Origin of the sequence: Streptomyces chartreusis (assembly GCF_008704715.1) — a bacterium.
Taxonomy (GTDB): Bacteria; Actinomycetota; Actinomycetes; order Streptomycetales; family Streptomycetaceae; genus Streptomyces; species Streptomyces chartreusis.
In genome coordinates, this window is sequence record NZ_CP023689.1 from 5086956 (window position 1) to 5313532 (window position 226577).

The 226577-nt window shown below is 70.5% G+C and carries 209 protein-coding genes, 11 tRNA genes, 3 rRNA genes, 1 other RNA gene and 1 riboswitch (2 of these 225 cut by a window edge); of the genes, 115 read left to right on the plus strand and 109 right to left on the minus strand.

What is annotated here, in order from left to right:
- The 4 genes from CP983_RS22155 to CP983_RS22170 form a co-directional block, all read left to right on the plus strand.
- A protein-coding gene (locus CP983_RS22155; protein WP_150501322.1) for a bifunctional glycosyltransferase family 2/GtrA family protein crosses the window boundary here: on the plus strand, positions 1-1105 show its 3' portion. Its footprint begins 380 nt before the window's first position; the window shows 1105 of its 1485 coding nt (coding positions 381-1485); its start codon lies off the left edge, out of view; its stop codon occupies positions 1103-1105.
- Positions 1102-3312 carry an ArnT family glycosyltransferase gene (locus CP983_RS22160; protein WP_150501324.1) on the plus strand — a complete coding sequence of 737 codons (2211 nt, stop codon included), beginning with the start codon at positions 1102-1104 and terminating at the stop codon, positions 3310-3312. The genes CP983_RS22155 and CP983_RS22160 overlap by 4 nt, the downstream gene beginning before the upstream one ends.
- A 112-nt stretch (positions 3313-3424) precedes the next feature.
- On the plus strand, positions 3425-4930 hold the full coding sequence (locus tag CP983_RS22165) for an MFS transporter (protein WP_150501326.1): 1506 nt from the start codon (positions 3425-3427) through the stop codon (positions 4928-4930).
- A 119-nt stretch (positions 4931-5049) separates the two neighbouring features.
- Positions 5050-5823, plus strand: coding sequence for a TetR/AcrR family transcriptional regulator (locus CP983_RS22170; RefSeq protein ID WP_150501328.1), 774 nt, complete (start codon positions 5050-5052; stop codon positions 5821-5823).
- An 89-nt stretch (positions 5824-5912) separates the two neighbouring features.
- Here the strand turns inward: CP983_RS22170 and CP983_RS22175 are convergent, their stop codons facing one another.
- From CP983_RS22175 to CP983_RS22190, 4 genes are all read right to left on the minus strand, one after another.
- A complete protein-coding gene (locus tag CP983_RS22175) occupies positions 5913-6383 on the minus strand; it encodes a PPOX class F420-dependent oxidoreductase (protein WP_107905058.1) in 471 nt (156 codons plus the stop codon).
- Between the two features lie 50 nt (positions 6384-6433).
- On the minus strand, positions 6434-7258 hold the full coding sequence (locus tag CP983_RS22180) for a YceI family protein (protein WP_150501330.1): 825 nt from the start codon (positions 7256-7258) through the stop codon (positions 6434-6436).
- 96 nt (positions 7259-7354) lie between these two features.
- The gene (locus tag CP983_RS22185; RefSeq protein WP_167537893.1) at positions 7355-9796 is read right to left on the minus strand and encodes an MFS transporter; all 2442 of its coding nucleotides are present in this window, start codon (positions 9794-9796) and stop codon (positions 7355-7357) included.
- Positions 9797-9878: 82 nt separating this feature from the next.
- Positions 9879-10379 (minus strand): MarR family winged helix-turn-helix transcriptional regulator, encoded by a 501-nt coding sequence (locus tag CP983_RS22190; protein WP_107905064.1) that lies wholly within the window; start codon positions 10377-10379, stop codon positions 9879-9881.
- A gap of 205 nt (positions 10380-10584) precedes the next feature.
- Between CP983_RS22190 and CP983_RS22195 the strand changes: the two genes are divergently transcribed.
- Complete coding sequence (locus CP983_RS22195; RefSeq protein WP_093746569.1) at positions 10585-10779, plus strand: hypothetical protein; 195 nt, start codon at positions 10585-10587, stop codon at positions 10777-10779.
- Between the two features lie 27 nt (positions 10780-10806).
- Here the strand turns inward: CP983_RS22195 and CP983_RS22200 are convergent, their stop codons facing one another.
- From CP983_RS22200 to CP983_RS22240, 9 genes are all read right to left on the minus strand, one after another.
- Positions 10807-11601: a hypothetical protein gene (locus CP983_RS22200; protein ID WP_150501334.1), complete on the minus strand. Its 795-nt coding sequence runs from the start codon at positions 11599-11601 to the stop codon at positions 10807-10809.
- A 39-nt stretch (positions 11602-11640) separates the two neighbouring features.
- Positions 11641-12561: an RNA polymerase sigma factor SigF gene (locus tag CP983_RS22205; RefSeq protein ID WP_107905069.1), complete on the minus strand. Its 921-nt coding sequence runs from the start codon at positions 12559-12561 to the stop codon at positions 11641-11643.
- Positions 12562-12829: 268 nt separating this feature from the next.
- The gene (locus CP983_RS22210) at positions 12830-13684 is read right to left on the minus strand and encodes an RNA polymerase sigma factor SigF (RefSeq protein WP_030952812.1); all 855 of its coding nucleotides are present in this window, start codon (positions 13682-13684) and stop codon (positions 12830-12832) included.
- A 177-nt stretch (positions 13685-13861) separates the two neighbouring features.
- The gene (locus CP983_RS22215; RefSeq protein WP_030952811.1) at positions 13862-14155 is read right to left on the minus strand and encodes a Dabb family protein; all 294 of its coding nucleotides are present in this window, start codon (positions 14153-14155) and stop codon (positions 13862-13864) included.
- On the minus strand, positions 14152-14331 hold the full coding sequence (locus CP983_RS22220; protein WP_030952809.1) for a hypothetical protein: 180 nt from the start codon (positions 14329-14331) through the stop codon (positions 14152-14154). Before CP983_RS22220 ends, CP983_RS22215 begins: the two co-directional genes overlap by 4 nt.
- A gap of 162 nt (positions 14332-14493) precedes the next feature.
- A tRNA-Ser gene (locus CP983_RS22225) sits at positions 14494-14578 on the minus strand.
- A gap of 63 nt (positions 14579-14641) precedes the next feature.
- Positions 14642-15073: a tRNA adenosine(34) deaminase TadA gene (gene tadA / locus CP983_RS22230; RefSeq protein WP_107905076.1), complete on the minus strand. Its 432-nt coding sequence runs from the start codon at positions 15071-15073 to the stop codon at positions 14642-14644.
- 38 nt (positions 15074-15111) lie between these two features.
- Positions 15112-15642 carry a tRNA adenosine deaminase-associated protein gene (locus CP983_RS22235; protein ID WP_107905078.1) on the minus strand — a complete coding sequence of 177 codons (531 nt, stop codon included), beginning with the start codon at positions 15640-15642 and terminating at the stop codon, positions 15112-15114.
- Positions 15643-15957: 315 nt separating this feature from the next.
- Positions 15958-16152 carry a hypothetical protein gene (locus CP983_RS22240; RefSeq protein WP_030952803.1) on the minus strand — a complete coding sequence of 65 codons (195 nt, stop codon included), beginning with the start codon at positions 16150-16152 and terminating at the stop codon, positions 15958-15960.
- Positions 16153-16290: 138 nt separating this feature from the next.
- On the opposite strand from CP983_RS22240, the gene upp reads away from it, so the two are divergent.
- Entirely contained in the window at positions 16291-16926 is a 636-nt protein-coding gene (gene upp, locus CP983_RS22245; protein ID WP_107905080.1) for a uracil phosphoribosyltransferase, read from the plus strand.
- Between the two features lie 27 nt (positions 16927-16953).
- Here upp and CP983_RS22250 read toward each other — a convergent pair whose 3' ends face one another.
- Positions 16954-17571, minus strand: a complete 618-nt coding sequence (locus tag CP983_RS22250; RefSeq protein WP_150506800.1) for a LytR C-terminal domain-containing protein — start codon at positions 17569-17571, stop codon at positions 16954-16956.
- A 134-nt stretch (positions 17572-17705) separates the two neighbouring features.
- A complete protein-coding gene (locus CP983_RS22255; protein ID WP_003999914.1) occupies positions 17706-18002 on the minus strand; it encodes a type II toxin-antitoxin system VapB family antitoxin in 297 nt (98 codons plus the stop codon).
- 255 nt (positions 18003-18257) lie between these two features.
- Here CP983_RS22255 and CP983_RS22260 point away from each other — a divergent pair, with 255 nt between their 5' ends.
- Complete coding sequence (locus CP983_RS22260) at positions 18258-19916, plus strand: helicase HerA-like domain-containing protein (protein ID WP_150501336.1); 1659 nt, start codon at positions 18258-18260, stop codon at positions 19914-19916.
- A 79-nt stretch (positions 19917-19995) separates the two neighbouring features.
- Here CP983_RS22260 and CP983_RS44970 read toward each other — a convergent pair whose 3' ends face one another.
- From CP983_RS44970 to CP983_RS22280, 5 genes are all read right to left on the minus strand, one after another.
- Positions 19996-20121, minus strand: a complete 126-nt coding sequence (locus CP983_RS44970) for a hypothetical protein (RefSeq protein ID WP_255345793.1) — start codon at positions 20119-20121, stop codon at positions 19996-19998.
- A gap of 46 nt (positions 20122-20167) precedes the next feature.
- Positions 20168-20488, minus strand: a complete 321-nt coding sequence (locus CP983_RS22265) for a hypothetical protein (RefSeq protein ID WP_229915003.1) — start codon at positions 20486-20488, stop codon at positions 20168-20170.
- A gap of 98 nt (positions 20489-20586) precedes the next feature.
- On the minus strand, positions 20587-21267 hold the full coding sequence (locus CP983_RS22270) for an HdeD family acid-resistance protein (protein ID WP_150501338.1): 681 nt from the start codon (positions 21265-21267) through the stop codon (positions 20587-20589).
- 309 nt (positions 21268-21576) lie between these two features.
- Positions 21577-22170 carry an HhH-GPD-type base excision DNA repair protein gene (locus CP983_RS22275; protein WP_107905342.1) on the minus strand — a complete coding sequence of 198 codons (594 nt, stop codon included), beginning with the start codon at positions 22168-22170 and terminating at the stop codon, positions 21577-21579.
- A 90-nt stretch (positions 22171-22260) separates the two neighbouring features.
- On the minus strand, positions 22261-22980 hold the full coding sequence (locus tag CP983_RS22280; RefSeq protein ID WP_107905088.1) for a siderophore-interacting protein: 720 nt from the start codon (positions 22978-22980) through the stop codon (positions 22261-22263).
- A 77-nt stretch (positions 22981-23057) separates the two neighbouring features.
- On the opposite strand from CP983_RS22280, the gene CP983_RS22285 reads away from it, so the two are divergent.
- The 5 genes from CP983_RS22285 (at position 23058) to CP983_RS22305 (ending at position 29018) form a co-directional block, all read left to right on the plus strand.
- Positions 23058-25217 (plus strand): penicillin acylase family protein, encoded by a 2160-nt coding sequence (locus CP983_RS22285; RefSeq protein ID WP_150501340.1) that lies wholly within the window; start codon positions 23058-23060, stop codon positions 25215-25217.
- Positions 25210-25833: a GNAT family N-acetyltransferase gene (locus CP983_RS22290; RefSeq protein ID WP_150501342.1), complete on the plus strand. Its 624-nt coding sequence runs from the start codon at positions 25210-25212 to the stop codon at positions 25831-25833. Before CP983_RS22285 ends, CP983_RS22290 begins: the two co-directional genes overlap by 8 nt.
- Complete coding sequence (locus CP983_RS22295) at positions 25830-26303, plus strand: cupin domain-containing protein (protein WP_107905093.1); 474 nt, start codon at positions 25830-25832, stop codon at positions 26301-26303. Before CP983_RS22290 ends, CP983_RS22295 begins: the two co-directional genes overlap by 4 nt.
- A complete protein-coding gene (locus CP983_RS22300) occupies positions 26300-27067 on the plus strand; it encodes an SDR family NAD(P)-dependent oxidoreductase (protein ID WP_150501344.1) in 768 nt (255 codons plus the stop codon). Before CP983_RS22295 ends, CP983_RS22300 begins: the two co-directional genes overlap by 4 nt.
- Before the next feature lie 184 nt (positions 27068-27251).
- Positions 27252-29018, plus strand: coding sequence for a copper resistance CopC/CopD family protein (locus CP983_RS22305; protein WP_150501346.1), 1767 nt, complete (start codon positions 27252-27254; stop codon positions 29016-29018).
- 16 nt (positions 29019-29034) lie between these two features.
- Here the strand turns inward: CP983_RS22305 and CP983_RS22310 are convergent, their stop codons facing one another.
- The gene (locus CP983_RS22310; RefSeq protein ID WP_150501348.1) at positions 29035-29901 is read right to left on the minus strand and encodes a hypothetical protein; all 867 of its coding nucleotides are present in this window, start codon (positions 29899-29901) and stop codon (positions 29035-29037) included.
- A 236-nt stretch (positions 29902-30137) separates the two neighbouring features.
- Between CP983_RS22310 and CP983_RS22315 the strand changes: the two genes are divergently transcribed.
- The 7 genes from CP983_RS22315 to CP983_RS22345 all read left to right on the plus strand — a co-directional run bounded on the left by CP983_RS22315 (position 30138) and on the right by CP983_RS22345 (position 39546).
- The gene (locus CP983_RS22315) at positions 30138-31451 is read left to right on the plus strand and encodes an ABC transporter substrate-binding protein (RefSeq protein ID WP_107905100.1); all 1314 of its coding nucleotides are present in this window, start codon (positions 30138-30140) and stop codon (positions 31449-31451) included.
- Between the two features lie 5 nt (positions 31452-31456).
- Entirely contained in the window at positions 31457-32434 is a 978-nt protein-coding gene (locus tag CP983_RS22320; RefSeq protein ID WP_150501350.1) for a carbohydrate ABC transporter permease, read from the plus strand.
- On the plus strand, positions 32431-33315 hold the full coding sequence (locus CP983_RS22325) for a carbohydrate ABC transporter permease (RefSeq protein ID WP_107905104.1): 885 nt from the start codon (positions 32431-32433) through the stop codon (positions 33313-33315). Before CP983_RS22320 ends, CP983_RS22325 begins: the two co-directional genes overlap by 4 nt.
- 26 nt (positions 33316-33341) lie before the next feature.
- Positions 33342-34661 (plus strand): glycoside hydrolase family 36 protein, encoded by a 1320-nt coding sequence (locus CP983_RS22330; protein ID WP_150501352.1) that lies wholly within the window; start codon positions 33342-33344, stop codon positions 34659-34661.
- Positions 34658-36658: a beta-galactosidase gene (locus CP983_RS22335; protein WP_150501354.1), complete on the plus strand. Its 2001-nt coding sequence runs from the start codon at positions 34658-34660 to the stop codon at positions 36656-36658. The genes CP983_RS22330 and CP983_RS22335 overlap by 4 nt, the downstream gene beginning before the upstream one ends.
- 99 nt (positions 36659-36757) lie before the next feature.
- Positions 36758-38053 (plus strand): TerD family protein, encoded by a 1296-nt coding sequence (locus CP983_RS22340; protein WP_229915004.1) that lies wholly within the window; start codon positions 36758-36760, stop codon positions 38051-38053.
- Positions 38054-38253: 200 nt separating this feature from the next.
- The gene (locus tag CP983_RS22345) at positions 38254-39546 is read left to right on the plus strand and encodes a phosphatase PAP2 family protein (protein WP_373309884.1); all 1293 of its coding nucleotides are present in this window, start codon (positions 38254-38256) and stop codon (positions 39544-39546) included.
- A gap of 327 nt (positions 39547-39873) precedes the next feature.
- Here the strand turns inward: CP983_RS22345 and CP983_RS22355 are convergent, their stop codons facing one another.
- On the minus strand, positions 39874-40095 hold the full coding sequence (locus CP983_RS22355; RefSeq protein ID WP_030948552.1) for a hypothetical protein: 222 nt from the start codon (positions 40093-40095) through the stop codon (positions 39874-39876).
- Positions 40096-40239: 144 nt separating this feature from the next.
- Between CP983_RS22355 and CP983_RS22360 the strand changes: the two genes are divergently transcribed.
- A complete protein-coding gene (locus CP983_RS22360) occupies positions 40240-40866 on the plus strand; it encodes a GntR family transcriptional regulator (RefSeq protein ID WP_107905111.1) in 627 nt (208 codons plus the stop codon).
- Here the strand turns inward: CP983_RS22360 and CP983_RS22365 are convergent.
- From CP983_RS22365 to CP983_RS22375, 3 genes are read right to left on the minus strand one after another with little or no spacing between them, the layout of a single operon-like run.
- Positions 40863-41207, minus strand: a complete 345-nt coding sequence (locus tag CP983_RS22365) for a cupin domain-containing protein (protein WP_150501356.1) — start codon at positions 41205-41207, stop codon at positions 40863-40865. The two genes, CP983_RS22360 and CP983_RS22365, sit on opposite strands and share 4 nt — an antisense overlap.
- Positions 41204-42001: a carbon-nitrogen hydrolase family protein gene (locus CP983_RS22370; RefSeq protein WP_150501358.1), complete on the minus strand. Its 798-nt coding sequence runs from the start codon at positions 41999-42001 to the stop codon at positions 41204-41206. The genes CP983_RS22365 and CP983_RS22370 overlap by 4 nt, the downstream gene beginning before the upstream one ends.
- 12 nt (positions 42002-42013) lie before the next feature.
- The gene (locus tag CP983_RS22375; protein WP_150501359.1) at positions 42014-43381 is read right to left on the minus strand and encodes an MFS transporter; all 1368 of its coding nucleotides are present in this window, start codon (positions 43379-43381) and stop codon (positions 42014-42016) included.
- 141 nt (positions 43382-43522) lie between these two features.
- Here CP983_RS22375 and CP983_RS22380 point away from each other — a divergent pair, with 141 nt between their 5' ends.
- The 4 genes from CP983_RS22380 to CP983_RS22395 all read left to right on the plus strand — a co-directional run bounded on the left by CP983_RS22380 (position 43523) and on the right by CP983_RS22395 (position 48444).
- On the plus strand, positions 43523-44209 hold the full coding sequence (locus CP983_RS22380) for a DUF2848 domain-containing protein (RefSeq protein WP_150501361.1): 687 nt from the start codon (positions 43523-43525) through the stop codon (positions 44207-44209).
- A 194-nt stretch (positions 44210-44403) separates the two neighbouring features.
- Positions 44404-46020, plus strand: a complete 1617-nt coding sequence (locus CP983_RS22385) for a PP2C family protein-serine/threonine phosphatase (protein ID WP_150501363.1) — start codon at positions 44404-44406, stop codon at positions 46018-46020.
- On the plus strand, positions 46017-47117 hold the full coding sequence (locus CP983_RS22390; protein WP_150501365.1) for a cobalamin B12-binding domain-containing protein: 1101 nt from the start codon (positions 46017-46019) through the stop codon (positions 47115-47117). Before CP983_RS22385 ends, CP983_RS22390 begins: the two co-directional genes overlap by 4 nt.
- Positions 47118-47244: 127 nt before the next feature.
- Positions 47245-48444 carry a phospholipase D-like domain-containing protein gene (locus tag CP983_RS22395; protein WP_229915011.1) on the plus strand — a complete coding sequence of 400 codons (1200 nt, stop codon included), beginning with the start codon at positions 47245-47247 and terminating at the stop codon, positions 48442-48444.
- Positions 48445-48545: 101 nt separating this feature from the next.
- Here the strand turns inward: CP983_RS22395 and CP983_RS22400 are convergent.
- Positions 48546-48633 (minus strand) — tRNA-Ser (locus CP983_RS22400).
- Positions 48634-48706: 73 nt separating this feature from the next.
- Here CP983_RS22400 and ffs point away from each other — a divergent pair.
- The 7 genes from ffs (at position 48707) to CP983_RS22440 (ending at position 58088) form a co-directional block, all read left to right on the plus strand.
- Positions 48707-48803, plus strand: an RNA gene (ffs, locus tag CP983_RS22405) — signal recognition particle sRNA small type.
- A 125-nt stretch (positions 48804-48928) separates the two neighbouring features.
- A complete protein-coding gene (locus tag CP983_RS22410; RefSeq protein ID WP_150501369.1) occupies positions 48929-51184 on the plus strand; it encodes a DNA polymerase III subunit gamma and tau in 2256 nt (751 codons plus the stop codon).
- A 242-nt stretch (positions 51185-51426) separates the two neighbouring features.
- The gene (gene purD, locus CP983_RS22420; RefSeq protein WP_150501371.1) at positions 51427-52677 is read left to right on the plus strand and encodes a phosphoribosylamine--glycine ligase; all 1251 of its coding nucleotides are present in this window, start codon (positions 51427-51429) and stop codon (positions 52675-52677) included.
- A gap of 436 nt (positions 52678-53113) precedes the next feature.
- On the plus strand, positions 53114-55162 hold the full coding sequence (locus CP983_RS22425) for a hypothetical protein (protein ID WP_425282262.1): 2049 nt from the start codon (positions 53114-53116) through the stop codon (positions 55160-55162).
- Complete coding sequence (locus CP983_RS22430) at positions 55105-55293, plus strand: hypothetical protein (RefSeq protein WP_150501375.1); 189 nt, start codon at positions 55105-55107, stop codon at positions 55291-55293. The genes CP983_RS22425 and CP983_RS22430 overlap by 58 nt, the downstream gene beginning before the upstream one ends.
- Positions 55294-55614: 321 nt before the next feature.
- A complete protein-coding gene (locus CP983_RS22435) occupies positions 55615-57105 on the plus strand; it encodes a N,N-dimethylformamidase beta subunit family domain-containing protein (RefSeq protein ID WP_150501377.1) in 1491 nt (496 codons plus the stop codon).
- A gap of 83 nt (positions 57106-57188) precedes the next feature.
- Entirely contained in the window at positions 57189-58088 is a 900-nt protein-coding gene (locus CP983_RS22440) for a phosphoribosylaminoimidazolesuccinocarboxamide synthase (protein ID WP_107905133.1), read from the plus strand.
- Positions 58089-58162: 74 nt separating this feature from the next.
- On the opposite strand, the gene CP983_RS22445 is transcribed toward CP983_RS22440, so the two are convergent.
- The 8 genes from CP983_RS22445 to CP983_RS22480 form a co-directional block, all read right to left on the minus strand.
- Positions 58163-58238 (minus strand) — tRNA-Gly (locus CP983_RS22445).
- 22 nt (positions 58239-58260) lie between these two features.
- Positions 58261-58875 (minus strand): response regulator transcription factor, encoded by a 615-nt coding sequence (locus CP983_RS22450; RefSeq protein ID WP_125526540.1) that lies wholly within the window; start codon positions 58873-58875, stop codon positions 58261-58263.
- Positions 58872-60098, minus strand: a complete 1227-nt coding sequence (locus tag CP983_RS22455; protein WP_150501379.1) for a sensor histidine kinase — start codon at positions 60096-60098, stop codon at positions 58872-58874. The genes CP983_RS22450 and CP983_RS22455 overlap by 4 nt, the downstream gene beginning before the upstream one ends.
- 18 nt (positions 60099-60116) lie before the next feature.
- Positions 60117-60893 carry an ABC transporter permease gene (locus CP983_RS22460; RefSeq protein ID WP_107905136.1) on the minus strand — a complete coding sequence of 259 codons (777 nt, stop codon included), beginning with the start codon at positions 60891-60893 and terminating at the stop codon, positions 60117-60119.
- Positions 60890-61849, minus strand: a complete 960-nt coding sequence (locus tag CP983_RS22465; protein ID WP_030947650.1) for an ABC transporter ATP-binding protein — start codon at positions 61847-61849, stop codon at positions 60890-60892. The genes CP983_RS22460 and CP983_RS22465 overlap by 4 nt, the downstream gene beginning before the upstream one ends.
- 126 nt (positions 61850-61975) lie before the next feature.
- Positions 61976-62048, minus strand: a tRNA-Gly gene (locus CP983_RS22470).
- 81 nt (positions 62049-62129) lie between these two features.
- Positions 62130-62201 (minus strand) — tRNA-Gly (locus CP983_RS22475).
- A 172-nt stretch (positions 62202-62373) separates the two neighbouring features.
- Positions 62374-62691: a histone-like nucleoid-structuring protein Lsr2 gene (locus CP983_RS22480; RefSeq protein ID WP_030947653.1), complete on the minus strand. Its 318-nt coding sequence runs from the start codon at positions 62689-62691 to the stop codon at positions 62374-62376.
- A gap of 309 nt (positions 62692-63000) precedes the next feature.
- On the opposite strand from CP983_RS22480, the gene purS reads away from it, so the two are divergent.
- From purS to purM, 9 genes are all read left to right on the plus strand, one after another.
- On the plus strand, positions 63001-63264 hold the full coding sequence (gene purS, locus CP983_RS22485; RefSeq protein ID WP_015659417.1) for a phosphoribosylformylglycinamidine synthase subunit PurS: 264 nt from the start codon (positions 63001-63003) through the stop codon (positions 63262-63264).
- Entirely contained in the window at positions 63261-63941 is a 681-nt protein-coding gene (purQ, locus tag CP983_RS22490; protein ID WP_150501381.1) for a phosphoribosylformylglycinamidine synthase subunit PurQ, read from the plus strand. The genes purS and purQ overlap by 4 nt, the downstream gene beginning before the upstream one ends.
- Positions 63938-66196 carry a phosphoribosylformylglycinamidine synthase subunit PurL gene (purL, locus tag CP983_RS22495; RefSeq protein WP_150501383.1) on the plus strand — a complete coding sequence of 753 codons (2259 nt, stop codon included), beginning with the start codon at positions 63938-63940 and terminating at the stop codon, positions 66194-66196. The genes purQ and purL overlap by 4 nt, the downstream gene beginning before the upstream one ends.
- Positions 66197-66319: 123 nt before the next feature.
- Entirely contained in the window at positions 66320-66820 is a 501-nt protein-coding gene (locus CP983_RS22500; protein ID WP_150501385.1) for an ArsR/SmtB family transcription factor, read from the plus strand.
- Between the two features lie 22 nt (positions 66821-66842).
- Positions 66843-67676 carry a M23 family metallopeptidase gene (locus CP983_RS22505; protein WP_150501387.1) on the plus strand — a complete coding sequence of 278 codons (834 nt, stop codon included), beginning with the start codon at positions 66843-66845 and terminating at the stop codon, positions 67674-67676.
- 10 nt (positions 67677-67686) lie between these two features.
- The gene (locus CP983_RS22510; protein ID WP_150501389.1) at positions 67687-68484 is read left to right on the plus strand and encodes a maleylpyruvate isomerase family mycothiol-dependent enzyme; all 798 of its coding nucleotides are present in this window, start codon (positions 67687-67689) and stop codon (positions 68482-68484) included.
- Positions 68485-68575: 91 nt separating this feature from the next.
- Complete coding sequence (locus tag CP983_RS22515) at positions 68576-69346, plus strand: META domain-containing protein (protein WP_150501391.1); 771 nt, start codon at positions 68576-68578, stop codon at positions 69344-69346.
- A gap of 61 nt (positions 69347-69407) precedes the next feature.
- The gene (gene purF, locus CP983_RS22520; RefSeq protein WP_107909508.1) at positions 69408-70937 is read left to right on the plus strand and encodes an amidophosphoribosyltransferase; all 1530 of its coding nucleotides are present in this window, start codon (positions 69408-69410) and stop codon (positions 70935-70937) included.
- A gap of 31 nt (positions 70938-70968) precedes the next feature.
- Positions 70969-72042, plus strand: coding sequence for a phosphoribosylformylglycinamidine cyclo-ligase (gene purM, locus CP983_RS22525; protein ID WP_107909507.1), 1074 nt, complete (start codon positions 70969-70971; stop codon positions 72040-72042).
- Between the two features lie 72 nt (positions 72043-72114).
- On the opposite strand, the gene CP983_RS22530 is transcribed toward purM, so the two are convergent.
- A complete protein-coding gene (locus tag CP983_RS22530; RefSeq protein WP_107909506.1) occupies positions 72115-72375 on the minus strand; it encodes a DUF3073 domain-containing protein in 261 nt (86 codons plus the stop codon).
- 284 nt (positions 72376-72659) lie between these two features.
- Positions 72660-73757, minus strand: coding sequence for a Leu/Phe/Val dehydrogenase (locus CP983_RS22535; protein WP_150501393.1), 1098 nt, complete (start codon positions 73755-73757; stop codon positions 72660-72662).
- Positions 73758-74008: 251 nt separating this feature from the next.
- Here CP983_RS22535 and CP983_RS22540 point away from each other — a divergent pair, with 251 nt between their 5' ends.
- Entirely contained in the window at positions 74009-74851 is an 843-nt protein-coding gene (locus CP983_RS22540) for a DUF8083 family protein (RefSeq protein ID WP_125526532.1), read from the plus strand.
- A 582-nt stretch (positions 74852-75433) separates the two neighbouring features.
- Positions 75434-75640, plus strand: a complete 207-nt coding sequence (gene bldC / locus CP983_RS22545) for a developmental transcriptional regulator BldC (RefSeq protein ID WP_003949541.1) — start codon at positions 75434-75436, stop codon at positions 75638-75640.
- Between the two features lie 538 nt (positions 75641-76178).
- Here the strand turns inward: bldC and CP983_RS44770 are convergent.
- The 7 genes from CP983_RS44770 to CP983_RS22580 all read right to left on the minus strand — a co-directional run bounded on the left by CP983_RS44770 (position 76179) and on the right by CP983_RS22580 (position 82691).
- A complete protein-coding gene (locus CP983_RS44770; protein WP_107909503.1) occupies positions 76179-76373 on the minus strand; it encodes a DUF6274 family protein in 195 nt (64 codons plus the stop codon).
- Between the two features lie 140 nt (positions 76374-76513).
- Positions 76514-76588: transfer RNA gene (locus CP983_RS22555), tRNA-Asp, on the minus strand.
- Positions 76589-76682: 94 nt separating this feature from the next.
- A complete protein-coding gene (gene hrpA, locus CP983_RS22560) occupies positions 76683-80660 on the minus strand; it encodes an ATP-dependent RNA helicase HrpA (protein ID WP_150501395.1) in 3978 nt (1325 codons plus the stop codon).
- 95 nt (positions 80661-80755) lie between these two features.
- A tRNA-Phe gene (locus CP983_RS22565) sits at positions 80756-80829 on the minus strand.
- 22 nt (positions 80830-80851) lie between these two features.
- A tRNA-Asp gene (locus tag CP983_RS22570) sits at positions 80852-80929 on the minus strand.
- A gap of 37 nt (positions 80930-80966) precedes the next feature.
- Positions 80967-81039: transfer RNA gene (locus CP983_RS22575), tRNA-Glu, on the minus strand.
- 80 nt (positions 81040-81119) lie between these two features.
- The gene (locus tag CP983_RS22580) at positions 81120-82691 is read right to left on the minus strand and encodes a metallophosphoesterase family protein (RefSeq protein WP_150501397.1); all 1572 of its coding nucleotides are present in this window, start codon (positions 82689-82691) and stop codon (positions 81120-81122) included.
- Positions 82692-82776: 85 nt separating this feature from the next.
- Here CP983_RS22580 and CP983_RS22585 point away from each other — a divergent pair, with 85 nt between their 5' ends.
- The 6 genes from CP983_RS22585 (at position 82777) to CP983_RS22610 (ending at position 90292) form a co-directional block, all read left to right on the plus strand.
- On the plus strand, positions 82777-83127 hold the full coding sequence (locus CP983_RS22585) for a metallopeptidase family protein (RefSeq protein WP_030962302.1): 351 nt from the start codon (positions 82777-82779) through the stop codon (positions 83125-83127).
- Positions 83128-83239: 112 nt separating this feature from the next.
- Positions 83240-83779, plus strand: coding sequence for a hypothetical protein (locus tag CP983_RS22590; RefSeq protein WP_150501400.1), 540 nt, complete (start codon positions 83240-83242; stop codon positions 83777-83779).
- A 249-nt stretch (positions 83780-84028) separates the two neighbouring features.
- A complete protein-coding gene (locus CP983_RS22595) occupies positions 84029-86179 on the plus strand; it encodes a DEAD/DEAH box helicase (protein ID WP_150501402.1) in 2151 nt (716 codons plus the stop codon).
- 249 nt (positions 86180-86428) lie between these two features.
- Positions 86429-88501, plus strand: a complete 2073-nt coding sequence (locus CP983_RS22600) for an FG-GAP repeat domain-containing protein (RefSeq protein ID WP_229915115.1) — start codon at positions 86429-86431, stop codon at positions 88499-88501.
- Positions 88502-88549: 48 nt separating this feature from the next.
- A complete protein-coding gene (locus CP983_RS22605; RefSeq protein ID WP_150501406.1) occupies positions 88550-90100 on the plus strand; it encodes an amino acid permease in 1551 nt (516 codons plus the stop codon).
- A 119-nt stretch (positions 90101-90219) separates the two neighbouring features.
- A tRNA-Lys gene (locus CP983_RS22610) sits at positions 90220-90292 on the plus strand.
- 104 nt (positions 90293-90396) lie between these two features.
- On the opposite strand, the gene CP983_RS22615 is transcribed toward CP983_RS22610, so the two are convergent.
- The gene (locus CP983_RS22615; RefSeq protein WP_150501408.1) at positions 90397-91431 is read right to left on the minus strand and encodes a GAF domain-containing protein; all 1035 of its coding nucleotides are present in this window, start codon (positions 91429-91431) and stop codon (positions 90397-90399) included.
- Positions 91432-91611: 180 nt separating this feature from the next.
- Here CP983_RS22615 and CP983_RS22620 point away from each other — a divergent pair, with 180 nt between their 5' ends.
- A complete protein-coding gene (locus tag CP983_RS22620; protein ID WP_150501410.1) occupies positions 91612-92391 on the plus strand; it encodes an MBL fold metallo-hydrolase in 780 nt (259 codons plus the stop codon).
- A 43-nt stretch (positions 92392-92434) separates the two neighbouring features.
- On the opposite strand, the gene CP983_RS22625 is transcribed toward CP983_RS22620, so the two are convergent.
- Both CP983_RS22625 and CP983_RS22630 read right to left on the minus strand, forming a co-directional pair.
- Positions 92435-93076 (minus strand): GTP cyclohydrolase II, encoded by a 642-nt coding sequence (locus tag CP983_RS22625; RefSeq protein ID WP_150501412.1) that lies wholly within the window; start codon positions 93074-93076, stop codon positions 92435-92437.
- 112 nt (positions 93077-93188) lie between these two features.
- Positions 93189-93704 carry a MarR family winged helix-turn-helix transcriptional regulator gene (locus tag CP983_RS22630; protein WP_030960273.1) on the minus strand — a complete coding sequence of 172 codons (516 nt, stop codon included), beginning with the start codon at positions 93702-93704 and terminating at the stop codon, positions 93189-93191.
- A 67-nt stretch (positions 93705-93771) separates the two neighbouring features.
- Here CP983_RS22630 and CP983_RS22635 point away from each other — a divergent pair, with 67 nt between their 5' ends.
- The 4 genes from CP983_RS22635 (at position 93772) to CP983_RS22650 (ending at position 97707) form a co-directional block, all read left to right on the plus strand.
- Positions 93772-94905, plus strand: coding sequence for a dihydrofolate reductase family protein (locus tag CP983_RS22635; protein ID WP_150501414.1), 1134 nt, complete (start codon positions 93772-93774; stop codon positions 94903-94905).
- A gap of 112 nt (positions 94906-95017) precedes the next feature.
- A tRNA-Met gene (locus tag CP983_RS22640) sits at positions 95018-95091 on the plus strand.
- A 102-nt stretch (positions 95092-95193) separates the two neighbouring features.
- Positions 95194-96279, plus strand: coding sequence for a PP2C family protein-serine/threonine phosphatase (locus CP983_RS22645; RefSeq protein ID WP_150501415.1), 1086 nt, complete (start codon positions 95194-95196; stop codon positions 96277-96279).
- Positions 96280-96512: 233 nt separating this feature from the next.
- A riboswitch (cyclic di-AMP (ydaO/yuaA leader) is annotated at positions 96513-96670 on the plus strand.
- 11 nt (positions 96671-96681) lie between these two features.
- Positions 96682-97707, plus strand: coding sequence for a M23 family metallopeptidase (locus CP983_RS22650; protein ID WP_107909491.1), 1026 nt, complete (start codon positions 96682-96684; stop codon positions 97705-97707).
- A 125-nt stretch (positions 97708-97832) separates the two neighbouring features.
- On the opposite strand, the gene CP983_RS22655 is transcribed toward CP983_RS22650, so the two are convergent.
- The 4 genes from CP983_RS22655 to CP983_RS22670 all read right to left on the minus strand — a co-directional run bounded on the left by CP983_RS22655 (position 97833) and on the right by CP983_RS22670 (position 103101).
- Entirely contained in the window at positions 97833-99182 is a 1350-nt protein-coding gene (locus CP983_RS22655) for a PrsW family intramembrane metalloprotease (protein ID WP_150501417.1), read from the minus strand.
- Between the two features lie 124 nt (positions 99183-99306).
- A complete protein-coding gene (gene trmB, locus CP983_RS22660; RefSeq protein WP_150501419.1) occupies positions 99307-100161 on the minus strand; it encodes a tRNA (guanosine(46)-N7)-methyltransferase TrmB in 855 nt (284 codons plus the stop codon).
- A gap of 38 nt (positions 100162-100199) precedes the next feature.
- Complete coding sequence (gene lhgO / locus CP983_RS22665) at positions 100200-101408, minus strand: L-2-hydroxyglutarate oxidase (protein WP_229915114.1); 1209 nt, start codon at positions 101406-101408, stop codon at positions 100200-100202.
- Between the two features lie 268 nt (positions 101409-101676).
- Positions 101677-103101, minus strand: a complete 1425-nt coding sequence (locus CP983_RS22670) for an NsdA family TPR-like regulatory protein (RefSeq protein WP_107909487.1) — start codon at positions 103099-103101, stop codon at positions 101677-101679.
- 759 nt (positions 103102-103860) lie between these two features.
- On the opposite strand from CP983_RS22670, the gene CP983_RS22675 reads away from it, so the two are divergent.
- A complete protein-coding gene (locus CP983_RS22675; RefSeq protein WP_150501421.1) occupies positions 103861-105954 on the plus strand; it encodes an asparagine synthase-related protein in 2094 nt (697 codons plus the stop codon).
- A gap of 54 nt (positions 105955-106008) precedes the next feature.
- Positions 106009-109347: an AfsR/SARP family transcriptional regulator gene (locus CP983_RS22680; protein ID WP_150501423.1), complete on the plus strand. Its 3339-nt coding sequence runs from the start codon at positions 106009-106011 to the stop codon at positions 109345-109347.
- A 79-nt stretch (positions 109348-109426) separates the two neighbouring features.
- On the opposite strand, the gene CP983_RS22685 is transcribed toward CP983_RS22680, so the two are convergent.
- Positions 109427-111367 (minus strand): sigma-70 family RNA polymerase sigma factor, encoded by a 1941-nt coding sequence (locus tag CP983_RS22685; RefSeq protein ID WP_150501425.1) that lies wholly within the window; start codon positions 111365-111367, stop codon positions 109427-109429.
- A 309-nt stretch (positions 111368-111676) separates the two neighbouring features.
- Positions 111677-112456, minus strand: coding sequence for a TetR/AcrR family transcriptional regulator (locus CP983_RS22690; RefSeq protein WP_107909483.1), 780 nt, complete (start codon positions 112454-112456; stop codon positions 111677-111679).
- Between the two features lie 384 nt (positions 112457-112840).
- Here CP983_RS22690 and CP983_RS22695 point away from each other — a divergent pair, with 384 nt between their 5' ends.
- Complete coding sequence (locus tag CP983_RS22695; protein WP_150501427.1) at positions 112841-114220, plus strand: NAD(P)/FAD-dependent oxidoreductase; 1380 nt, start codon at positions 112841-112843, stop codon at positions 114218-114220.
- A 220-nt stretch (positions 114221-114440) separates the two neighbouring features.
- Positions 114441-116117 carry an ATP-binding SpoIIE family protein phosphatase gene (locus CP983_RS22700; protein ID WP_150501429.1) on the plus strand — a complete coding sequence of 559 codons (1677 nt, stop codon included), beginning with the start codon at positions 114441-114443 and terminating at the stop codon, positions 116115-116117.
- A 16-nt stretch (positions 116118-116133) separates the two neighbouring features.
- Here the strand turns inward: CP983_RS22700 and CP983_RS22705 are convergent, their stop codons facing one another.
- Positions 116134-117405, minus strand: coding sequence for an MFS transporter (locus tag CP983_RS22705; RefSeq protein WP_185844146.1), 1272 nt, complete (start codon positions 117403-117405; stop codon positions 116134-116136).
- Between the two features lie 147 nt (positions 117406-117552).
- Here CP983_RS22705 and CP983_RS22710 point away from each other — a divergent pair, with 147 nt between their 5' ends.
- The 5 genes from CP983_RS22710 to CP983_RS22735 all read left to right on the plus strand — a co-directional run bounded on the left by CP983_RS22710 (position 117553) and on the right by CP983_RS22735 (position 124528).
- Positions 117553-118101 (plus strand): MarR family winged helix-turn-helix transcriptional regulator, encoded by a 549-nt coding sequence (locus CP983_RS22710; RefSeq protein WP_107909479.1) that lies wholly within the window; start codon positions 117553-117555, stop codon positions 118099-118101.
- Positions 118102-118753: 652 nt separating this feature from the next.
- Positions 118754-120279 (plus strand): 16S ribosomal RNA (locus CP983_RS22720).
- Positions 120280-120588: 309 nt separating this feature from the next.
- Positions 120589-123708, plus strand: a 23S ribosomal RNA gene (locus tag CP983_RS22725).
- Between the two features lie 90 nt (positions 123709-123798).
- A 5S ribosomal RNA gene (gene rrf, locus CP983_RS22730) occupies positions 123799-123915 on the plus strand.
- The 16S, 23S and 5S rRNA genes sit together here, the layout of an rRNA operon.
- A 67-nt stretch (positions 123916-123982) precedes the next feature.
- Positions 123983-124528: a GNAT family N-acetyltransferase gene (locus CP983_RS22735; RefSeq protein WP_150501430.1), complete on the plus strand. Its 546-nt coding sequence runs from the start codon at positions 123983-123985 to the stop codon at positions 124526-124528.
- Positions 124529-124574: 46 nt separating this feature from the next.
- On the opposite strand, the gene CP983_RS22740 is transcribed toward CP983_RS22735, so the two are convergent.
- The 7 genes from CP983_RS22740 to CP983_RS22770 all read right to left on the minus strand — a co-directional run bounded on the left by CP983_RS22740 (position 124575) and on the right by CP983_RS22770 (position 132596).
- Entirely contained in the window at positions 124575-126131 is a 1557-nt protein-coding gene (locus CP983_RS22740; RefSeq protein WP_150501432.1) for a type IV secretory system conjugative DNA transfer family protein, read from the minus strand.
- 9 nt (positions 126132-126140) lie between these two features.
- The gene (locus tag CP983_RS22745) at positions 126141-127550 is read right to left on the minus strand and encodes an ATP-binding protein (RefSeq protein ID WP_107906203.1); all 1410 of its coding nucleotides are present in this window, start codon (positions 127548-127550) and stop codon (positions 126141-126143) included.
- Positions 127551-127556: 6 nt separating this feature from the next.
- Positions 127557-129116: an SCO6880 family protein gene (locus CP983_RS22750; RefSeq protein ID WP_107906202.1), complete on the minus strand. Its 1560-nt coding sequence runs from the start codon at positions 129114-129116 to the stop codon at positions 127557-127559.
- On the minus strand, positions 129113-130435 hold the full coding sequence (locus CP983_RS22755) for a hypothetical protein (RefSeq protein ID WP_150501434.1): 1323 nt from the start codon (positions 130433-130435) through the stop codon (positions 129113-129115). The genes CP983_RS22750 and CP983_RS22755 overlap by 4 nt, the downstream gene beginning before the upstream one ends.
- Positions 130425-131255, minus strand: a complete 831-nt coding sequence (locus CP983_RS22760; RefSeq protein ID WP_150501436.1) for a DUF8175 domain-containg protein — start codon at positions 131253-131255, stop codon at positions 130425-130427. The genes CP983_RS22755 and CP983_RS22760 overlap by 11 nt, the downstream gene beginning before the upstream one ends.
- Positions 131256-131453: 198 nt before the next feature.
- Positions 131454-131762, minus strand: coding sequence for a hypothetical protein (locus CP983_RS22765; RefSeq protein ID WP_030950340.1), 309 nt, complete (start codon positions 131760-131762; stop codon positions 131454-131456).
- Positions 131763-132125: 363 nt separating this feature from the next.
- On the minus strand, positions 132126-132596 hold the full coding sequence (locus CP983_RS22770) for a MarR family winged helix-turn-helix transcriptional regulator (RefSeq protein ID WP_107906199.1): 471 nt from the start codon (positions 132594-132596) through the stop codon (positions 132126-132128).
- Positions 132597-132809: 213 nt separating this feature from the next.
- On the opposite strand from CP983_RS22770, the gene CP983_RS22775 reads away from it, so the two are divergent.
- A complete protein-coding gene (locus CP983_RS22775) occupies positions 132810-133775 on the plus strand; it encodes an alpha/beta hydrolase (protein ID WP_150501438.1) in 966 nt (321 codons plus the stop codon).
- Positions 133776-133882: 107 nt separating this feature from the next.
- Here the strand turns inward: CP983_RS22775 and CP983_RS22780 are convergent, their stop codons facing one another.
- Positions 133883-134485, minus strand: coding sequence for a TetR/AcrR family transcriptional regulator (locus CP983_RS22780; protein ID WP_107906198.1), 603 nt, complete (start codon positions 134483-134485; stop codon positions 133883-133885).
- Between the two features lie 90 nt (positions 134486-134575).
- On the opposite strand from CP983_RS22780, the gene CP983_RS22785 reads away from it, so the two are divergent.
- Positions 134576-135535 (plus strand): oxidoreductase, encoded by a 960-nt coding sequence (locus tag CP983_RS22785; protein ID WP_150501440.1) that lies wholly within the window; start codon positions 134576-134578, stop codon positions 135533-135535.
- Positions 135536-135658: 123 nt separating this feature from the next.
- Here the strand turns inward: CP983_RS22785 and CP983_RS22790 are convergent, their stop codons facing one another.
- Positions 135659-136075, minus strand: coding sequence for a hypothetical protein (locus CP983_RS22790; protein ID WP_229914805.1), 417 nt, complete (start codon positions 136073-136075; stop codon positions 135659-135661).
- A gap of 130 nt (positions 136076-136205) precedes the next feature.
- On the opposite strand from CP983_RS22790, the gene CP983_RS22795 reads away from it, so the two are divergent.
- Positions 136206-136967 (plus strand): PIG-L deacetylase family protein, encoded by a 762-nt coding sequence (locus tag CP983_RS22795; protein ID WP_150501442.1) that lies wholly within the window; start codon positions 136206-136208, stop codon positions 136965-136967.
- Positions 136968-137004: 37 nt separating this feature from the next.
- On the opposite strand, the gene CP983_RS22800 is transcribed toward CP983_RS22795, so the two are convergent.
- Positions 137005-137352 carry a DUF1330 domain-containing protein gene (locus CP983_RS22800; protein WP_150501444.1) on the minus strand — a complete coding sequence of 116 codons (348 nt, stop codon included), beginning with the start codon at positions 137350-137352 and terminating at the stop codon, positions 137005-137007.
- Between the two features lie 190 nt (positions 137353-137542).
- Between CP983_RS22800 and CP983_RS22805 the strand changes: the two genes are divergently transcribed.
- The 3 genes from CP983_RS22805 (at position 137543) to CP983_RS22815 (ending at position 140280) form a co-directional block, all read left to right on the plus strand.
- A complete protein-coding gene (locus tag CP983_RS22805) occupies positions 137543-138325 on the plus strand; it encodes a trypsin-like serine peptidase (protein ID WP_150501446.1) in 783 nt (260 codons plus the stop codon).
- A 36-nt stretch (positions 138326-138361) separates the two neighbouring features.
- A complete protein-coding gene (locus tag CP983_RS22810; protein WP_229914804.1) occupies positions 138362-139369 on the plus strand; it encodes a C40 family peptidase in 1008 nt (335 codons plus the stop codon).
- A 200-nt stretch (positions 139370-139569) separates the two neighbouring features.
- Positions 139570-140280, plus strand: coding sequence for a phosphatase PAP2 family protein (locus CP983_RS22815; RefSeq protein ID WP_125529417.1), 711 nt, complete (start codon positions 139570-139572; stop codon positions 140278-140280).
- Between the two features lie 99 nt (positions 140281-140379).
- Here CP983_RS22815 and CP983_RS22820 read toward each other — a convergent pair whose 3' ends face one another.
- From CP983_RS22820 to CP983_RS22835, 3 genes are all read right to left on the minus strand, one after another.
- Positions 140380-141999 (minus strand): FAD-binding oxidoreductase, encoded by a 1620-nt coding sequence (locus CP983_RS22820; RefSeq protein ID WP_150501450.1) that lies wholly within the window; start codon positions 141997-141999, stop codon positions 140380-140382.
- Positions 142000-142693: 694 nt separating this feature from the next.
- Positions 142694-143692 (minus strand): inorganic phosphate transporter, encoded by a 999-nt coding sequence (locus CP983_RS22830; RefSeq protein ID WP_125527040.1) that lies wholly within the window; start codon positions 143690-143692, stop codon positions 142694-142696.
- 7 nt (positions 143693-143699) lie between these two features.
- Positions 143700-144320 (minus strand): DUF47 domain-containing protein, encoded by a 621-nt coding sequence (locus tag CP983_RS22835; protein ID WP_030951199.1) that lies wholly within the window; start codon positions 144318-144320, stop codon positions 143700-143702.
- 236 nt (positions 144321-144556) lie between these two features.
- On the opposite strand from CP983_RS22835, the gene CP983_RS22840 reads away from it, so the two are divergent.
- On the plus strand, positions 144557-144934 hold the full coding sequence (locus CP983_RS22840) for a metal-sensitive transcriptional regulator (RefSeq protein ID WP_150501452.1): 378 nt from the start codon (positions 144557-144559) through the stop codon (positions 144932-144934).
- Between the two features lie 22 nt (positions 144935-144956).
- Here the strand turns inward: CP983_RS22840 and CP983_RS44045 are convergent, their stop codons facing one another.
- Positions 144957-145133, minus strand: coding sequence for a hypothetical protein (locus tag CP983_RS44045; RefSeq protein WP_163016947.1), 177 nt, complete (start codon positions 145131-145133; stop codon positions 144957-144959).
- 110 nt (positions 145134-145243) lie between these two features.
- Entirely contained in the window at positions 145244-146080 is an 837-nt protein-coding gene (locus CP983_RS22845) for an SCO4651 family lipoprotein (RefSeq protein WP_150501454.1), read from the minus strand.
- A gap of 124 nt (positions 146081-146204) precedes the next feature.
- On the opposite strand from CP983_RS22845, the gene CP983_RS45215 reads away from it, so the two are divergent.
- Positions 146205-146384: a hypothetical protein gene (locus CP983_RS45215; protein ID WP_107906188.1), complete on the plus strand. Its 180-nt coding sequence runs from the start codon at positions 146205-146207 to the stop codon at positions 146382-146384.
- Positions 146385-146531: 147 nt separating this feature from the next.
- Here CP983_RS45215 and pstB read toward each other — a convergent pair whose 3' ends face one another.
- The 12 genes from pstB to mshD all read right to left on the minus strand — a co-directional run bounded on the left by pstB (position 146532) and on the right by mshD (position 159236).
- Positions 146532-147308 carry a phosphate ABC transporter ATP-binding protein PstB gene (gene pstB, locus CP983_RS22855; protein WP_107906187.1) on the minus strand — a complete coding sequence of 259 codons (777 nt, stop codon included), beginning with the start codon at positions 147306-147308 and terminating at the stop codon, positions 146532-146534.
- Between the two features lie 54 nt (positions 147309-147362).
- The gene (gene pstA / locus CP983_RS22860; RefSeq protein ID WP_107906186.1) at positions 147363-148424 is read right to left on the minus strand and encodes a phosphate ABC transporter permease PstA; all 1062 of its coding nucleotides are present in this window, start codon (positions 148422-148424) and stop codon (positions 147363-147365) included.
- Positions 148421-149419, minus strand: coding sequence for a phosphate ABC transporter permease subunit PstC (gene pstC, locus CP983_RS22865; protein WP_125527036.1), 999 nt, complete (start codon positions 149417-149419; stop codon positions 148421-148423). Before pstC ends, pstA begins: the two co-directional genes overlap by 4 nt.
- A 104-nt stretch (positions 149420-149523) precedes the next feature.
- Positions 149524-150657 (minus strand): phosphate ABC transporter substrate-binding protein PstS, encoded by a 1134-nt coding sequence (gene pstS, locus CP983_RS22870; RefSeq protein WP_107906185.1) that lies wholly within the window; start codon positions 150655-150657, stop codon positions 149524-149526.
- A gap of 243 nt (positions 150658-150900) precedes the next feature.
- Entirely contained in the window at positions 150901-151323 is a 423-nt protein-coding gene (locus CP983_RS22875; RefSeq protein ID WP_229914803.1) for an NUDIX hydrolase, read from the minus strand.
- Between the two features lie 63 nt (positions 151324-151386).
- Complete coding sequence (locus CP983_RS22880) at positions 151387-152517, minus strand: CHAD domain-containing protein (RefSeq protein WP_107906183.1); 1131 nt, start codon at positions 152515-152517, stop codon at positions 151387-151389.
- Positions 152498-154735 carry an RNA degradosome polyphosphate kinase gene (locus CP983_RS22885; RefSeq protein WP_125527033.1) on the minus strand — a complete coding sequence of 746 codons (2238 nt, stop codon included), beginning with the start codon at positions 154733-154735 and terminating at the stop codon, positions 152498-152500. Before CP983_RS22885 ends, CP983_RS22880 begins: the two co-directional genes overlap by 20 nt.
- A gap of 272 nt (positions 154736-155007) precedes the next feature.
- Positions 155008-155925, minus strand: a complete 918-nt coding sequence (locus CP983_RS22890; protein ID WP_150501458.1) for a hypothetical protein — start codon at positions 155923-155925, stop codon at positions 155008-155010.
- A complete protein-coding gene (locus CP983_RS22895; RefSeq protein ID WP_150501460.1) occupies positions 155922-156923 on the minus strand; it encodes an ABC transporter permease in 1002 nt (333 codons plus the stop codon). Before CP983_RS22895 ends, CP983_RS22890 begins: the two co-directional genes overlap by 4 nt.
- Positions 156920-157807: an ABC transporter ATP-binding protein gene (locus CP983_RS22900; protein ID WP_150501462.1), complete on the minus strand. Its 888-nt coding sequence runs from the start codon at positions 157805-157807 to the stop codon at positions 156920-156922. Before CP983_RS22900 ends, CP983_RS22895 begins: the two co-directional genes overlap by 4 nt.
- Positions 157804-158190 (minus strand): GntR family transcriptional regulator, encoded by a 387-nt coding sequence (locus CP983_RS22905; protein WP_125527029.1) that lies wholly within the window; start codon positions 158188-158190, stop codon positions 157804-157806. The genes CP983_RS22900 and CP983_RS22905 overlap by 4 nt, the downstream gene beginning before the upstream one ends.
- Positions 158191-158309: 119 nt before the next feature.
- Complete coding sequence (mshD, locus tag CP983_RS22910; RefSeq protein WP_150501464.1) at positions 158310-159236, minus strand: mycothiol synthase; 927 nt, start codon at positions 159234-159236, stop codon at positions 158310-158312.
- A gap of 170 nt (positions 159237-159406) precedes the next feature.
- Between mshD and CP983_RS22915 the strand changes: the two genes are divergently transcribed.
- The 4 genes from CP983_RS22915 to CP983_RS22925 all read left to right on the plus strand — a co-directional run bounded on the left by CP983_RS22915 (position 159407) and on the right by CP983_RS22925 (position 164693).
- Positions 159407-161221, plus strand: coding sequence for a bifunctional metallophosphatase/5'-nucleotidase (locus CP983_RS22915; RefSeq protein ID WP_125527027.1), 1815 nt, complete (start codon positions 159407-159409; stop codon positions 161219-161221).
- Between the two features lie 93 nt (positions 161222-161314).
- A complete protein-coding gene (locus CP983_RS22920; protein ID WP_150501466.1) occupies positions 161315-162520 on the plus strand; it encodes an LmeA family phospholipid-binding protein in 1206 nt (401 codons plus the stop codon).
- Positions 162521-162692: 172 nt separating this feature from the next.
- Entirely contained in the window at positions 162693-162818 is a 126-nt protein-coding gene (locus CP983_RS44975; protein ID WP_255345799.1) for a hypothetical protein, read from the plus strand.
- 108 nt (positions 162819-162926) lie between these two features.
- Positions 162927-164693: an ABC transporter ATP-binding protein gene (locus tag CP983_RS22925; protein ID WP_150501468.1), complete on the plus strand. Its 1767-nt coding sequence runs from the start codon at positions 162927-162929 to the stop codon at positions 164691-164693.
- 37 nt (positions 164694-164730) lie between these two features.
- On the opposite strand, the gene CP983_RS22930 is transcribed toward CP983_RS22925, so the two are convergent.
- From CP983_RS22930 to CP983_RS44775, 4 genes are all read right to left on the minus strand, one after another.
- The gene (locus CP983_RS22930) at positions 164731-165507 is read right to left on the minus strand and encodes a carbonic anhydrase (RefSeq protein ID WP_150501470.1); all 777 of its coding nucleotides are present in this window, start codon (positions 165505-165507) and stop codon (positions 164731-164733) included.
- A 140-nt stretch (positions 165508-165647) separates the two neighbouring features.
- On the minus strand, positions 165648-167714 hold the full coding sequence (locus CP983_RS22935; RefSeq protein ID WP_150501472.1) for a pectinesterase family protein: 2067 nt from the start codon (positions 167712-167714) through the stop codon (positions 165648-165650).
- Between the two features lie 67 nt (positions 167715-167781).
- On the minus strand, positions 167782-168060 hold the full coding sequence (locus tag CP983_RS22940; RefSeq protein ID WP_150501474.1) for a hypothetical protein: 279 nt from the start codon (positions 168058-168060) through the stop codon (positions 167782-167784).
- Positions 168057-168200 carry a hypothetical protein gene (locus tag CP983_RS44775; protein ID WP_229914802.1) on the minus strand — a complete coding sequence of 48 codons (144 nt, stop codon included), beginning with the start codon at positions 168198-168200 and terminating at the stop codon, positions 168057-168059. Before CP983_RS44775 ends, CP983_RS22940 begins: the two co-directional genes overlap by 4 nt.
- Positions 168201-168512: 312 nt before the next feature.
- On the opposite strand from CP983_RS44775, the gene CP983_RS22950 reads away from it, so the two are divergent.
- The 4 genes from CP983_RS22950 (at position 168513) to CP983_RS22965 (ending at position 170479) form a co-directional block, all read left to right on the plus strand.
- Positions 168513-169337 carry a helix-turn-helix domain-containing protein gene (locus CP983_RS22950; protein WP_229914801.1) on the plus strand — a complete coding sequence of 275 codons (825 nt, stop codon included), beginning with the start codon at positions 168513-168515 and terminating at the stop codon, positions 169335-169337.
- A complete protein-coding gene (locus CP983_RS22955) occupies positions 169334-169555 on the plus strand; it encodes a DUF397 domain-containing protein (protein WP_150501478.1) in 222 nt (73 codons plus the stop codon). Before CP983_RS22950 ends, CP983_RS22955 begins: the two co-directional genes overlap by 4 nt.
- A 217-nt stretch (positions 169556-169772) precedes the next feature.
- A complete protein-coding gene (locus CP983_RS22960; protein WP_150501479.1) occupies positions 169773-170123 on the plus strand; it encodes a DUF6247 family protein in 351 nt (116 codons plus the stop codon).
- Complete coding sequence (locus CP983_RS22965; protein ID WP_150501481.1) at positions 170120-170479, plus strand: hypothetical protein; 360 nt, start codon at positions 170120-170122, stop codon at positions 170477-170479. Before CP983_RS22960 ends, CP983_RS22965 begins: the two co-directional genes overlap by 4 nt.
- Here the strand turns inward: CP983_RS22965 and CP983_RS22970 are convergent.
- The 6 genes from CP983_RS22970 to CP983_RS22995 form a co-directional block, all read right to left on the minus strand.
- The gene (locus tag CP983_RS22970) at positions 170454-171893 is read right to left on the minus strand and encodes a HAMP domain-containing sensor histidine kinase (RefSeq protein ID WP_150501483.1); all 1440 of its coding nucleotides are present in this window, start codon (positions 171891-171893) and stop codon (positions 170454-170456) included. The two genes, CP983_RS22965 and CP983_RS22970, sit on opposite strands and share 26 nt — an antisense overlap.
- Positions 171890-172627 carry a response regulator transcription factor gene (locus tag CP983_RS22975; protein WP_150501485.1) on the minus strand — a complete coding sequence of 246 codons (738 nt, stop codon included), beginning with the start codon at positions 172625-172627 and terminating at the stop codon, positions 171890-171892. The genes CP983_RS22970 and CP983_RS22975 overlap by 4 nt, the downstream gene beginning before the upstream one ends.
- A gap of 65 nt (positions 172628-172692) precedes the next feature.
- Positions 172693-172881, minus strand: a complete 189-nt coding sequence (locus CP983_RS22980) for a hypothetical protein (protein WP_150501487.1) — start codon at positions 172879-172881, stop codon at positions 172693-172695.
- Between the two features lie 11 nt (positions 172882-172892).
- The gene (locus tag CP983_RS22985) at positions 172893-173951 is read right to left on the minus strand and encodes a S1C family serine protease (protein WP_150501489.1); all 1059 of its coding nucleotides are present in this window, start codon (positions 173949-173951) and stop codon (positions 172893-172895) included.
- 136 nt (positions 173952-174087) lie between these two features.
- Complete coding sequence (locus CP983_RS22990) at positions 174088-175110, minus strand: LacI family DNA-binding transcriptional regulator (RefSeq protein ID WP_150501491.1); 1023 nt, start codon at positions 175108-175110, stop codon at positions 174088-174090.
- A 127-nt stretch (positions 175111-175237) separates the two neighbouring features.
- Positions 175238-176017, minus strand: coding sequence for a winged helix-turn-helix transcriptional regulator (locus CP983_RS22995; protein WP_107906164.1), 780 nt, complete (start codon positions 176015-176017; stop codon positions 175238-175240).
- Between the two features lie 246 nt (positions 176018-176263).
- Here CP983_RS22995 and CP983_RS23000 point away from each other — a divergent pair, with 246 nt between their 5' ends.
- The 8 genes from CP983_RS23000 to CP983_RS23035 all read left to right on the plus strand — a co-directional run bounded on the left by CP983_RS23000 (position 176264) and on the right by CP983_RS23035 (position 181574).
- On the plus strand, positions 176264-177076 hold the full coding sequence (locus CP983_RS23000) for an alpha/beta hydrolase (protein ID WP_229914800.1): 813 nt from the start codon (positions 176264-176266) through the stop codon (positions 177074-177076).
- A 64-nt stretch (positions 177077-177140) separates the two neighbouring features.
- A complete protein-coding gene (locus tag CP983_RS23005) occupies positions 177141-177395 on the plus strand; it encodes a MoaD/ThiS family protein (RefSeq protein ID WP_107906162.1) in 255 nt (84 codons plus the stop codon).
- A 1-nt stretch (position 177396) separates the two neighbouring features.
- Entirely contained in the window at positions 177397-178710 is a 1314-nt protein-coding gene (locus CP983_RS23010; RefSeq protein ID WP_150501495.1) for a hypothetical protein, read from the plus strand.
- 158 nt (positions 178711-178868) lie between these two features.
- The gene (locus CP983_RS23015; RefSeq protein ID WP_107906160.1) at positions 178869-179606 is read left to right on the plus strand and encodes an LmeA family phospholipid-binding protein; all 738 of its coding nucleotides are present in this window, start codon (positions 178869-178871) and stop codon (positions 179604-179606) included.
- A gap of 204 nt (positions 179607-179810) precedes the next feature.
- The gene (locus tag CP983_RS45220) at positions 179811-179891 is read left to right on the plus strand and encodes an Ms5788A family Cys-rich leader peptide (RefSeq protein ID WP_350751515.1); all 81 of its coding nucleotides are present in this window, start codon (positions 179811-179813) and stop codon (positions 179889-179891) included.
- A 126-nt stretch (positions 179892-180017) separates the two neighbouring features.
- A complete protein-coding gene (locus CP983_RS23025; protein ID WP_150501496.1) occupies positions 180018-180857 on the plus strand; it encodes a sulfurtransferase in 840 nt (279 codons plus the stop codon).
- Positions 180858-180920: 63 nt separating this feature from the next.
- The gene (locus CP983_RS23030) at positions 180921-181208 is read left to right on the plus strand and encodes a DUF1416 domain-containing protein (protein ID WP_030957144.1); all 288 of its coding nucleotides are present in this window, start codon (positions 180921-180923) and stop codon (positions 181206-181208) included.
- A gap of 102 nt (positions 181209-181310) precedes the next feature.
- Complete coding sequence (locus CP983_RS23035) at positions 181311-181574, plus strand: DUF3099 domain-containing protein (RefSeq protein ID WP_030957146.1); 264 nt, start codon at positions 181311-181313, stop codon at positions 181572-181574.
- 8 nt (positions 181575-181582) lie between these two features.
- On the opposite strand, the gene CP983_RS23040 is transcribed toward CP983_RS23035, so the two are convergent.
- Positions 181583-181945: a DsrE family protein gene (locus tag CP983_RS23040; RefSeq protein ID WP_107906158.1), complete on the minus strand. Its 363-nt coding sequence runs from the start codon at positions 181943-181945 to the stop codon at positions 181583-181585.
- Positions 181946-182048: 103 nt separating this feature from the next.
- On the opposite strand from CP983_RS23040, the gene CP983_RS23045 reads away from it, so the two are divergent.
- The 6 genes from CP983_RS23045 (at position 182049) to ygfZ (ending at position 186899) form a co-directional block, all read left to right on the plus strand.
- A complete protein-coding gene (locus CP983_RS23045; RefSeq protein ID WP_229914799.1) occupies positions 182049-182894 on the plus strand; it encodes a hypothetical protein in 846 nt (281 codons plus the stop codon).
- Complete coding sequence (locus CP983_RS23050) at positions 182891-183751, plus strand: hypothetical protein (protein ID WP_229914798.1); 861 nt, start codon at positions 182891-182893, stop codon at positions 183749-183751. Before CP983_RS23045 ends, CP983_RS23050 begins: the two co-directional genes overlap by 4 nt.
- Positions 183748-184629, plus strand: a complete 882-nt coding sequence (locus tag CP983_RS23055) for a hypothetical protein (protein WP_150501498.1) — start codon at positions 183748-183750, stop codon at positions 184627-184629. Before CP983_RS23050 ends, CP983_RS23055 begins: the two co-directional genes overlap by 4 nt.
- A gap of 225 nt (positions 184630-184854) precedes the next feature.
- Positions 184855-185430: a heme-binding beta-barrel domain-containing protein gene (locus tag CP983_RS23065; RefSeq protein ID WP_030953851.1), complete on the plus strand. Its 576-nt coding sequence runs from the start codon at positions 184855-184857 to the stop codon at positions 185428-185430.
- 40 nt (positions 185431-185470) lie between these two features.
- Positions 185471-185923, plus strand: coding sequence for a Fur family transcriptional regulator (locus tag CP983_RS23070; protein WP_107906156.1), 453 nt, complete (start codon positions 185471-185473; stop codon positions 185921-185923).
- Between the two features lie 10 nt (positions 185924-185933).
- The gene (gene ygfZ / locus CP983_RS23075) at positions 185934-186899 is read left to right on the plus strand and encodes a CAF17-like 4Fe-4S cluster assembly/insertion protein YgfZ (protein WP_107906155.1); all 966 of its coding nucleotides are present in this window, start codon (positions 185934-185936) and stop codon (positions 186897-186899) included.
- 18 nt (positions 186900-186917) lie between these two features.
- Here ygfZ and dtd read toward each other — a convergent pair whose 3' ends face one another.
- Positions 186918-187343 carry a D-aminoacyl-tRNA deacylase gene (gene dtd, locus CP983_RS23080; RefSeq protein WP_030953855.1) on the minus strand — a complete coding sequence of 142 codons (426 nt, stop codon included), beginning with the start codon at positions 187341-187343 and terminating at the stop codon, positions 186918-186920.
- A 159-nt stretch (positions 187344-187502) separates the two neighbouring features.
- Here dtd and CP983_RS23085 point away from each other — a divergent pair, with 159 nt between their 5' ends.
- Together CP983_RS23085 and CP983_RS23090 are read left to right on the plus strand one after the other, a co-directional pair.
- Positions 187503-188126, plus strand: coding sequence for an RsiG family protein (locus CP983_RS23085; protein WP_107906152.1), 624 nt, complete (start codon positions 187503-187505; stop codon positions 188124-188126).
- A 267-nt stretch (positions 188127-188393) separates the two neighbouring features.
- Positions 188394-189653 carry a GNAT family N-acetyltransferase gene (locus CP983_RS23090; protein WP_150501500.1) on the plus strand — a complete coding sequence of 420 codons (1260 nt, stop codon included), beginning with the start codon at positions 188394-188396 and terminating at the stop codon, positions 189651-189653.
- A 212-nt stretch (positions 189654-189865) separates the two neighbouring features.
- Here CP983_RS23090 and CP983_RS23095 read toward each other — a convergent pair whose 3' ends face one another.
- The gene (locus tag CP983_RS23095; RefSeq protein WP_030948647.1) at positions 189866-190045 is read right to left on the minus strand and encodes a hypothetical protein; all 180 of its coding nucleotides are present in this window, start codon (positions 190043-190045) and stop codon (positions 189866-189868) included.
- A gap of 175 nt (positions 190046-190220) precedes the next feature.
- Here CP983_RS23095 and CP983_RS23100 point away from each other — a divergent pair, with 175 nt between their 5' ends.
- Positions 190221-191138, plus strand: a complete 918-nt coding sequence (locus CP983_RS23100; RefSeq protein WP_150501502.1) for a winged helix-turn-helix domain-containing protein — start codon at positions 190221-190223, stop codon at positions 191136-191138.
- 75 nt (positions 191139-191213) lie between these two features.
- On the opposite strand, the gene CP983_RS23105 is transcribed toward CP983_RS23100, so the two are convergent.
- Entirely contained in the window at positions 191214-191402 is a 189-nt protein-coding gene (locus tag CP983_RS23105; protein ID WP_030948652.1) for a hypothetical protein, read from the minus strand.
- 154 nt (positions 191403-191556) lie between these two features.
- Here CP983_RS23105 and CP983_RS23110 point away from each other — a divergent pair, with 154 nt between their 5' ends.
- Positions 191557-192435 carry a winged helix-turn-helix domain-containing protein gene (locus CP983_RS23110; RefSeq protein ID WP_150501504.1) on the plus strand — a complete coding sequence of 293 codons (879 nt, stop codon included), beginning with the start codon at positions 191557-191559 and terminating at the stop codon, positions 192433-192435.
- 29 nt (positions 192436-192464) lie between these two features.
- Complete coding sequence (locus CP983_RS23115) at positions 192465-193187, plus strand: HAD family hydrolase (protein WP_229914797.1); 723 nt, start codon at positions 192465-192467, stop codon at positions 193185-193187.
- On the opposite strand, the gene CP983_RS23120 is transcribed toward CP983_RS23115, so the two are convergent.
- Positions 193178-193360, minus strand: coding sequence for a hypothetical protein (locus CP983_RS23120; RefSeq protein WP_229914796.1), 183 nt, complete (start codon positions 193358-193360; stop codon positions 193178-193180). The two genes, CP983_RS23115 and CP983_RS23120, sit on opposite strands and share 10 nt — an antisense overlap.
- A gap of 173 nt (positions 193361-193533) precedes the next feature.
- Here CP983_RS23120 and CP983_RS23125 point away from each other — a divergent pair, with 173 nt between their 5' ends.
- Positions 193534-194409 (plus strand): winged helix-turn-helix domain-containing protein, encoded by an 876-nt coding sequence (locus CP983_RS23125; protein WP_150501510.1) that lies wholly within the window; start codon positions 193534-193536, stop codon positions 194407-194409.
- A gap of 12 nt (positions 194410-194421) precedes the next feature.
- On the opposite strand, the gene CP983_RS23130 is transcribed toward CP983_RS23125, so the two are convergent.
- The gene (locus tag CP983_RS23130) at positions 194422-195177 is read right to left on the minus strand and encodes an HAD family hydrolase (protein WP_167537750.1); all 756 of its coding nucleotides are present in this window, start codon (positions 195175-195177) and stop codon (positions 194422-194424) included.
- A 256-nt stretch (positions 195178-195433) separates the two neighbouring features.
- Here CP983_RS23130 and CP983_RS23135 point away from each other — a divergent pair, with 256 nt between their 5' ends.
- From CP983_RS23135 to CP983_RS23150, 4 genes are all read left to right on the plus strand, one after another.
- Positions 195434-196507 (plus strand): aminoglycoside phosphotransferase family protein, encoded by a 1074-nt coding sequence (locus tag CP983_RS23135; RefSeq protein ID WP_150506812.1) that lies wholly within the window; start codon positions 195434-195436, stop codon positions 196505-196507.
- 101 nt (positions 196508-196608) lie between these two features.
- Entirely contained in the window at positions 196609-198777 is a 2169-nt protein-coding gene (locus tag CP983_RS23140) for an aminoglycoside phosphotransferase family protein (protein WP_150501514.1), read from the plus strand.
- A gap of 39 nt (positions 198778-198816) precedes the next feature.
- Positions 198817-199476, plus strand: coding sequence for a TetR/AcrR family transcriptional regulator (locus tag CP983_RS23145; protein WP_150501516.1), 660 nt, complete (start codon positions 198817-198819; stop codon positions 199474-199476).
- Positions 199477-199516: 40 nt separating this feature from the next.
- Positions 199517-201562 carry a HelD family protein gene (locus CP983_RS23150; RefSeq protein ID WP_150501518.1) on the plus strand — a complete coding sequence of 682 codons (2046 nt, stop codon included), beginning with the start codon at positions 199517-199519 and terminating at the stop codon, positions 201560-201562.
- A gap of 76 nt (positions 201563-201638) precedes the next feature.
- Here CP983_RS23150 and CP983_RS23155 read toward each other — a convergent pair whose 3' ends face one another.
- Positions 201639-202493: a nitroreductase/quinone reductase family protein gene (locus tag CP983_RS23155; RefSeq protein WP_150501519.1), complete on the minus strand. Its 855-nt coding sequence runs from the start codon at positions 202491-202493 to the stop codon at positions 201639-201641.
- Between the two features lie 217 nt (positions 202494-202710).
- Between CP983_RS23155 and CP983_RS23160 the strand changes: the two genes are divergently transcribed.
- Positions 202711-203274 carry an HAD domain-containing protein gene (locus tag CP983_RS23160; protein WP_150501521.1) on the plus strand — a complete coding sequence of 188 codons (564 nt, stop codon included), beginning with the start codon at positions 202711-202713 and terminating at the stop codon, positions 203272-203274.
- On the opposite strand, the gene CP983_RS23165 is transcribed toward CP983_RS23160, so the two are convergent.
- Complete coding sequence (locus tag CP983_RS23165) at positions 203243-204160, minus strand: NAD(P)-dependent oxidoreductase (RefSeq protein ID WP_150501523.1); 918 nt, start codon at positions 204158-204160, stop codon at positions 203243-203245. The two genes, CP983_RS23160 and CP983_RS23165, sit on opposite strands and share 32 nt — an antisense overlap.
- A gap of 59 nt (positions 204161-204219) precedes the next feature.
- Here CP983_RS23165 and CP983_RS23170 point away from each other — a divergent pair, with 59 nt between their 5' ends.
- Positions 204220-204597, plus strand: coding sequence for a winged helix-turn-helix transcriptional regulator (locus CP983_RS23170; protein ID WP_150501525.1), 378 nt, complete (start codon positions 204220-204222; stop codon positions 204595-204597).
- Positions 204598-204722: 125 nt separating this feature from the next.
- On the opposite strand, the gene CP983_RS23175 is transcribed toward CP983_RS23170, so the two are convergent.
- Entirely contained in the window at positions 204723-205658 is a 936-nt protein-coding gene (locus tag CP983_RS23175) for an NAD-dependent epimerase/dehydratase family protein (protein ID WP_150501527.1), read from the minus strand.
- 192 nt (positions 205659-205850) lie between these two features.
- On the opposite strand from CP983_RS23175, the gene CP983_RS23180 reads away from it, so the two are divergent.
- On the plus strand, positions 205851-206648 hold the full coding sequence (locus CP983_RS23180) for an alpha/beta fold hydrolase (protein WP_150501529.1): 798 nt from the start codon (positions 205851-205853) through the stop codon (positions 206646-206648).
- 66 nt (positions 206649-206714) lie between these two features.
- Here the strand turns inward: CP983_RS23180 and CP983_RS44050 are convergent, their stop codons facing one another.
- Positions 206715-206879, minus strand: a complete 165-nt coding sequence (locus tag CP983_RS44050) for a hypothetical protein (protein WP_167537752.1) — start codon at positions 206877-206879, stop codon at positions 206715-206717.
- A gap of 247 nt (positions 206880-207126) precedes the next feature.
- Here CP983_RS44050 and CP983_RS23185 point away from each other — a divergent pair, with 247 nt between their 5' ends.
- The 3 genes from CP983_RS23185 to CP983_RS23195 all read left to right on the plus strand — a co-directional run bounded on the left by CP983_RS23185 (position 207127) and on the right by CP983_RS23195 (position 209138).
- Positions 207127-207861 (plus strand): helix-turn-helix domain-containing protein, encoded by a 735-nt coding sequence (locus CP983_RS23185; RefSeq protein ID WP_150501531.1) that lies wholly within the window; start codon positions 207127-207129, stop codon positions 207859-207861.
- A gap of 110 nt (positions 207862-207971) precedes the next feature.
- Complete coding sequence (locus CP983_RS23190; protein ID WP_150501533.1) at positions 207972-208664, plus strand: hypothetical protein; 693 nt, start codon at positions 207972-207974, stop codon at positions 208662-208664.
- 141 nt (positions 208665-208805) lie between these two features.
- Positions 208806-209138, plus strand: a complete 333-nt coding sequence (locus CP983_RS23195) for a DUF2516 family protein (RefSeq protein ID WP_030951127.1) — start codon at positions 208806-208808, stop codon at positions 209136-209138.
- Positions 209139-209298: 160 nt separating this feature from the next.
- On the opposite strand, the gene CP983_RS23200 is transcribed toward CP983_RS23195, so the two are convergent.
- The 3 genes from CP983_RS23200 to CP983_RS23210 form a co-directional block, all read right to left on the minus strand.
- Positions 209299-210600 carry a PP2C family protein-serine/threonine phosphatase gene (locus CP983_RS23200; protein WP_150501535.1) on the minus strand — a complete coding sequence of 434 codons (1302 nt, stop codon included), beginning with the start codon at positions 210598-210600 and terminating at the stop codon, positions 209299-209301.
- Between the two features lie 282 nt (positions 210601-210882).
- Positions 210883-211956 carry a C40 family peptidase gene (locus CP983_RS23205; protein WP_150501537.1) on the minus strand — a complete coding sequence of 358 codons (1074 nt, stop codon included), beginning with the start codon at positions 211954-211956 and terminating at the stop codon, positions 210883-210885.
- 218 nt (positions 211957-212174) lie between these two features.
- Positions 212175-212966, minus strand: coding sequence for a class I SAM-dependent methyltransferase (locus tag CP983_RS23210; RefSeq protein ID WP_189748797.1), 792 nt, complete (start codon positions 212964-212966; stop codon positions 212175-212177).
- Positions 212967-213490: 524 nt separating this feature from the next.
- On the opposite strand from CP983_RS23210, the gene mshA reads away from it, so the two are divergent.
- From mshA to CP983_RS23225, 3 genes are all read left to right on the plus strand, one after another.
- Positions 213491-214828 (plus strand): D-inositol-3-phosphate glycosyltransferase, encoded by a 1338-nt coding sequence (mshA, locus tag CP983_RS23215; RefSeq protein WP_107906135.1) that lies wholly within the window; start codon positions 213491-213493, stop codon positions 214826-214828.
- Complete coding sequence (locus CP983_RS23220; protein WP_150501539.1) at positions 214821-215330, plus strand: type III secretion system chaperone family protein; 510 nt, start codon at positions 214821-214823, stop codon at positions 215328-215330. Before mshA ends, CP983_RS23220 begins: the two co-directional genes overlap by 8 nt.
- A gap of 161 nt (positions 215331-215491) precedes the next feature.
- The gene (locus tag CP983_RS23225) at positions 215492-217210 is read left to right on the plus strand and encodes a glycosyl hydrolase family 28-related protein (RefSeq protein ID WP_150501541.1); all 1719 of its coding nucleotides are present in this window, start codon (positions 215492-215494) and stop codon (positions 217208-217210) included.
- Here CP983_RS23225 and CP983_RS23230 read toward each other — a convergent pair.
- Complete coding sequence (locus CP983_RS23230; RefSeq protein ID WP_093746491.1) at positions 217189-217995, minus strand: helix-turn-helix transcriptional regulator; 807 nt, start codon at positions 217993-217995, stop codon at positions 217189-217191. The genes CP983_RS23225 and CP983_RS23230 overlap by 22 nt on opposite strands.
- On the opposite strand from CP983_RS23230, the gene CP983_RS23235 reads away from it, so the two are divergent.
- Positions 217994-218473, plus strand: a complete 480-nt coding sequence (locus tag CP983_RS23235; RefSeq protein WP_125525125.1) for a DUF2000 domain-containing protein — start codon at positions 217994-217996, stop codon at positions 218471-218473. The genes CP983_RS23230 and CP983_RS23235 overlap by 2 nt on opposite strands.
- Positions 218474-218475: 2 nt before the next feature.
- Here CP983_RS23235 and fxsT read toward each other — a convergent pair whose 3' ends face one another.
- Complete coding sequence (fxsT, locus tag CP983_RS23240) at positions 218476-221016, minus strand: FxSxx-COOH system tetratricopeptide repeat protein (protein WP_150501543.1); 2541 nt, start codon at positions 221014-221016, stop codon at positions 218476-218478.
- 106 nt (positions 221017-221122) lie between these two features.
- Positions 221123-222418 (minus strand): MDR family MFS transporter, encoded by a 1296-nt coding sequence (locus CP983_RS23245; protein WP_150501545.1) that lies wholly within the window; start codon positions 222416-222418, stop codon positions 221123-221125.
- 173 nt (positions 222419-222591) lie between these two features.
- Between CP983_RS23245 and CP983_RS23250 the strand changes: the two genes are divergently transcribed.
- On the plus strand, positions 222592-223353 hold the full coding sequence (locus CP983_RS23250; RefSeq protein ID WP_062723775.1) for a phosphoglyceromutase: 762 nt from the start codon (positions 222592-222594) through the stop codon (positions 223351-223353).
- Between the two features lie 172 nt (positions 223354-223525).
- On the opposite strand, the gene CP983_RS23255 is transcribed toward CP983_RS23250, so the two are convergent.
- Entirely contained in the window at positions 223526-224038 is a 513-nt protein-coding gene (locus CP983_RS23255; RefSeq protein WP_176576535.1) for a lamin tail domain-containing protein, read from the minus strand.
- Positions 224039-224470: 432 nt separating this feature from the next.
- Here CP983_RS23255 and CP983_RS23260 point away from each other — a divergent pair, with 432 nt between their 5' ends.
- Positions 224471-224740: a hypothetical protein gene (locus CP983_RS23260; protein ID WP_150501547.1), complete on the plus strand. Its 270-nt coding sequence runs from the start codon at positions 224471-224473 to the stop codon at positions 224738-224740.
- A gap of 209 nt (positions 224741-224949) precedes the next feature.
- Here CP983_RS23260 and CP983_RS23265 read toward each other — a convergent pair whose 3' ends face one another.
- Positions 224950-225114, minus strand: a complete 165-nt coding sequence (locus tag CP983_RS23265) for a hypothetical protein (protein WP_107438855.1) — start codon at positions 225112-225114, stop codon at positions 224950-224952.
- A gap of 204 nt (positions 225115-225318) precedes the next feature.
- Positions 225319-226020: a phosphate signaling complex protein PhoU gene (gene phoU, locus CP983_RS23270; RefSeq protein WP_150501549.1), complete on the minus strand. Its 702-nt coding sequence runs from the start codon at positions 226018-226020 to the stop codon at positions 225319-225321.
- Between the two features lie 457 nt (positions 226021-226477).
- Between phoU and phoR the strand changes: the two genes are divergently transcribed.
- Positions 226478-226577 carry the start of a two-component system sensor histidine kinase PhoR gene (gene phoR, locus CP983_RS23275; RefSeq protein ID WP_107906126.1) on the plus strand. It continues 1178 nt past the right edge of the window, so only the first 100 of its 1278 coding nucleotides appear in the window; the start codon lies at positions 226478-226480; its stop codon lies beyond the right edge, outside the window.

The window sequence follows — 226577 nt, forward strand, 5'->3', positions numbered from 1 at the left end:
GCTGGTGGCGCCGCTGATCTCCGGTCACTCGGACCTGGCGATCGGCTCCCGGCTCAGCCGCAGCTCGCGCGTGGTGCGCGGCGCCAAGCGGGAGTTCATCAGCCGCAGTTACAACCTCATCCTGCGCGGCTCCCTCCAGGCCCGCTTCTCGGACGCCCAGTGCGGCTTCAAGGCGATCCGCCGCGATGTCGCGCAGGTGCTGCTGCCGCTGGTGGAGGACACCGGCTGGTTCTTCGACACCGAGATGCTGGTGCTCGCCGAGCGCGCGGGCCTGCGGATCCACGAGGTGCCGGTCGACTGGGTCGACGACCCGGACTCCACGGTCCACATCGTGAGGACGGCGACCGACGACCTCAAGGGCGTGTGGCGGGTGGGCAGGGCCCTGGCGACCGGCTCGCTGCCGCTGGACCGGCTCGCCCGGCCGTTCGGCGACGACCCGAGGGACCGCGAGATCAAGGACGTACCCAACGGCCTGGCCCGCCAGCTCGTCGGGTTCTGTGTCGTCGGCGGCCTGTCCACCCTGTTCTACCTGCTGCTCTACAGCGGCTTCCGCGTCTTCGCCGGCTCGCAGATCGCCAACGCGCTCGCGCTGCTGGTCTCCGCGATCGCCAACACGGCGGCCAACCGGCGCCTCACCTTCGGGGTGCGCGGCCGCGGCGGCGCCGTACGGCACCAGGCGCAGGGCCTGGTCGTCTTCGGCATCGGACTCGCCCTGACCAGCGGCTCGCTGGCCGCCCTGAACGCGGCCAGCAGCGACCCGGCGCACTCCACCGAACTCGCGGTCCTGATCGCCGCCAACCTCGCGGCGACGGTCCTGCGCTTCCTGCTCTTCCGGGCGTGGGTGTTCCCGGACCGGCGCGACGACCTCGACTCGACGATCGTCGCCTCGCACGTCCCCGCCCCCAACCCGTCCTCGCCGACCTACTCCATGGCAGGGCAGAGCCCCTACGGCCCGCTCCCGCAGCGCCCGACGGGCACACCGCACCCCATGTACGACACCGATCGGTTCCGCGCCGGTGAAGCCGCGGACGGCAATTGGCGGGAGGCCACCATGCAGTTGCAGCCGGTGCGCCCGCACGACACCGAGTCGAGGGAATACCGATGACCGTCCACTACGACCAGACCGGTTACGACAGAGGGGCGAGCCCCGACACCTGGGGCCCACCGCCCACGCCCCCCACCGCCCCGGCCCCCGACGCCGGTGAACCGAAGCAGCCTTTCGTACGGCGGCTGTGGCGCGGACGCCCCGAGGACCCGCGCTGGGCACGCCCGGCCTTCCTCGGCCTCCTGCTCGCGACCCTCCTGCTCTACCTCTACAACCTGAGCGCCTCCGGGTACGCCAACTCCTTCTACTCGGCGGCGGTCCAGGCCGGCAGCGAGTCCTGGAAGGCCTTCTTCTTCGGCTCGCTGGACGCGGCGAACGCCATCACCGTCGACAAGCCCCCGGCCTCCCTGTGGCCGATGGCCCTGTCGGTCCGCCTCTTCGGCCTGCACTCCTGGGCGATCCTGCTCCCCGAGGTCCTCATGGGCGTCGGCACGGTGGCCGTGGTGTACGCGGCCGTGCGCCGCCGGTTCGGCCCCGCGGCCGGTCTGATCTCGGGCGCGGTGCTCGCGCTCACCCCCGTCGCGGCGCTGATGTTCCGGTTCAACAACCCGGACGCGATGCTGGCCCTGCTGATGGCCGTGGCCTGCTACTTCGTCATCCGGGCCCTGGAGGACGGCCGTACGAAGTGGCTGATGTGGGCCGGAGCCGCGATCGGCTTCGCCTTCCTCGCCAAGACCCTCCAGGCCTTCCTGATCCTGCCGCCGCTCGCGCTCGTGTACGCGGTCTGCGCCCCGGTGCCGGTGAGGAAGCGGATCGGCCAGCTCGCCGCGGGCCTCGCCGCGATCGTCGTCTCCGGCGGCTGGTGGGTAGCGATCGTCGAACTGTGGCCCGCCTCCTCCCGCCCGTACATCGGCGGCTCGCAGAACAACTCCTTCCTCGAACTGACCTTCGGCTACAACGGCCTGGGCCGGCTCAACGGCGACGAGACCGGCAGCGTCGGCGGTGGCGGCGGAGGCGGCAACGGCGGCGGCAACTGGGGCGAGACCGGCTGGGACCGGCTGTTCGGCTCCTCCATCGGCGGCCAGATCTCCTGGCTGATCCCGGCCGCGCTGATCCTGCTGATCGCGGGCCTGGTGGCGACGCGGGGAGCACGCCGTACGTCGGTGACGCGGGGTTCGTTCCTGGTCTGGGGCGGCGCGCTGGTCACGACCATGCTGGTCTTCAGCTATATGCAGGGCATCTTCCACGAGTACTACACGGTGGCCCTCGCCCCCTACATCGCCCCGCTGATCGGCATGGGCGCGGCGCTGCTCTGGGAGAAGCGCGACAAGGCGTGGGCGTCGCTGACCATGGCGGCCGCGATGACGGCCACCGCGGTCTGGGGCTACGTCCTGCTCAACCGCTCCTCGGACTACCTGCCCTGGCTGAAGTGGGTCGTACTGGTCGGCGGTCTCGCGGCCGCCCTCGGCCTGATCTTCGCGAGCCGACTGGGGCGCCGACTGACCCTCGGCGTCGTGGGCCTGGGCCTCGTGGCCGCGCTGGCCGGCCCGGCCGCGTACACCCTCACCACGGTGAACGAGGGCCACACCGGCTCGATCGTCACCGCCGGTCCCGCGGTCGCGGGCGGCCGGGGCGGTCCCGGTGGCGGCGGAGGCGGCATGGGCGGCGGCCCCGGCGGGGGCGGCATGCCCGGCCAGAACCAGCAGGGCCAGCAGGGCCAGCAGGGGCAGAACCAGCAGGGCGGCAACGGCTTCCCCGGTGGCGGCTTCGGCGGCGGTATGCCGGGTCAGCAGAACGGCAACGGCAACACCCAGGGCCAGAACCAGCAGGGCGGCATGCCCGGCGGCGGCCGCACCGGCGAGGGCGGCATGGGCGGCGGTGGCGGCGCGGGCGGTCTGCTCAACGGCGCCAGCGTCAGCGACGAGGCCAAGGCCCTGCTGGAGAAGAACGCCGAAGACTACACCTGGGCGGCCGCGGCCATCGGCGCCCAGAACGCCGCGAGCTACCAGCTCTCCACCGGCGACCCGGTGATGGCGATCGGCGGCTTCAACGGCACCGACCCGTCCCCGACGCTGGCCGAGTTCAAGAAGTACGTGGAGGACGGCAGGATCCACTACTTCATCGGAAGTGGCAGCGGCGGCGGCATGGGCGGCAGTAGCAGCGGCTCCTCCTCGCAGATCAGCTCCTGGGTCCAGGAGAACTTCGAGTCGGTGACGGTCGACGGCAGCACCTTCTACGACCTGACGCAGCCGAAGAGCGACAGCTGACGGTCCCCGACCGTTTCCGACGGTCTCTGTGGGAAGGGGCGGTGGCCCGTGCCACCGCCCCTTCCCGTATCTCCGTTGTACGCCGTATAGGGATTGCCTTACGGTGTATAGCATGACGACGTCCCCCCAGGAACAGGCCCCAGCCCAGCCGCAGTCCGAGGCCCCGGGCGGTCACCCGCAGCGCTGGCTGATCCTCGGTGTCCTCTGCCTCGCGGTGCTGACCGTGGTGCTCGACAACACCGTCCTGAACGTGGCCATCCCCTCACTCACCCGCGAACTGGGCGCGGCCACCTCCGACATCCAGTGGATGATCAATGCCTACTCGCTGGTGCAGTCGGGTCTGCTGCTCACGGCCGGCAGCGCGGCCGACCGCTACGGCCGCAAGAAGATGCTGGCCGCGGGCCTGGCCCTGTTCGGCGTGGGCTCGCTCGTGGCCGGCCTCGCCGACTCCACGGGCCAGCTGATCGCGGCGCGCGCCGGGATGGGCGTCGGCGGCGCGCTGCTGATGACCACGGTCCTCGCGGTGGCGATCCAGATCTTCACGCCGGAGGAGCAGCCGAAGGCGATCGGCATCTGGGCCGCGGTGAACTCGCTGGGCTTCGCGGCCGGACCGCTGCTCGGCGGCTTCATGCTGAACCACTTCTGGTGGGGCGCGATCTTCCTGATCAACATTCCGGTCGCGGTGCTCGCCCTGGTGGCCGTCGTGGTGCTCGTCCCCGAGTCGAAGAACCCCCATGGCGACCGCCCCGACCTGCTGGGCGCAGTGCTCTCCACGATCGGCATGGCGGCCCTGGTCTACGCGATCATCTCCGGGCCGGAGCACGGCTGGACGTCGGGCCGGGTCCTGCTGACGGCGACGGTGGCCGTCGTCGTACTGGCCGCCTTCGCGTACTGGGAGAGCCGGATCCCATACCCCATGATCGACATGCACTTCTTCCGGAACCGGCGGTTCACGGGTGCGGTCTCGGGCGGTGTGCTCATCACCTTCGGCATGGGCGGGTCGCTCTTCCTGCTCACCCAGCACATGCAGTTCGTGCTCGGCTACGAGCCGCTGGAGGCCGGGCTGCGAACGGCGCCGCTCGCCCTGATGATCGTGGCGCTGAACTTCACCGGTGTGGCGGCGAAGTGGGCGGCCCGGCTCGGCACCCCGCTCGCCATCGGCCTCGGCATGGCGGTGATGGCGGGGGGCCTGGCCGCCATCGCCACGATGGCCTCCGGCGGTTACGCCGGGACGCTGCTGGGGCTGGTGCTGATCGGCACGGGAGCGGCGGTGGCGAGTCCGGCGATGTCCCACGCGATCATGAGTGCGATTCCGCCGGAGAAGGCCGGGGTCGGCGGCGGGATCAACGGCACGGTGGCGGAGTTCGGCACCGGGCTGGGGGTCGCCGTGCTGGGGGCACTGCTCAACTCGCGGTTCGCGGCGCTGATTCCGGTGGCGGCGACGTCGCTGCCGGCGGCGCTGGCGGCTGCCGGGTCGGCCGAGGAGAAGGCCGAGATCACGGACGCGTTCTCCTCCGGGCTGGAGACCAGTCTGCTGGTGGGGGCGTTGGCTGTGCTGTTGGGGGGATTGGTCGCGGGCGCTTTGCTGCGGCGGGCTGAAAGGGGAGATTCCGCCTGAGGGCTCGGGGCATACCGTTGTCGGGCGACTGCGGCCTGGTTGTGGCTGGTCGCGCAGTTCCCCGCGCCCCTACGGGGGCGTTTCGGTGACCGCCGATCGAATGTCTAGGAAGGTGCGCGATGGCCAGGGCAGCCCGGGAGTCCGCTCGGACCAGTGTGTGGCTGGAGGGCAAGGAGCGTCGCGGAGGGCGCGGTGGGCAGCCCTCCGGGCTCGACCGGGACCGGATCACCGAGGCGACCGTACGGCTGCTGGACGCCGAGGGGCTGGCGAAGTTCTCCATGCGCCGGCTTGCGGCCGAGCTGAACGTGACCGCGATGTCCGTCTACTGGTACGTCGACACCAAGGACGACCTCCTCGAACTCGCCCTCGACGCCGCCTTCGGTGAACTCGACCTGCCCGACGCCGAGACCGACGAGGACTGGCGGGAGCAACTGCGCACGCTGGCCCGCGCCTACCGCGGCCTGCTGGTGCGCCACCCGTGGCTGTCGCCGCTGATCGGCACGTACGTCAACATCGGCCCGAACAGCCTCGCCTTCTCCCGGCTGGTGCAGCGCATCGTCCGCAGGACCGGCCTGCCCGCGCACGGCCTGGTCGCCGCCATCTCCGCGGTCTTCCAGTTCGTGTACGGCTTCGGCACGATCGAGGGCCATTTCATCGCCCGCAGCACGGCGTTCGGCATGACCCCGGACGACTACTTCCACCACGCCATGAGCAACGTGTCGCAGTCCCCGGAGGCCGCCGACATCGTCCAGGAGTCCGCGGAACTCATGGAGGCCCGGGGCGGCGACACGGTCGAGGAAATGTGGGAACGCGACTTCGAGTTCGCCCTGGACCTCTTGGTGGCGGGCATCGAAGCGATGGTCGAAAAGACCGGCGGCGAGCGACACCCCTAGGGCGCGAGAGCGCCCTTTAGGGGCGCGGGGAACTGCGCGACCAGCCACCACGGACCCGCACCCGCACGACGACCCACACCCCCTACCCCCTAGGCGCCCTCAACCAGCCGCGCGGGAAACCCACCCGTGGCCACCGGCCCCCACTTCTCCGGCGTGACCCGAATGATCGACTTCCCCTGCTTCAGCATCGCCGCCCGGTACTCGTCCCAGTCGGGGTGCTCCCCGGCGATGTTCCGGTAGTACTCCACGAGCGGCTCCACCGACTCCGGCGAGTCGATGACCTCCGCGGTCCCGTCGACCTGCACCCACGGCCCGTTCCACTCGTCGCTGATCACAAGGACGCTGACCCGCTCGTCCCGCTTCGCGTTCCGCGTCTTGGCCCGCTCCGGATACGTGGACATCACGATCCGCCCCGAGTCGTCGACCCCGCAGGTCAGCGGAGAGGCCTGCGGGCTGCCGTCCGCCCGCCGGGTCAGCAGGACGGCGCGATGCCGGGGTCGTACGAAGTCGAGCAACTCTTCGAGCGAGACGCGGGTGTTGGTCGCGATGTTCGGTGCCATGGAACGCAGCCTAGGGGCCGACGGGTCCGTTCTGCCTGACCCTGCCGTGGTCACGCTTGCGGCAGTGTCTCCCCCTGCACCGCCTGGATGTCCAGCTCCACCTTCAGCGTCGTGCCGATGGCGGCGATGCCCGCCTGCACGACCTGGTTGTAGTTCATGGCGAAGTCGTCCCGGTGCAGTTCCGTCGTCGCGCGGAACGCGGCCCGCGTCCCGCCCCACGGGTCGGCGCCCGTGCCGAGGTAGGCGAGGTCGAGGTCGACCGGCCGCAGGACACCGTGCATGGTCAGCTCGCCGTGCACGGTCCAGCGGTCGGTGCCCGCGGCGGCCGTCAGGCCCGTCGACCGGTAGGTGATCTCGGGGTACTTCTCGACGTCCAGGAAGTCCGGCGACTTCAGATGCCCGTCGCGCATGCCGTTGCCCGTGTCGATCGAGTCGGCCCGGATGACCGCCTCCACACGGGACTTGGCGATGTCGTCCGGCGCGATCTCGATGGCGCCGGAGAACCGCGTGAACCGGCCGTGCACGCTGGAGATGCCCAGGTGCTGGGCCACGGCGGCCACGCTGGAGTGCGCCGGGTCGACGGTCCACGGTCCCGGCGGCGGCAGCTCCGTGCCGCCCTGGCGGGCCAGGGTCACCGTGCCGACCTCGGCGCGGCCGCTCGCGGTGACGATCGCGCTCGCGGCGGCGGGCGCGTAGCCGACCGCGGTGACGATGACGGTGTGCGCCCCAGGGGCCAGCGGATCCGCGTCCCGTACGGCCCCCTCCGCGTCCGCCTCCAGACGCAGCACCTGCGTCCCGGTCATGTCCGTCACCGTGACGACCGCGTGCGACACGGCCCACCCGTCCCGGGTACGGATCCTCGCGGTCAGTCCCATCTCACGTACTCCTCAGAAGGTCTCAAGAAGAACCGGCCCGCGGCGGGCGACGCACCTCCGCTCAGAGCGCGCCGCCCGCCACGGGCCGGAGTCGAACTACTCGCCGGGATGGGCGAGTTCGATGTCGTGGTCGTCGGTGCCGGGGCCGGTCAGCGTCAGGGCGGTCGCCACCGGCGGGTAGCCCGTCGCGATGACCGTGTACTCGCCGCCGTCCAGGTCGGTGAAGGCGTACGCCCCGTCCGTCCCGGTGGTGGCGGTGCCCACGACGTTGCCCGCCGCGTCGACCAGGGTCACGCGGGCGTCGGCCAGCGGTCCGTGCGGTGCCCGTACGACACCCTGGACCTGCGCGCCGGCCTCCAGGTCGACCTCGATCCGGGTGACCCCGGTGCCGCCGACCTCGACGGGCAGGGCGCGCGGCCGGTAGCCGGCGGCGTTCACCGCGACGGTCACGGCACCCGGCACCAGCTCGGCGAAGCTGAACTCGCCCTGCTCACCGGTGGCGGCGGTGGCCAGCAGGTCCCCGCGCACATCGGTCACGATCACCATCGCGTCCTTCACCGGCAGCGCGCTCTGCGAGGTGCGCACGACGCCGCTCAGGCCGCTGGTGCCGCTGAGCAGGATGTCGTAGGCCACCGGCTCGGCACCGCCCACGACGATCGTGGAGGCCTGCGGCTGGAAGCCGTCGGCGGAGGCGATCAGGACGTACGATCCCGCGCCCGGCGCGTCGACCGCGTAGGAACCGTCGGCCTGCGCGACCGAGCGGCCCAGCTGCCGGCCGGCCAGCGAGATCAGCGTGACCGCCGCCTGCGGCACGGGCGCGCTCTCGGCGCCCCGCACGAAGCCGCGGACCGGGACACCGCCGGACGGCGCGCCGCCGGTCTCCTCGGCACGGGCCACCGTGGCGACGGCGGCGAGCCGCTGGGTGCCCTCGGGGCCGGTCTCGGTCTCCGAGGCGGCGACGGCCCAGCTCGGCACCCGCTCCTCGGCCGCGGCCGGTGCCGCCGCCGGGGTCTCGGCCGGTTCCGGGCTGTCGGCTTCGGCGGCCTGCGCCATGGCGCCCTTGGTCTTCAACGGGACCTCCTTGATGAACAGGGCGAACAGGAGGGCGAGGAAGGCGATCGGCGCGGCGTACAGGAAGACGTCGGCGACGCCGTGGCCGTACGCGCTCTCGATGACCGTGCGCACCGGGCCGGGCAGCGAGTCGAGGTCGGGGATCTCACCGTGGCCGGAGGAGCCCTGCACGCCGAGCTTGGTGAGGCCCTCCTCGGCGTAGTGGGTGATCCGGTGGCTGAGGACCGCGCCCAGCGCGGAGACGCCCATGGCGCCGCCGAGGGAGCGGAAGAAGTTCACGACCGAGCTCGCGGCACCCAGGTCGCTCGGGGCGACCTGGTTCTGCGTGGCGAGGACCAGGTTCTGCATCATCATGCCGACGCCGAGACCCAGCAGGGCCATGAAGATCGCGACGTGCCAGTACTCGGTGTCGTAGCGGATCGTGCCGAGCAGCCCGAGGCCCGCCGTGACCAGCACACCGCCGGCCAGCAGCCAGGCCTTCCAGCGGCCGGTGCGGGTGATGACCTGGCCGGAGACGGTCGAGGAGATGAACAGGCCGACGATCATCGGGATGGTCAGCACGCCGGACATGGTCGGCGACTCGTTGCGCGCCAGCTGGAAGTACTGGCTGAAGAAGATCGTGCCCGCGAACATCGCGATGCCGACGAACAGGGAGGCCAGCGAGGCCAGCGTGATGGTGCGGTTGCGGAACAGGCGCAGCGGGACGATCGGCTCGCTGGCCTTCGTCTCCACGAAGACGAAGATCAGCAGCAGCGCGAGCGCGCCACCGGTCATCGCGCCGGTCTGCCAGGACAGCCAGTCGTACTTGTCACCGGCGAAGGTCACCCAGACCAGCAGCAGGCAGACCGCGGCGGTGATGAAGAAGGCGCCGGCCCAGTCGACCTTGACCTTCCGCTTGACCACGGGCAGGTGCAGGGTGCGCTGGAGCACGATCAGGGCGATGACCGCGAAGGGCACGCCGACGTAGAAGCACCAGCGCCAGCCGAGCCAGTCGGTGTCGGTGATGACGCCGCCGATCAGCGGGCCGCCGACCATCGCGGTGGCGAAGGTGGCGCCGAGGTAGCCGTTGTAGCGGCCGCGCTCACGCGGGGAGATCATCGCCGCCAGGATGATCTGAGCCAGCGAGGACAGACCGCCCATGCCGATGCCCTGCACCGCGCGGAACGTGATGAGCATGGCCGGGTTCTGCGACAGACCGGCCAGCGCGGAGCCGGCCACGAAGACGACCAGGGCCAGCTGTATGAGCAGCTTCTTGGAGAACAGGTCGGCGAGCTTGCCCCACAGGGGTGTGGACGCGGTCATCGCCAGCAGCGACGCGGTGACCACCCAGGTGTAGGCGCTCTGGCCGCCGCCGAGGTCCTTGATGATGTCGGGCAGAGCGTTGGAGACGATCGTCGACGACAGGATCGCGACGAACATGCCGAGCAGCAGCCCGGTCAGCGCTTCCATGATCTGCCGGTGCGACATCGGAGCGCCGGCCGGCGCTCCTGAGTGCTTGGCGTGCGCCCGCACACCGGCTGGTGTGGTCGTTGCCATGGGGTTCCTTTTCCTACTGGGTGATCGCGGGTGTACGGGTGGGGTGTTCGGGTCGGTCGGGGGGTGCCGGCGGCCGGTGCGCGGAACGGCAGTCGTCGAAGCTGGCCCGCAGGCGGGTCATCAGCCCGGTGAGCTGGGCGACCTCCTCGTCGGTCCAGTCGCTCAGCCGCTCGGCGAGCAGCTCGGTGGTCAGCCGGGACATCTCCCGGACGCGGTCCTCGCCCGCCGGGGTGAGGCGCAGAATGCGGCTGCGCTTGTCCGCCGGGTCGGGGGAGCGCTCGATCCAGCCGCGCTCGGCCACATGGGCGACATGGCGGCTGGTGACCGACATGTCCACGGCCAGCAGCTCGGCGAGCTTGCTCATGCGCATGTCCCCGTGGCGGCTCAGCAACGTCAGTACGGCGGCGGAGCCGGACGGGCAGTCGGACGGCAGGATCCGTCCCATCTCCCTCTTCACGGCGCCGAAGGCGCTGAACTGACGGACCAGCTCCTCGTACTGCGCCTGCTCGGCCATCACACCTCCGTCGGTTGTTGCTTAGGGCAACCATAGAAGCGTTTGGTTGCTACAGGCAAATAAATGAGGGTGGTGCGATACAAAAACTTGGCAAAGGCAAGTATTGCGACCGTAAATGTGCAGGTGGGGCGGGTTCTGTGGCCCCCTGTGCAGGGGTCGGGCCCCCACTTGGGCCGCACGGGCGGATTCGCTAGGGTCTCAGGCCATGGCTAACACCCAGGGCCCCCAGGGCAACCACGACCCCGCAGGCAGCACCCAGATGTTCCGCGCGTTCGTCGACGAGGGCCCGCAGGGCGGTCGGCAGCAGCAGGCTTCTTCCGGTCCGCGCATCGGCATGATCATCGGCGTCGTCGCCGCGGTCGTGATCGTCGCGGCGGTGGCCTGGCTGGCGCTCAAGTAGTCGCCGCCGGCTCCCGCCGGCGCCGGTTCACCTCCACTGGACGGAGACGTCCTGCGTCTCGATGTGCATGCCGAGCGGCACGCGCCAGGCGTCGACGCACACCGTCCAGGTCTTCTCCTTGCGCTCCCCGGCCCCGATCGGCGCCGGGAGCTCCTCCGACGACTCGATCGTCGCCCAGTCGATGCCGAGCGCGCCGATGATGTGGGTGCCGAAGGTCACGGTGCCCGAACGCACGGGCGTGCCGCCCGAGTTGCGCAGGTCGAGCGTCACCTTCTCGCACCACCGCTTGTCCGCGGGCTTCCGCACCGGGTCGCTCACGGCCAGCTTCGCGGGCGAGGGCGGCGCCGAGGACGCCGGGCCGCCGCCCGAGCTCCCGGACGAACCGCCGGATGAACCGCCGGGCGTGGTGGCCGAGCCGGCCGGTGTGTCCGCGGGGCCCCGGGTGCCGCTCGGGGGACCGGCGGGACCGTCCGCCCCTTCCGGTCCGGTCCCCGCGGCCGATGTCGGCCCCTGACTCCCCTCCGAGCCGGGGGAGTTGCCGGACCCGGCCCCATCACTGCCGCTCCCGCCCGTGCCGCTGTCCGAGGCGCCGACGCTCTCCGGTCCGTCGAGCGGCACCAGCGTCACCTCGCCCGTCGGCGCGGCCGCCGTACCCGAGACGCGGGGCGGGCCTCCCGCCGCTCCCGTGGCGACGTACCCGTCGTCGCCCCCGCCGCCTCCGCACGCGGCCAGCGTCCCGCCGAGACAGACGACGGCCGCCGACGCGCCGATCAGGGCGCACCGACGGCCATGTGTCGAGGTCGTCCAAATCCGCCGAAGCATCGGGCCATGGTGGCTGACGCTCCGTCAAATATGAAGGGGTCAGTCGGAGATGAGCCCCTCGCGCAGCTGAGCCAGGGTCCGGGTCAGCAGCCGGGAGACGTGCATCTGGGAGATGCCGACCTCCTCGCCGATCTGCGACTGGGTCATGTTGGCGAAGAAGCGCAGCATGATGATCCGCCGCTCACGGGGCGGCAGCTTGGCCAGCAGCGGCTTGAGGGACTCGCGGTACTCGACGCCCTCCAGGGCGGTGTCCTCGTAGCCGAGCCGGTCCGCGAGCGAGCCCTCGCCGCCGTCGTCCTCCGGGGCCGGGGAGTCCAGCGAGGAGGCCGTGTAGGCGTTGCCGACCGCGAGGCCGTCGACGACGTCCTCCTCGGACACGCCCAGCACGGTGGCCAGTTCGGTGACCGTCGGGGAGCGGTCGAGCTTCTGGGAGAGCTCGTCGCTGGCCTTGGTGAGTGCCAGGCGCAGCTCCTGGAGCCGCCTGGGCACCCGCACCGACCAGGACGTGTCGCGGAAGAACCGCTTGATCTCGCCGACCACGGTCGGCATCGCGAACGTCGGGAACTCCACGCCCCGTTCGCAGTCGAAGCGGTCGATCGCCTTGATCAGGCCGATGGTGCCGACCTGGACGATGTCCTCCATCGGCTCGTTGCGCGAGCGGAAGCGGGCCGCCGCGTAGCGCACGAGCGGGAGGTTCAGCTCGATCAGCGTGTCCCGGACGTACGCACGTTCGGGGCTGTTCTCGTCCAGTGCGGCGAGCCGCAGGAACAGGGAGCGGGACAGGGTGCGGGTGTCGATGTCCGCCGTGGCCGGAACGGCCGGCAGATCAGCAGCCGGAGCGGCTGGGAGATCGGCGGCCGGAAGGGCCTCCAAGGCCGGTACATCGTCGAGCGCGGCGTCGGGCGCGGACTCGCTCTTCGTGAGCGTGAGCACCTTCGAGCTGCCCTGGTCTGCGGACATGCCACCCCCTTTGGGTCGCGGGACGGTCGTGGCGAACGCTCCGATCGAGGAACGCCGGCCTTCACCTGAATACCGGAGCCGAAGCCACGGCAAACGCGCTTCCCGAAGAATGTCACATGTCGGCAACACGCTGTAGTGACATGTCGACATGTGAGACTTGAATCCGCCCTGGATAAAGGGGGTCTGACGGTATTTCGGGCCAGAACTGTCGGGATCCGCCCTGGTGAGCGATTCAGCCGCGACGGTGACCGATCGATCCTCTATACGGTTACGCGTCGATCCGGTTAGCCGAACGCAGCCGCTGGAAGCTACGCGCGAGTAGCCTCGATACGTGCATCTGGGACACCCCGAGTTCCGCACTGATTTGCGACTGGGTGAGGTTGCTGTAGTACCGCAGAAGAAGGATTCTCTGCTCGCGCTCGGGGAGTTGCACCAGTAGATGCCGTACGAGGTCCCGGTGCTCCACGCCGTCCAGGGCCGGGTCCTCGTAGCCGAGCCGGTCCAGCAGTCCGGGCAGCCCGTCGCCCTCCTGGGCGGCCTCCAACGAGGTGGCGTGGTACGACCGTCCGGCCTCGATGCAGGACAGCACCTCGTCCTCGGTGATGCGCAGCCGCTCGGCGATCTCGGCGGTCGTGGGGGTGCGCCCGAAGCTCGTGGTGAGGTCCTCGGTCGCGCTGTTGACCTGAACCCACAGCTCGTGCAGCCGGCGCGGTACGTGGACCGTGCGGACGTTGTCCCGGAAGTACCGCTTGATCTCGCCGACGACGGTCGGCATCGCGAACGTCGGGAACTGCACGCCCCGGTCCGGGTCGAAGCGGTCGATGGCGTTGATGAGCCCGATCGTGCCGACCTGGATCACGTCCTCCATCGGCTCGTTGCGGGAGCGGAAGCGGGCGGCCGCGTAGCGCACGAGCGGGAGGTTCGCCTCGATGAGCGCCCCGCGCACGCGGTTGTGCTCCGGCGTGCCCGGCGTCAGCTCCTTGAGCTCCCCGAAGAGGACCTGGGTGAGTGCCCGGGTGTCCGCACCCCTGCTGCGGGGCGGCGGGGACGCGGGCGTGTCCTCCTGGGTCGGGGCTTGAGGCGCAGTACTGGCCGGCACGGTCAACTCCACCTCGTGATCCATCAACTCATCCGTCAAAAGCGGTCATAGCATCACAAGACAGTTCATTGTGTTCAAGTACCGCATAATCCCGTGTTGAGAATGGCAGGATGCGCAAGACACGCGAAACCCCCCGCCGTTACGGCGGAGGGCTCCGGGTGGACAGAGGGGCGGCGCGGCTCGGGAGAGGTGTGGCGCGGCTCAGAATTCGTAGTCGGCGATCACCCAGGTGGCGAACTCCCGCCACAGGGCGACGCCCGCCTGGTGCTCGGGGTGCTCGGCGTAGACGCGCAGGGCGGCCGTGTCCTCGAAGGCGGAGTTGATGGCGAAGTCGTAGGCGATGGGGCGGTCGCTGAAGTTCCAGCCCAGCTCCCAGTGGCGCAGCTCGGGGATCTTGCCCTCCAGCGAGCGGAAGGCCTCGACGCCCGCCACGACCCGGGGGTCGTCGCGCTCGACACCCTCGTTCAGCTTGAACAGGACGAGGTGGCGGATCATGAGTCTCCTCCGTTGGCGATCCAGGTCATGAAGTCGCCGATGGCCTTCGCGGCGTCCGAAATGCCCTCGAACCCTACCTGGACGTAGTCCGCCGCCTTGGCCGGGTCGGTGATGATCACGTAGAGCGCGAAGACCGCGAGCACGTAGACGGCGATCTTCTTCGAATTCACCGCCATCGCGGCCTCCCCTGTGGCTGGTGTGCCTGCCATGCCTGCCGTGCCGATTGAGTCGAAAGAGCCGAAAGAGCCTCGGGTTACCGGCGGTGAGTGTAACCTTCGCCCCTCTCCGGAGATCAACAGCACGAAGGGCCCCGTCCATTGGACGGGGCCCCTCTTCAGCGGTAGCGGAGGGATTTGAACCCTCGGTGACTTGCGCCACACTCGCTTTCGAGGCGAGCTCCTTCGGCCGCTCGGACACGCTACCGAGGGAGACCTTACAGCACGCCGGGCCATGCTCTGAAATCGGTATTCGTACGCCGGAAGCGGCTCAGCGGCTCCGGAAGAAGTCCGTGAGCCGGCGGGCGCACTCCTCGGCGAGCACGCCCTCGATCACCTCGGGCCGGTGGTTGAGTCTGCGGTCGCGTACGACGTCCCAGAGGGAGCCGGCCGCGCCCGCCTTCTCGTCCCGGGCCCCGTAGACGACCCGGTCCACCCGGGACTGCACGATCGCGCCGGCGCACATCGTGCAGGGCTCCAGCGTGACCACGAGCGTGCAGCCGGTCAGCCGCCACTCGCCGAGTTCCGCCGCTGCCCTGCGGATCGCCAGCACCTCGGCGTGGGCGGTCGGATCGCCGGTCGCCTCGCGTTCGTTGTGGCCGGCGCCCAGCACGGTGGTGCCGTCTGCGGACAGCAGGACGGCGCCGACGGGGACGTCCCCGCCCCGGACTGCCTGTTCGGCCTCGTCCAGGGCGAGCTGCATCGCCGCCCGCCAGCGGTCGCGTACGGGGTCGAACGAGGTCAGCGGACGGTCTCCAGGACCTCCGAGGCGCCCAGCGCCTCGGCGATCGTGCTGAGGGCGTCCTCGGCGTCCAGGGACTTCAGCTCCTTCTCGCCGACGCCGAGGTCGTCGAGGATCTCGCTGTCGCCGACGGGGCTGTGCGGCACCGCGTCGGCGCCGCTGCCGTCCTCGTCGTCCTCGGAGTCGCCGTCGGGCTCCTCCGTGCCGTCGAGGTCCAGGGAGTCGAGGTCGGCGTCGTCGTCGCCGGGCTCCCTTCCGAGCAGTTCGTCGGTGAGCAGGATCTCGCCGTAACTGCTGCGGGCGGCTGCTGCGGCGTCCGAGACGTAGATACGGGGGTCGTCCTCGCCGTCGATGCGGACGACGCCGAACCAGGCGTCCTCCTGCTCGATCAGCACCAGCACCGTGTCGTCCTCGGGAGAGGCTTCACGGGCCAGGTCGGCCAGATCCGACAAGGTCTCAACATCGTCGAGCTCTGTGTCGCTCGCTTCCCACCCGTCTTCGGTGCGCGCGAGCAGTGCGGCGAAGTACACCGTGACTCTCCCACTGGTCATAGGCGTGCCGGTTGGGGGTCCCCCCGGCGGAGGTCGAGGTGGGGCGGCTTCGGGACCGAGCCCCACCCACTCGGAATCGTGGCAGAAACTAGGCGTTCAGGGGACGTCTTCGGCTCCCTGTGTCCGGCAGTTTCGATCGCGTAGGCCCGAGGGGTTCCGCGAGCATGTCCGCGATGGACCCACCAGCGCACTCGTTGCCGCCACGTGCGGATCGTACGCGGCTTTTCCGGGGTGTCCACGCACGCCCACCGCCCAACCAGGCGCAGACCAGCCGATCTTCCCGTGCGACTCGCCCTACCAGCGGAACGTGCGCATGCGCAGGGCGTGCCGCAGACGGGCCGCCTTGGCGCGGCGCGGCTGTACGCGGTCCCGCAGTTCCCGGGCCTCGGCGAGTTCCCGCAGGAACTGGGCCCGGCGCCGCCGGCGCGCGGCGTCGCTCTCGTCCGGCGCGTCCTGCGTGGGACGCTCCGGGGATTCAGGATCAGGCATCGGCTCACCACCCCCGCTACGTCCCTCCCACTTTCCCTCGGATGGGCGGTTTGATGCCAGCGCACGGGTGATGCCGCGGCCCGTGGCTTGCCGCGTGCGGGGGCGCCGGGCATACCCGGCCCGGTTAATGTTGTGGACATGCGTCTCCACGTCGTCGACCACCCTCTGGTCGCCCACAAGCTCACCACGCTGCGCGACCAGCGCACCGACTCCGCGACCTTCCGTCGGCTGGCCGACGAGCTGGTCACCCTGCTCGCCTACGAGGCCACGCGGGACGTGCGTACCGAAGCGGTCGACATCACGACCCCGGTCACCGCCACCACCGGCGTCAAGCTGTCCTACCCGCGACCGCTGGTCGTGCCGATCCTGCGCGCCGGGCTCGGCATGCTGGACGGCATGGTCCGGCTGCTGCCGACCGCCGAGGTGGGCTTCATGGGCATGGTGCGCGACGAGGAGACCCTCCAGGCCTCCACGTACGCCACGCGCATGCCGGAGGACCTCTCCGGGCGCCAGGTGTACGTCCTGGACCCGATGCTGGCCACCGGCGGCACGCTGGTCGCGGCGATCCAGGAGCTCATCAAGCGCGGCGCGGACGACGTGACCGCGGTGGTGCTGCTCGCCGCGCCCGAGGGTGTGGAGCTGATGGAGCGGGAGCTGGCGGGGACGCCGGTGACCGTGGTGACGGCCGCCGTCGACGACCACCTCAATGAGCACGGGTACATCGTGCCGGGGCTGGGTGACGCGGGAGACCGTCTCTACGGGGCGGCCGAGTAGCGGGCGGGAGCCCCTTTCGGGGCTCTGCTAGCAGCCCTTCTTCGAAGCCGAGGGCGTCGGCTTCGGGTTGGACAGGGCCGTCAGGGCCTTCTCGGCGTCCGGCTTCTTCGTGAGTTCCTTGAAGCGGTCACCGATGATCAGGTCGACGGTCGCACCCTTGCGAGTGGCGTCGGTGCGGCGTTCGGCCGTGGTCAGCTGGGTGGCCAGGACCGGCAGCGAGGTGTTCAGGGAGGCGGCCGGGCCGAGCAGCAGCCCGGTGCCCTTCACCTTCTTGTCGTAGTCCTTCGTCGCGTTGCCCACGTCGCCGATCTTGAACCCGCGCTTCTTCAGCTCGTCGGCCGTCTGCTTGGCGAGCCCGCTGCGGGTCGTGGCGTTGAGCACGTTGACGGTGATGCCGGCCGGCTTCGGCAGCGGCGCGGTCGCCTCGGGCGAGGGCGTCGCCCTGGTCCCGCAGTCGGACTTGGGGCCGGCCGCCGATGCCTCTCCGCCGCCGCCCGTGAAGACGTCGACGAGCTGGAGCGTGCCCCAGCCGGCGACGCCGAGCGCGGTGACGGAGACGACGGCGAGCACGACGAACCTGCCGCGCCGACGACGGCGCCGCAGCCGTGGGTACTTGTCCCCCTTGATGCGGTACTGGCCGCCCATGCCAGGGGGAGTCAGCATGCTCATGGGCGCAGCGTAGTGCGCCCGGGCGGCAATGCCTACTAGATGATCATTCGACGGCGCACGGACCTACCCGAAAGGGGCAACGGGGGACGCCCGGGCGTGTCAGCCCGGGGTCAGTCCAGTTCCAGGACTCTCGCGTGCAGCACCTGGCGCTGCTGGAGCGCCGCGCGCACCGCGCGGTGCAGGCCGTCCTCCAGATACAGGTCGCCCTGCCACTTCACGACGTGCGCGAAGAGGTCGCCGTAGAACGTCGAGTCCTCGGCCAGCAGGGTTTCCAGATCGAGCTGACCCTTGGTCGTCACGAGCTGATCGAGGCGGACCGGGCGCGGCGCGACGTCCGCCCACTGCCGGGTGCTTTCCCGGCCGTGGTCGGGGTACGGCCGGCCGTTTCCGATGCGCTTGAAGATCACACGGAAAGCCTACCGGTCAAGACGTTCCGGGCGCAGCCATGGCGCCGTAGTGCGACGCTGGAAAAGATGTGGCAAACCGGGATGAAACGGCAAAGGTCGCGGGAATGACGGCCGGATCGGAAGCCGGAACGGGCCCGTACGGAAGCCGAGGTGGCGACCGGGGCGGGTCGAACACAGTGCCGGATCGCGGCCGGACGTCGTGCCGGACCGGAGCCGGCCGCCCGTCCGAGGGCGGGGAGCGCGCGGAGGGCTGACATGAGCGACCGCAAGAGCACGCCCAAGGCCGGGACGGGGGCCGGGACCGCGCCGCGGGCCGCCGCTCCCGAGGTGTCGGCACGTGCCGCCGCCCTGCCGCGGGAGGCCCTGGAGATCGCCGCCGGCTACGCCTTCACCGGGCCCGCCCTGCACCTGGGTGCCCTGCTCTGGGAGGGCGGCTGTCTGCCCGACGCGCAGGTCCGGGTGCCGTTGCCCATGCTCAACCGGCACGGCCTGGTCGCGGGCGCCACCGGCACCGGCAAGACCAAGACGCTCCAGCTGATCGCCGAGCAGCTGTCGGCGCAGGGTGTGCCGGTGTTCCTGGCGGACGTGAAGGGCGATCTCTCCGGGGTCGCGGCGCCGGGGCAGCCGGGCGACAAGGTCGGCGCGCGGGCCGCCGAGGTCCAGCAGCGGTGGGCGGCGAAGGGGTGTCCCGCCGAGTTCTACGCCCTGGGCGGCATCGGCCGCGGCATCCCCGTGCGGGCCACGATCACCAGTTTCGGTCCGGTGCTGCTCTCCAAGGTCCTGCGGCTGAACCCGACCCAGGAGCAGTCCCTCGGGCTGATCTTCCACTACGCCGACACCAAGGGCCTTGATCTGGTCGACCTCAAGGACCTCAGGGCCGTCGTCGCCTTCCTGACCTCGGACGAGGGCAAGGGCGAGCTGAAGGGCATCGGAGGGCTGTCGACCGCCACCGCCGGGGTGATCCTGCGCTCCCTCACCGCCTTCGAGGCGCAGGGCATGGCCGACTTCTTCGGGGAGCCGGAGTTCGACACGGGCGAGCTCCTGCGGATCGCGCAGGACGGGCGGGGCGTGGTGTCGGTGCTCGAACTGGCCGCCGTGCAGGACAGGCCGCAGCTGTTCTCGACGTTCCTGATGTGGCTGCTGGCCGACCTCTTCCACGATCTGCCCGAGGTCGGGGACGCCGACCGGCCGAAGCTGGTGTTCTTCTTCGACGAGGCGCATCTGCTGTTCGACGACGCGTCCGAGGCGTTCCTGGACGCGATCACGCGGACCGTGCGGCTGATTCGCTCGAAAGGGGTCGGCGTCTTCTTCGTGACGCAGACGCCGAAGGACGTGCCCGCCGACGTGCTCGGCCAGCTCGGCAACCGGATCCAGCACGCGCTGCGCGCCTTCACGCCGGACGATCAGAAGGCGCTGAAGGCCACGGTCAAGACGTTCCCCAACTCGTCGTACGACCTGGAGGAACTCCTGACCGGCCTCGGCACCGGCGAGGCCGTGGTGACGGTCCTCAGCGAGAAGGGCGCCCCGACACCGGTCGCCGCGACCCGGCTGCGGGCCCCGGAGTCGCTCATGGGTCCGCTGGACGCAGCCGAGCTGGAGCGGGCGGTGACGTCGTCCGCGCTGTACGGGCGGTATGCACAGGCTGTGGACAGAGAGTCGGCGTACGAGAGGCTCCAGGCCTCGCGCGGGGGCAAGGGGCCCGACGAGATCCGTGGGGGCAAGGGCCCGGACGAGATCCGCGAGGCGGTCGGCGGGGCCGGTGAGCACAGGGCCCGGCAGCAGAAGGAGCAGCCCTCCGTCGTCGAGCAGGTCGTCGGGAGCGGCATGTTCAAGTCCCTGGCTCGGTCGGTCGGCACGCAGATCGGGCGGGAGATCACCCGATCGGTCTTCGGCACGGCCCGCCGCAGGCGGTAGATCCGGGCGGGTCCGGCCGGTCGAAGTGCGGCGCGGCGGAGGCGGTGACCCGGAGAAGTCCGCCTCCGCCGCGGCCGCGTCAGCCGCGCTCCCGGTCCTTCCGGGGGAGCTGCGGCTTGTCCTTCTTCGCCGACGGTTTCGGCGTGTTGCGTGCGGCTTCGGCGCGCAGCAGGGCGCGCAGGACCGCGTAGTGGTCGGTGGGCATGACTGTGCTCCTCGCGTCGTACCGATTGACCTCTTCGCGAGGTCTGTCAGCAGCGCAGGACCACGGTGCGCAGGACGTGCGGGACGTACGGCGGCCGGGGCGGCGCGCAGCGCCGGGCGCTCGCCGGGGTGCCGGTGGCCGGCCCCGGGGGCGGACCCGGTCGCTGCCGTACGGAGGTGCGCCGCTCGGCGCGGGCCACGGGCCGCAGGGCCGTGTCGAGGACGTCCTGCTCGGCGATCTCGGCGGCAGCCGCCACCGGGGGCAGGGCGTGCGCCTGCGCGTGTGCGCCCGGTACCAGGAGCGCGAGCAGCAGCACGAGGACCCGCAGCCAGGTGCGGCTGCGCGAGCGGCATCGTGCGGTACTCACGGAAGGTCATCTCCCCCGGGGCCGTACGGCGTTCATCCCGTTCGGCGGGAGAACCGCCCGCACGGCGTACGGGGCAGGGGTGGGGATCACTGTGCGTGTCACAGTTCGCGCGGCACCCGGCCGGCCATTTTCCGCAGCCGCAGCGCGGTGACCAGCTCGACCAGGCCGACCGTCACCAGCCAGCATCCGCCCAGCACCATCAGCACCGTGACGGACTCGACCGGCGAGACGATCAGCACGACGCCGGCGAGGAAGGTGGCGACGCCGAGGAGGATCTGCCAGCCGCGGGCCGGCACCGAGCTGTCGGACGCGGCGGCCAGGGCCTGGGTGACGCCGCGGAAGAGCCAGCCGATCCCGATCCACAGCGCCAGCAGCAGGATCGACTGCATCGCGCCCCGGAAGCAGAACAGGCCGAGCAGGACCGACACCGTGCCGCTGACGAAGGCCAGCACGCGCAGCGAGGTCGTGCGGTGGGTGCCGAAGGCGGCGACCAGTTGGAAGACGCCGCTGATCAGGAGGTAGAGGCCGAAGAGGATCCCGGCGACCCGCAGCGAGGCGTCCGGCCACACCAGGACGAAGACGCCCAGGACCAGGGAGGCGACGCCGGTGACCAGGACGACCTGCCAGGCGGCGCGGGACAGGGCGTGCAGCGGGCCTTCGAAGGGCGGCTCGGGCTCGTGCGGGGCAACGGGGCCCGGAGGTCCGGCCGGATGGCCGGCGTGGACCCGGCGGTCGTCGTAGTCCCGGCCCCAAGGGGAGCCGCCCGGCGCCTCGGTCATGCTCCATGCTGAGAACGAGACACCACGGCCCGCCATTCGGGACGGGCCAGTCGGCTGATGCAGGTGCCCGCTCGTGCCGGGACGCCGCCGGGAACGCGGCCGCACCGCTCGGGGCGGCCGATCGGTTAATGCCGGCGCGCGCCCGTGCGGGGGTCGCCGCTGGGGATGGGCCCGCAGCGCTCGGGGCGGGCCGGCCGGCTGACGCCGACGCCCACCCGCGCGGGGGTCGCCGCTGGGCACGGAGCCGCGGCGCCCGCCATCAGGGGCTCGGCCGGTCGGCCGGCGCCGGTACCCGCCCCCGTGGGGACGCTACTTGCGGGCTGTCTTCGCCGCCTTGGCCGCCGCCTTCATCTCCTGTTTGTGTGCGCGCACCTTGGTCAGTGACTCGGGGCCGGTGATGTCGGCGACGGAGCGGAAGGACTCCGACTCGCCGTAGGCGCCCGCGGCCTCCTGCCAGCCCTTGGGGTGGACGCCCAGCTGCTTGCCCAGCAACGCCAGGAAGATCTGGGCCTTCTGCTTGCCGAACCCGGGCAGGTCCTCCAGCCGGCGCAGCAGCTCGCGCCCGTCGTCGACGCCCTTCCAGACGAGCTCGGCGTCGCCGTCGTAGCGCTCGACGAGGTACTGGCACAGCTGCTGGATCCGCTTGGCCATGGAGCCCGGGTAGCGGTGCACGGCCGGCTTCTCGGACAGCAGGGCCACGAAGGCGTCCGGGTCCTGGGCGGCGATGTCGTGCGCGTCCAGGTCGTCGGCGCCGAGCCGGTCCGCGATCGTGCGGGGCCCCTTGAACGCCCACTCCATCGGAACCTGCTGGTCCAGCAGCATGCCGACGAGCGCGGCGAGCGCGCTGCGGCCGAGGAGTTCGTCGGCCTCGGGGTCCTGGGCGAGATGCAGGGTGACGTCCATGCCCCCGATGATGCCGCGCGCGCCGCCCGGACGCGCGCGGGGATGCCGGTCCGGCACGGGCGCATCAAGGGGGGTGCGCCCGTGCCGGGATCAGGGGCGCCAGTACCCCAGCGCGTTCACCCGCTGCTTGGGCAGACCGAGCTCCTTGCGGACGTAGGAGGTGAGGGCGCGGGTGGTCGCCGTGTCGCAGGCGATCCAGACGTACGGATCCGGCGTGTCGGCGAGCAGGCCGGGCAGGTTCTCCTTCACCTGGGCGACCAGGTGGGCCCCCGAGTCGCGCCGCGGCAGGGTCCGTACGTCGTGGCGGGACTCCTCCGCGCGGAAGGGCAGGCCGTCGCGCTCGCCCTCGAACCACACCGTGGCCGGGGCCGCGTCGAGGGTGTCGAGCAGGGAGTTGAGGGCCGGCAGGGAGGCCGTGTCGGCGATGGCGAAGACATGGGAGGGGGCCGGTTCGGGTTGGGTGAAGCCGGTGCCGTGGATGGTCGCCTCGATGGTGTCGCCGGGCTTCGCCGTGCGCGCCCAGTCGCTGGCGACGCCCTCGTGCAGGGCGAACTCCAGGCTGAAGGTGCCGGCCCCGGGGTCCGGGTCGACGAGGGTGTAGGCGCGCTGATGGGGCTTGCCCGCGTTGTCGAACCACAGCCGGACCCACATGGTGGGGTGGACGCCGGTCGCCGCCAGCATGCCGCCGTCCGTGAGGTGCACGCGGCGGTAGTGCTCGGTGACGTCCTCCGCGCCCGTCACCGTGAACACGAAGTCCTTCGCGCGCAGCAGCTTCAGGACCGCGCCCTCCCAGCCGTGCCCCTGCCCCATGAGCTCTTCACCCTTCGCGTACGATTCCCGCACCAATAACTTAGGGAAGCCTAACCTAAAGCAAAGGAGGGGCACAGGTGACCGGCGAGATCTTCCGCGATGCCTGGGGCATTCCGCATCTCCGGGCCGACGGGGCGAGTGAACTCGCCCGGGCGCAGGGCCGTGTCACCGCCCTCGACCGGGCCTGGCAGCTGGAGGTCGAACGGCACCGGGCGCGGGGCACCTCCGCCTCCTTCCTCGGTGCCGAGGCCCTGCCCTGGGACCGGTTCGTCAGACGGGCCCGCCTCGACGACACGGCGAGACGCTGTTTCGCCGAACTGGAGAGACGGGACCCGGAGACGGCGGGGTGGGTGCGGGCGTACGTCGACGGGGTCAACGAGGGACTGGACGAAGGCGCCCGCCGCACAACCGAGTTCGCGAAGACGGGCCTGGCTCCCGGGCGTTGGGAGCCCTGGACCCCGCTCGGCGTCTGGCTCGGCATCCACATCCTGTTCGCGGGCTTCCCGGCCAAGCTCTGGCGCGAGCAGGTCGTACGCCACCTCGGCGCGGACGCGGTCGGGCTGTTCGCCGCCGACGGGCCGGGCACCTCGGGCAGCAACGGCTGGCTGGTGAGCGGCGAACGGACCGTCACCGGGCACGCGATCATCGCCGGCGACCCGCACCGCTTCATCGAGGACCCCGGCGTCTACCAGCAGATCCATCTCTCCTGCCCCGAGTTCGACGTCATCGGCCTCGCGGTCCCCGGCATCCCCGGCATCGCCCACTTCGGCCACACCGGCACGGTCGCCTGGGCCATCACCAACGCCATGGCGGACTACCAGGACCTGTACCGGGAGCGGCTGCGGCGCACTGGGGCGGGCATCGAGGCGCTGGACCCGGACGGGGTGTGGCGCCGTGCGGTGCGGCACACGGAGGTCGTGGAGGTCGCGGGGGAGGACCCGGTCGAGATCGAGGTGATCGAGACGGCTCGGGGGCCGGTGGTGATCGGAGGGCCGGAAGGGCTGCCCGACGGCTCACAGGAGCATCTGGAGGAGGGCCTGCCGGAAGGGTTGCAGGGAGAGGTGCAGGAAGGTTTCCCCAGTGGGGTCTCCGACGACGCCCCGCCCCTCGCCATGGCCCTGCGCTACCCGCCCCGCGTCACCGGCGACCTCGGCTTCGGCGCACTGCTCCCGCTGCTGCGGGCCCGCCGGGTCGCCGACGTCGACCGGGCCGTCGACCTGTGGGCGGAGCCCGTCAACGTCGTCCAGGCCGCCGACACCGAGGGCGGGCTGCTGCACCGCGTCGCCGGGAAGGTGCCGGTGCGCTCCGCGGCCAACGGCATCGGGCCGGTGCCCGCCTGGGAGCCCGGCCACGACTGGGACGGCTGGCACGAGACGCCGCGCGGCGGGCTCACCGACGGCGTCGCCGCCATGGCCAACCAGCGCGGTCTCGCCGCACCCCTGGGCGTGGAGTTCGCCGCATCCCATCGCGCCGACCGCATCACGGCCCTGCTGGGGGAGAAGGAGCGCTGGTCGGCCGCCGACATGCCGGCCATCCACATGGACACCCGGCTGGCCTCGGCGGAAGCCCTGCTGGACCTGCTGCGCACCCTCGGCACCCTCGGCCCCGACGCGGAGCGGATCCGCCGGGCCCTGCTGGACTGGGACCGCCGCATGGACGCGGACAGCGAGGGCGCGGCCCTGTACGCGGCGGTGCGCAGTGCCGTCGTACGGCGGCTCGCCGCGCACCCGGCGTTCGCCGCGCTGGCCGCCGCGCCCGCCTACCCCGAGGTCCTGCTGCCCTGGCTGGCCCTCCTCCCGCGCGTCGGCTTCGCCCTCGAACACCTGCTGCGCGCCGAGGAGTTGTACGGCATCGACCGCGCCGAGGCCGTCCGGGAAGCCGTCGAGGAGGTGGCCGCCGAGCCGCCCTCCGGTGGCTGGGGCGACACCCACCGCCTCGCCCCCTGGCGGGCGCTGACCGACACCGCCTACGACGAACCCCGTCTCTCCGGCGACCACGACTGCGTGCTGTGCACCTCCGCCGTGCCCGGAATCACCGACCTGGCCGCGCGCGGGCCCGCCGCCCGCTACGTCTGGGACCTGGCCGACCGTGAGGCCGGCAGCTGGCTGGTGCCGCTCGGCGCCTGGGGCATCCCCGGCTCGCCCCACCACCGCGACCAACTCCCGCTGTGGGTACGGGGAGATCTGGTCCCCGTCGTCACCGATTTCACCGAGTTCGAGAAGGAATCCGATGTCTGAGCCGTCCACGACGATCCCCGGCACCGCCGTCCGACCCGTCCACGAGCAGGCCGTCGACGGCTTCGGCAGCGTCCGTGTCCGCCCCCTCGACCCGCACGCCGACGCCGCGGTCGTGCACGGCTGGACCGGCGCGGAGCGCGCCTCCTTCTGGGGCATGAACGGCCTGACCAGGGACCAGGTGTCCGAGATCTACGCCCACATGGCCGGCCTCGACACGCACCACGCCTACCTGATCCTGCGGGACGACGTCCCGGTCGCGCTGCTGCAGACCTACGAGCCGGAGGCCGACCGGGTCAGCGAGTGCTACGAGGTCCTCCCCGGGGACATCGGCGTCCACCTGCTGCTCGCCCCCGCCGGTCCCGAGGGGGCGCGGCCCGGCTGGACCTCCGTACTGCTGGGCGTGGTCGCGGCCTACGTCTTCGGCACCCTGGACCGCCGGCGCGTCGTCGTCGACCCGGACGTCCGCAACGAGAAGGCCGTGGCCCGGTTCCTCAAGCAGGGCTTCGAGGCCGGGCCCGTGGTCGTGCTGCCGGAGGTCGACATCCCGGACGTGTACATCCCGGCGAAGGAGGCCCAACTCGCCTTCCTCACCCGGGAGGTAGCTTTTGGGGTGTGACCCCGGAAGAACTCGTCGCGCACTACAGCCTGGAGCCGATCCCGCGTGAGGGCGGGCTGTTCCGGCGGACCTGGGCGGGACCCGAGCTGTCCGACGGGCGGCCGCAGGGCACCGCGATCGTCGTCCTGCTCACCACGGACGACTACTCCGCCCTGCACCGCCTGCCGTCGGACGAGGTGTGGCACTTCTACCTGGGCGACCCCCTGGAGATGCTGCTCCTCGCACCCGACGGCACGTCCCGCACAGCCGTGCTCGGCCCAGGCATACAGCGCGGCGAGCACATCCAGCTCACGGTCCCGGCCGGGACCTGGATGGGCGCGCGGGTGGCGGCCGGCGGTTCGTGGACCTTCTTCGGCTGCACGATGGCCCCCGGCTTCACCTACGAGGGCTACGAGCACGGCGACCTGGCGGACCTGACGGCGCGCTATCCCGCCGAAGCGGACCGGATCGCGGGACTGTGCCGCCCATGAGCGGACTCCTGGAAGGACAGGTCGCCCTGGTCACGGGCGCGGGCGGCGGCATCGGACGGGGGATCGCGACGCGGTTCGCCGAGGAGGGTGCGGCCGTCGTCCTGCACTGCCGTACGGCGGTGGACGCGGCGGACGAAGTCGCGCGCCGGGTCCGGGAGTCGGGCGGACGGGCGCTGGTGCTGCGGGCCGACCTGACGGACGAGGACGCGTGCGGGCGGCTGCTGGGCGAGGCCGCCGAGTGGGGCGGCGGGCGGCTGACGGCGCTGGTCAACAACGCGGGCGTACAGCCGCTGCGGGAGCTGCCGGGGATGCCGGCGGCCGAGTGGCGGGCGGTCGTCGACGCCAACCTGACGAGCGTGTTCGCGTGCACGCAGGCCGCCGCCGGGATCATGCGTACGCAGGACGGCGGCGGTTCGGTGACCCACATCGCCTCCATCGAGGCCACCCACCCGGCACCCCTGCACGCCCACTACGGCGCCGCCAAGGCGGCGGTACGCATGCACGCCCGCTCCGCGGCCCTGGAGTACGGCCCCTGGGGAATCCGCGTCAACACCGTCTCCCCCGGCCTGATCCACCGCGAGGGACTTGAGGAGTCCTGGCCGGAGGGCGTGCGCCGCTGGAAGCAGGCGGTCCCCACGGGACGCCTGGGCCGGCCCGAGGACGTGGCCGACGCCTGCGTGTTCCTCGCCTCGCGTCTCGCGTCCTGGATCACCGGGCACGACCTGGTGGTGGACGGAGGGGTGTCGGCCCGGCCGACGTGGTGAGCCCGTCGGGGCGGAGCGCGGCGGGAAGTGTGCGGGGCGGCCGGTGAGTGTTGCGGGTTTCCCGTCCGTACATACCCTCGAGGCCTCAAGTCCGACGACGGAGATGTGGACAGACGTGGCGGGGTGCGATGACCGACGACGACAGCGCGGCCGACTCACCGACCGGCGACAACTTCAAAGGCTGGTGCTGCTGGGCACCCTGCTGGTCCTGTTCCTCCTCGGTGGCACGGGCCCGGCGTCGGCCCACGCCGCCCTCCGCGCCACCGACCCCGAGGACGGAAGCGTCCTCAAGTCGGCCCCGCGCGACATCACCCTGACGTTCACGGAGTCCGTCGGTCTGCTGGAGGACTCCTTCCGCGTCCTGGACCCGGACGGCCGCCGGCTGCGCACGGGCGAACCCGAGCACGCGCGGGGCGGCGGCGCCGAGACGGCCACCGTCACGCTCCCCGCGAAGCTGGCCGAGGGCACCTACACCGTCGCCTGGCGGGTGGTGTCGGCCGACAGCCACCCGGTCTCCGGCGCGTTCACCTTCTCCGTCGGCAAGCCGTCCCTCACCACGGCCACGCTCGACACCGGCCCGACCGAGGACCCGGCGACCAAGAGCCTCTACAACATCGCCCGGTATCTGGCCTACCTCGCCGTCGCCCTGCTCATCGGCACGGCGACGTTCATGGCCGTCTGCCGCCCGCCGGACGCCCCCGTGCTGCACCGGCTGCTGAGGGCCGGCTGGTGGACCCTGCTCGGCGCCACCCTCGCCCTGCTGGTGCTGCGCGCCCCGTACGAGTCGGGCGAGGGCCCCCTGGGCGCCCTGAGCGCGGACTCCGTCACCCGCACCCTGACCGGCCGCCCCGGCGAGGTGCTGCTGGCCCGCCTCGCCCTGCTGCTCGTGGCCGCCCTCTATCTGCTGCGGCTGGCCCGGCTCCGCAAGCCCTTCGGCTGGGCGGGCGCCGCGCTCGCCGTCGGCCTCGCGGTGACCTGGGCGGCCGGCGAGCACGCCTCCGCGGGTATCCAGGTCCCGGTGGCGATGACGTCCGCGGCGCTGCATCTGCTGGCCACGGCGGTCTGGCTGGGCGGCCTCACGGCCCTGCTCGTCACGCTGTACCGCGCGCGGCTGACCCCGGCGGCCGTCACCCGCTTCTCCCGCGTCGCGTTCGTATCCGTGACCGTCCTGGTCGTCACCGGCGTCTACCAGTCCTGGCGCGGCCTCGGCTCCTGGGACGCGCTCACCGGCACGACGTACGGCAGGCTCCTGACGCTGAAGCTCGCCGCCGTGGTGCTGCTGCTCGCGGCGGCGGCCCTGTCCCGCCGCTGGACGGCCCGGCTCGCGACCGTCGACGCGGAGACCGCGGAGACCGTCGTGGAGGCGGAGGCCGCCGTACGGGAGAAGGTCCCGGAGCCGGTGGGCGGCCCGTCGCTGCCGGCGGGCCCCGAGGCGGCACCGGAGCCCTCCGCTCCGGTGGAAGCCGGTTCCGAACAGCGCAGTGCCCTGCGTCGCTCCGTGCTCGCCGAAGTCGCCGTCGGCGCGGCGGTCCTGGCGGTCACCACGCTGCTCACCAGCACGCTGCCCGGCCGGGCGGAGGCCGAGGCGGCGGCGGGGACGCCGGCCGTGGTCGGCGCCTCCGTCACCAACGTCCCCTTCGACGTCGGCACCCCCGGCGGCCACGGCAAGGTGCAGGTCACCATCGACCCGGGCCGGGTCGGCGACAACTCCATCGAGGCCCTCGTCTACGGCCCCGACGGCGGTGTGTCCGTCGTCCCCGAGCTGCGGATCTCCTTCACGCTGCCGGCCAAGGACATCGGCCCCGTCGACGCCGAACTCACCGACAAGGGCGGCTACTGGGGCAACAGCTTCCTCAACCTGCCCATCGCCGGGAAGTGGGAGATGAAGGTGACCGTGCGGACCACGGAGGTCGACCAGGTCAGCGAGACCAGGACCGTGGTGATCCGCTAGCCGGTGTCCGCGGCGGCTAGGACAGCACCTGGATCAGCTGGTACGGGACCATGTACAGGCCCGTGTAGAGGAACAGCGTGCCGAACACGCCCACGCCCAGGGACCGCAGCACCCAGGTGCGCACGGGGAGCCTCGCCGCGACCCGCTCGGGGTGCTCCGGGTCGTAGCTGACCTCGAAGCGCTCCGCGCCGGAGCCGACGGGTTCGGCGGCGTTGTCGACCTCGCACTCCCGCGGAACGCCGTTCAGGTCGGTGAACCGGAACAGGCGCTTCTTGCCGTCGTGGCGGTGGAAGGCGGCGAGCACGGAGACACCGCGGCGGCGCAGGATCGCCCGGTCGTACAGGGTCTTGGCGGCCATGCCGTACAGAACGAGCCCGATGATCAAGGGCTTCGTCCCGAAGAACCACAGGATCGCGCCGATCAGGTCGCCGTGCGCGAGCAGCGTGACCAGCCCGGCGATCCAGCCCACGACCGGCACCCCGATCGCGAGCACGAGCGCCGCGTCCCCGAGCGCCTTGCGGTACCAGGCCGTGCGGACCGTGCCCGGCAGCACCTCGACCAGCGTGGCACCGTCCCGGCGGTCCTCCTCCGCCTCCCGCGCGGGCAGCGCGGCGTTCACGGTCCTGACGAAGGCGTCCCGCGCGGACGCCGCCCGGTGCGCGACCCGGTACACGGTCGCTCCCGCCCCCTCGGGCGCGGTCAGCACCACCTCCACACCGCGCGGGCCCTCGGCGGGTCTGACCGCCTCGACGGCCGGCAGCGGTATGCGTCTTCGCACCCCGTCCTGCTCGAGCAGCAGTGACCCGCCCTCCAGCCACAGCGCCCCGGAACGGCCGCGCAGGGTCACCGAGGGCAGGGGCGAGGGCGTGCTCGAAGTCGTCATGGCCGAAAGGTAGCGGCGCGATCTTCGTGGCGTACGGGAGTTCGATCATCTCCCTGTTGAACGCGGGTTCGAGATCTCAGTCACGTTTCCGAAACGTCGATCGCCATCCCTTGACGCATGACCAGACATACGGCTGTTATTGCGCCACCGTGTTCGGTCAAGTTGATTTCTGATCGATTGCGACGGACTTCAACACGTCCACCCTCACGATCGAACCCTGCCATCAGGAGCCGTAGATGCAGCACTTCTCCCCCTCCGGTCTCTCACTGCCCTCGCCGAGCCGCCGCACGATGCTGCGCGGCATAGGCGGCGCCGCCGTTCTCGGCGCGGGCATCCCGCTGTTGAGCGCCTGCGGCGGCAGCGGCACGGCGAGCGACCCGAAGACCGTCACCCTCGGCTCCAAGGCGTCCGACGCCGTGCCGAAGAAGGCGTTCGCGGACATCTACGCGGCCTACAAGAAGAAGTCCGGCATCACGGTCGACGTGAACACCAAGGACTCCAACACCTTCCAGGAGCAGATCAACTCCTACCTCCAGGGCACGCCGGACGACGTGTTCACCTGGTTCGCCGGCTACCGGATGCAGTTCTTCGCGGCCAAGGGACTGGCCACGCCGATCGACGACGTGTGGAAGACCATCGGGGACAACTTCCCCGAAGCGATGCACAAGCTCAGCAAGGGCGAGGACGGCAAGTACTACTTCGTGCCGCTGTACACGTACCCGTGGGCGATCTTCTACCGGAAGAGCGTCTTCCAGGAGAACGGCTACGAAGTCCCCACCACCTGGGACGACTTCGTCGCGCTGTGCAAGCAGATGCAGAAGGACAAGCTGGTCCCGATCGCCTTCGGCGACAAGGACGCCTGGCCCGCGCTCGGCACCTTCGACCAGATCAACTTCCGCCAGAACGGCTACGACTTCCACGTCGAGCTGATGGCGGGCAAGGCCTCCTGGACCGACGCCAAGGTGCGCAAGGTCTTCGACCTGTGGACCGAGATCCTCCCGTACCACCAGGAGGGCGCCATGGGCCGCACCTGGCAGGACGCGGCCCAGACGCTGGCCTCCAAGAAGGCCGGCATGTACCTCCTCGGCACCTTCGTGGCCCAGCAGTTCACCGACAAGGCCGCCCTGGACGACCTCGACTTCTTCGCCTTCCCGGAGATCGACCCGCAGTTCGGGCAGGACACCGTCGAGGCGCCGACCGACGGCTTCATGATGAGCAAGAGCCCCAAGAACAAGGCCGAGGCCGTCAAGCTGCTGGAGTTCCTCGGCACCCCGGAGGCCGAGACCGTCTACCTCAAGTCCGACCCGAGCTCGGTGCACGCCTCCACCAAGGCCGACACCTCCTCGTACACGGCCCTTCAGAAGAAGGCGTACGACATGATCGCCGGCGCCAAGTCCCTGACCCAGTTCATGGACCGCGACTCCCGCCCGGACTTCACCTCCACGGTGATGCAGCCCGCGCTGCAGAAGTTCGTCCGTGACCCCAAGGGCGTCGATGGCCTGCTGTCCTCGATCGAGCGCCAGAAGAAGACGATCTTCGCGTCGGGCTGATCGACATGACCACACAGACCACCAAGGAGATCCCGGAGGCGGCCGCCGTGCCGCCTCCGGGCGCTGCCCCCGCGAAGAAGGTGTCCCAGGGACACCGCCGACTGCTGACCCGCCGCGACCGGCTCACCCTCGGTCTGATGGCGGGCCTGCCGACGATCCTGCACATCGCCCTCGTGTGGGTGACGGCCCTCGCCTCCGTGGCGCTGGCCTTCACCACCTGGGACGGCATTGGCTTCGACTCGATCAAGTGGGTCGGCCTGGAGAACTTCAAGGAACTGTTCTCCAACAACCCGCAGTTCTGGCCCGCCGTCCAGCACAACGTCATCTGGTTCGTCGTCCTGATCGTGATCCCGACCCCGCTCGGTCTGTTCCTGGCCGTGCAGCTGGACAAGCGGATCCGCTTCAGCAGGGTGTACCAGACCGCGTTCTTCCTGCCCGTCGTGATGTCGATGGCCGTCATCGGCTTCGTCTGGCAGCTGATCTACAACCCCGACACCGGCCTGATCAACAGCGTCATCGGGGCCAACGAGCCGGGTAAGTACATCGACTGGATCGGCGACCCGGACCTCAACCTCTGGGCGATCCTCGTCGCCGCGTCCTGGCGCCACACCGGCTACATGATGATCCTCTACCTGGCCGGCCTGAAGGGCGTCGACCCCTCGCTGCGGGAGGCGTCCGCGCTAGACGGCGCCAACGAGTGGCAGACGTTCAAGAACGTCATCTTCCCGACGCTGCGCCCCACCAACACAGTCGTCCTGGTCGTCACCATCATCGAGGCGCTGCGCGCCTTCGACCTGGTCTTCGTCTTCAACAAGGGCGCACAGGGCACCGAGCTGCTCTCGATCCTGGTCACCAACAACATCATCGGCGAGTCCAGCCGCATCGGATACGGCTCCGCGATCGCGGTCGTGCTGCTGCTGATCTCCCTCGTCGTGATCATCCCCTACCTGGTGGCCACCTTCCGGAAGGAGCGGCGCGCATGAGTACGACCGCCATGACCAAGCCCCGTACGCCCCTGCGCCCGGCCCGGATCCTGCTGCACCTCTTCCTCGCCGGCGCGGCGCTGGCCTGGCTCGCACCGCTGCTCTGGGCGGTCTACGCGGCGCTGCGGCCGTACTCGGAGACGAGCGAGAAGGGATACGTGTCCTGGCCGGACACGCTGAACTTCGACAACTTCACGAACGCGTTCACGCAGTCGGACATGAGCCACTACTTCGTCAACACCATGATCATCGCCGTGCCGGCGGTGCTGTTGACGCTGTTCCTGTCCTCGATGGTCGCGTTCTACGTCAGCCGCTTCGACTTCCGCCTCAACCTGGCGCTGCTGCTGGTCTTCACGGCCGGCAACCTGCTGCCGCAGCAGGTCATCATCACCCCGCTGTACCGGCTGTACCTGCTGATCGACCTGCCCGGCATCACCATGAGCGGCAAGCTCTACGACTCCGCGCTCGGCCTGGTGTTGATTCATGTCGCTTTCCAGTCCGGCTTCTGCGCCTTCGTGCTCAGCAACTACATGCGCACGCTGCCGCACGAGCTGACCGAGGCCGCGCTGGTCGACGGCGCCTCGGTGTGGCGGCAGTACTGGCAGATCGTGCTGCCGCTGTGCCGCCCGGCGATGGCCGCCCTGGCGACGCTGTTGTCCATCTGGATCTACAACGACTTCTTCTGGGCCCTCGTGCTGATCTCGACCGGCGAGAACATGCCGGTCACCTCGGCCCTGAACAACCTCTCCGGCGCGTACTTCACCGACCCCAACCTGGTCGCCGCCGGCGCCCTGCTCACCGCGATCCCCACGCTGATCGTGTACTTCGTGCTCCAGCGGCAGTTCGTCAGCGGACTGACGCTGGGCGCCAACAAGGGCTGACCGCCCTCGGCCTGAAAGAGACCTCCGTGCACAACCCCTTCACCCCGGTCGCCTCGGTGTCCGTGGACCCCCGCAGGGCCCGCGTCCACGAGGAGGGCTGGCAGTCCTGGAGCCCGAGCGGTGCCTACGCCCTGGGCGAGCGGCCGTTCCGTGCGACCAACGACAACTGGGCGACGGTCTGTTATCGCCCCGGCGTCACCGTCCCCGAGGGCACCTTCCAGGGCGAGGGCCTGCTCGCGCTCGACCCCGGCGACGGCTCCCCGGTCCGGCTGTGGGCGGCGACGGATCCCCTCAGCGGGGTCCCGTCCGTCCGGCTGGTCCTGACGGACGGCGACATCGCCGAGGTCAGCGCCGACGGCCCGGTGAAGGAGTGGTCGGGGACCGGCATCCAGTCGGTGCTGGGCGACTGGGCGGACAGCCTCGGGCTGCCCGCTCCCCGCCCGGCGCCGACGGTCTGGTGCTCCTGGTACGAGTACTTCACCACCGTCACCGAGGACGACATCCACGAGAACCTCCGCGCGATGGACACCCTCGACCTGCCCGTCGACGTCGTCCAGATCGACGACGGCTACCAGAAGGCCCTCGGCGACTGGCTCACCCTCTCCGGCCGCTTCCGCTCCCGCGCCGGCATCGCGGACGCCATCCGCGCCCGCGGCCGCCGCGCCGGCATCTGGACGGCACCCTTCCTGGTCGACCCGGCGAGCGACCTGGCCGCCGAGCACCCGGAGTGGCTGGTGCGGGACGAGGACGGCGACTTCACTCACGCCGGCCGCAACTGGGGCCACGACCTGCGCGTCCTGGACACCACCCACCCCGGGGCGGCGGCGTGTCTGACGGAGGTCTTCCGGACGCTGCGCGCCGAGGGCTACGACTACTTCAAGGTCGACTTCCTGTACGCGGGCGCCTTGGCCGGCGTCCGGCACGACACGGAGACGGACGCGCTGACCGCCTACCGGGACGGCATCCGGCTGATCCGTGAGGCGATCGGCGCGGACGCCTATCTGCTGGGCTGCGGAGCGCCGATGCTGCCCTCCCTCGGCCTGTTCGACGCGATGCGGGTCAGCCCCGACACGGCCCCGCACCGCCGCCCGGAGGCCGACGACCACAGCCAGCCCGGCCAGGACCCGGCCGAGTTCACCGGCGCCGGCCGCCAGTGGCAGCACGGCCGCCTCTGGATCAACGACCCCGACTGCCTGATGGCCCGCCCGGCCGTGGAGACCCGGGAGCGGTGGGCCGCCCATGTCGAGGCGACCGGCGGCCTGATGGCCTCCAGCGACCGCCTGCTGTCCCTGGACGAGTGGGGCGTGGCCACCACCCGCCGACTCCTCGGAGGAGCCGCCCGATGAAGCGCGAACTGTCCGTCCCCGGCATCGCCTACGGCGGCGACTACAACCCCGAGCAGTGGCCCGAGGAGGTCTGGGCCGAGGACATGCGCCTGATGCGCGAGGCCGGGGTGACCATGGTCAGCGTCGGCATCTTCTCCTGGGCGCTGCTGGAACCGAGCGAGGGCAGCTACGACTTCTCCCTCCTGGACCGCGTCCTCGACCTGCTGCACGGCCACGGCATCGCGGCCGACCTCGCGACCCCGACCGCGGCGCCCCCGGCGTGGTTCTTCCGCGCCCACCCCGAGGCACTGCCCGTCGACAAGGACGGCAGGGGACTGTCGTACGGCAGCCGCCAGACGTTCTGCCCGTCGAGCCCGGCCTACCGTCAGGCGGCACTGCGGATGGCGGGCGAGCTCGCCCGGCGGTACGCGGACCACCCGGCGCTGGCGATGTGGCACGTCCACAACGAGTACGGCTGCCACAACGCCGAGTGCTACTGCGACGAGAGCGCGGCCGCGTTCCGGCGCTGGCTGCGCAGGCGCTACGCGGACGACCTGGACGCCCTCAACGACGCCTGGGGAACCCGGTTCTGGAGCCAGTGGTACTACGACTGGGACGAGATCCTGCCGCCCCGCCCCACCGGCGCTGTCCCGAACCCCACTCAGCAGCTCGACTGGCGCCGCTTCTCCAGCGACGAACTGCTCTCGCTGTACGAGGCGGAGCGCCGGGTGCTGCTGGAGGCGGCCCCGGAGATCCCCGCCACCACCAACTTCATGGTGATGTACAACTTCGACGCGCTGGACTACTGGCGCTGGGCCCCGAAGCTGGACGTCGTCTCCAACGACCACTACCTCCAGTCGGCCGACCCCGAGTCCGAGATCGACATCGCGCTCAGCGGCGACCTGGTCCGCTCCCTCGCGGGCGGCCCGTGGCTGCTGATGGAGCACTCGACGGGCGCGGTCAACTGGCAGCCGGTGAACAGGGCGAAGGGCCCCGGCGAAATGCGGCGCAACGCGCTCGCCCATGTCGCCCGGGGCGCGGACGGCATCGCGTACTTCCAGTGGCGGGCGGCGAAGGCGGGTGCCGAGCAGTGGCACTCGGCGATGCTGCCGCACGCCGGCACCGACAGCCGCATCTGGCAGGACGTGGTCCGGCTCGGTGCCGACCTGAAGGCGCTGGCCGAGGTGCGCGGCAGCGTCGGCACGGCCGAAGTGGCCGTCGTCTGGGACTGGAACGCCCGCTGGGCCATGGAGCTCCCCTCCCAGCCGAGCGGTGAGCTGCGCTTCCAGGACCTGGTCCGCGCCTGGTACGAGCCGCTGTGGCGGGCCGGCGTGGCGGTGGACTTCGTGCGCCCGGACGCCGATCTGTCGCCGTACCGCCTGGTGCTGGCCCCGAGCCTGTACCTGGTGGACGACGCGGGCGCGGCCAACCTCACCGGCTTCGCGGAGCGCGGCGGCACCCTCGCCGTCGGTTTCCACAGCGGCGCGGTCGACGCGAACTGCCATGTCCGGCTGGGCGGTTACCCGGGCGCGTTCCGCGAGGCGCTCGGCGTACGGACCGACGAGCTGTTCCCGCTGCTGCACGGCGAGTCGGTCGGCCTGAGCGGCGGCGGCACCGGAACGCTGTGGTCGGAACGGGTACGGCTGTCCGGTGCCGAGCCGGTCGAGTCGTACACGACCGGTCCCCTGACCGGAGTGCCGGCGGTGACACGTCACCGCCTCGGCGCCGGAACGAGCTGGTATCTGGCCACGCTGCCCGACGAGCCGACCCTCGCCGTGCTCCTGGACCGCATCCGCACCGAGGCCGGGGTGCGGCCGGTGCGCGAGACCGCTCCCGGCGTGGAGGCGGTCCTGCGGCGCGGCCCGGACGCCGACTACCTCTTCCTCATCAATCACACCGACCGCCCCGCCGAGGTCGCGGTGGCCCAGAACGCCACGGAACTGTTGACCGGCAAGCCGGCGCCGGGCTCGGTAGCCGTGCCCGCGGGGGAGACGGCGGTGGTGCGCGAACCGCGCTGAGGGCACGCCCGCCCCTCGCAGGCGAACACCCTTTCGTTCCGGGCCCGGTGTGACAGGGTGGCGTGAAAGCGGTGGGGGATTTTTCAAGGGGTGGGCGGCATGCCGGAACTGAGCAAGGGCGGGAACATCGCGATGGGCCCCGGGCCCGTCGTCGCCGAACTGCACGCCGTGGGCGGCACCGTCGACCTCAGCGCCCTGCTGGTGGCGGCGGACGGCAAGGTCCGGTCCGACGACGACCTGGTCTTCTACAACCAGCCGTCCGCCGAGTCCGACGCGGTACGGCACGTCGCCGCCGACGCGGCGGGCGGCGAGCGCATCGAGGTGGACCCGGCCGCGCTGCCGGCGGACGTGGACCGGGTGGTCCTGGTCGGCAGCTGCGACCCCGACGACGCGAGCCGCACCTTCCGCGAGGTGAAGGACGTCCTGATCCGCGCCTCCCAACCGGGCGCCGACCCGGTCCACTTCCGCCCGCCGGCCCTCACCGACGGCGAACGCGCCGTACTGCTGGTGGAGCTCTACCGCAGGGGCGAGGGCTGGAAGCTGCGGGCCATCGGCCAGGGGTACGCGAACGGCCTGGCCGGGCTGGCGACGGACTTCGGCATCGACGTGACGCAGGAGCCGGCCGAGGAACCCGGGCAGCCCCAGGAGGCCCCCGAGGCCCAGGCGCCGACGGTGACCGCCGCGCCGCCGATGAGCCTGCGCAAGCCGCCGCTCGGCACCATCAGCCTCGACAAGGGCAGCCAGGTCTCGATGAGCCTGGACAAGGCGGACCGCGAGCTGGTGGTCACGGCGACCCTGGAGTGGGACGGCGGCAGCGACCAGCGCCGCAAGAAGGGCGCCGACCTCGACCTCTACGCCCTGTTCGTGCCGGCGTCCAAGGCGGTGCGCGGCGAGCAGCCGCCCGGTTCGCTGCGGACCCGGAAGAAGGGCTCGGCCCCCGCGCCCGAGGCGGGGACGGCGAAGAAGGGCAAGGGCGCCGACGTCGTCTACTACAAGCGCCTGGGCTCCCTGAAGAACCGCCCGTTCGTCCACCTCGACGGCGACTCCCGGGCCCCAGGCCGCGAGACGCTCCGGATCGTGCGCCCCGACGAGCAGGGCTACGTCCTGCTGTGCGCCTACTCCGCGCTCAGCAACGGCTTCGGCTCCTTCCGCAGCTTCGGCGCGAAGGTCGTGGTCACCGACGACCGCGGCTCGACCGTGACGGTGCCCCTCTTCGAGAACACCAAGACCCGGTACTGGGTGGCCATCGCCCTGGTCGACTTCACCTCGCCCGACGGCGCGGCGATCCAGCACATCGAGGCCTACAGCGCCCGCATGACCGAACGCCGTCCGGTCCTGCACACCGACGGCACCATCGAGATGAACGCGGGCCCGGTGGAATTCAAGAGGCGCTGACCGGAATTCCCTTCTCGTATTTTCCTTGCCGTAACCAGGGGAACTCTCGTGCGCAACTCGGATAGCATGATCGAACTGACTAACGATTCAATATCCTCATCTATCTGACAAAACGGCCAAATCAATTGATATCTATAGCGTCGCGGGTGCTCTCGCGAATAAGACCCAGGACTACGTCCGCCACGTGGCTCCGGCCGCGGGTGGTGCTGTGGGGTACGGCGGCCCTGGTGGGCCTCGGATTCCTCATCGCGCTGGAGATCGCCGCGCGGCGCTACGGCGTACCGGGACCGATCACCAATCAAATGCGAGAGGTGATATTCCCGCCTAAATCAGGCTTTCTGCTCTATGCGGGCATGGCGCTGATGATGGTGGTCCTCACCTGGCGCGAGCGTTTCATCGCGGCCGGCACCGCGATAGGCATCGACCTCGTCATCGTGCTCGTGCGCTGGATCTCCGGAACCGGTGTCAGAGTCCCCGACGGGCACCCCTTCGGCAACGGCGCACTGCTGGTCGTCCTGGGCTGCGCCGTCCTCGCCGTCACCCGCCGCACCGGCCGCGAGCGGATCCTGCTGCTGAAGGGCGTGGGCCTGGCTCTGCTGCTGGTGGCCGGCCGCAAGACCGGCGACACCTGGCTGCTGATCACGTCGAAGACCCGCTACACGGTGCTCGACCAGTACGTGGCGACCGCCGACCACGCGCTCGGCAACCCGTCCTGGCTGGTCGGCCGGCTCGTGCGGGCCACCGGACCGGTCGGCGCCCACGTCCTGGACTGGGTCTACGTCCAGCTGGCGGTGGCCGCGGTGTGCGCCGCCCTGTACCAGCTCCGCAACGTGGCCACCGAGCGCCGCTTCCCCCGCCACCACCTGGTGCGCACCTTCCTGACGATCGGCCTCCTCGGCCCGGCGATCTACATGATCTTCCCGGTCGTCGGCCCGATCTTCGCCTACGGCGCCGACGGCGGCCAGTGGGCGGCGGTCAACCTGTGGCCGGAGACGGCACCTCCGCTGATCACCCCGCAGGCGATGCCGTTCGACGCGATCACGCCCCGCAACTGCATGCCCAGCCTGCACACGGCCTGGGCGACCGCGATCTTCGTCCACACCCGCACCGGCCCGCGGTTCCTGCGCTTCGCCGGCACCTTCTGGCTGCTCGCCACCATCGGCGCCACCCTGGGCTTCGGCTACCACTACGGCGTCGACCTGGTCGCCGGCGTCGTCTTCACCCTCACCATCGAAGCGGCCCTGCGCGCCCAGGCCCGCGGCTGGGACCGCCAGGCGACCCGCCTCGTCGTCCACGGCACCGTGGTCTTCGCGGCCCTGCTGACGTCCTACCGCTACCTGCCGACCGAGATGGCCGACCACCCCTGGCTCGCCGGCCCCCTCCTCGTCCTGGCGATGACATCAGTGATCGCGGCCTTCATCCGCACGACGACCCAGTGGGACCCGAAGCCCGCCCTCACCCCGCAGCCGAAGCCGCAGCCCGAACTGGTCTGACGCCAGAGGGCCGGACCGCTCTTGCGGTCCGGCCCTCTGGCCCGAGGTCGGTCGGCGATGTTGCCGTCGCTCGTGGAGCTAGGCCGCCTTGGGTCGCGCCGCGCGCGGGCCGGGGGCGGGCTCCTCTACTTCCTCGGGCAGGAAAGTCTCGTCCACCCCGAAGTCCGGGGCCTGGAAGGGGTTCGTGGCCGGAGGCGGCGAGGCCGCGACGGAACGGCGGGGTTGCCCCTCCACGGCGGAGAACAGCGAAGTCGGTTCGATGAGAGGTCTCTCTTTCGGTACAGGTCCCGGAAGGGACCTGGCATGCCCTGATCGGGCACGGTGGTCCTACAACTTGGTCATCTTGGCGTACGGGCTCAGCATCCGCCTCTGCGCCGAGCCGAAATCCACGAGAGCCGCGATTCCGTCCTCGATGCCGATCACGCGGCCGAGGCCGTACACATCATGTGTGACCTGATCGCCCACCGCGAAGTGCTTGGGAGCCGGTGTGACCGGGGCCTTGAAGGGGCTCGTGGGAAGGTGACGCTTCGGTGCCGCAGGCTTTGTCATGGCTCAGTATGAGCCCAGGTTCGGCCGAGTTGCTGTGGCTGTCGGCACAGATCATCAGGTAACAACCAGGTCACGCCACTGACCTGCGATTTTGCGAGCTGATAACCTTCGTATACAAGGTGTATACGAAAACTGGGGGTTGCGATGACGTCCGGTCGTGAGAAGGCGTACGCCTATCTCAAGGACACGGTGCTGACTGATCCGGGCATGCAGGGCGCCTTCCTCTCGGAGCAGGAGCTCGCGGACCGTATCGGCGTCTCCCGCACTCCCGTCCGCGAGGCGCTGCTCCAGCTCGCCGCCGAGGACCTGGTCGAGCTGGTGCCCAAGCGGGGCGCCCGGGTGTCCCCGCTGACGGGACGGGAGATCCGCGAGCTCATGGAGTTGCGGGGCATCGTCGAGCGGTACGCCGCCCAGCAGCTCGTGGCCGGTGGCGGAGCGCCGGTGACCGAGCTGCGGTCGCTGCTGGACCGACAGCGCGAGCTCACCGGCGCCGAACAGGCGCGGGAGTTCATCGCCGTGGACCACCGCTTCCACGCCGTCCTGGTGTCCGCCGTCGGCAACGCCCTGCTCGACCGGCATTACGAGGGCCTGCGCAGCCGCCAGGTCCGTGCCGGAGTGGTCGCTCTCTTCAACCAGCAGGGACGTCAGGAAGCGGTGCTGGAGGAGCACGAGGCCATCCTGGACGCGCTGGAGGCCGGTGACGCGCAGGCCGCGTGGGCCGCCATCGATCACCACCTGGAGTCGACGCTCAAGGTGCTGCTCGCCGGCTAGCGCGCGGGGTAGGTGATCACCAGCATGGTGACGCCGTCCCGGGAGGACCAGGGGCCGTGCGGCATCCCGGGCGGGCGGCAGGCGTACATCCCGGCGACGAAGGTCTTCTCGAGCGTCAGGTCGTGCATCGCTCCCTCGACGAGGTAGACCTCCTCCCAGAAGTCGTGGCGGCTCACCCCGTCCGCGGAGGTGTCGGTGCCCGGCGCCCAGCGCACCAGCGCGGTACGGGATCCGCCCTCGGGATCGTCGGCCAGGACCCGCTCCTCGACGCCCGGGCCCGCACCGGCCGGGCTCCGCCAAGGTCCGTCGGGCAGATGGAACTCCAGCTCGGGCTTGCTCATCCCCACACCTCCGGGCGCCTGTTGGCCAGTACGGACGTCCGCTGCCGTACGGCGGCGACCTCGTCGGTGTCCAGGTCCGCCACCAGCAGCTCGGGCTCGGCGCCCAGAGCGTGCCGCACGGTCCCGTCGGGTCCGGCGACGAGGCTGTGCCCGATCCCCGTCGGGGCGGAACCCGGGCCGCCGCCCGCGCCGGGGTCGGCCTGGCCGACGGCGGCGAGCCACACCGTGGCGTCCAGCGCGCGGGCCCGCACCAGCAGCTCCCACTGCTCCGGCTTGCCCGGCCCCGCGCCCCAGGACGCGGCCAGCAGTGTGCCGACGGCTCCGGCGTCGGCATGCGCCCGGAACAGCTCCGGGAAACGGACGTCGTAGCAGGTGGCCAGGCCCAGTCGTACGCCGTCCACGTCGATGACCGTCGGGGTCGAACCCGCGGCGACGGTGTCGGACTCACGGAAGCCGAAGGCGTCGTAGAGGTGGATCTTGTCGTACGACGCCTCGACGCCGGGCCCGGTGGCGAGCAGGGTGTTGGCCACCCGGCCCCCGGCGGCCGGGGTGAACATGCCAGCCACGACGACGGTGCCGGCGTCGCGGGCGATCCGCCGCACGCCGTCGGCCCACGGCCCGTCCAAGGGCTCGGCGAGCGGTGCCAACGGGGTGCCGAAGCAGGCCATCGACGCCTCCGGGAAGACGACGACGCGGGCTCCGGCGTCCGCCGCGCGCCGTGTCCATTCCTCGACGAGCAGGAGGTTCTTCCCGGGGTCGGGTCCGGTGGTGAGCTGGCTCAGGGCGATCCGCACGGTGCGTCCTTTTCAGAAGCGGGTGGGGGAGGCGTCCGCGGTGTGCGGCGCCTTCGGGGAAGCGAGGGCGGCGTCCTCGTCGACCGCGGCCTCGGGGTCGCGCCCCAGCCGGACGCCGACGAGGGAGACGGCCGAGGCGAGGGCGATGTACACGGCCAGCGGAACCCAGGTGCCGTAGGCGCTGAGCAGGCTGGTGAACAGCAGCGGGGCGATGGCGCCGCCGATGATGCCGGCCAGGGTGTAGGCCAGCGACGCACCGGTGGAGCGCAGCCGGGGTTCGAACTGTTCGGTGATGAAGGCGGCCTGCGGGCCGTACAGGCAGCAGTGGATCACCAGGCCCACGACGACTCCGGTGGCGAGGGGCAGCCAGGTGCCGCCGCCGACCATAGGGAAGAACACGAAGGGCCACAGACCGGCGGCCACCGCGGCACCGCCGTACAGCAGCCGGCGGTTGACCCGGTCGGACAGGGCGCCAGCCAGGGGCATGAGGAAGACCTGGATCGAGGAGCCGATGAGCACGGCCGCGAGGGCGGAACCGCGTGACATGCCGAGTTCCTCGGTGGCGTACGTCAGGACGAAGACGGTGAACATGGCGTACAGCACGTCGGGGCCGACCCGGCACAGGATCGCGGCCGCCAGGGCGCGCGGCTGGGTGGTGAACACCTCGCGGATCGGCGCCTCCGGCCGGGAGCGCTCGGCCTCCATCGCCTTGAACACCGGGGTCTCCTCCAGCTTCGCCCGGATCCACAGCCCGAACGCGACGAGCACGCCGGAGAACAGGAACGCCACACGCCAGCCCCAGGACTCGAACTGCGCCTCGGTCAGCAGTGCGCCGAGAGCGGCCAGGACACCGTTGGCCAGCAGGTTTCCGGCCGGCGGGCCGACCTGCGCGGCGGAGGCGTAGAAGCCGCGGCGCCGTGGATCCCCGAACTCGCTGGACAGCAGTACGGCACCGCCCCACTCGCCGCCGACGCCGACGCCCTGCGCGAAGCGCAGCACGACCAGGGCGATCGGGGCGGCCACGCCTGCCGTCGAGTACGCGGGCAGGACGCCGATCAGGAACGTCGCCGCGCCGATGAGGACCAGCGTGGCGATCAGCACCTTCTTGCGGCCGATCACATCACCGAGGCGACCGAAGACGAACCCGCCGAGCGGGCGCGACACATAGCCGACCGCGTAGGTGGAGAACGCCAGGAGCGTGCCGGTGAGCGGGTCCTCCGAGGGGAAGAACAGGTCGCCGAAGACCAGGGCCGCGGCCGCGGAGTAGACGGCGAAGTCGTACCACTCCAGGGCCGTACCGGTCAGGCTCGCGACGAAGGCCCGGCGGACGCCGGAGTGCCGATCGGACGCGCTCGCGTCGTCCTTCGGGGTGTCGGGCATGGTTCCCATCCTTGCTCGGGGACGTCGGGGGACATCGACCTTCCGGCATACTTCTTGTATACAGGTCGTATGCGCAAGCCCCCTGCGTGAGAACTTCGACCGCGGACCCGCTCTGCGGACCCGATCCCTTGGAGTGCCCCCATGGCCGTGCTGACCTTCGAACTGCCCGACGGATCGACGCGCCAGGTCGACGTCGTCCAGGTCCTCAACGCCGGGTACGCCGGACGCAGCCAGGAGGACGTCGCCGCGCACGTCGCGGAACTCGCCGAACTGGGCGTCCCCGGCCCGTCCGTGACACCCGCCCTGTATCCCGTCTCCCCCTACCTCGCCCAGCAGACCGACCGGGTCCACGCCCAGCACGGGCACACCTCCGGCGAGGCGGAGTGGGCCCTCGTCGTGGCGGGCGGCGGCGAACTCCTGCTGACCGCCGCCTGCGACCACACCGACCGCGACCTGGAGGTGCACGGCGTGGCCTGGAGCAAGAACGCCGGTCCCGACGTCCTCGCCCGCCGCGCCTGGCGCCTCGCCGACGTGGAGTCCCGCCTCGACGCACTCACCCTGCGCGCCTGGGTCACCCACGGCGACACCTCGACGGAGATCCAGCACGGCACCCTCGCCGAACTCCTCGCCCCCGCCTACTGGATCGACGTCCTGCGCTCGCGCGACGCGCTCACACCCGGCACGGTCCTGATCTCCGGCACGATTCCGATGACGCCGGGCGTCGACCAGTTCGGCGACGGCTGGAGCGTGGAGCTGTCCGACCCCGCCACCGGGGACACGATCCGCCTCGGGTACGACGTGCGGGCCATGCCGGCGGCCATCGGCTGAGGTGGGGGCGGCCGGGGAGGTGCGCCGCCGGGCGGCCCCGGTCGTTCGCCCCGGTCGTTTCCGTGAAGAAACTGTGGACTCGAACGGAGGCAGGGCGGCGGGCGGTTGCAGAGCGGCACACACGTGAGGGATGTTTGCCCGATGACAACCTTTCGACGTGTGAAGTGGAGGGCCCGAGCGCCGGGCCCCCGTTCATGACTTCACTGGATGGCTCCCGTCCCGGCGCCACAAGCCTGGTGACCGCGGCCACCGCCCCCTGCCCGGTGGTGGTCGTGGATCCTGCCGGGCGGGTGGTGGAACTCAATGAAGCGGCCCTGACGCTTCTCCCCGACGCCCGCACCGAGCAGCCCCTGCCGTCCCCCGGGTGGCTCGCCGCCGTACAGGGTGCTCCGGACGCCGTGCCGGTCACCGGCACGGTGGGCAGCCGCTCCTTCTCCGCACACCCGTCCCTGCTTCCCGGCGGGGACACGGCGTGGTGGCTGGTGGAGGAGACCGCCTACCGGTCGGCCACCGAAGAGCTGAAGGCCGAACGCGAGCGGGCGAGGTTCCTCACCGAAGCCTCGACGGCCCTGCTCGCGTCGCTGAACCTGGACCGGTGCATGGAGATCACCGCGCGTCTGGCCGCCGAGCATCTGGCCGATGCCGCCCTGGTCATCTCCCCCACCAGGGCCGGGAAACTGCCCGCGGTCATCTGTGACCACGAGGGCCGCATCACGCGGACCACGATCCCCGCCCAGGCCGAGGCGGTGCCGGGACTGGCCGAGGCGCTGCGCGGCTTCCCCCCGGTGCCCTCGCGCTGGATCGACCCCGCCGCCGCGTCCGACTGGCTGATCCCCGAAGGGTTCGGTGAGGTCGGTTCGCTGGTGGTCACACCCCTGCCGGGGCACGGAGTCGCGGCCGGCGCGCTGGTGCTGCTGCGCCGGGAGCGGCAGCGGCGTTTCAACGAGTCGGAGGAGGCGTTCGCCGGCCTCTTCGCCGCCCGGGCCGGCGCGGCGATGTCGGCCGCGTGGCTCTACGCCGAGCAGAACACCATCACCGACATCCTCATGCGGGACCTCCTGCCGCCGTCGCTGCGTCAGGTCGAGGGCGTGGAGTTCGCCGGCGGCTACCGGGCCAGTGTCGACACCGACCGCATCGGCGGGGACTTCTACGACGTCCACCCGCCCAGCGAGGACTGCCCCGAGACCCTCGCCGTCCTGGGCGACGTGGCCGGCAAGGGCCTGGAGGCCGCCGTGATCACGGGCAAGATCCGCAACACGGTGCAGGCCCTGCTGCCGATGGCCGACGACCACGCCAGGCTGCTGCGGCTGCTGAACAACGCCCTGCTGGGCAGCGGCAGCATCCGGTTCGCCACGCTCGTGCTCGCCTCCACCCACCGGGAGGGGAGTGACGTGGTGCTGCGGGTCACCGCCGCCGGCCACCCGCCGGCGCTGATCGTGCGCCGGGACGGCACAGTCGAGGAGGCCGACACCGGCGGCACCCTGATCGGTGCGCTGCCGACGATCGACTCCCGCTCCGCCGAGGTCCGGCTCGCGCCGGGGGAGACCTGCCTGCTGTACACCGACGGCGTCACCGAGGCGAAGGGAGGGCCGCTCGGGGACGCCATGTTCGGGGAGCGGCGCCTGAAGCGGGCGCTCGCCGAGTGCGCCGGCATGCCCGCCGAGGCCGTCGTCGAACGGATCCAGATGCTGGCCGACGCATGGATCGGCGACGGCCGGCACGACGACATCGCCGTCCTCGCCATCACCGCACCCCAAGGTGCGCACCTCGGTGCCGTGGACGGAACGAATCCGGGCAGACGCACCCCATGACGACCACTGCGGCCTCGGACCGCGACGAGGAGCCCGCCCGGCACCACATCGGCTCCCGGCTGGCCTCCGCCCGGCGCGACGAGCGGGCCGTGGCGTGGGCCGACAAGCTCTGGAGCAGCGTCCGGGCGGCGGACGAGCACAGCGCCCTCGACGTCGTCGGCAGCGCCCTGGCGGCGGGACTGGACGCGGAGACGGTGTTGCTGGAGGTCATCGGCGCGGTCCAGCACAGGGTGGGCGCCGAGTGGGCCGCCAACCGCCTGAGCGTCGTCGAGGAGCACGCCGCCACCGCCATCAACGACCGTGTCATCGCCGCCCTGTCCGCCGATCGCCCCACCACGTTCCTCGGCCGGGTGACGGTGGCCTGCGTGGACAAGGAATGGCACGCGCTGCCCGCCCGCCTGCTCGCCGAGACGCTGCGACTGCGCGGCTGGCAGGTCGGCTACCTGGGCGCCCAGGTGCCCACCGCCCACCTGGTCAGCCATGTCCATCGCACCGGGGCGGACACGGTGTGCCTGTCCGCCGCCCTGTCCACCCGCCTGCCGATGGCGCACGCCGCGATCACCGCCGTCCAGGCGGTCGGCACACCGGTCATGGTCGGCGGCCTCGCCTTCGGCGCCGACGGCCGCTGGGCCCGTCAACTGGGTGCCGACGCCTGGGCGCCCGAGGCCCGCGCCGCCGCCGACCGGCTCGCCGCCGGCCCCCTGCCCCGGCCGAGGGCACCCCACCAGGCCATCGACGACCTGCCGCATCTGTCCGACCAGGAATTCACCCTGGTCACCCGGACCTCCCGCACCCTGGTCCGCGAGACCCTCCAGGGACTGGAACAGCGCTTCCCCGCCATGCGCGGCTATGACGACGACCAGCGTGAACGCACCGCCGAGGACCTCGCCCACATCGTGGAGTTCCTGGCCGCGGCCCTGTACGTGGACGACGAGGACCTCTTCACCCACTTCCTCACCTGGACCGGCGAGATCCTGACCGCCCGCAGCGTCCCGGCCCGCTCGCTGCTGCCGGCGCTGGACCTGCTGGCGGAACAACTCCGCGACTTCCCCCGCGCCCGCGCCATCATCGCCGCCGCACGCGAGACGCTCGCCTGACTCCCGAGGCACCGGAGCGTGTGCGGCGAGGAAGGGGGTAAACGGCGCTGTGTCGGCCCGGACCCGACGATCGCAAGGGTCGGCCGAGGGGGCCGAGGGGGAGGACAGGATGACCACCACTCAGGACATGGCGGAGCCCGCGGATCACCTCGACCGCGGCCGCAGGACGCCCGCCGAGCGCGCCGTGCGCATCCGGCGCAGGCTGGAGCGCCTGATCGGCATCGCGGCCACCGAAGGGAACGCGCTGGTGGCCCTGCGCAACGGTGACGAGATCTTCCCCGCGATGCTCGACGCCATCCGCTCCGCCGAGCACACGGTGGACATGATGACGTTCGTGTACTGGAAGGGCGCCATCGCCCGCGAGTTCGCGCACGCGCTGGCGGACCGGGCCCGGGCGGGGATCCGGGTACGGCTGCTGCTGGACGGCTTCGGCAGCCGGCTCATCGACAAGGACCTGCTGGTGGAGATGGGGCGGGCGGGCGTGCAGGTGGCCTGGTTCCGCAAGCCGCTCTACCTGTCGCTGCTCAAGCAGAACCACCGCTGCCACCGCAAGGTCCTCGTCGTGGACGAGCAGGTGGCGTTCACCGGTGGTGTGGGCATCGCCGAGGAGTGGTGCGGCGACGCCCGCAACCCGCAGGAGTGGCGGGACACCCACGTCGAGGTGCGCGGGCCCGCCGTGGACGGCATCGCGGCCGCCTTCGCGCAGAACTGGGCGGAGTGCCACGACGAACTCTTCGACGACCGCGACCGGTTCACCCTGCACAGCCCGCAGGGCGACGCGGTGGTGCAGGTCGTGCGCGGTTCGGCCAGCTTCGGCTGGCAGGACATGCAAACCCTGATCCGGGTGGTCATCGAGTCCGCCGAGGAGCGGCTCCGGCTGGCCACCGCCTATTTCTCCCCGGACGCCCACTTCATCGAATTGCTGTGCGCCGCCGCCCGCCGCGGGGTGGAGGTGGAGATCCTGCTGCCCGGACCGCACACCGACAAGCGGGTCTGCCAACTGGCCGGACAGCGCTTCTACGAGGACCTGCTCGGCTGCGGGGTGAAGATCTACCAGTACCAGCCGACCATGATGCACGCGAAGGTCATCACCGTGGACCGCACCGCGGCCCTCGTCGGCTCGACCAACTTCAACCGGCGTTCCCTCGACCACGACGAGGAAGTCATGCTCGCCGTCCTGGACCACGACTTCACGGCCACGATCGACGCCCATTTCGACACGGACGTCGCCGCCAGCGAACGGATGCGGTCCGGCCGCTGGAAGAGACGCTCCCCGCTCCAGCGCGCCCGCGAGGCCGCGGTCCGGCCCATTCGCCGCTACCTCTGACCCCGCCGGCGCGCCCGGTGACGGCCTTCGATCGTCCGAGAAACGTCGAAGGGCCCCACCGCGAACGGTGGGGCCCTTCGACATCGTGCCCGGTGAGGCACTGGCGGAGGATACGAGATTCGAACTCGTGAGGGGTTGCCCCCAACACGCTTTCCAAGCGTGCGCCCTAGGCCTCTAGGCGAATCCTCCGCCGGAAACATTACATGACGCTGGAGGGTGCTAGCGAACTCGTTCGGCCCCCCGGCGATCAGGTACGCTGGGCCTCAGCCCCTCACGCGGCGCTATCTGACTGAACTCCCCCAGGGCCGGAAGGCAGCAAGGGTAGGTTGGCTCTGGCGGGTGCGTGGGGGGTCTTCTCGTACGGTCTTCTCGTACCCGGGGCCCCGGCGGCCGCGCCCGGCCCGGATCCCACCGTCGCGGACGTGAGCGAGCCCCCGCAACCGGGCGGTCCGCGTTGTCAGTGGGCGCCTATAACCTCGTATGCGTGTCGTCTCTCGCGCTGTACCGCCGCTATCGCCCGGAGTCGTTCGCCGAGGTCATCGGGCAGGAGCATGTCACCGACCCGTTGCAGCAGGCGCTGCGGAACAACCGGGTCAATCACGCGTACCTGTTCAGCGGTCCGCGCGGATGCGGCAAGACGACCAGCGCGCGCATCCTCGCGCGGTGTCTGAACTGCGAGCAGGGCCCCACGCCGACCCCCTGCGGGGAGTGCCAGTCCTGCCGCGACCTCGCTCGCAACGGACCGGGGTCCATCGACGTCATCGAGATCGACGCAGCGTCCCACGGTGGTGTGGACGACGCCCGTGAGCTGCGCGAGAAGGCCTTCTTCGGTCCCGCGAGCAGCCGCTACAAGATCTACATCATCGACGAGGCCCACATGGTCACGTCGGCCGGCTTCAACGCGCTGCTGAAGGTCGTCGAGGAGCCGCCGGAGCATCTGAAGTTCATCTTCGCCACCACCGAGCCCGAGAAGGTCATCGGGACCATCCGGTCGCGGACCCACCACTACCCCTTCCGGCTCGTCCCGCCGGGCACCCTGCGCGAGTACCTGGGCGAGGTGTGCGGTCGCGAGAAGATGGCCGTCGAGGAAGGCGTCCTGCCGCTCGTCGTGCGCGCGGGCGCCGGCTCGGTGCGTGACTCCATGTCCGTCATGGACCAGCTGCTCGCCGGAGCGGGGGAGGAGGGTGTGACGTATGCCATGGCCACCTCTCTGCTCGGCTACACCGACGGCTCGCTCCTCGACTCGGTCGTGGAGGCCTTCGCGACCGGTGACGGCGCCGCCGCCTTCGAGGTCGTGGACCGGATCATCGAGGGCGGCAACGACCCCCGCCGCTTCGTCGCCGACCTGCTGGAGCGGCTGCGGGACCTGGTGATCCTGTCCGCCGTCCCGGACGCCGCGGAGAAGGGCCTGTTCGACGCGCCCGCCGACGTCCTGGAGCGCATGCAGGCCCAGGCCGGCACCTTCGGCGCCGCCGAACTGAGCCGCGCCGCCGACCTCGTCAACGAGGGGCTGACGGAGATGCGGGGCGCCACCTCGCCCCGCCTCCAGCTGGAACTGATCTGCGCGCGCGTGCTCCTGCCGGCCGCCTACGGCGACGAGCGCTCGGTCATGGCCCGCCTCGACCGCCTGGAGCGGGGCGTGAACTTCTCCGGAGGCGGCGGCACGCCCGCGATGGGCTACGCCCCCGCCCCCGACGCACACGGAGCACCGGCCGCCGCCCCCGCCGCCGCGCCCCAGGCCCCGCCGGTTCCCCCCGGCGGCGGCCCTGCCGCGGCCCGAGCGGCCGTACGCGCCACGGGCCCGTCCACCCCGACCCCGGCCCCGGCAGGACAACAGCCCGCACCCATGGCGGAACAGGCCCCACCTCCGGCTCAGCCGCCCCCCACACCAGCCCCGGCCGCGGAGCCCCCTCAGACACCCCCCTCCGCCCCTGCCCCTTCCCCCGGCGCCTGGCCCACCGCCGCGCCCGCAGGCGGCAGCCGACGCCCCGGCGGCTGGCCCACGGCGGCCCCGGCGGGCGGCGGCGCCCAGCCGACCACGCCCCCGGCCGGAGCCGGCAGCACCCCCGCGCCCACCCCACCGCCGGCGGCATCCGCACCCGCCCCGGCCGCGGGCGCGGCACCCGCCTACGCCCCGCCCAGCGGCGGCCTCGACCCCCGCATGCTCTGGCCCAACATCCTGGAGGCGGTCAAGAACCGCCGCCGCTTCACCTGGATCCTGCTCAGCCAGAACGCCCAGGTGGCCGGCTTCGACGGCACCACCCTCCAACTCGGCTTCGTCAACGCCGGAGCCCGCGACAACTTCGCCGGCAGCGGCAGCGAGGAAGTACTGCGGCAGGCACTGGCCGAGCAGTTCAGCGTCCAGTGGAAGATCGAGGCGATCATCGACCCGTCGGGCGGCGGCTCGACTCCCCCACCGAGCGGCGGCTCCTTCGGCGGCGGAGGCGGCTACGGCGGCGGCAACACGGGCGGCTACGGCGGTGGCGGTACGGCCGCCCCACGCCCGCCCGCCCCCCAGCCGACGCCCACCCCGCCGTCGGCGGCCCCCTCCGCAGCCCCGACCCCGGCCCCGCAACCCCCCACGACCACCTCCGCCCCGGAGCCCCCACCCCCGGTCGCCCCCGAGGACGACATCCCCGAGGACGACGACCCCGACCTCAACGAGTCGGCGATGTCGGGCCACGACCTGATCATGCGGGAGCTGGGGGCGACGGTGGTCGAGGAGTTCACGAACGAGTAGGGGAGCACGGGACGCCTCGTGAGCAGGGGCCTCCCCCCCCACACACACAGCGCCGGTCCGCATTCCTTTCAGCCCGTCCGGCGTTTGAGGACGAGGCCGTTCAGGCCGAAGCGGGGGTCTGGGGGCGGCAGCCCCCAAGGCGGCGGCCACCGCGGAGTAGGCGCTCTTCTTGGAGGAACGTCCAGCCCGACCAGAACGGCCCCTTCAGATGCCCGCACAAGAACCCCGTTAGGCTGACCCCCGTGAAGGTCCTCGTCATCGGCAGCGGTGCCCGCGAACACGCCCTGTGCCGTTCCCTGTCCCTCGATCCCGACGTCACCGCGCTGCACTGCGCCCCCGGCAACGCCGGCATCGCCGAGGTCGCCGAGCTGCACCAGGTCGACGCCCTGGACGGCGCGGCCGTGACCGCGCTCGCCGAACGCCTCGCCGCCGACCTCGTGGTCGTGGGCCCGGAGGCACCCCTCGTGGCCGGCGTCGCCGACGCCGTGCGCGAGGCGGGCATCCCGGTCTTCGGCCCCTCCGGAGAGGCCGCGCAGCTCGAGGGCTCCAAGGCGTTCGCGAAGGACGTGATGGCGGGAGCCGGCGTCCCGACGGCCCGCTCCTACGTCTGCACCACACCCGCCGAGGTCGATGAGGCCCTCGACGCCTTCGGCGCCCCGTACGTGGTCAAGGACGACGGCCTCGCCGCGGGCAAGGGCGTCGTCGTCACCGCCGACATCGCGGCGGCCAGGACGCACGCCAACGCCTGCGAGCGCGTCGTCATCGAGGAGTTCCTCGACGGCCCCGAGGTCTCCCTCTTCGCCATCACCGACGGCGAGACGGTCCTCCCGCTCCAGCCCGCCCAGGACTTCAAGCGGGCGCTCGACGGCGACGAGGGCCCCAACACCGGCGGCATGGGCGCGTACTCCCCGCTCCCCTGGGCCGACCCGAAGCTCGTCGGGGAGGTCATGGAGACGGTCCTCCAGCCGACCGTCGACGAGATGCGCCGCCGTGGCACCCCGTTCTCCGGTCTGCTCTACGCCGGTCTCGCGATCACCTCGCGGGGCGTGCGGGTCATCGAGTTCAACGCCCGCTTCGGCGACCCCGAGACGCAGGTCGTCCTCGCCCGCCTGAAGACCCCGCTGGCCGGTGTCCTGCTGGCCGCCGCCAACGGCGACCTGGCCGACCTGGAGCCCCTGCGCTGGAGCGAGGAGGCCGCGGTCACCGTCGTCGTCGCCTCGCACAACTACCCCGGCACCCCGCGCACCGGTGACCCGATCACCGGCCTCGACGAGGTGGCCGCCGAGGACGCCCCGCACGCCTACGTCCTGCACGCCGGCACCAAGCAGGACGGCGACGCGATCGTCAGCGCCGGCGGACGCGTCCTGTCGGTGACGGCGACGGGCAAGGACCTCACCGAGGCCCGCGACCGCGCGTACAGGGCGGTCGCCCGCATCAAGCTCGACGGCTCCCAGCACCGCACGGACATCGCGGCGAAGGCGGCCGGCGAATAACTCGCACTCCCGATAAACCGGACAGGCCCCGATTCCGTCTCAGGAACCGGGGCCTGACCCTTTTCGAAGCCGGAAGCCGGAAGCCGGAAGCCGGAAGCCGGAAGCCGGAAGCCGGAAGCCGGAAGCCGGAAGCCGGAAGCCGGAAGCCGGAAGCCGGAAGCCGGAAATCCGGCGACTGGACTTTGTTCAGGATCAGGGGCCTGATCCTCGCTGTCCGTCATCCACCTCTCCCCAAAGCCATTCCATCGAGTGACCGATGCCCCATCCGGCTGACGTGGGTCGACGCCCCAACTAGGGTGCGGCGCAAGCGTTCCGGCACTTGGCCCACCGGCATTGCGATGTCAGTGGCGGGTGCCACAGTGGGGGAGTGAGCAAAGCCAGGACAGTACGGACAGCCAGGACACCGCGGAGGGGGTGAGGTCCGGCCGTGACCGGTATGGGTGTGGAGGCGGGTGCGCAGGCCGCGCGCGCCCGGGCCCTCGCGGTGCTGCGCATCCGCAGCCGCGCGCTGGCCGTCGCCCTGCTCCCCGCGGCGTTCGCCGTGGTGCTGCTCGCCGGCCCGTCGACCGGCCATCTCGTCGGCCCCGGCTGGCACGCCGCCCGCTGGGTGCTCACCCCGTTCGCCGTCCTCGTCCTGATCGCCGCGGCGGTCATCGCGCTGGTCGTCGCCCGCGCCCGCCCCGCCGTGACTCCCACGGTCCCGATCGCCGAGGAACAGGCCCCGGACCTCTACCGGCTGGTGCGCGACCTCGCCGACCGACTCGATGTCCCCGCCCCGTCCGCCATAGCGCTCACCCCGGACTGCGACAGCTGGCTGGAGGACCGCACGCACCAGGCGCACGGCCCGCCCCCGGCCGAGAGCCGCGAGGACGACGGGCTCAACGGCCTGCACGGCGGAAGCGCGCACGGCCACCATCGCCGTACGCCCGCAGCGCCCGTCCTCGTCATCGGCTCCCCGTTCCTGTGGTGGATGCGCGTCGGTGAACTGCGCGCGGTCCTCGCCCCGGTCGTCGCCGGTACGGGACCCTCGGCACACCCGGACATAGCCCAGGCCCGGCGCTTCGTCCGGGGTCTGGACGCGGCTGTTGCCGTCGCCTCGACCCGCGGGCGCTGCCCGGGATCGCGGGCGGTGTGCGCGGGGATCGGCTGGGTCGCACGGCTGCTGCTGCGCAGTTGCCGGGACCATGCCACCGAGATGGAGCGGGGGGTGGCCTCGGCGGCCGCCGAGCGTGCACAGGCTGTGGATTACGGGCTGCGGATCGTCGCCCAGGAACAGGTCGGGCTGGCGTACGCGGGCTGGGACCGGCTGCTCACGCGGGTCGCGTTGCCCGCCTGGCGGATGGGCCGCTGGCCCTCGCGGCTGGACGCGGGTGTGGTCGCCGCGCTGACCGAGCTGTCCCGCCGGGACCGGCTGGCCGAGGGCTTCGCCTCGCGGCTGGGCGAGCGCCCCGCCTGTGACCTGCTCGAAGAGCCCGGTCTGATCGACGAGGCCACCTCGCTCCTCGCGGCCCGCCTCTTCCACGGCGGCCCCGCCGAGGCCGGCCCGGACTGGTCCCCGGTGGACTGGCAGGCGTATCCGGAGGAGGTCGTCGACCGCAAGTGGCGCACCGACGCGGCCCGCCTCCACCGTGTCCTCGACGCCCTCGGCGTCCGCCGCACCACCCGTGACACCTCCCCGGAGACCGACGGCCCGACCCTGGCCCGCGTCCTGGACCACCTGTCGACCCCGGACACTCCCGAGCCCCTCAACACGCACGAGGCGTCCGAGCCCCTCAACACGCACGCGACTCCTGAGCCCCTCGACACGCACGAGGCGTCCGAGCCCCTCAACACGCACGCGACTCCTGAGTCCCTCGACTCGCACGAGGCGTCCGAGCCCCTGAACACGCACGCGACTCCTGAGTCCCTCGACTCGCACGAGGCGTCCGAGCCCCTAAACCGGCACGAGGCGCCCAGGATCCCGGAACTGCACGAGATGCCCAGGCCCCTGGAACCGCACGAGACGCCCGGGTCCGGAGAAGCGCACGACGCGTGCAGGACCCCGGAACCGCACGAGACGCCCGAGCCCCTAGCAGCGCAAGAGGCGCCGGCAGCGCAAGAGAGCCCCGCCCCCGAACCACCCCCCACCCCACAGCAGCCCAAGCCCCCCGCAGCCCCCAAGCCCCCAAGCCCCCCTACGCCGCCATGGCCGACGACCACCCCGGCGCCGACGACCCGGAAACCGAGCGCAGCTCCGCCCTCGCCGCCGGACTCACAGCGGAGATGGCCCGCGAAGAGGCGGCGACCCCCGCTGAGCCCGCGACGTCCCCGGCCCCGGACACCACCCTCCTGGACATGGGCGCGCTCCCCCTCTTCCCGCTCCAACCGCCCCGCACCTCACGCGAGTTGCTCACCGACCACGTCACGGCGATGGTCTGCTGCGCCGCGATGGACACCGCGGGCGCGACCCCGGGCCTGGACTGGCTGGACGGCCCCACCCTCCTGATCAACGGCGCACGGGCCGCCGATCTCACCCCCCGCGTCCTCAGCCTCATCGAGGAAGGCGACCCGGGCCCCCTGCGAGCCTGGCTCGTGGAGTCGGGGATACGCCCCGAGAAGCCCGTACGCCTGGTCTGACGACCGCACCCGGTCGGGCCGGACGGGCCGTACAAACCCAGGCCAGACGGTTGTCGACGCCATACGCGGCCGGAGCCCCCGGTTCCACTTTCGGCCAATTCGCAACGAATAGTGACAGGATGCGTGCGCAATGTGATGTGCTGGGACCGGTAGCGCATATGGCAAGGGCTTACGACATACGACAGCCGTACAAAAGCCCACGCCGTACGACCGAAACCCCAAGCAACGAGCACCACACCGGGCACCGCGGACCCACTCGCACACCACACACCACACGACGCTCGATGCACCACCACGGGGGAACGAGGGAGGGGTACGGCCATGGGGTCGGAGCAGATCCGCCGCTGGGAGTCGGGAGCACTCGCGCACGCCGTGACGGACCCCTTCGGCCAGGGCCCCGTCCCCTGGCTGCGCGGAAACGTCACATACTTCGACGACACCGGCCAGATCGTCCCCTGGTACGTCGACGGCCAGGCGCACCCGCCGACGTCTGACGCCCCCAGGGTCCCGGCCCCCCGCAGCGCCGGCCCGCGCTCCGCGGACGACGTCCACCGGCAGATCAAGGGCTTCATCTCCACCGGCGCGGTCGCCCCCGGCGAGGCGGTCGACTTCCACATCACCGTGGACCCGCCGCAGGAGTTCGCCGTCGACATCTACCGCATCGGCCACTACGGCGGCGACGGCGCGGCCAAGATCACCACCAGCCCGCGGCTGTCCGGCATCGTCCAGCCCGCGCCGCTCACCGCGGACCGCACGGTCTCCTGCCACCACTGGTGGCTGTCCTGGCGGCTCCAGATCCCCTCGTACTGGAGCATCGGCGCGTACGTCGCCGTCCTGACCACCGTCGACGGCTACCGCTCCCACATCCCCTTCACCGTCCGCGACAACCACCCCGCGGACCTGCTCCTGCTGCTGCCCGACGTGACCTGGCAGGCCTACAACCTCTACCCCGAGGACGGCCGCACCGGCGCCAGCCTCTACCACGCCTGGGACGAGGAGGGCCGGCTGCTCGGCGAGGCCGACGCCGCCACCACCGTCTCCTTCGACCGCCCGTACGCGGGCGCCGGCCTGCCCCTGCACGTGGGCCACGCCTACGACTTCATCCGCTGGGCCGAGCGCTACGGCTACGACATCGCCTACGCCGACGCCCGCGACCTGCACGCCGGCCATGTCGACCCCACCCGTTACCGCGGCCTGGTCTTCCCCGGCCACGACGAGTACTGGTCGTCGAACATGCGCCGCACCGTGGAGCTCGCTCGCGAGAACGGCACCTCCCTCGTCTTCCTCTCCGCCAACACCATGTACTGGCAGGTCGAGTTGGCCTCCTCCCCGTCCGGCGTCCCGGACCGCCTGCTCACCTGCCGCAAGCGCAGGGGCCCCGGCCGCCCGGTCCTGTGGCGGGAGATCGACCGCCCCGAGCAGGAAGTGATCGGCATCCAGTACGCGGGCCAGGTCCCCGAGCCCCAGCCGCTGATCGTCCGCAACGCCGACCACTGGCTGTGGGAGGCCACCGGCGCCCACGACGGCGACGGGATCGACGGCCTGGTCGCCGGCGAGGCCGACCGCTACTTCCCGCGCGCCCCGCTGCCCGATCACGAGGAGCGCATCCTGCTCGCCCACTCCCCCTACACGGACCGCGAGGGCACCCTCCGCCACCAGGAGACGTCCCTGTACCGCGCCCCCTCCGGCGCCCTGGTCTTCTCCTCCGGAACCTTCGCCTGGTCCCCGGCGCTGGACCGCCCGGGCCACGTCGACGCCCGCGTCCAGCGCGCCACCGCGAACCTCCTGGACCGCATCTGCAAGCGTGACTGAGCTCACCCAGCACACCCCAAGTCCAAGGTCAGCGCCCGATACGGGACAATCAACCCTGTTGGACATAACCACGGGGAGGAACCGTGTCCGGATTCGTAGAGAAGCCCGAGCCGATCGAGGTTCCGGGCCTGGTGCACCTGCACACCGGCAAGGTGCGGGACCTGTACCAGAACGAGGCCGGCGACCTCGTGATGGTCGCCAGCGACCGCATGTCCGCCTATGACTGGGTGCTGCCGACCGAGATCCCCGAGAAGGGCCGCGTCCTCACGCAGCTCTCGCTGTGGTGGTTCGACCAGCTCGCCGACCTGGTCCCCAACCATGTGCTGAGCACCGACGTGCCGGCCGGCGCCCCCGCCGACTGGGCGGGCCGCACCCTGGTGTGCAAGTCGCTGAAGATGGTCCCGGTCGAGGCCGTGGCCCGCGGCTACCTCACCGGCTCGGGCCTCGCCGAGTACGACGCCTCCCGCACCGTCTGCGGCCTCGCGCTGCCCGAGGGCCTGGTCGACGGCAGCGAGCTGCCCGCCCCGATCTTCACCCCGGCCACCAAGGCCGCCGTCGGCGAGCACGACGAGAACGTCTCCTACGAGGAGGTCGCCCGCCAGGTCGGCGCCGACACCGCCGCCCGGCTGCGCCAGGCGACCCTCGCCGTCTACTCCCGGGGCCGGGACATCGCCCGGGAGCGCGGCATCATCCTCGCCGACACCAAGTTCGAGTTCGGCTTCGAGGGGGAGACGCTGGTCCTCGCCGACGAGGTGCTCACGCCGGACTCCTCCCGCTTCTGGCCGGCCGACCAGTGGCAGCCGGGGCGCGCGCAGCCGTCGTACGACAAGCAGTTCGTCCGTGACTGGCTGACCTCGCCGGCCTCCGGCTGGGACCGCAAGAGCGAGCAGCCCCCGCCGCCGCTCCCGCAGGAGGTCGTGGACGCGACCCGCGCGAAGTACGTCGAGGCGTACGAGCGGCTGACCGGCACGAGCTGGAGCTGACCCACGACACATGCGCCCCTGACGACACAAGGGCCCATGACAAAGGCCCCGGTCGATGACCGGGGCCTTTGATCTGGAGCGAACGACGAGGTTCGAACTCGCGACCTCAACCTTGGCAAGGTTGCGCTCTACCAACTGAGCTACGTTCGCATGCGCCGTGGCGCGAGAACCACTATACCCAACCTCGCTCCCGCGCGACCCGCACCGCCGCGTGACGGTTCTCCGCGCCGAGTTTCGACGCGGCGGACGACAGATAGTTCCGCACGGTCCCCTGGGACAGCGCGGCCCGCTCCGCGATCTCCGCGACGGGCGCCCCGTCGGCGGCGAGTTCCAGCACCTCCGCCTCCCGCGCGGTCAGCGGCGAGTCCCCGGCGGCGATGGCGTCGGCGGCCAACTCCGGGTCGACGTAACGGTTACCGGCGTGCACGGTACGGATGATCTCGGCGAGCCGCTGCGCGCTGACGGTCTTCGGGACGAACCCGCGCACACCCGCCGCAAGAGCCCGCTTCAGATGCCCCGGCCGCCCGTGACTGGTCACGATCAGCACCCGGCAGCCGGGAAGTTCGGCGCGCAGAGATGTGGCGACCTTCACACCGTCGGCCCCCGGCATCTGAAGATCCAGCACCGCGACATCGGGCCGGTGCGCCCGGGCCATCGCCAGCGCCTCGGGTCCGGTGGCCGCCTCGGCGACGATCACGAGGTCGTCCTCCAGGGACAGCAGCGTGGCGAGTGCGCCCCGGATCAGATGCTCGTCGTCGGCCAGCAGCAGCCGCACCGACCCGCTCATACGGTGACCTCCCGCACACCCGCCCCCGTCAACGGCACCTCCGCCACCAGCCGGAACATCCCCTCGCCGGCCCGGCCGGCCTCCAATGTGCCGTCCACCGCGGCCAGCCGCTCACGCAGCCCGGCGAGGCCGGAGCCTCCACCCCCGTCGGAGGCTCCGGCAGCCCCGTCGTTCTCCACCTTCAGCACCACACGTCCCTCGCTCACCCGTACTTCCACCGCACACCGCTCGGCGTTCCCGTGCCGCAGCACATTGGTGGTCGCCTCCCGCACCACCCAGGCCAGCGCCGACTGCACCTCTACGGGCAGCCCGGCCGCCTCCCCGGTCACCTCGCACGCGATTCCGGCCGCCGTCAGCACGCCCCGCGCACCGACGAGTTCGACCTCCAGATCGGCCTCCCGGTACCCCCGTACGACGTCCCGCACCTCGCGCTGCGACTCCTGCGCGATCCGCTGCACCTCGATCATCTGCTCCACGGCCTCGGGCCGGCCGCGCCGCGCCAGCTGCACGGCGAGCTCGCTCTTCAGGGCGATGACCGCGAGGTTGCGCCCCATGACGTCGTGCAGATCCCGCCCGAACCGCAGCCGCTCCTCGGCGACCGCGAGCCGGGCGCGGGTCTCACGGGCCTCGTCGAGCTCGTAGACGGACCTGAGCAGCCAGACCGAGAAGACGGCGGTGAAGGCGAGGAATCCGCCGGCGAGCAACACGATCACCGCGGTGACGAGCGCACCGAGCGGCGACCGGGTCAGCGCGGCCACGATGAGCCCGGTACCCGCCGAGAAGCCCGCGACGACGGCGTACACATGCCTGCGTACCTTCACGCCGAGCGCGATGATGCCCATGCCGAAGATCATGGCGACGCCGAAGACGCTGCCGGCCGCCGAGTCGATGTCGTCGCCCTTCGGGCCGTACTCGGAGATCGCGAGAGCCGTGACGGCGACCGCGGCGGTGAACGCGCCGAGCGCGCACATCAGCCGGACGGGCTGCTCACGCCGGCCGCGCACCCAGTCCACCGACCGTGACACGGTCAGCATGCAGGTCGCCGCGTGCGCGCACACCAGGAGCATCAGCACGGCACCCGGCCAGCTCCCGATCCGGCCTATGACGGGCAACCCGACCCCGGCGAGCTCGCTCACCGCGAAGAAGTGGAACGACGCCCGCGTGTACGTCTCCACCTTCGCCGGGGTGCTCTTCCCCCGCCACCACGTTCCCGGCCCGCGCATTCGCCGCTCTCCCCTGGATCAACGCCGGGGTTCCCAGCGGAACCACCGTCGTACAGCAAACACGCCCCCGACCGTCCAGACCAGCGCGACGAGCACCGCGCCCAGCGCCTCGGACGCCGACAGCCCGCCGGTCCAGCCGCCGCGCACCAGCGTGATCACCGGGGTCAGCGGCAGGAGTTCGCAGGCCGACGCCACCCGGTCGGGCAGGATCTCCAAGGGTACGAACATCCCGGAGAAGATCATGGAGAGGAACACCACCGGCAATGTCGTGACCTGCGCACTCTCGACGCTGCGGGTGAAGGCGGAGGTCACCGCTGCCAGCGACACACACAGGAAGATCCCCAACAGCAGGCCCAGCACCGCGAGATGGGGAGCGCGGGGCGCACCCACGTCGAGCAGGACGGTGCAGCCGATCGCCAGCACCACGCACTGGGCGAGGCCCGTGACCACGGCCGGCAGCGCGGCCCCGGTGAGGATCTCGGTGTCCCGCAGCTCGCCGGTGCGCAGCCGCTTCAGGACGAGTTCCTCGCGCCGGGCGGTGTAGACGCTGACGAGCGTCGCGTACACCGCGTAGAGCAGCGAGAAGCCGATGGAGGCGGGCAGGATGACCGTGCCGAGGGTGAGGCCCACCTCGGCCAGGTCCATCTGCTTCGCCGCCTCCCGCGCGCTCAGCGGCAGGATCAGCGGCACGAACAGCGCCGCGAACAGCGTGCCCCTGCTGCGCCCGAGCAGGGTCAGCTCGGCCCGGGCCAACGACGTCATGCGCCCCACCGGGGTGGTCATCGCCGTACTCATGCCGCGTACTCCTTCGTCCCGGCGGCCTCCGCCGCCTCCCGTGCGATGCCCAGGAACGCCTCCTCCAGTGACGCCGAGCGCACGTCCAGCCGCCGCAGCTCCACCCCGGCCTGCTCGGCCCACACCAGCAGCCGGGTCGCCGCCCACTGCAGGCGGTGGGTGCGCAGCCGGACGAGCCGCCCCTCGACCTCGTGCCCGCTCACGCCCAGCTCGCCGAGCGGCGGCAGGTCCCCGAGGAAGTAGCCCTCGGGCAGCTCGAAGGTGATCCGCGACGGCTGGGCCGCGGTCACCTCGGCCGGTGTCCCGGCCGCCGCGATCCGTCCCTGGTGCAGGATCGCGAGCCGGTCGGCGAGGCCCTCGGCCTCCTCCAGGTAGTGCGTGGTCAGCAGCACGGTCGTGCCGTTGTCGCGCAGCCTGCGCACCAACTCCCAGGTGTCCCGGCGCCCTTCGGCGTCGAGCCCGGTCGTCGGCTCGTCGAGGAAGAGCACCTCGGGATCCCCGAGCAGCGCGAGTGCCAGGTCCAGCCGCCGCCGCTCACCCCCGGACAGCTGCTTGACCCGTACGTCGGCCTTCCCGGCCAGCCCGACGAGGTCCAGCACCTCCAGCGGCGGCCGTGCCCCGCTCACGCACCCCGCCCACATCCGCGCGGTCTCGGCGACGGTCAGCTCGGACGGAAAGCCGCCCTCCTGCAACATCACCCCGGTACGCGGCCGTACGACGGCCCGCTCGGCATAGGGATCGTGCCCGAGCACCCGGATGTGCCCCGCGGCGGGTTCGGCGAGCCCTTCGAGCAGCTCCACGGTCGACGTCTTGCCGGCGCCGTTGGTGCCGAGCAGCGCGAAGACCTCTCCTCGGTCCACGGAGAAGGTGATGCCGCGCACCGCCTCGAACCCGCCCCCGTAGACACGTCGTAGGTCAGTGACCTCAATCACGTGTTCGTGTTCGTCGAAGTTCATGCCATCAGCGTCCCCGCGGCGGGAGCCCGGCAGCAGTGCGCGCTGTCACCACTCGGCATGACAAATGTCAGAGGGCGCGCGGGCACAAGAAAAACCCCGGTCCACTGGACCGGGGTCTCTATCAAGAGCGGACGACGAGGCTCGAACTCGCGACCTCAACCTTGGCAAGGTTGCGCTCTACCAACTGAGCTACGTCCGCATTGCCCCCGACCGGCTCTCACCGATCGGTGCGAGCACCAGCCTACCTGATCCACATCGGTGAACCGGACCGGCGGTGCAGAGCGGGTGACAGGAATTGCACACTGCGCCTTCCCCCTGGAAGGGGGATGTTCTGCTACTGAACTACACCCGCATGCTCGGCGAGCTGGACTTTTTCGGCCCCGCCCGGCGGCGTGCTCCAGACATTAGCTGATCAGCAGGGGGGTAGCGCAAGTCGGTTGTCGCACCGGCCCAAGTACCGGCCCAAGTCGGCTGCCCTCAGGGCCCGCTGACGGAGCCTGAGGGCGCGCGGCCCCCGGATCGCCTCACTGCGCCGAGGCGAACGCCTCGTAGACCTTCTTGGGGATGCGGCCGCGGGCCGGCACCTCCATCTTGTTGGCCTGGGCCCAGGCGCGGACCGCCGCCGGGTCCGGAGCGACCTCGGTCTGCTTGTACGCCTTGCCGGACTTCGACCGCTTGCGGCCGGCTTCCACGTAGGGCGCGAGCGCCTTACGCAGTTTCTTGGCATTGGCTTCATTCAGGTCGATCTCGTACGACTTGCCGTCGAGTCCGAAGGCGATCGTTTCCGCCGCTTCCGAGCCGTCGATGTCGTCAAAGAGAGTGACCACGACCTTCTGCGCCACGAATATCGGTCCCTTCAGGCGGCACCTCATACAGCTCAGCTGCTACGACGTGCCGAGTCTCGGCTTTTACCAATTCATTTGTACAGTGCGCGGCAATGCAATGTGAAGCCCGACTAAATCTCTCCGCGTGTCCGAGCGCAATAGCTATCTGCGGCTGATCGGGGATCTTTCCCGTAACTTTTCGTGAACACCCCCCTCCGATACCTGATCGTGACGGCTGTCACGTAGCTTCCTACAACTCTACCCGCGTAGAAATTTTGTGCGGGTAGTCTGAAGGAACCTGCTCAGCACCACACACCGGGAGTGCCAGTGGCACGCGTCGTAGTCGACGTCATGCTCAAGCCGGAGATCCTCGACCCCCAGGGCCAGGCGGTGCAGCGCGCACTGCCGCGACTGGGTTTCGAAGGCATCTCCGACGTACGTCAGGGAAAGCGATTCGAACTGGAAGTTGACGGACCGGTCGACGAGGCCGCGCTCGCCCGCATCCATGATCTTGCGGAATCCTTCCTCGCGAACACCGTGATCGAGGACTTCACCGTCAAGGTTGAGGAAGTCGCGGAGGCCGCGAAGTGACCGCTCGTATTGGCGTCGTCACTTTCCCGGGAAGTCTCGATGACAGGGACACCCAGCGCGCGATCCGCCTCGCGGGTGCCGAACCGGTCGCTCTCTGGCACAAGGACAAGGACCTCAAGCAGGTCGACGCCGTGGTGCTGCCCGGCGGATTCTCCTACGGCGACTATCTGCGGGCCGGCGCCATCTCCCGCTTCTCGCCGGTGATGGAGACGGTCATCGAGCAGGCGAAGGCGGGCCTTCCGGTCCTCGGCATCTGCAATGGCTTCCAGGTCCTCACCGAGGCCCACCTCCTCCCGGGCGGGATGCTCGGCAACGACCATCTGCACTTCATCTGCCGTGACCAGAAGCTGCGGGTGGAGAACGCGGACACCGCCTGGACCAGCGACTACGAGAGCGGCCAGGAGATCTACATCCCGCTCAAGAACATGGACGGCCGTTATGTCGCCGACCAGTACACGCTGGACAAGCTGGAGGGCGAGGGGCGGGTCGCCTTCCGCTACCTGGACTTCAATCCGAACGGCTCGCTCAACGACATCGCCGGCATCACCAACGAGGCCGGGAACGTCGTAGGTCTCATGCCGCACCCGGAGCACGCCGTCGAGCCGCTCATCGGGTCGGGCCGCACCGACGGCCTCCCCTTCTTCACCTCGATCCTCAAGAAGCTGGTCAACGCATGAGCCGGACGCCTCTGGACACGGTCGAGCACGCGGCCGCGACCCCCGACGTCGAGCTGCCCTGGGCCGAGCTCGGTCTGAAGAAGGACGAGTACGAGCGGGTCGTGGAGATCCTCGGCCGCCGCCCGACCGGCGCCGAGCTCGCCATGTACTCGGTCATGTGGTCCGAGCACTGCTCCTACAAGTCCTCCAAGGTGCACCTGCGCCAGTTCGGCGAGAAGGCGCCCGAGTCCGAGGCGATGCTCGTCGGCATCGGCGAGAACGCCGGCGTCGTCGACGTCGGCCAGGGCTACGCGGTCACCTTCAAGGTCGAGTCGCACAACCACCCGTCGTACGTCGAGCCCTACCAGGGCGCGGCCACCGGCGTCGGCGGCATCGTGCGCGACATCATCGCCATGGGCGCCCGCCCGGTCGCGGTCGTCGACCCGCTGCGCTTCGGCGCCGCCGACCACCCCGACACCAAGCGCGTGCTGCCCGGCGTCGTCGCCGGCATCGGCGGCTACGGCAACTGCCTGGGTCTGCCGAACATCGGCGGCGAGGTCGTCTTCGACGCCTGCTACCAGGGCAACCCGCTGGTCAACGCCGGTGCCATCGGCGTCATGCGGCACGAGGACATCCACCTCGCCAAGGCGTCCGGCGCCGGCAACAAGGTCATCCTGTACGGGGCCCGGACCGGCGGCGACGGCATCGGCGGCGCCTCCATCCTGGCCTCCGAGACCTTCGACGACGCCAAGCCGTCGAAGCGCCCGGCCGTCCAGGTCGGCGACCCCTTCCAGGAGAAGCTCCTCATCGAGTGCACCCTGGAGGCGTTCGCCGAGAAGCTGGTCGTCGGCATCCAGGACCTGGGTGCGGCGGGCCTGTCCTGCGCCACCTCCGAGCTCGCGTCCAACGGCTCCGGCGGCATGCGCGTGACCCTCGACGACGTACCCCTGCGTGACTCGACGCTCTCGCCCGAGGAAATCCTCATGAGCGAGTCGCAGGAGCGCATGTGCGCGGTCGTCGAGCCGGAGAAGGTCGACCGGTTCCTGGAGATCTGCGAGAAGTGGGACGTCATCGCCACGGTCATCGGTGAGGTGACCGACGGCGACCGCCTGGAGATCTACTGGCACGGCGGCAAGATCGTCGACGTCGACCCGCGGACCGTGGCGCACGAGGGCCCGGTCTACGAGCGCCCGTACGCCCGCCCCTCCTGGCAGGACGAGCTCCAGGCCGACGACGCGAACAAGCTGCCGCGGCCGGCCACGGGCGACGAGCTGAAGGAGCAGATCCTGAAGCTGGTCGGCTCCCCGAACCAGGCCAGCAAGAAGTGGATCACCTCGCAGTACGACCACTTCGTGCAGGGCAACACCGTCCTCGCCCAGCCCGAGGACTCCGGCATGATCCGCATCGACGAGGAGACCGGCCTCGGCGTCGCCATCGCGACGGACGGCAACGGCCGGTACGCCAAGCTGGACCCGTACCACGGCGCCCAGCTGGCCCTCGCGGAGGCGTACCGCAACGTGGCGACGACCGGCGCCAAGCCGCTCGCCGTCTCCGACTGCCTGAACTTCGGCTCGCCCGAGGACCCGGCCGTCATGTGGCAGTTCGCGGAGGCCGTGCGCGGCCTGGCGGACGCCTGTCAGCAGCTGGGCACCCCGGTGACCGGCGGCAACGTGTCGCTCTACAACCAGACGGGCGAGGTGGCGATCCACCCGACCCCGGTCGTGGCCGTGCTGGGCGTCATCGACGACGTCGCGCGCCGCACGCCGGTCGCCTTCCAGGAGGACGGGCAGCTGCTCTACCTCCTCGGCGACACGCATGAGGAGTTCAGCGGCTCGGCCTGGTCGCAGGTCGTCCACGACCACCTCGGCGGGCTGCCCCCGAAGGTGGACCTGGAGCGCGAGCGGCTGCTCGCCGAGATCCTGATCTCCGCCTCCCGCGACGGCATGATCGACTCCGCGCACGACCTGTCCGACGGCGGTCTGATCCAGGCGGTCGTCGAGTCGGCGCTGCTCGGCGGCAAGGGCGCCCGTCTGGTCGTCCCGGACGGTCTGGACGCCTTCACCTTCCTCCTCTCCGAGTCGGCCGGCCGCGCTGTCGTGGCCGTCCCGCGCTCCGAGGAGGTCCGCTTCAACGACATGTGCGGTGCGCGCGGCCTGCCGGTCACCCGCATCGGTGTCGTGGACGGCGACTCGGTGGAGCTCCAGGGCGAGTTCGCGCTGCCCCTGGAGGAGCTGCGCAAGGTGCACGAGGAGACCATCCCGGCACTGCTCAAGTAAGCAGTCGTCGTACGGCTCAGAAGCCCCCGTCCGGTCCGCCGGGCGGGGGCTTCGCCGTGCGCGCGGACATCCGCACTGCGCAATGCGATTGCACGTAATTACGTAGTTCCGTAATATCGAGGTGTGGAGCTCGACGAACGTGTCGCCGACCTGGAGCGACGACTGGCAGCGCTGGAGAACGCGCAGCACACCGCCCCTCGCCTCGGCGAAGGGGACTTCTGGGCCCTGGAGGGGCTCAAGGAGCAGTTGGCCGCGCTGGAAGCGGCCGACGGAGGGGTGCTCTTCACCGGCGCCGTACGGCTGCCGACCGGGGAGCAGTACGACTGGCAGCACGGCTCGCTGACCGAGGGCCTGCTGGAGGTCGACTGGACCGAGTGCGCGGAGTCGTTCGCGGCGCTCGGTCATCCCGTCCGGCTGCGGCTGCTGCGCGAGGTCGTCGGCGGCCGGCGCACCGCGGCCGAGCTCGCCGAGCTGGACGAGATCGGCACGACCGGCCAGATCTACCACCACCTGCGCCAACTGACCGGCGCGGGCTGGCTCCACACCACGGGCCGGGGGCGCTACGAGGTGCCGCCGGGGCGGGTCGTACCGCTGCTGGTGGCGTTGGCGACCGCTCGTCCGTGACACCGACCGAACTGGGGGAACGATGTCCGCACGCAAACTCGTCAAGATCGTCTACCGCGCCCTGCAACTGGCCTTCGTCGGCCTGGTGATCGCCCACTCCCTGCTGGACCTGGGATATCCGTGGTGGTGGAACTTCCTGCCGATCGCCCTGTCCTTGGTGATCCTCGTCGTGGCCCACCGCTGGGGCGGCGCCCCGGACAGCCCCCGCGCCGCCCGGGAGCCGGTCGAGGTCGGCCCGCCGGTCACCGGCCGCTGGTCGGCGCTGAACAGCCCGGCCGACCGCACACCGAGCCACGGCACGCACGCCTACGGCCAGACCTTCGCCATCGACGTCGTCGCCGAGCCCGCGGAAGGCGCCCGCCCCGGCTTCCGTTGGCTGTGGCCGATCGCCCGCCGCAACAGCGCCTTCCCGGCCTTCGGGGCCCCGCTGCTGGCGGTCGCCGACGCCACCGTCGTACGCGCCGTCGACGACCAGCGCGACCACCTCAGCCGCACCTCGCTGCTCGCGCTGATGTACCTGATGATCGTGGAGGCGTCCGTGCGCGACCTGTCCGGCGTCAAGCGGGTCGTCGGCAACCACGTCGTCCTCGACCTCGGCGACGGCACTTTCGCGCTCTACGCCCACCTGCGAAACGGCTCGCTCGCCGTTCGCGAAGGAGACCGGGTGACCGCCGGCCAGCAGCTGGCCCGCTGCGGCAACTCGGGCAACTCCACCGAGCCCCATCTCCACTTCCAACTGATGGACACCCCCGACCCGGACACCGCCCGAGGCATCCCCTTCACCTGGCGGGGCGTGGGAGTCCCCCGCAACCGCGAGACCTTCGAGACACCTACGACGAAGACGCAGGCCGCATAGGCTGCCCCCCATGCCCCCGCCCAAGAAGCGTGCCCGCGCCTACGACCCCGTCAAGATCCGTACCGCGGTGCTCGCGCAGTTCGGGCATGTGCGGCAGGCCGTGCGCGGTCTCAGCGGCGAGCAGCTCGCGCTGCCCACCCGGCTGCCGGGCTGGACCGTGCGGGAGCTGGCCGCGCACGTGACCATGGCCGTGGGGAGCGTCAGCCGCAACCTGGAGCGCGACGAGCCGGCCAAGGCCGAACTGGCCCTTCTGGACTGGCCCTTCGCCACCGCGGTCCGCGCCGGCGACATCGCCGACCGCACCCAGGACCTCGCCGCCGCCAACCCCGACCTCGACGCCCTCTACACCCGTACCGAGGAACGGCTCGGGCGGAACCTGGCGGAGGCACCCGGCGACCGCCTCCTCGCCGCGCTCACCGGCTCCATGACCCTCGCCGACTACCTGGTCACCCGCACCGTCGAACTCGTCGTCCACACCGACGACCTGAACGCCGCCGTCCCCGGCCTCGACATCCCGTACGACCGCCAGGCCCTCGCCGCCTGCACCCGGCTGCTCGCCGACGCGCTCGCCGTGAAGGCGCCCGGCGGTTCGACCGAGGTGCGGATCCCGCCGTACGCCGTGGTGCAGTGCGTCGAGGGGCCGAGGCACACCCGGGGCACCCCGCCCAACGTCGTCGAGACCGACCCGCTGACCTGGATCCGGCTCGCCACCGGCCGGGTGACCTGGCGGGACGCCGTCGAGGCGGCCGAGGTCAGCGCCAGCGGGGAACGAGCGGACCTCGGCACCCTGCTGCCACTCCTGGGGTGATCGCCGACGGCCGGCGACCCGGGCCGGCAAGCGGAATCGAGCGGAACCGGTCCCGTGTCCCTCCCGTCCCACCGGCATGGACACACTCGGCATGGACACAAAGCGACTGGCCGCCCTCGCCGCACTGACCCTGCTCCCGTTCGCCGCCGCCTGCGGCAGCGAGGACGCGGGCAGCGAATCGGTCGGAGCCGGGGCCGCGGCCTCCGTCACCGGCGTCCACTGGGCCGTCGACGGCGTCACCGTCGACGGGAAGAAGAGCGACGCCCCGAGCGGCGCCTGGCTGAGCATCGCCGACGGCGGCAAGGTCAAGGGCAACCTCGGCTGCAACAACTTCGGCGCCGACGCCGCCTTCGCCGACAGCCACGTCACCTTCGACCAGGTGCAGGCGACCGAGATGGCCTGCGAGGGCGTCCCGCCGAACTTCGAGCAGACCCTCGCCCGCACCCTCGCCGACGGCGACCTCGGCACCGAGGTCGACGGCGACAAGCTCACCCTCACCACCGCCGACGGCGACCGGGTCGCCCTCACCAAGCAGGAAGGCGCGCAGCTCTACGGCACGAAGTGGACCGTCACCAGCCCCGACACCGGCGGCAAGGCCCACCTCACGTTCGACCGGAAGACCGGAGAGGTCAGCGGCAGCCTCGGCTGCAACAAGGTGAAGGCCACGGCGACGGTCCGCGACGGCAGCATCACCCTCGGCACCGCGTCCACCACGCGAATGATGTGCGACACCTCACTCATGAATACGGAGAAGACGCTCCTCGGCCTCTTCGACGGCACGGTGAAGTACGGGATCGATCACCGCAACCTCACTCTGACCAGCGAAAACGGCGAGCATGTGAACGCGGCCGCCGCAGAGTGATCATTTACAGGCGCGTATCCCCAATTCGGACCAGTGGTCGATCTCGCCTACACTCGGTGCCGTGCCACGTGGTGACGGTCGACTCAATCACGATCTGCTCCCCGGCGAGAAAGGCCCCCAGGACGCGTGTGGCGTCTTCGGTGTCTGGGCTCCGGGCGAAGAGGTCGCAAAGCTCACGTACTTCGGGCTCTACGCCCTCCAGCATCGGGGCCAGGAATCCGCGGGAATCGCGGTCAGCAACGGCTCCCAGATCCTCGTCTTCAAGGACATGGGCCTCGTTTCCCAGGTCTTCGACGAGACCTCCCTCGGTTCGCTCCAAGGTCATATCGCGGTGGGCCACGCCCGCTACTCGACGACCGGTGCCTCCGTCTGGGAGAACGCCCAGCCGACGTTCCGCGCCACCGGGCACGGCTCCATCGCGCTCGGCCACAACGGCAACCTGGTCAACACGGCCCAGCTCGCCGAGATGGTCGCCGACCTGCCCAAGCAGGAAGGCGGCCGCGCCCCGCGCGTGGCGGCCACCAACGACACCGACCTGCTCACCGCGCTGCTCGCGGCCCAGGTCGACGAGGACGGCAAGCCACTGACCATCGAGGAGGCCGCCCATCAGGTCCTCCCGCAGGTGCAGGGCGCCTTCTCCCTCGTCTTCATGGACGAGCACACCCTCTACGCGGCCCGTGACCCGCAGGGCATCCGCCCGCTGGTCCTCGGCCGCCTGGAGCGCGGCTGGGTCGTGGCCTCCGAGTCCGCCGCCCTCGACATCTGCGGCGCCAGCTTCGTCCGCGAGGTCGAGCCGGGCGAGTTCGTCGCCATCGACGAGAACGGCCTGCGCACCTCCCGATTCGCGGAAGCGAAGCCCAAGGGCTGTGTCTTCGAGTACGTGTACCTGGCCCGCCCGGACACCGACATCGCCGGCCGGAACGTCTACCTCTCCCGAGTGGAGATGGGCCGCAAGCTCGCGAAGGAAGCCCCGGTCGACGCCGACCTGGTCATAGCGACCCCGGAATCCGGCACCCCGGCCGCGATCGGGTACGCGGAGGCCAGCGGCATCCCGTTCGGCGCGGGCCTGGTGAAGAACGCCTACGTCGGCCGCACGTTCATCCAGCCCTCGCAGACCATCCGCCAGCTCGGCATCCGTCTGAAGCTGAACCCGCTGAAGGAAGTCATCAAGGGCAAGCGTCTGGTCGTCGTCGACGACTCGATCGTGCGCGGCAACACCCAGCGCGCCCTGGTCCGCATGCTCCGCGAGGCCGGCGCGGCCGAGGTCCACATCCGGATCTCCTCGCCGCCCGTCAAGTGGCCCTGCTTCTTCGGCATCGACTTCGCCACCCGCGCCGAGCTGATCGCCAACGGCATGTCGATCGAGGAGATCGGCACCTCGCTGGGCGCCGACTCGCTGTCGTACATCTCCATCGACGGCATGATCGAGGCGACCACCATCGCCAAGCCGAACCTGTGCCGCGCCTGCTTCGACGGCGAGTACCCGATGGATCTCCCGGACCCCGAGCTGCTCGGCAAGCAGCTCCTGGAGACCGAGCTGGCGGCCGGTCCGGCAGCCACGGCCGCGGCCGACGCGATCCGTCGCCCGTAAGCCCAGTAACCAACCCGAAAGATCCCAGGCAATGTCTGAGACCAGTCCTGCCGGTGCTTCCTACGCGGCTGCCGGAGTCGACATCGAGGCGGGCGACCGCGCGGTCGAGCTCATGAAGGAGTGGGTCAAGAAGACCCAGCGCCCCGAGGTCCTCGGCGGCCTCGGCGGTTTCGCCGGCCTCTTCGACGCCTCCGCACTCAAGCGCTACGAGCGTCCCCTCCTCGCCTCCGCCACCGACGGCGTCGGCACCAAGGTCGACGTCGCGCGCCAGATGGGCGTCTACGACACCATCGGCCACGACCTGGTCGCGATGGTCATGGACGACATCGTGGTGTGCGGCGCCGAGCCGCTGTTCATGACCGACTACATCTGCGTCGGCAAGGTCCACCCCGAGCGGGTCGCCGCCATCGTGAAGGGCATCGCCGAGGGCTGTGTGCTCGCCGGCTGCGCCCTGGTGGGCGGCGAGACGGCCGAGCACCCGGGTCTGCTGGGCGAGGACGACTTCGACGTCGCCGGCGCCGGTACGGGCGTCGTGGAGGCCGACCGGCTGCTCGGCGCGGATCGCATCCGTACGGGTGACGCGGTGATCGCCATGGCGGCGTCCGGCCTTCACTCGAACGGGTACTCGCTGGTCCGCCACGTGCTGCTGAACCAGGCCGGTCTCGCCCTGGACGCGCACATCGAGGAGTTCGGCCGCACCCTCGGCGAGGAGCTGCTGGAGCCCACGAAGATCTACTCGCTGGACTGCCTGGCCCTCACCCGCACCACGGACGTGCACGCGTACAGCCACGTCACGGGTGGCGGTCTGGCCGCCAACCTGGCCCGCGTGATCCCGGACGGCCTGCACGCGATCGTCGACCGCTCCACCTGGACCCCGGCCCCGATCTTCGACCTCGTCGGCAGGACCGGCTCCGTCGAACGCCTGGAGCTGGAGAAGACCCTGAACATGGGCGTCGGCATGATCGCGATCGTGCCGGAGGAGTCCACGGACGCGGCCCTGGCAACCCTGGCCGACCGCGGGGTCGACGCCTGGGTCGCGGGCGAGATCACGGACCGCGGCGAGCACACCACCGGTGCCGCCCTGGTCGGCGACTACGCGAGCTGAGGCCGACGACAGCAGCGCAAAACCCGGTCCGGCGGATATCCGCTCAGGACCGGGTCAGGCACTGCTGGGTAGTCAAGCGCCGCGGCGTTGTTGCGACGTGGGACCGGACTCGTCGTCCTCGTCGTCCTCATCGTCGTCGTTGTAGAGATCCGCGTACTGCGAGTACGGGTCGTCTTCTTCGTCCTCGTCCTCGAACGGCTCGCCGTTCGGCGGCTGGTTCGAAGTCGAAGCGCCCAGCTCGTTGGCCAGACGCGACAGGTCAGTCCCGCCGCTGTTGTACTTCAGCTGGCGGGCGACCTTCGTCTGCTTGGCCTTGGCCCGGCCGCGCCCCATGGCTCGACCCCCTCGGTGACGGGGCTCGACGGCCCCAGAGTCTTGACACGCGTTCATGATCTGGAACGGGCTCTCCTCGGAGAGACCGGTCCGTAGGGCTTCCACGGTACCTGAGCCCGCGCCCATACGGTACGTCGCCCGCAGCACGTGCCTGGTTCCCGAACCCTCGGGGCGCCCTGTCCCCGCTGGTCAACCGCGATTTTAACCACTTCTTGGCGGCCGACCCGCCGACGAACGTGAGAGTTCTCTCTAAGTGTGCGCCGACGGGTACCGGTCAAACCCGATCAGCGCGTCCGGCGCGCTGTTGCGGCCTCGTGCATCCGCTGTTCGGCGATCCGGTCGGCTGCGGCGGCCGGCGGAATCCCATCCGTCTTCGCACGTGCGAATATGGCCAGCGTGGTGTCGTAGATCTTCGCGGCCTTCGTCTTGCACCGGTCGAAGTCGAACCCGTGCAGTTCGTCGGCCACCTGGATGACACCGCCGGCGTTCACCACGTAGTCGGGTGCGTAGAGGATCCCGCGGTCGGCGATGTCCTTCTCGACGCCCGGGTGGGCGAGCTGGTTGTTGGCCGCGCCGCACACCACCTTGGCGGTCAGCGCCGGGACGGTGTCGTCGTTCAGGGCGCCGCCGAGCGCGCAGGGGGCGTAGATGTCGAGGCCCTCGGCGCGGATCAGGGTCGCGGTGTCGGCGACCGCGGTCACGCCCTCCGGGTGCGCGGCGAGGATGCGGCCGACGGCCTCCTCGCGTACGTCCGTGATGACGACCTCGGCGCCCTCGGCGCGCAGGTGCTCCACCAGGTGGTGGCCGACCTTGCCGACGCCGGCGATGCCGACCTTGCGGCCGCGCAGCGACGGGTCGCCCCACAGGTGCTGGGCGGAGGCGCGCATGCCCTGGTAGACACCGAAGGCGGTGAGCACGGAGGAGTCGCCGGCGCCGCCGTTCTCGGGGGAGCGTCCGGTGGTCCAGCGGCACTCACGGGCCACGACGTCCATGTCGGCGACGTACGTGCCGACGTCGCAGGCGGTGACGTAGCGGCCGCCGAGCGAGGCCACGAACCGGCCGTAGGCCAGCAGCAGCTCCTCGGACTTGATCAGGTCGGGGTCCCCGATGATCACGGCCTTGCCGCCGCCGTGGTCGAGTCCGGCCATGGCGTTCTTGTAGGACATCCCGCGCGCGAGGTTCAGCGCGTCGGCGACGGCCTCCTCCTCGGTCGCGTACGGGTAGAAACGCGTACCGCCGAGGGCAGGGCCCAGGGCGGTGGAATGGATGGCGATGACGGCCTTGAGGCCGCTGGCGCGGTCCTGGCAGAGCACGACTTGCTCATGACCGCCCTGGTCCGAGTGGAACAGGGTGTGCAGGACGCCGTGTGTTACGTCGGTCACTGTGGTGACTCCTGAGTACGGTGCGGCGGTTGGAGCGAGCTCCCTGGGGGTCCCCCCACGCTTTTGGCAGTGGGGGAGGGTGGCGGGAGCTGTTGAGCATGAGATTAAACCCGCCGGCGCCCGTCCAACCCGCAGTGCTCAGGATCACCTACTCGAGGAGTACGTCCGTGCGACGATTTGCATAGTTTTCCCGCGCATTTGTCAGCGGGTTTCGCAGGTTTCCCTGGCAGACGGCGGGGGAGGGAGCAGGCGTGCCCAAGGTGTCCTCGGTGATCGTCCCGTACGCGACGTATCTGCGGGTCTATGAACCGCTGGCGGCCTTCCCGGAGCCGGAGCGCGGCCACTGGGCGCGCTACGCCCGCCGCCCCGACCGTCCCTCGTACCAGGACGAACTGCGCCGTTCCCTGGCGGACTTGCTGCCCACCCCGCCCGTCCCGGTGCCGGTGCAGGAGAGCGGCGACGCCTTCGTGCTGGAGATCGACGGGGTGCTGTGCGTGTGCCCGTGGCGCACCCGGCTGCGCGGCTGGCAGGCGCTCGGGGAGCTGGCCGACGAGCTGCCCAGGCCGGTCCTGGACGCGGCGCTGCCCGAGTTCGTACGGCAGCAGGCGGCCCAGGACTACGAGCGCTGGCTGGCCCGCAACCCGGACGCGCGGCCGTGGATCCGCACCTCGACCTGGCAGGTGCCGCTGCACTGGTTCGTGCTGGTCTCGGACGAGGAGCGGCGGTTCGACAAGGGCTCGGGCGAGATCCCCCCGATGCTGCGCTACCGGACGCCGATGGTGCAGGCGCGCCGGCGGGTGGCGCGGGCACTGCGGACGCTGAAGGACACCATCGACGAAGGGCCCCTCATCGACGGCCTGGTCGACGTCGGGCGCTGGCTGGAGGAGTTCCATCCCCGCTCGCTGGTCGAGTTGGACTACGGCGGTCTGGTGCACACCCTCCCGGCCGGCGAGCTGGAGGACGACCACTCCGCGGCCGACGTGGCCGACGGCATCGAGGCGCTGCGGCAGGGCGACGGGGCGGGGGCCGGGGAGGCCTACGCGCGGCTCGTGGAGCGGTGGCGGTCGGTGCGGGACCGGCGTTCGGCCAACTGAGCCGGCGCCGTCGGAGTGACCTGGAGCACTCCTGCCGGTGTGATCTGACGCACTGTGTGACGTAACGAACTGGCGTTTGACGGGACGCCCGTTTTGGGGTTTCGTGCTCGTTCTGAGGTTCTTGATGCCTCGTCAACAAGGGACGTAGGTCCCGATCCGGGCGTATGCATCAAGGATGTGTCAACGGCCGCAAGCGTGACGGAATGCACGTACGCGGCTCTTGCGTCCCTAACCCCCCCTCGTGCCAAAATAGGACAAGGAGTCCGGGGAGGACTCCATCTCGACATTGCACGCTTTGGGGGGTCTTGAGACTCCTGCACGCCACTGTGACTGATCGTCACAGTGGCGTGACTGTCCGCTATGGCATGGTCCATCGGCATCCGTCGCTGATGAACACCTGGGAGGGCAATTCCATCGGTTTGGCCGACGCGGCTGGACAGATGGTGTAGTTGTAGTGCCGAGGACAAGCCGTTCGTCCTATAACCGACTCGACTCGCGTCCGCCATTTCGGGCAACGCGGGTCAAGGTGCAGAATTTAGAGGAAAGAACCGAGAAGGTTCGGTTCTCCCGAGGAGGCCGCTCATGACCGCTCGCACCCCTGATGCCGAGCCGCTGCTGACCCCGGCTGAGGTCGCCACGATGTTCCGCGTCGACCCCAAGACGGTCACGCGGTGGGCGAAGGCCGGGAAGCTTACTTCCATCCGTACGCTCGGCGGTCACCGCCGTTACCGCGAGGCTGAGGTCCGCGCTCTGCTCGCGGGTATTCCGCAGCAGCGCAGCGAGGCCTGAACAGCTTCATAACCGGGCAAAACGGCGGTTCCCCCAACTCGCCGTAGCGCCCGGGCCCTAGCTCCAAGCGACGCGGGTCCTGCCCCAACAGAACCCACGCCCCAGCCAACAGAGCACTTCAGGCACGCAACAAGGGTGCGTCGTAGATCGCGCTGGACTCCGCCGGGTCCAGCGCGATCTTTTTTGTGCGCGGAGTGTGCGCCGGCCGGGGGTCCTGTGAGTGGCCTTGTCGGAGTCTGGGGAGGCCTGTCGGATCTCCTGTGTGCTCACTCTGAGTGGTCGCCGTGTGTGAGCTGTGTGCCCGCCCGGGGCGGGGCGGGTGAGCCCCGTACGAGGCCCGAAACCAGCGCGGATGCTGGTGCAATTGCACATATTAAATTGACCAGTTGTAGGAGGGGTGTAAGACCTACCCCCCAGGAAACTTATGCGGTGACACCCGTCACATGCCACGGTGCTTGTTGCCTCTGGCCTATGTGCGCTAAAGGGAGTCGTGTGCTCCAGTGGCCCACGGCCGGACGGGAGTTGACGTGGTCGGCGGTCATGTCGAAGACGGGGCCTCTTCCGCGGTGACCTCGTCCGGAGCCGGCTGGTACGCACGCGTACCGGCTTCCATCGCGAGCCGCAGCAGGCGGTGGCAGATCGGGCAGTGACGCGTGCGATGTCGATAGGAGCTGGCGGCCGACAGGTGTGCGCGGAGCAGAGCCCGCGTCTCGTGCCTAGCGGTTGCCGCCATATCCCACCTCCAGGGGCCACGCGAAGAAGGGCCCTGATTTCTGGGTACCTAGCGAATGTGACTCCGTCAAGGCGGCCTGCGGGTCACACGACATGAGAAGGGCCCGCATCCCTCGCGGGATGCGGGCCCTTCGTTCACTGCGGTCCTGACGGGATTTGAACCCGCGGCCTCCACCTTGACAGGGTGGCGAGCACTCCAAACTGCTCCACAGGACCTGGTTTCGCTGCGCGATTCGTGCGTTGCGCTGCGAGAAGAGACTGTACAGGAGCCTGAGCCCCCTGGTCGAACTCACCCAGTGTGAACAGGCCGTTACGGCGCCAGCGCGTCGATCGCCTTCACGATCCGCTTGTCCGAGATCGGGTACGCGGTGCCGAGCGCGTGGGCGAAATAGCTGACGCGGAGCTCCTCCAGCATCCAGCGCACGTCCAGGACCTGCTGCGGGACCGGACGTCCCTGCGGCATCTGCTCCAGCAGCCACGCGTACTCGTCCCGCATCTCGTGGACCTTCTCCATGCGCGTGGTGTCCCGCTGGACGTTCGTCGGCATCTGCTGGAGCCGGCGGTCCACCGCGATCAGGTAGCGCATCAGGTCGGGCAGCCGCCGCAGCCCCGCCTCCGTCACGAAACCGGGCTTCACAAGGCCGTCCAGCTGCCCCCGTACGTCCGTGCGGTTCGCCAGCAGCGAGGGGCTGCGTACGTCCTTCAGACGGCGCTCGGCGGCCTGCCACGCGGCGAGGACCTGCTGCACCTGGCCCACCGCACGGACCGTCGTGTCGACGATCTCGGCGCGCACCTTGTCGTAGAGCTTGCGGTACGACTCCTCGTCCCACGCAGGCCCCCCGAAGTCCCCGATCAGCTTGTCCGCCGCAGCCATCGCGCAGTCGTCGAACAGGCCCTGGACCGAGCCGTGGGGGTTGGCGGACAGGGCGATCTTCTGGGCGTTCGTCAGCTTCTCGGAGGCGAACTTCGCCGGGTTGACCGGGATGTTGCGCAGGATGAGGCGGCGGGTGCCCTTCCACATCGCCTGCTGCTGCTCGGCCTCCGTGTCGAAGAGGCGGACCGACACCGTGTCGCCGTCGTCCACCAGCGCCGGGTACGCCTTGACCGGGTGGCCGGCGCGGCGGGTCTCGAAGACGCGGGTGAGCGTGCCGATGGACCAGTCGGTCAGGCCCTTGCGCTCCAGGGACTCCCCGCCCTCGCGGGAGGCGGTGGCCGCCGCGGCCTGGGACAGGGCCTGGCGCGCCTTCGGCTTCATCCGGAGCTTCAGGGTCTCCAGGTCCTTGTCCTCGGCCAGCTTGCGCCGGCGCTCGTCGACGATGCGGAAGGTGATCCGCAGATGGTCCGGGACCTTCGCCCAGTCGAAGTCGTCCGCCTCGAAGGGCACGCCCACCATGCGCTTCAGCTTGCGGGCCATGGTCACCGTCAGCGGCTCCTGCAAGGGCACCGAGGTGTCCAGGAACCGCCTGGCGAAGTTCGGCGCCGGCACGTAGTTGCGGCGGATCGGCTTGGGGAGGGAACGGATCAGCTCCGTCACCAGCTCCTCCCTGAGGCCCGGGATCTGCCAGTCGAAGCCCTCGTCCGTGACCTGGTTGAGGACCTGGAGCGGGAGGTGGACCGTCACACCGTCCGCGTCCGCACCCGGCTCGAACTGATACGTCACCCGGAACTTGAGCTGCCCCTGCCGCCAGGAGTCGGGATAGTCGGCCTTGGTGACCGCCTCCGCCGACTCCCGGATGAGCATCTCGCGCTCGAAGTCCAGGAACTCCGGCTCCTCGTGCCGCTTGCGCTTCCACCAGGAGTCGAAGTGGGCCCCGGAGACGACGTGTTCGGGCACCCGGGCGTCGTAGAAGTCGAACAGGGTCTCGTCGTCGACGACGATGTCCCGGCGCCGGGCGCGGTGCTCGAGTTCCTCGACCTCGCTGAGCAGCTTGCGGTTGTCGGCGAAGAACTTGTGGTGTGTGCGCCAGTCGCCCTCGACCAGGGCGTTGCGGATGAACAGCTCGCGGCTGGCCTCCGCGTCGATCCGGCCGTAGTTCACCTTGCGCTGGGCGACGATCGGGACGCCGTACAGCGTGACCTTCTCGTACGCCATCACCGCCGCCTGGTCCTTCTCCCAGTGCGGCTCGGAGTACGTGCGCTTGAGGAGGTGCTCGGCGAGCGGCTCGACCCACTCGGGCTCGATCTTCGCGTTGACGCGGGCCCAGAGGCGGGAGGTCTCGACGAGCTCGGCGGACATCACGAAGCGCGGGGGCTTCTTGAACAGGGCCGAGCCCGGGAAGATCGCGAACTTGGCGTTGCGGGCACCGATGTACTCGTTGCGTCCGCCGTCCTTGCGGGCGCCGGGGCCGGAGTCCTTGGACTCCTTCACGTCCTTCATGCCGATGTGGGACAGCAGGCCGGCGAGCAGGGAGACGTGGACGCGGTCGTCGGGGGCGTCGTCCTCGTTGAGGTGGATGCCCATCTGCTTGGCGACCGTGCGCAACTGCGTGTAGATGTCCTGCCATTCGCGGATGCGCAGGAAGTTGAGGTACTCCTGCTTGCACATCCGGCGGAACGAGGACGAGCCCCGCTCCTTCTGCTGCTCGCGGACGTAGCGCCACAGGTTGAGGAAGGCGAGGAAGTCGCTCGTCTCGTCCTTGAAGCGGGCGTGCTGCTGGTCGGCCTGGGCCTGCTTGTCGGCCGGCCGCTCGCGCGGGTCCTGGATGGACAGCGCCGCCGCTATGACCATGACCTCGCGGACACAGCCGTTCCTGTCGGCCTCCAGGACCATGCGGGCGAGGCGCGGGTCGACGGGCAGCTGGGCGAGCTTGCGGCCGGTCTGCGTGAGCCGCTTGCGCACGTCCTTCTCGGCCGGGTCGATCGCGCCGAGCTCCTGGAGGAGCTGGACGCCGTCGCGGATGTTGCGGTGGTCCGGCGGGTCGATGAAGGGGAACTTCTCGATGTCGCCGAGCCCGGCCGCGGTCATCTGGAGGATGACGGAGGCGAGGTTCGTCCGGAGGATCTCCGCGTCCGTGAACTCCGGGCGGGCGACGAAGTCGTCCTCGGAGTACAGCCGGATGCAGATGCCGTCGCTGGTACGGCCGCAGCGGCCCTTGCGCTGGTTGGCGCTGGCCTGCGAGATCGGCTCGATGGGGAGCCGCTGCACCTTGGTGCGATGGCTGTACCGGCTGATCCGGGCGAAGCCGGGGTCGATGACGTACTTGATCCCGGGCACCGTGAGGGAGGTCTCGGCGACGTTGGTCGCCAGAACGATCCTGCGGCCGGTGTGCTGCTGGAAGACCCGGTGCTGCTCGGCGTGCGAGAGACGGGCGTAGAGCGGGAGGACCTCGGTGAAGCGGTACTGCTTCCTGGTGAGCGCGTCCGCGGTGTCCCTGATCTCCCGCTCTCCCGAGAGGAAGACCAGGATGTCGCCCTTGCCCTCGCCCTGGAGCTCCTCGACGGCGTCGCAGATCGCGGTGATCTGATCGCGGTCGGCGTCCTCGGAGTCCTCCTCCAGCAGCGGCCGGTAGCGCACCTCCACCGGATAAGTCCGCCCGCTGACCTCGACGATCGGGGCGTCGCCGAAGTGCCGCGCGAAGCGCTCGGGGTCGATGGTCGCCGAGGTGATGACGACCTTGAGGTCGGGACGCTTCGGCAGCAGCTGCGCCAGGTACCCGAGCAGGAAGTCGATGTTGAGGGACCGCTCGTGGGCCTCGTCGATGATGATCGTGTCGTAGGCGCGCAGCTCGCGGTCGGTCTGGATCTCGGCGAGCAGGATGCCGTCCGTCATCAGCTTGATGAAGGTGCCGTCGGGATTGACCTGGTCGGTGAAGCGCACCTTCCAGCCCACGGACTCGCCGAGCGGCGTGTCCAGTTCCTCCGCGACGCGCTCGGCGACCGTGCGGGCCGCGATACGGCGGGGCTGGGTGTGCCCGATCATGCCCCTGACCCCGCGCCCGAGCTCCAGACAGATCTTCGGGATCTGGGTCGTCTTGCCGGAACCGGTCTCACCGGCGACGATCACGACCTGGTGATCGCGGATGGCCGCCGCGATCTCGTCCTTCTTCTGGCTGACCGGCAGCTGCTCGGGATACGAGACGGCCGGGAGACGGGTGCGCCGGGTGGCGATACGCTCCTCGCCCTTGGCGACCTCCGCCTCGATCTCCGCGAGGACAGCGGCCCGCGCCTCCGGCTTACGGATCTTGCGGGCACCTTCGAGCCGCCGACCGAGCCGGTGCGCGTCGCGCAGCGACAGCTCGTTCAGACGGGGGGCCAGGGGGCCGAGGGCGGGGGCGGGGTGCGTAGACATACGGGATCCAGGATCTCATCCCGGCGAAATCCGTGGCGAACGCTTTTGTGGCACACACCAGAAAGGCCCCGATCCGGGGATCGGGGCCTTGCCTGTGGCTGGGGCCGGGGTCGAACCGGCGACCTATCGCTTTTCAGGCGATCGCTCGTACCAACTGAGCTACCCAGCCATCAAGGCTTCTTTCGAAGCCCTGGCGGTCCTGACGGGATTTGAACCCGCGGCCTCCACCTTGACAGGGTGGCGAGCACTCCAAACTGCTCCACAGGACCTTGCTTTGCGTACGACAGTGTCGCACACCGTACTGCGTGCCCCCAACGGGATTCGAACCCGTGCTACCGCCTTGAAAGGGCGGCGTCCTAGGCCGCTAGACGATGAGGGCTATCGGCCCGCCTGGGCGCCTCTCAGCGCGTCGGGGACGTGAGAAGCATATGGGATGGCGGGAGGTATCGCCAAAACGGTTTACGGGGAGGTGCCGGGGGACGAGCCGGTCGGGCTCGGGGAGTCCGTCGCGCCCGGTTGGTTCTCCTCCACCAGGTGACGCCGCACCTCGGCGGTGGTCAGGCCCAGGCCGCCCAGTTCGATCTCGTCCCACGCCTGGAGGCGGCGGGTGTCGCGGTCGAAGTAGAGGATCGACGTCTGGATGGGGTCGGGATGCTTGCCCTCGACCGCGCGCAGACCGCTGCCGCCGGTGGAGCCCTCCAGGCGCAGCCGGGTGCCGTACTGCATGACCTCCATCTCCTGATGGTGGAGGTGGCCGGCCAGGGCCAGCGGGACCTCGCCGTCGGTCTGGCGCACGGCCACCGGTTCGTGGGCGACGGCCACGTCGACGGGGGTGCCGGCCGCGCGCTGGTCGCGCAGGGCCGTGGCCAGGCGGGCGCCCGCGAGCTCGTTGGCCGCGTCGCCGCCGGCGACCTGGGAGCGGTCGGGGGTGAACTGGGGGTCGCCGATGCCGGCGAAGCGCAGGCCGGCGATGGTGCGGGCCTTGCCGTCGTCGAGGACGGTGACGTTCTTGAGGTTCTCCAGGTAGCGCTGGGTCAGCCGGGAGTCGTGGTTGCCGCGGACCCAGACGTAGGGGGCGCCGAGGTCCTCGACGGGGTCGAGGAAGCCGTTCTCGGCGGCGGTGCCGTGGTCCATGGTGTCGCCCGAGTCGACGATCACGTTGACCTTGTACTGGCTCACCAGCGAGGCGATGATCTTCCAGCTCGCCGGGTTGAGGTGGATGTCGGACACGTGCAGGACGCGGATGGTGCTCGGGTCCGGGGCGTAGGCGGGGAGCGTGGAGGTGGCGTCGTAGAGCTTGGTCACGTTGGTGACCAGGCGGGCCAACTCCTTCTGGTAGACGTCGAATTCGGTGACGATGCTGCGCGCGTTGCCGACCAGGGACGGGGCGGAGGAGAGCAGGCCCGAGAACTTCGGTTCCAGGACGGACTCGGGGTTCCAGGTCGCGTACGCCGTGCCGCCCGAGGCGGCCAGCAGGGTGAGGGCCATGCCGCCGGCGGCCAGGGCGCGGCGGGGGCGGCGGTAGACGGCGAGGCCGAGGGCCGCGGCGCCGGTGACGACGGCCACGCAGCTGCGCACGGCGAGGTCGCGGGTGCCGTGGGCGACGTCCTGGGCGACCTCGTCCTGGAGGCCGGAGAGCCGCTCGGGGTGGTCGACCAGGGCCTGGGCGCGCTCGGGGTCGAGCTGGTCGACGTTGACGTCCAGCCGGACGGGCGCGATGTGGCTGTCCAGGGTGAGGGCGCCCAGCGGGGAGACGTTGATCTTCGTGCCGCCGGTGAGGGAGGGGCGCAGGGTCATCGTGGTGTTCATCGGGCCGACCGGGGCGCGTACGTTGCCGACGATCAGCAGGCCGAGCCAGGCGCCGAGGAGGACGACGGTGAGCAGGCCGAGGGCGCGCGTCCACGGGTGGGGCTGGGTGACGAGCTCCAGCGTGGGCAGCGGGCGGCGGGTCGAATAGCGGCGGGCGAGGGCGCGCGGGGCCCTGGGGACGTGGGCGAGAACCTTCGTGACGGCGGCGGGGACGCGGGCCATTGGTGCCGTATGCCCAAGCACGCGGGTGGGTATGCGGGGCCGTTCGTGGCTCCTTCCCGGGCGGGTCGTACCCGACAATGGGCGTGTGCTGGAGATGACGCGCGAGGAGTTCGAGGAACTGGTCGCCGAGGCGCTGGACCGGATTCCGCCGGAGCTGACACGGCTGATGGACAACGTCGCGGTGTTCGTCGAGGACGAACCGCCCGCGGACGACCCCGAGCTGCTCGGGTTGTACGAGGGGACGCCGCTCACCGATCGCGGGGAGTGGTACGCCGGGGTGCTGCCGGACCGGATCACGATCTACCGGGGGCCGACGCTGCGGATGTGCGAGTCGCGGGCGGAGGTCGTCGAGGAGACCGAGGTGACCGTGGTGCACGAGATCGCGCATCACTTCGGGATCGACGACGAGCGGTTGCACGCACTCGGTTACGGGTGAGTCAGGGCCGTCCGGGGCGGGTGAACGGACCGTGCCGCGGGGCGCGTGTCCTCTTGTAGGTGGCGGGAGTTGGGCAGGTTGACTTCTTCGCCCGCCACTGGAGGTGGCCCCCGTGCGCCCTTTGTACGTACCTGTCCGTCTGGCCGCCACGGTGGTGGCCGTCGCCGCTGCCGCCGGCTGTATGAGTGTGGGCGACGACGCCGGCGGCGGGAGCGCGAAGCCGTCGCACTCCGCGGGGCAGCGCGGTGGTGAGGCGCCCGACGGGGGCTCGGCCGTGTCCGGGGGCGGCTCCGGCTACGGCGCGCACGGCCAGGACGGCAAGCCGGACAAGGCGAAGGACAAGGGCAAGGGCAAGAAGAAGGCCGGGAAGTCGGCGTCTCCCGAGGCCTCCCCGTCGGCCAGGGCGAGCGCGTCCGTGCCCGCGGGCGGTGGCCGGCCGCCGAAGCCGGGGCAGAGCGAGAATCCGGGTCCGACGCGGCCGGCCGAGCCGACTCCCACCCGTACGGTGGAACCGGAGCCGACGCCCACGCCGGAGCCGACGACCGCCACGCCGACGCCCACGCAGGCCGAGCCCTCGTCCTCGGCGCACGAGGAGACCGGACCGCAGCTGGGGCAGCGGGAGCCGGCACCGGCCGCGGGGGCGCCGGCGTGAGGTTCCGGGGGCGGGGCGACGACGAGGCGCGAGTGACGTTGCCTACACCGGCCTCGGTCGGTTTGCCTTGGGGGGCTGGGGGTGCGTATGGTGGTAGATCGTTTGATCCCATTTGCCCGGCGCCAACGCAGAGCGCGCCGTGTGGCGCGTACTCTCCCTTGCCGTGGCTGACCGCATTGAGGCGGTCGTAATGCGAACACGGAGTTGACGGGCGCGTGCCGACGAGACTCCGGAAGGTTTCGCTTACGCATGTCCATTTCCAGTACTGATCACGTCGTCGTGCCCGAGAACGGCGAGAACAACGACGAGACGACCGCCCCCGAGATCACCTTCGCGGACCTCGGTCTGCCCGAGGGTGTCGTGCGCAAGCTCGCGCAGAACGGCGTGACCACCCCCTTCCCGATCCAGGCCGCGACCATCCCGGACGCCCTGGCCGGCAAGGACATCCTGGGCCGCGGTCGCACCGGCTCCGGCAAGACGCTGTCGTTCGGCCTGCCGACGCTGGCCCGCCTCTCCGGCGGCCGCACCGAGAAGCACAAGCCGCGCGCCGTCATCCTCACCCCGACCCGTGAGCTCGCGATGCAGGTCGCGGACGCCCTCCAGCCCTACGGCGACCAGGTCGGCCTCAAGATGAAGGTCGTCTGCGGCGGTACGTCCATGGGCAACCAGATCTACGCCCTGGAGCGGGGCGTCGACATCCTCGTCGCCACCCCGGGCCGCCTGCGCGACATCATCAACCGTGGCGCCTGCTCCCTGGAGAACGTCGAGGTCGCCGTCCTCGACGAGGCCGACCAGATGTCCGACCTGGGCTTCCTGCCCGAGGTCACCGAGCTGCTCGACCAGGTCCCGGTCGGCGGCCAGCGCATGCTGTTCTCGGCCACGATGGAGAACGAGATCTCCACGCTGGTCAAGCGCTACCTGGTCGACCCGGTCTCGCACGAGGTCGACGCCGCCCAGGGCGCGGTGACGACCATGTCGCACCACATCCTGATCGTGAAGCCCAAGGACAAGGCGCCGGTCACCGCCGCGATCGCCTCCCGCAAGGGCCGCACCATCATCTTCGTCCGCACCCAGCTGGGCGCGGACCGCATCGCCGAGCAGCTGCGCGACGCCGGTGTGAAGGCCGACGCGCTGCACGGCGGTATGACCCAGGGCGCGCGGACGCGGACACTGGCCGACTTCAAGGACGGCTACGTCAACGCGCTCGTCGCGACCGACGTCGCCGCCCGCGGTATCCACGTCGACGGCATCGACCTCGTCCTGAACGTGGACCCGGCCGGCGACCACAAGGACTACCTGCACCGCGCCGGCCGTACGGCCCGTGCGGGTCGCACCGGCACGGTCGTCTCCCTGTCGCTCCCGCACCAGCGCCGCCAGATCTTCCGGCTGATGGAGGACGCGGGCGTCGACGCCGGGCGGCACATCATCCAGGGCGGCGCCGCGTTCGACCCGGAGGTCGCCGAGATCACCGGCGCCCGTTCGATGACCGAGGTGCAGGCCGAGTCGGCCGGCAACGCCGCTCAGCAGGCCGAGCGCGAGGTCAGCCAGCTCACCAAGCAGCTGGAGCGGGCGCAGCGCCGTGCCGTCGAGCTGCGTGAGGAGTCCGACCGGCTCGTCGCCCGCGCGGCGCGCGAGCGTGGCGAGGACCCGGAGACCGCGGTGGCCGAGGCGCAGGCGGCGGCGGTCGAGGCCGCCGAGGCCGTCGAGGTGGTCGTGCCCGAGCAGCCCGCGGCGCAGGACGGCGACCGTGGCGGCTTCCGCCGTGACGACCGCGGTGACCGTGGCGGCCGTTCCTTCGACCGTGACCGTGGTGGGCGTTCCTTCGAGCGCCGGGACAACGACCGTGGCGGCTTCCGCCGTGACGACCGCGGTGACCGTGGCGGCCGTTCGTTCGACGGTGACCGTGGCGGCTTCCGCCGTGACGACCGTGGTGACCGTGGTGGGCGTTCCTTCGAGCGTCGCGACGGTGACCGTGGCGGCTTCCGCCGTGACGACCGCGGTGACCGTGGCGGCCGTTCCTTCGACGGCGACCGTGGTGGGCGTTCGTTCGAGCGTCGCGACGGTGACCGTGGCGGCTTCCGCCGTGACGACCGCGGTGACCGCGGTGGCCGTTCCTTCGACGGCGACCGTGGTGGGCGTTCCTTCGAGCGCCGGGACAACGACCGTGGCGGCTTCCGCCGTGACGACCGTCCGGCCGGCCGTTCCTTCGAGCGCCGTGACGAGCGTGGCGGTCACCGGGGCAGCGACCGTCCCTTCAACCGCGACCGCCGCGACGACCGTCCCGGCTTCCGCGCCGGCGGCCACGACCGCCCCTACGGCCGTCGTGACGACCACCGCGGCACCGGCGGCTCGTCCTTCGGCCGCCGCGACGACAAGCCGCGCTGGAAGCGCAACGGCTGACGTCTGCTGAACCGATCCTGAAGGGCCCCGTACGACTCCGGTCGTACGGGGCCCTTCGCGTGTCGTGGGTCGGGAGTGGGGTAACCGCGTTCTTTTCGACTATCGCTGCCTGTGAGGCGGTTGTTAGCATCCGCTGACTTTTCTTCGAGGCGCGCGAACGCGGGGGGAACAACGCGGGCGCGCGGGCCTCGCTCTCATTTCCCTGGGGAGGGACCCTTGTCTCGGCGTGTGCGCGCACGCTCTTTTCTGGTGGGCCTGGCTGCTCTGAGCGCCGGCTCACTGACCCTTGCGGCCCCGGCGGCCGCGGACACCACCCCGACACCCGTCCAGACGGTGGACGGCGCATGGGGCATCGACTTTGCGGGCGGCATCCTGACGACGGTCGAGACCGCTCCGAGCGGCGAGCCGTTCGTCCTCAATCGCCCGATCTCCGCGGACGGTGGCTCGGCCGGCGATCTGAGCTCCCGCGGCTACGCCGGTACCTACGCGGACGGTTCCCATCTGAAGAGGGTGCCGTGCGGTGCCGGCTCCTGCGCGGTGCTGCGGGCGGCCGGGAACGGTGACGTCGGCTACTTCTTCGTCGTCGACGGCAAGGAGTACGCACGGATACGTACGACCCCGAACAGCTACCACTCGGCGGAAGAACCGGCCGTGACGGGCGGCCGGTTCGTGGACGTCACCGGGCGCTACTTCGTCTACGAAACGGCGTCCACCGGCAAGCAGTACGTCGACGCGGTCAACGACTTCCGGTACCAGGACGTCCGCCTCACCCGCTCCGTCACCGCAGCCTCCGTGTGGGGCCCGCGACTGTGGACGCCGGGCTCGGGTGCCGGGGCCGTCACCGCGTACGACCTGGAGCAGAAGAAGACCGTCGAGACGCTCGCCACGGGCGCGCCCTGCACGGTCAAGGACCTTCAGGCGGTGGGCCGTTGGATCTACTGGAACTGCGGCCCGTCCGGCGCGGCGGGTGTGTACGACCGTTCGGCGAAGAAGAAGATCGCCGTGCCGTCCGGGCCGGCCCTCGTCGGCGACGGCTATCTCGTCCGGCACGACCGGACGACCGGGAAGCTGCTGCTCACCGACTTCCACACCGGCACGGCCGCCGCCCCGCGCGCCATCGCCGATCTGCCGGCCGGGAACACCGCCGACCAGCGGCGGCTGACCTGGGCCGTGGACAAGTTCGGCGGCGACATCGCGTACGTCGGCCAGGACAAGGCGATCCGGATCGTACCCAGCGGTGTGCCGTCGTCGGCGCTGGCGGTGATCGAGGCGGACCCGGACGACGACTACCTGAACGCCAAGGACAAGTACTGGAACAGCACCTGGCAGTTCAACAAGCCGGCGTCCTGGAAGTTCACGGCGAAGGACTCCCGCGGCCGTGCCGTGTACAACAGCACCGGGAGCGGAGCGGAGGCCGAGGTCGGCTGGAACGGGAAGACGGACACGGGGGCGTACGCCTACAACGGGCAGTACACCTGGACCCTGTCCGCCACCGCGACCGAGGGCAGCGGCACGTACACGACCAGCGGCACCATCGGGCTCTCCGGCGGTCGCCAGGGCCACCACGACCAGGGCGGCCACAGCTACGGCGAGCTGGTCACCCTCAACTCCTCGGGTGGCCTGACCCTGCACTTCACCAAGGGCAAGGGGACGTTCGACTGGAAGGAGTCCGGCTCCGGCTGGCCCGCCGGGACTGTGGCCGTTCCGTTCGGTGACATGGGCAGCGACCGGTGCTCGGAGTTGCTGGTGCGCACGCCCGGCGGGGAACTGCGTCGGTACGCGGGCAAGTGCGGATCGTCGTACACCCCGTCGAGCAGCCACACCTCCCTCGGCACGGGCTGGAACGCCTACGACGTCCTGACCGCGCCCGGTGACCTGACCGGGGACGGCCGTACCGATCTGCTGGCGCGTCAGAAGTCCACGGGTGACGTGTTCGTGTTCGCGAACGACGGTGCCGGGAAGCTGAAGGCACGCGTGAAGATCGCCTCGGCCTGGAAGGGCTACACGAAGCTGGTCGGCGCCGGTGACCTGACCGGTGACGGGATCGGCGATGTGCTCGCGCACGACAAGTACGGGGCGCTGTACCGGCTCGACGGCGCGGGCAACGGCAAGCTGAAGGCCCGGGTGAAGATCGCCTCCCAGTGGGGAGCGTCATACAACGCCGTGGTCGGCGTCGGTGACATCACCGGGGACGGGAGGAACGACCTGGTCGCGCGGGACAGCGCGGGCAACCTGTACCGCAACTCGGGCAACGGGAACGGGACGTTCGGGGCCCGCGTGAAGATCGCCGGTGGGTGGCAGGGCTACAAGGGCATTTTTTAGCCATGTTATGACGCATGTCACGTCCCCAGTGAGGGAATCGCTGGGGACATGACAGATGACGCCATAGCGAGTGGGCCGTCGGGCGGAAAGATGTCCGACGAGGAACGGCTGGCCCAGCTCGGCTACACGCAGGTTCTCGCCCGCCGCATGTCGGCGTTCTCCAACTACGCGGTCTCCTTCACGATCATCTCGGTCCTCTCGGGCTGCCTGACGCTGTATCTGTTCGGCATGAACACGGGCGGCCCGGCGGTGATCACCTGGGGCTGGGTGGCCGTCGGTCTGATGACGCTGTTCGTGGGGCTGTCGATGGCCGAGATCTGCTCGGCGTACCCGACCTCCGCGGGCCTGTACTTCTGGGCGCACCGGCTCGCGCCCCCGCGCACGGCCGCCGCCTGGGCCTGGTTCACGGGCTGGTTCAACGTGCTGGGCCAGGTCGCCGTGACCGCGGGCATCGACTTCGGGGCGGCGTCCTTCCTCGGCGCGTACCTGAACCTCCAGTTCGGCTTCGAGGTGACACCCGGCCGCACGATCCTGCTCTTCGCCGGGATCCTGGTGCTGCACGGGCTGCTGAACACGTTCGGCGTGCGGATCGTCGCGCTGCTCAACAGCATCAGCGTGTGGTGGCACGTGCTCGGCGTCGCGGTGATCGTCGGCGCGCTGGCGTTCGTGCCGGACCAGCACCGGTCCGCGTCCTTCGTGTTCGGCGAGTTCGTCAACAACACGGGCTGGGGCAGCGGGGTCTACGTGGTCCTGCTCGGGCTGCTGATGGCCCAGTACACCTTCACCGGCTACGACGCCTCCGCGCACATGACGGAGGAGACGCACGACGCCTCGACGGCCGGCCCGAAGGGCATCGTGCGGTCGATCTGGACGTCGTGGATCGCCGGCTTCGTGCTCCTGCTCGGCTTCACCTTCGCGATCCAGTCGTACGAGGGTGCCCTCACCTCCCCGACGGGCGCGCCGCCCGCGCAGATCCTGCTCGACGCGCTCGGGGTGACGGCGGGCAAGCTGCTCCTGCTGGTCGTCGTCGGGGCGCAGCTGTTCTGCGGGATGGCGTCCGTGACGGCCAACAGCCGCATGATCTACGCCTTCTCGCGCGACGGCGCCCTGCCCTTCTCGCACGTCTGGCACACGGTCAGCCCACGCACCCGGACGCCCGTCGCGGCAGTGTGGCTGGCGGCGGGCGGGGCGCTGGTGCTCGGCCTGCCGTACCTGATCAACGTCACGGCGTACGCGGCGGTGACGTCGATCGCGGTCATCGGCCTCTACATCGCGTACGTCATCCCGACGCTGCTGCGGGTGCGCAAGGGAGAGGCGTTCGAGCGGGGGCCGTGGCATCTGGGCCGCTGGTCGCGGATCGTGGGCGTGGTGGCGGTGGCCTGGGTCGGCGTGATCACGGTGCTGTTCATGCTGCCGCAGGTCTCGCCGGTGACCTGGGAGACCTTCAACTACGCCCCGGTCGCCGTCCTGGTCGTCCTCGGCTTCGCCTGGGTCTGGTGGCTGGCCTCGGCCCGGCACTGGTTCCTCAACCCCGAACACGCCCGGAACATCGCCCGCGAGGCGGGCCGGGTGGGGGCGCCCGAACCGGTTGATCCGTAGCACTTGGATGCACGAGGGCTCATTCCGGCACCCCGTGCCACCGCCGACGCGGCCGTGACCCCGATACCCGATCGGAGACACGGCCACGTCCGGCTATGCTCGTGGGGGCAACATCGCCTGGGCCCTTAGCTCAATTGGCAGAGCAGTGGACTTTTAATCCATTGGTTGTGGGTTCGAGTCCCACAGGGCCTACCGGTTGTTGGCGGGGATCGGTCCCCTCTGACCTGCTGTGCGGCGCCCGGGTCGGCTTCGGTCGACTCGGGCGCTGACTTGTTTTCAGAAAGCCTTGACGGCCGCTACGCCGGGTCGACCGCCCGGTGCCGGTGTCCGTTGAGGTCGGGCTGGATCTCCATGGTGAAGGCCGCGTCCTGGTGCGTGCCCTCCCAGCCGCGCCAGACGTGAATGTGGACGGGCCTCGCCTCGCCGGTGCGGTGGATGTTCCACTCGGCCCTCAGGTCCCGGGCGACCAGGGCCGCGGCGTACTCGGCGTCGTGGTCCGGGTGGTCGGTGGTGATCCGTCCGCGCCACTGGTCGGGGTGGATGCCGTAGGTGCGGCATCCGCCGGGTCCGTACGGCTCGTCGACCCGGTACACCCACTGCGTCACGCCGTTAGTGCTCCCCCTCTGCTCGAGAAGCGGGCGGCGCCGATCGAGAACGGTGCCGTTGTGCGGATGACCGGCCGTGTCGGGGACGATCAGGTGCCGTGCGATGACTTCACCCGCCAGTTGCCCGTAGAGCTCCATGATCTGGAGGTCCTGGTCGGACGGCCGGCCGGGCTGCGACATGTGCGTCGAGATCATCCCCAGCAGCCGACCGGTGTGATCGACCAGCGGCGTGGACTGGACCGAGCGGACACCGGAGGCGCGGAAGACCCCCTGGTGGGGGGTGAGGCCCTGGTCGTCGCGGACGTCGGCCGTGACCGCCTGGGCGCCCTGCCGGGCAGCCCGTCCGCAGACGGAGTGGCTGTCGTGGACCACCGCGAAGTGGTCGAGGAACTCGTCGCCGAAGCCGGACTGGGTGACCAGAACCAGCGAGTCGTCGCGAGGATCCACGACCTGGATGTTTCCGAACTCGGCGTCCAGCAGTTCCATCGCGGCTTCGGTGACCCGCGGCAGCAGGGCAGGCAGCTCGGGGATGTCCCGCAGCTCCTCGGCCGCGTCCTGGAGGGTCTTGAGGGCGGGCGGTTCATCGAGGCTGAAGGCGACCCACGCGGCGAGCTGATCGGCCCTGTGCGCGGCCGTGACCTTGTGCGCCGGCCGTGCCGGCGACGTAGACGTGTAGGAGGCCGTCACATGATCCAGCGACCCCATGAGGTTGTGGGAAGGGTCCATGCGCACCACACCTCAATCCCGTACCTTTTGTGACGATTGTATGCCTCTGTCGCCGACCTGGACAGAGGTGTCCGCCGGTGCCGTTCTGGCTTCTCACGTTTTTGGTTGCGTCTATCCGTGAGGTGTGACTAACTGTCCCTCACGGATACATTCCTTCTCAACCGTGAGGTCTGACTGTCGATGGTTGCCGAGAGCAGTGCCAGTGAGCAGGTTCCCGTCCGGGTGTTCGGTGGTCCGACGGCCCTTTTCGAGTACGGCGGGCTGCGGGTTCTGACCGATCCCACGTTCGACGCCCCCGGTGACTACCCGCTGGGTGGTGGCCGGGCCCTGACCAAGACGGCGGCCTCGGCCGGGTCGGTCGACGACCTCGGACGTATCGACGTGGTGCTGCTGTCGCACGACGAGCACCCGGACAACCTCGACGTCTCCGGGCGGGCGCTGCTCGCCGACGTGCCGCTCACGCTGACCACGCCGAGCGGGGCGAAGCGGCTCGGCGGGGCCGCTCGGGGGCTCGCGGACTGGGAGTCGGTGGAGGTGGAGCGGCCCGGCGGGGGCGTCGTCACCGTGACCGGGGTGCCCGCGCTGCACGGGCCGGGGGAGCGGGCGGAGCTCGAAGCGGTCGTCGGCCAGGTCGTCGGGTTCGTGCTGACCGGGGACGGGCTGCCCACCGTCTATGTCAGCGGGGACAACGCCCAGCTCGGGCCGGTCAGGGAGGTCGCCGAGCGGTTCGGGCCGGTGGACCTCGCCGTGCTGTTCGCCGGTGCCGCCCGCACCCCCGCCCTCGACCGGCAGCTGCTCACCCTCGACAGCGACCGGGCCGCCGAGGCCGCCCGCATCCTCGACGCGCGGCGGATAGTCCCGGTTCACTTCGACAGCTGGGCCCACTTCACGGAAGGGCGGGAGGAGTTGGAGGCCGCCTTCACGGCCGCGGGGCTGCGCGAGCGCGTGCAGTGGGGGTGAGGGGCGACAGGGGTGCTCGGCCCGCGAGGATCGGCAGGGGCGTTCAGCCCGCGCTGACCTTCGACAGGTCGCCCAGCGGCAGCGTGTGCTGGGTCTGGAGGACCTTCGCGCGCAGGTAGCGGACGTTGTCCGGGGTGGCGAAGACGCCGGTGGGCACGCGGCCCTGGACCTCGACGCCGAGGGCGCGCAGCTGCTCCGCCTTGTCGGGGTTGTTGGAGAGCAGGTCCAGCTCGCCGATGCCGAGGGCGGCCAGCATCTGGGCGGCGGCCGTGTAGTCGCGGGCGTCCTCCGGGAGGCCGAGGGCGGCGTTCGCGGCGTAGGTGTCGAGGCCCTCGTCCTGGAGGGCGTACGCGTCGAGCTTGTTGTAGAGCCCGATGCCGCGGCCCTCCTGGCGCAGGTACAGCAGCACGCCGCCGCGCTCCGCGATGCGCTCGACGGCCTCGCGCAGCTGGGGTCCGCAGTCGCAGCGCGCCGAGCCGAAGACGTCGCCGGTCAGGCACTCGGAGTGCAGACGGACCAGCGGGGTGGCGCCGGGGGCCGGGTTGCCGAGGACGACGGCCACGTGCTCCAGGCCGTCGGCCAGGCCGTGGAAGGTGACGAGTTCGGCGTCGGCGCGGTAGCCGTCCTGGAAGCGCAGCGGGACCCGGACACGGGCGCGCTGGGTGGCGGCGGTGAAGTCGGGCATGCGGGTTCTCCGGGTTCCGTACATGGATGTCTGCTTCAGATTTGAAGCAGCTCCTCAGGTTCAGGACCCTACCCCATGCTTTAAATTTGAATCAACAGGATTGTCGTCCGGCTCACGAACAGGACTTGGCCGAGCGCCGCCGCCAGGGCACGTCGTCCCCGGTGGTGTTCGCCGCGTCGCCCTGGAAGCCCTCGGTGACCGTCGAGAAGATCTCCTCCAGCTGCCCGACCTGCTCCGGGCTCAGCCGGTCGAAGAGCACCGACCGCACGGTCTCGACATGCCCCGGCGCCGCGCCCTCCAGGACCGTCATGCCCTCGTCGGTGAGCGCCGCGATGCTGCCGCGCTTGTCCCAGCGGCAGTTCTCGCGCAGCACCAGGCCGTCCTTCTCCAGCCGGGTGACGGCGTACGTCAGCCGGCTGCGGGTGATCTTCAGCCGTTCCGCGAGATCGGTCATCCGAAGCCGGCGTTCCGGGGACTCGGACAGGGTGGACAGGATGGAGTAGTACATGTGAGGCATGCCGGCCTCCTGCTGGAGCTGCCGGTCCAGCGCGTCCTCCACCAGGTGGACGGCGCCGATGTACGCGCGCCAGGCGCGCTGCTCCTCGGGGGTGAGCCAGCGAGTCGTCATGCCACCAGTGTAGGTTTGTTTCAAACTTGAACCAAGATCGCAGTCTGTCGAGCCGGAGAGCGCGCCGATGCCGTCGTACCCCTACGTCCTGCTGTCCGCCGCCGTCTCCCTGGACGGCTACCTCGACGACACCGCTCCCGAGCGCCTGCTGCTGTCCAGCCCGGCCGACTTCGACCGGGTCGACGAGGTCCGCGCGTCGGTGGACGCCATCCTGATCGGCGCCGGCACGATCCGGGCGGACAACCCGCGGCTGCTGGTGAACTCGGCCGAGCGGCGGGCCGCGCGGGTGGCGGCGGGCAAGCCGGAGTACCCGCTGAAGGTCACGGTGAGCGCGTCCGGCGAGCTGGACGCGGCGGCGAACTTCTGGCACACCGGCGGGGACAAGATCGTCTACACGACGGAGAAGGGCGCGGAGCGGCTGCGCCGGGAGCCGGTCGCGGCGGACGTCGTCGCGCTGGGGCCCGAGCTGGACTGGCGGGCCCTGCTGGCACATCTGCGCGAGGTGCGCGGCGTCGAGCGGCTGATGGTCGAGGGCGGCGGCACCATCCACACCCAGCTGATGACACAGGGGCTGGCGGACGAGTTGCAGCTGGTGCTGGCGCCGCTGTTCGTGGGCGACCCCGAGGCGCCGCGGCTGTTCGGGCCGGGCGGCTACCAGGGCGGCCGGCTGCGGCTGCTGGAGTCGCGCCCGATCGAGGACGTCGTACTGATGCGCTACGCGCCGACGGCACCCGGCACCGGCACCCTCCCCTGTGCCGCGGACCGGCACTGGCTGGCGCTGGCGTGCGAGCTGGCGGAGCGGTGCCCGCCGTCGGAGACGGCCTTCAGCGTCGGCGCGGTGGTCGTCGCGGCCGACGGGACCGAGCTGGCGCGCGGGTACTCCCGGGAGGGCGGCGATCCGGTGGTGCACGCGGAGGAGGCGGCACTGGCGAAGATCGCGGACGGGGATCCGAGGCTCGCGGCCGCCACGGTGTACAGCAGCCTGGAGCCGTGCACGCACCGCTCGTCCCGGCCGGTGCCCTGCGCGCGGCTGATCCTCCGGGCGGGGGCGAGCCGGGTGGTGACGGCCTGGCGGGAGCCGGACACCTTCGTGGCGGGGGCCGACGGGAGCGGGATGCTGGCGGCGCAGGGCGTGGACGTCCTGGTGCTGCCGGAGCACGAGGAGCGCGCCAAGGCGCCCAACGCCCACCTGCTGCCCTGAGCGCCCGGGTGTGACACGGCCCGCACTGATGCCCGAAAAGTCCTGGTCAGGGCGGCGCCCCGGAAAGTCGTGTGCTTCGGGTCCCGCGGATGGCGTACTATTGAGTCATCGCCGCGGGGTGGAGCAGCTCGGTAGCTCGCTGGGCTCATAACCCAGAGGTCGCAGGTTCAAATCCTGTCCCCGCTACTGAAGGCTCAGGGCCGGAACTGATTCAGTTCCGGCCCTGAGTGTTTTCCCGGTCGGCTCTCAGCGCTCGCTCCCCACCGCCGCTTCGGCAACCCTGGTGAGGTGGAGGAAGGGCGGATCACATACGTGCGCCGGTTCGTCCGGTCGCTCCCCGCCCTGCTGATCGCGCTCGGAGCCGCGTACGACTTCGCCACCCCCCTCGACTTCACCGGCGCCCCCTTCCTCACTGCCGCGCCCCTGGTCGCCGCTCCCCTCTACTCCCAGCGCGGCACGATCCTCACGGGCGTCGCCGCCGTTCTCGTACTGCTGGTGCTCCGCATCCTGCGCGGCGGACTGCACAAGGCGGAGGCGGTCACCGAGCTGGTGACCGTGATCGTCGTCTCCGTGCTCGCCGTCCTCGTCAACCTCCTCGTCCGGCGCGGCCAGGAGCGCCTCGCCTCCGTCCGCGAGATCGCCGAGGCCGCCCAGCGCGCCGTACTGCCGGAGCCGGCCGAGCGGATCGGCGGCTTCCAGATCGCCGCGCGCTACGAGGCGGCGCAGGAGGGCGCCTCCATCGGCGGGGACCTGTACGCGGTGCAGGACACTCCGCACGGCGTCCGGCTGATCGTCGGGGACGTGCGGGGCAAGGGCATGGGCGCGGTCGGGGCCGTGGCCGTCGTGATCGGCGCCTTCCGGGAGGCCGCGGAGCAGGAGGTCACGCTGGAGGCGGTCGCGCAGAGGCTGGAGCGGGCGCTGGCGCGCGAGCGCACCCGGAGCGAGGGGATCGAGGCCCGCGAGGGGTTCACCACCGTCGTGCTCGCCGAACTGCCGCACGGCGACGCCGTCGTGCGCCTGGTCAACCGCGGGCATCCCGCACCGCTGCTGCTGTACGCCGACGGCACCATACGCCCGCTGCCCGCCACCGAGCCCGCCCTGCCGCTCGGCATGGGCGAGCTCGGCACCTGGCCCGACCGGGCCGACGAGGCCGGCTTCCCGGGCGGGGCCACGCTGCTGCTGTACACCGACGGGCTGTCCGAGGCGCGGGACGCCGGCGGGCGGTTCTACGACCCCGGGACGGGCCTCGCGGGACGCGCGGAGGTGCTGCGCGAACCGGGTGCGTTGCTCGGTGTGCTTTCGGTGGAGGTGCGACGTCACTCCGGTGGAGGGATGGCGGACGACATGGCGCTCATCGCCGTGCGCCGACCCTGATCGTCGTCACCGGGGGTGATCGGACGACAGCCCTCCGCATAACAACTGACACACCGTCAATACCTATGTGGCCTCTGAGGTTTGGCCAACTCGCCCGATTTAGGCCGCTCGTGACCCGTAAGTCCGGGCGAAAATCGTTAATGATCAAGAGGAACAGCTTGGAATCCGCACCTCGCGTCTATTAACGTTCGATAACGCAGCGCGGTCGTCCCAGCCGTCACAAGAGGCGGCTCCGTGCGCACGCGCCGAGTCCCGCAAGGGAGCCGGGGAACCACCACCCTGGGGTGAATCGCGCGAATATCGCCGGGAAGTCACGGTTGATATACGCGCGTAGGAGACCTTCCTGCTCCGAACCCGTCAGCTAACCCGGTAGGCGAGAAGGAAGGAAAGGAGTACGCCCACGTGGCGTCCAACCGGCCTGCTCCGCAAGCCCCGTTCGTGCCGAGTCAACGCGACACCGACACCTTCGGCTACGACCGTCTCCGCACCGACGAGGGCCCGTTCGAGGAGTGGAACCCGACCGCGGAGTCCATTCGTCCCGTTCGTGGCAGGCACCGCGTCTCCAAGCAGCGTGGCGGGGGACTCGCCCGCAGCTCCACGGTTCTCGGCGTCGGCGTCATAGCCGCCGTCGGCGCGGGCGGCATGGCCAGCGCGAACAGCGGCAAGCCGCCGGTCGCCATCACCATGCCCGACCTGCCGCTGATCTCCGACGACTCCTCCGAGCCCGCCGACGACGCGGCCACCGCGTTCAGCACGATGGGCGAGACCACCGAGCAGACCGCGCAGGGCACCTCGGACGCCGGTGAGGCGCTGCGCAGCCGGATCATCGCCCAGGCCGAGCTCCAGCAGGACCAGATCGACAACAAGGCCGCCGCCGCTGCCGTCGCCGCCGCCCAGAAGGAGGCCGCCGACGCGGCCGCCAAGGCGGAGAAGGAGGCCAAGGCCAAGGCCGCCGCCGCGAAGGCCGCCGCCGAGGAGGAGGCCCGCAAGAAGGCCGAGGCCGAGCGCCTCGCCGAGCTGGCCAAGCAGTACACGCTGCCGACCTCCTCGTACACGATCACCTCGACGTTCGGTCAGGCCGGCGCCTACTGGTCCTCCGGGTACCACACGGGCCTCGACTTCGCCGCCCCCACCGGGACGCTGATCAAGGCGATCCACTCCGGCACGGTCACCTTCGCCGGCTGGGACGGCTCCTACGGCTACAAGACCGAGATCACCCTCGACGACGGCACCGAGCTCTGGTTCGCGCACCAGTCCTCGATCAGCGTCAGCGTGGGCCAGAAGGTCAACACGGGCGACGTCATCGGCCGCGTCGGCGCCACGGGCAACGTCACCGGTGCCCACCTCCACCTCGAGGTGCACCCCGGCGGCAGCACCAGCGGCATCGACCCGATGGCCTGGCTCCAGGGCAAGGGCCTCACCCCCTGACCCACCCCCGAGACGGGTATCGCGTCTGATCCCCGGCGGTCCTGGCGACGACCCCCCGACGCCAGGACCGCCGGTTTTCGGCATGTCCGAAAGAGTCCGTCAACGCCCCCGGTACGCCGGCCCGGTCACGTCCGGTACGGGTTGTACGCGGGGTACGGCGCCGGGCCGTACATCGGCCCCTCGACCTGGCCGTAGGACTGCCAGTAGACCGGCATCGGCGCCACGTGCGGGTGGCCGTAACCGTGCTCGTGCCCCCGCCAGGACTGTGCGGCGGCCGCGTGCTCCAGGGCAGGGCGGGCGAACTCCCGGCGGTGCCACAGCGCGTGCAGCAGCTCCTGCTCCCGTACGACGAAGTCGGCGCCGGCCCGGCCGCGGCGGCCCCGGTGCCGCAGGAACGCCAGCGAGGTGGCGTAGGCCTCGTACTGCGCCACGGTCCGCGCCGCCGTCCGTCCGCCGTGCCGGCGCGCGTACTGCCGCGCCACCCGCCGTTCCCGCATCGAGCCCAGCGCGAACGGTTCGCCCGGCGAGAGCCAGCCGGCGACGACATAAGCGGGCAGTTCCTCGCGCACGGTGCGCAGCTCGCGCTGCCGGGTCCAGATCACCAGCCAGGTCAGCAGCCCGAACGCGGGCACCATGAGCGTCGCGTACACGGCGAAGAAGCCGTACTCGCCGAAGGCCGAGGAGCCGTTCCACATGGCGTGCATGCCCATGGCGAGCAGTAGGCCGAGGAGCGGGAGCAGGACGCGGCGCACATGCTGGCGGTCGCCCGACAGCGCGGCGATGCCGAAGCCGATGCCGGTCAGGACCGTGAAGAGCGGGTGCGCGAAGGGCGACATGATGACGCGGACGAAGAAGGTCGCCGCCGTCACGGAGGCGATGCCGCGGTCGCCGGTGAGCTGGTCGGTACCGAAGGCGGTACCCAGATAGAGGATGTTCTCGGTGAAGGCGAAGCCGGTGGCGGTGACGCCGGCTATCACCACGCCGTCGACGATGCCGGTGAAGTCCCGGCGGCGGAACAGGAAGACCAGCAGTACGGCCGCCGCCTTCGCGAGCTCCTCCACGACGGGCGCTATGACGGTCGCGCCCAGGGTGTCCGCGTGCGACGGGTCGGCCGTCGCGGTCGCTATCCATCTGGTCGCGAAGCTGTTGGCGACGATCGCTATCAGCGCCGCCGCGCAGGCGCCCCAGGCGAACGAGAACAGCAGATTGCGCCAGGGGCCGGGCTCGACCCGGTCCAGCCAGCGGAAGGACGCCACCAGCAGCGGCACGGGCAGCACGGCGAGCCCGAGTCCGACCAGGAACCCCTCGGTGCCGGTCTGCTCACGCACCAGCGCGAGGATGACAAGGCCGGAGAGCGCGAGGAGGGTGCTGAGCGCGCCGTAGCGCACCCATCGCCTCTGCCACCAGTGCGCGTGCCGCAGTGCGCCGCCGGTGGGACCGGTGGGGTGCGTCGGGTACGGGGGACAGGTGGCCACGGCATTGACCCTAACGAGGCAGGGGCGCCGCCCGCAGCAGCGCGAGGGGGGCTCGGGCGCCGGTGGGGGGTTGCTGTCGGTGCTGCTGTCGATGTTCTCGTCGGTGCTGTTCTTCCCGCTGCTCCTACCGCTGTACGCGGCTGAAGAGCAGGTCGTTCACCACATGACCCTTGTCCAGTCCCTGGCCCTCGAAACGGGTCAGCGGCCGGAACTCGGGACGGGGCGCGAAACCGCCGTCGGGGGCGGTGTTCTCGAAGTCGGGATGAACGGTCAGCACTTCGAGCATCTGTTCGGCGTACGGCTCCCAGTCGGTGGCGCAGTGCAGCAGTGCGCCGGGTCGCAGCCGGGCCGCGGCGAGGCTGAGGAACTCGGGCTGGATGAGGCGCCGCTTGTGGTGCCGCTTCTTGGGCCAGGGGTCCGGGAAGTAGACGCGCAGCCCGTCGAGGGCGTCCGGCTCCAGCATCTCCCGCAGCAGGATGATGGCGTCGCCGTTGCCCACGCGGACGTTGCCGAGGCCGTGGTGGTCGGCGAGGTTGAGGAGGTTGCCCTGCCCCGGGGTGTGGACGTCGACGGCGAGGATGTTGGTGCCGGGGTCGCCGGCGGCCATCTGCGCGGTGGCCTCGCCCATGCCGAAGCCGATCTCCAGGACGACGGGGTTGTCGTTCCCGAACAGTTCGGCCAGGTCGACGACGCGCTGCCCGTCGATGTCCAGGCCCCATTTGGGCCACAGTCGCTGCAACGCGTCCGCCTGGCCCGCGGTCACCCGGCTGCGGCGCGGCTGGAAGCTGCGGATCCGCCGCTCGAAGTGCGACCCGGCCGGATCGGCCTTGGGCCCGTCCGGGAACCGCGGCTCACCCTTGGCCCGGGTGTGCCGGACGGAGACCCCGGGGACATGACCGACGCCCTCTTCACCGGTTCCGGGCTGAGCCGGGGCGGTGGCGGGCTGGGGGGCTTCGGAGGCGTTGAGGGAGTCAGACACAGTGGGGTCGATTTTACGGGGAGCGGGACACCCCCGGTTCACACCGAGCCCAGCACCGCCAGCGCCCTGCGGGCCACCTCCCGGCCGATCGGCAGCGAAGCCGTCGCCGCGGGGCTCGGGGCGTTCAGTACGTGCACCGCCCGGGGCCCCTCGCTGATCAGGAAGTCGTCCACCAGTGACCCGTCCCGCAGCACCGCCTGCGCCCGCACCCCCGCGGCCGAGGGCACCAGGTCGTCCGACGTCACCGCGGGCAGCAGTCTGCGCACCGCCACCGTGAACGCCGCCTTGGACACCGACCGCCGCAGCTCCCCGGCGCCGTACCGCCAGTGCCGGCGCGCCATCCGCCAGGATCCCGGCCAGGCCAGCGTCGTCCCTACCTCCCTGGGCCGTACGACGCCCCAGTCGTAGCCCTCGCGGGCCAGCGCCGGCACCGCGTTGGGGCCGATGTGCACGCCGCCGTCGATGCCGCGCGTGAGATGCACGCCGAGGAAGGGGAACGCCGGGTCCGGCACCGGATACACCAGCCCCCGCACCAGCTCGGGCCGCGCCAGGGAGTAGTACTCCCCCCGGAACGGCACGATCCGCACCTCCGGCTCGTCCCCCGTCAGCCGGGCCACCTCGTCGCAGTACAGCCCGGCGCAGTTCACCAGGACCCGGCCCCGCACGACGTCCCCGTCGGTCGTGCGCACGGCGACTCCGAGGTCCGCCCGCCGGTCGATGTACTCGACCTGTGCGCCGTACCTGATCTCGGCCCCCGAGCCCTCGGCCAGCTGCCGGGCGACCCCGACGAAGTCGCACACGCCCGTCGACCCGACATGTATGGCGGCTAGGCCGCGCACCTCGGGTTCGTACTCCGTGATCTCGCGGGACCGCAGCTCCCGGACCGGAATGCCGTTCTCCCGGCCGCGCTGCACCAGGGCGTGCAGGCGGGGCAGCTCCTCGCGCTCGGTCGCGACGATCAGCTTGCCGGTGACGGCGTGCGCGATGCCGTACTCCGCGCAGAACTTGACCATCTCGGCGGCGCCCCGCACCGCGTACTGCGCCTTGAGGGATCCCGGCCGGTAGTAGATCCCGCTGTGGATGACCCCGCTGTTGCGTCCCGTCTGGTGCCGGGCCGGTCCCGGTTCCTTCTCCAGCACGGTCACCCGGGTGCCCGGCGCCGCCCGCGTGATCGCGTACGCCGTGGCCAGCCCGACGATGCCACCGCCGACCACGAGCACGTCACAGTCGTAAGCGATCGCCCGCACCTGCCCCACCTCCCGGTTCCGATAATGCACTGCGCCACTGACAGTGCGGTCAAACCCACGCAACGCCGCGCTCCGCCCGCGGTGCCGGCGCTCGTGCCCCCGGCGAGGCGATTCCCGGTGATCACGGGGGAGAACCTTGGGCAAGGCCGGGAATTCCGGCCATTCGCCTGCCTCGAATCGGCCACGGGAAGTTCACGCGCAGCCCGCAGCAGGGCAGCACGAAGGGCGGCCCGGGCATGCCGGGCCGCCGGTCCTCCGGGCGGGACACCTAGGCCGGCGCCATGAGCAGCGGCCGTGCCCGCTCCCGCAGCTCCACGACCCGCGGCTCGTCGCCGTAGGGCTCCAGGCGGTGCAGCAGGTCCTTCACGTACTCCGTGGTGCGCGCGGACGATATCCGCCCCGCGACCTCCACCGCCCGTACGCCCTGCTCGCAGGCCGCGTCGAGGTTGCCCGACTCCAGCTCGGCGACCGCGGAGACCACCAGCCGCAGCCCGTGCGAGCGCACGAACTCCTCCGTCGGCTTCGACAGGGCCTGCTCGGTGAACCGCCGTACCTGGCGCGGTGCCTTCAGGTCCCGGTAGCACTCCGCGGCGTCCGCGGCGAAGCGGTCGTAGGAGTAGAAGCCGAGCCAGGACGGGTCGTTGTCGCCCTCCCGGGAGCGCTCCAGCCAGCCCTCCGCCGCCTTCAGGGCGGCGCCGGCCGCCTGCGCGTCATTGGCGCGCGCGTGTGCGCGTGCCTCGACGAGACGGAAGAAGCTCATGGTGCGGGCCGTGGCCAGCCCCCGGTTGCGTTCCAGCGCGGCCTGCGCGAGGTCGACGCCCTCGTCGCCGAAGCCCCGGTAGGTCGCCTGGAGCGACATCGACGCGAGGACGTACCCGCCGAGGGGTACGTCGGCCGCCGCGCGGGCGAGCCGCAGCGCCTGGATGTAGTACCGCTGCGCGGCCTCCTGCTGCCCGGTGTCGAAGGCCATCCACCCGGCGAGACGGGTCAGCTCGGCACTCGCGCCGAACAGGGCCCGGCCCACCTCGTCCGAGTACGAGCCGAGCAGCAGCGGTGCCGCCTCCACCCGTAAGCACTCGGGCACCATGGACGAACGCCAGTCGCCGCCTCCGTACTTGGAGTCCCAGCGCCTGGCGTCCTCGGCGGCCTCCCGCAGCTTCTGCACATCGCTGTGGCCGACTTTGAGCGGTGCGCCGGAACCCTCGGAAGGGTTCACCTCGCGCGCGACCGAACTGTCGGCCGGGGTTATCAGCCACCGTGAGGCGGGCGTTGCGTATGCGCTCACCGCGAACGATCCGGCGAGCGACTGCCAGATGCCGCCGGATCCCGCGCGGCGGCCGGCGAGGTCGAGACGGTAGAGCTCCGTCGCCGACTTCACCGCCTGTCCGACGTCACGGGGGAAGGCGAGGCCCACTTCGGGTGCGGGGTCCGCGTCCGCCAGGCCGATCTCGTGGAGCGGCACGGGGCGGCCGAGCTTCTGGCCGATCGCGGCGGCGATGAGGTGCGGCGCGGCGCCCTGCGGCACCATGCCCTTCGACACCCAGCGCGCCACCGAGGTCTTGTCGTAGCGAAGAGTCAGGCCCCGCTGAGCGCCAAGGTCGTTGACGCGCCGAGCGAGTCCTGCGTTGCTGATTCCCGCGAGGGCGAGAACGGCGCCGAGCTTTTCGTTCGGCCCGCGTTGCTCCCTGGACATGCGCCACCCCTCGACACAGACGGCTGCCGCGCTGGCATAACCACGCGGCATTCGTAAACCCAGCGTAGTTCGCCGCATCCCAAGCGTTAAGGGGCATTCTTCCGGATGGCGGGATTGTGGTCCGTACTCAAGTGCGCACCCCCTACGCACAGTTGTGACGTGCCCCCACCGTGTGGCCGTGCGCCCGTCCGTGCGCTCTTCTCCAGCCATCCGGGGAGCGGTTCCATGGCTCTTGCGTGGGTCGGCCCGCTGTACTGGATCCAGTGGGCTGGGGGATTCCGCCGCCTACATCCCCGCGGGCGGCGGAACGGTCCGGGGGGCGCACTCCGTTCCCCGGACTGCGCACGCGGCGAGCACGGCGAGTAGTGCGGAGGGCTTGCACGGAGCGTGCGTGAGCCTGTCCCTGCGACGCTGATTTGGCCGAAAATCGACCCCGCCTTTCGCGGGTGATTGCCCCTCCTACCATGGCAGTTGAGGGCGCGAAGGAAGTTTTTGGGGAGCGTATCGGGGGCGCATTCGCGCCGCGGAATTGCTCGATCCTGTCGCTCCGCACACGTGGACCGCGTGCTCTCGCGCGCGTGGATCCCCTTGCCCCGTGCGGGTGTTCAGAGCGCGTGCCGGCCGCCGAGCGGGCGCCTGCCCAGGCCCGATCGCCGGATCCCGACCTGCTCCGCCGCCGCTCCGGCACGCTTTCTTCATGGCAGCATGGTGAACCGGTTCGTACGGTGCACTGGTTGTCCACAGCCTGTGGAGGCGTCCATGCGGTGGTTGGTGGGATGGAGCAGCACCGCCGCGGTGGCCGCCGGAATCGGCTCCGCCGGGGCGACCGGAGGCGACGGCGAGACCGTGCACCCGGTGGGGTCCCAACTCCTGTGGGGCGACCCCGATCCGCTGTGGGCGGTTGGCGACTGGCGCCCCGACGAGGTCCGCGTGGTGAAGGCCGACGCGCAGAACCGGATCGCCGTCCTCGGCACCTGCGGGGCGAGCGACGAACAGCTCCGCCTCGGCCTGTTCGCCGCGCGCGGAGGGGCACTTCGCCATCTGACGGCCTGGTCGGGCAGCTACACGGCCGTCGTCCAGGTCGGCCGCCGGCTCATGGTGTGCGGCGACCTGGCGGGCGCCCGGCCGGTGTTCTACACCCCTTGGGCGGGCGGTACGGCCTACGCGACCGCCGCGCTCCCGCTCGCCGACCTCATCGAGGCCAACCTCGACTTCGGACACCTCGCCGCCCTGCTGGCCGCCCCCGACGTACCGGCCGCCCTGCACGACTCCACCCCGTACGACGGCGTACGGCGCATCCCGCCGGGGCATGCGCTCATCCTGCGCGCCGGAGCACGCGAGATCGCCGGGTACGAGCCCGTCGCCTCGCTCGCGGTCGCGGCACCGCCGGCCGACCCGGACAGCGCGGTGGACGACGTCCGCGACGCCCTGGTGGAGGCGGTACGCGCGCGTCTGTCGGCGCCGCGCCACGTCCCCGACATCGACCCCGGCCCGGTGCCGGGGATGGGGCCGGCCGAGCGGCGGGCCGCGCGCGGGATGCCGGTTCCGGGCATCGGCGCCGACCTGTCCGGCGGCCCCGCGTCGGCCACCCTGGCACTGCTGGCCGCAGGCCTCCCGGGCATGCCGGGCACGGTGCTGGGCCACGGCACGGGCGCGGGCGAACGCCTCCTGGCGGTCACCTTCAACGACCTCGCGGTCGGCGGCCGGGAGGCGGAACTGGAACGGGCGGGCGCGCTCGCGGCCAACCCGCGCCTGCACCACGTGGTGGTGGCCGGCGGCGAGGAGACACTGCCGTACGCCGACCTGGACGGCCCGCTGACCGACGAGCCCGGCCCGAGCCTGGTGACGGCGGCCCGGCACCGCGCCCGCCTCGCGTCCGGCAGCGCCGACCACTTCACCGGCTACGGCGCCCGCCAGGTCCTGGACGCCCACCCGGCCCGTCTCGCCGACCTCCTGATGGACCGCAAACGACGCCACCTGGTGCGCCCGGTCGCGGCCCTGGCGAAGGCCGACGGCTCGGTGCTGGTCCCCGCGCGCGTGTACGGCGCGGCACGGAAGCTGGCCCGGACCCCGTACCGGACGGGACTGGAGTCGCTCGCCGACCGTCTGATGGAACGCCGCTTCGACGAGCCCGGAGGGGCCGTCGGGGCCTCTCTCGCCGCGCTCACCTGGGCCAGACCGGGCCCCGCGGCCCGCTGGCTGACCGGGGAGGCACTGGCTGAAGTATCGGTTCGCCTGCAAGCGTCGACGAGCCGCAACGGAGTGGGTCCGGGCCGGCGTCCCGGCGATCACCGCGCGCGTGCGGCCCTCGCCCGGTACGCCTCCGACATCCGGATCCTCGAACAGGCCGCCGAGATCCGCTCCCAGCGCCTGCACACGCCGTTCCTCGACAACCAGGTCGTCCGTGCCTGCCGGGCCCTGCCGGAGGCCCTGCGCGTGCAGCCCGGCGCCCGCGCGGCGATCCTGCGCACGGTCCTGGAGGGAGCCGGCGTCGCCGACCTCCCGCTCGGCTGGGGCGTCCCCTCCCACGCCCCGGCGGCGGTGGCGGCCCGCACCGGCCTGAGGGTGGCCACCGACTCCCTGATGAACCTCTTCGGCACCCCCCTCCTCGCCCAAGCGGGCCTGGTGGAGGCCCGAGTCGTCCGCAAGGCCCTCCGCGCGGCGGCCGAGGGCGAGCCCCTCCCCCTGGACGGCCTCGCCGACCTCGTCTCCCTCGAACTCTGGCTCCACCGGCTGCTGGCCCGCCGAGGCACCTGCTGGACGGGAACCCCGGCCCGGCAGCGCGCAGTACCGGCGGGGATCACACCGCAGCGGGGAGCGTTGGGGGCGGGGGCCGGCGGCCGGCGCGTGTAGGGGAGGGCGGTGGGGCGCCTCGCCCCACCCGGCCGCCCCCGCGACAATGACCCGGTGCGGTACAGAATCCTGGGCGTCACCCAGGCCGAGGACGACCAGGGCACCGTCATACCCGTCGGCGGCCCGCGCCTGCGTGCCCTGCTCACCGCCCTGGCCCTGCGCCCGGGTCACCTCACCACCCCCGACACCCTGATCGACGATGTCTGGGCCGGCACCCCGCCCCAGGACGCTCCCGCCGCCCTCCAGGCCCTCGTCGCCCGCCTGCGCCGCACCCTCGGCAAGGACACCGTCACCTCGGCCCCCGGCGGCTACCGCCTCACCGCGACGAGGGACGACGTGGACCTCTTCGTCTTCGAACGCCTCGTCCACGAGGGCACGACGGCCCTCGCCCAGGACGACCCGGCCACCGCCGCCCACACCCTCACCACGGCCCTCGCCCTGTGGCGCGGCCAGGCCCTCGCCGACCTCCCCGACCGCACCGCCGCCGCCTCCCGCCCGGAAGCCCTGCGCCTGGAGGCGACCCGCACCCGCATGGAGGCGGACCTGCGCCGGGGCCACGCCCACAACGCCGTACCCGAACTGCGGGAACTGACCGCGACGTACCCGTACGACGAACCCCTGCACGCCCTGCTCATCCGCGCCCTGCGCGACACGTCCCGCCAGGCCGACGCCCTCGCCGCGTACGAGACGGCCCGCCGAGCCCTGGCCGACGGCCTCGGCACCGACCCGGGGCCCCGGCTCCGGGCCTTGCACGCCGAACTCCTGTCGCCGGCGTCCGTCGACACGTCCCCCGAGGCGCCCCCCGGGGGAAACCCCGAACCACCCACCCCTTACCGGGCCCACCCCGAACGCACCGGCAACCTCCGTCCGCGCCTTACCTCTTTCGTGGGCAGGGAACTCGAACTCGACGCCATCCGTTCCGAATTGCACAGGGCTCGACTGGTCACGCTCACCGGACCGGGCGGCTCCGGAAAGACCCGTCTCGCCGAGGAGGCCGCCACCGGCGTCCCCCAGGCATGGCTCGTCGAGCTCGCCCCGCTCGACCGGCCGGAGGCGGTGCCAGGCGCGGTGGTCAACGCACTCGGTCTGCGCCACACCGTGCTCCTGACCAACGAGCTGTCGGCCCAGCAGGACGACCCGCTCGCCCTGTTGATCGAGTACTGCGCGGCCCGCAGCCAACTCCTGATCCTTGACAACTGCGAACATGTCGTCGGCGCCGCGGCCACCCTCGCCGAGACCCTCCTCACCCGCTGCCCGGGCCTCACGATCCTCGCCACCAGCCGTGAACCCCTGGGCATCCCCGGTGAGTCGGTCCGCCCGGTCGAACCCCTGCTCCCCGACCACGCGCACCGCCTCTTCGCGGACCGCGCGGCGGCCGTCCGCCCCGACGCCGCCACCGCGCTGCGCGCCGGCCGCGAGCAGGAGGCCGTCGCGGAGATCTGCCGCCGCCTCGACGGCCTGCCGCTCGCCATCGAGCTGGCGGCGGCCCGGCTGCGGCTGCTCACACCCCGGCAGATCGCCGACCGCCTCGACGACCGCTTCCGCCTCCTCACCTCCGGAAGCCGTACGGTCCTGCCCCGCCAGCAGACCCTGCGCGCGGTGGTCGACTGGTCCTGGGATCTGCTGGACGAGCCCGAGCGCACGGCCCTGCGCGAGATGTCCGTCTTCGCGGGCGGCTGGGACCTCACGGCGGCCGAGGCCGTGTGCACCGGACCGGTCGCGGAGGTCCTCGGCGCCCTCGTCGACAAGTCCCTGATCGTGGCCGCCCCGTACGAGCGCGATGGCTCCGACGGCATGCGCTACCGCATGCTGGAGACCATCCACGAGTACGCCGTGGAGCGCGCCGCCGAGCTCCCCGAGCTGCGGCTCGCGGCCGAGCGCCGGCATCGCGCGTGGGTGCGCGCGCTCGTGGAGGAGGCCGACCCGCTGCTGCGCTCCGCCGGCCAGCTCCCGTGGATCGCCCGCCTGGAGACCGAGCTGGACAACATCCGCGCGGCCCTCGACCGCGCGCTGACAGCGGGCGACGAACCGGGCGCCACCGCCATCTCCCTCGCCATGTGCTGGTTCTGGTGGCTGCGCAACTACCGCGTGGAGGGCGCGGCCTGGGCCGACCGGATCCTGCGCCTGTGCGCCACCCTGGACGCGGCAACCGCGGACCCCAGTGCCCGTCCCGCGTCCGACCTGGACGCCTTCCTCGCGGACCCGGAGGGACAGGCCCGCCACCCACGGCACACGCACCGGATGAACCTCCGCCTGCAACACCTGTTCCTCTCCATCGAGTTCGAACCGGTGGAGCACTGGCAGGACGAGCGTTGGTGGCCGTACATCGAGCGGGTCCGTGCCCACTTCGCGCGCGGCGGCCCCGAATCGGCCCGCATGCCGGGCATGGTCTGGCCGCTGACCCAGTACATCCTGGGCGACACCGTGAACACGGGGCCGGTCATGGACGCCGTACTGGCCAACTGCCGTGTGTACGGCGGCGACTGGGAGGTCGGCTGCATCCTGATGTTCCGCACGCACATGCTCGTCGACGCGCCGGGCGGCCTGGCGACCGTCGACGACGACCTCGCGGAGCTGCGGACCCTCAGCCGCCGGGCCGGCGACCGCTGGATGCGGGCTCAGGTCTCCAGCGCGGCCGGCGAGACGGCCATGTCACGCGGCCACTACGAGGAGGCCGAGGCCGAGTTCGAGGAGGCGCTGCGCCTCGCCCACGAGGTGGGCGCGTACGCCGAGACGCCGTTCCTCATCGCCCGGCTCGCGGAGATCGCCTACCGCGCGGGTGACCGTGAGGCCGCGCTGGCGGCGCTGGACGAGGCGGGCGCGGCGGCCGACCGGTACCGGGTGGCGGACTCACGGGCGTTCGTGCTGCTGATGCGGGCCCGGCTGGCGCTGGACGACAAGGACGCCGCACGCGCGCGTGAGCTGTGCGAGGCGGCCCGCGCGCAGACCGAGAGCGCCACGCTGCCGCCCCAGTTCCTGGTGCTGCTGAACATCGTCGACGCCCTGACGACGACGATGGAGTCGGGCCCGGAGCAGGGGCTGCCGCGCATGGCCGACACCCTGCGCCTGGCCGTGGAGAACCGCTGTGCCGACGTGATCACGGCGACCCTCGCGGACGCCGCGGCGGAACTGCTGACCCGGCTCGGCGACCCGGCGCGCGCGGTCCGTCTGCTCGCCGCCTCGGACCACTGGCGCGGCGACCAACCGCGCCGGATGCCGGAGAGCGAGTCCGTGGAGCGGGCGGAGGCCGACGCCCGGATGGCCCTGGGCGCCGAGCGGTTCACGGCCGAGTACGACCGGGGCCGGGCCCTCACCCACGACGAGGTCCTGGACGAGCTCGCCGAGGCCGTACATGACCTTCAGCCGTCCGCCGGGCCGACGCCGAAGCCGTAGACGCTGCCCAGGCCGTGGATCCTGCCGAAGCCGTGGATGCTGCCGAAGCCGTTGACCCTGCCGACCGGAACCAATCGCCCTACCGGCAGCTGAACTTCGACTCGGCCCAGTCCGCGAGCAGCAGGTTGTCGACGGTGCCGCGCGGCTCGACGACCAGCCGGACGGTCTCGCGCCCGGTGAGGTTCACCTGTACGGGCATCGCCGCGTCCCCGGCCTTGACGACAGGGGACTGCCACAGGCGCACGCCGTCGGCGTACACCGAGAAGGAGAACCTGCCGAGGCCGAGGTTCATGTCGTCGACGCCGACCAGTGCCTTGTACGCGGCGCACTGCCGGTTGAGGTCGATGGTGACGGAGGACCGGCCGTGCACGGTGACGCCGTGCGCGTACTGCTCGCCGCCGATCGACACGCCGCCGCGCTGCCACACCCAGCTGCTCTCGTACAGCCGCATCTCGGGCTCGCTGCCGTCACCGGCGAGGTCGTACGACAGCTCGCTCCACTGGTAGTCGGCCGGGGCCGGCGGTGGCGTCGGGGTGGGCGTGGGTGTCGGCGTCGGGGTCCGAGTCGGTGTCGGCGTGGGAGTGGGAGTCGGCTTCGGCGTGGGCGCAGGACTGGGCGAGCGCGTCGGGGTGGGGGTCGGTGTCGGTCTCGGGGCCGCCTCGGGCTCTGCGGCCGGGGCGGTCTCCGGGGGCCGCGGTGCGGGCTCCTGCTTCGGCGGCTTCGGGGTCGGCGTCTCCTCGACGACGGGGGAGGGGACGGGGGGCTGCTTGGCGTCGTTGTGCCGGGCCGGCTTGTCGTTGCCGGCCAGCGCGAGCACGATCGCCGCCGCGACGCCCACCGCCACCACACCGGCGGCGATCCCGGCCTTCAGCGGCGCGCCCAGCCCTTCGGAGGCCGCCGCACCGCCCCCGGCCCCACCGGACGAACCCCCGCTCGCGGCCCCGGCCCCGCCGGCCGCACCTGCACCCGCACCGCTCGACGAACCGCCGCTCGCCGCGGCGGCCGCTCCCGCGGCACCGGCCGCACCCGCCCCGGCGCCGCCGGCGATGAGCCCGGCCGCCTTGGCGTACCCGGCGACGCCGAACCAGCCGATGACCGCGACCGGCACGACGGCCGGGATACCGCTGGCGACTTCCTTGATCTGACCGGCGGCCAGCCGGCACTTGGCGCACTCCTCCAGGTGCTTGCGCAGCCCCCGCTCGGCACGGGTGCGCAGGCTGCCGCGGGCGTAGGCGCCGAGCCGGTCGGCGTAGCGGGAGCACTCCTCGTCGCCGGCGAGGCTGGCGCTGACATGGGCCTGGAGGTAGGCCTGCTTGAGTCCCTCGCGGGCGCGGCTGGCGAGCACGCGCGTGCCGTTGGCGTCGAGCCCGAAGAGCGTGGCGACCTCGCTCGGCGACTCGTCCTCGACCTCGGTGTGCCACAGCACGGCCTGCCAGCGCTCCGGCAGCGACCGGAAGGCCTGCATGGCCATCGACTGCTCGGCCTCGTGCATCGCGCGCACATCCGCGCCGAGGTCCAGGGTGTCCTCGGCGGACGCCACGGCCACCGCCGAGGACTGGGTGGCGAACACCGCGAAGTCGTCGACGAGCTGCTCGCGCCGCGCCGACCTCGTCCAGTCCGCGGCGGCCCGCCGGATCGAGGTGAGCAGATAGGCGCGTACGGCGTGCTCGGGCCCGGAACCGCCGCGTACCGCCTGGAGCATGCGGGCGAAGACCTCGGCGGTGAGGTCGTCCGCGGTGTGGGCGTCACGGCAGCAGGTGCGGGCGTACCGGCGCACCGCCTCCGCGTGACGCCGGTACAGCTCCTCGTAGGCGCTGTCGTCGCCGGAGCGCATCCGGCCGATCAGGTCGGCGTCGGACGGCGGCAGCTCGAGCGACGGTGGCAGCACGCCGTCCTGGCGCCGGTCGCGCTGGGCCGGGACGCCGCCCGGTGGCACGTCGGCGGGTCCGCCCTGGCTCGGCACCTGGGGAGTCGAGGACTCCCCGTCACCGCGTGACTCGTCCCACCCGTCAACGCTCATCGCGGAAAGCCCCCGCCGCCAGCTGCACCAGTCCCGGACACCGGGTCAGGGTGCCACATTGGCTTTTGGTCAGGACCCACTCGTACGGACATCCACCCGTCCGTGGGGACTTCCCGCAACCCAGTACTAGCCCCGCCCCCGCGGGGAAAGCTCAAGCAGCCGTCGGCGGGCCGGAGTTGAGGCCGGCACCCGAAATGCCCGGCATGTTCCCGAGGTGTGCGAGGCGAGGGCGGTGCGGCGCCCCGCCTCCCGGTCACCTCTTGCCGATCCGGCACCCCGTGGACGTCACGGTCGTGGCAGCGGCCCGGCTCACGCCTGGGGCCGCGACCGCAGACCCTCCAGCAGGATGTCCAGCAACCGCGCCGAGGCCGCCGCCTGCTGCGCCGCGTCGGGCAGCGAGGGCGCCGCCGTCGCGATCACCAGCAGTACGTCCGACACCGAGACGTCGGCCCGCAGCTCACCCGCCGCGCGCGCCCGCTCCACGAGCTGGCCCACCACGTCGAGCAGAGCCGCCGCACCCGCGTCGTCCGCCGGGTCGGCCGAGACCGCCGGCTGCTCGGGCACGAGCCGCAGCTCACCGGCGCCCGGCTGCATCCGCTGCTGCGGCACCCGCGCCTCGTCGAGCCCCGTGCCGTCCTCGGCGACGCCGACCCGCAGCACCTGCGGCGGCAGCAGCCGGCCCGCGCCCGAGGCCACCGACGTGCGAAGGAAGCGCGACAGCGCCGACCACGGCTCGTCCTCCTGGCCGAGCGCGGCACGCGCCTGGTCGGTCAGCCGGGAGGTCTCCTCCTCGGCTATCCGCCGCACCAGGACGTCCTTGCTCGGGAAGCGCCGGTACACCGTCCCGACGCCGACCCTCGCGCGCCGCGCCACGTCCTCCATCGGCGCGCCGTATCCCAGCTCGCCGAAGACCTCACGCGCCGCACGCAGTACGTGCTCCAGATTGCGCTGTGCGTCCACGCGCAGCGGCGCCGAACGCGGGCCGTCCCCGCGTCCGTTGCTCGCCGCCGCGCTCAACGTGCCGCCCACCGCTCCGCCGCCGTGGGTGATGGCGGTCGCGGAAGACCAACGAGAATCCTGAACATGCATAAGCGATCCCCCGGTAATGACGTCTCCCCCCGGAGACTCCCCGTCATTGCAAAAGCCGGAGCGTCGCGGAACATGCCCGGACCACGAGTCCGTTTCGTGTGACTCGTGGACCCGAAGAGCGCATCCCCCTACACCCCGTCGACATACGAACATAGTTGAGCGAGGGTCAATTCAGAAGGGGCAGGTTCCGCACGGAGCGCCCCTCGATCGGAGTACGGGCGGTTTACGTCCCCTTTGCGCCACCCGTGATCCCCCGGCGCACACCCATTGACCTGCGAAGACTCCGCGCACTCCGGCAATTCGGCCAAATCGTGGCCGCGTCGGCCGCCGGTCACACAAATTGTCGAGCCTGTGGACAAACGCAAGCGTCGGGTGCGTCATGGGATGGTGAAGGAACGTGCGCGCATTCTCGTTGTCGGCGGCGGCTACGTCGGGATGTACACGGCCCTGCGTCTCCAGCGGAGGCTGAAACCGGAACTCGGTCGGGGTGAAGCCGAGATCACCGTGGTCACTCCCGACCCGTACATGACCTATCAGCCGTTCCTGCCCGAAGCGGCGGCCGGCTCGATCTCGCCCCGCCATGTGGTCGTACCGCTGCGCCGCGTCCTGCCCGAGTGCCGGATCATCATCGGCGAGGCCACCGCCATCGACCACGCCAAGCGCACCGCCACCCTCACCACCCTCGCCACCGAGGAGGAGGGCACGGGCACCGAACAGCTGTCGTACGACGAACTCGTCCTCGCCCCCGGCTCCGTCTCGCGCACCCTGCCCATCCCCGGCCTCGCCGACCACGCCATCGGCTTCAAGACCGTCGAAGAGGCCATCGGCCTGCGCAACCACGTCATCGAGCAGATGGACATCGCCTCCTCCACCCGCGACCCCGAGATCCGCGACGCGGCCCTCACCTTCGTCTTCGTCGGCGGCGGCTACGCCGGTGTCGAAGCGCTCGGCGAACTGGAGGACATGGCCCGCTACGCCGCGCGCTACTACCACAACGTCCGGCCCGAGGACATGAAGTGGATCCTGGTCGAGGCCTCCGACCGGATCCTGCCCGAGGTCGGCGAGGACATGGGCCGCTACACCGTCACCGAACTGCGCCGCCGCAACATCGACGTACGCCTGCACACCCGCCTGGAGTCCTGCGCCGACCGTGTCGCCGTCCTCAGCGACGGGGCCCGCTTCCCCACTCGCACGGTCGTGTGGACGGCCGGCGTCAAACCCCACCCGGTCCTCGCGGCGAGCGACCTGCCACTCAATGCGCGCGGCAGGCTGAAATGCACCCCCGAGCTGACCGTCGACGGCACCACGCACGCGTGGGCCGCGGGCGACGCCGCCGCCGTCCCCGACGTCACGGCCGCCGAGCCCGGCACGGACTGCGCCCCGAACGCCCAGCACGCCGTGCGCCAGGCGAAGGTCCTCGGCGACAACATCGTCCACACCCTGCGCGGCGAACCCCTGGAGACGTACGCGCACAAGTACGCGGGCTCCGTCGCCTCCCTCGGCTTCCACAAGGGCGTCGCCCAGGTCTACGGCCGCAAGCTGAAGGGCTACCCTGCCTGGTTCATGCACCGCGTCTACCACCTGAGCAGGGTGCCGACCTTCAACCGCAAGGCCCGCGTCCTGGCCGAATGGACACTTTCGGGTCTGTTCAAGAGGGAGATCGTCTCCCTCGGTTCGCTCGAACATCCCCGAGCGGAGTTCGAACTCGCGGCCGGTGGAAAGCATCCACACAACCCGGGAGACGACACGAAGGGGTCGTCCTGACCGGACCCAGGAACTCCACCGACAGGGCAGGCGTCTGACGGGTGTCGGCCAGGTCGTCCGCACTGCCAGACTGATCCCGAACCGACCCCAGGACGGGCACCCGCCCGCCCTTCGCACCACGAGGCTCTCCCCACAGTGCCGCAACCCCGGGGTGCCGCCGCCCCGCAGACCCCGGCCGGGTCCGGAGCCGGCCGAAGACGACGACACGAGGCAAGGATTCGTGAACTTCACGCGCTGGAGCGCCCGGCTCCCCGGAACGCAGCGCCGCGCCGCAGCGCGGACCGAGAACGCGGCGGCGGCGACCCCGGACCGCCGGGGAGAGAGCCCGAGCCCCGTCCCCTCGGCCCGCGTCGAACAACTCACCGACGAAGGCGAGCCGATCCCCGGAGTGGACGAGCTGCCGGTCCGTGAGGTCCTCGACCGCGTCCCGGCCCTGGTCGCCCTGGTCCACGGCACCGACCACCGCCTCGCCTACGTCAACGACGCCTACACGACGGCCTTCGGCGTACGGCCCGCCGGCGAACCCGCCCGCGAGGCCCTGCCCGAACTGGCCGAACTGGGCCTGCTGCCCCTCCTGGACCAGGTCCTGCGCAGCGGCAAGCCCCGCACCCTCAAGTCCCGCAAGGCCCCCGACGGCCGCTCCTACACCTTCACCTGCACCCCGGTCAGCGAGGGCGACGGCAGCGCCGCCACCCCTGTCAGCGGGGTACTCGTCTTCGCCACCGACGTCACCGACCACGCGGAGGCCGCCGAGCGCCTGCGCGCCAGCGAACGCCGCCAGCGCGAAACGGCCGTCACCCTCCAGCGCTCCCTCCTCCCGCAGGAGCTCGAGGAGCCGGATGACCTGCGGATCGCCGCCACCTACCACCCCGGCGGCACCGAGGCCGCGGTCGGCGGCGACTGGTACGACGTGATCACCCTGGGCGGCGGCCGCACCGCCCTCGTGATCGGCGACGTCATGGGCAGGGGCGTGAGGGCCGCCGCGGTCATGGGCCAGCTCCGCACGGCGGTCCGCGCCTACGCCCGCCTGGACCTCCCGCCGCACGAGGTACTGCAACTGCTGGACGGCCTGGCGACGGAGATCGACGCCAATCAGATCGCCACCTGCGTCTACGCCGTCCACGACCCGAACGAGGGCCGCCTGGTCTACGCATCCGCCGGCCACCTCCCGATCCTCGTCCGCGACGAGAACGGCGACGTCCAGCGCGCCGACGAACCCACCGGCCCGCCGCTCGGCACCGGCGGCTGGATGCACGCGTCCGGCTCGATCGCCCTGAGCCCCGGCTCCACCGCCGTCCTCTACACCGACGGCCTGGTCGAACGCCGGGACGAAGACCTGGACGAGGGAATCGCCTCCCTCGAACGCGCTCTCGCCGGCGCGACCGGCACCCCCCAGGTCGTCTGCGACCGCCTGGTCCGCTCGGCCGGCGTCACCGCCGACCACGACGACGACGTCGCCGTCCTCGTCCTCCAGCACCCGGCCCGCACCGGCCCCGACAGCGACCTCTTCCGCAACGCGGCCCTGGAACTGCTCGGCGGAGTCGAGGCCGCCCCACGCGCGCGTGCCTTCGCCTCCGGCGTCCTGACGAGCTGGCGCTTCCCGACGGACCTGCACGACTTGGGCGTCCTCGCGACCAGCGAACTGGTCGCGAACTCCCTCCAGCACGGCACCCCGCCCATGCGGCTGCGCCTGCGCCGCACGGACCGCCGCCTGATCATCGAGGTCACCGACGGCGACGACCACCTCCCGCGCCGCCGCCGGGCCGAACCGGTCGACGAATCGGGCCGAGGCATCGCGATCGTCGCCACGATCGCCTCGTCCTGGGGCTCCAGACGCACACCCGGGGGCGGAAAAGCGGTCTGGTGCGAGTTCGTCCTCCCCAGGACGAGCCGCTAGCGGCCCACGGGGAAGGTCAGGCGTGCGCCGGGGACGTCCCCGCCGCCGAGGCGGCAGCGCCCTGCGCCACGACCCGGCTCTTCCCCAGCCACGGCTGATCCTGCACCGCACTTAGCTGCCGCCCGAGCCGCAGCGCCAGATAGGTGATGCCCAGCGAGAAAAGCAGGAACGTCACGACATACGGCCCGTGCAGCGCCGCGCCCATGGGCCCGCCCACCGCCGGCCCCACCGCCAGCGCCAACTGCTTCACCAGGGCGAAAGCCGAGTTGTACTGCCCGGCCATCCCGCTCGGCGCCAGGTCCGCGACCAGTGGAGCGACGGTCGGAGACAGCATCGCCTCACCGAGCCCGAACAGCGCGTACGTGGAGATGAAGGCCGCCGTGGCCATCTCCTGGCTCCCGTGCCCGAGCCCGGCGTACCCCGCCGCGAGCCAGGCCACGGCCCAGATCAGCCCCACGGCCGCGATCACCCGCGACCGCCTGCGCCGCTCGACGAACTTCAGCACGGCGAACTGCGCCACGACGATCATCGCGGTGTTGGCCGCGAGCGCGGTCCCCAGCGCCGACGTCGACACCCCGGCCGCCTCGACGCCGTAGGCGCTGAGCCCCGACTCGAACTGGCCGTAGCAGGCGAAGAACAGCACGAAGCCCAGCACGCACAGCTGCACCATCGCCCGGTTCTGGAGCATCTGCTTCCAGCTGCCCTTCGCCGACTGCCCGGCGGGCGCCCCGTCGACCCGCGGCGCGTGCGGCATCCGCACGGTCACCATGACCACGACGAGCAGCAGGAACATCGCCGCCTCGATCGCGAACAGCAGAGTGAAGGACGAGACGCTCGTCGTGTCGACGAGGTGCCCACCGATGAGCCCGCCGACACCGAGCCCCAGGTTCTGGAGGAAGAACTGCGTCGCGAACGCCCGCGACCGCGTCTCCGCAGATGAGCAGTCCACGATCATCGTCGCGAGCGCCGGCTGCATCACGGCCTGCCCCGCCCCGAGCGCCGCCGCCGACATCAGTACGGCCGCCGCGGTCCCGGCGAGCCCCAGGCTCAGCGAACCGAGAGCGGCGGTGACCAGAGCGGCGATCAGGACCGGCAGCGGGCCACGCCGGACGATGGCCCGCCCGGCGAACGGCAGTACGACCAGCGCGGCCACGGCGAAGACGGCGAGGACCATCCCCGCCGTCATGGCACCCAGCCCCCGCACCTGCGCCACGTAGACGTACAGGTAGGGGACGGTGAAGCCGAGCCCGAACGCGCTGAGTGCGTTACCCACGTGAATCCGGCGCATCGCTGCGCCCATCGCCCTGGTCACGTTCACCTCTCTCAGTGGAAGACCCACGGATGTAGGTCTGAAGACTTCGAAGCTAAAATTAGAAGCTAAACAGTACACCTTGAAGGACTTCAACGCCAAGCAAGGGCGTGCCATACTCGGCCCATGGGCGACACCCCGGACATCGGCGAACCGACACTCGAAGAGCAGATCGCCGCCTACCAGCGCGAGTTCCAGGACCTCGACCCCCAGGTCGAGCAGATCGTCTCGGCGCTGTCCCGCCTGAACCGCCGCATGAACGTCGCCTACGGCCGCCAGACCTCCGCCCTCGGCATCAGCAACGCCGAGTGGGAGGTTCTCAAGGCCCTCGTCCTCTCCGGCGCCCCGTACCGCATGGGCCCGAGCGACCTCGCCAAGCGGCTCGGCCTCACGCCGGCCGCGATGACCCACCGGATCGACCGCCTGGTCGCCGAGGGTCTTGTCACCAGGGAGCGCGACGAGTCCAACCGCGTCCGCGTCATCGTGGAGCTCACCGCGGACGGCCGTGAGAAGTGGCTGGAGGCGATGCGGCTCGCGTCGGTCTTCGAGGAGGACCTCCTCCAGGACCTCTCCGCACAGGAGCGCACCTCGCTCGGCGACGTCCTGACCCGCCTGCTCCGCCGGGTGGAGCACGCCCAGCCGGACGCCGGCGGACGCCTCAGCGACCTGGACTGACGCAGGTCGGGGTGCCGCCGCAAAAGATCTTGACAGGGGACGCTTGACAGCCCCTTGCCCGATCCGTAGAGTTCTTCGGGTTGCCGCCGAGCCGTAACGGTTCTTCGACAGCCACTCCCGCCGCGAGAGCGGCAATCAAACCACCAGCACGATCTCCCAACCGGGTCGATTTCGGCATGCCCGAATTCAATTCGAATTGGGACTCGGCGACCCGATTAGGAATCGCCGAGAGGATCCGCTAAGGTTTGAAACGTCGGAAGGGCCCAACGGCCCGGAAGGCAAGCCCCGCTGACTGGGGGTCAGGCCCGAAAGGATCTGATAAAGTCGGAGTCGCCGGAAAGGGAAACGCGAAAGCGGGAACCTGGAAAGCGCCGAGGAAATCGGATCGGAAAGATCTGATAGAGTCGGAAACGCAAGACCGAAGGGAAAAGCCCGGAGGAAAGCCCGAGAGGGTGAGTACAAAGGAAGCGTCCGTTCCTTGAGAACTCAACAGCGTGCCAAAAATCAACGCCAGATATGTTGATACCCCGTCTCCAGCCGTTCGGTTGGGGCGAGGTTCCTTTGAAAAAACACAGCGAGGACGCTGTGAACCGGGAGACTATTCCTCTCCTGGTTCCGCTCTCGTGTGTGTGCACCGGATTACCGGTAAACATTCACGGAGAGTTTGATCCTGGCTCAGGACGAACGCTGGCGGCGTGCTTAACACATGCAAGTCGAACGATGAACCACTTCGGTGGGGATTAGTGGCGAACGGGTGAGTAACACGTGGGCAATCTGCCCTTCACTCTGGGACAAGCCCTGGAAACGGGGTCTAATACCGGATAACACTCCTGTCCTCCTGGACGGGGGTTAAAAGCTCCGGCGGTGAAGGATGAGCCCGCGGCCTATCAGCTTGTTGGTGAGGTAATGGCTCACCAAGGCGACGACGGGTAGCCGGCCTGAGAGGGCGACCGGCCACACTGGGACTGAGACACGGCCCAGACTCCTACGGGAGGCAGCAGTGGGGAATATTGCACAATGGGCGAAAGCCTGATGCAGCGACGCCGCGTGAGGGATGACGGCCTTCGGGTTGTAAACCTCTTTCAGCAGGGAAGAAGCGAAAGTGACGGTACCTGCAGAAGAAGCGCCGGCTAACTACGTGCCAGCAGCCGCGGTAATACGTAGGGCGCAAGCGTTGTCCGGAATTATTGGGCGTAAAGAGCTCGTAGGCGGCTTGTCACGTCGGGTGTGAAAGCCCGGGGCTTAACCCCGGGTCTGCATTCGATACGGGCTAGCTAGAGTGTGGTAGGGGAGATCGGAATTCCTGGTGTAGCGGTGAAATGCGCAGATATCAGGAGGAACACCGGTGGCGAAGGCGGATCTCTGGGCCATTACTGACGCTGAGGAGCGAAAGCGTGGGGAGCGAACAGGATTAGATACCCTGGTAGTCCACGCCGTAAACGGTGGGAACTAGGTGTTGGCGACATTCCACGTCGTCGGTGCCGCAGCTAACGCATTAAGTTCCCCGCCTGGGGAGTACGGCCGCAAGGCTAAAACTCAAAGGAATTGACGGGGGCCCGCACAAGCAGCGGAGCATGTGGCTTAATTCGACGCAACGCGAAGAACCTTACCAAGGCTTGACATACACCGGAAAGCATTAGAGATAGTGCCCCCCTTGTGGTCGGTGTACAGGTGGTGCATGGCTGTCGTCAGCTCGTGTCGTGAGATGTTGGGTTAAGTCCCGCAACGAGCGCAACCCTTGTTCTGTGTTGCCAGCATGCCCTTCGGGGTGATGGGGACTCACAGGAGACCGCCGGGGTCAACTCGGAGGAAGGTGGGGACGACGTCAAGTCATCATGCCCCTTATGTCTTGGGCTGCACACGTGCTACAATGGCAGGTACAATGAGCTGCGATACCGTGAGGTGGAGCGAATCTCAAAAAGCCTGTCTCAGTTCGGATTGGGGTCTGCAACTCGACCCCATGAAGTCGGAGTTGCTAGTAATCGCAGATCAGCATTGCTGCGGTGAATACGTTCCCGGGCCTTGTACACACCGCCCGTCACGTCACGAAAGTCGGTAACACCCGAAGCCGGTGGCCCAACCCCTTGTGGGAGGGAGCTGTCGAAGGTGGGACTGGCGATTGGGACGAAGTCGTAACAAGGTAGCCGTACCGGAAGGTGCGGCTGGATCACCTCCTTTCTAAGGAGCACTTCTCACCAACTCCGGTTGGTCAGAGGCCAGTACATCGGCGAATGTCTGATGCTGGTTGCTCATGGGTGGAACGTTGATTATTCGGCCGATCTTCTGGGTCGGAGGCTTGCCAGTACTGCTCTTCGGAGCGTGGAACGCATGATCTCCGGACAGGGTCCGGCCGGGCACGCTGTTGGGTATCTGAGGGTACGGATTTGATCCCGACCTCAATGCCGGCGCCGGTAAAGCACCACAGGGTGGTGTGTGACGGTGTACTGGTCGTTGTTTGAGAACTGCACAGTGGACGCGAGCATCTGTGGCCAAGTTTTTAAGGGCGCACGGTGGATGCCTTGGCACCAGGAACCGATGAAGGACGTGGGAGGCCACGATAGTCCCCGGGGAGTCGTCAACCAGGCTTTGATCCGGGGGTTTCCGAATGGGGAAACCCGGCAGTCGTCATGGGCTGTCACCCTTGCCTGAACACATAGGGCAAGTGGAGGGAACGCGGGGAAGTGAAACATCTCAGTACCCGCAGGAAGAGAAAACAACCGTGATTCCGGGAGTAGTGGCGAGCGAAACTGGATGAGGCCAAACCGTATACGTGTGAGACCCGGCAGGGGTTGCGTATGCGGGGTTGTGGGATCTCTCTTTCACAGTCTGCCGGCTGTGAGACGAGTCAGAAACCGTTGATGTAGGCGAAGGACATGCGAAAGGTCCGGCGTAGAGGGTAAGACCCCCGTAGTCGAAACATCAGCGGCTCGTTTGAGAGACACCCAAGTAGCACGGGGCCCGAGAAATCCCGTGTGAATCTGGCGGGACCACCCGCTAAGCCTAAATATTCCCTGGTGACCGATAGCGGATAGTACCGTGAGGGAATGGTGAAAAGTACCCCGGGAGGGGAGTGAAATAGTACCTGAAACCGTGTGCCTACAAGCCGTGGGAGCGTCGGATATGTGCTTGCACATATCTCGTGACTGCGTGCCTTTTGAAGAATGAGCCTGCGAGTTTGCGGTGTGTTGCGAGGTTAACCCGTGTGGGGAAGCCGTAGCGAAAGCGAGTCCGAATAGGGCGGTATAGTAGCGCGCTCAAGACCCGAAGCGGAGTGATCTAGCCATGGGCAGGTTGAAGCGGAGGTAAGACTTCGTGGAGGACCGAACCCACCAGGGTTGAAAACCTGGGGGATGACCTGTGGTTAGGGGTGAAAGGCCAATCAAACTCCGTGATAGCTGGTTCTCCCCGAAATGCATTTAGGTGCAGCGTCGTGTGTTTCTTGCCGGAGGTAGAGCACTGGATAGGCGATGGGCCCTACCGGGTTACTGACCTTAGCCAAACTCCGAATGCCGGTAAGTGAGAGCGCGGCAGTGAGACTGTGGGGGATAAGCTCCATGGTCGAGAGGGAAACAGCCCAGAGCATCGACTAAGGCCCCTAAGCGTACGCTAAGTGGGAAAGGATGTGGAGTCGCAGAGACAACCAGGAGGTTGGCTTAGAAGCAGCCACCCTTGAAAGAGTGCGTAATAGCTCACTGGTCTAGTGATTCCGCGCCGACAATGTAGCGGGGCTCAAGCGTACCGCCGAAGTCGTGTCATTGCAGCAATACTCCCAACGGAGGCTGTGATGGGTAGGGGAGCGTCGTGTGCCGGGTGAAGCCGCGCCGGAAGGCAGTGGTGGACGGTTCACGAGTGAGAATGCAGGCATGAGTAGCGATTCACACGTGAGAAACGTGTGCGCCGATTGACTAAGGGTTCCTGGGTCAAGCTGATCTGCCCAGGGTAAGTCGGGACCTAAGGCGAGGCCGACAGGCGTAGTCGATGGATAACCGGTTGATATTCCGGTACCCGCTGTGAAGCGTCAAACATCGAACCCATTAATGCTAAGGCCGTGAAGCCGCCCTGGAGCCTTCGGGCAAAGGGGAGTGGTGGAGCCGCCGAACCAAGGTGGTAGTAGGTGAGTGATGGGGTGACGCAGGAAGGTAGTCCATCCCGGGCGGTGGTTGTCCCGGGGTAAGGGTGTAGGACGTCAGGTAGGCAAATCCGCCTGACATGTGTCTGAGACCTGATGCCGAGCCGATTGTGGTGAAGTGGATGATCCTGTGCTGTCGAGAAAAGCCTCTAGCGAGTTTCATGGCGGCCCGTACCCTAAACCGACTCAGGTGGTCAGGTAGAGAATACCGAGGCGTTCGGGTGAACTATGGTTAAGGAACTCGGCAAAATGCCCCCGTAACTTCGGGAGAAGGGGGGCCACGTCCGGTGATTGGATTTACTCCATGAGCTGGGGGTGGCCGCAGAGACCAGCGAGAAGCGACTGTTTACTAAAAACACAGGTCCGTGCGAAGCCGTAAGGCGATGTATACGGACTGACGCCTGCCCGGTGCTGGAACGTTAAGGGGACCGGTTAGCTCCATTTCGGTGGGGCGAAGCTGAGAACTTAAGCGCCAGTAAACGGCGGTGGTAACTATAACCATCCTAAGGTAGCGAAATTCCTTGTCGGGTAAGTTCCGACCTGCACGAATGGCGTAACGACTTCTCGACTGTCTCAACCATAGGCCCGGTGAAATTGCACTACGAGTAAAGATGCTCGTTTCGCGCAGCAGGACGGAAAGACCCCGGGACCTTTACTACAGTTTGATATTGGTGTTCGGTTCGGCTTGTGTAGGATAGCTGGGAGACTGTGAACTCTGGACGCCAGTTCAGGGGGAGTCGTCGTTGAAATACCAGTCTGGTCGTGCTGGATGTCTAACCTGGGTCCGTGATCCGGATCAGGGACAGTGTCTGATGGGTAGTTTAACTGGGGCGGTTGCCTCCTAAAGAGTAACGGAGGCGCCCAAAGGTTCCCTCAGCCTGGTTGGCAATCAGGTGTTGAGTGTAAGTGCACAAGGGAGCTTGACTGTGAGACCGACGGGTCGAGCAGGGACGAAAGTCGGGACTAGTGATCCGGCGGTGGCTTGTGGAAGCGCCGTCGCTCAACGGATAAAAGGTACCCCGGGGATAACAGGCTGATCTTCCCCAAGAGTCCATATCGACGGGATGGTTTGGCACCTCGATGTCGGCTCGTCGCATCCTGGGGCTGGAGTCGGTCCCAAGGGTTGGGCTGTTCGCCCATTAAAGCGGTACGCGAGCTGGGTTTAGAACGTCGTGAGACAGTTCGGTCCCTATCCGCTGCGCGCGCAGGAATATTGAGAAGGGCTGTCCCTAGTACGAGAGGACCGGGACGGACGAACCTCTGGTGTGCCAGTTGTTCTGCCAAGGGCATGGCTGGTTGGCTACGTTCGGGAGGGATAACCGCTGAAAGCATCTAAGCGGGAAGCCTGCTTCGAGATGAGTATTCCCACCCACTTGATGGGGTAAGGCTCCCAGTAGACGACTGGGTTGATAGGCCGGATCTGGAAGCACGGTAACGTGTGGAGGTGACCGGTACTAATAGGCCGAGGGCTTGTCCTCAGTTGCTCGCGTCCACTGTGTTGGTTCTGAAACCACGAACAGCCCCGTATGGCCACATACGGTGCGGCAAGTTCGACAGTTTCATAGTGTTTCGGTGGTTATAGCGTGAGGGAAACGCCCGGTTACATTCCGAACCCGGAAGCTAAGCCTTACAGCGCCGATGGTACTGCAGGGGGGACCCTGTGGGAGAGTAGGACGCCGCCGAACAAAATTTGAAAAAGGCCCACACCTAAACAGGTGTGGGCCTTTTTGTTTTTCCGTTAGCTTGAGTCGTATGAACTACGTCATCCGATCCATCCGTGCAGACGAGTGGCCGGCCGTCAAGGAGTTGCGGCTCGCGGCGCTCCAGGACCCGGTTGCCCATATCGCCTTCCTGGAGACGCACGAGGAAGCTCTCGCTCGGCCCGACTCCTTCTGGATGGACCGGGCGGCCGGGGGCTGTGAGGGTGCCGTCGGGGCGCAGCAGATCATCGTGGAGGCGCCGGACGGGCGTTGGGCCGGGACGTTGACCGTGCTGATCGAGGAGCCGGGCACGACCGACTGGGCCGGGAATCCCGTGGAGCGGATGCAGGGGCATGTCGTCGGGGTGTTCGTGCGGCCCGAGGAGCGGGGCAGCGGGCTTACCGAGGTGCTGTTCGATGCCGGCCTGGAGTGGGCCTGGGGACGCGGCGCCGAGCGGACGCGGCTCATCGTGCACGAGGACAACGGGCGGGCCCAGCGCTTCTACCGGCGGGTCGGGTTCGTACCGAGCGGGCTTCTCGTGCCGTTGTCCGGGAGCCCGGACGAGAAGGAGCTGGAGTTCGTCCTGGAGCGGCCTTAGCGGAACACAGCGGCCGTAGGGGCGTCCCTGTGTCTCTCCGGCCGTGTCAGACCGGGAGTTCGTCGTGTGGCCAGCGGGAGCGGGCCTGTTCGCGGGACCGGAGCAGGGCCAGGGTCGGCATGCCCCGGTCCGCTCCGGTGGCCAGCAGCTCCGGCAACTGGGGAAGCGGAGCCACGGCGGCGACGTCGTCCAGGACGAGCGTCATTGGTGGGTCGAGGCGACCGGAGGATGACCGTTCGGCCATGCGCCGGCCGCGCTCGACCACGCTTGCGGCAAGGGCCGTCAGGAGCGGCATGGCGCCGGGGTTGGTTCGGGGGTCCTCGATGGATTCACCCACCACATAAAGCGTGCCCCCTTCATCGACGAAGGAATCCAAGGTGAGCGCATCAGTTCGGTTAGGAGTGCAGGACTCCCGGATGTTGACCATGGAGAGGGAGGCGAGCGCTCTGGTGGTCAACTGCTGCGCCATGTCCCGGCGTTCGGGGTGGGCCGTGAGGGCGGCTTCGAGTTCGCCGGCCGAGCCCGGGGCCGCCTTGGGGTTCGTGCGCAGGATGCGTACGGCGTCCTGGATCTGGGTGCCCTGGGACCAGCGGTGGACGTGGCGGATGGTGCGGCCGTCGACCGCGGCGGCGTGGAGGTAGCTGCGCAGGAGTGTCTCGGCCGTGTCGCTCACCGCCTGATCGAGGCGGGAGGTCGGGCGGACCGGGGTCAGGAGAGCGGCCGCTCTCGCGATCGCCGTCTGCTTGTCCTCGCAGCCTGCCGTGGGGGTCCAGTGGAGGCGGGCCGGGGTGTCGCAGAGGTGGGTGGGGTCGTAGAGGAGGACCGGGCCGAGCTTGCCGCGGGCGTCCTTCGTGTCCTGCCAGAGCGCCGGGTTCGAGGTGACGACGAGAGCGGGGCCCTCGGCGTCGCGTACCGCCTGCGTGGCGGTCGTCTGGCGGGCCTCCCTCGGGGCTACGAGGATCTTCTCGCGTCCGCCGACCCGTGGTGCGGCGAGCAAGGGGGCGGGCTGGGGTGTTGCGGGCGGTGCTTCCTCGCTGATGGGGAGGTGCTCGACCGGCCTCGGTGACGGGGTGTCGGGGCGGGTCTCCAGCGGGGGGTTCTCGATGTGCCGGGCTGCCGTCGGCTCGGACTCCGGGTCCGGCTCTCTGCGCGGTGCCGGGACCTCGGCCCGGACCGGTGCGGGCGGCGGCGCCGGTTCGTTCCCGGGCGCCGCCTTTCCCGCGCGCCGTCCCGCCCTGACCGCCCGCCAGCGGGCCACCGTCCCCAGCACGAACACCGTGAGCACGACCAGGATCATCAGCTGGCCGATGAACAGGCCCCAGAACAGGCCGTATCCGGAGAGCTGACCGGCCGGGGTGTCGGGCCAGGCGCCGGGGATGTCGTGCGGCTCGGCGATCAGGGAGCGCATCGCGAGCGGTGTGCGGGTGAAGGTGACTCCGGACGGCCAGGCGCCGTTGGCGAACCAGCCCGCCAGGCCCGTCGCCGTCCAGACCAGCAGCGTTATGCCGAGAAGGAAAGCGAGTATGCCGATCAGGAGGCCGTCGGGGATGCCTCCCTGGCCGTCCCGGTGCTGTCTGCCGTCGCGGCGGTCGTCCGGTCTCACGCGGTCCCCCTACGCCACCGTCGATTCGGAGTCGCCCAGGTGTTGCTCCACGAACGCAGCCGCCCGCTCCTCGGCCTCCAGCTCCGCGGCGCGCAGGGCGTCGTCGGTGAGGTCGCTGGACGACTCGGTCATCGCGCGGTCGGTGAAGACGAGGGGGCGTTCGGTCTCGGTGACCAGGTGTTTGACGACCTGGACATTGCCGTTGACGTCCCACACGGCGATGCCCGGGGTGAGGGACGGGATGATCTCCACGGCCCAGCGCGGCAGGCCCAGTACGCGGCCCGTCGACCTCGCCTCGTCGGCCTTCTGGGCGTAGATCGTCCTGGTCGAGGCCATCTTCAGGATCGCGGCGGCTTCCTTCGCCGCGGCGCCGTCGACGACGTCGGACAGGTGGTGGACGACGGCCACGAAGGACAGGCCGAGGCGGCGGCCGAACTTCAGCAGACGCTGGAAGAGCTGGGCCACGAACGGGCTGTTGATGATGTGCCAGGCCTCCTCGACCAGGAAGATGCGCTTCTTCCGGTCGGGGCGGATCCAGGTGTGTTCCAGCCATACGCCGACGATCGCCATCAGGATCGGCATGGCGATGGAGTTGCGGTCGATGTGGGACAAATCGAACACGATGAGGGGCGCGTCCAGGTCGATGCCGACCGTCGTGGGGCCGTCGAACATGCCCCTCAGGTCACCGTCGACGAGACGGTCCAGCACCAGCGCCACGTCCAGGCCCCACGCCCGTACGTCGTCTATGGCGACGTTCATCGCCTCCGCCGACTCCGGCTCGGGGTGCCGTAGCTGCTCGACGATGTCGGTCAGGACCGGCTGGCGTTCCACGATGGTCTCGTTGACGTAGGCGTGCGCGACCTTGAGCGCGAACCCGGAGCGCTCGTCGAGGCCGTGGCCCATCGCGACCTCGATGATCGTGCGGAGCAGCGCGAGCTGGCCCGTCGTGGTGATCGCCGGGTCCAGGGGGTTGAGGCGGATGCCCTGGTCGAGCGCGGCCATCGCGTCGAGCCGGATCGGCGTTATACCCAGCTCCTGCGCGATGAGGTTCCACTCGCCGGCGCCGTCCTCGCCCTGGGCGTCCAGGACGACGACCTGGCGGTCGCGGAAGCGGAGCTGGCGCAGGACGTACGTCTTCTCCAGGGCCGACTTGCCGTTGCCGGACTCGCCGAGGACCAGCCAGTGGGGGGCGGGGAGCTGCTGGCCGTAGAGCTGGAAGGGGTCGTAGATGTAGCCCTTCCCGGAGTACACCTCGCGGCCGATGATGACGCCCGAGTCGCCGAGGCCGGGGGCGGCGGTCGGGAGGTAGACCGCCTGCGCCTGGCCCGTGGACGTGCGCACCGGAAGCCGGGTCGTCTCGACCTTCCCGAAGAGGAAGGACGTGAAGGCGTCGGTGAGGACGGACAGCGGGTCCCGCATCAGGTCCTACCTCCGAATGCCGGTGGCGAAGGGGAGTGTGTTGACGAATGCCCGGTGGTGCTCGCGGTCGCACCATTCCAGCTTCAGATACGACTTTCCGGCGGACGCCCGGATGGTCCGCTTGTCGCGTGCGAGGGACTCGGGGGAGCGGGAGGAGACGGTGATGTAGCCGACCAGGTTGACGCCGGCGGCGCCGCTCGCGAGGTCCTCGCCGCGCTGGTCGAGGCGGGTGTGGGCGGCGACGTCGCGGGGGTCGACGGTGCGGTTCATCTTGGCGGCGCGGCTCGCCTCCGCCTCGTCGTTGGTCTTCTCGGTCAGCATGCGCTCGATGGCGATCTCGGTGGGTTCGAGGTCCATCGTGACGGCGACCGTGCGGATGACGTCCGGGGTGTGTACGAGCAGGGGCGCCAGGAAGTTGACGCCCACCGGGGTCATCGGCCACTCCTTCACCCAGGCCGTGGCGTGGCACCAGGGGGCGCGGGTGGAGGACTCGCGCGTCTTCGCCTGGAGGAACGTCGGCTCCATCGCGTCCAGCTCGGCCGGCCAGGCATTGCGCTTCGTCATCGCCTGGATGTGGTCGATCGGGTGGTCCGGGTCGTACATGGAGTGGATGAGGGAGGCGAGGCGGCCCTGGCCGAGCGGCTGCCGTACGCGGATGTCCGCCTCCTGGAGGCGGGAGCAGATGTCGGTCAGCTCACGTGCCATGACGACCGCGAGGCCCGCGTCCCGGTCGACCTTGCCGCCGCCGTGCGGGCGGGACGCGCGGGCCATCGCCAGGGCCTCGGCGGCCAGTTCGCGGTTGAAGTGCATGCAGGCGACGAGGTAGGCGCGGTGCTGCTCGCTGCTCGTCGACACCATGGACTGGAGCTGGTCGTAGGACTGCTGGAGCCAGGCCGGGGAGCGCTCGTCGCCGCGTACGGCGACGTCCTTGGCGTGGGCGTCCGGGTCGGCCGGGAGGGTGCGGGCGAGCATCTGGATACGGGTGACGAAGCCGTCCCCGTTGGCGACGTGCTTCAGCAGGGTGCCGAAGCGGTCGACGAGGGCCTCCTGGTCCTCGGAGTCGCGCAGGCCGACGCCCGGGCCCTCGATCTCGATGGCCGCGGTGACCGTGCGGCGGTCGGCGTGCAGCAGTACGGCGATCTCGTCGGGCCCGAACGGGGCGGCCAGCCAGGTGATGCGGCCGATGCCCGGCGGTGGACCGACCTCGACCTCACGGCCGTCGACGCGGGTGCCGGCCTCGATCGCGCCGGAGCGGTAGGCGGTGCCCCGGCGCAGGCTGCGCTTGTAGCTGCGGTTGATCTCGAACCACTTGTAGAAGGTCCGGTGCTTGTACGGCACGTAGACCGCGGCCAGCGCGAGCAGCGGGAAGCCGGTCAGCAGCACGATGCGCAGGGACAGGACGGGGACGAGGAGTCCGCACATCATGCCGAGGAACGCGCCGACGATGATCAGCGCGATCTCGCCGGTCTCCCGGTTGCGTCCGACGACGGCGTTCGGCCGGGCTCGGCCGATCAGATATGTACGGCGGGGCGTGACCGAATGGGACACGTGGGACTGCGTCGTCAACGCCCGTCACCTCCTGAACGATTGCTGTTGCGGGTGTTACTGGCGTGCGGGGTGTTCACCGGGCTGCTCGAGCGGGGTGCGGGTGCGGCGGAGGGGACAGATCCGCCGCCTCCGTTCGAGGAGCGCGAGCTGTGCGCGGCGACGCCGCCGGAGGCGGGGTTCGAGGGGCGGGCGGCGCCGGACGCGCCGCCGCCGTTGTTGTCCGCGCGGGAGCTGTGGGTCTTGATGCCCTGGGCGACGAGGGTCGCCGGGGAGCTGATCACGGCGGCGGCCTTGCCCTCGGCGCCGCTCATGATGCGGTTGTTGCGGCCGCCGGCGATCTCGTCGCCGAAGCCCGGGACGAAGCGGTAGATCATCGCGCTGGCGAAGATGGCGAGCAGGATGATCGCGAGGCCGGAGACCACGGCAGAGAAGGCGCCGGGGCCGTCGTCGGCGGAGAGTGCGCCGGCCAGGCCGAGCACGATGACGATGACCGGCTTGACCAGGATGACAGCGATCATGATGCCGGCCCAGCGGCGGACGTGGCCCCAGAGGTTCTTGTCGACCAGGCCGGCGTAGACGACGGTGCCGAGGAGAGCGCCGACGTAGAGCAGGGCGGCGCGGATGACGAGCTCCAGCCAGAGGACGCCGGCGGCGAGGATGCTCACCAGGGAGACGACGATCAGCATGATCGGGCCGCCGCCGATGTCCTCGCCCTTCTCCAGGGCGCCGGAGAAGGTGCCGAAGAAGGTGTCGGTCTGGTCGCCGGTCGTTTTCGCGAGGACGTCCGTGACGCCGTCGGTCGCCGATACGACGGTGTAGAGGATCAGGGGGGTGAACGCGGACGCCAGCACGGTCAGCCAGAGGAAGCCGACGGCTTCGCTGATGGCGGTGGTGAGGGGGACGCCGCGCACGGCTCGCTTGGCCACGGCCAGCAGCCAGATGAGGAGCGTGAGGATCGTGGACGCGGCGAAGACGACCGCGTACTGCTGGAGGAACTTGGTGTTCGTGAAGTCGACGTTCGCGGTCTCCTGCACGGCTTCGCTGAGCTGCTTGACGGTCCAGGAGGCGGCGTCGGCACAGCCCTTGGCGAGGGAGGAGAGGGGGTCGAGGGTGGAGGTGGGGTCGGTGAGGGAGCGACCGCTGCCGCCGCCGGAGCCGCCGTTGTCCTCCTGGCAGTACTGCTTGGCGGGACCGATGAGAAGGTCACAAGGGTCGTCGCTCGTGGTGGGTGTCGGCGTGGGGGCCGCATAGGCGCGGGTGGCCAGCAGCACGGCACCGGTCTGTACAGCGGTGACCAGGGCCGTGAGCTTCAGTACGCGACGCGGGCTACCGGGCATACGTGAACCCTCCGTACTCCTCGATGGCCTTGCTGATCTCGTCCGAGCTGGCGGCTCTGTCGTCACCGGGCACCGGCGCCGGGCCGTCCTTCTGCGTGTCCGCGGTGATCTTCCAGTCCCCGTTGACCCATTGCAGGTCGAAGGTCCAGGTCTTCCAGGTGGAGCTCACGGGGTCGGTCGAGCCCTGGCCCGACATGCCGATGAGGCCCATGTACCAGACCGAGACCTTTGCGCGGCTCTGGCTGTACTGATCGACGGTGGTGCCGACGGGCACAGTGCGCGAGACGAACGTGCTGCCCTCGGGGGCGTTGCCATCTGCGTCCAGGCCGAGCTTGCTGAGGAAGTCCGCCGTGTATGCCTGGTCCATCGCGCCCTGGAGCTTCGTAGCTGCGGTGGCCGTGTAGATGGTGTCGACGATGCCGTGCCGGCTCTCCTTGTTGAACATGCCGGTCGAGCCCAGCGTCACCGCATAGTTGGCCGCCGCGCTCTGTGCCCCCTGTTCGTCTCGGGCGAAGCCGCCCGGGATGCCTGCTGACTTGCCGTCGACCGGGCGGGTGCCCGAGGCCGCTGTCGTTGAGGAATTCGGCTGGTTTTCGTCCCCGTTCGGGGAAGCGGAGTCGTCTCCTCCACGGTTCGCGAAGGCGATCGCCGCGATGAGGAGGACCACCACGCCGACGACGGTGACCAGACTCCGGGACGACGAACGGCCGCCCCGCCGCGCACCCCCGTACACGTCACCGCTGCTCTCGGGCAGCCGCGTGCGGGTCTGACCGGTGCCTCCGTAGCCGCCGGAGGTCTCCCGCTCGTCTCCGAGACTCATGCCGCGTACGCCCCCTCGACGTCGGACAGATACACGTTGGAGTACGACGGTAGCCGTGCTGGTTCCCGCATGGGCGCGGTGTGGTGACTCGACATCAGGGAAACGCAACCTCAGCCGGTGGGCACGACGGGTGGGTGGGGGACTAGGGGGACCGGGCGTGCCCGGAGCGGACGGAGGGGGTCGGGGGTGCCGGGGCGGCTAGACCGCCATGCCGTACACGATGGTGAACAGCGTGCCCAGTGAGCCGATGATGAAGACGCCGGTGAGACCGGCGACGATCAGCCCCTTGCCCTGCTCGGCGCTGAAGGTGTCGCGCAACGCCGTGGCGCCGATGCGCTGTTTGGCCGCCCCCCAGATGGCGATACCGAGGCAGATCAGGATGGCGACCGCCATGACGACCTGGATCATGGTCTTCGCTTCGTTCCCCAGTGCCCCGAAGGGGCCCCAGTCAGGGGCGATCCCGCCGATGATGGTGTTGATATCGCCCTTGTCGGCTGCAAAGAGCATGTAAGTCACCGCCCCTGTTGGGTAGTTCCGCAGTCCCCTGCGGTGCGCAGAGGTCAGGCATCATTCTCGCCGACAATGCTGCCGTCGTATGTCGACTTGCCGTCATTGATGGGCGGGATTCGTACGAATACCTCGCACGGTCACTCTGTGTATCACGGCAGGTCACGCCGGGCAACGAGGCCTGAGCGGAACCTGTCGTGTGGCTCTGTCGTTAGCCCTCTTCACGCCGGGTGCCGTTTCTGGCGGCCGGCCGGGTGAGTTGTCGTGCCGATGTTCTGCGGGTGAAGGCTATCCCGGGACGGTGGACCGGGTGTCCCTGGGTCGGTGTCGCGGCTCGGGCGGGGCACGGATGGTGACGGAGCGTCAGCGGGGGCGGTCCTCGGTGACGTTCGTCGTGATCAGCCGCAGCAGCTGCTTGGCCAGGGCGTCCTGTTCCGGCGTCAGTCCCATGGCGTCACCGATGGCGAGCGGCACGGTCGTCGCGCGGTCGTGGAGCTCGGCGCCGGCCTCGGTGAGGCGGATGGCGACCGAGCGTTCGTCGTCCCGGCGGCGTTCGCGGCGCAGCAGGCCGCCCGCCTCCAGGCGCTTGAGCAGGGGCGACAGCGTGCTGGACTCCAGCTGGAGGGACGTACCCAGGTCCCGTACGGAGATCGAGTCCCGCTCCCAGAGGACGAGCATGACCAGGTACTGCGGGTAGGTCAGGCCGAGTTCGTCGAGCAGGGGGCGGTAGCGCGCGGTCACTGCGCGGGAGGCGGCGTAGAGCGCGAAGCAGAGCTGGTCGTCCAGGCGGAGGGAGCCGGTGGGGGGTGGTGGCGGCTCGGCGGGTCGGCTCATGGGGTGCTCCGGGGTGGGTTGCTGATGCGTCGACTCTGGGGCTCTGGGGCTCTGGGTGCTCGTGTGCTGCTCGGCCTGATTCTATCGGGCGATACATCATCGTGCCCTAATGAGTTGCGCACGACTTAGTGGCGCGCTACTTTCATGGCGTGCCGCCGCACCCGGTCGATCCCGCCGGGCAGGCCCCGCGGCACCCGATCCGAGGAGATCGCCATGACCGACACCACCCCCATCCGCCCGGTGCTGGAGCCCGCGGCCCAGGCATTCGCCGAGGCCACCGCCAATCCGCCGTATCTGTTCGATCTGGGGCCGGCCGAGGGGCGCAAGGTCGTCGACGAGGTGCAGTCCGGGGAGATCGCCAAGCCGGACGTCGACGAGGAGTGGGTGACCGTGGCCGGTGGCCCGACCGGCGAGGTCCGGGTCCGGGTCGTCCGTCCCGCCGGCGCCACCGGGACGCTCCCGGTGATCATCTACATCCACGGCGCCGGCTGGGTCTTCGGCAACGCCCACACCCACGACCGGCTCGTGCGGGAACTCGCCGTCGGCACCGGTGCCGCGGTCGTCTTCCCCGAGTACGACCTCTCGCCCGAGGCGCGCTACCCCGTCGCGACAGAGCAGAACTACGCCGTGGCCCAGTGGGTCGTCCGTGAGGGCGCCGACAACGGCCTGGACGCCGGCCGGATCGCCGTGGCCGGCGACTCGGTGGGCGGGAACATGACGGCCGCGCTGACGCTGATGGCGAAGGAGCGCGGCGATGTGCCGCTGGTGCAGCAGGTGCTCTTCTACCCGGTCACCGACGCGTCCTTCGACACCGCGTCCTACCGGCAGTTCGCCGAGGGGTACTTCCTGCGGCGGGACGCCATGCAGTGGTTCTGGGACCAGTACACGACCGAGGAGGCGGAGCGGGCGCAGATCACCGCGTCACCGCTGCGGGCCGGTGTCGAGCAGCTCCAGGGGCTGCCGCCGGCGCTCGTGATCACCGCCGAGGCCGATGTGCTGCGGGACGAGGGCGAGGCGTACGCCGGGAAGCTGCGGGAGGCCGGGGTGCCGGTGACCGCGGTGCGGTACCAGGGCGTCATCCACGACTTCGTGATGCTGAACGCGTTGCGGGAGACGCGGGGGGCGGAGGCGGCCATCGGGCAGGCGGTGAGTGTGCTGCGGGGGGCGTTCGGGGTGTGACGGGTGCCCTGTCGCCGTAGGGGTGCGGTGGTGTGATGGCCGATGTGGCGGCCGCGGGTCCGATGTGGCTGGTCGCGCAGTTCCCCGCGCCCCTTGGGGCGTTGCCGTCAGCGGGGCTTGAGGCCGTTCAGCAGGTGGTGGACCAGGCCCTCCACGCCCGCCAGGGCCGCTTGCGGGGTCAGCCAGCCGGCCGCGATGAAGCCGGCCATGCCGTGGAGGGCGGCGCCCGTCACGAGGTTGAGTTCCTCGGGGTCGCCGTCGATGATCTCGCCGCGCTTCTGGGCGTCGGCGAGGACCCGTTCCAGGCTGCCGACCGTCCGCTCGACGGCCGTGGCCATCTGCTCCGAGGCGTCCGGCTCGTGCTTGCGGGCGTACATCAGCTCCAGGAGCTCGGCGTTGTCGATGGCGAAGCCGAGGTAGGCGCGGGCGAGCGCGGTGAGCCGGGGTTCCAGCGGGAGGGCCGGGTCCTCGGCGGCGCCCAGGGCCCGGCTCAGCCGGTCGTAGCCGGCCAGCGCGAGGGCGTTGAGCAGGGCCTGCTTGTCCTTGAAGTGGCGGCCGGGGGCGGCGTGGCTCACGCCGACCTCGCGGGCCAGTTCACGCAGTGAGAGTGAGCCGACGCCCTTGTCCCGCAGGGTGCGTTCGGCCGCGGCCAGCAGGGCGGCGCGCAGGTCTCCGTGGTGGTAGGGGCGGCTCTCGGGCATGTCGACCATCGTAGCTTCGTGTAGTCGTCGTCATCATTGTTGGCGCCGTCACCATTGTTGTCATTGACAGCATTGTTGGCGGCGCCTACATTCGTTTGCATGGCTGACAACACGAAGAGCAACAGCAGGAGCAAGGCGTGGGACGTGGGCCGGCTGCCCGATCTCACCGGGCGCACGGCCGTCGTCACCGGGGCCAACAGCGGTATCGGACTCACCGCCTCCGCGGCGCTGGCCGGCGCGGGCGCGCACGTCGTGTTCGCCGTACGGGACCTGGAGCGGGGCCGGAAGGCGGCGGCGACCGTGTCCGGCAGCACCGAGGTGCGGCGGCTGGACCTGGCGGATCTGTCGTCCGTGCGGGAGTTCGCGGACGGCTGGGAGGGGCGGCCGCTGGATCTGCTGATCAACAACGCGGGCGTGATGATGCTGCCGCAGCAGCGGACCGCGGACGGCTTCGAGATGCAGTTCGGCACGAACCATCTGGGCCACTTCGCGCTGACGAACCTGCTGCTGCCGTACGTCACGGACCGGGTGGTGACGCTGTCGTCCGGCGCGCACCGCTGGTTCGGCGCGCGGATCCGCTTCGAGGACCTGGACTTCACGACCGGCTACGACCCGAACCGGGCCTACGCCCAGTCGAAGCTGGCGAATCTGCTGTTCACGCTGGAACTTCAGCGGCGGCTGGCCGAGGCCGGCTCCCCGGTGCGCGCCTTCGCCGCCCACCCGGGGTACGCGGCCACCAACCTCCAGAGCCATGCCGGGAGCCCGGTGATGCGCGCCTTCATGAGGATCGGCAACCGCCTCTTCGCCCAGGACGACCACGCGGGCGCACTGCCGACGCTGTACGCCGCGACGCAGGACCTGCCCGGCGCGAGCTATGTCGGACCGAACGGGCTGGGCGAGATGCGGGGCGCGCCGACGCTGGTGGGGCGGAGTGCGGCGGCGAGCGACGCGGGTGTGGCGCGGCGGTTGTGGACGGCTTCGGAGGAACTCACGGGGGTGAGCTGGCCGTTGGGGGCGGCTGAGGAGGCGGCGGGCCGGCGAGTGACGGCCGAGCGCTGAAGCACCCGGCTGCCCGCCTCGCCGGGCCCTTCGCACGGCTTACGACTCCGAAGCGCGACGCAGCCCTTGGCCCCGTACGGCCAACGACCCCGAAGCGCCCCGCAGCCCCCGGCCCCGTAAGTCCTACGACTCCGGCTGGGTCACCGTGAGAGCCCAGCGAACGGTGTCCGACGACGCGTCGACGCCGATCGTGAAGGAGCCGAAACGGACCACGCCGGGGTCCATCGTCACCGAACCCACTCCGGCCTCCCCGGCCGGGCAGTCGACGGAGAACGCGGCGATCTCCGTCTCCTGGGACATCGTCACCCGCACATCACCGCCGCCCTCGCACGCCACCGTCAGCACGGTCGGCAGCCTGTCCCACGCACCACCGGACGCGACTCCGCCGTCCCCCGTGTGCTCCGGCACCCACACCAGGCCGTCCGGACCGGGATGCGGCAGCAGAACGTCGGTCGCCGCACCGGCGGGAGCCACCGCCACACCGGCCAGCGCACCGGTCACGAGCGCCGTCACGGCAACAGCACGGCTGGTTCGTCTCACGATTCGTTCCCCCTGAACTCGGCTTGGTCACAGGCCTGTTGGCCAACCGTCGAACATTCTGCCGGGCCGGATGACCTTGCGCCTGAGTTTCCGTACTCAGGGGTAGGTCGTACTCGGAGGTGGTCGATCGATGGCGATGCCCAGCCTGCTCGGGGTGTTCGCGCACCCGGACGACGAGGCCCTGTCCTCGGGCGGAGTCCTGGCCCGGCACGCGGCGGCCGGCGCGCGCACGGGCGTGGTGACGGCGACCTGGACCCCGGACACCGTCCGCGGCGCCGAACTCGCCGAGGCGCTGCGGATCCTGGGCGCCGGCGAACCGAGGATGCTCGGCTACGCCGACGACCGGGTGCCGCACTCCGCCCCGGGCAGCCCGCGGCTGTGTGCCGCGCCGCTGGACGAGGCCGTGGGCCGACTGGTCGCACAGATACGGCGGTTCCGGCCGCGGATCGTGATCACCCACGACGCCCACGGCGGGCTGACCGGCCACCCCGACCATGTGCACACCCACCGGCTGACCACGCTCGCGGTCCGGGCCGCGGGCCTCGAACGGCTCTACCCGGACGCCGGCACCCCCTGGCAGCCGAGCGCCCTCTATCTGGCGACGCACCCGCACTCGGCCCTGGACGCGCTGAGCGAACTGGCCCGTGCGGGCAAGGGCATGAACACGGTTCCGGACGACTGGGTCACCGCGACCGTCGACGTGCGCCCCTGGCTGGAGCGGAAGTGGGCCGCCGTACTGGCCCATCGCACCGAAGTGGAGCGGGGCGCGGCGCCGGGACTGCTGGCCGGCTTCCCGCGGGCCGTGCGGGAAGGGGTCCTCGGCACCGAGTGGTACATCCGGCAGGACATCGCCCCCTCGCCGTTGTCCGGCCAGACCGAGCTGACCGCTTGAGAGGGCCGGCAGCGGCGGGAGTACCGCCGTCGGCCGGTCAGTCCGCGGGGAGTGCGGCCCGCAGGGCCTTTGCCGTGGCCGTGGGGTCGTAGTCGGTGGGGACTCCCTCGACCAGGATGATGTCGCCCTTGATGTGGCGGGCGCGGAGAGGGGCGATCTGCTGGTAGGCGGGGGAGTCCCACCAGGTGCGGGCCTGTGCGATGTCCGGGAAGCCGATCACCACGACGTGGCCGGGCCAGTCGCCCTCCTTCGTCTCGTGCGGGGTGGCGTGCACGAGGAAGCGGCCGCCGTACGGCGCGAAGGTGGCGGTGATGCGTTCCATGTACTCGGCGATCTCCGGGTGCGGGGCCGCGTCCTGGAGGTGGGCGATGGCGTAGGCGGGCATGGTGTCCTCCCTGTCGGTCGGGCTCGGTCCCTCTGCCGACGATCGTCGCAGGCGGGAGAGAGGGAGGCGATGACGCGGGAGGTAATGCCCGGCGGTGGTGCCAGGCGTCGGGCGGTGGCTTTCAGCCGGCAGCATCCCCAGACCCGGCGTCTGACGTTTCTCTCACCTTCGTCGGTCACAGTGGCCCCCGATGCCCCGGACACAGAGCACCTCGCGCCTGCCCCTGTACGCCGTCGTCGTCCTGCTCGCCCTCCCGTCGGCCTCCGCCGCGGCCGCCGACGCCGGTACGGGGCCCTTCCGCGTGACCGTCGCCGCGCCGCCGACCGCGCAGAGCGCGCGGGTCGGTGCGTTGTTCGCGGCGGGGCGGGGCGACGACCTGCCTGGCCGTCACTTCTGTACCGCGTCCGTCGTGCACAGCCCCCGGCACGACCTCGTCGTCACCGCCGCGCACTGCCTGAGCGGGAAGACGGAGCGGCTCGTGTTCGTGCCCGGCTACCGGGACGGCGAGGCGCCCTACGGGGTGTGGACGGTCGGGAAGTGGTTCCTGGCGGACGGGTGGACCGCGGGGCGGGACGAGGACAGCGACGTGGCGTTCGCGGTGGTGGACCGGCAGGGCGGCAAGGGGGTCGAGGACGCCGTCGGCGGGAACCGGTTCGCCGCCGGTACGGCCACCGGGGCCACCGCGGTGACCGTCACGGCCTATCTCAACTCCCGGGATGCGCCGTTCAGTTGCACCGACAAGCCACGCCCGCACCACCGTATGCAACAACGCGTCTCCTGCCCGGGACTCGGCGGCGGATCGAGCGGGAGTCCGTGGGTGAACGGGGACGGGCAGGTCGTGGGGGTGCTCGGCGGGCACGACGACGGCGGGGCCACGGCCGACGTGTCGTACAGCGTGGTGTTCGGGGCCGGGGCGGCGCGGTTGTACGACGAGAGTGCCGGTTGCCACGAGTCCCAGGTGGGAAGCTCCTAGACTGGCGCGGGCGGACTCCCGGCGAGCGAGGGGCGGTTGACGGTGCGTAAGGCATGGATCGTGGCGGGTGCCGCTCTCGCGGTGGGCCTCAGCTTCGTGATGCTGCTCGTCGTGGGGGTCTTCATCGTCGCCGGGAACCTCGCCGGCGGGGTGGGCGGAGCGTCGAAGGCGCTGGCCAAGGGGGCCGTGCCGGCCGCCTACCAGGGCATCGTGCAGAAGTGGGGCAACCTGTGCCCCGCCATCAACCCCGCGCTGCTCGCCGCCCAGCTGTACCAGGAGAGCGGCTTCAACCCGAACGCCAAGAGCCCGGCGGCAGCGCAGGGCATCGCCCAGTTCATCCCGGGGACGTGGGCCACGCACGGCGTCGACGGCGACGGCGACGGCGACCGCGACGTGTGGGACCCGAAGGACGCGATCCCCTCGGCGGCGTCGTACGACTGCAAGCTCGCCTCCTATGTGAAGGACGTGCCCGGCGACGCGACGAAGAACATGCTCGCGTCCTACAACGCCGGGGCGTACGCGGTCATCAAGTACGGGGGCGTGCCGCCGTACAAGGAGACCCAGAACTACGTGAAGACGATCACGACGCTGGAGGCCAGCTTCGCGGCGCCGGTCAGCCGGGTGGATCCCAGCAAGCAGGCCGCCGGCGCCATCTACTACGCGCAGAAGAAGCTGGGCACGCCCTACCTGTGGGGCGGCGAGGGCACGGCGGCGGACGGCGGTCGGTTCGACTGCTCGGGGCTGACGCAGGCCGCGTACGAGAGTGTCGGGATAACGCTGCCGCGCGTGGCCAACGACCAGTGGAACGCGGGTGCCCATCCGGCCAGGGACGAGCTGCTGCCCGGGGATCTGGTGTTCTTCTCCGACGACCTCGACGACTCCCGGGCCATCCGGCATGTCGGGATTTATGTGGGCGGCGGGTACATGATCGACGCGCCGAGAACGGGTGCTGTGATCCGGTTCGACCCGATCGACACCCCGGACTACTTCGGGGCCACCCGGGTGACCGAGGATGGCGCGAAAGCGCTGCCCACGACGGTGTAGACGTAGCGTGAACCCACCCCCTGAGCTGCGGCGATGGGTCTCTCTTCGATAACGTCTGCGTGATCATTCAGTGGAGTGTGGAACGTATCAACAGGGGCCGTGCGTTCCTGGTTTCGTAGCCGGATCTACAACCACGGGGGTGGCGGGACGGCGTACGCAGGATGCGCCGAGCGAAGTGACGACGAAGGGGCCGCGGCATCATGGCTGGACTCGCAGAATCCGGGTCGAACCCCGACGTCGAGCTGCTTTACGACATCAATGGCCTGGCCAAGGACGCGCCGCACTGGTTCGACCGGGTCATGGGCTACGTCGGTGAGTACGGGCTGCTGTTCGCGCTGATCCTGGCCGTGGTGTGGTGCTGGTGGTCCGTGCGGCGGCGCGGCGGCGAGGACGCGGCCTCGTCCGTGGCCGCGCTCGTCTGGGCGCCGCTGGCCGCCGCGGTCGCCGTGCTCGTGAACGTGCCCATACGGGGTTTCGTCGAGCGGCCCCGGCCCTTCAAGCAGCACCAGGGGCTCGAGGTCCTGGTCAGCGGCAAGACCGACTACTCCTTCGTGAGCGATCACGCGACGATCGCGATGGCGCTCGGCGTCGGGCTGTTCGTCGCGAACCGGAAGTTCGGGCTCGTCGGCATCGGGCTTGCTCTGCTGGAAGGGTTCTGCAGGGTCTACATGGGCGTGCACTACCCGACGGACGTCGTCGGCGGATTCGCGCTCGGCACCGCCGTCGCCCTGCTGCTGTCGCCGCTGGCCATGGCCCTGCTGACGCCGCTCATGTCCGCCATCGAGCGGTCGCCGCGGGGTGGTTGGCTGATCAGGTCGCGCGGGGGGTCCCGGGACGGCGGGGGCGAGGCGCTGATTCCGGGGGCCCGGAAGGAGAGCGCGGGGGCCGAGGAGCGGGATCTGGCGGCTTGACCGCTGTCCTGACGGCCCCCAGGGGCGCCTTCAGGGCCTGTAGGCGTACGGCCCCCGGGGGCGCCTTCAGGGCCCGTTGGTGTACGGCCCCATCGGGCGTCATAGGGCCTGTGGGTAAGTGAAGAAGCCTTCCGGGTCGTACTGCTTCTTCAGCCGTGCCAGGCGCGTCGCCGCGTCCCCGTAGTACGCCTTGCGCCAGTCCCTCAGGGACGGGTCGGGGTAGTTCTGGTACGCGGCGCCGGAGGCGTACGGGCGCATCGCGTCGTGGGCCGACGTCAGCCAGGACTGGGCCGTGGTGCCCGTCGTGCCGGCGCTCCAGGAGGCTATGTACTGGGCCAGCATGCGCGAGCGGCGGTGCACGAACGCCGTCGACGTGGGGGAGACCCGGTTGACCGCTCCGCCGAGGGCCGTGAGCGCGATGCTGCCGGCGCCGCCGCGGACCGACTGCATCTGCTTCAGCAGGGTCTGGATGCCCGTGGCCGAGATCGAACGGTCGAAGAAGTCCGACTTCGCCGTGTATGTCTCGCGGCCCAGTGCGCCCTGCGGGGAGCGGCCGGGGGTCGCGCCGGGGAGGTGGCACTGGGCGTCGGTGCTGAAGGACGAGCAGCCGGCGTAGATCTCCATCGCCTCCTCGTAGGAGTGGCGCTTCAGGGAGACGCTGCTCGCGGGGCCCGGGCCGCCAGGGCGGTCGGCCAGGCGGTCCACCGCGTTCTGGAGTTCGCGGTAGGTGCCCAGCGAGAACGCGGCGACGGAGATGGTCGGGCGGCCGCCCGCGTGGTTGGCCAGGTGCAGGGACGACCAGATCTCGTCCGGCTGGCTCGGGCCCCACTCCTGGAAGGACTTGATCAGCGCGGCCGCCTTCGACCAGGGCCAGGTCATGTACGCCGTGACGCCCTGGGGGGCCGGGTGGGTCTTGAAGTGGAGCTCCGTCACGATGCCGAAGTTGCCGTTGCCGGCGCCGCGCAGGGCCCAGAAGAGGTCCTTGTTGGTGGTGGCGTCGGCGACGAGCTGCTTGCCGTCGGCGGTGATGAGTGTCGCCCGGGTCAGGTTGTCGCAGGTGAGGCCGTACGCGCGTGACGTCACGCCCTGGCCGCCGCCGAGGGTGAGGCCGGAGACGCCGACGGTCGGGCAGGAGCCGGCGGGGATGGTGGTGCCCTTGGCCGCGAGGGCGCGGTAGACGTCGATGAGCTTGGAGCCGGCGCCGACGACCGCGGTGTTGCCGGAGGCCCGTATGCGGTTGAGCTTGGAGACGTCGATGATCAGGCGGTTGTTGCCGGAGGACCAGCCGGCGTAGGAGTGGCCGCCGTTGCGTATCGCGACCTTGAGGCTGTGGGCGCGGGCGTAGGCGAGGGTGGTGCGGATGTCGTCGGGGTGGGCGACGTAGGCGACCGCGGCGGGCTTCAGGGTGTCGAAGCGGGTGTTGTAGAGCTGGTGGGCGGACTTCCAGTCGGCGTCGCCCGGGCGGATGAGGCGGCCGTCGAGGTCTCGGGCGAGGGCGGTCCAGTTGGCGGGGGCGGGGGCGCCGGCGGCGGATTTGCCGGTGCCGGTGCCGGTGGCGGTCGTGGTCTGGGTGCGGGTGGCGGTGGTTGCGCCGGACTCCGCGCCCTTGCCCGTGGTTGTGCCCTTGCCGCTGCCGGTGGGGTCGCTGTTGTTGCAGGCGGTTGCCGTCAGGGCGGTGAGGGCTGCTGCGGTGCCGCCGATGAAGGTACGCCGTTCCATGTCGCCTCCTGGGGTTACGTGGAACGAGACGGGGTGATGCGGGGTGGGGTTCCCATGCGCGGCGGCTCTTTGCGCGGGCCCGCGGATTCTCGCCCCCGCCGCCCCTACCCGTCCCTTCCTCCAGGGGCGCTGCCCCTTCGACCCCGGACGGCTTCTGGGGCTGCCGCCCCAGACCCCGCTTCGGCCTGAACGGCCTCGTCCTCAAACGCCGGACGGGCTGGGAGGGGGTGGCCGCGCTGGGAGCAGTGGCGGTAGTGGGAGGGGGGAGGTGCTGGGGGAGCGGCCCTGAGGTTGAGTGAGGGCTGGACGTGGCCTGAAATCGGCTATGAGCCCCGCGCCCGGCAACCCCGCTCACCAACGCCCGGCACAGCCGTTGACACGTGCGAGCGCCCCCAGAACAGCGCTGTCAGGGACCGACCTCACCCCACCCGGGGACTCCCGGCCCACCTGGAAACGAACCCTGCTCACCTGGAAACGGTCCCGGTCCCGTTAGCCATGGCCCGGCTCCTCTAGCCACGGCCCGGCTCCTCTGGGGAACGGCCCCGGCCCTCTGGACGCAGCCCCGCTCCTCTGGGGAACGACTCCGGCCCCTCCACTCGCGGCCCGGCTCCCTGGGTCACGGTCCTGGCCTTCTGGGCACAGCCCCGGTTCCCGTGGCCACGGCCCGGCCCCTCGGCACAGCCCCCGGCGCCCCCTACAGAAACGCCAGATTCACAACCCCGAATGCCCCCGCCGCCACCAGTGCCGCTGCCGGCATCGTGATGAACCAGCCGAGGACGATGTTCTTGGCCACTCCCCAGCGGACCGCGTTCACGCGCTTCGTTGCGCCGACGCCCATGATCGCCGAGGTGATCACGTGGGTCGTGGAGATGGGGGCCTTGAAGAGGAACGCCGTGGTGAACATGATCGACGCGCCGGTCGTCTCGGCGGCGAAGCCCTGCGGCGGGTCCAGTTCGATGATCTTGCGGCCGAGGGTGCGCATGATGCGCCAGCCGCCGGCGTACGTGCCGAGGGAGAGCATGACGGCGCAGACGATCTTCACCCAGACCGGGATCGGGTCGCCGTAGTCCTCGACGTCGGCGATGACCAGGGCCATCACCACGATGCCCATGGTCTTCTGCGCGTCCTGGAGGCCGTGGCCGAGGGCCATACCGGCGGCCGAGACCGTCTGGGCTATCCGGAAACCGCGCTTGGCCTTGTGCGGGTTGGAGCGGCGGAAGATCCACATGATCGCCGTCATGACCAGATAGCCCGCGATCAGGCCGACGACCGGGGACACGAACATCGGGATGACGACCTTTTCCAGGACGCCGCTCCAGTACACCGTCGTGCCGCCGGCCAGCGCCGCGCCCACCATGCCGCCGAAGAGGGCGTGGGAGGAGGAGGACGGCAGGCCGAAGTACCAGGTGACGAGGTTCCAGGTGATCGCACCCACCAGGGCCGCGAAGAGGATGCCCATCCCCTTCGAGCCCTCGGGTGTCTGGATCAGGCCCTCACTGACCGTCTTGGCGACGCCGGAGCCGAGGAAGGCACCCGCGAGGTTCATCACCGCGGCCATCGCCAGCGCCGCACGCGGGGTCAGGGCCCGGGTCGACACGGACGTGGCGATCGCGTTCGCCGAATCGTGGAAGCCGTTGGTGTACGTGAAGAAGAGCGCGACCGCGATGGTCACGACCAGGGCGAAGGTGTCCATTAACGGTTCAGGACTCCTTGACGGCGATGGTCTCCACCGTGTTCGCCACGTGCTCGAAGGCGTCCGCCGCTTCCTCGAGCACATCCACGATCTGCTTGAGCTTCAGCACCTCGATCGCGTCGTACTTGCCGTTGAAGAGGTGGGCGAGAAGCTTGCGATGTATCTGGTCGGCCTGGTTCTCGAGACGGTTGACCTCGATCCAGTACTCGGTGAGGTTGTCCATCGTGCGCAGGTTCGGCATCGCCTCGGCCGTCAGGTCGGCCGCCCGCGCGAGCACCTCGATCTGCTGCTCGACGCCCTTGGGGAGTTCCTCGACGTTGTAGAGGACGACCAGGTCGACGGCCTCCTCCATGAAGTCCATGATGTCGTCGAGGCACGACGCGAGGTTGTAGATGTCCTCGCGGTCGAACGGCGTGATGAACGAGGAGTTCAGCTGGTGGAAGATCGCGTGTGTGGCGTCGTCACCTGCGTGTTCCGCGGCCCGCATACGCTCTGCGATCTCGGCCCGGCCGGCGGTGTCCGCCCCGAGCAGTTCCATCAGGAGCTTCGAGCCCGTGACGATGTTGTCCGCGGATGCGGCGAACATGTCGTAGAAGCTCGTCTCCCGGGGGGTCAGACGAAATCGCACGTGGGGTCCTCAAGAAGGATCGGTTTCGGTCAGGCTGATGCTAAGTGCATCATCCGGCCACGGCTAATGGGCCGTCCTCCAGTGTCGCCCATGAGGCACAGTGGTCGGCACGGGGGCTGCCCAGTGGTCCAGTCCAACGGCCGTTCCGCGGCATCGGCCACAGGCCCTATACCCAGCAAAGTTCGGTACGATATACCCAGTAGGGGTATAGAAGCGGTTTACGTCTGGAGGACGCGATGACGACCACCGAGGCCGGCGCCGGCACGACCTCCGCCGCAGACCGGGGCGTGGAACCAGCCGCCGCCGAGGTCGTGACTGACCGCGACCGGGGCATCCACGGCTACCACAAGCAGAAGGACGAGCACCTCAAGCGACTGCGCCGTATCGAGGGCCAGATCCGGGGCCTGCAGCGCATGGTCGACGAGGACGTCTACTGCATCGACATACTCACGCAGGTGTCCGCCTCGACCAAGGCCCTGCAGTCCTTCGCCCTCCAGCTGCTGGAGGAGCATCTGCGCCACTGCGTCGCCGACGCGGCCGTCAAGGGCGGTGCGGAGATCGACGCGAAGGTGGAGGAGGCCACGAAGGCGATCGGCCGGCTCCTGCGGACCTGACCCCGCGAATGTGAGGGACGGCTCACTCGCCCGAGGGGTCCCGTTCCTCCGCGACCCGCAGCACCTCGTCGATGCTTTCCAGACTGAGCCGGTCCTCCCGGGCGGCCGAGGCCGCGATGATCAGCTCTCCGCACAGCTCGATCTCGGCGAGGGCCACGTGGTCCTGAACTGCCGTACCGCCGACCGGAGCCACGTGCATCACCTCTTCTCTGCCGTTACCGACTTCCTAGAGTAGGGAGCGGCCTACGCACCGCGCATGGCACGGACGGGCTAGTTCTTGACGTCCGTCACGCGCGGAGGCACCGACGCTCACTGCTCGGCGATCTTGCCCGCGTAGATGTCGTCGCGGTCGGGCAACCGTACGTCGACGGGGGCCCCGAAGTCGTACAGCAGGGTGGTCGAGGCGACGGCGACGGCGTCCTGCTGCCGGCCGTTGACGAAGCTGAAGCGGTGTCTGACCTTGCGGATCCGTCCGTCGTCGTCGAGGAAGACGTCGAACGGAACCTGGTCCGTGGCGAACCCTTTCGCTGCCGCGGCCAGCGCCTCGCCGTTCCCGTCGGACGCCTTTCGCGCGGCGATGCCCAGGTCGGCGGTGCCCCGGTAGTGCCGCACCGGCGTGCCGGCGACCTCCTCGTCGCCCACAAACTTCGCCGTCCGGGCCCCGCGCAGCACCTCCGCGGCGGCGAACGGGTCGGTGGCCCCGCCGGTGACGAGGTTGCCGTCGGTGAGGGACCGGGTGTCGACGCGCACCCACTTGTCGGCGGGCACGCCGGCGCCGCGGTTCTTCATGAACAGGGCCCCGGGCGCGAGGAGCTCCGTGATCGGCCGGTGCGCGGTGGCGCCCGCGGGGTCCTGCGGGAGCAGGACCTTCAGCCGGCCGACCTGCCTGCGGAAGTCGTACACGCCCTCACCGCGGATGGTGACGCGGGTGCCGCCGGTGGCCATCTCCATCGACGTACGGGTCTTTGAGCTGCGGGTCCCGGCCAGGGTGTCGGCGGCGCCCCGCACGATCTGGACCGCGCCCTCGCCGTGAGCGTCCTCGGCGGCGACCCCGGTCTGTGCGCACCCGCTGCCGGCGAGGCAGACGCACAAGACCCCAGCCGCAACGCCCGCCCCATGTCTTCTGTGCTGCTGCCGCTCCGTCATCGCCTGCCTACCCCCAGCCGGTACGTCCGTCACGGGCCCCCTTCGTTCCGGTTAACGACGAGTAGGTGCCCCCGTCACGCACGCGGGAGGCGTGGGCTTACTTGCCCTGGGTAACGTTGTCCTTGTGGCGCAGCAGGACGGACCGAACTCCCCTTCCGTACAGGGCAACCTCTCCGATCACCGCACGTCGATGGTGGAGAAGGGCCCCTTCTGTGCGGCGCACTGCACCTGCGGCTGGCGGGGTCCGGCGAGACGCGCGCGGAGCCTGGCGAGGACGGACGCGACGGAGCACCTGCGGGGCTGAGGCGCCGTACGGTCCCGGTAGGCGTACCCGTCCGAACACAGATGCGGGCCCGCCCCCCGGGAGCCGGGGGGCGGGCCCTTTATCTGCCTCGCGGTGGCACCGCCATGCAGCACCGCGAGGGGTTCGTGTCGCCCGAAGGCGGTGGGATCAGCCGAAGCGGCCGGAGATGTAGTCCTCCGTGGCCTGGACCGACGGGTTGGAGAAGATGCGCTCGGTGTCGTCGATCTCGATCAGCTTGCCGGGCTGGCCGACGGCGGAGAGGTTGAAGAAGGCGGTGCGGTCCGAGACACGGGCCGCCTGCTGCATGTTGTGCGTCACGATGACGATCGTGAAGCGCTCCTTCAGCTCACCGATCAGGTCCTCGATCGCGAGCGTCGAGATCGGGTCGAGGGCCGAGCAGGGCTCGTCCATCAGCAGGACCTTGGGTTCGACCGCGATGGCGCGGGCGATGCACAGACGCTGCTGCTGACCGCCGGAGAGGCCGGAGCCCGGCTTGTTCAGGCGGTCCTTCACCTCGTTCCAGAGGTTGGCGCCCTTGAGGGACTTCTCCACGATGTCGTCGAGCTGGGACTTCTTGTACGAGCCGTTCAGCCTGAGGCCGGCCGCCACGTTGTCGTACACCGACATCGTCGGGAACGGGTTGGGGCGCTGGAAGACCATGCCCACCTCGCGGCGCACGGTGACCGGGTCGACCCCGGCGCCGTACAGGTTCTCGTCGTCGAGCATGACCTTGCCCTCGACCCGGCCGCCGGGGGTGACCTCGTGCATGCGGTTGAGGGTGCGCAGGAAGGTGGACTTGCCGCAGCCGGACGGGCCGATGAAGGCCGTCACGGAGCGGGGCTCGACGGTCATCGAGATGTCCTCGATGGCACGGAACGAGCCGTAGTAGGCGTGCAGGCCGCTGACGTCAATTCGCTTGGCCATGGGTATCACTGCTTCTTTCGAATCCGAGTCGCTGACTGTTCACACTTGGCCGCGTCAGCGACCGGTCTTGGGGGCCTTCCAGCGGGCGAGAGCCCGGGCCGCCAGGTTCAGGATCATCACGAAGACGATCAGGGTGAGGGCCGCGGCCCAGGCGCGGTCGATGCCCGCGTCCGAACCGGCGCTCAGCGAGTACTGCTGGTAGATGTACAGCGGCAGTGACGCCTGCGGCCCCTCGAAGGGGTTGTTGTTGATGAACGGGTTGCCGAACACCACCAGCAGCACGGGCGCGGTCTCACCGGCGATACGGGCCACCGCCAGCATGATGCCGGTGGTGATGCCGCCGATCGCGGTCGGCAGGACCACCTTCAGGATCGTGCGCCACTTCGGCACGCCCAGGGCCAGCGACGCCTCACGCAGCTCGTTCGGGACGAGCTTGAGCATCTCCTCCGTGGAGCGCACCACGATCGGCAGCATCAGGATCGTCAGCGCGAGCGCGCCGGCGAAGCCGGAGAAGTTCAGGTTGAAGGCGAGCAGGATGCTGAGGATGAACAGACCGGCGACGATCGACGGGATACCGGTCATCACGTCGACGAAGAAGGTGACGGCACGGGCGAGCGCACCGCGCCCGTACTCCACCAGGTAGATCGCGGTGAGGACACCGATCGGCGCGGCGATCAGGGTGGCGATGCCGACCTGCTCCAGGGTGCCGATGATGGCGGCGTAGACGCCGCCGCCCGGCTCGGAGTTGCCGACGACGCCCATCGAGTGGCTCAGGAAGTATCCGTCGAGGACCTTGATGCCGCGTACGACGGTCGCCCAGATCAGCGACGCGAGCGGCACCACGGCGAGCAGGAAGGCGACCCAGACCAGCGAGGTCGCGATGCGGTCCTTGGCCTGGCGGCGGTTCTCGACGCGCGCCGAGATGACGTACGTACCGACGATGTAGAGGATCGCGGCGATCAGACCCCACTGGATCTTGCTTTCGATCCCGGTGGCCAGGCAGAGGCCGACGGAGACGGCGAGCGAACCCGCCGCGATCGCGAGCGGGGCCCACTTCGGCAGTTGGCCGCCCTGAAGGGAGTTGGGGCGCTTGGCGGTGACGGCTGCGTGGCTCATGCGTTGGCCCCCGAGTACTCCTTGCGACGGGCGATGATCATGCGGGCCGCGCCGTTGACAAGCAGGGTGATGACGAACAGGACGAGGCCGGAGGCGATCAGCGCGTCACGGCCGAACTCGTCCGCCTCGGGGAACTTGGCGGCGATGTTCTGGGCGAAGGTGCCGCCGCCGCCGTTCAGCAGGCTGAGGTGGATCAGGAAGTCCGGGGAGAGCACGGTGGCGACGGCCATCGTTTCGCCGAGCGCGCGGCCGAGACCGAGCATCGAGGCGGAGATCACGCCGGAGCGGCCGAAGGGCAGCACCGCCATGCGGATGACCTCCCAGCGCGTGGCGCCGAGGGCCAGGGCCGCTTCCTCGTGCATCTGCGGGACCTGGTTGAAGACCTCACGGCTGACGTTCGTGATGATCGGCAGGATCATGATCGCGAGCAGGATCCCGACGGTGAGCATCGAGCGCGCCGGGCCTTCGTCCCAGGAGAAGATGCCGGTCCAGCTGAAGTAGTCGTTCAGCCAGCTGAAGAGGCCGTTCATGTGGGGTACGAGGATCAGGGCGCCCCAGAGGCCGTACACGATGGACGGCACGGCGGCGAGCAGGTCGATCACGTACGCGATCACTCCGCCCAGCTTGCGCGGGGCGTAGTGGGTGATGAACAGCGCGATGGCGACGGCGATCGGGACGGCGATGGCCATGGCGATGATCGAGGAGATGATCGTGCCGTAGGCCAGGACCGCGATGCCGAAGACCGGCGGATTCGTGCCGGTGTTCCACTCGAAGGTCGTGAGGAAGTTGCCGTCGTCGTCGCTGATGGCGATGACGGCGCGCCAGGTGAGGAAGGCCGCGATCGCGGCCATGACCACAAGCAGGAAGATGCCCGACCCTCGGGCGAGACCGAGGAAGACCCGGTCTCCGGGGCGGGTGGCACCGCGGGCGGCGCGCTTGCGCTCGCCATCGGTCGGGGGCGCGGGGGGAGGTGCGTCTTGTGTCGTTATGTCCATCGGGTTCTCCGGTCTGCGGAGTCGTACTCGACGTACGGCTCCATGGCGGCGGTGCACCGGACGGTGCGGCCCGGCCCTTGGTGGGACCGGGCCGCACACTCAGATCAGCTCAGGGCCGCAACCGTGGTGCGGACCTTGGAGATGATGTCGGCGGGGATCGGGGCGTAGGAGTTCTCGGCGAGAATGCCCTGGCCCTCCTCGCTGGCGATGTAGGTCAGGAACGCCTTGACGGACGGCAGCGTCTCGGCCTTGTTGCCCTTGTCGCAGACGATCTCGTACGTCACCAGGGTGATCGGGTAGGCGCCGTCGGCCTTGGTGGTGTAGTTGATCTCGAGCGAGAGGTCCTTGCCGGTGCCGACGACCTTGGCGTCCGCGATGGCGGCCGTGGCGGTCTCGGAGGAGGGCTTGACCGGCTCGGAGGCGCCCGTGGCGATGGCGACCGAGGTCAGGTCCTTGGCGTAGGACTCCTCCATGTAGCTGATGGCGCCGGAGGTCTGCTTGACCGCCTGGGCGACACCGGAGGAGCCGGACGCGGCCTGGCCGCCCGGAGCGGTCCACGCCTTGCCGCCCTCGAACTTCCAGTTGTCCGGGGTGGCGGCCGTCAGGTACTTGGTGAAGTTGTCCGTGGTGCCGGACTCGTCCGAGCGGTGGAACGCCTGGATCTTGGTGCTGGGCAGCTTCGCGTCGGGGTTCAGCTTCTTGATCGCCGCGTCGTCCCAGGTCTTGATCTTGCCGCTGAAGATCTTGGCGATCGTCGGCGCGTCCAGGACGAGGTTGTCGACACCGTCGACGTTGTAGGCGAGGGCGATGGCGCCGCCGACCATCGGGAGGTCGATGCCCTGGCCGCCGTCGGTGCACGCGGTCTTCTTGGACTCGGCGACCTCTTCGGGCTTCAGCGCGGAGTCCGAACCGGCGAAGGCGACCGTGCCCTGGTTGAACGCGGTGACACCGGCGCCGGAGCCGCCGCCCTTGTAGTTGATCTGGACGCCCTGGCAGGCGGCGGAGAACTGCTTGACCCAGGCGTCGATCGCGTTCTTCTGCGCGGACGAGCCGTCGGCCAGCAGCTGGCCCTTGGCGTCGTCGCACTTGATGTTGCCGGCCGCGGCGCTCGCGGACGAGTCGCCGCTGCCGCTGCTGTTGCCGGTGTCGTCGGAGCCGCACGCCGTGAGGGCCAGGGCGCCGGAGACGGCGAGAGCGCCGAGAGCGAGGACGCGCCGGTTCTTGCGCTGAAGCTTCACTTGAGGGAGTTCCTTCCAGGAGCCGCCGTCCTGAATTCGGCGGCGTGCGAAGAATGGGCGATGCGGACGCGTCTTCCGAGTGCGGCCGTCATCGTGCACGGCCGAAATTAGGCAGAACAGGTGAAGGCGCCGAAGGGCATAAATGAACGAGGGGTGAACCCCTGGGGACGGCTGGGTGAGGTAACGGAACGCTTACGTTGAGGACACGGGTGTATTCCGAGACTTTGTCGGGGTTGAACGGGACTATGCCAGCCGCAGCGATTCCAGCAGGGCGTCCACCAGGGACCGGTCCCTCGGTTGGGTCAGGCGGGCACGGGCGGCCGTGGGCGAGAGCCACAGCAGACGGTCCACCTCGGCGTTGGGCGCGAAGGCGCCGGGGCCCGCCTCGGCCGCCCAGTAGCGGACCTCCTTGGGCCGGCCGTTGGCCGGATATCGCATCGTCGGCAGCTCGGCACCGGGCTCGGCGGAGTGCCCCGTCTCCTCCAGCACCTCGCGCAGCGCGCCCACGAGGGGGTCCTCGCCGCGTTTCAACTTGCCCTTCGGGTGCGACCAGTCGTCGTACTTCGGTCGGTGGACCAGGCATATCTCCAGCTCACCTCCTACCGGCGAACGGCGCCACAGGACACAGCCGGCCGCTTGGACGGTGAGGTCGTCAGCGGAAGTCACCGGGGGTCGCCTCCTTCGGGATTGCCTGTGGTTCAGGGGTTCCCAGGGCATGCCTCAGGGGCGCTAAGGCGTGCCCACGGTCTGCATCTGCCAGGACTGCTGGAACGCGAACCGCGCCGCCTCCACCTCGTGCCGCTGGTCGGCGTGCAGCACGCCGAGGGCGTACGCCGTGGCGGGGGCGATGCGCGGGGTGCGGGCGGCCTGGGCCGCGGCGGCCGCCGCCTCGGAGGCGTCACGGTGCCGGTTCAGGGCCTGGCCGGCCGCCAGCAGCCGTACGTCCACCGGCGCCGAGTCGCCGTGCAGGACCTCACGGGCGTAGCGGTGCAGGCGCAGCAGGAGGCGGACCTGGTGCCAGGGCGCGTCCTGCGGATGCGGCGCCGGGTCGGGGGAGAGGCCGTGGATCAGGGCCTCGGCGTTGTACGGGTTGCCCGCGGTCACCAGCGGCAGCGCCGCCACCGCGTCGGTGAGCCGCTCCTCGGCCGCGCCCGCGAGGGGGCGCAGGTCGGCGGTGGCCGCGGCCGGGGTGAGCGGGACCTCGCTGGCCAGTACGGCGATGTTGTCGGCGACGGCGTGGAAGCGGGAGGAGCCGAGGGCCTGGAGGGCGCTGGAGTGGGCGCGGGTCCGGGCGAGGGTCAGCTGGCGTTCGAGGAGGGCGCCCGCTTTGGCGGCGCCCACCGTGAGGTTGCCGCGCTCCACGGTGGCCGCCGGGTGGGCGGGGGGACCGGTGTCGCCGGCGGTACGGCTGTCCGCGGACCCGTCGGCCGAGTCGCCGGGCACGCCCGTCTGTGCCGGCAGTACCGCCGCCCCCGACAGCCGGTGCAGTGCCAGCAGCAGGCGCTCCAGGCGGGCCGCGTAGGCGTGCTCCATCGCCAGCGTGCCGGACAGCCAGGCCAGTTCGGGGCGGATGGCCTCCGACCAGTCGGTGTCCAGCAGCGGGCGGAACGTGTGCAGGCTGGCGCTGATACGGCGGGCCGAGCGCCGCAGCGCCCGTGCCGCGTCGACGGACTCCTGCGAGCCGTTGTCCCCGGCGCGCGCCTTGGTGCGAGCCGGGGCACCTCCGTCGCCGCCGGTCTCCCGGTGCAGGCGCAGGGCTCGCAGGAACTCCGTGGCCTGGGCGCGCAGGTAGCCGGCGAGGGCGTCCCCGCACGCAGATTCGGCCATGGGGTCCGTCGGATCAAGGTGTTGCTGTGCCACGCCGGCGCCTCCGGGCGTCTATGAGCATCTCCTGGACGTTGCGCAGGGGCTGGCCCTCCGCGTCCGTCGCGTGCCTGGTCCACTCGCCGTCCGGCCCCAGGTGCCAGGACGCGGTGGTGTCGGACATACCGGTCTCCAGGAGCCGGTTCAGTGCGGCACGGTGGGCCGGGTCGGTGACCCTGACCAGGGCCTCGATACGGCGGTCGAGGTTGCGGTGCATCATGTCGGCGCTGCCTATCCACACCTCGGGTTCGCCGCCGTTGCCGAAGCCGAAGACCCGGGAGTGTTCGAGGAAGCGGCCGAGGACGGAGCGGACACGGATGTTCTCCGACAGTCCGGCCACGCCCGGGCGGATCGCGCAGATTCCGCGGACCCAGATGTCGACCGGCACGCCCGCCTGGGACGCGGCGTAGCAGGCGTCGATGAGCGCCTCGTCGACGATGGAGTTGACCTTGATGCGGACGTAGGCGGGACGCCCGGCACGGTGGTGCTGGACCTCCTTGTTGATCCGCGCGATCAGGCCGTCGCGCAGGGACTTCGGGGCGACCAGCAGCCGCCGGTAGGTCTCCCGCCGCGAGTAGCCGGACAGCCGGTTGAACAGGTCGGACAGGTCCGCGCCCACCTGCGGGTCGGCGGTCAGCAGGCCCAGGTCCTCGTACAGCCGTGCCGTCTTCGGGTGGTAGTTGCCGGTGCCGACGTGGCTGTAGCGCCGCAGCGTCTCGCCCTCCTGGCGGACCACCAGCGACAGCTTGCAGTGCGTCTTCAGGCCGACGAGGCCGTAGACGACATGGCAGCCGGCCTCCTCCAGCTTGCGCGCCCACTTGATGTTGGCGTGCTCGTCGAAGCGGGCCTTGATCTCGACCAGCACCAGGACCTGCTTGCCGGCCTCGGCGGCGTCGATGAGCGCGTTGACTATGGGGGAGTCGCCGGAGGTCCGGTACAGGGTCTGCTTGATCGCGAGGACGTCCGGGTCGTCGGCGGCCTGCTCCAGGAACGCCTGCACGGACGTGGAGAACGAGTCGTAGGGGTGGTGCAGCAGCACGTCCCGGTTGCGCAGCGCCGCGAAGATGTCCGGCGCGGACGCCGACTCGACCTCGGCGAGATCGCGATGGGTGCCCGCGACGAACTTCGGGTACTTCAGCTCGGGCCGGTCGATGGAGGCGATGCGGAAGAGGCCCGTGAGGTCCAGGGGGCCGGTCAGCGGGTAGACCTCGGCCTCGCTGATCTTCAGCTCGCGCACCAGCAGGTCCAGGACCTCCTGGTTGATGTTCTCCTCGACCTCCAGGCGCACCGGCGGGCCGAAGCGGCGCCGCATGAGCTCCTTCTCCAGGGCCTGGAGGAGGTTCTCGGCGTCGTCCTCCTCCACCTCCAGGTCCTCGTTGCGGGTGACCCGGAAGGCGTGGTGCTCCAGCACCTCCATGCCCGGGAAGAGCTCCTCCAGGTGCGCGGCGATCACGTCCTCCAGCGGGACGAACCGGCCGGGGGAGGCCTCCAGGAAGCGGGAGAGCAGCGGCGGCACCTTCACGCGGGCGAAGTGCGGCGTGCCGGTGACGGGGTTCCGTACGCGCACGGCCAGGTTCAGCGACAGGCCGGAGATGTACGGGAACGGGTGCGCCGGGTCGACGGCCAGCGGCGTCAGCACCGGGAAGATCTGGTGCCGGAACAGCGTGAAGAGGCGGGCCTGCTCCTTCTCCGTCAGCTCGTTCCAGCGGACGAGGTGGATGCTCTCCTCGGCGAGCGCGGGGGCGACGTCCTCGTGGTAGCACGCGGCGTGCCGGGCCATCAGCTCGCGCGAGCGGGCCCAGATCATCTCCAGGACCTCGCGGGGCTGGAGGCCGGACGCGGACCGGGTGGCGACACCGGTGGCGATACGGCGCTTCAGTCCGGCCACGCGGACCATGAAGAACTCGTCCAGGTTGCTGGCGAAGATCGCCAGGAAGTTGGCCCGCTCCAGGAGCGGGGTGTTCGGGTCCTCGGCGAGTTCGAGCACGCGCTCGTTGAACGCGAGCCAGCTGCGCTCCCGGTCCAGGAACCGGCCCTGGGGCAGCTGGACACCTTCGATCTCGGTGACCTCGTAGGCATCGAGATCGGCGTCGATGTCGGGTTCCAGATCGGAGACGACCGCCGAGGTGACCGTGTGCGGGCGGTGCGCAGCTATGGAACCCACGGAGGGCTGCGCGTGCTGGACCTTGGCCTGGGCGTTGGAGGACTGGCTCATATGCCCATTGTTCCGCGCATCGAGCCCAATGGGCGCGTCGGAAAGCGCGGGCGGGAGCGTCGCGGGGAGGCGTCGTGCGTCCCCGTTCCTCGCGCTCCCCTGTGCGGGAAGCGAAGGCTCTGGCACGGCGGCGGTCATTGGCGCAGCGTCGCAAGTCCGTCTGAACCAATGGTTACGGAGACATGGCGTGTGGGATAGCGGGGGGCGGCCCCCGGGCGTCCACCTGCCCGGACCGCACGTCCCTCCCCCCGTGGAGGGACGTGCGGCGGAATCTACGGGGTGCGGCGGCGCAGCAGCCAGAAGGCGGCGAGGGTCGCGGTGGCCGCGATGGCGAGGAGGATGCCGGTCTCGACGAGCTGGAGGGGCCAGAAGTGGGACCGGGGGTGGAACGTGACGCTGTCGGTGGGGGAGCCCTTCTCCGTGGTCCAGCGGAGCGCCCAGGCCGAGCGGGGCAGCTCGGCACTGGGTTCGACTCCGCTGCGGGTGACCGTCGGCCACAGGTGCTCCCGGAAGGTCTCCAGCACACCGCACAGGACGAGCGCCGCCGCGAAGCCCGCCCCGGCGGCGGGCAGGGCCCGGCCCAGCAGCATTCCGGCGAGCGCGCCGAGGGCGAGGCCGGCCAGGACGTACGCCACGGCCGTCGGGCCGGTGCCGACGAACGCGTCCGCGTTGTACCAGTCCCCGACCAGGTCGGGGGCGTCGTCCCCGCGCGCCCAGTCGTTCAGCAGGACGATCACGCCGGTGCCCGCGGCGAGCAGCACGGCAGGAACGGCGAGCTTGGCGGCCAGCCAGCGGGCCGGGGAGACCGACTGGGTCCAGGCGAGCCGGGCGGTTCCGCTCTCCAGCTCGCGCCCGATGAGCGCGCCGCCGGCCCAGGGGGCCACGAGGAGGACCCCGTACGTCAGGACGGTGGCGATCAGGCCGATCCCGCTGCGGTAGACGTCGTCCACGGTGATCGCGTCGATGGACGCGCAGGCGGGATAGCCGGCGCGGGCCGGCGTCGTGCACGGGACGTTGCCCTCGCGGGCCGTGTCGCCGATGCCGTACATCCAGATCAGTCCGGCCGTGGCGCCGATCAGGGCGACCGCCCAGAAGGCGAACGCCATGCGGTGCACCTGGAGGAGGGCCCAGACCAGGCCGCGCGGGCCGCGGGTGGCAGGGGCGGCCGGAGCGGTGAGCGTCGCGGTCATACGGCGGCCCCCGTACGCCGCTTCACCAGCCGGAACGCGATCAGCACCGCCAGCCCCGTCGCTGCGAGGACGATGCCCGTCTCCATCAGCTGGAGGGGCCAGAAGTGGGAGGAGGGGTGGTAGTCGCGGTAGAAGCCGACGATGTCGTGCTCGGCCAGACACTTGGCGTCGTCGATGCACATGGGGTCCGACACCCGGGCGCCGGTGGAGGTGAGCGCGCCATCGCCGAGGACCATGCCGATGTACTCCGGGTAGCCGTCCTTGGCGGTCAGCGTCTCGACCGGCCACAGATACGGGCGCAGTGTGCCGATCGAGGTCGCGATCAGCGCCAGGCCCACGACCGCCGTGCCCAGTGCGGGCAGCGCCCGGCGCTGGAGCAGGCCCGCGAGGACACCGACGGCGAGGCCGAGCAGGGCGTACGCCGTGGCGAGGGTGCCGTTGGCCTGGAACGTGCTGCCCTCGTACCAGTCCTGCGAGCCCATCGCCAGTCGCAGCTGTCCGTCCGTGGACCACAGCATGCGGTGCAGCAGCGTGAGCGTGAGGGTGCCGGTGGCGAGCAGGGCGGCCGGCACGGCGAGCTTGGCGGCCAGCCAGCGGGCCGGGGTGACGGACTGCGTCCACGCCAGTTGTGCCGTGCCGCTCTCCAGCTCGCGCCCGATCAGCGCCGCACCCGCCCAGGCCGCGGCGAGGAAGGGCGCGAGGCCGAGCACCCCGGCGCCGAGGGTGCTGAAGGTGCCGTACCGGTTGTAGGCGGGACCGATGTCGTCGCAGCCCAGGACCGGCTGCCCGGAGTCGCATCCCATCCGCCGGAACTCGGCCCAGGCGGCGTCCGCCGCCGGACCGTGGGCCCACAGCAGCGCTCCCGCGCCGAAGGCCACCAGCAGCACCCAGAACCACAGCGCCGAGCGGTGCACCCGCAGCATCGTCCAGAGCAGTCCGCGCGGCCCCCGGGAGGACGTGGCGACGGTGGACGTCTCGATGGTCGTCACGGCGGTCATACGGCGGCCTCCCGCACGTCGTCGAGGCGCAGGACCGGGGCCTGCGGGGCGCGCAGATGGGCCAGGACCAGCTCCTCCAGGGTCGGGGCGGTGGCCTGCCAGCCGGAATCGAGCGGGCCCTCGGGCCGTATCAGCGCGGTGAGTTGACGGCCCGTCGTGCGGGACTCGATCACCGTGTGGGAGTCCAGGGACGCGTCGGCCCGGCCGGTGACGAGGCGGTGCGCGGCGAGCAGGTCGTCCAGCGGGCCGGCGAGGCGGACCCGGCCGGCGCCGAGCAGCAGGAGGTGGTCGCAGGAGCCGTCCAGCTCCGCCACGACGTGCGAGGACATGACAACCGTGGTGCCGTGCTCGGCGGCGTCGGCCATGAGCGTGGCCATCAGCTGGTGCCGGGCCAGCGGGTCGAGGTCGGCCATCGGCTCGTCCAGGAGCAGCAGTTCGGGCCGCTTGCCGAGGGCGAGGGCGAGCGCGACGCGGGTGCGCTGGCCGCCGGAGAGGGTGCGGATCCTGGCGTCCGGTTCGAGTTCGCCCTCGTCGACGATCCGCTCGGCCACCTTCGCGTCCCAGCGGCCGGGGTTGAGCTCACGGCCGAAGCGCAGGGTGTCGGCGACGGTGAGCTGGGGGTGCAGGGGCTTGTCCTGGGCGACGTACGCGAGTCGTTCGCGGACCGCCGCCGGGGCCCGGCCGAGGACGGTGAGGGTGCCGTCGCTGGGGCGGATCAGCCCCGCGGCGAGGGAGAGCAGGGTCGACTTGCCGGCGCCGTTCGGGCCGACGACGGCACATACGCTGCCCGCCGGGAGCCGGAAGTCGCACGCGTCCAGCGCCGCCTTGCGCCGGCGCCCGAACGTCCTGCTCAGCGCGGCCGCCTCGATGGCGGTCCCGGTCATGACTCGTCCCCCTTGAAATGCGTGTCCAGTACGGAAGTGAAGAGCGCGTCCACGTCGTCGCGGTCCAGCCCTGCCGCGCGGGCCCGTGCGGCCCAGGCGTCCAGCTCGGCGCGCAACGGCGAGTCCGCCGGCGCGGTGTTCAGTCCCCGTCGCACGAACGTGCCGAGCCCCCGTCGTGCCTCGACCAGGCCCTCGCGTTCCAGTTCGCGGTAGGCCTTGAGCACGGTGTTGGGATTGATGGCGGTCGCCTCGACGACCTCGCGGGCCGTCGGCAGCTTGTCGCCCGGCTCCAACAGGCCCAGACGCAGGGCCTGTTTGGTCTGCTGGACGATCTGCACGTAGGTGGCGACGCCGGAGCGCCGGTCGATGCGGTACTCGACCATCCGTTCCACCACCCTTTCACTAATTGAGTAGTGAAAGGGTGGTGCAAAGAAAGGGGCGGCGTCAAGATCGCCGCCCCTTAGGGGAGTTATGTCAGGGTTTTACCCCCGGTTCTCCGGGCTCAGGTCTCCGTGCGGTACATCAGGTCGGTCTCGTACGTCGTGAACCCGAGCCGCTCGTACACCGACACCGCCGCCTTGTTGTCCGCGTCCACGTAGAGCATCGCCACGGGCAGCCCCTGGGCTGCCAGGTGCCGCAGGCCGATCGTCGTCAGGGCCTTGCCCAGACCGCCGCCCTGGGCGCCCGGCCGCACCCCGAGGACGTACACCTCGCCGAGCCCCTCCTCCGCGTGGACCTTCGTCCAGTGGAAGCCGACGAGTTCACCGCCCCGTTCCGCCAGGAAGAACCCGGCCGGGTCGAACCACGGCTCCGCCTTGCGGTCGTCGAGGTCGCGCTGGACGAGGGAGCCCTGCTCGGGGTGGTGGGCGAAGGCGGCGGCGTTCACGGCGAGCCAGGCCGCGTCGTCCTGGCCGGGCACGAAGGCGCGGACCGTGACGCCCTCCGGGAGCACCGGGTCCGGCAGGTTCAGATCGGCCAGCGGGCGGCGCATCTGGCGCAGTTCGCGGAACAGGGTCAGGCCGAGGACCTGGGAGAGATGGCGGGCGGCGGCGTGGCCGCCGTGGGCCCACACCCGCAGCCGCTTGCCGGACGCGCCGAGCAGCGCCGCCCCGAGCGCGCGGCCGTGGCCGTGCCCGCGGTGCGAGGGGTGCACGACGAGCTCGGCGGCCGGGGCCTCCACCGGGTCGGTGTCCTCCAGCTGGGCGTAGCCGACGAGTTCGCCGGCGACGGTCAGCAGCAGATGCGAGACGCCCTCGCGCTCTCCGCCGCGCAGCTGGAGCCGGCCTTGTTCGGACACCGCCTGCTGCCCGTCGTTCCGGGCGGCCTCCGCCAGCAGCTCCAGTACGGCCTCGGTCTGCTCGGAGGTGAGCGCGGAGTAGGTCTCGATGGCACGGGTGGGGAGGGGGCGTGCGGTGTCGTCGCTGGTCATGCGTACGAGGGTAAGGGGCGGTCCGGGCAAAGTCCCGGCACGGAAATCAAGGGCGGCGGCAACCTCAGAAGCAACCAGGCTGTAACCCGGAACCCCCTGTCGCGCTACGCGCGTTGACTCTAGGCTGCCGCCCGACGGGGCCATGTCATTCACGACTCACAGGGGGGCGGATGTCAGCCACATCCCACCAGCACGACCGCAGACGCCGTACGTACGCTCTGGTCGCGACCGCCGCGACGCTCGCCACCGCGGGCGCGCTGGCCGCGGCTCTCCCCGCGACGGCTTCGGCGGGCGAGAGCTCCCAGAAGCACGGCGGCGGTCACCACCTCAGCCGCTACCAGGACGTCCAGCTGCTGTCGTTCAACGACCTGCACGGCAACCTGGAGCCGCCGGCCGGCTCCTCCGGCCGGGTCACCGAACTCCAGGCGGACGGCACGACGAAGACCATCGACGCGGGCGGTGTGGAGTACCTCGCCACCCACCTGCGCCAGGCCCGCGAGGGCCAGAAGTACTCCATCACCGCGGCCGGCGGCGACATGGTCGGCGCCTCCCCGCTGATCTCGGGCCTCTTCCACGACGAGCCCACCATCGAGGCGCTGAACAAGCTCGACCTGGACGTCACCTCCGTCGGCAACCACGAGTTCGACGAGGGCGCGAAGGAGCTGGCCCGCCTGCAGAACGGCGGCTGCCACCCGACGGCCGGCTGCTACACGGACAAGAAGTTCAAGGGCGCCGACTTCCCGTACCTGGCGGCCAACGTGCTCAGCGAGAAGAGCGGCAAGCCGGTCCTCGCGCCGTACTGGGTGTGGAAGAAGAAGGACGTCAAGATCGGCTTCATCGGCGTGACCCTGGAGGACACTCCGGGCGTCGTCTCCGCCGAGGGCGTCAAGGGCCTGAAGTTCAAGGACGAGGTCGAGACGATCAACAAGTACGCCAAGGTGCTCCAGCGCCAGGGCGTGAAGTCGATCGTCGCGCTGATCCACGAGGGCGGGCAGCCGGCCTCCGGCGCGTACAACTACAACTGCGACTCCCCGGGCGCGGGCGACGGCATCTCCGGCCCGATCGCCGACATCGCCAAGAACGTCACGCCGTCCGTGGACGCGCTGGTGACGGGCCACACGCACGCGGCCTACGTCTGCACGATCCCCGACCCGTCGGGCAAGCCCCGCATGGTCACCTCCGCGGCGTCCTTCGGCCGGCTCTACACCGACACGACGCTGACGTACGACCGCTTCACCGGCGACATCTCCCGTACGGCCGTGAAGTCCGCGAACCGCGTGGTCACCCGGGACGTCCCCAAGGCGCCCGACATGACCGAGCTGATCTCGAAGTGGAACACCCTCGCGGCGCCCATCGGCAACCGCGCGATCGGCTACATCTCCGCCGACATCCCCAGCACCGGCACCGAGTCCCCGCTCGGCGACCTGATCGCGGACGCGCAGCTCGCGTACGGCAAGGAGCTGGACCCGGAGACGGACCTCGCGCTGATGAACCCGGGCGGCATCCGGGCACCGCTGACGTACGCGGCCAAGGGCGCCGAGGGCGACGGCGTGGTGACCTACGCCGAGGGCTTCACGGTGCAGCCGTTCTCCAACACCCTGAACCTCCAGGACCTCACCGGCGCGCAGCTGATCCAGGTGCTCAAGGAGCAGGTCAGCGGCACGAACGCGGCGTCCCCGAAGATCCTCCAGATCTCCTCGGGCCTCACCTACACGCTGGACCTGACGAAGTCCGGCGCGGACCGTGTGGTGACGGACTCCGTCAAGCTGAACGGTGCGGCGATCGACCCGGCTGCCACCTACCGCGTCGCGATGAACAACTTCCTCGCGGGCGGCGGCGACGGCTTCACGACGCTGGGCCAGGGCACCAACGACCTCGTCGGCACGGACGACCTGACGGTGCTGGAGAAGTACCTGACGGCCAACTCCTCGGCGACGAACCCGATTCAGCCGCCGGCGGCGGACCGGATCACCGTGGTGAAGTAGTTCAAGAGCGAAGTTTGTGACCTGGCGTGAACTAGATCGCAAACCTTCGGTAGCGGTTGCGGGTGGGGGGCGTGTACATGGTCGGATGGGCCGATGCGTTCCCCCCACCACATAACGGCGCATCCCTATCGAAACCCGTACGAAGAACTCGGCAGTCTGGACCGTGGTCCGCTGGATGAGTTCCTCGTCGAGGACGTGGATCCGGAAGGGGCCCAGGGTGATACCTGGGCCCCGCCCAACCACCGCAAGGGCAGCCGGCGCAAGCGGCGCGGCCGCCTGGCGGGCCTGCCCTTCGCGATGAAGGCCGTCGTCGGGATCCTCGTCGTCGCCGCCTTCGTCACCCTCGCCGACCGCTGGGCGCTGCTGTACGCCGAGCGCAGAGCGGCGGACACCCTCAAGACCCGGCTGAAGCTCACGGCGGCTCCCGAGGTCGAGATCGCCGGCTTCCCCTTCCTCACCCAGCTCGCCGACGAACGGCTGGACTCGGTCAAGGTGACCGTCCCCGACGTCGCCGCCGACCGGATCTCGCTGGCCCAGGTGACCGCGACGGCGAAGGACGTACGGCTGGACACCGACGGCCCGGCCTCGGTGCGCGGCGCCGACGTCCCCCGCCTGGAAGGCGACGTCCTGCTCTCCTTCGCCGACCTGAACCGTGAACTCGGCGCCTCCCAGGTGACGTTCACCGGCGAGGGGCGTGACCGGGTCCGCGCGCGCGGCACCCTGCCGGTCGCCGGGCACGACCTGCGGCTGCGGGCCGAGGCCCGGATCGTGCGCAACGGCGACCGCGGCATCGCCACGCACATCGGCGGGATGCGCCTGGACATCGGCGACCTCGCCACGTACCGGCCCGGCGCCCGCACCTCCGAGGGCCTGCACCTCAGCCGCGAGTCGGTGGCCCGGCTCGCCCACGAGACCCGCAAGGCGAAGGCGCTGCTGTCCGTCCCGGCGGTGGTACGGCGCCTCGGCGTACCCGACTCCCTCGTCCGCGAGGCGCTGGCCAACGAGTCCAAGCTCACCGAGCTGGTCGGCACCCCGCGCTTCCTGCACCAGGCGATGCGCCTGAACCTGATCGACCTGGCCCTGGACCACCCTCAGCTGCTGGCTCTCCTGGGCTTCGACCCGGCCCTCCTGGACGCCCTGCCCCGCCTCACCCGCCCGGTCCTCACCGACCAGCTCTCCCTCGGCTTCCGCCTCCCGGAACCCCCGAGCGGTCGGGTGACGCTGCGGGACGTGCGGGTGGAGAAGGACGGGATCAGGGTGCGCCTGGAGGGCGCGGACCTGGCGGTGGGCCGCCCGTAATGAATTCTATGTAAGGGCGATTTAGTTCCTGGAATCCTCTGAAAAACCCTCTCAGGCGCAATTAATAGAGGTCTCAGCGGAATTGGTGATTTTCGGGTTCGAGGTCCCGTAATGTTTTCCATGTCGAAAGCGATCGACACGAGAACAAAATCCGCAGAGCAAGGAGATCCCGATGAGCTTCCACAAGGTCGCCCCGGTCAAGACGTCCCGCAAGCCCGCCCCGGCGCCGGCGTCGAAGAAGAAGGCACCCGCGAAGAAGGCGGCTCCGAAGCGGCGCCCGGTTTCCCATAAGTGCTGAGGCCGTAGCCGTACGAGACAAATAAGAAAGACGGCGAGGCGGGGTCACCGGATTACACCGGGGCCCCGCCTCCCGCATGTCCGAGGGCTTCGGGAAAGGGACTTGAGCATGAGGGAAGTGCGCGACGCCTTCCGGCGGTTCTGGCCGCTGACACGGGGCGACCGGAAGTGGCTGGCCGTCATCGTGGCCTGCGTGGTGGTGGCCGCGCTCGCCGAGACCGCGTCGATCCTGCTGTTCGCGCAGCTCACCGACCATGCGCTGAAGACCGGTTCGCCGGCGGCGTTCTGGGGTCCGGCGGCGGCCTGGCTGGGCGTCGCCGCGCTGGGCGCGCTCGTCGGCTACCTGGGCAACTCGCTCGCCACCTGGACCGCCGAGAGATTCGTACTGCGGCTGCGCGCGAAGGTGTTCCGGCACGTGCAGGACATGCCGCCGCACTTCTTCCAGAAGCACCGCCGGGGCGACCTGGTCGAGCGGCTCACCGGGGACGTCGAGGCCATCGAGCAGATGGTCGTCTCGGGCGTCGTCGGCACCGTCGCGGCCGCGTTCTCGGCCCTCTTCTACTCCGCGGCGGCCCTCTGGCTGCGCTGGGACCTCGCGCTCGTCACCTTCGTGCTCGCGCCCCTGTTCCTGCTGGCCGCCCGCCGCTTCGCCGGCCGTATCCGCACCGCCTCCCAGGACGAGCGGATCGCCGACGGCTCGATCACCTCGGTCGTCGAGGAGTCCCTGGCCAACGTCGTCCTCACCCAGGCGTACAACCGCCGCCGCGCCGAGGAGAGGCTGCTCGAGAGGGAGGCGCGGGCCTGGATGAAGGCGTCCGTGCGGGGCGCCCGACTCGGCGAGATGTACGAGCAGTTCGTCGAGGTCGTGGAGACGGTCTGCGTGCTGACCGTGATCGGTCTGGGCGTCTGGGAGATCTCCGCGGGCCGGATGACGCTCGGGCAGCTTCTCGCCTTCGCCGCCTTCATCGGCTACCTCTACCCGCCGGTCCGCAGCCTCGGCCAACTCGGTCTCACCCTCACCGCCGCCACCGCCGGCGCCCAGCGCCTCGGCGAGATCCTGGACGCCGAGCCCGCCGTCACCGACCCCGCCGAGCCGCTCGCGCCCTGGCCGGTGCGGGGCCGGGTCGGCTTCCACGGGGTGAGCTTCGGATACCCCGGGGCGGCGCGGGCGTCGGTGTCCGACCTGAGCTTCTCGGCGGACCCCGGCGAACTGATCGTCGTCACCGGCCCGTCCGGCGCGGGCAAGTCGACGACGGCCAAGCTCCTGACCCGCTTCTACGACCCGCTGTCCGGCGTGATCACCCTGGACGGCGTGCCGCTGCCGCACCTCGGCCTCGACTTCCTGCGCGAGAACGTCGCCCTGCTCCCGCAGGAGACGCTGATCCTCAACGGCACCGTCCGCGAGAACATCGCCTGCGGCCGGCCCGGCGCGAGCGAGGCGGACATCGAGCGGGCGGCCCGTGCGGCGGCGGCCCACGACTTCGTCACCGCGCTCCCCGAGGGGTACGACACCCATGTCGCCCCCGGCACGGCGGCGCTGTCCGGCGGCCAGCTCAAGCGGATCACCATCGCCCGCGCGATGCTGCGCGCCGCCCCCGTCCTGGTACTTGACGAACCCACGGCCGGCCTCGACTCGGTGGCCGCCCGCCAGGTCGTCCAGCCGCTGCGCCGCCTGATGTCCGGCCGCACGACGATCATGATCACCCATGACCTCACCCTGGCCCCGGACGCGGACCGGGTGCTGGTCATGGACGAGGGCCGGCTGGTGGAGGCGGGGACCCACGCGGAGCTGATGGCGTGGGGCGGGGTGTACGCGCGACTGGCGGGGCCACCCGGTGCGGCGACGGTCGGCCCCGGCATGCTCGGCCTGCACTGACCCCGAGCATGCCGGGAGTCCCGGCCGCTGCCCGAGGTCAGGTCAGGCGGCGGACGCGCTGGTTCGTCAGGTCGTAGCGGGCGCCGACGATGGCCAGTCGGCCGCTCGCGACCTTCGCGGCGAGGTCGGGTTCGGCGGCGAGCCGGGCGCGGACGGCGCGGACGTTGACGTCGATGGTCGAGTCGACGCGGGCGTCGCCCTGCTTCGTGTGATCTATGTTCGGGGCTATCTGGTCGGCTATGTACTGGATGTGGGCGGGCAGCCGCTCCCCGGACTCGTCCGCCTCGACGGCCGCCTTCACCGCGCCGCACGACTGGTGCCCGAGCACCAGCACCAGCGGTATGTCCAGTTCCAGGACCCCGTAGGCGACGCTGCCGAGCACGGCCTCGTCCAGCACCTCGCCCGCGGAGCGCACGGTCATCAGGTCGCCGAGTCCCTGGTCGAAGACCAGCTCCGGCGGTACGCGCGAGTCGATGCAGCCGAGGACGACGGCGAACGGGTGCTGACCCGACGTCAGGCTCTGCCGCACCGCGGGCGACTCGTCGGGGTGGCGCTCACGGAAGGTGCGCCAGCGCAGATTCCCGGCGGCCAGCTCGCGCAGGGCCTCGTCGGGCGTCTCCGGCCGACGACGGGAGGCGGGGGTGGGTGTGGGGGTGGCGGATGCGGGGGCGGTGCCGAGGGCTGCGGTGGCCCCCAGTGCCGCGGCTCCGGTGAGCCCGAACCGCAGGAGTGCGCGGCGGGCGGGAGAGGTGTGGGGGAACCGCTTGTGGGCGGATGCGGTCGGCTCGGCGCCGACGGATCTATCAGCGTTCACGGGCAGGAACGTACGCTCGAATGACAGGACATCAGTTCGCGTTGCCGAATCATGGGCGGACGCGGGCAACCCATGATCGGGTTTTGGCCCGCTCTTGGTGTTCTCCCGCGCCCGCCTTGACCTTCCGCCGGGGCCTCCTCTCAGGAGGCGGTCGGCGTCCAGTCCCCGAGCCAGTCCGCGACCTCCTGGGCCGCGGCCTGGGCGTCGGTCAGCTGGGGCCGGTCGGTGCTCGCCGGGCCCGAACCCGCGCCGCTGTTCCGGTACTCGGCGAACCGGTCGTCCTTCCAGGAGAACCCGCTCATGTCGGTCCAGGGCGTGGACTTCACGGCAGCACCGAGCGTGGTGTTGCGCACCGTCGTCTGGGGGTCGAGGGTGGCGTCGCCGCCGGCGTGCCAGGGCCGGCCGAGGTGGAAGCTGGACGCGGAGACGTCGCCGCCGACGGAGGAGCTGGCGATCAGGATGCCCTTGCGGTTCGCGGCCGTGCTCGGGGCGGTGACGTACCCGCCCGAACTCCCGTCCCAGCGCTTCTTCAACGTGATGACGGACCGGTCCACGACCGCCGTGGCCCGCCCGAAGATGAAGTCGACGTTGCCCATGACGTAGGAGTTCACGACGTACACCCGGCCGAGCCGGTCCTTCGCGGCCGTGTCCAGCAGCAGCGTGTCCTGATCACCGTCGACGATGACGCCGTCGAGGAACACCTTGTCGGCGGCGGTGCGCAGCGCAACGGCCTGATGGCCGCTCAGGTTCTGGTTCGCCTTCTCGTCGAAGTCGTTGGAGAAGGTCAGATTGCGGGCCTGGAAGTCGTCGGCCTCGACGGCGACGGTGGCGCTGCCGCCGGTGCCGTAGGTCCCCGAACCGTCGGGCTTCGGTGTCCCCGCCGCATTGTTGTAGACGATCACCGTGTCCTTGCGGCTGCCGCCGGTGCCCTGGATGGTGACGTGCGGCTTGTTGGCGGGCACCTTCACCGTCTCGCGGTACGTGCCCGGCTTCACGGCGATCACGACCCGCGAGGCGTTGTTCACCGGTACGGCGTTCACGGCGGCCTGCACGGTCGAGTACTGCCCGCTGCCGTCCTTGGCGACGGTCAGGGTGGTGGCGGCCTTCACGCTCGCGGCGGAGGCACCGATGGAACTGCGGGGCCCGGTACCGGCCTTGAGCAGCGAGGGCACATTCGAGGCGGAGTCCGGCGTGTACGGGTAATAGTTCTTCGGGTCGAAGGCCGCACCGCCGCTCTCGTTACGGCCGCTGGTGCCGGAGAAGACGTTGCCGCGCTGGACGAGGGTGGCGGTGGTGTCCTTGATGACGGGGTTGTTCATGCCCTGGAAGAAGGAGTTCTCCAGGACCATCGCCGTCCTGCCGCGCGAGTAGTTGCCGTACGACGACTTGATGTCGGTGTCGGCCGCGTCCTCCAGGAAGTTGTTGTAGAGGTGCGCGTGGGCGGCGTTGTCGGTGGACGGGTTGCGCTGCTCGGTCTCGCGGATCCAGTTGTGGTGGATCGTTATGTCGGTGACGACGTTGTCCGTCCAGCCGATCCCGAAGGCCTTGTTGTCGTCGCTCAGTTTGTTCCAGGAGACGGTGACGTTCGTGCTGTCCTTGCGGACGTCGATGAGTCCGTCGGCCATGTGCCGAAGATCGTTGTGGTCGATCCACACATGATGCGCGCCGTCCATCTGGATCGCGTCGAAATCATGCTCCTTGTCGTTCCAGACACCCTGGTACGTGTCCCGGATGGTCAGGTTCCGGATGATCACGTTGTGCACACCGGAGCCGAGGAAGAAACCGCCGCCGACGATGTGCCCGGAGGTCCCGGACCCGACGATGGTCTTGTCGGACCGAACCTTGATCTCCTTCCCGACCGGATTCATGTCGATGGCGGCGGCCACGACGATGACGTACGGCTCGGTGGCCGTGGCGTACTTCTCCAGCTCGGCCCGTGTCCTGACGGTCACGACCTGCCCGTCGCGCCCTCCGTAAGTACCGTTCTGCCCTTGCGAGTCGACGGAGGCGAACCCGTCGGCGACGGCGGTGGCCCAGACGGGAGCGGCGGCGGCCGCGGCGACGGCCCGCTGCTGCGCACCGGCCCCGAGCAGCCCGAGGTCCGGGCCGTAGGCGAGGGCGCCGGCGGCGGTCAGCACCACAGGCACCCCGACCGCCAACACCGACCGGCCTCTGGGATGAGGCGCGTTATTGCGGTTCTCACTCATACGGCGATCCGTTCCGTGTGGGGGATGGTCCGCCGTTGGGTCGCCGCGCGGGGCGCGAAGGTTGCCGCTATGGCATACGACGCCCCCGGCTGACGGCGACCCGCAGTACGTCGTCCAGCGACTCCACGGCCCGGATGAGCGCGAAGCGGATCGCGCGTTCACCGGCGCCGGGGTCGGCGAGGACGGCCTTGGCGCCGGCCACCACCTGCTCGCCCGAGCCGAGTTGGGCCGCTTCGATGTCGTCGGCGAGCCGGGAGAGGGTGCTGTGGTCGCTGTCGGCGCTGAGATAGCAGGGGTTGCCGTCGGGGGTGGTCCAGGGGAGAAGCCGGAGTTCATGGCCGCTCACCGGGAGATCGCCTCCGGGCGGACGGGCTGCGGGGCGGCGTCGATTCCGTAGGCGGCGACCCAGAGGACGCGCCGACGGTGCAGGATCCGCTCACGCTCACAGGGGCAGATGTGGGCGGGGCGCCGGGGCTGTACGGCCAACGGCCTTTTTTCGGCCGGAGGTTGGGGCGGGACAGCCCGATGTCGTCCCCGGGTCGGCAGCAGTACTCGTACGAGTGGAGTCAGTAGCGATCCGATGAGCCGGGCGGTACGTTCGCGCATGTCGGCGGTCTCTCCTTCAGGGCACGCGTCGGCCACGCCCCCGAGCCGAGTGCCATCGGCTGCGGGGGTTTGTCATGGCGGACAGGTCTGACGAGCGGTGATCACCGTTCGTGTCCCGATGGTCACAGGCGGGACGTACGCTGCGGAAGGGGTTCGGTGTTGTCTGGCGCGCAGGCAACGGTGAGGAGTGACGTGGGCGAGAAGGTTGACGTCGAGCCGGTTTCCGGGCGGGCGATGCTGGGGCAGACGCTCAGGGTTCTGCGGGAGAAGGCCGGGAAGTCACTGGCGCAGTTGGCCGACGAGACCGGCTACGAGAAGAGCTACCTGAGCCGGCTGGAGTCCGGGGACCGGGTGTCCAAGGTGACGGTCATGGAGGACCTGGACGGGTACTACGGCACCGGTGACCTGCTGTTGAGCCATTGGAAGGCTGCTCGGCTGGACGCGTTCAAGGACCGGTACAAGGAGTACATGGCGCTGGAGGCAACGGCACGGATCATGTGGGTGTTCTCGCCGGGGATTCCAGGTCTTCTGCAGACCGAGGAGTTCGCCCGGGGGGTGTTGTCTGGGGCTCAGACAACGGCTGACGGCGACGAGGTCGTCGAGGAGCAAGTGGCGGCTCGGCTGGGACGGCAGTACCTGCTGAGGCAGAAGCCGGAGCCGGAAGTCCGGCTCATCATGGACGAGTTCGCGCTTCGACGGCCTGCTGCCGGCGGCAAGACCTGGCACGACGAGCTGCTCCATCTTGAGGCTGCGGCTCTGTGGCCCAACATGACGCTCCAGGTACTGCCGTTCTCGGCAGGAGCGCACCACCATATGGTCGGGTCGTTGACCCTGCTCTGGCAGAGGGACGGAAGTGCCGTTGCCTACAAGGAGGGCAACGGGTGCAGCCGCTTGATCGAGGATCAGGACGAGGTTCTGCGGCAGCGATTGTCCTACGATCGGCTGCGCGACCTGGCGCTGTCCCCGTCGGATTCGTCGGCGTTCATCAGGGACGTACTGGAGGAGCACAGATCATGACGCGCACCCCCGATCTCAGCACGGCCGCGTGGCGCAAGTCGAGCTACAGCGAGGGGGGCGCCAATGACTGCCTCGAGGTCTCCGACGACCACCCCGGCATAGTCCCTGTCCGGGACAGCAAGCGCCCGGACGGCGGCAGTCTGATCTTCTCGGCATCGTCCTGGTCCGCGTTCACGGCGGGCGTCAAGCGTGGGGCGGATCTGCACGCCGTCGGGTGATGGGGCGTGAAACCGGGACGCACGTGGGTTCGGGCGGTCACGGTGATCCCATGGCAGAGATCACGACCACCAACGCTTCGGCGGATACACCCCGGCATCTGAGAGGTACCGCTCCGGGCCGGCTGTCTCCGGCGGAGCCGCTTCGCGGACGATCCGCGCCGGGATGGTGAGCGCGACTATGGTCGTAGACACGGCGCGTCGAAGGAGGGCATCGATCATGACTGCTCACGCTGCGGAAACCGATCCGGTCATCCCCCCCATGCCCGAGCGGACCCCGAGGGCGCTGCGCAGGGCCATCGCCCAGCACACTCCCGAGCTTCTGCCGGATTTCGACGCGCACTGGAAGAGGGCGATCGCCGACGCCTACAACCTGGGGCCGGTGCCTGCGTTCCTGGCCTTCTGGTGGGGTGAGTACGCCCTCGCCCGTGACCCCGAGCTGGACAAGCACGTTCGGGATCTTGAACACCGAGCCGCGTACGAGTGCACGGACACCGCCGAGGCAAAAGCTCTCCTTGAGGAGGCGGCGAAGATTCACCACCGGGTCCGAGAACTGGAGCCCGGCGAGTGACCGATGGGTTCATGGGGCCGCCATGGCAAGCGGACTGGCGGATCGATGCTCTCGCCAACTTCGAGGCACTGCCCGATCACGTTCGTGAGATCGCCCTCGCAGCGCGCGCTGAACTGGTCACGGCGAAGGACCCGTATTTCCGAGGCATCGATGCTGATGCCGGACTTCCCGAGGGCATGTGGGTCGTGCCGGTCCGGTCCAGTGATCCCACGGGCCGCCACGCCTGCTTCTTCGACGACGGAAACGGATGGCTGAAGTATGGCTTCGTCCGCCGAACCGAAGATCCGCAGATCGTGGTCGAAGAGGTCTTCTGGCAAGAAGGAGACCCGCTTACAGGGACGCCGGTGGAGCCGTAGGTGCCCCCGGCAGTCGTACCGTCGCCACCGTGCCGCCGCCGTCCGCGTGGGAGAGGGTGACCTGGCCGCCGGCCTGCTCGATCGTGCGGGCCACGATGGACAGGCCCAGGCCGGAGCCGGGCAGCGCTCGGGCTGATGGCGAGCGCCAGAAGCGGTCGAAGACGTAGGGGAGTTCCTCGGCGGGGATGCCGGGGCCGTGGTCGCGGACGGTCAGGACGCCGTCGTGCAGGGCGACCTCGATCGTGCCGGCCTCGGGGCTGAACTTCACCGCGTTGTCGAGGATGTTGACCACCGCGCGTTCCAGGGCCGCCGGTTCCGCCCGGACGTACCAGGGCTGGATGTCGGCGGTGATCGTCAGCTCGGGCCCGCGGAGCCGGGCCCGGCGCAGGGCCGCCTCGACCGTGTCCTCCAGCGAGATCACCTGGACCCGCTCACCGCGCTGCCCCTCCGAGCGGGACAGCTCCTGCAGATCGCCGATGAGCGCCGCGAGTTCGGTCATCTGCGCCTTCACCGACGCCAGCAGGGCCTTGCGGTCCGCCTCTGGGATGGGCCGGCCCGTCTCCTCGCTGCGGGTGAGGAGCTCGATGTTCGTGCGCAACGACGTCAGCGGCGTACGGAGCTCGTGGCCCGCGTCCGCGATGAGTTGCTGCTGCAGCTCGCGGGAGCTCGCCAACGCCGAGGTCATGGAGTTGAAGGAACGGGAGAGCCGGGCCACCTCGTCCTCGGCCTCGTCCTCCACCGGGATACGGATGTTCAGGTCCTCGGTACGGGCGACGTGCTCCACGGCCTCGGTGAGCTTGTCGACGGGGCGCAGCCCTGCGCGTGCCACGGCGAGCCCGGCGGCCCCTGCCCCCAGGACTCCTACGCCGGAGACGAGGAGGAGGATGAGGGCCAGCTCGTTGAGGGTCTTCTGCGTGCTCTTCAGGGACACGGCCACGACGAGCCCGACGTTCGGACCGTCCTCCCCGGAAGGGGTGGCGGTGCCGCCGAGCGGTCGGGTGAGGACGCGGACGTCGGTGCCGTCCCCGGCTGTGCCGTTGCGGAAGTAGACCTTGTCCGTGTGGCCGTCCTTGATGGCGGTCTTGTCCCCCGAGGTGACTTGTACCGTTGCGGCGGAGTCCTGAAGGATGCAGACGGTGCCGTCCTCCTGGACCAGCTGGGAGTAGGTGTTCCGGAAGACGCCGGTGCCGTACGGGGTCTCGGTGCAGTTGGTGAGCGCGTCCTGCAGCTGGCCGGGCATCCTCATCGACGCCTTCTTGAGATCGTCGTCGACCTGGTCGTACAACTTCCCCTGCACAATGAACCAACAGGTAACCGAAACCGCCGCCACCGCGAACGCCACCGCCGCTGCCACCAGCAGCGCCAGTCGGGACCGGATCGGCAGGGAGCGGAAGCGGCGTAGCACCTTGCTCACTCGGCGCCGCCCTGGCGCAGCACATACCCCACGCCCCGCACTGTGTGCACGAGCCGCGGCTCGCCGCCCGCCTCGGTCTTGCGGCGCAGATACATGACGTACACGTCCAGCGAGTTCGACGAGGGCTCGAAGTCGAAGCCCCACACGGCCTTCAGGATCTGCTCGCGCGTCAGCACCTGGCGCGGATGCGCCATGAACATCTCCAGCAGCGTGAACTCGGTACGGGTCAGCTCCACCGGCCGCCCGCTGCGCGTGACCTCCCGCGTCGCGAGGTCCATGCGCAGGTCGGCGAAGCTCAGCGCCTCGTCCTCGTCGACCGCCCCCGCCCCGGCCGCCGCCGCGTACGAACTGCGTCGCAGCAGCGCGCGGACCCGGGCGAACAGCTCGTCCAGTTCGAACGGCTTGACGAGGTAGTCGTCGGCGCCGGCGTCGAGCCCGGTGACGCGGTCGCCGACCGTGTCGCGGGCCGTCAGCATCAGGATCGGCGTGGTGTCGCCCGCGCCGCGGATGCGGCGGGCAGCCGTCAGGCCGTCCATGCGGGGCATCTGGATGTCGAGGACGACGAGGTCGGGCCGGTAGGCGGCCGCCTTCTCCAACGCGTCCGCGCCGTCGACCGCGACCTCCGTGCCGTACCCCTCGAAGGCGAGGCTGCGCTGAAGTGCTTCGCGTACCGCCGGCTCGTCGTCGACGATCAGGATGCGCTGGGGGTCACGGTCGCCATCGGCGGGACTCATGGGCTCGGATCCTTGAGGAGAGAGGGGAGAAGAGGGCTGGACTGCGCTTTCAGCGTCGCACGTCCTCAGCCTCGTACGGTACGGCGGCGGCTGCGGCCCGCGGAGGTACGGCGGCCCGCGCTCGGAGGGGCGGTCGCCAGCTCCGGCGCCCGGGAAGGAGCCGTCGGCGGGTTCAGGGCGCCGGCGATGGCGAGGGCCAGGGCGAACTCGGTGGCCCCGGCGCCCGCCGAGGAATGCTCCACCTGCGTGATCATGACGTACTCCTTCAGCTCTGCGAGCCGTCCCGCAGCTTCGCCAGGTCGGCCTTGACGGTGTTGATCGGGATGGCGAAGCCGAGGCCCACGCTGCCCGCGTCGGAGGAGCCCGAGCCGGCCGCCGAGTACATCGCCGAGTTGATGCCGATGATGTTGCCGTTCATGTCGATCAGCGCGCCGCCGGAGTTGCCGGGGTTCAGGGACGCGTCGGTCTGGAGCGCCTTGTACGTCGTCGTGGACGAGCCGGTGTCGCCGTTGAACTGCTGGCCGCCGAACTCGAACGGCCACTGCCCGTTGCCGCCGCCGCCCTGCTGCTGGCCCTCGTCCGTGGAGACCGTGACGTCACGGTTGAGCGCGGAGACGATGCCGCTGGTGACGGTGCCGGTCAGGCCCTCGGGGGAGCCGATCGCCACGACCTCGTCGCCGACCTGGACCCCGTCGGAGTTGCCGAGGGTGGCCGCCGTCAGCCCGGAGGCGTTCTGGAGCTTGATCAGCGCCAGGTCCTTGCTGCTGTCGGTGCCGACGACGTCGGCGGTGTACGTCTTGCCGTCGCTGGTCGTCACCTTGACCTGCGTGGCGCCGGAGACGACGTGGTTGTTGGTGATGATCTCGCCGTCGCCGCTGATGATCACGCCGGAGCCGGTGGAGGAACCGGCGTTGGACTGGGCGTTGATCTCGACGATGCTCGGACTGACCGCCTTGGCGACCCCGGAGACCGTGCCCTTCTGGCTGGAGGGGACGACGTTGGCGCTGGTGGAGCTGGAGGTGGCGGCGGTGTCGTTGCCGGTGAGCTCCTGGATGCCGTAGGCCGTGCCGCCGCCGATCGCCGCGGCGACGATGGCCACGGCGGCGAGGAGGGCGACGGGCCCGCGCGGCCGGCGCCGCGACCTCGGCGGCTGGGCGACCGGCTCGGCGAGGAGAGTGGTGGGGGCTTCGCCGGCAGCGGCCCCGGGCATCGGCTGGAACGCCGGCGGGGGCGGCCACTCGGGGTTCACGGGAGAGGAGGCGTGCTGCTGGGCGCCCTGATACGGGTTCTGGTGATCGCCGCTGCGGCGGAAGCTCTCGGTCATGACAACGAGCTTGTCGCCCGACCATGAGAGCTTCCTGAGTGCCGGCTGAGAAGCCCGGCAGAAGGTCGTATGCCCGATGTAAAGACGATTCCGGCAGTTGAGGAAGGTCTCTCAGAAAGCCCTCATCGACGAGTGCTCAGACACACCCGCACGACCGCCGCGCGACCAGCCGCGACGGGAACACCTTCAGCCGCTCCCGCCGCGAACCCGCGACCCGCAGCCCGTCGTCCAGGACCAGATCCACCGCGGCCCGGGCCATCGCCGACCGGTCCGAGGCGACCGTCGTGAGCGGCGGATCCGCCAGCGCCGCTTCCTTGATGTCGTCGAACCCGGCGACGGCCAGTTCCCCCGGCACATCGATCCGCAGCTCGCGCGCCGCGCGCAACACGCCGATGGCCTGGTCGTCGGTGGAGCAGAAGATCGCCGGCGGACGCTTCGGCCCGGCCAGCAGCTCCAGCGCTATGCGGTACGCGTCGTAGCGGTTGTACGGCGCCTCGAACAGCCGCCCCTCCGTGGGGATCCGCGCCTCCGCCATCGCACGCCGCCAGCCCTCGACGTGATCGGAGACCGGGTCGCCGACCGCGGGGGTCTCCGCGGTGCCGCCCATACAGGCGACGTACTCGTAGCCGTGCTCGAGCAGGTGGCGTACGGCGAGCTGGGCGCCGCCCAGGTCGTCGGTGACGACGGCGACGTCGTCGATGGCCTCGGGCCGCTCGTGGAGCAGGACGACCCGGGCGTCCCAGGCCTCGATCTCGGCGGCGGCCAGGTCGTTCAGCGCGTGCGAGACGAGGATGAGCCCCGAGACCCGCATACCGAGGAACGCCCGCAGATAGTGGACCTCGCGCTCGCCGACGTAGTCGGAGTTGCCGACGAGGACCATCTTTCCGCGCTCGGCGGCGGCCCATTCGACCGCGTGGGCCATCTCCCCGAAGAAGGGCTGGCGCGCGTCCGGGACGATCAGGCCTATGAGATCCGTGCGCCGCGAGGCCATCGCCTGGGCGACCCGGTCGGGCCGGTAGCCCAGCTCCTTGATCGCGGCGAGAACGCGCTCGCGCGTGGCCGGGGCGACCGGCCGGGGTCCGTTGTTGATGACATAACTGACGACGGCAGTGGATGTCCCTGCCAGCCGCGCAACGTCATCGCGAGTCACCTTGGCCACGCGCGGAGTCTACGCGGATGGACCCCTTCTGGGCAGGGCGTGAAGGAGCTCCCTTGGCGCCCCGCGGTCGCTCTCCCGGTGCGAAAGGGACGCCCGGAAGCCGTGCCCGGGCGTCCGTCGCGGCTTTCTACGCCTCGGCCCGGACCTCGGTGCCCTCCCGGGCGCCCGCCTCGTCCGCATCTTCCGGCTTTGCCTGGGCCGCCTTGGCCTTCGCCTCTTCGGCGGCCCGGTCGATCTTCTCCGGCGTAACGAATCGATAACCGACGTTCCGCACGGTCCCGATCAGCGACTCGTGTTCGGGCCCGAGCTTCGCGCGCAGCCGTCGTACGTGGACGTCGACCGTCCGGGTGCCGCCGAAGTAGTCGTAGCCCCAGACCTCCTGGAGCAGCTGGGCGCGGGTGAAGACGCGGCCCGGGTGCTGGGCGAGGTACTTCAGGAGCTCGAACTCCTTGAAGGTGAGGTCGAGGACCCGGCCCTTGAGCTTGGCGGAGTACGTCGCCTCGTCGACCGACAGGTCGCCGTTGCGGATCTCCATGGGGGAGTCGTCGTTGACGATCTGCTGGCGGCCCATGGCGAGCCGCAGCCGCGCCTCGACCTCGGCCGGGCCCGCGGTGTCCAGCAGGACGTCGTCGATGCCCCAGTCGGCGGTGACGGCGGCGAGGCCGCCCTCGGTCACGACGAGGACGAGCGGACAGCCGGGGCCGGTGGAGCGCAGCAGCTGGCACAGGCTGCGCACCTGGGGGAGGTCGCGGCGGCCGTCGACGAGGATGACGTCGGCGCCCGGGGTGTCGACGAGGGCGGGTCCTTCAGCCGGGGCGACCCGCACGTTGTGCAGGAGCAGGCCGAGTGCGGGGAGCACCTCCGTCGACGGCTGGAGGGCATTGGTCAGGAGCAGCAGAGAACTCATACGTCTGGTTCCTCCTCGGTCCCTGCGAGGACGTGGGCGGTACGGATCTGCTCTGCGATCCCGAAGGCCCCGTACACCTGCGGTTTCCCGCTTCGTATACAACGCTTCCGAAAGCACAAAAGGACCCGGGGGCTGCGCTGCCCGAGTCCTCTGTCCAGCAGAATAGCCGACATGGGCGCTGGCACGGCAGGTCATGTGGCACGATCTACGGTTCGTCCGAACTCTGAGACGACCAGACGTACACCTATGCGGACGTTTCTGCACACCGACGACGGGGTGACGATCGATTCCGTATACGACCCGGCGGTGGTCGTATACGACGCCTCCCGTCCATCTGCCGGTGACCTGGCGTTCGTCGTCGCCCACGGCTTCACCGGCGACGTCGACAAGCCCCATGTGCGACGGGTGGCGGAGGCCCTCGCCCCGCACGGTGCCGTCGTCACCTTCTCCTTCCGCGGCCACGGCGCGTCGGGCGGGCGCTCCACGGTCGGGGACCGCGAGGTGCTCGACCTGGCCGCCGCGGTGCGCTGGGCCCGCGAGCTCGGGCACACGCGCGTGGCGACCGTCGGCTTCTCCATGGGCGGCTCGGTGGTGCTGCGGCACGCGGCGCTGTACGGCCGTTCGGGTGTGGGCGACGCGGAGATCGGGTCGTCGGGCCGGGACGGGGCGGGCACGGACGCGGTGGTGTCGGTGAGCGCACCGGCGCGCTGGTACTACCGCGGCACACCCCGGATGCGCCGGCTGCACTGGCTGGTGACCCGTCCCGAGGGGCGTCTGGTGAGCCGCTACGGATTGCGCACCCGGATCCATCACCGCGGCTGGGACCCGGTGCCGATGTCCCCGGTGCAGGCGGTCCCGCACATCGCCCCGACGCCGCTGCTGATCGTGCACGGCGACATCGACGGCTACTTCCCCCTCGACCACCCCCGCATGCTGGCCGACGCGGCCGGTGACCACGGCGAACTCTGGCTGGAGCCCGGCATGGGGCACGCCGAGCACGCGGCCGCCGACGACCTGCTGGCCCGGATCGGGGACTGGGCCGCCGGCCGGGCGGGCTAGCCTGGTCGCTGCTCACCGGCCGGCGCTTCCCGGCGGTGATCACGTCGATCGATTGAGGAACCAGATGGCAAAGGTCACGGTGCGCTACTGGGCCGCCGCGAAGGCCGCCGCCCAGGTCGCCGAGGAACCGTACGACGCGGACACGCTCGCCGAGGCGCTCGACGCGGTGCGTGCGCGACACCCCGGGGAACTGACGCGCGTACTGCGGCGATGCTCGTTCCTCATCGACGGTGACCCCGTGGGCACCCGCGGACATGAGACGGTACGGCTGGCCGACGGCGGCACGGTCGAGGTGCTCCCGCCGTTCGCAGGAGGGTGAGATGACCAACCAGCCGTATGACGGCGACCACGAGGGCTACGACCCGTACCGGCGGCAGGCGCCGCAGGGGTGGCCGGCCCAGCAGCAGCCGTACGAGGATCCGCAGGCGGCCCAGCAGTACACGCAGCAGTGGCAGGGGCAGACCTGGGAGACCCAGGTGCACCAGCCGGTGACGCCGGCCCCGGCGGAGGAGACGGCCTATCTGCCGTCGCAGAACGCCACCGCGGGGCCGTACGCGGGGTACCAGGACGCCGGGCAGTACCAGGGCGCCGACCAGCAGGGCGCGTACGCGTCCGGCTATCAGACGGGCGGCTGGGACGGCACGGGCCAGGCACACGCCGGGCAGCAGCACGCCCACCCCGGGCAGCAGCACGGCGGGCAGCAACAGCATGGTGGGCAGCAACAGCACGTCCAGGCCCAGCAGCACCTCCACGCTCAGCAGCACGCGCAGGCTCAGCCGCACATGCAGGCACAGCCGCAGCCGCAGGCGCCTCATTCCGGCTCCGACGCCGGGCAGGGCGACCAGGACGGCTACGGCCCCGCGACCCTCGCCGGGAACTCCCGGATCACCGACGCCCAGCGGGCCCGGCAGGAGGGCCGTTCCCCGATCATCGAGCCGGGCATGCAGCCGGCCGGGCTCACGGCCCTGCTCGGGCTGCTGCTCGCGGGGGCGGCGGCGATCGGGTCGTACGCCCTGCTCGTGCCCCTGGTCGCCCTCCAGGCGGTGACGGCGGCCGGCTGGTTCCGGCTGAACGGCATGTGGCCCGCCCGGCAGGGCATCGCGCTCGCCTTCGCGGGAGCGGTCACGGCGGACATCGCGCTGCTCGCCTCCGACCACGCGCCCGCGGCCATCCTCGGCACGCTCGGCGTCTGGGTGCTGCTGACCCTGGTCCTCCAGCTCCGCTCGCACGCCGACCCGGACGAGCGGATGTACGGCCTGATGGCGACGGTGGCCTCGGCGGCCCTGTCGATCGTCGCGGCCGGATACCTCGCGGCCGAGGCGGACGCGGTGACCGTCGGCGCGGTGGCGGTCGCCGTCGCGGTCGCGGTCCGCGCGCTGCCGTTGCCGACGCCGGCGTCCGTGGCGGCCGCGCTGCTCGCGGGCGTGGGCGCCGGGGCCGTCGTCGGCGCGATGACCGGGGTCGGGTCCGGCGGGGCACTGCTCGGCGGGGGCGCGGCGCTCTGCGCGCTCATCGGGCACCGCGCGGCCAGTTACGACTACCCGTCGCGCTTCGTCCACTTCACGGCGGGCGTCGCCCTGCCGCTGGCCGCCGCGGCGCCCGCGGTGTACGTCCTCGGGCGGGCGCTGGGCTGAGACGCAAGGGCCCGGCCTGTCACAGGTGATCGACAATCTCCGGGCCGGGCCGCACCCCAGGGTTACCCTCGCGCTGGACGGCCACCCGGTCGTCCGTGACCGTCGTCGTCCGTCACCCATGTGGTCGACGACCGCTCAGGTGGGGGGAACACCACAACATGCGCGCCCTGCGGATACTGCTCATAGTCGTCGTGATCCTGGGCGGCCTCTTCGTGCTGGCCGACCGGCTCGCCGTCGGGTTCGCCGAGGACGAGGTCGCCGAGAAGGTCAGGACCCGCGAGAACCTCGCCGCGACCCCGGACGTGTCCATCAAGGGCTTCCCGTTCCTCACCCAGGTCGCGAGCGGCTCGCTGGACGACGTGGAGCTCGGCATGCAGGGCTTCGAGGCCACCGCGGGCGCCGAGGGCAAGTCGATCCGGATCGACGATCTCAAGGCGAACATGAAGGGCGTCGAGTTCTCGGGCGACTACAGCTCCGCCACCGCCGCGACCGCCACCGGCACCGCGTCCGTGAGCTACGCCGAACTGCTGAAGACCGCCAAGTCCGAGCCCACCCAGGTCGCCCCCGGCGTCACCGCCAGCGTCGTCGGCCTGTCCGACGGCGGCAACGGCAAGATCAAGGTCGCCGTCGAGGCCACCGTGCTCGGCACCAAGCTGCCCGAGCCGGTCTACGTCCTCAGCTCGGTCACCGCCCAGGGCGACACCGTGCGGGTGAAGGCCGACACCCTGCCGAACTTCGGCGGCGCCGAGATCGCCGAGAGCCGCGCCCGTGCGATCACCGACTTCGAGCAGAAGATCGACGGGCTGCCCGGCGGTATCCAGCTCGACAGCGTCCAGGCGGCGAAGGACGGCGTCGAGATCACGGTGAAGGGTTCGAACGTCCGCCTCGCCGGGTAGTACGCCGGGCGGTGGCGGTGGACGTACACCGTCCAATTGGCGAGACGGCGTCGTCCGTACCGTAGATGTGACGCGCGACGCAGGCGGCCGGAAGCCGTGCGGGGGCAGTCCTCACGGCTTCTCAATCCCATATTCCGGACGATCGTGTCTCAGAATACGACACACCGGTGACACGCCTGCCTGTCGCTCCCTACGATCGAGGCCATGAAGCGACAGGCGGATCTCACGAAGCGGCGGGCAGTAGACCTCTGCCGCGTTGCCGCCATGCTCTGTCGCCCCTTCTGAGCGGAAGCTCCGACTTCCGCGTTTCCCCCCGCCCTGACCAGGGCACAGGTGCGCCGTCTCGGCATGAGCCCGCGCATCCCCTCGCACTCGCACGCCCCGCCGCAACTGCCCCGGAGGAGAAAGAGCATGAGCCGCAGCGACGTCCTCGTCGACGCCGACTGGGTCCAGGACAACCTGGACAACGCCGACATCGCGATCGTGGAGGTGGACGAAGACACGTCCGCCTACGAGAAGAACCACATCAAGAACGCGATCCGCATCGACTGGACCAAGGACCTGCAGGACCCGGTCCGCCGCGACTTCATCGACCAGGAGGGCTTCGAGAAGCTCCTGTCGGCGAAGGGCATCGCCAACGACACGCTGGTGATCCTCTACGGCGGCAACAACAACTGGTTCGCGTCCTACGCCTACTGGTACTTCAAGCTCTACGGCCACGAGAACGTCAAGCTTCTCGACGGCGGCCGCAAGAAGTGGGAGCTGGACGCCCGCGAGCTGGTCGAGGAGGTCCCGGAGCGCGCCGAGACCGTCTACAAGGCCAGGCCGCAGAACACCGCCATCCGCGCCTTCCGCGACGACGTCGTGGCGGCCATCGGTTCGCAGAACCTGGTCGACGTCCGTTCGCCCGACGAGTTCTCCGGCAAGCTGCTCGCCCCGGCCCACCTGCCGCAGGAGCAGTCGCAGCGTCCGGGCCACGTCCCGAGCGCCCGCAACATCCCGTGGTCGAAGAACGCCAACGACGACGGCACCTTCAAGTCGGACGACGAGCTCAAGGAGCTCTACGCCGAGGAGCAGGTCGACCTGGCGAAGGACACCATCGCCTACTGCCGCATCGGTGAGCGCTCCGCGCTGACCTGGTTCGTGCTGCACGAGCTGCTCGGCGTGGAGAACGTCAAGAACTACGACGGCTCCTGGACCGAGTACGGCTCCCTCGTCGGCGTGCCGATCGAGCTCGGCGCCAACAAGTAACCCAGCCCCGCAAGCAAACCCGACCGGCCTTCCTTCCGGTCAGACCCCAATCTGGAGAAAGACATGTGTGGAGCGAAGGCCGGCGGCCCCGACGCCTCGACGATCAAGCCCGGTGAGACCACCATCCAGGGTCAGGTGACCAAGGACGGCGAGCCCGTGGTCGGCTACGTCCGACTGCTGGACTCGACCGGCGAGTTCACCGCGGAGGTCCCCACCTCCGCCACGGGCCAGTTCCGCTTCTACGCGGCGGAGGGCACCTGGACCGTCCGCGCCCTGGTCCCCGGCGCCACCGCCGACCGCACGGTCGTCGCGCAGCACGGTGGCCTCGCGGAGGTCGCGATCGCGGTCTGACGCGACTCGGGTCCTGAAGGGCCGCATCCCAAGGGTTGGACGCCGGGGATGCGGCCCTTCGGCATCCCCGCGGCCGCTCGGCCACGGGCCTACCCTGGACGTATGTACGCGCGGCGACGGCATCTCTACTTCGCCATGATGGGGACGTGCATCGCCCTCTTCGTCCTGGCGTGGGGCGTCGTGCGCCTGTGGTCGATCCCGGTGGCCGTGGGCATGTGCGTGGTCGCCATGGTCATCCCGCCGCTCGCCGCGATGGTCGCCAACCGGCGGGGGCCGGAGGACCGCTGGTGGGACGACCCCTCCGGCGACCCGAAGTCCGACGAGTGGTGGGACGAGCTGGACGGCAAGAAGCGGCCCCACCCGTAGCGGCCGTCTCAGTAGACGAGCGCCTGCGTCCCGTCCGCCATCGCCTCCTGCACGAAGACCTGCGCGCCCGCGATACGGACGCCCTCGATCACGTCCTTCTCCGTGATGTCCCGGCGGGCCGCGCACTGGGTGCACAGCGTGAGCCGGCCGGCCGCGAGGACGGAGTCGATGAGATCCGGGAGCGGAGCCGCGTGCGGCAGCTCGAACTCGGCGGCCCGGCCCGGGAGGGCGAACCAGGCGGACTCGCCGGTCAGCCACAGGGATACGTCCACGCCACTGGCCACGGCCACCGCCGCGACCGTGAACGCCTGTGAGCAGCGTTCGGGGGCATCGGCCCCCGCCGTCACCTTGATCACCAGCTTCTTCGACATGGCCGAATCGTAATCAACCCCCTTACAACCCAGGGCATTACCCGTGGGTCTCCTGTGCGCAACGCATACGGAATGCGTGCTTCACGTTCTGTGGGGGGACGTCTTGGATGTACCCGAAGAAGTAGGAGAGGCGGGAGAAGCGCCCGACGCGCCGGTTGTACCGGTTGCGCCCGCCGCGCCGGCCGCCGAGGACACGACCGGGAGCGCGGAGGGTCCCGGTCCGTCCGAGGAGCCCGCCGCTGCCCGGCCCCGCCGGCGCGGGCGTACGGCATTGCTGCTCGCCGCTGCCGTCGTGCTCGGGCTCGTCGGCGGGGCCTGCGGCGGCTATCTCGTGCAGGCCGACCGCGAGCCCACGAAGCTGCCGCCCCTGTCCCAGCCCGTGGTCGAGCAGGCCAAGGGCGAGGCCGAGCCGCTGTCGGCCGCCGTGGACCGGCGGCTGAGGACCGACGGAGACCTGCGCAAGCTGCTGCTCCCGCGGCCCAAGGGCACCCGGGACGCCGTCTTCGAGACCGGCGACGGCTGGCTGGACCTCGCCGATCTGGCGGAGAACTACGAGGAACCGGACGAGGTCTTCGGCGACCTCATCACCGACGAGTTCCGCCGCGGCGCGGTCACCGGCTGGCGCGCGGGCAGTACGACCAGCGTCGAGATCCAGCTGCTGCAGTTCCGCCAGGAGCAGGCCCTGGCCGCCGTCACCCACGCGGATGACGGCCACTACTGGGCCGAGGAGAAGTCGAACACCCGCAGCTGGACCATCCCCGGCACGGGCGACGGCCAGGCGTATGTGCACGACAGCCCCGAGCGGGAGGCCGGCTACCTCCCGATGTACTCGGCCGAGGCGCATGCCTGGCGCGGTGACATCGCGATGGACATCTGGATCTACGACACCAAGCCGATCTCCAAGCAGAAGATCATGGATCTCGCCGAGCGGCAGATGGGACGGCTGTGAGCGAGTCATCTGAGAACCCAGAGGACGTGCAGAACCCCGAGACCGCCGAGGTCGTCCAGGACCAGGAGAGCGTGCAGAGCTCGTCGGCCCCGGCCCGCCGGCGTCCGCGCGCCCGGCGTATCGCTGCCGTCGCCGGGACCGTCCTGCTGCTCGGCGCGGTCGTCGCCGGGGCCGGCTACACCGTTGTCACAGTCCAGGACGCCGACCGGGACGCGGGCCTGCCGACGTGGAAGTTCCCCAAGCCGGCCGCGGCGGACGACAAGGCCGAGAAGTCCGACAAGGCGGCCTCCGGGCTGCGCGGGCTGCTGCTGCCGTATCAGGAGAAGGGCTACACCCCGGGCCCCGACCTCGGCGAGTTCGGCTCGGACGCCGAGCTCAGCGGCCGTCAGGCATCCGAGCTGCGCAAGGAGTCCCTGAAGGAGCTGCCCCGCAAGGAGCGCCGCCAGCTGGAGAGGGAGCTCGACAAGAAGCCCATCGAGGGCATGGCCATGCGCAGCTACTACAAGGCGGACGGTCAGGCGATCTACGACAAGAAAGCCTTCTTCGCCAGCGTGGTACTGGCCCGCATGGAGAGCCGTGCCGCCGCAAAGGACGTCGCGGCCGGCCAGAACGAGTTCCTCTCCGACCTCGGCCTCTTCCGCAAGGGCCCGAAGCTGGACGGCCACAAGAACGCCAAGTGCTTCCTGACGCCCAAGGGCCTCGACGAGAAGCTCGACCGCGTGTACTGCGCGGGCTGGTCCGGAGACGTGCTGATCAGCGTGACCGCGTCCGGTGTGAGGCCGCTCGACCTGACCAGCATCGGGCTGTTCGTCACCGCCCAGCTCGACCGCATCGACGACCCGGGGAAGGCCGTATGACCGAGCAGCAGCCCATCACGACGGCGCCCTCGGCGGACGTACCGCCGATGCCCGAGGCGCCGCCTGCGGTGGCCGTGGAACCCCCCGTGGCGGTCGTGGAACCCCCGGTGAAGAAGGACCGCCGCGTCCTGCGGGCCGTCCTGCGCTGGACGGCGGCCGTCGTCGTCCTCGCGGCCGTCGGCTCGTCCACCGCGTACGGCATCACACGGATGGAGCGCACCGACGTACCCGGTCTCGCGACCGAGGCGGACGGCCGCTGGACGTACCCGGAGATCACCAAGCCGCCGCTGCCCTCCGGCAGCCCCGCCCCGTTCGCCGAGGCCAACCCGGCGTCCGTGCACCACGCCGACCTGCGTGCGCTGCTGCTGCCGGCGCCGAAGGGGGCCAAGGCCGACAAGGCGCTCGCCGGGCGTGACGGCTGGCTGGCGAAGAAGGACTTCCTGTCGGTGTACGGGTCGAAGGAGGACCGCGACGACCTCGGCCAGGTGCTCACGGACCACGGCCTGCGGCACGTCGCCGCCCGCGGCTGGACCGCCCAGGACGGCACCCGCACCCGGATCTACCTGCTGCAGTTCGACTCCGGCCAGGTCGCCGACGTCCTCCAGCAGGACCACCTGACCAGCTACGACTCGCCCAATCACGCCCTGCGCGGCGCCGCCGAGGTGCACACGGACGAGGAGTTCCCGAGCGAGGCGGTGGTCATGAACGTGCGGCACTACTCCTACACCGAGTCCAAGCCGTACGGCGCCGAGCAGGTCCGGCAGGCCTACCTGGTGTCGGGCGACGTCGTGGGCCTGGTGGTGCAGTCCCGCAAGGGCGGTGCGGCGGCCGTACCGTTCCAGCAGACGGTGATCCTGCAGAGCCAGCTGCTGGACTGACCCCGCGAGGGCGTACCTCACAAGGAGGGCCGGTCCCCGGCCGCGTAAGCTGGGGCCCGGCCCTGTACGTACCGCTCAACCTCCGCTCATCGAGGAGCACCCCGTGGAGATCTTCTTCGAAGCCCTGCTGGCCCTGGTCTGCGTCGGCGTCCTCGCCTTCGCCGGCCTGACCGTGAAGAAGCTGTACCAGGGCCAGCGCTGACCCACGTCTAGGAAACGCCCCTCATGATCGAGATTCCGTCCGACCTCCACAAGGACCTCGTCCCGCTCGCCTTCCTGCTCGGCAACTGGGCCGGCGCCGGCGTGCACGACTTCCCGGGCTCCGAGAAGTGCAACTTCGGGCAGGAGGTCGCCTTCACCCACGACGGCCGTGACTTCCTGGAGTACCAGTCCCACACCTGGGTGCTGGACAACGACGGGAACAAGGTCCGTCCCCTGGAGTCCGAGCACGGCTTCTGGCGCATCGACGCCGACCGCAAGGTCGAGGTGACGATGGTCCGCGACGACGGCGTCGTCGAGATCTGGTACGGCGAGCTCGCCGACAAGAAGCCCCAGATCGACCTGGTCACGGACGCCGTGGCCCGCACGGCCGCCTCCGGCCCCTACAGCGGCGGCAAGCGGCTGTACGGCTACGTCAAGAGCGACCTGATGTGGGTCGGCGAGAAGCAGACCCCCGAGGTCGAGCTGCGCCCGTACATGTCGGCCCACCTGAAGAAGGTCGTCACCCCGGAGGACGTCGAGCGCTGGGCCAAGGCCCTGCCGGACGACATGCCGGACGACGGCATCGCCTTCTTCAAGTAGTTCCGAAAGCAGTTTTGACGAGTGGTCCTAGACTTCCAGTGTGGTGAGCACCGACTGGAAGAGCGACCTCAGGCAGCGTGGCTACCGGCTGACGCCTCAGCGTCAGCTTGTCCTGGAAGCCGTGGACACCCTTGAGCATGCGACCCCCGACGACATCCTCGTGGAAGTGAGGAAGACGGCGTCGGGGGTCAACATTTCCACCGTGTACCGGACCCTGGAGCTCCTGGAGGAGCTCGGTCTCGTCAGCCACGCCCACCTCGGGCACGGCGCGCCGACGTACCACCTCGCGGACCGCCACCACCACATCCACCTGGTCTGCCGCGACTGCACGAACGTGATCGAGGCCGATGTGTCGGTGGCCGCCGAGTTCACGGCCAAGCTGCGCCGCGAGTTCGGCTTCGACACCGACATGAAGCACTTCGCGATCTTCGGCCGGTGCAAGGACTGCGCGCACAAGGGCGCGAACGGCAAGACTTCAACTACCGAGTCGTAGGCTTGTCCCCATGAAGAGCCCCCTGCTGACCCTGCCCGGCGCCGTCCCTGCCGAGGGCGTGGACGAAGGTGTCGCCGCCCACTACGGCGATCTGTTCCGCGAGCAGCGCGCCCTCGCCGACGGCACCGGCTTCGTCGACCTGTCGCACCGCGGGGTCGTCGCCGTCACCGGCGACGACCGGCTGACCTGGCTGCACCTGCTGCTCACCCAGCACGTCAGCGAGCTGCCCACGGGCGAGGCCACCGAGGCGCTGATCCTCTCCGCGCACGGCCACATCGAGCACGCGCTGTATCTGGTCGACGACGGTACGACCACCTGGGCCCATGTCGAGCCCGGCACCCAGGAGGCGCTGATCGCCTACCTGGAGTCGATGAAGTTCTTCTACCAGGTCGAAGTCACCGACCGTACGGACGACTTCGCGATCGTGCACCTGCCCGCCGGATCCATCGCCGAGGTGCCCGAGGGCGTCGTCGTGCGCGAGACGGCGTACGGCCGTGACCTGTTCCTGCCGCGGGCCGACCTGGAGTCCTACGCCGAGAAGGCGGGCCCGGCGGCCGGCATCCTCGCCCACGAGGCCCTGCGCGTCGAGCAGCACCGCCCGCGCCTGGGCTTCGAGACCGACCACCGCACGATCCCGCACGAGCTGGGCTGGATCGGCACGGCGGTGCATCTCCAGAAGGGCTGCTACCGCGGCCAGGAGACCGTCGCCCGCGTCCAGAACCTCGGCAAGCCCCCGCGCCGCCTGGTCTTCCTGCACCTGGACGGCAGCGAGGTCCACCTGCCGACCCCCGGCACCGAGATCCACCTCGCGGACGAGGGCCCCGACGGCCGCAAGATCGGCTTCATCACGACGTCCGTACGACACCACGAGCTCGGCCCGGTCGCGCTGGCGCTGGTGAAGCGGAACGTCGCACTCGACGCACGGCTGGTGGCGGGAGACACAGCAGCAGCCCAGGAAGCCGTCGTCGAGCCGTAGTCCGGACCCTCTGGGTCCTCAGATCTCCACAAGCACGGTGAACGGGCCGTCGTTCGTCAGGGACACCCGCATCTTGGCGCCGAACCGGCCCGTCGCCACCGTGGCGCCCAGGGCGCGCAGTTGGGCGACGACCTCGTCGACGAGCGGCTCGGCGACATCGCCAGGGGCGGCCGCGTTCCAGGTGGGCCGGCGGCCCTTGCGGGCGTCGCCGTACAGGGTGAACTGGCTGATGACGAGGAGCGGGGCGTCGATGTCGCTGCACGACTTCTCGTCGTCCAGCATGCGGATCGACCAGAGTTTGCGGGCGAGTTGGGCCGCCTTCTCCTTAGTGTCCTCGTGCGTGACGCCGACGAGCACGCACAGGCCCTCGCCGGTGATCTCCCCGACCGTCTCGCCGTCCACGACGACACTCGCGCCGTCCACCCTCTGCACCACAGCTCGCATGGCGCCATCATGCCGTGTGCACGGACGTGCCTCATAAGGGGCTTCTTTTTTGCTCCTTAACCCCCCATCTGGGGCTGTTCATGCGCACTCGGTCACATAGGTGCCACTTGTGATGGCACCATGCTCCTCACACGCCGGTCGAGGGGACGGTAGAGGCACATGAGCACACCGAGTACCGAGCAACCGCCCGGGGCTGTCGCACTGACCCACGCGGCCCGGCTGGACGGTCTGCGGCCGCCCACACAGCGCACCGCCGACGATCCGGGCCCCGGCCCGCACACACGGCCGGCCGTGGAGCCGACCGAGCACGACCTGACCGTGCTCAGTCTGCCCGAACTGCGCACGCTGCGGCGGTACGCCCAGCGCGACGAGGCGGACCTGAGTTATGTACGACGGCTGTTGCAGGGGCGGATCGACATTCTGCGGGCCGAGCTGGCGTGGCGCTCCCCAGCGGGCGCGGCGTCCGTCGTGGACCGCCTCCCGGAGATCCTCACCGACGCCCCGGCCCGCCAGCGCTCCTCCGCCCGGCACGTGACGCTGGGGACTCCGCAGAGCGAGGAGTACCGGCGGCTGGCGGCCGAGATGCTGTCCGAGGTGGAGCTGTCCGACCTCCAGGCCCGCACGGACGCCGAGCTGAACACGGCGATGGGGCGCCTCGTGCGCTACGAGCAGGAGGTGTCGGGCCGCCGCCAGCTCCTGCAGCGGACGGCGGACGAGTGCAGCACGGAGATCGCCCGCCGGTACCGGGACGGCGAGGCGCAGGTGGACGACCTGCTGACGTAGCCGGGGCGGCGGGTCGCAGCGGGTCGGCGGTCGCGGAAACTCATCCACAGGCTGTGGAAAATTTCGCCGGATCGGGTGGGTGACGTGACGGGCTGACGGCGGTGTGGTGTGACGGGCTGACGGCGGCCCGGTGTGACGGCGGTTGGTCGGAGTTGGTCGGCCGGCCGCCCGGGGCATCGGGGCGGTCGGCGCCGGGCGGGCCCCTTGTCAGTTCGGGGCGGGGGAAAATTCGGCGACACCCCGCGTCCGCCGACCTACCGTGGCCCCATGAGCCGTCCCGTACCCCACATCGACGTCCGCTCGATCACCGAGGCCGATATTCCGGACTGGACCCGGGCCCTGAACACCGGTTTTCTGCGTACGCCCGACGTCGCCGAGACGGAGGTCGCGGACCGGGCGTCGTACATCGTCCCGTCCCGCACCCTCGGCGCCTTCGATGCCGGCCGCTGCGTCGCCACCTTCCGGTCCTTCGCGCAGGAACTCACCGTCGTCGGCGGTGCCACCGTCCCCGCCGACGCCATCTCGAACGTCACCGTCACCCCGACCCACCGCCGCCGCGGCCTGCTCAACCGGATGATGGCCCACGACCTCGCGGCCGCGAAGGAGCGCGGGGACGTCGTGGCGACACTGATCGCCGCCGAGTACCCGATCTACGGCCGCTACGGCTTCGGCCCCGCCACCTGGGCCGCCGAGTGGACCGTCGACGTACCCCGCGCCGGCCTCGACCCCAGATGGGCCGGCCCCGAGGACGGCGGCCGTATCGACATCGTGGACAGCGCGGACGTACGCAAGATCGGCCCGGAGCTGCACGAGCGGGTGCGCCTGGCGCAGCCGGGTGCCACCGACCGGGACGAGCGGTGGTGGCAGGTCGCCACCGGCGCGGTGCGCCTGGACCGGTCGCCGTGGACGGAGCCGTTCTTCGCGGTGTACCGCTCGGCGGGCGGCGAGGTCGAGGGGCTGGTCTCGTACCTGGCGGACGACAAGTGGGGCGACGGCAAGCAGCCGCTCAACACGGCGTCCGTGAAGTGGCTGATCGCGGCGACGCCGGAGGCCGAGCGCAACCTGTGGCGCTACCTGTGCTCGATCGACTGGATCACGACGGTCAGGAGCGGCTGGCGGGCCCCCGACGACCTGCTGCCCTTCTTCCTCCCCGACCCGCGCGCGGCCAGGATCACGACACTGGCGGACTGGCTGTGGGTACGGGTGCTGGATGTCGTACGGGCTCTGGAGGCGCGTACGTACGAAGGCCAGGGCGAGCTGGTGCTGGAGGTCGTGGACGGGGCCGGGCTAGCGGGCGGGCGTTACCGGCTCCGGGCGGCGGCTGACGGGGCGTCCTGCGCGCCGACAACGGCCGCGGCGGACCTCACTCTCGACGTCGCCGAACTGGGCGCCCTGTGGCTGGGCGACGAGTCCGCGGTACGGCTCGCCGCGCTCGGGCGGGTCCGGGAAGAACGAGCGGGCGCCGCCAAGGTGGCCGACGCCCTGCTGCGTACGTCCAGGCGGCCTTGGTGCCCGGACATGTTCTGAGACTCCTCTCTCCCGACGACAGGTCTGCTCATCCGTAGCGAGCTGTTCAGTTGTGGTTGTTGATCAGTGGTGCCTGTTCAGTTGTGGCTGTGCGGTCGATGTTCAGTTGTCGGTGTGGAGTTGTGACTGTGCTGACCGACCGGGCTCCCGGCTCCCCTCCGGAAGGGAGCCCGAGCGGCCGAACCTGGTCCCCGGGGCCTTCTTGCGAAGACCTAATGGGCGAGCAGCATGACGAGGATCACCGCGCCGATGCCGCCGATCATGGTGTTCTTTGCCTTGATACCGATGGACAGGGCGAGGAAGGCAATGATGCCCATCGGCCCGTACTTCCACTGGATGAGTTGCTCGAATCCAATGACGAGCGCGGCGACGGCGAGGTAGACGAGCGGCATGCAGGTCTCCCTTCGGGGACGATGGTCGACAGAACCGACGCTTGTGGCCAACACTCTTGAAGCTTGACCATGTTGCTTAAGTTGGCGACCAACTTCACTGTACTTATCACCGCTTGGAAGCGACTCATAACCACCTTCCCGGGAACTGCCTAAAGATGGCGGGAAGTTGTAGTGTTTGGTCGTGGAGCCGAAACACGCCTCCGTCAATGGACGGAAGAGTTCACAGCGGCCACAGAAGTCACACCGGGAGGTGGCCGACGAGCTGCGCGCCCGGATCACCTCGGGCGAGCTGCGGCCCGGCCAGCGCATGCCCACCCAGGCCAAGCTGGCCGTCGAGTTCGGCGTCGAGCGCGGAGCCGTACGGCAGGCGCTGCGCATCCTTCAGTCGGAGCATCTGCTCACGAACGTCTCCAAAGGTGCCCCGGCCACCGTCGCCCCCGACCTCGGCAAGGCGCTGACCGGCCCCGGAGCCCCGCCGGCGCCTACCATGGTGGCCCTCGCACCGCGGATCGCGTCCGCCTTCGCGGCCCCGCACGTGGAGATCGACGCCCTGTGCCTGACCTCGGTCTCCCTCACGCTCGCCATCGGCGAACCGCTCCGTCAGATCCACGCCGGACAGCTGAAACCGGCCAAGGTCGACTTCCGGGTGCTGCTGCCGAGCCGGGACATCCCGCTCGCCTTCCCGACGCCCGTGGAGGACTCCGCCGCCGACGTCGACCTACAGCTGCGCCGCCGCTGGCTCGCCCAGCGCAACGCGCAGGGGCAGGTGCTCCGGCACAACCTGCTGGCGCTGCGTGCCACGCACGGCATCGACGTACAGGTCACCTTCCGGGCGCTGCCGTTCACCCCGCCGGTGAAGCTGTACCTGCTCAACGGCACGGAGGCGCTGTTCGCCTACTACACGCTGAGCCGCCGCGAGGTGGAGATCGGGCAGCAGCATCTGGAGATGTACGACGCTCCGGGCATCCAGTCGACGCTGTTCGCCTTCGAGCAGGGGGCCGGGCTGCGGGACATGACGTTCGTGGAGCAGTCGCACGTGTGGTTCAACGCGCTGTGGGAGACGATCAGTTCGGAGCTTGTGCTCACGAGCTGATCGTCCCCCACAACGTTTGACCTGTGTGTTCGTCGCTGTCGCGGCGCGCGTGACGGCCCCCGGGACGCGCGTGGATCATAGGGCGGGTCCCGAGACCAGGATCGCGAGGACGACGGCCCCTATGGAACTGACAGCGGGGTTCTTGGCCTTGATGCCTATGGTGAGCAGCAGTAGGCCGATGATGCCGGTGGCGCCGTACTTCCACTGGAGGGTCTGCTCGACGCCTACGACGAAGACGGCGGAGAGGAGTGCGAGAACGGGCATCGGTGTTTCCCCCTTCGGGCTCCTGGGAATGGAAGGATTACTTCCGCCAACTCAACCAACTTGACGCCAACTCTGACTAAGTTGTCCCCACTTGGCCCCTACTTTGAAACAAGCTACAAACAACTCCCACTAGATGGGTGCGAGTTGTAGCGTTTTGGTCGTGACCCAGGAGAACGTGGCAGTGAACGGCAGCAGGAGACTCTCGCCCCAGGAGATCGCCGACGTCCTGCGGGAGCGGATCCGCGTCGGGGAGCTCAAGGCGGGCGACCGCCTGCCCACGCAGGCCGAGCTGGCCGAGGAGTTCGGCGTGGAACGGGGCACCGTACGCCAGGCCCTGCGCGCGCTCCAGGAGGACGGTCTCCTGACCAACGTCAGCAAGGGCAGCCCGCCCCGGATCGCCCTGCCCACCCCCACGCGGGGTGCGCCCCAGCCGACGATGGTCAGCCTGGCGCCCCGCCTGACGGAGGCGTTCGCCGTACCGCACGTCCGCGTGGACGTCGTCTGCCACACCTCCGAGACCCTGATGCTGGCCCTCGGCGAACCCTTGCGCCTCATCCACGAGGGCTCGATCCACCCGGAGACGATCGACGTCCGCATCCTGCTCCCGTCGCGGGACATCCACCTCGCGTTCCCGGTCTCCGTGGAGGGCGGCGAGGGCGACGACCCGGTCCACAAGCGATGGCTGGAGATGCGCAACGCCCAGGCACAGGTACTGCGGCACAACCTCCAGGCCATTCGGTCCACCCACGGCGTCGACGTCCGTGTCACCTTCCGGGCGCTGCCGTTCACCCCGCCGGTCAAGCTGTACCTCCTGAACGACGAGGAGGCCCTGATCGGCTACTACGTCCTCGCCGAACGGCAGGAGGAGTACGAGAGCCGGACGCTGGACATGTATGACGCGCTGGGTTCGAAGTCCCTTCTCTTCTCCTTCATGAGGCAGGCCGGACAGCGCGACGCCGCGTTCGTGGAGGAATCCCAGAAGTGGTTCGACGCCCTCTGGGAAACCATCACGACGGACCTGACACTCTCCTAGTGACTTCTGATACGACGCAGACTGAATCCGTGACCGCAGAGACCGAGAACGACACCGAACAGCTCCGGGAACTGATCACACGCGCTCGCGTCGTGCTCTGGGACTTCGACGGACCGATATGCCGGCTGTTCGCCGGGCACAAGGCCGAGCGGGTGGCGATCGACCTGGTGGACTGGCTCGAGGGGCGCGGACTGCACGGACTGCTGACGGAGGGCGAACGGCAGTCACTGGACCCGCACGTCGTCCTGCGCGCCGTCGACCGCCGGCACCCCGGCAGCGACCTGGTCGCGGAACTGGAGGAACGTCTCACCCAGGAGGAACTCCGGGCGACCTCCTCCGCGATGCCCACCGCGTACGCCGACCCGCTGATCCGCACCTGGACGGCGGTCGGATCCCGGCTGGCCATAGCCACCAACAACTCCCCCCGAGTGGTGCGTGCCTACCTGGAGAGCCGCGGCCTGCTGTCCTGCTTCAGCCCGCACATCTACGGCCGCACGCAGGACCTGCACCAGCTGAAGCCGGACCCGCACTGCCTCAACCGGGGACTGCGGGCCATGGGCGCGGCCCCGTCCGCCGCCCTGATGATCGGCGACACCCCCTCGGACCTCACCGCCGCCAACAGCGCCGGCGTCCCCTTCCTGGGCTACGCGCGTAACGCCCGCAAGGAAAAACTCCTGCGCGAGGCAGGGGCGACGGTGGTCGTGGATTCACTGTGGGCGGTACTGCGGTCGGTACGGGCGGCTCAGGCCTGAGTCATCAGGAAGACGAACACCACCACCGCCCCCACCGCGAGCCGGCTGTTCCGGGCTCGGATGCCGATGACGACGGCCGACAGAATGACCAGTCCAATCACCCCCAACTTCGCCTGCGCCATCAGGCCCAGCGTCAACTCCGTTAATGCGCACAGCGCCTGAAACAGCACCATGTCCCCCACCCGCACCCTTCGAATCCTGAGGCCACCAACTCTCCTTTAAATTGGGCTGGTTGGCCTGAGATTGGTTTTCCCTGACTGGTAGATCCCTTAACTGGACCGGCAGTTGGACTGACTTGTTGACTGGAATTTGTGTGCAGGCGGGTGAGAAGCGGTACGGTCGGCATGTGGGCGGACAGCGTGGCGCCGAGACCGGCGGCAAGGAGTTCGAGCGAGTGCTGGAGGCACTCCTCCTCCGTATGTCCGACGGGACCCACCCTCAGGGATCCCTGCTGCCGCCCCAGCGCGAGCTGGCCCAGGAGCTGTCGGTCTCCAGGGACACCATCCAACGGGTACTGAAGGAGCTCTCGGAGCGAGGGCTCGTCGAGTCCCGGCAGGGCAGCGGCTCAAGGGTGATCGCAGCACCGCCGACACAGCGGCGGCAGCCCGCCGACCGCCGGACGCATCCGGGCCGTGCGAAGCTCGGGCCGCAACTGGCCCTGGCATTCGCTCGGCCCGAAGTCGTCCTGGACGTCTTCACCTTCACGTCCGAGTCCCTGGCCGCACACATCTGGCTCCAGGCTGAGCGGATCCGCTCCGGCGAGGTGGCTCCGCAGCGCATCGCTCTGCGCATGCTGCTGCCCTCGGAGAACATGCAGCTGCCCTATCCATACGCGATCGACGACCCGGACGACCCCCGGCCGCTGGAGCGGGTGCGCGGGATAACCCGCCGCAACACGAAGTCGTTGCGGCTCGCCCTGGAGGAACTGAAGGCCGAGAGGTTCGTGGCGGACGTCGACGTCTCGGTCCGGTGGGCCCCGATCACCCCGGCGTTCAAGCTCTACCTGTTCCACGGCACCGAAGCCCTGCACGGCATGTACAAGGTCGTCGAACGTCCCATCGTGCTGGACGAGGGGACGATCCCCGCCATCGACGTCATCGGGCTCGGCGCCGTGCTGGAGCACTACGTGGCGGACGACGACCCGGACTCACCGGGCTCCGTCTTCGTGAGCGAGCGGCAGACGTGGTTCGACTCCGTGTGGAACTACCTGGCGAAGGACTGACCGGCAGTCTCCTCAGCACGACACGGGTACCGACAACGCCCGCATGACCGGCTCGAAGGAGCCGACCACGTCCCGTGCGCCCTCGTCCCGCATCAGTGCCTCTGTCTTCTTTTCCCGCGTGAAGCCGAGGAACGGCACCTTCGCGGCCCGGGCAGCGGTGAGGTCGGTGAGTTGGTCGCCGATCAGCAGCGTCCGGGACGGGGACGGGCCGCCGAGCTCGGTCAGGGCACGGGTGACCACGTCGGGGTGCGGCTTCATCAGATGCGGGTCCTCGGGATCGCGTCCCAGAACGGCGGAGAAGTGATGCAGGAGGCCCTGCTGTTCCAGGTATTCGCGCACCGGGCCCGCCGAGTTGTTGCTCACGATCACCAGTGCCTTGCCCAGCCCGGCCAGCGTGACCACCAGTTCCCGCGCACCGGGCGTGGGGACGGCTTGACCCACCGCCTCGTACTCGTGCCGGGTGACGATGCCGTCCGCCCAGCTCAGCCGTGTCCCGCGGTGGTCGCCGGTGCGCCGTAAGGCCATGTCGGCCAGACATCGCAGCACCCCGTGGGAGTCGGCGCAGTCCCTCACACCTGCGTCGAGCCGCCCCCATTCCAGCCGCGCCCGCTCCTTGACCTCGTCGGCGATGTACGCGGTGCAGGCGCCACGGAACAGGTCGCAGACAGGGCCGTCGAAGTCGAGGAGAACGGCGTCGGCCCGGCCGAGGACGTCACGCAGTGTGTCCAGGTCACCATGGCCGTCGTACTCGGTGCATGTCGTTGTCACCGGCACAGTGTGGGGCGGTCCGGGTGGGCGTCCGGCGCCGCGACCTGGGGTGTCGGGGCTCGCTGCGCTCGGATGGGTCAACCCGAGGCACATCCGACTCAGGGGTTCTGCGCGAACGGGCGAATCCTTTCTGGCACGATGCGCACTCACAGGGGGATGCCGTGCAACACTTTCCCGCCACTTGCGCGGGGAACGGTCGAGAGAGCGGGCGATGTCAGCCGAACGGGTGTCCCCGACACGGGAACGAGCCGTCCAGATGAGCGGCGGTGACGCGAGTGCGGTCGAAGGGCCGCTCGAGGGCTATCACCACGAGACCTATGTGATTCCCCTGCCCGACGCCGCGAGTGAGGACGAGGACGACGAGGACGCGGACCCAGTCCGGGCCAAGTGCCGGTCGCCGCGGGGCGAACTGCTCTGGTTCGACCGGCGCTGCTTCGTCTCGGAGGAGCAACTGCTGCAGGCACTCCAGGGGCGGATCACGGGTGTCCCGGACCTGATCGAAGTGGGCGAGATCCGGTTGCAGCGGTTCATCGAGGGCCGCACGCTGGGCTCGCGGTACGCCGCCGGGCGGATGGTCCCCGAGCCCGTGCTCGACCAGATCCTGACTCTGTTCCGGCAGTTGATCCATGTGTCCCCGGGGTCCCTGAATGCCGAACGGCGCTGTCGGCCCGAGGACCGTGCCGAGGACAAGGATTGCGCGGGGTTCCTGGAGGTACTTGTCCGGTTCGCCGAGGAGCGCGTCTACCGGGACAACCTCGACTCCTTCGAAGGCCTGTTCAGGGCACTGGGTGTGGGCGGGGACTCCTTTGGCGCGCTGCGCAAACACGTAGTGGTGCCGGGGCTGGCGGAACGTCCCTTCTGCCTGCTGCACGCCGACCTGCACCGCGAGAATTTCGTCCTCGACCGGACCTCCCGACTGTGGACCATCGACTGGGAGCTGGCCATGTTCGGCGACCCGCTCTACGACCTCGCCACACACCTCTACCTGATGCGCTATCCGGCCGAACAGGAGCGCCGGCTGACCGAGCGGTGGTGCGCGACGGCCGAGGCGATCAGACCCGGCAGCACCAAGGGCTGGCAGGACGACCTGCCGAGACTTCTGGACTTCAAGCGCGCGCAGAGCGTGTTCACCGACGTCATCCGGGCGACCCAGATCCTCGACAACGGCGGGGCGTTCAGCTGGCGGCGATGGCCCATCGAGGCCCGAAAGGTGCAGCGGGTGCTGGCCCGGGCCGCCGTACCGCTGGGGTTCGACAAGGTGCCGAGTGTGCGCACCGTGGCTGCCTCGCTGCTCGACTGGCACAGACTCCGCGGCACGCGCACCTCATAAGGTCGGCGGAACGACTTCGGCCAGCGCCGCGCACCCTTGTGCTCTACAGTCTCGACTACCTGTTCTCTCTGCCTCAGAAACGCGCAGCACAGGAACGCCATTTGAACGCACGACTCGCACGTCCGCCCACCGTGTACGCGGAGTTCGTCCGCTACGCCGAGGAGCATGGACGGTCGCTCCAAGGGCATCACCACATCAACTACTGCGTGCCGCTGACCCCGGAGATGGCGTCAATCGTGCGGCTGCCGGTGAACACCCCCGTGCTGGTACGGATACCCCGCCCCGACACCCTGCGTGTCGTGTTCAAGACCTGGGAGAACGAGGCCACGGTCCTCGACGCCATCAGGGACACCGTGCCCCACGCCCCGGTCTGCCTGGCCCACGACTGGATGAGCTCGGCCGTCCACACCTTCGTCGAGGGCGTCCCGCTGTCCAGGACCTGCCGTGACATCACGAAGGTCGACCGTGCGCTGATCGAGGCGATGGCCGAGGGGCTCGCGCGGCTGACCTGTGTCGACGGTGACGTGGCCCCGACGCTGCCGCCAGGGTGGCCCCGGCCTCCGGAGAGCCAGGGGTTCCTGCGCACGGTCGTGGAACTGACGGAGAGAGACGTCAGAAAACCCAACTGGGATCGCTTCCACCGCATGTTCGAGAGGCTGGGCGTGCGGTCCGGGGCCCTGATGCGCCTGGCCGGCCGGGTGCCCCGGATGGCCAAGCGGCCCTTCAGCCTCCTCCACGGCGACCTGCACCGGGACAACGTCATCGTCACCAAGGACGGGGACCCGCCGCTGGTCTTCGTCGACTGGGAGCTCGCCTCGTTCGGCGACCCGCTGTACGACCTCGCCGTCCACCTCGTGCGCACGGGCCACGACCGAGCCCAGCGGGACGTGGCGATCACCGCCTGGACCAGAGCCGTTCGGCAAGTGAGCCCCGAGGCGGCGAACGGACTCGCCGACGACCTGAAGCACTACATCGCGTTCGAGAAGGCCCTGTCCGTGTTCCCGGACGTGATGCGGATCCTGCACGAACTGGAACGACGCCCCCCGAAGGACCAGTGGCTGAAGTCGGCCACGAGCCAGGTCCACACCGCGCTGACGGCAGCCGCCGAACTGCTCGACATCGACCCCGTCCCGCCACTGGCGGAGATCTGGGAGTTGCTGCAGAAGTGGGCGGGGTTCGTCCACGGTGCCCCGATCAGCAGGGGGCGTCGGGTGCCGGTGCAGTGGACCCCGGTTCACGACCATCAGCCCCGTCCGGACTTCCATGACTCGAGCGTGGACAACGTGCTGGCCGACGAGTGCCGGGCGCCGGAGAGCCGGCTGCTGCGGGGCACGGCCCACATCAACGCGGTGGTCGTGGCACGGCTCGCCGGGGCGGACACCCTGGTCGTCGTGCGGCGCCCCACGAAGGGGCCGGAGCGCCGGAACGATTCGAGGAGGCTCGACGAGCCCAAGGTCCTACGGGCCATCGAGGAGGAGGACGCGCAGGTCTCGGCGCCGCGGGTACTGGCGCTGGGGCACGGCGGACGGCGGCGCGGCCCTTTCTCCGTACAGACATATCTGGGCCCGAGCGACGGGTCCGCCCCCGACCATCCGGTGGACGGCCTGCGTCCGCACGAGGCCGAGAGCCTGGTCGACCAGCTGAGCGCCTTGACCACGGTGGACTACTGGGCCCTGGACCCGAGGCCGTACGACGACTTCTACGGGCAACTGACGGACGAGCTCGCGGACACCGTGCGACGGCTGCCCGACGAAGTGCGCGCGCTCGCCGAGGGCATAGGCCTGCCCGGCCATCGGCAGCTCCACTCCATCCTTTCGCGCTACTCGGTCGAGCGCCGCACACCGACGCTGCTCCACGGCGATCTCCATCCGTGGAACCTGGTGCGCACCTGCGACGAGCGGTTCGGCATCGGCCTCATCGGCTGGGACCGGGCCAGGGTCGGCGATCCGCTGTACGACCTGGTGCGGCACACGTGTCTCGCGCGGACCGACGATCGCCGCAAGCACTTCATGAAACGCCACTGGGAGCGCAGTCTTCCGCGCCACTACACCCGAGGCTGGCTGTCCGACTGGAGCAAGTACGAGCGCCTGGAGATCGTCCGCGCCGCCTACGAGGACCTCGACCACCTGGTCTCGGGCAGGCACTTGGACATCCCCCGGATCCGGGTAGCCGTGGAGTCGTACGCCTGGACGCTCCAGGCGGCCCTGGCCGAGCTGAACCTCGAACCCCGTCGTGACAACCCCTACCTCCTGCGCGCCCTGCCCCACTAGCCCTCAAACGAGACGCGGGCCGCGCGTAGGCTCACCGCCATGAGCGACAACGGCACCTCCGAGCCCGGCCTGCGGGAGCGTAAGAAGCGGCGGATGTACGAGACCGTGTCCGAGACCGCCATCCGGCTCTTCCTCGAGAAGGGCTTCGACGCCGTGTCCGTCGCCGAGGTCGCCGCCGCTGCCGAGATCTCCAAGCCGACGTTGTTCCGGTACTTCCCGGCGAAGGAGGACCTCGTCCTGTACCGGATCGCCGATCACGAGGACGAGGCCGCGCGGGTCGTGCGGGAGGGGGCCGCGCCCGTCGAGGCGCTGCGGCGGCATTTCCTCGAGGGGATCGAGCGGTGCGATCCGATCACCGGGCTCAATGATCATCCCGCGGTGCTCGCCTTCCACTCGCTGGTGTACGGGACGCCGGCCCTGGTCGCCCGTATGTACGGCTACCTGGAGCGCTCGGAGGCCGCGCTCGCCGAGGCGCTCGGCGGGGGGCTCGACGCGCGGCTGGCGGCGGGGCAGATCGTCGCCGTGCAGCGGATCCTCGCGGAGGAGAACTGGCGGCGGATCTCGGCGGGGGAGCCGGTGGCCGAGGTGAAGAAGGACGCGGTGGTGGCGGCGGAGCGGGCGTTCGGGCTGCTGGAGGCAGGGTTGCCGCCATCACTCGTCACGAGCAGTGCGCATGAGGCCGCACATGAGGCTGAGTAAATAATTTAACTCGGTCACGTTTTGTGGGTACGCTTCCTGCATGACGTCCACCGACCCTGCCCTCCGGCACACCCTCATCCGCGAACGCGCCCACCACGACCGCTGCCGCACCGCCCTCGCCGGCATGGTCGAGGGCGCCGACGAGCAGGTCGTCATCGGTGTGAACGCCTCCGCGTCCGGCGCCGACGCCGAGGTCCTCGGCTACCGGCTGCGCAGCCAGGCCAAAGCGCTGCACGAACTGCCCGAAGGCCCGCTGTTCTTCGGCCGGCTGGACTTCGGCGGCGAGCACGATGAGCAGGACAAGCAGGACGAGCATCAGGCGCTGCACATCGGGCGCCTCAGAATCACCGAACACCCCGCCGAGCCGCCCCTCGTCGTCGACTGGCGCGCCCCCGTCTCCCGCGCCTTCTACCAGGCCTCCGCCCGCGACCCGCAGGGCGTCGCCGTACGGCGACGGTTCGGCTGGGCGCCCGGCAGCCGCGGGGAGTCAGGGGACCTGACCGGCCTGGAGGACGAGCACCTCGACCGGGGCGAGTCCCGGGCGAGCGAGATCGTCGCCCGCGAGATCGAACGCCCCCGCGTCGGCCCCATGCGCGACATCGCCGCCACCATCCAGCCCGACCAGGACGACCTCGTACGGGGCGACCTCGCCGTCTCCCTGTGCGTGCAGGGCGCCCCGGGCACCGGCAAGACCGCCGTCGGCCTGCACCGTGCCGCGTATCTGCTCTACACCCACCCGCAGCGCATCCGCCGCGGCGGACTGCTGATCCTCGGACCCAACCGCACCTTCCTGTCGTACATCTCGGAGGTACTGCCGGCGCTCGGCGAGACCGGCGTACGCCAGTCCACCCTGCGGGACGAGATCGCCCGGCATCCGGTCAAGGCCGTCGACGGGAGGGACACGGCCGTCGTGAAACACGACGGGCGGATGGCGGAGGTGCTGCGGCGGGCCCTGTACGCCAGGGTGGCCGCGGGGCACGCCGGTGCCGTGGAGGTTCCCGACGGGTCGTACCGGTGGCGGGTCCCGGAGGGCCGGCTGGAGCGGATCCTGGCCGGGGTGCGGGACGAGGAGCCGCCGTACGCCGTGGGGCGGGAACGGGTGCGGACGCGGATCGTGCGGGTGATCCAGGAGCAGGCCGAGCGGCGCGGCGGGCCGCCGGGTGCCGCGTGGGTGCAGAAGATCTCACGGGCGCGGGCGGTCGGGGCGTACGTCGACACCGTATGGCCACGGGTGCGGCCCGAGGAGGTCGTGGCTCAACTCTTCATGGAGCCCGAGGTGCTGGAGGCCGCCGCCGACGGGGTGCTCGACGGGGACGAGCAGAAGGCGCTGCTGTGGGCCAGGCCGCCGCGCTCGTGGAAGTCGGCCCGCTGGTCGGCCGCCGACCTCGTGCTCCTCGACGAGGTGGCCGGGCTCATCGAGCATCCGCAGGGGTACGGCCATGTCGTCGTCGACGAGGCGCAGGATCTGTCGCCCATGGAGTGCCGGGCGATCGCGCGGCGCGCTGCGTTCGGGTCGGTGACCGTGCTGGGGGATCTGGCGCAGGGGACCACTCCGTGGGCGGCGCGGTCCTGGCGGACGGTGCTCGGGCACCTCGGGAAGCCGGACGCGGCGGTCGTGCCGCTCACGACCGGGTTCCGGGTGCCGGCGGTGGTGCTGGAGCTGGCCAACCGGCTGCTGGAGCGGGTGGACGTGGAGGTACCGGCGGCCCGTTCGCTGCGCGGCGACGGCGAACTGCGGTTCCGGGAGGCCGACGGCGATCTGCCGGGCGCGGTCGTGGGCGCCGTACGGGACGCGCTGGGCCGGGAGGGGTCCGTGGGGGTCGTCGCGGCCGACGCGGACGTGGCCCGGGTGCGCGAGGCGCTCGGCGCCGCCGGGATCGAGTCCGGGGACGCGGAGGAACTGGGGGCGAGAGTGGCCGTCGTGGCGGCGAGCGTGGTGAAGGGGTTGGAGTACGACCATGTCGTCGCCGTGGAGCCGGCGGCGATCGTGGAAGCGGAGGAGCGGGGGCTGCATCGGCTGTACGTGGTGGTGACGCGTGCGGTCGCGGGGTTGGAGGTGGTGCATGGGAGGCCGTTGCCGTTCTGAGCGGGCCGGGCCGGTCTGCGGGCGTCCCCCGTCCCGGGCTGTGCGGCCACGGCCTCCCATGCACCGTCCGTCGTACCTAGGCGCCGGCGTCCAGGATCGGGATCAACTGCTCCTCCTCGTAGGCCAGATGCGCCTCCAGCTCCGTCGTGAGGCGATCGACCTCGCGGCGGGCCGTGTCGGGATCGGCGTTCTCGTCGCCCACGACCCGGCGCAGGTCCTCGACCAGTTCGGCGATCCGGTCGTGCTCGTCCCGCAGCCGGGCCAGCGTCGGCGCGAGCTCGGGGTGGCGGTCCTCCAGGAACGGGAACATGGCGAGGCCCTCGCCGGTGTGGTGGTTGTGGAGCCCGGCGCAGAAGGTGAGGCAGTTGACGCGGAGTTGGGCGCCGAGGGTGCCCCTTCCCGTGCCTGCCGAGTCGTTCATCTCCGCCCGGATCAGCTCCAGTTCCCGCCGGAACGCGTCATGGACGACCTTGAGCGCCTCACCCATGGAGGACGCGTTGATGTGCCCGGGGCCGCCCTCGGCGAGGCTGTGCAGGGCGATGACCGGGATCACCCGTTCCGTCTTCTCCTGGTACGCCGCCCAGCCCGGGTCCGCCTCCACGGCCCGCGCGAAGATCCGGTCCCGTTCCTCGCCCTCGATGACGACGGCCCGTGCCTCATAGGTGAACGCGCCGCTCTCCACGGTGACCCGAGGGTTCGCGACGAGGTTGTGGAACCACGCCGGGTGCCGGGGCGCGCCCGCGGCCGAGGCGATGATCAGTACGCGGTCGTCGCTGTCGGGGAGGTAGCCGACGGGGGTGGTGTGGGGGCGGCCGGTGCGGGCTCCGGTGGTGGTGAGCAGAAGGAGCCGGGCGCCTTCGAAGTAGCCGCCGACGCGGCCCTTGTTGGCGCGGAATTCCTCGATGACCTGCTGATTGAAGTCGTTGGGCATGCTCAGGTTTCTCTGTCTCTTTCTCTTCGGGGTTCCGTGCGGTGGGTTCCGTACGGAAGGGGAGGTGAAGAGAAAAGAGAGGCGGACTCCTGGTCCGCCGCCACGACCTCACTCAGAGGCCGGGCAACACCCAACTCGCTCACGGCACAAGGCCGACCCGGCAGTCATACCGGTGACAGTAGCGCAGTCACCCCGCATGGGGTGATCCTGTTTTTCGATGCTCCTCTTCCTCGACGTCGACGGGACGCTCATTCCCTTCGGGGCGGAGCGGCCGTACCCGCAGTACGAGCCGCCCCGCACCCTGCCAGGCCCGCCCGCGCACCCCCTGCTCACGCGCGTGGACCCCGCTCTCGGCACCCGCCTGGAGCGGCTGGCCGAGCTCGGCTGCGAGCTGGTGTGGGCCACGACCTGGCTGGACGACGCGAACACCGCCCTCGCGCCCTGGCTCGGGCTGTCCCCGCTCAGGCTGGTGGACTGGCCCGACGAGGACGCGGAACCCTGGCTCGGGCCCCGCGCCCCGCACTGGAAGACCCGGCCGCTGGTGGCCTGGGCGGCGGGCAGCCCGTTCGTCTGGGTCGACGACGAGATCTCCGACGTCGACCGGGCCTATGTGGCCGCCCACCACCCCTCACCGGCCCTGCTCCACCGAGTCGACCACCGCTACGGACTGACGGACCACGACTTCGCGGCGCTGGAGGAGTGGATCGCCGGTGGAGGGATCACCGACGACGGGATCGCCGGTGGAGGGGTCACCGGCGGGAACGGCCCAGCAGCTCGGTGACCCGCATGAAGCCGTCCGTCCCATGACCGAGCCCGATGACCCGGCGGGCCTGGCCCTCGGCGGCGCGGATCACGGCCGCCTCGATGCCGTGCGACTCGGAGGCCTGCGCGATATGGGCCATCGAGGAGACGGCGGAGGTGATCGGGTTGAGCTCGCCGGAGTACCTGTCGTCGTCGACGTCCGCCGCGAACTCCTCGAACAGCGGCGGCAGGATCGCGCCGATGCCCTGCGCGAAGGGGGCCAGCTCCCGCGCGGTGATGCCCTCGGCCCGGGCCACGGCCAGTGCGTGCGCGTAGCCGGCCATCGCCGTCCAGAAGATGTCGAGCAGGGCGATGTCGTAGGCGGCGGCCCGGCCGACGTCCGTACCGAGGTGGGTGTGCGTGCCGCCGAGCTTGTCCAGGACGGGGCGGTGCTCGCCGTACAGCTCCTCTGGGCCGCTGAGCAGGAACACCGCCTCGGGGGTGCCGATGGTCGTGGCCGGCGTCATGATCGCGCCGTCGAGGTAGCGGATGCCGTGCCCGGCGGCCCACTCGGCGGTGTCCCGGGCGCGGGCCGGGGTGTCGGCCGTCAGGTTCACGAGCGTGCGGCCCTTCAGCGCGACGGCGACGGCGTCCTGACGCAGGACGGCGTCGGAGGCGTCGTAGTTCACCACGCACACGACGGTCAGCGCACTGGCGGCGACCGCCTCCGCCGGGGACGCGGCCGCCGTCGCGCCACGGCCGACGAGCTCCCGGTCCCGACCCGGCGTGCGGTTCCACACGGTCACCCGCAGCCCCGCGTCCAGAAACGCACCGGCCAGCGCCCGCCCCATCGGCCCCAGCCCGAGGACCGTGACGCCGTCGGTGGAATCGTGGTCGTGGCCGTGATTGTCGTCGTAGGTGGGCATGGTGCAACTCCCTGTAAAGTGAAGATAGTTGACGAATTGATGACAAAAGGGGTGGCGAGATGACGCGTCGACGCCAGGATCCGAACGTCTGCGGAGTGACCGCCGCGATCGCGGTGATCGACGGCAAGTGGAAGACGCTGCTGCTGTGGCTGCTGGAGTCCGGCCCGCACCGCCCCGCGGAGCTGCGCCGCCGGGCACCCGGCCTCAGCGAGAAGGTGCTGACCCAGGCGCTGCGGGAGATGGAGTCGGACGGGCTGGTGCACCGTGAGGTGTACGACGTGCTGCCGCTGAAGACCGTCTACTCGCTGACCGACTTCGGCCGCGAGCTGGCCGATGCGCTCGCCCCGCTCGCCGACTGGGGGCACCGCCGCCTGGAGCGGTTGACCGAGACCCAGCCGCGCCTGGAGCGGCTGACCGAGACCTCGTCGGCCTCCTGACCCGCACGCCACCTCCGTCCGCCGCCGCGTCGATCACCCACATCAAGGGTGGGTCGGCGGGGGCGCGCTGCCAAGTAGGCACAAATAAGTGGGTACGACGGTCGTTTCTGTCCGGCGCGCCACGGCTACGTCCCCACCAGCTCCTCCCGGAACCCCTGGCGCCAAGACGGATAACGCGGCTCCCAGCCGAGTTCCCGCCTGGCCTTGGCGTTGGAGAAGCCGCGCCCCTCGGTCATCATCGTCACCACCACGTCCCCGGCGAGCAGCCGGGCCAGCCACTTGGGCACCCGCAGCGGATGCTTCGCGCCCGCGCACTCGGCGAGATACGGCAGCCATTCGCTCGCCGGCGCCGGCTCGTCGTCGACGATGTTGAACACGCCCCGCGCCCGCTGCTCCACCGCCAGCAGGGTGGCGCTCGCCGCGTCGTCCAGATGCACCCAGGAGCAGTAGCCGGTACCGCCCCCGACCAGCGGGAACTGCCGTTTGCGTACGAGTTCGACCTGGTCGTCGGTGGCGCCGGGACCGTAGAAACCGCCGTACCGCAGGACCGTCCCGTCGGCCTTGAGGACGGCTTCCTGGATGTGCCGGACCGCCTCGCCGAGTTCGCGCAGCTTCCCGGTCTCCACGGGCAGCGGGTCCTCCTCGGTCTTCACCCAGCCGCCCTCGCGGACGCCGTTCCAGATGGCGGCGCTCTGCGCGACGACGTGCGGGACGCCGGTCGCCTCCGCGGCGGCCAGCAGATGGTCGGTGCCCTCGGTGCGCAGCCGGTTGGTGGTGGCGAACCACCGGTCGAAGTGCCGGATGTCGGGCTTGCCGGAGTGCGGCGCGGAGATCGCCGTCATCTGGTGCACGATCACGTCGGGCCGCGCCGCGGCCACCGCCTCGCCGACGGACATCGCGTCGAGCCCGTCCATCACCACGCCCGTCGCCCCCATGCCCTCCACCAGGCCGAGCTTGGCCGCGCTCGTCGTCGTGGCCGTCACCTGATGTCCCCGCTCCACGAGCCGCGGCACCAGCCGCCGCCCGATGACGCCGGTACCGCCCGCCACGAACACCCGCATGACACTCACCGTCCCGATCGCTCGATCGCGGATACCTCTGTGAAACCTTGGACGAGCGGACCCGCCCGTTCTGTGACACGGCGATGAGTTCCGCGTACCCGGCCGGTCTTCCCGCATGAGACTCCGTACGGAGGACCCCGGCACGACCACCGGCGACATCCACGGAACGAACCCCGGAAGGACGTGAGGACCATGCCGACCAGCTCCGCATACGCCAAGGTCAACGGCGTGGAGATGTACTACGAGATCCACGGCGCCGCTCGCGACGGCGGTACGGGTGCTGCCGGCCCGGGCGCCGCCGCCCGGCGTCCGCTGGTGCTGCTGCACGGGGGCGTCACCACCATCGGCATGTCCTTCGGCGCCGTGCTGCCCGCCCTCGCGGCCGACCGGTACATCGTGGCGCCCGAGCTCCAGGGCCACGGACACACCGCCGACACCGACCGTGCGCTGACGGTGCCGAACCTGGCCTCCGACGTCGTGGGACTGCTCGACGAGCTCGGCATCCCGCAGGCCGACTTCCTCGGGTACAGCCTCGGCGGGCTGACCGCGCTGGAGATCGGGATCCGGCACCCCGACCGGGTGGGCCGGCTGGTGCTCGCCGCGACTCAGTACCACCAGGACGGCATCCACGACGAGGTCCACGCAGGCGACTTCGACTCGCCCCGGCTGCCCAGCCAGGCCGACTTCCAGGAGATGGCCGAGGCGTACGCCGCGTGCGCGCCGCACCCCGAGCACTACCAGGACTTCCTCGGCAAGATCTCGGTCGCCGCGAACGCCCCGCTGCCGTGGACCGCCGACGACCTGCGCACGGTGCAGGCACCCACGCTGCTGCTCATCGGCGACCGCGACTTCGTACGGGTCGAGCACGCGGCCGAGATGCAGCGCCTGATCCCCGGGGCCCGGCTGGCCGTACTGCCCGCGACGGACCACATGGCCCTGATGCGACGGACGCCGCTGCTGCTGCCACTGCTGAACGAGTTCCTCGACTGAGCCGGCACCGGCAGCCGACCGGGTCCGGCACGAGAGGGGACACGAGGAGAGCGGCCGGAACACCGCCTACAGCACGCGAAGGTTGGTGAGCGGGATGTTCCACTCGTTCCGCTCGATGTTCCCGTGACCGTCCCAGTCCGCGGCCGGCACCGCGAACAGCGCCAGCCCGGCGACGACAGTGGCCAGAACGGCGACGACAGCGGCCCGGACGGCGATGGCACGACGCTTCACGATGCCTCCTCGAAAACGGACGACGGTGCGCCCCACCCTCCGCCGCCCCACCGCCCCCACCCACCCGGACACGCCGCCCGACCACCGGGTTCAGCCGCACGGTCGCGAGTCCGAGGCCGCCCGGGGCACCTACCGGGCTCATCTCAACCGCCCACCGGCCGACCCGGTGTCCCACCCCCGAGTGGCATGGCGCACTTTTGCAAGCGGGTGCTTGCAATAGTTAGCGGGGGTGCGGCAAGGTGGAGGCATGGCATCGCTCAACGTCGGCAATCTCGGTGACTATCTGCGCGAGCAGCGGCGCAACGCGCAGCTGTCGTTGCGGCAACTCGCCGACGCCGCCGGGGTGTCCAATCCGTATCTGAGCCAGATCGAGCGCGGGCTGCGCAAGCCGAGCGCGGAGGTGTTGCAGCAGGTCGCCAAGGCCCTGCGGATCTCCGCCGAGACGCTGTACGTCCGCGCCGGCATCCTCGACGCCGAGCGGGACCGGGACGAGGTGGAGACGCGCGCCGTCATCCTCGCCGACCCCACGCTCAACGAGCGGCAGAAGCAGGTGCTGCTCCAGATCTACGAATCCTTCCGCAAGGAGAACGGGTTCGGGATATCCGTCGAGGTGGATGGGCACTCGGTGGCGGACCGGGACGCGGACCAGACAGTGGTCGACGCGGTCCGGTCCGTCGGTTCGGATCCGGGCTCCCAGGGGTCCCCGGACCCCGAGGTCTCCGGCGACAGCGACGCCCGGTCCGACGGCACGGCGGACGCCCGCGGCGACGACGCCGACGTACGACGCAGCCGTACGACCCGCAAGAACAGCACGGCCGACGGCGGCCGCGAGTCCGCCGCGCGCCGTAACCGCACGACTCGCACAACCCGCAGCAGCACCCGCAGTACCGGCAGTACCGGCAGTACCCGTACGACTCGTACGTCCGACGGCAGCGACGCCGACCCGGAGAACCCGACCGACCCGCAGCAGTCGGCCGGCTGACCATGAGCCGCCGTAGGCGCCACGCGCACCGGCGAGCAGCAGCCCTCAGCCGTCCGTCCGACCGCGGGAACCGAAACCCTCACCTCGAACAAACCGGGAGGACCAGCAAAATGGCCATCACCGACGACCTGCGTAAGACCTTCAGCGACCCGACGCCGCTCTACTTCGCCGCCGGCACCGCCGACCTGGCCCTCCAGCAGGCCAGGAAGGTGCCCGCCCTGGTGGAGCAGCTGCGTTCCGAGGCGCCGGCTCGGTTCGAGGCCGTTCGCAGCACCGACCCGAAGGCCGTCCAGGAGAAGGCCGCCACGCGTGCCAAGGAGGCGGGCGCCAAGGCCAAGGAGGCGCAGGAGACCCTCCAGACCAAGGTCAACGAGTTCGTCAGCAGCCTGGACGCCGACGTCAAGAAGTTCGGCAGCAACCTCGACGCGGACGTCAAGAAGTTCGGCAGCAGCATCGACGCCGACCTGAAGAAGTTCGGCGAGAGCGCCCAGGACTTCGCGCTGCGCACCATCGGTGTCGCCGCCGAGTACGCGGTCAAGGCCCGTGAGGCCTACGAGAAGGTCGCCGAGCACGGCGAGCAGACCGTGAAGACCTGGCGCGGCGAGGCGGCCGAGGAGATCGAGGACCTCGCCATCGCCGTGGAGCCCAAGGCCGAGCCGGTCGAGGTCAAGGAGGACAAGGCCGCGGCGAAGCCCGCCGAGGCCAAGCCCGCCGCCGAGGCCGCCCCGGCGAAGAAGGCGCCCACCAAGAAGGCTCCGGCGCGCAAGCCCGCCGCCAAGAAGACGACGCCGCCCGCCAAGTAACACGGACGGGTGAAAAGCGACCGCAGATCACGGGCCGGGCACTCGGGGAGTGCTCGGCCCGTTGTTCGGGTAGCGGTCCTGCGGTTGCGGGTACGGTGACCGCGTAGAGACGAGCCGAACCAGGTGGTGGACGTTGTGCTGATGCAAGGCTTCGTGGGGTTCATGTGGCTGCTGAGCATGGCCCTGATCCTTTTCAGCGGCTTCGCGCTGATTGACGCGGCCATCCGCCGCGAGGACGCCTACCGCGCCGCGGACAAGCAGTCCAAGGCGTTCTGGCTGATCATCCTCGGCCTCGCCTTCGTGGTGAACCTGATCTTCAACATCCTGTCGTTCCTGCCGATCATCGGCCTCATCGCGACGATCGTGTACATGGTCGACGTACGCCCCGCGATCAAGGGCCTCCCCGGCGGCGGCCGCAGCAGAAAAGGCTCCAGCAGCGACGGCCCGTACGGCCCCTACAACGGCGGCCGCTGAGCCGTACCTCCGAGGCTGCTGATCAATGCCCTAGAGGGCAGCGCCCACCAAGGGGCGCGGGGAACTGCGCGCCCAACCAGGTAAGACCCGCAGCCGGCATGCGACAGCACCCCTACGGCGGGTCTCCGAACGGCGCCCGCCCGCTCACGCCCCCGCCCGCTCACGCCCCCCGGTCGAGCAACAGCACAGCCACGTCATCCGTCAGCTCACCACCATTGAGGTCCCGGACCTCATTGACGGCGGCCCGCAGCAACGCCTCCCCGCGCAACCCCTCGGAGAGCTGGCGCCGGACCATCTCCACCATGCCGTCCTGCCCGAGCCGCTCGCGCCCCTGGCCGATCCGCCCCTCGATCAGGCCGTCGGTGTAGAGCATCAGGCTCCACTCCGCGCCGAGCTTGACCTCCATCCGAGGCCACCGTGCCTTGGGCAGCAGACCGAGCGCGGGCCCGTTGTTGTCGTACGGCAGCAGCTGTGCAGCCCGTCCGGGCCGGGCGAGCAGCGGCGACGGATGACCCGCCAGGCACAGCCCGGCGCGTCGGCCGTCCGGTGCTATGTCCACCGTGCACAGGGTCGCGAAGATCTCGTCGTCGGCCCGCTCGTGCTCGAGGACCTTCTGAAGCGTCCCCAGCAGCGCGTCACCGCACAGCCCGGCAAGGGTCAGTGCCCGCCAGGCGATGCGCAGCTCCACACCGAGGGCGGCCTCGTCCGGCCCGTGCCCGCACACGTCACCGATCATGGCGTGCACGGTGCCGTCGGCGGTGCGGACGACGTCGTAGAAGTCGCCGCCCAGCAGGGCACGCGAACGGCCGGGCCGATACCGCGCGGCGAACCGCAGCGACGACCCCTCCAGCAGCGGCGTGGGCAGCAGCCCGCGCTCCAGGCGCCGGTTCTCCTGCGCCCGCAGCCGGCCCTCGGCGAGCCGCCGCTCGGCCGTGTCGGAACGTTTCCTCTCCACTGCGTAGCGGATCGCACGGCTCAGCAGCCGCCCATCCAGTTCGTCCCGGAAGAGGTAGTCCTGGGCGCCCACGCGCACGGCTTCGGCGCCGCGCTCGGCGTCGCCGGAGGCGGTGAGCGCGAGCACGGCGTGCCGGGGCGCGAGCTCCAGCACGTGCCGGAGCACGGCCAGCTCGTCGTCGTCCACGCCGCGACCGGGCGCCGCGAGGGCGAGGTCCAGCAGGATGCAGTGGACGTCGTCGGTGAGCAGCCGCCCGGCCTCGGTGAGGTTGCGGGCGGTGCGCACACGGATCGGCCGGCCGGCCGAGTCGTGCAGCTCGGGGACCATTGCGGAGCCGCCGGGATCGTCCTCGATCAGCAGCAGCGTCAGAGCGGTATGGGTGCTGTTCTCGACCGTCTCATCCTTACGCGGGGCCACCTCACGGGTGGTGCCGCCTGGGGACGCGGCCGGCGCCTGACCAGTCTCCACGGCCGGGATCGCTCTCTGCCGCGGTACGGGTACGGGCATCGTCTTGACTTCCTTCCCTCCCCCCGAGGGTGGTGGGAACGAGGGACCTCGATCCACCGACGGGGACCATAGCGGGTGTCGGCGCCGCAGCGGAATGGTGTGGAGCACGCCGTGTGGTCGCTGGCCGCTGTCATATGCCGCGTTCTGTACCGCAGTTGGACAGGGTGGCGCCCCGGCGGGGATGACGAACGTCACGTCGGGGCGGCGTTTGTCAGGAAAGTGGCGTGGGGTGGGTCACGTGTCCCGAGTCACGGCCCTTACGTCACAAGACGCCCTGAATCCTCACGCATCGGGCCGAACCACCCCGAGGATCCGCATCGACCCGGCGCCCGCGATCGTCACCGTCCGCCCCGGGCGCGGGGCGTGGATGATGGCGCCGTCGCCGATGTACATGGCGACATGGCTGGCGTCGGCGTTGTAGATGATGAGGTCTCCCGGGCGCATGTCCTCTATGTCGATGCGCTCCAGCTGCTTCCACTGCTCCTGCGAGGTCCGCGGAATGCCGCTGCCGGCGCTGGCCCAGGCCTGGGAGGTGAGCCCTGAACAGTCGTAGGTCTTGGGGCCTTCAGCGCCCCATTCGTACGGTTTGCCCAACTGTGCGGTGGCGTACTCGACAGCCTTACGGCCCTGCGCGGATGCCTTGCCCTTGATGTCGTCGAGGACACCGGAGTCCAGCCAGGCGGTCTGCGCCTTGTGGGCGGCGTCCTCCTCCAGCTGGGCGAGGCGCTCCTTCTCCTCCTTCTCCAGCTGGGACTCCAGCTGTTCGGCCGCCTTGATCTGCTTCTCGATCTTCTTCTGGGCGGCGGCCTTGGCCTTGCGGCCGGCCTCCAGCTTCTGCCACTGGGCGGAGGCGTCGCTGGCGTACTGCTCCAAGTCCTGCTGGGTGCGGGTCATTTCGCCGAGCAGTCCCTTGGTGGCGCGCTGCCCCTGGATCACCCGCCCGGCGCTGTCGAGAAAGTCCCGCGGATCGTCGCTCAGCATCAACTTCGCCTCGTCGGGCAGCCCGCCCGACCGGTACTGCGCGGCGGCCGCGGAGCCGGCCCGCTTCTTCAACTCGGCGAGTTTCTCCTGGCCTTTGACGATCTTCTTGGCCAGCGAGACGATCTCGGCCGACTGCTTCTCGGCCGCCTCCTCGGCGGCGTTGTACTCGTCGGTGGCGACGGCCGCGTCGTGGTAGAGCTTCTCCAGCTTCTTGCGGACGTCCTCAAGCTCCTTGTTCGACACCGGGGTCGGTGACGCGGAGGGTGAGCTGCTCGGGGACGGAGTGGGTGCCGCGAAGGCGGTGCCCGGCGCCGCCAGTACGGTGACCGCGCAGACGACGGTCACGGCCGTAGCGATCAGGCCGCGCTTACCCATACCTGTGCCCCCAAACTGATGTCCCGTCAGTAACATACGAGCGTCCGGGGGATCGTGCCACGACGGCGCGCAAAGTTACAGAGGTCTGCTTCCCCCCTTTCACGCCCCGCTATGACGATCTCCCGCCTTTGTGACGAACGACTCGCGGAGATCGTTCCGTGATCCACGGTCCACCGGGCAAACGGCAGGGAAATGTCCGGGAACGACACGAGACCGACCTACCCCCGAGGCGCCAAAGCCCCCCACCGCACGGTCACTTCCCCCTGCCGCCACCGCCCCGCCCCGTCCACCACGGGCCAGTCGACCGCAAGATCCCGCACCGCCCGGATCCACCTCTGCCGCGCACCGTAGGACGCATAGGGCGCCGCGGCGGCCCAGGCCCGGTCGAAGTCCCGCAGAAACGCGTGCACCGGCTCACCGGGCACATTGCGATGAATGAGCGCTTTGGGCAGCCGCTCGGCAAGATTCGAAGGCCGCTCCAACGACCCCAGCCGAGCCGCGAACGTCACAGTCCGCGGCCCCTCGGGCCCGAGCGCAACCCACACATGCCGACGCCCGACCTCATCACAGGTCCCCTCGACAAGCAGCCCACCCGACGCCAGCCGCCCACAGAGCCGCTCCCAGACCCCGGCGACCTCCCCCTCGTCGTACTGCCGCAACACATTGGCGGCGCGAATGAGAAGGGGACGCTGCGAACCGGGGATCTCGAACCCACCATGCCGAAACACGAGCCCGTCCCGCTCATACGGCCGCGCGGCGACGACCCGAGCAGGTTCGATCTCAAGCCCGACCACACGAACCCGTGGCGCCACCACACGAAGCCGCCCGAGCAACTCGACGGCCGTCCAGGGAGCAGCTCCGTACCCAAGATCGACCGCAACAGGATCATCGCCCCGCCGCAACGCGCTCCCGTGGGTATGGGCGATCCACCGGTCCATCCGGCGCAGCCGATTCGGATTGGTGGTCCCGCGTGTCACCGTTCCCACGGGGCGGGCGACGCGGGCACTCATGCATAAGAGGGTATGCGTACGGCAGCTGCGGGCCCGTCGTGGCTGGTCGCGCAGTTCCCCGCGCCCCTAAAAGAAGGGCGTTGCAGTGGGCCTGCGCCGCGACGTGACCGCACCCGTCACAACCGTTGCGCAGTTCCCCGCGCCCCTGGGGCGTTGCAGCCTGGCCGCGTACGGCGGTGAGGGGACGTGCCGGGGGGTGTCCGCCCGCAGCGGCGGGCGTCAACGCCGAGCACCCTCCTGAGAGACCCCAACCGCCCGACCGAGGACGGATACCCCCCGGCACGTCCCCGACCCACCCACCGGCGGCAGGCGCTACCCGCACCCCCACCCGGCGCAAGGGGCCGCCGCAGGCATCCCGCCCCCCACCCCCACGCACACACCCCCCGAACAGTTGAGCGACCCCCAGTAATTCCTAGGCAAAAACCACCCCACCAGGAATGGGAACCCCTCCCTCCGGCGTTGCACCGCCTTGGAGGGCGCTCAACCCTCTGCCCGGCATGCCCGCAGCCAAGGAGGACCGCCACGTGAGCCAGTACGTCAGCAGGCTCGGGCGACGCTCCCCGTCGGCCCCCTCCCGACTCCGGCTCCACCGCCGCCCCCGCCGCGTAGCCATGCTCAGCGTGCACACCTCCCCGCTCCACCAGCCCGGCACAGGCGACGCCGGCGGCATGAACGTCTACATCGTCGAACTCGCACAACGCCTCGCCGCCATCAACATCGAGGTCGAGATCTTCACTCGCACCACCGCCACCGACCTCCCACCCGTCGTGGAACTGGCCCCCGGCGTTCTGGTCCGCCACATCGACGCGGGCCCCTACGAGGGCCTGAACAAGGAAGACCTCCCCGCCCAGCTCTGCGCCTTCACCCACGGCGTGATGCAGGCATGGGCCGGCCACCGCCCCGGCTACTACGACCTCGTCCACTCCCACTACTGGCTCTCCGGCCACGTCGGCTGGCTCGCAGCCCAACGCTGGGGCGCCCCCCTCGTGCACGCCATGCACACCATGGCCAAGGTCAAGAATGCCAACCTCGCCGACGGCGACACCCCCGAACCCGCGGCCCGCGTGATCGGCGAGACGCAGATCGTCGCGGCAGCGGACCGCCTCATCGCCAACACCTCCGAGGAAGCGGAAGAACTCGTACGCCACTACGCGGCAGCCCGCGACAAGGTCGCCGTCGTCCACCCCGGCGTCAACCTCACCCGCTTCGCGCCCGCCGACGGCCGAGCCGCGGCCCGCGCCCGCCTCGGCCTCCCGCAGGACGCCCTGATCCCCCTGTTCGCAGGCCGCATCCAGCCCCTCAAGGCCCCGGACATCCTCCTGCGCGCGGTGGCCGTCCTCCTCGACGAGCACCCCGAACTGCGCTCCCGCATCCTCGTCCCGATCGTCGGCGGCCCCAGCGGCAGCGGCCTCGCCAAGCCGGAGGGCCTGCAGAAGCTCGCCGCCCGCCTGGGCATCGCGGACGTCGTACGGTTCCGCCCGCCCGTCGGCCAGGAGCAGCTCGCCGACTGGTTCAGGGCGGCATCGTTGCTGGTCATGCCGTCGTACAGCGAGTCCTTCGGCCTGGTGGCCATCGAGGCGCAGGCGGCCGGCACACCCGTACTGGCCGCCGCGGTCGGCGGTCTGCCCGTCGCGGTCCGGGACGGGCACACCGGATTCCTGGTCCAGGGCCACAACCCGGCGGAGTACGCGCGCGTGCTGCGCGCCTTCGCCGACGAGCCGCACCTGACCGCCCGGATGGGCGAGGCGGCCTCCCGGCACGCCCAGTCCTTCGGCTGGGACACCGCGGCGGCGGCCACGGCGGACGTCTACACGGCGGCGGCCCAGGCGCATCGCCGTCGCGTACGCTCCCACCATGGGTGACGCACAGGACGTACAGCGGGCGGCGCAGGTCGTCGAGGGAGCCCTGAAGGACGCCGAGCTGGAGTGGGAGAGCCCCGCCCCCGGCAACTACGTCGTCAAGCTCCCCGGCACACGCAAGCTCTCCACGACGGTGTCCCTGCTCGTCGGCCGCCACTCCCTGTCGCTGAACGCCTTCGTCATCCGCCACCCCGACGAGAACGAACCCGGTGTCCACCGCTGGCTCCTGGAGCGCAACCTCAAGCTCTACGGCGTGAGCTACGCCGTCGACCGGCTCGGCGACATCTACGTCACCGCCAAGCTCCCGCTAGCCGCCGTGACCGTCGACGAGATCGACCGTCTCCTCGGTCAGGTCCTGGAGGCGGCCGACGGCGCCTTCAACACCCTCCTGGAGCTCGGCTTCGCGTCCGCGATCCGCAAGGAGTACGAGTGGCGCGTGGCGCGCGGCGAGTCGACGCGCAACCTGGACGCGTTCACCCATCTGATCCAGCGGCCCTCGGAGTGACGTTCACCGACCCCAGGGTCGACCCGCGGACCTAGAAAGGTCCGAACCAACTCACCTCGCACGACCCCTTCCGCACCCATGCGCGGCCGTGGCATGCTCACCGCCATCGCACTTCTGAACGACGTTCACATCCATGAAAGCCACATGGAGGGCGTACGGACATGGGCAACGCGCATCTCACCAGACGGACCCTGCTCGGCGGAGCCACGGCAGTGGCACTCGGCGCGACGGCGGCGGGCGTCGCACACGCGACGACCGCGAAACCCCACTCCACCGGAGCTCCCCTCACCGGGCCCCGGACGCCGCCCAGCGCGACACCCCAAGTCCCGCCCATATGGCGAGAGTTCAACCGCACCCCGTACACCCACCCCCAGATCCCCTACATAGGCCGGGCCGGCCACCGGGGCGGAGCGCGCCGCTTCCCCCGCCCCCGAGTCGTGGCAGACGTAAGGGACTTCGGCGCCGTGGCCGACGGAACGACCGACTCCGCCCCCGCGATCAACCGTGCCATCGCCGCCGCCGGAAGGGCCGGCGGTGGCACGGTCACCATCCCGCCCGGCACGTTCCGCATCGACGACGTCATCCGTATCGGCCACTCGAACGTGGTCCTCCGCGGCGCCGGCAGCACCCGCACCAAGCTGTACGCCACCCGCAACCTCACCGAACTGATCGGCCCCTACGGCTCCCGCTACGGCGGCGACAAGTCGTCCTGGTCCTGGGCCGGCGGCCTCATCTGGCTGGCACCGACGGCCCGTTGGGACTCCCTCGTCGCCGCGATCAGGGCGAAGGCGTGGCCCTTCGAGGGCTGGACCGGCAACCGGCGCGACGAGTGGCATCCGCTCACCACCGTCGCCCCGGCCCGCCAGGGCTCCTGGACGGTGACCGTCACGGACCCCTCGGCACTGCGTCCCGGCGCCCTGGTCCTGCTCCGCCTCTCCGACGACGCCGGCCACACCCTCCTGGAGCACATGTCCGGCGGCGGGCCGGGCCCCGAGGCGTACACCTGGGACGACAAGACGAAGCTGACCTCGTACGTCCCCTACGAGTGGCCGGTGCGCATCACCGCCGTGAAGGGCCGCAAGGTCACCCTCGAACGCCCGCTCCCGCTCGACGTACGCCCCGAATGGGACCCGCAACTGACGACCCACGCGGACGAGTTGACCGGATCCGGCGTGGAGGGCCTGACCCTGGAGGCCATGGAGACCCCGCAGCAGCCGCACCTCCTCGACAAGGGCTACAACGGCGTCACCTTCCAGTGCGCGTACGACTGCTGGGCCGACGACGTGACGGTCCGCCACGTCGACAACGGCTTCGGCCTGGTCGCGGCCTCCGCCTGCACGCTCCGGCGCACGCGCGTGGCTGGCCGGGGCAGCCATCACCCCTACTTCTGCCGCGAGGGCTCCCACGACAACCTGATCGAGGACTTCACGATCGAGGCCCGCACCACCCCGGCCCCCTCGGGCACCCAGCTGCACGGCATCAACGTCGAGGGCCTGTCCTCCTACAACGTCTGGTCACGCGGCGACATGCGCATGGGCACCTTCGACAGCCACCGCGGCCTGCCCTTCGCCAACGTCCGCACCGACATCACCGTCGACAACAACGGCCGCCACGGCGGCGACGCGAGCGCCGGCCCGCTGTTCGGCGCCCGCTTCACCCACTGGAACGTCCGGGTCACCAACGCCCGCGCGGGCATGATCCGCCTCGACGGCCTGGCCCCCTACTCCGCCACCGTCGGCCTCAACGAGGTCAGGGAGTTCGACCAGATCGACGTCCCCGACTTCACCGGCGACCTGCACTCCCGCCTGGAGCTGTACGGCACGACGGACGCCGTGCACCCGCCCAACCTGTACGACGCTCAGCGCGCGCTGCCGCGATAGCGCCCCGGAGGCACGCCGACCAGCTTCCGGAAATGCCGGCTGAGATGGGACTGGTCGTAGAACCCGGTCGCCACCGCCACCTCGGCCGGCGACCGGCCCTCCAGCAGCAGCCGACGGGCACGATCGACGCGCCGCGACATCAGATATTGGTGCGGGGCGATGCCGTACGCGGTACTGAACGCCCGTACGAGATGGGCCGGATGGGCCTGTACGACGGCCGCGGCCTCGTCGAGACCGATGCCCGGCACGACCCGCTCGTCGAGGAGCTCGCGCAGCCGGCGGGCGAGGACGGGATCACGACGCGGGACGTCCGTCAGGGTCCTGGGCCGCAGATGGGCACGCAGCCGGTCCCCGATGAGAGTGAGCCGGCTGTCCGCCTCCAGCTCGTCACCGGGCTGCGCGAGAGCGGCGTGCAGTTGCCCGACGCGCAGCCGCAGCACCGGATCCGCCAGGTCGGGCGAGTCGACGGCCGGACCGATCAGATCGTCCGCCAGCCGGGTGCTGTCCAGATACAGAACCCGCTTGCGGAAGCCGTGCGGGGTGGCGGGGGAGCCGTTGTGCGGAACGTGCGGCGGCAGGAGCGACACCGTGTCGTGCGGGGTGCCGTGCTCGTGCCGGTCGAGGTCGTAGCGCACGGCCCCGTCGTCCACGATGAGCAGCGTCCAGGCCTCGTGCACATGCATCGGATACGCGTACTCGGTGAAATGGGCGTGGAACACCTCGGTGACGCCCGGGACGGAGGGGCGCCACGCGGAGACTTCCTGGCGATCCCGAGCGGCGGCCATGCAAAGAACGTACAAGACGGAGCCGTACGACGGCCGTCAGTCTCATCCCATGAGCACTGAAGCCCCCGTCCGTTTCGACACCAAGATCGCCGTCCTGCTGAGGGAGGACCTGGAGCCCTGGCAGCGCCTGAACGTCACCGCGTTCCTGGTCAGCGGCCTGGGAACGCAGGTCCCCGAGGTGATCGGCGACCCCTACGAGGACGCGGACGGCGTTCCCTACCTGCCGATGTTCCGCCAGCCGGTCCTGGTCTTCGAGACCACGAAGGAAACCCTGACGACGGCCCACGCCCGAGCCCTGTCCCGCTCCCTCCCCCGGGCGATCTTCACCTCCGACCTGTTCACGACGGGCAACGACCGCGACAACCGCGCGGCGGTACGAGCGGTGCCGACGAACGAACTGGACCTGGTGGGGATGGCGGTCTACGGACCACGGAACGCGGTGGACAAGGTGATCAAGGGGGCACGGATGCATCCGTGAGGTCAGCGGGGGCGTTTCTTCGGGAGCTTCTTCCGGTTGAGGGAGGCGCGCAGGCGCTGGGCGTCGTGGGTTTTGCCCTGTCGGTGCAGGGCGTCGGCCAGCTCGAGTGTGAGGTTGCTGTACAGGCGGTGGTCGTTTCCGAGGGATTCCCGGGCGCGGGTTCTTGTTGACCGCAGCAGTGGCTCCGCCCTGGCGTACTGACCGGTGTCGATGAGAGCCCTGGCGAGGTTTGAGGCGCTGAGGATCGTGTCCTCGTGCCTGTCGCCCAGCAACTGTCGACGCCGCGTCAGGACTTCCGAATGGACGTGCAGGGCCTCGACGTGTCTACCGAGATGAGACAGGACGAGGCCCAGGTAGCTTGAAGCGTCGAGGGCAGCAGGGTGGTCCTCATTCAAAGCACGCCGGTATCGGGCCAGGGCGTCCGTCAGCACCTGGTGGGCTTCGTCGAGACGTTCGACTTGCATCAGGGAGAACCCGTAATTGGCGACGGATCGTAGGGCATCGATGTGGTTCTCGCCCAGGGCTTCTTCGCGACGTGCCACCACGTCCCGGAGGATGGTGTACGCCTCGGCCTCTCTGCCCAGCCCGCCCAGGATGACGCCGAGATCGTGGGTCGAGCTCAGCGTGTCGGGATGCTCTTCCCCAAGCACTCTGCGCCGTCTCTCCAGGAGGTCCTCGATGAGTGGCAGCGACTCTTCGTACCTCTGCATGTCGTTCAGGGCCACGGCCATAAGTTGTGCCGCGCGCAGCGTGTCGGGGTCGTCCTCACCCAGAGAGGCCCTCCAGGTCCTGTGCAGGGTCTCGGCGAGGTGGTGGGACGCATCGGGCTGGGCGTTGCGTACGAGGTAAATGGCGGCCTTCAGCAACTTCGGCCGCAACTCGGCCCTGCCGATGATCGCGTCCAGCGTCGCCGTCAGGTGCTGGGTGAGCGATGCCCACTCCGGCCACGTCTCGGGCAGTTCCGGATCGCCGGGATCAAGGGTGGCCAGCAGCGCAGCCACATCCTGCACCGGCCCTCCGGCCTGCTCGGCACTGGCCTGGCGCACCACCGCCTGCGTGAGCCGATGCACCTGGAACACGTCGGGCCCGACCACCGCCAGCCCGTACTGGGCGAGCGGCTGGAGCGCGTTTCTCGGCCAGCGGAAGTCGTTCGGGTCCCCCGGCACGCTGGTCAGCGCCCCGCGGGCCTCGACGAGCCACTTCGTCGGGATGGGCTCGGGCCCGAGGAACGCCGCCAGGCGCAGCAGCGCCGCCGCCTCCGGACGGCCCGCGTCCAAGCGTTCGGCGGCGATCGTGACGGTGGCCGCCACCGAGACCGGATAGTCGTAGACCTCCCCGTCGTTGAGGAGTTCGGCGGTGTTGGTCCTGAGCAGCTGGAGGTAGTGGTCGGGCGGTGTCCCCTCGCCGAGCGCGCCCGCGGCTTGCGCCAGCGCGAGCGGCAGATCGCCGAGGGCGTCGGCCAGCGCGTCCGCCGTCCCGGAGCTGAGCGTGGGCAGTTGACGGTTGAGGTAGCCGAGCGATTCCTCGCGGCTGAACATCCCCAGGGCGAGACCCGGCACGACCTTGCTCCAGGCCGGGTCGCGCGCAGTGATGAGTACATGGCCCGGCCCCTCCGGCAGCCAGGTGCGCAGCTGCCGCGGGTCCTCGGCGTTGTCCAGGACGATGAGCCACCGGTCGCTGGTGCGCAGGTACTCGAGGGCGTACTGCGCGTTGACCTCGGCACCGGCGTCCGGCTTGGCCACATCGACACGGGCCGCGAGTTCGGCGTACCGCGTCGGCACCTGCTCGACCTGTTCGGCGTCGACCCACCACACCAGGTCGTACTGCCCGGCGAAGCGGTGCGCGTACTCCAGGGCCATCTGGGTCTTGCCGACCCCGCCCGGGCCATGGAGCACGCGTACGGCGGACCGGCGCTCGCCGAGCAGTCCGCCGCGCACCTTCTCGATGATCTCGTCGCGGCCGGTGAAATGCGGGTTGCGCCCCCGCTGTCGTACGTCCCACACGGCGGGGTCGTGGAGGGCGGAGGGGAAGCGGGGCTGGAGCCCCTGAGGTGCCGCCGGCCCGGAGCGCTTGGCGCTTTTCGTCCCCTTGCCCGCTTTGCCCGCCTTCCCGGGAAAGGCCGGCGAGGTCGTCGGGATCTCCCGCCCCCGCACCGCTTCCAGCAGGGCTTCGAGGGCCGTCGCCTCTTCCAGGTCATGCAGTTCACGGCGAATACGCGGCCGGAGGATCGCGGGCAACTGCCCGACCTCCAACGGCTCGACCACCAACGGCACGAAACGGTCCCGGCCGGCCACCGCCGCGGTCCACTCCTCCTCCGTGTACCGGCCCGGGGCGAAGTACTGCGGGGAGAACAGGGCGACGACCGCGGAGGCCCGTTCCAGCGCCTCGTTCATCTTCTTCACGAAGTCCTCGCCGGTACGCCAGTGCCAGAGATCGAGTTCGATCTCGTACCCGGCCTCCCGGAGGTGCCAGGCCACCCACTCCGCCCACTGGCCGTCGTGCCCGGCATGGCTGACGAAGATCAACCCGGAACTGTCGGTCATGCCCGTCTCCCACCCCAGCGGCCCCAACGGCCCCCGTACCGCGCCTCCTTGTATACCCCGTGGAATGCGGACTCAGCAGGGAGACGGGCAGGTAGAGGGTGCGTTGTCAGGCGGTACGGACGTCGGGCTCCGTCCCGGGGACGGGGCTGACGTCGGTCTCCGCGCTCTTCGTGATCTCCACCGTCTCCTTGGTCGCCGCGGACTCCGCCCCGACGTAGCGGGTCAAGGCGCCGTACCCGATCGCCGCCGCCGTCCCGACGACCGCGCAGAGTCCCCACAGCCACTCGGCGCCGAGGTGGTCGATGACGAAGCCGGACATCAGGGGGGCGATCAGGGCGGCGACGGACCAGGAGAGGGTGTACATGCCCTGGTAGCGGCCGCGGCCGTGGGCGGGGGAGAGGCGGACGACGAGGCCGGTCTGGGTGGGGGCGTTGAGCATCTCGCCGAGCGTCCAGACGCACACCGTCAGCGCGAAGACGCCGACCGAGCCGGCGAACGCGGTGAGGCCGAAGCCGTAGCCGGCGAGCAGGGACGACACGATGAGGATCCGCCCCGCGTCCCGGCGTTCGATGAACCGCGTGACCGGGATCTGGAGCGCGACGATCAGGATGCCGTTGATGGCGATGGCGAGGCCGTAGTCGGCGGGCGAGAACCCGGCGTCGCCCATGGCGATCGGCAGACCGACCGAGCCCTGCTGGAAGACGAGGGCGACGAGGAAGGACAGCCCGACGACGGCCATGAAACGCCCGTCGCGCAGCACGGTCCCGAGCCCGACCTCCTCCTCGCCCTTACCCGTGTCCGACTTCTCGGGCCGGGACTCGGGCAGCTTCACGAAGATCACGACCGCGCAGACGGCCGTCATGCCGGCCTCGATCAGAAACCCGGCGAGGTAGCTGACCTCGGCGATGAACCCGGCGGCCATGGAGGAGACGGCGAAACCGAGGTTGATGGCCCAGTAGTTGAGGGAGAAGGCGCGCACCCGGTCCTCGGGCCGCACGATGTCGGCCATCATCGCCTGCACAGCGGGCCGGGAGGCGTTGGAGGCGGCGCCGACGACGAAGGCGACGGCGGCGATGGCGACGGGGTGGTGCACGAACCCGAGCACGGCGACGGACACGGCGGTGGACGCCTGGGCCACCAGCAGGGTCGGTCGCCGCCCGAGCCGGTCGGTCATGACGCCGGCGCCGATCGACGAGACGACGCCGCCGAGCCCGTGGAGGGAGGCGACCAGACCGGCGTAGGAGGCGGAGTAGCCGCGGTCGAGGGTGAGGTACAGCGCCATGAAGGTGGCGACGAAGGCGCCGAGCCGGTTGACGAGGGTGCTGGTCCACAGCCACCAGAACTCGCGGGGCAGCCCGGCGACGGTCTCTCGGGTGGCGCGTCGCACGGCGGCGAGTGGCATAGGGGTCCCCACGGATGCAGCCGGACACCGGCAACGGATGTAAGTAGCCAAGAAGGCATCCGCAACTTACAAACGCGGGGCTGGGGCGGGCCACTCAATTAACAGATCCCGTCAACTGTCCGCCTGCTGGGCGGGCGGCCTGGGGGCCGAATGCGTCGATTACGCTCTGAGGCATGGCCGACGCACCGTACAAGCTGATCCTCCTCCGCCACGGCGAGAGCGAGTGGAACGCGAAGAACCTGTTCACCGGCTGGGTGGACGTGAACCTCAACGAGAAGGGCGAGAAGGAGGCAGTCCGCGGTGGCGAGCTCCTGAAGGACGCCGACCTTCTCCCCGACGTGGTCCACACGTCCCTCCAGAAGCGCGCGATCCGCACGGCCCAGCTGGCGCTGGAGTCCGCGGACCGCCACTGGATCCCGGTCCACCGCTCGTGGCGCCTGAACGAGCGCCACTACGGCGCCCTCCAGGGCAAGGACAAGGCGCAGACCCTCGCCGAGTTCGGCGAGGAGCAGTTCATGCTGTGGCGCCGTTCCTACGACACCCCGCCGCCGCCGCTCGAGGACGGCACGGAGTTCTCCCAGTCGGACGACCCGCGCTACGCGACGATCCCGCCGGAGCTGCGCCCCCGCACGGAGTGCCTGAAGGACGTCGTCGTCCGCATGCTGCCCTACTGGTACGACGGCATCGTCCCGGACCTCCTGACCGGCCGCACGGTCCTGGTCGCGGCCCACGGCAACAGCCTCCGCGCCCTGGTCAAGCACCTCGACGGCATCTCCGACGCCGACATCGCGGGCCTGAACATCCCGACGGGCATCCCCCTCTACTACGAGCTCGACGCCGACTTCAACCCGGTCACCCCGGGCGGCAAGTACCTCGACCCGGAGGCAGCCGCTGCCGCGATCGAGGCGGTCAAGAACCAGGGCAAGAAGAAGTAAGCCCAAACCATCAAGCCCCTCACCCGCGGTTTCTCCGCCGGTGAGGGGCTTGATGCTGTCGCTCCTCAGGTCACCCCACGCACGAAGCGCGCCCGGCTCGGGAGGCCGGGCGCGCTTCGTGGTCGGTCGGTGAGTGGGGGAACGCGTTCAGTTCACGCGTGTGGTGTCGGGGTCAGCGGCGGTAGCCACCGTGGTGGCCGCCGTGGTGGCGGTCGTAGCCCCAGGACTCGTTGTCGATGAAGCGTCCGCGGTCGTTGCGCAGCGTGGCGGTGTCGGAGCGGTTGTCCCAGATGTAGCGGCGGCTGTCCTGGTACAGGTCGCTGTCGGTGTCGCGGCCGTAGCCGGTGTGGACGCGGACCGTGGCGCGGCCTTCCAGGCGGTAGTGGTCGAAGGTGTAGGTGTGACCGTCCTCGTCCTCGAGGGTCCAGCCGTCGAGGTTGACGGTGTGGCGGGTGGTGTTGGTGATCTCCACCCACTCGCGGTTCAGGGAGCGGTTGGAGCGGTCGTCACGGCCCGGGGAGTCGTACTGGACGTCCGAGATCTGCACCTTCGGCCGCTCGTGACGGGGGTGGTCGGCGGCGGACGCCGGCAGCGTGACGACCGAGACCAGGGCGCCGGCGGCGAGCGCGGCGGCGGCGAGACGGCGGGCGCTGACAGAAGCGGAAGCGGACAAGGGGTCTCCCATGGTGCGGACACCTTCTCCGGGCGGCAGCTCGGGCTGCCGGGGAGTCGGTGCGGTGTGAATTGGCGGCCGGCTGGCCGCACGCACACCTTGTCCATGTCGTGGAGGAATTCAGGAGAAGGCATCACGTCTGTTACCTGTTGCCCATATTTCTATGACTCTCGGCTGCAACATCCATATATGCCGTCTATGGCCTTGTGTTGACGTGCCGACGGGCCGGAAGCCCTTGCGGGCGTTGGGCTGTGACGCATTCCCGCCACGGCACGCCACCCCGCGAGGGATCGGGCCGTCACCCGAAAGTGAGTAACAGCAGATCGCCGACAACTCGGCCCCTGGCATGGCGGCCGGCTTCGAGCGGTGCGCTTGTGTCCGGTGTCGCGACCTGGACAGACTGGCCGCTTGCCATGGGGACCACCGGTGCTGGGGTAGGGCGGGATGAGCGGGCGGGTGAAGGCATGGCTGGCCGGGGGCTGGCTCGTGCTGGTTGTCGCCGGCTGGGCGTTCACCGAGTCGATCAATGACGGGATCGAGCCGACGTCGGGTCCGCGTCCCGAGCCGTCGTCCTCGAGCTCTCCGAAGTGCCCGGCGACAGCCCTGCCGACGCCCACGCCGTCCACCGGCCCGGACCGCGACGCCTCCGACTTCTACGCCGAATCGGAAGCCGACGTCACCGTCAGGGACGTCGCCTGCATCGTCTCGGACTAGGCCCCGCCGGCAGCAAGGTCCGCCGCAGCCGCAGCCGCAGCCGCAGCCGCCGCAGCCGCAGCCGCCCCGCACAGCGAAGGGCCCCGGCGCGTCATCCGCCCCGAGGCCCTCACCGTCGTACGAGATCTACCGCGTCCACGGCGTCCGAGGCGTCCCGCGACACCCGCCGCGCCGTACGCCACGGACCTCCGAGTCCTGCGCCCTCACCTTCACCCGCACTGGCAAGGGTTCCCCGACTGGCATCCGCACCCGCAGCCCGAGCCGCAGCCGCACGCGCCGAAGAGCGGGAGGCTCCTGATGTCGGCGGACTGCTCGGTCGGGAGTTCCTGGGTGGGGTCGGGCGTGGTGCCGGGAGTACTGGGGGATTCGGCCATGGTCCCTCCTCGAGGCTGGTGCCTGTGCTCATTCCATGCCCGCCCCGCTGGGCGCATCAACGGCGCACAGAGGCTTGCCCGCGCCCCGAACAGCTCTCCGCGAGCCCGCTCACGGACCCACACGGGCCTCGCTCGAACGGGCATACGGCCGCCTGAGCCCCCCAGCTCTCACCGGACCCAAGAGCCCGACGTGAGCGAAGGGACCTACGCCCCCTCCACCCCCGAAACCGGCTGGATGTCGGGCTGGATGTCCTGCTGGAGCTCGTCCGCGTGCTCACCCGTCACCAGGTAGACCACCCGCTTCGCGACCGCCACCGCATGGTCGGCGTACCGCTCGTAGTAGCGGCCGAGCAGCGTCACGTCGACCGCCGTCTCGATGCCGTGCTTCCAGCGCTCGTCCATCAGGTGCTGGAAGAGCGTGCGGTGGAGGAGGTCCATCGCGTCGTCGTCCTGCTCCAGCTGCATCGCCAGGTCGACGTCCTTGGTGATGATCACCTCGGCCGCCTTCGCCATCAGCCGCTGCGCGAGCTGGCCCATCTCCAGGATGGTGGCGTGCAGGTCCTGCGGAATCGCACGCTCCGGGTAGCGCAGCCGCGTGAGCTTCGCCACGTGCTGGGCCAGGTCGCCCGAGCGCTCCAGGTCCGCCGACATGCGCAGTGAGGTGACCACTATCCGCAGGTCCGTGGCCACCGGCTGCTGGCGCGCCAGCAGGGCTATGGCCCGGGCCTCCAGGTCGTGCTGAAGGTCGTCGACCTTCTCGTCACCCTCGATCACGCTCTCGGCCAGCTTCAGGTCGGAGTCGAGGATCGCCGCCGTGGCGCGCCCGATCGCCGACCCGACCAGCCGGGCCATCTCCACCAGACTGTCGCCGATCGAGTCCAGTTCCTCGTGGTACGCGTCCCGCATCAGGGTCCCTCTCTTACGTATGCCTCGGGGGGTTCCGGGCGCCAGGTCACTGCCGTCCGACCGGCAGTCCCATGGCCGTGGCCGCCGTATGTGCCGACCACCGGCCCTCTCCGACCACCGACCACCGGTCCCGTCGTCCGAGCCGACCACCGGTCCTGTCGTCGGACAGGCAGTCTTACCGTCATGACCTCCGACAGTAAGACCGTCGCGAAAACGACAGTCGGACTGTCGTGAAACCGCCAGTGCGATCTCGCGCCTCTACGCTAAACCGACTGTGTGATCTACGCGCTGAACTGGCCGTGCGAACCCCACGCCCCCACCATCCGGTCTCTACGCGTCCGTTTCCGCCACCCCAAATGAACCACTACTGGCTCCAAGGTGAACTCTGGGCGACGAGTGTTCGAGCTCGCACTCCGACGGCTGTGGGCACAGCCCTGGCCATGCCTAACCTGGGTGCATGGACGTGAACGCGGCGGTCGCCGCAGCGGCAGCGATCGCCGGGGTTCTCACCGGCGTGATCGCCATGCTGGCGTTCCGCTGGAGCGAACGCGACCTGA

Bases quoted from the DNA above. Each gene is read 5' to 3' on its own strand.
- CP983_RS22160 (WP_150501324.1), top strand. From the start codon at position 1,102: ATGACCGTCCACTACGACCAGACCGGTTACGACAGAGGGGCGAGCCCC.
- CP983_RS22165 (WP_150501326.1), top strand. From the start codon at position 3,425: ATGACGACGTCCCCCCAGGAACAGGCCCCAGCCCAGCCGCAGTCCGAG.
- CP983_RS22170 (WP_150501328.1), top strand. From the start codon at position 5,050: ATGGCCAGGGCAGCCCGGGAGTCCGCTCGGACCAGTGTGTGGCTGGAG.
- CP983_RS22175 (WP_107905058.1), bottom strand. From the start codon at position 6,383: ATGGCACCGAACATCGCGACCAACACCCGCGTCTCGCTCGAAGAGTTG.
- CP983_RS22180 (WP_150501330.1), bottom strand. From the start codon at position 7,258: ATGGGACTGACCGCGAGGATCCGTACCCGGGACGGGTGGGCCGTGTCG.
- CP983_RS22185 (WP_167537893.1), bottom strand. From the start codon at position 9,796: ATGTCGCACCGGCAGATCATGGAAGCGCTGACCGGGCTGCTGCTCGGC.
- CP983_RS22190 (WP_107905064.1), bottom strand. From the start codon at position 10,379: ATGGCCGAGCAGGCGCAGTACGAGGAGCTGGTCCGTCAGTTCAGCGCC.
- CP983_RS22195 (WP_093746569.1), top strand. From the start codon at position 10,585: ATGGCTAACACCCAGGGCCCCCAGGGCAACCACGACCCCGCAGGCAGC.
- CP983_RS22200 (WP_150501334.1), bottom strand. From the start codon at position 11,601: ATGCTTCGGCGGATTTGGACGACCTCGACACATGGCCGTCGGTGCGCC.
- CP983_RS22205 (WP_107905069.1), bottom strand. From the start codon at position 12,561: ATGTCCGCAGACCAGGGCAGCTCGAAGGTGCTCACGCTCACGAAGAGC.
- CP983_RS22210 (WP_030952812.1), bottom strand. From the start codon at position 13,684: ATGGATCACGAGGTGGAGTTGACCGTGCCGGCCAGTACTGCGCCTCAA.
- CP983_RS22215 (WP_030952811.1), bottom strand. From the start codon at position 14,155: ATGATCCGCCACCTCGTCCTGTTCAAGCTGAACGAGGGTGTCGAGCGC.
- CP983_RS22220 (WP_030952809.1), bottom strand. From the start codon at position 14,331: ATGGCGGTGAATTCGAAGAAGATCGCCGTCTACGTGCTCGCGGTCTTC.
- tadA (WP_107905076.1), bottom strand. From the start codon at position 15,073: ATGCAGCTCGCCCTGGACGAGGCCGAACAGGCAGTCCGGGGCGGGGAC.
- CP983_RS22240 (WP_030952803.1), bottom strand. From the start codon at position 16,152: ATGCCTGATCCTGAATCCCCGGAGCGTCCCACGCAGGACGCGCCGGAC.
- upp (WP_107905080.1), top strand. From the start codon at position 16,291: ATGCGTCTCCACGTCGTCGACCACCCTCTGGTCGCCCACAAGCTCACC.
- CP983_RS22250 (WP_150506800.1), bottom strand. From the start codon at position 17,571: ATGGGCGGCCAGTACCGCATCAAGGGGGACAAGTACCCACGGCTGCGG.
- CP983_RS22260 (WP_150501336.1), top strand. From the start codon at position 18,258: ATGAGCGACCGCAAGAGCACGCCCAAGGCCGGGACGGGGGCCGGGACC.
- CP983_RS44970 (WP_255345793.1), bottom strand. From the start codon at position 20,121: ATGCCCACCGACCACTACGCGGTCCTGCGCGCCCTGCTGCGCGCCGAA.
- CP983_RS22270 (WP_150501338.1), bottom strand. From the start codon at position 21,267: ATGACCGAGGCGCCGGGCGGCTCCCCTTGGGGCCGGGACTACGACGAC.
- CP983_RS22275 (WP_107905342.1), bottom strand. From the start codon at position 22,170: ATGGACGTCACCCTGCATCTCGCCCAGGACCCCGAGGCCGACGAACTC.
- CP983_RS22280 (WP_107905088.1), bottom strand. From the start codon at position 22,980: ATGGGGCAGGGGCACGGCTGGGAGGGCGCGGTCCTGAAGCTGCTGCGC.
- CP983_RS22290 (WP_150501342.1), top strand. From the start codon at position 25,210: ATGTCTGAGCCGTCCACGACGATCCCCGGCACCGCCGTCCGACCCGTC.
- CP983_RS22300 (WP_150501344.1), top strand. From the start codon at position 26,300: ATGAGCGGACTCCTGGAAGGACAGGTCGCCCTGGTCACGGGCGCGGGC.
- CP983_RS22310 (WP_150501348.1), bottom strand. From the start codon at position 29,901: ATGACGACTTCGAGCACGCCCTCGCCCCTGCCCTCGGTGACCCTGCGC.
- CP983_RS22315 (WP_107905100.1), top strand. From the start codon at position 30,138: ATGCAGCACTTCTCCCCCTCCGGTCTCTCACTGCCCTCGCCGAGCCGC.
- CP983_RS22320 (WP_150501350.1), top strand. From the start codon at position 31,457: ATGACCACACAGACCACCAAGGAGATCCCGGAGGCGGCCGCCGTGCCG.
- CP983_RS22325 (WP_107905104.1), top strand. From the start codon at position 32,431: ATGAGTACGACCGCCATGACCAAGCCCCGTACGCCCCTGCGCCCGGCC.
- CP983_RS22335 (WP_150501354.1), top strand. From the start codon at position 34,658: ATGAAGCGCGAACTGTCCGTCCCCGGCATCGCCTACGGCGGCGACTAC.
- CP983_RS22340 (WP_229915004.1), top strand. From the start codon at position 36,758: ATGCCGGAACTGAGCAAGGGCGGGAACATCGCGATGGGCCCCGGGCCC.
- CP983_RS22355 (WP_030948552.1), bottom strand. From the start codon at position 40,095: ATGACAAAGCCTGCGGCACCGAAGCGTCACCTTCCCACGAGCCCCTTC.
- CP983_RS22360 (WP_107905111.1), top strand. From the start codon at position 40,240: ATGACGTCCGGTCGTGAGAAGGCGTACGCCTATCTCAAGGACACGGTG.
- CP983_RS22365 (WP_150501356.1), bottom strand. From the start codon at position 41,207: ATGAGCAAGCCCGAGCTGGAGTTCCATCTGCCCGACGGACCTTGGCGG.
- CP983_RS22375 (WP_150501359.1), bottom strand. From the start codon at position 43,381: ATGCCCGACACCCCGAAGGACGACGCGAGCGCGTCCGATCGGCACTCC.
- CP983_RS22380 (WP_150501361.1), top strand. From the start codon at position 43,523: ATGGCCGTGCTGACCTTCGAACTGCCCGACGGATCGACGCGCCAGGTC.
- CP983_RS22385 (WP_150501363.1), top strand. From the start codon at position 44,404: ATGACTTCACTGGATGGCTCCCGTCCCGGCGCCACAAGCCTGGTGACC.
- CP983_RS22390 (WP_150501365.1), top strand. From the start codon at position 46,017: ATGACGACCACTGCGGCCTCGGACCGCGACGAGGAGCCCGCCCGGCAC.
- CP983_RS22395 (WP_229915011.1), top strand. From the start codon at position 47,245: ATGGCGGAGCCCGCGGATCACCTCGACCGCGGCCGCAGGACGCCCGCC.
- CP983_RS22425 (WP_425282262.1), top strand. From the start codon at position 53,114: ATGGGTGTGGAGGCGGGTGCGCAGGCCGCGCGCGCCCGGGCCCTCGCG.
- CP983_RS22430 (WP_150501375.1), top strand. From the start codon at position 55,105: ATGGACACCGCGGGCGCGACCCCGGGCCTGGACTGGCTGGACGGCCCC.
- CP983_RS22435 (WP_150501377.1), top strand. From the start codon at position 55,615: ATGGGGTCGGAGCAGATCCGCCGCTGGGAGTCGGGAGCACTCGCGCAC.
- CP983_RS22450 (WP_125526540.1), bottom strand. From the start codon at position 58,875: ATGAGCGGGTCGGTGCGGCTGCTGCTGGCCGACGACGAGCATCTGATC.
- CP983_RS22455 (WP_150501379.1), bottom strand. From the start codon at position 60,098: ATGCGCGGGCCGGGAACGTGGTGGCGGGGGAAGAGCACCCCGGCGAAG.
- CP983_RS22460 (WP_107905136.1), bottom strand. From the start codon at position 60,893: ATGAGTACGGCGATGACCACCCCGGTGGGGCGCATGACGTCGTTGGCC.
- CP983_RS22465 (WP_030947650.1), bottom strand. From the start codon at position 61,849: ATGAACTTCGACGAACACGAACACGTGATTGAGGTCACTGACCTACGA.
- purL (WP_150501383.1), top strand. From the start codon at position 63,938: ATGAGCCGGACGCCTCTGGACACGGTCGAGCACGCGGCCGCGACCCCC.
- CP983_RS22505 (WP_150501387.1), top strand. From the start codon at position 66,843: ATGTCCGCACGCAAACTCGTCAAGATCGTCTACCGCGCCCTGCAACTG.
- CP983_RS22510 (WP_150501389.1), top strand. From the start codon at position 67,687: ATGCCCCCGCCCAAGAAGCGTGCCCGCGCCTACGACCCCGTCAAGATC.
- CP983_RS22515 (WP_150501391.1), top strand. From the start codon at position 68,576: ATGGACACAAAGCGACTGGCCGCCCTCGCCGCACTGACCCTGCTCCCG.
- purM (WP_107909507.1), top strand. From the start codon at position 70,969: ATGTCTGAGACCAGTCCTGCCGGTGCTTCCTACGCGGCTGCCGGAGTC.
- CP983_RS22530 (WP_107909506.1), bottom strand. From the start codon at position 72,375: ATGGGGCGCGGCCGGGCCAAGGCCAAGCAGACGAAGGTCGCCCGCCAG.
- bldC (WP_003949541.1), top strand. From the start codon at position 75,434: ATGACCGCTCGCACCCCTGATGCCGAGCCGCTGCTGACCCCGGCTGAG.
- CP983_RS44770 (WP_107909503.1), bottom strand. From the start codon at position 76,373: ATGGCGGCAACCGCTAGGCACGAGACGCGGGCTCTGCTCCGCGCACAC.
- hrpA (WP_150501395.1), bottom strand. From the start codon at position 80,660: ATGTCTACGCACCCCGCCCCCGCCCTCGGCCCCCTGGCCCCCCGTCTG.
- CP983_RS22580 (WP_150501397.1), bottom strand. From the start codon at position 82,691: ATGGCCCGCGTCCCCGCCGCCGTCACGAAGGTTCTCGCCCACGTCCCC.
- CP983_RS22595 (WP_150501402.1), top strand. From the start codon at position 84,029: ATGTCCATTTCCAGTACTGATCACGTCGTCGTGCCCGAGAACGGCGAG.
- CP983_RS22605 (WP_150501406.1), top strand. From the start codon at position 88,550: ATGACAGATGACGCCATAGCGAGTGGGCCGTCGGGCGGAAAGATGTCC.
- CP983_RS22615 (WP_150501408.1), bottom strand. From the start codon at position 91,431: ATGGACCCTTCCCACAACCTCATGGGGTCGCTGGATCATGTGACGGCC.
- CP983_RS22620 (WP_150501410.1), top strand. From the start codon at position 91,612: ATGGTTGCCGAGAGCAGTGCCAGTGAGCAGGTTCCCGTCCGGGTGTTC.
- CP983_RS22625 (WP_150501412.1), bottom strand. From the start codon at position 93,076: ATGCCCGACTTCACCGCCGCCACCCAGCGCGCCCGTGTCCGGGTCCCG.
- CP983_RS22630 (WP_030960273.1), bottom strand. From the start codon at position 93,704: ATGACGACTCGCTGGCTCACCCCCGAGGAGCAGCGCGCCTGGCGCGCG.
- CP983_RS22635 (WP_150501414.1), top strand. From the start codon at position 93,772: ATGCCGTCGTACCCCTACGTCCTGCTGTCCGCCGCCGTCTCCCTGGAC.
- CP983_RS22670 (WP_107909487.1), bottom strand. From the start codon at position 103,101: ATGTCCAGGGAGCAACGCGGGCCGAACGAAAAGCTCGGCGCCGTTCTC.
- CP983_RS22675 (WP_150501421.1), top strand. From the start codon at position 103,861: ATGCGGTGGTTGGTGGGATGGAGCAGCACCGCCGCGGTGGCCGCCGGA.
- CP983_RS22685 (WP_150501425.1), bottom strand. From the start codon at position 111,367: ATGAGCGTTGACGGGTGGGACGAGTCACGCGGTGACGGGGAGTCCTCG.
- CP983_RS22690 (WP_107909483.1), bottom strand. From the start codon at position 112,456: ATGCATGTTCAGGATTCTCGTTGGTCTTCCGCGACCGCCATCACCCAC.
- CP983_RS22695 (WP_150501427.1), top strand. From the start codon at position 112,841: ATGGTGAAGGAACGTGCGCGCATTCTCGTTGTCGGCGGCGGCTACGTC.
- CP983_RS22705 (WP_185844146.1), bottom strand. From the start codon at position 117,405: ATGCGCCGGATTCACGTGGGTAACGCACTCAGCGCGTTCGGGCTCGGC.
- CP983_RS22710 (WP_107909479.1), top strand. From the start codon at position 117,553: ATGGGCGACACCCCGGACATCGGCGAACCGACACTCGAAGAGCAGATC.
- CP983_RS22735 (WP_150501430.1), top strand. From the start codon at position 123,983: ATGAACTACGTCATCCGATCCATCCGTGCAGACGAGTGGCCGGCCGTC.
- CP983_RS22745 (WP_107906203.1), bottom strand. From the start codon at position 127,550: ATGCGGGACCCGCTGTCCGTCCTCACCGACGCCTTCACGTCCTTCCTC.
- CP983_RS22755 (WP_150501434.1), bottom strand. From the start codon at position 130,435: ATGCCCGGTAGCCCGCGTCGCGTACTGAAGCTCACGGCCCTGGTCACC.
- CP983_RS22760 (WP_150501436.1), bottom strand. From the start codon at position 131,255: ATGAGTCTCGGAGACGAGCGGGAGACCTCCGGCGGCTACGGAGGCACC.
- CP983_RS22765 (WP_030950340.1), bottom strand. From the start codon at position 131,762: ATGCTCTTTGCAGCCGACAAGGGCGATATCAACACCATCATCGGCGGG.
- CP983_RS22770 (WP_107906199.1), bottom strand. From the start codon at position 132,596: ATGAGCCGACCCGCCGAGCCGCCACCACCCCCCACCGGCTCCCTCCGC.
- CP983_RS22775 (WP_150501438.1), top strand. From the start codon at position 132,810: ATGACCGACACCACCCCCATCCGCCCGGTGCTGGAGCCCGCGGCCCAG.
- CP983_RS22780 (WP_107906198.1), bottom strand. From the start codon at position 134,485: ATGGTCGACATGCCCGAGAGCCGCCCCTACCACCACGGAGACCTGCGC.
- CP983_RS22785 (WP_150501440.1), top strand. From the start codon at position 134,576: ATGGCTGACAACACGAAGAGCAACAGCAGGAGCAAGGCGTGGGACGTG.
- CP983_RS22795 (WP_150501442.1), top strand. From the start codon at position 136,206: ATGGCGATGCCCAGCCTGCTCGGGGTGTTCGCGCACCCGGACGACGAG.
- CP983_RS22800 (WP_150501444.1), bottom strand. From the start codon at position 137,352: ATGCCCGCCTACGCCATCGCCCACCTCCAGGACGCGGCCCCGCACCCG.
- CP983_RS22805 (WP_150501446.1), top strand. From the start codon at position 137,543: ATGCCCCGGACACAGAGCACCTCGCGCCTGCCCCTGTACGCCGTCGTC.
- CP983_RS22815 (WP_125529417.1), top strand. From the start codon at position 139,570: ATGGCTGGACTCGCAGAATCCGGGTCGAACCCCGACGTCGAGCTGCTT.
- CP983_RS22820 (WP_150501450.1), bottom strand. From the start codon at position 141,999: ATGGAACGGCGTACCTTCATCGGCGGCACCGCAGCAGCCCTCACCGCC.
- CP983_RS22830 (WP_125527040.1), bottom strand. From the start codon at position 143,692: ATGGACACCTTCGCCCTGGTCGTGACCATCGCGGTCGCGCTCTTCTTC.
- CP983_RS22840 (WP_150501452.1), top strand. From the start codon at position 144,557: ATGACGACCACCGAGGCCGGCGCCGGCACGACCTCCGCCGCAGACCGG.
- CP983_RS44045 (WP_163016947.1), bottom strand. From the start codon at position 145,133: ATGCACGTGGCTCCGGTCGGCGGTACGGCAGTTCAGGACCACGTGGCC.
- CP983_RS22845 (WP_150501454.1), bottom strand. From the start codon at position 146,080: ATGACGGAGCGGCAGCAGCACAGAAGACATGGGGCGGGCGTTGCGGCT.
- pstB (WP_107906187.1), bottom strand. From the start codon at position 147,308: ATGGCCAAGCGAATTGACGTCAGCGGCCTGCACGCCTACTACGGCTCG.
- pstA (WP_107906186.1), bottom strand. From the start codon at position 148,424: ATGAGCCACGCAGCCGTCACCGCCAAGCGCCCCAACTCCCTTCAGGGC.
- pstC (WP_125527036.1), bottom strand. From the start codon at position 149,419: ATGGACATAACGACACAAGACGCACCTCCCCCCGCGCCCCCGACCGAT.
- CP983_RS22885 (WP_125527033.1), bottom strand. From the start codon at position 154,735: ATGAGCCAGTCCTCCAACGCCCAGGCCAAGGTCCAGCACGCGCAGCCC.
- CP983_RS22890 (WP_150501458.1), bottom strand. From the start codon at position 155,925: ATGACCGCGACGCTCACCGCTCCGGCCGCCCCTGCCACCCGCGGCCCG.
- CP983_RS22895 (WP_150501460.1), bottom strand. From the start codon at position 156,923: ATGACCGCCGTGACGACCATCGAGACGTCCACCGTCGCCACGTCCTCC.
- CP983_RS22900 (WP_150501462.1), bottom strand. From the start codon at position 157,807: ATGACCGGGACCGCCATCGAGGCGGCCGCGCTGAGCAGGACGTTCGGG.
- CP983_RS22905 (WP_125527029.1), bottom strand. From the start codon at position 158,190: ATGGTCGAGTACCGCATCGACCGGCGCTCCGGCGTCGCCACCTACGTG.
- mshD (WP_150501464.1), bottom strand. From the start codon at position 159,236: ATGACCAGCGACGACACCGCACGCCCCCTCCCCACCCGTGCCATCGAG.
- CP983_RS22915 (WP_125527027.1), top strand. From the start codon at position 159,407: ATGTCAGCCACATCCCACCAGCACGACCGCAGACGCCGTACGTACGCT.
- CP983_RS22920 (WP_150501466.1), top strand. From the start codon at position 161,315: ATGCGTTCCCCCCACCACATAACGGCGCATCCCTATCGAAACCCGTAC.
- CP983_RS44975 (WP_255345799.1), top strand. From the start codon at position 162,693: ATGAGCTTCCACAAGGTCGCCCCGGTCAAGACGTCCCGCAAGCCCGCC.
- CP983_RS22925 (WP_150501468.1), top strand. From the start codon at position 162,927: ATGAGGGAAGTGCGCGACGCCTTCCGGCGGTTCTGGCCGCTGACACGG.
- CP983_RS22935 (WP_150501472.1), bottom strand. From the start codon at position 167,714: ATGAGTGAGAACCGCAATAACGCGCCTCATCCCAGAGGCCGGTCGGTG.
- CP983_RS22955 (WP_150501478.1), top strand. From the start codon at position 169,334: ATGACGCGCACCCCCGATCTCAGCACGGCCGCGTGGCGCAAGTCGAGC.
- CP983_RS22960 (WP_150501479.1), top strand. From the start codon at position 169,773: ATGACTGCTCACGCTGCGGAAACCGATCCGGTCATCCCCCCCATGCCC.
- CP983_RS22975 (WP_150501485.1), bottom strand. From the start codon at position 172,627: ATGAGTCCCGCCGATGGCGACCGTGACCCCCAGCGCATCCTGATCGTC.
- CP983_RS22980 (WP_150501487.1), bottom strand. From the start codon at position 172,881: ATGATCACGCAGGTGGAGCATTCCTCGGCGGGCGCCGGGGCCACCGAG.
- CP983_RS22985 (WP_150501489.1), bottom strand. From the start codon at position 173,951: ATGACCGAGAGCTTCCGCCGCAGCGGCGATCACCAGAACCCGTATCAG.
- CP983_RS22995 (WP_107906164.1), bottom strand. From the start codon at position 176,017: ATGAGTTCTCTGCTGCTCCTGACCAATGCCCTCCAGCCGTCGACGGAG.
- CP983_RS23000 (WP_229914800.1), top strand. From the start codon at position 176,264: ATGCGGACGTTTCTGCACACCGACGACGGGGTGACGATCGATTCCGTA.
- CP983_RS23005 (WP_107906162.1), top strand. From the start codon at position 177,141: ATGGCAAAGGTCACGGTGCGCTACTGGGCCGCCGCGAAGGCCGCCGCC.
- CP983_RS23010 (WP_150501495.1), top strand. From the start codon at position 177,397: ATGACCAACCAGCCGTATGACGGCGACCACGAGGGCTACGACCCGTAC.
- CP983_RS23015 (WP_107906160.1), top strand. From the start codon at position 178,869: ATGCGCGCCCTGCGGATACTGCTCATAGTCGTCGTGATCCTGGGCGGC.
- CP983_RS45220 (WP_350751515.1), top strand. From the start codon at position 179,811: ATGAAGCGACAGGCGGATCTCACGAAGCGGCGGGCAGTAGACCTCTGC.
- CP983_RS23025 (WP_150501496.1), top strand. From the start codon at position 180,018: ATGAGCCGCAGCGACGTCCTCGTCGACGCCGACTGGGTCCAGGACAAC.
- CP983_RS23030 (WP_030957144.1), top strand. From the start codon at position 180,921: ATGTGTGGAGCGAAGGCCGGCGGCCCCGACGCCTCGACGATCAAGCCC.
- CP983_RS23035 (WP_030957146.1), top strand. From the start codon at position 181,311: ATGTACGCGCGGCGACGGCATCTCTACTTCGCCATGATGGGGACGTGC.
- CP983_RS23040 (WP_107906158.1), bottom strand. From the start codon at position 181,945: ATGTCGAAGAAGCTGGTGATCAAGGTGACGGCGGGGGCCGATGCCCCC.
- CP983_RS23055 (WP_150501498.1), top strand. From the start codon at position 183,748: ATGACCGAGCAGCAGCCCATCACGACGGCGCCCTCGGCGGACGTACCG.
- CP983_RS23065 (WP_030953851.1), top strand. From the start codon at position 184,855: ATGATCGAGATTCCGTCCGACCTCCACAAGGACCTCGTCCCGCTCGCC.
- ygfZ (WP_107906155.1), top strand. From the start codon at position 185,934: ATGAAGAGCCCCCTGCTGACCCTGCCCGGCGCCGTCCCTGCCGAGGGC.
- dtd (WP_030953855.1), bottom strand. From the start codon at position 187,343: ATGCGAGCTGTGGTGCAGAGGGTGGACGGCGCGAGTGTCGTCGTGGAC.
- CP983_RS23085 (WP_107906152.1), top strand. From the start codon at position 187,503: ATGAGCACACCGAGTACCGAGCAACCGCCCGGGGCTGTCGCACTGACC.
- CP983_RS23090 (WP_150501500.1), top strand. From the start codon at position 188,394: ATGAGCCGTCCCGTACCCCACATCGACGTCCGCTCGATCACCGAGGCC.
- CP983_RS23095 (WP_030948647.1), bottom strand. From the start codon at position 190,045: ATGCCGCTCGTCTACCTCGCCGTCGCCGCGCTCGTCATTGGATTCGAG.
- CP983_RS23105 (WP_030948652.1), bottom strand. From the start codon at position 191,402: ATGCCCGTTCTCGCACTCCTCTCCGCCGTCTTCGTCGTAGGCGTCGAG.
- CP983_RS23120 (WP_229914796.1), bottom strand. From the start codon at position 193,360: ATGGTGCTGTTTCAGGCGCTGTGCGCATTAACGGAGTTGACGCTGGGC.
- CP983_RS23135 (WP_150506812.1), top strand. From the start codon at position 195,434: ATGAGCGGCGGTGACGCGAGTGCGGTCGAAGGGCCGCTCGAGGGCTAT.
- CP983_RS23145 (WP_150501516.1), top strand. From the start codon at position 198,817: ATGAGCGACAACGGCACCTCCGAGCCCGGCCTGCGGGAGCGTAAGAAG.
- CP983_RS23150 (WP_150501518.1), top strand. From the start codon at position 199,517: ATGACGTCCACCGACCCTGCCCTCCGGCACACCCTCATCCGCGAACGC.
- CP983_RS23155 (WP_150501519.1), bottom strand. From the start codon at position 202,493: ATGCCCAACGACTTCAATCAGCAGGTCATCGAGGAATTCCGCGCCAAC.
- CP983_RS23160 (WP_150501521.1), top strand. From the start codon at position 202,711: ATGCTCCTCTTCCTCGACGTCGACGGGACGCTCATTCCCTTCGGGGCG.
- CP983_RS23165 (WP_150501523.1), bottom strand. From the start codon at position 204,160: ATGCCCACCTACGACGACAATCACGGCCACGACCACGATTCCACCGAC.
- CP983_RS23170 (WP_150501525.1), top strand. From the start codon at position 204,220: ATGACGCGTCGACGCCAGGATCCGAACGTCTGCGGAGTGACCGCCGCG.
- CP983_RS23175 (WP_150501527.1), bottom strand. From the start codon at position 205,658: ATGCGGGTGTTCGTGGCGGGCGGTACCGGCGTCATCGGGCGGCGGCTG.
- CP983_RS23180 (WP_150501529.1), top strand. From the start codon at position 205,851: ATGCCGACCAGCTCCGCATACGCCAAGGTCAACGGCGTGGAGATGTAC.
- CP983_RS23185 (WP_150501531.1), top strand. From the start codon at position 207,127: ATGGCATCGCTCAACGTCGGCAATCTCGGTGACTATCTGCGCGAGCAG.
- CP983_RS23190 (WP_150501533.1), top strand. From the start codon at position 207,972: ATGGCCATCACCGACGACCTGCGTAAGACCTTCAGCGACCCGACGCCG.
- CP983_RS23195 (WP_030951127.1), top strand. From the start codon at position 208,806: ATGCAAGGCTTCGTGGGGTTCATGTGGCTGCTGAGCATGGCCCTGATC.
- CP983_RS23200 (WP_150501535.1), bottom strand. From the start codon at position 210,600: ATGCCCGTACCCGTACCGCGGCAGAGAGCGATCCCGGCCGTGGAGACT.
- CP983_RS23205 (WP_150501537.1), bottom strand. From the start codon at position 211,956: ATGGGTAAGCGCGGCCTGATCGCTACGGCCGTGACCGTCGTCTGCGCG.
- CP983_RS23210 (WP_189748797.1), bottom strand. From the start codon at position 212,966: ATGAGTGCCCGCGTCGCCCGCCCCGTGGGAACGGTGACACGCGGGACC.
- CP983_RS23220 (WP_150501539.1), top strand. From the start codon at position 214,821: ATGGGTGACGCACAGGACGTACAGCGGGCGGCGCAGGTCGTCGAGGGA.
- CP983_RS23225 (WP_150501541.1), top strand. From the start codon at position 215,492: ATGGGCAACGCGCATCTCACCAGACGGACCCTGCTCGGCGGAGCCACG.
- CP983_RS23235 (WP_125525125.1), top strand. From the start codon at position 217,994: ATGCAAAGAACGTACAAGACGGAGCCGTACGACGGCCGTCAGTCTCAT.
- CP983_RS23230 (WP_093746491.1), bottom strand. From the start codon at position 217,995: ATGGCCGCCGCTCGGGATCGCCAGGAAGTCTCCGCGTGGCGCCCCTCC.
- fxsT (WP_150501543.1), bottom strand. From the start codon at position 221,016: ATGACCGACAGTTCCGGGTTGATCTTCGTCAGCCATGCCGGGCACGAC.
- CP983_RS23245 (WP_150501545.1), bottom strand. From the start codon at position 222,418: ATGCCACTCGCCGCCGTGCGACGCGCCACCCGAGAGACCGTCGCCGGG.
- CP983_RS23250 (WP_062723775.1), top strand. From the start codon at position 222,592: ATGGCCGACGCACCGTACAAGCTGATCCTCCTCCGCCACGGCGAGAGC.
- CP983_RS23255 (WP_176576535.1), bottom strand. From the start codon at position 224,038: ATGGGAGACCCCTTGTCCGCTTCCGCTTCTGTCAGCGCCCGCCGTCTC.
- CP983_RS23260 (WP_150501547.1), top strand. From the start codon at position 224,471: ATGAGCGGGCGGGTGAAGGCATGGCTGGCCGGGGGCTGGCTCGTGCTG.
- CP983_RS23265 (WP_107438855.1), bottom strand. From the start codon at position 225,114: ATGGCCGAATCCCCCAGTACTCCCGGCACCACGCCCGACCCCACCCAG.
- phoU (WP_150501549.1), bottom strand. From the start codon at position 226,020: ATGCGGGACGCGTACCACGAGGAACTGGACTCGATCGGCGACAGTCTG.